Annotated in this window: 221 protein-coding genes, 1 tRNA gene and 2 pseudogenes (2 of these 224 cut by a window edge); 136 read left to right on the plus strand and 88 right to left on the minus strand. The window is 64.3% G+C overall.

What is annotated here, in order from left to right; translation table 11 throughout:
- From IVB40_RS03955 to IVB40_RS03975, 5 genes are all read right to left on the minus strand, one after another.
- Positions 1–1,219 carry the 5' portion of a cytochrome c gene (locus IVB40_RS03955; protein ID WP_247818139.1) on the minus strand. The gene continues 125 nt to the left of window position 1, outside the view, so 1,219 of the gene's 1,344 nt are visible here — the first part of the coding sequence; the start codon lies at positions 1,217–1,219; the stop codon falls past the left edge of the window.
- Entirely contained in the window at positions 1,216–3,393 is a 2,178-nt protein-coding gene (locus IVB40_RS03960; RefSeq protein WP_247818140.1) for a xanthine dehydrogenase family protein molybdopterin-binding subunit, read from the minus strand. Before IVB40_RS03960 ends, IVB40_RS03955 begins: the two co-directional genes overlap by 4 nt.
- 8 nt (positions 3,394–3,401) lie before the next feature.
- A complete protein-coding gene (locus IVB40_RS03965) occupies positions 3,402–3,866 on the minus strand; it encodes a (2Fe-2S)-binding protein (RefSeq protein WP_247283948.1) in 465 nt (154 codons plus the stop codon).
- Between the two features lie 447 nt (positions 3,867–4,313).
- Positions 4,314–4,472, minus strand: coding sequence for an ATP-binding protein (locus tag IVB40_RS03970; RefSeq protein ID WP_256468220.1), 159 nt, complete (start codon positions 4,470–4,472; stop codon positions 4,314–4,316).
- A gap of 59 nt (positions 4,473–4,531) precedes the next feature.
- A complete protein-coding gene (locus IVB40_RS03975; RefSeq protein ID WP_081747973.1) occupies positions 4,532–4,852 on the minus strand; it encodes a hypothetical protein in 321 nt (106 codons plus the stop codon).
- 179 nt (positions 4,853–5,031) lie between these two features.
- On the opposite strand from IVB40_RS03975, the gene IVB40_RS03980 reads away from it, so the two are divergent.
- Positions 5,032–5,295, plus strand: coding sequence for a hypothetical protein (locus IVB40_RS03980; protein WP_007599963.1), 264 nt, complete (start codon positions 5,032–5,034; stop codon positions 5,293–5,295).
- A gap of 323 nt (positions 5,296–5,618) precedes the next feature.
- On the opposite strand, the gene IVB40_RS03985 is transcribed toward IVB40_RS03980, so the two are convergent.
- Entirely contained in the window at positions 5,619–7,043 is a 1,425-nt protein-coding gene (locus tag IVB40_RS03985; RefSeq protein WP_247431842.1) for a methyl-accepting chemotaxis protein, read from the minus strand.
- Positions 7,044–7,152: 109 nt separating this feature from the next.
- Positions 7,153–8,901: a methyl-accepting chemotaxis protein gene (locus IVB40_RS03990; protein ID WP_247818141.1), complete on the minus strand. Its 1,749-nt coding sequence runs from the start codon at positions 8,899–8,901 to the stop codon at positions 7,153–7,155.
- A gap of 206 nt (positions 8,902–9,107) precedes the next feature.
- On the opposite strand from IVB40_RS03990, the gene IVB40_RS03995 reads away from it, so the two are divergent.
- The 7 genes from IVB40_RS03995 to IVB40_RS04025 all read left to right on the plus strand — a co-directional run bounded on the left by IVB40_RS03995 (position 9,108) and on the right by IVB40_RS04025 (position 14,366).
- Entirely contained in the window at positions 9,108–9,854 is a 747-nt protein-coding gene (locus IVB40_RS03995) for a YebC/PmpR family DNA-binding transcriptional regulator (protein ID WP_027515523.1), read from the plus strand.
- Positions 9,855–9,924: 70 nt separating this feature from the next.
- Positions 9,925–10,452, plus strand: coding sequence for a crossover junction endodeoxyribonuclease RuvC (ruvC, locus tag IVB40_RS04000; RefSeq protein ID WP_247818142.1), 528 nt, complete (start codon positions 9,925–9,927; stop codon positions 10,450–10,452).
- Positions 10,449–11,066, plus strand: a complete 618-nt coding sequence (gene ruvA, locus IVB40_RS04005; protein WP_247818143.1) for a Holliday junction branch migration protein RuvA — start codon at positions 10,449–10,451, stop codon at positions 11,064–11,066. The genes ruvC and ruvA overlap by 4 nt, the downstream gene beginning before the upstream one ends.
- A 155-nt stretch (positions 11,067–11,221) precedes the next feature.
- A complete protein-coding gene (gene ruvB / locus IVB40_RS04010; RefSeq protein WP_197031222.1) occupies positions 11,222–12,256 on the plus strand; it encodes a Holliday junction branch migration DNA helicase RuvB in 1,035 nt (344 codons plus the stop codon).
- A gap of 129 nt (positions 12,257–12,385) precedes the next feature.
- Positions 12,386–13,303 carry a metallophosphoesterase gene (locus IVB40_RS04015; RefSeq protein WP_247818144.1) on the plus strand — a complete coding sequence of 306 codons (918 nt, stop codon included), beginning with the start codon at positions 12,386–12,388 and terminating at the stop codon, positions 13,301–13,303.
- A 113-nt stretch (positions 13,304–13,416) separates the two neighbouring features.
- On the plus strand, positions 13,417–13,821 hold the full coding sequence (ybgC, locus tag IVB40_RS04020) for a tol-pal system-associated acyl-CoA thioesterase (protein ID WP_247432859.1): 405 nt from the start codon (positions 13,417–13,419) through the stop codon (positions 13,819–13,821).
- A 77-nt stretch (positions 13,822–13,898) separates the two neighbouring features.
- The gene (locus IVB40_RS04025; protein WP_247287521.1) at positions 13,899–14,366 is read left to right on the plus strand and encodes a nuclear transport factor 2 family protein; all 468 of its coding nucleotides are present in this window, start codon (positions 13,899–13,901) and stop codon (positions 14,364–14,366) included.
- Positions 14,367–14,487: 121 nt separating this feature from the next.
- Here the strand turns inward: IVB40_RS04025 and IVB40_RS04030 are convergent, their stop codons facing one another.
- Together IVB40_RS04030 and IVB40_RS04035 are read right to left on the minus strand one after the other, a co-directional pair.
- Positions 14,488–15,207: a type 1 glutamine amidotransferase gene (locus tag IVB40_RS04030; protein ID WP_247818145.1), complete on the minus strand. Its 720-nt coding sequence runs from the start codon at positions 15,205–15,207 to the stop codon at positions 14,488–14,490.
- A 23-nt stretch (positions 15,208–15,230) separates the two neighbouring features.
- A complete protein-coding gene (locus IVB40_RS04035) occupies positions 15,231–16,157 on the minus strand; it encodes a LysR family transcriptional regulator (protein WP_247818146.1) in 927 nt (308 codons plus the stop codon).
- Between the two features lie 151 nt (positions 16,158–16,308).
- On the opposite strand from IVB40_RS04035, the gene IVB40_RS04040 reads away from it, so the two are divergent.
- Genes IVB40_RS04040 through IVB40_RS04080 form a run of 9 tightly spaced genes read left to right on the plus strand, consistent with a single transcriptional unit; the run spans position 16,309 to position 25,076 of the window.
- Positions 16,309–17,265 (plus strand): N-carbamoyl-D-amino-acid hydrolase, encoded by a 957-nt coding sequence (locus IVB40_RS04040; protein ID WP_081747991.1) that lies wholly within the window; start codon positions 16,309–16,311, stop codon positions 17,263–17,265.
- Positions 17,266–17,300: 35 nt separating this feature from the next.
- Positions 17,301–18,125: an ABC transporter substrate-binding protein gene (locus IVB40_RS04045; RefSeq protein WP_247358218.1), complete on the plus strand. Its 825-nt coding sequence runs from the start codon at positions 17,301–17,303 to the stop codon at positions 18,123–18,125.
- Positions 18,122–18,979, plus strand: a complete 858-nt coding sequence (locus IVB40_RS04050) for an amino acid ABC transporter permease (protein ID WP_247818147.1) — start codon at positions 18,122–18,124, stop codon at positions 18,977–18,979. The genes IVB40_RS04045 and IVB40_RS04050 overlap by 4 nt, the downstream gene beginning before the upstream one ends.
- Positions 18,976–19,740 (plus strand): amino acid ABC transporter ATP-binding protein, encoded by a 765-nt coding sequence (locus IVB40_RS04055; RefSeq protein ID WP_247818148.1) that lies wholly within the window; start codon positions 18,976–18,978, stop codon positions 19,738–19,740. Before IVB40_RS04050 ends, IVB40_RS04055 begins: the two co-directional genes overlap by 4 nt.
- Before the next feature lie 14 nt (positions 19,741–19,754).
- Positions 19,755–20,570, plus strand: coding sequence for an ABC transporter substrate-binding protein (locus IVB40_RS04060; RefSeq protein WP_247818149.1), 816 nt, complete (start codon positions 19,755–19,757; stop codon positions 20,568–20,570).
- On the plus strand, positions 20,557–21,441 hold the full coding sequence (locus tag IVB40_RS04065) for a polysaccharide deacetylase (RefSeq protein WP_247818150.1): 885 nt from the start codon (positions 20,557–20,559) through the stop codon (positions 21,439–21,441). Before IVB40_RS04060 ends, IVB40_RS04065 begins: the two co-directional genes overlap by 14 nt.
- 8 nt (positions 21,442–21,449) lie before the next feature.
- A complete protein-coding gene (locus IVB40_RS04070; RefSeq protein WP_247818151.1) occupies positions 21,450–22,100 on the plus strand; it encodes an aspartate/glutamate racemase family protein in 651 nt (216 codons plus the stop codon).
- Positions 22,101–22,122: 22 nt separating this feature from the next.
- The gene (locus tag IVB40_RS04075) at positions 22,123–23,706 is read left to right on the plus strand and encodes an ABC transporter substrate-binding protein (RefSeq protein ID WP_247818152.1); all 1,584 of its coding nucleotides are present in this window, start codon (positions 22,123–22,125) and stop codon (positions 23,704–23,706) included.
- Entirely contained in the window at positions 23,703–25,076 is a 1,374-nt protein-coding gene (locus tag IVB40_RS04080; RefSeq protein ID WP_247818153.1) for an amidohydrolase family protein, read from the plus strand. Before IVB40_RS04075 ends, IVB40_RS04080 begins: the two co-directional genes overlap by 4 nt.
- On the opposite strand, the gene IVB40_RS04085 is transcribed toward IVB40_RS04080, so the two are convergent.
- Complete coding sequence (locus IVB40_RS04085) at positions 25,066–25,980, minus strand: LysR substrate-binding domain-containing protein (RefSeq protein WP_027570296.1); 915 nt, start codon at positions 25,978–25,980, stop codon at positions 25,066–25,068. The two genes, IVB40_RS04080 and IVB40_RS04085, sit on opposite strands and share 11 nt — an antisense overlap.
- A 271-nt stretch (positions 25,981–26,251) precedes the next feature.
- On the opposite strand from IVB40_RS04085, the gene IVB40_RS04090 reads away from it, so the two are divergent.
- The 10 genes from IVB40_RS04090 (at position 26,252) to IVB40_RS04135 (ending at position 36,132) form a co-directional block, all read left to right on the plus strand.
- Entirely contained in the window at positions 26,252–27,286 is a 1,035-nt protein-coding gene (locus tag IVB40_RS04090) for an ABC transporter substrate-binding protein (protein WP_247465160.1), read from the plus strand.
- A 23-nt stretch (positions 27,287–27,309) separates the two neighbouring features.
- Positions 27,310–28,344, plus strand: a complete 1,035-nt coding sequence (locus IVB40_RS04095; RefSeq protein ID WP_247818154.1) for an ABC transporter ATP-binding protein — start codon at positions 27,310–27,312, stop codon at positions 28,342–28,344.
- Complete coding sequence (locus IVB40_RS04100) at positions 28,341–29,216, plus strand: ABC transporter permease (RefSeq protein WP_247818155.1); 876 nt, start codon at positions 28,341–28,343, stop codon at positions 29,214–29,216. Before IVB40_RS04095 ends, IVB40_RS04100 begins: the two co-directional genes overlap by 4 nt.
- Entirely contained in the window at positions 29,213–30,019 is an 807-nt protein-coding gene (locus tag IVB40_RS04105) for an ABC transporter permease (protein WP_247287541.1), read from the plus strand. The genes IVB40_RS04100 and IVB40_RS04105 overlap by 4 nt, the downstream gene beginning before the upstream one ends.
- Positions 30,020–30,027: 8 nt before the next feature.
- Positions 30,028–31,164 (plus strand): FAD-dependent oxidoreductase, encoded by a 1,137-nt coding sequence (locus IVB40_RS04110; RefSeq protein WP_247818156.1) that lies wholly within the window; start codon positions 30,028–30,030, stop codon positions 31,162–31,164.
- 19 nt (positions 31,165–31,183) lie between these two features.
- On the plus strand, positions 31,184–31,480 hold the full coding sequence (locus IVB40_RS04115) for a (2Fe-2S)-binding protein (protein WP_027570302.1): 297 nt from the start codon (positions 31,184–31,186) through the stop codon (positions 31,478–31,480).
- The gene (locus tag IVB40_RS04120) at positions 31,477–32,895 is read left to right on the plus strand and encodes an NAD(P)/FAD-dependent oxidoreductase (protein WP_247818157.1); all 1,419 of its coding nucleotides are present in this window, start codon (positions 31,477–31,479) and stop codon (positions 32,893–32,895) included. Before IVB40_RS04115 ends, IVB40_RS04120 begins: the two co-directional genes overlap by 4 nt.
- Positions 32,892–34,013, plus strand: a complete 1,122-nt coding sequence (locus tag IVB40_RS04125; RefSeq protein WP_247818158.1) for an FAD-dependent oxidoreductase — start codon at positions 32,892–32,894, stop codon at positions 34,011–34,013. Before IVB40_RS04120 ends, IVB40_RS04125 begins: the two co-directional genes overlap by 4 nt.
- A 14-nt stretch (positions 34,014–34,027) precedes the next feature.
- A complete protein-coding gene (locus IVB40_RS04130) occupies positions 34,028–34,375 on the plus strand; it encodes a RidA family protein (RefSeq protein WP_007596366.1) in 348 nt (115 codons plus the stop codon).
- Between the two features lie 173 nt (positions 34,376–34,548).
- The gene (locus IVB40_RS04135) at positions 34,549–36,132 is read left to right on the plus strand and encodes an ABC-F family ATP-binding cassette domain-containing protein (RefSeq protein ID WP_247818159.1); all 1,584 of its coding nucleotides are present in this window, start codon (positions 34,549–34,551) and stop codon (positions 36,130–36,132) included.
- A gap of 177 nt (positions 36,133–36,309) precedes the next feature.
- Here IVB40_RS04135 and IVB40_RS04140 read toward each other — a convergent pair whose 3' ends face one another.
- A complete protein-coding gene (locus tag IVB40_RS04140; RefSeq protein WP_027570306.1) occupies positions 36,310–37,644 on the minus strand; it encodes a dicarboxylate/amino acid:cation symporter in 1,335 nt (444 codons plus the stop codon).
- A 125-nt stretch (positions 37,645–37,769) separates the two neighbouring features.
- On the opposite strand from IVB40_RS04140, the gene IVB40_RS04145 reads away from it, so the two are divergent.
- The 15 genes from IVB40_RS04145 (at position 37,770) to IVB40_RS04215 (ending at position 54,702) form a co-directional block, all read left to right on the plus strand.
- Entirely contained in the window at positions 37,770–39,089 is a 1,320-nt protein-coding gene (locus IVB40_RS04145; protein ID WP_247818160.1) for a solute carrier family 23 protein, read from the plus strand.
- A gap of 73 nt (positions 39,090–39,162) precedes the next feature.
- On the plus strand, positions 39,163–39,999 hold the full coding sequence (locus IVB40_RS04150) for an SDR family oxidoreductase (RefSeq protein WP_247818161.1): 837 nt from the start codon (positions 39,163–39,165) through the stop codon (positions 39,997–39,999).
- Positions 40,000–40,339: 340 nt separating this feature from the next.
- Positions 40,340–41,779: a hypothetical protein gene (locus IVB40_RS04155; RefSeq protein WP_247818162.1), complete on the plus strand. Its 1,440-nt coding sequence runs from the start codon at positions 40,340–40,342 to the stop codon at positions 41,777–41,779.
- Positions 41,780–41,795: 16 nt separating this feature from the next.
- Positions 41,796–42,419: a hypothetical protein gene (locus tag IVB40_RS04160; RefSeq protein ID WP_247818163.1), complete on the plus strand. Its 624-nt coding sequence runs from the start codon at positions 41,796–41,798 to the stop codon at positions 42,417–42,419.
- A gap of 52 nt (positions 42,420–42,471) precedes the next feature.
- Positions 42,472–42,915, plus strand: a complete 444-nt coding sequence (locus tag IVB40_RS04165) for a hypothetical protein (RefSeq protein ID WP_247818164.1) — start codon at positions 42,472–42,474, stop codon at positions 42,913–42,915.
- Positions 42,842–43,621: a LuxR family transcriptional regulator gene (locus IVB40_RS04170; protein WP_247818165.1), complete on the plus strand. Its 780-nt coding sequence runs from the start codon at positions 42,842–42,844 to the stop codon at positions 43,619–43,621. The genes IVB40_RS04165 and IVB40_RS04170 overlap by 74 nt, the downstream gene beginning before the upstream one ends.
- A gap of 37 nt (positions 43,622–43,658) precedes the next feature.
- The gene (locus IVB40_RS04175; protein WP_247818166.1) at positions 43,659–44,480 is read left to right on the plus strand and encodes an NAD-dependent protein deacetylase; all 822 of its coding nucleotides are present in this window, start codon (positions 43,659–43,661) and stop codon (positions 44,478–44,480) included.
- A gap of 140 nt (positions 44,481–44,620) precedes the next feature.
- On the plus strand, positions 44,621–46,705 hold the full coding sequence (locus IVB40_RS04180; protein ID WP_247818167.1) for a hydantoinase/oxoprolinase family protein: 2,085 nt from the start codon (positions 44,621–44,623) through the stop codon (positions 46,703–46,705).
- 2 nt (positions 46,706–46,707) lie between these two features.
- Positions 46,708–48,366: a hydantoinase B/oxoprolinase family protein gene (locus tag IVB40_RS04185; RefSeq protein WP_247431774.1), complete on the plus strand. Its 1,659-nt coding sequence runs from the start codon at positions 46,708–46,710 to the stop codon at positions 48,364–48,366.
- A gap of 39 nt (positions 48,367–48,405) precedes the next feature.
- Positions 48,406–49,404 (plus strand): TRAP transporter substrate-binding protein, encoded by a 999-nt coding sequence (locus tag IVB40_RS04190; RefSeq protein WP_247818168.1) that lies wholly within the window; start codon positions 48,406–48,408, stop codon positions 49,402–49,404.
- Between the two features lie 9 nt (positions 49,405–49,413).
- Complete coding sequence (locus IVB40_RS04195) at positions 49,414–50,007, plus strand: TRAP transporter small permease (protein ID WP_247818169.1); 594 nt, start codon at positions 49,414–49,416, stop codon at positions 50,005–50,007.
- A 34-nt stretch (positions 50,008–50,041) separates the two neighbouring features.
- Positions 50,042–51,346, plus strand: coding sequence for a TRAP transporter large permease subunit (locus IVB40_RS04200; RefSeq protein WP_247818170.1), 1,305 nt, complete (start codon positions 50,042–50,044; stop codon positions 51,344–51,346).
- A gap of 354 nt (positions 51,347–51,700) precedes the next feature.
- Positions 51,701–53,419 carry a PQQ-binding-like beta-propeller repeat protein gene (locus tag IVB40_RS04205; RefSeq protein ID WP_027570317.1) on the plus strand — a complete coding sequence of 573 codons (1,719 nt, stop codon included), beginning with the start codon at positions 51,701–51,703 and terminating at the stop codon, positions 53,417–53,419.
- Positions 53,420–53,536: 117 nt separating this feature from the next.
- Entirely contained in the window at positions 53,537–53,902 is a 366-nt protein-coding gene (locus IVB40_RS04210) for a cytochrome c (protein WP_247358245.1), read from the plus strand.
- A 32-nt stretch (positions 53,903–53,934) separates the two neighbouring features.
- Positions 53,935–54,702, plus strand: a complete 768-nt coding sequence (locus IVB40_RS04215; RefSeq protein WP_247818171.1) for a transporter substrate-binding domain-containing protein — start codon at positions 53,935–53,937, stop codon at positions 54,700–54,702.
- A gap of 84 nt (positions 54,703–54,786) precedes the next feature.
- Here IVB40_RS04215 and IVB40_RS04220 read toward each other — a convergent pair whose 3' ends face one another.
- Complete coding sequence (locus tag IVB40_RS04220) at positions 54,787–55,431, minus strand: glutathione binding-like protein (protein WP_027570319.1); 645 nt, start codon at positions 55,429–55,431, stop codon at positions 54,787–54,789.
- A 116-nt stretch (positions 55,432–55,547) separates the two neighbouring features.
- Here IVB40_RS04220 and IVB40_RS04225 point away from each other — a divergent pair, with 116 nt between their 5' ends.
- Complete coding sequence (locus tag IVB40_RS04225) at positions 55,548–56,192, plus strand: TetR/AcrR family transcriptional regulator (RefSeq protein WP_247818172.1); 645 nt, start codon at positions 55,548–55,550, stop codon at positions 56,190–56,192.
- A 168-nt stretch (positions 56,193–56,360) separates the two neighbouring features.
- Here IVB40_RS04225 and IVB40_RS04230 read toward each other — a convergent pair whose 3' ends face one another.
- Together IVB40_RS04230 and IVB40_RS04235 are read right to left on the minus strand one after the other, a co-directional pair.
- Entirely contained in the window at positions 56,361–58,328 is a 1,968-nt protein-coding gene (locus IVB40_RS04230; protein WP_247818173.1) for a methyl-accepting chemotaxis protein, read from the minus strand.
- Between the two features lie 118 nt (positions 58,329–58,446).
- Positions 58,447–59,412, minus strand: a complete 966-nt coding sequence (locus IVB40_RS04235; protein WP_247818174.1) for a glyoxylate/hydroxypyruvate reductase A — start codon at positions 59,410–59,412, stop codon at positions 58,447–58,449.
- A 144-nt stretch (positions 59,413–59,556) separates the two neighbouring features.
- On the opposite strand from IVB40_RS04235, the gene IVB40_RS04240 reads away from it, so the two are divergent.
- From IVB40_RS04240 to IVB40_RS04255, 4 genes are all read left to right on the plus strand, one after another.
- The gene (locus tag IVB40_RS04240) at positions 59,557–59,925 is read left to right on the plus strand and encodes a YciI family protein (protein WP_027570323.1); all 369 of its coding nucleotides are present in this window, start codon (positions 59,557–59,559) and stop codon (positions 59,923–59,925) included.
- Positions 59,922–61,238, plus strand: a complete 1,317-nt coding sequence (locus IVB40_RS04245) for an RNA polymerase sigma factor (RefSeq protein ID WP_247818175.1) — start codon at positions 59,922–59,924, stop codon at positions 61,236–61,238. Before IVB40_RS04240 ends, IVB40_RS04245 begins: the two co-directional genes overlap by 4 nt.
- Before the next feature lie 94 nt (positions 61,239–61,332).
- Complete coding sequence (locus IVB40_RS04250; RefSeq protein WP_247818176.1) at positions 61,333–61,869, plus strand: SRPBCC family protein; 537 nt, start codon at positions 61,333–61,335, stop codon at positions 61,867–61,869.
- Positions 61,870–61,907: 38 nt separating this feature from the next.
- A complete protein-coding gene (locus tag IVB40_RS04255) occupies positions 61,908–62,321 on the plus strand; it encodes a VOC family protein (protein WP_247818177.1) in 414 nt (137 codons plus the stop codon).
- Positions 62,322–62,428: 107 nt separating this feature from the next.
- Here IVB40_RS04255 and IVB40_RS04260 read toward each other — a convergent pair whose 3' ends face one another.
- The 4 genes from IVB40_RS04260 to IVB40_RS04275 form a co-directional block, all read right to left on the minus strand.
- Complete coding sequence (locus IVB40_RS04260) at positions 62,429–62,782, minus strand: hypothetical protein (protein WP_247818178.1); 354 nt, start codon at positions 62,780–62,782, stop codon at positions 62,429–62,431.
- A 434-nt stretch (positions 62,783–63,216) separates the two neighbouring features.
- Entirely contained in the window at positions 63,217–63,654 is a 438-nt protein-coding gene (locus IVB40_RS04265) for a hypothetical protein (protein ID WP_247818179.1), read from the minus strand.
- 82 nt (positions 63,655–63,736) lie between these two features.
- The gene (locus IVB40_RS04270) at positions 63,737–64,525 is read right to left on the minus strand and encodes an SDR family oxidoreductase (RefSeq protein ID WP_247287577.1); all 789 of its coding nucleotides are present in this window, start codon (positions 64,523–64,525) and stop codon (positions 63,737–63,739) included.
- A 120-nt stretch (positions 64,526–64,645) separates the two neighbouring features.
- The gene (locus IVB40_RS04275; RefSeq protein ID WP_247818180.1) at positions 64,646–66,310 is read right to left on the minus strand and encodes a PAS domain-containing methyl-accepting chemotaxis protein; all 1,665 of its coding nucleotides are present in this window, start codon (positions 66,308–66,310) and stop codon (positions 64,646–64,648) included.
- A 317-nt stretch (positions 66,311–66,627) separates the two neighbouring features.
- Between IVB40_RS04275 and IVB40_RS04280 the strand changes: the two genes are divergently transcribed.
- From IVB40_RS04280 to IVB40_RS04300, 5 genes are all read left to right on the plus strand, one after another.
- Positions 66,628–66,990, plus strand: coding sequence for a nuclear transport factor 2 family protein (locus IVB40_RS04280; protein ID WP_247818181.1), 363 nt, complete (start codon positions 66,628–66,630; stop codon positions 66,988–66,990).
- Between the two features lie 160 nt (positions 66,991–67,150).
- The gene (locus IVB40_RS04285; RefSeq protein WP_247819492.1) at positions 67,151–67,549 is read left to right on the plus strand and encodes a YciI family protein; all 399 of its coding nucleotides are present in this window, start codon (positions 67,151–67,153) and stop codon (positions 67,547–67,549) included.
- A 38-nt stretch (positions 67,550–67,587) separates the two neighbouring features.
- A complete protein-coding gene (locus tag IVB40_RS04290) occupies positions 67,588–67,950 on the plus strand; it encodes a YciI family protein (RefSeq protein WP_027570333.1) in 363 nt (120 codons plus the stop codon).
- Positions 67,951–68,046: 96 nt separating this feature from the next.
- Positions 68,047–68,787: a TetR/AcrR family transcriptional regulator gene (locus IVB40_RS04295; RefSeq protein ID WP_247818182.1), complete on the plus strand. Its 741-nt coding sequence runs from the start codon at positions 68,047–68,049 to the stop codon at positions 68,785–68,787.
- A gap of 120 nt (positions 68,788–68,907) precedes the next feature.
- Complete coding sequence (locus tag IVB40_RS04300) at positions 68,908–69,393, plus strand: DUF2852 domain-containing protein (protein WP_027570335.1); 486 nt, start codon at positions 68,908–68,910, stop codon at positions 69,391–69,393.
- 204 nt (positions 69,394–69,597) lie between these two features.
- Here the strand turns inward: IVB40_RS04300 and IVB40_RS04305 are convergent, their stop codons facing one another.
- Positions 69,598–70,761: an acyl-CoA desaturase gene (locus IVB40_RS04305; RefSeq protein ID WP_247818183.1), complete on the minus strand. Its 1,164-nt coding sequence runs from the start codon at positions 70,759–70,761 to the stop codon at positions 69,598–69,600.
- 314 nt (positions 70,762–71,075) lie between these two features.
- On the opposite strand from IVB40_RS04305, the gene IVB40_RS04310 reads away from it, so the two are divergent.
- Complete coding sequence (locus IVB40_RS04310; protein ID WP_247818184.1) at positions 71,076–71,843, plus strand: serine acetyltransferase; 768 nt, start codon at positions 71,076–71,078, stop codon at positions 71,841–71,843.
- 35 nt (positions 71,844–71,878) lie between these two features.
- Here IVB40_RS04310 and IVB40_RS04315 read toward each other — a convergent pair whose 3' ends face one another.
- The gene (locus IVB40_RS04315; protein ID WP_247818185.1) at positions 71,879–72,397 is read right to left on the minus strand and encodes a DUF2231 domain-containing protein; all 519 of its coding nucleotides are present in this window, start codon (positions 72,395–72,397) and stop codon (positions 71,879–71,881) included.
- 544 nt (positions 72,398–72,941) lie between these two features.
- On the opposite strand from IVB40_RS04315, the gene tolQ reads away from it, so the two are divergent.
- From tolQ to ftsH, 10 genes are all read left to right on the plus strand, one after another.
- The gene (gene tolQ / locus IVB40_RS04320; protein ID WP_007596319.1) at positions 72,942–73,658 is read left to right on the plus strand and encodes a protein TolQ; all 717 of its coding nucleotides are present in this window, start codon (positions 72,942–72,944) and stop codon (positions 73,656–73,658) included.
- Between the two features lie 43 nt (positions 73,659–73,701).
- The gene (tolR, locus tag IVB40_RS04325) at positions 73,702–74,151 is read left to right on the plus strand and encodes a protein TolR (protein ID WP_018453789.1); all 450 of its coding nucleotides are present in this window, start codon (positions 73,702–73,704) and stop codon (positions 74,149–74,151) included.
- A 3-nt stretch (positions 74,152–74,154) separates the two neighbouring features.
- The gene (locus IVB40_RS04330; RefSeq protein ID WP_247358258.1) at positions 74,155–75,114 is read left to right on the plus strand and encodes a protein TolA; all 960 of its coding nucleotides are present in this window, start codon (positions 74,155–74,157) and stop codon (positions 75,112–75,114) included.
- Between the two features lie 23 nt (positions 75,115–75,137).
- Positions 75,138–76,499 carry a Tol-Pal system beta propeller repeat protein TolB gene (gene tolB / locus IVB40_RS04335; RefSeq protein WP_247401033.1) on the plus strand — a complete coding sequence of 454 codons (1,362 nt, stop codon included), beginning with the start codon at positions 75,138–75,140 and terminating at the stop codon, positions 76,497–76,499.
- Positions 76,500–76,741: 242 nt separating this feature from the next.
- Positions 76,742–79,072, plus strand: a complete 2,331-nt coding sequence (locus IVB40_RS04340) for an EAL domain-containing protein (protein WP_247358260.1) — start codon at positions 76,742–76,744, stop codon at positions 79,070–79,072.
- Between the two features lie 161 nt (positions 79,073–79,233).
- Positions 79,234–79,998 carry a hypothetical protein gene (locus IVB40_RS04345; protein WP_247401037.1) on the plus strand — a complete coding sequence of 255 codons (765 nt, stop codon included), beginning with the start codon at positions 79,234–79,236 and terminating at the stop codon, positions 79,996–79,998.
- Positions 79,999–80,268: 270 nt separating this feature from the next.
- Positions 80,269–80,757: a peptidoglycan-associated lipoprotein Pal gene (gene pal / locus IVB40_RS04350; protein WP_007596304.1), complete on the plus strand. Its 489-nt coding sequence runs from the start codon at positions 80,269–80,271 to the stop codon at positions 80,755–80,757.
- A gap of 187 nt (positions 80,758–80,944) precedes the next feature.
- A complete protein-coding gene (ybgF, locus tag IVB40_RS04355; RefSeq protein ID WP_247818186.1) occupies positions 80,945–82,000 on the plus strand; it encodes a tol-pal system protein YbgF in 1,056 nt (351 codons plus the stop codon).
- 76 nt (positions 82,001–82,076) lie between these two features.
- Positions 82,077–83,192, plus strand: coding sequence for a tRNA lysidine(34) synthetase TilS (gene tilS, locus IVB40_RS04360; RefSeq protein ID WP_247818187.1), 1,116 nt, complete (start codon positions 82,077–82,079; stop codon positions 83,190–83,192).
- A 214-nt stretch (positions 83,193–83,406) separates the two neighbouring features.
- Positions 83,407–85,329: an ATP-dependent zinc metalloprotease FtsH gene (gene ftsH, locus IVB40_RS04365; protein WP_007596301.1), complete on the plus strand. Its 1,923-nt coding sequence runs from the start codon at positions 83,407–83,409 to the stop codon at positions 85,327–85,329.
- A gap of 172 nt (positions 85,330–85,501) precedes the next feature.
- On the opposite strand, the gene IVB40_RS04370 is transcribed toward ftsH, so the two are convergent.
- Positions 85,502–86,995 (minus strand): hypothetical protein, encoded by a 1,494-nt coding sequence (locus IVB40_RS04370; RefSeq protein ID WP_247818188.1) that lies wholly within the window; start codon positions 86,993–86,995, stop codon positions 85,502–85,504.
- Between the two features lie 297 nt (positions 86,996–87,292).
- Here IVB40_RS04370 and IVB40_RS04375 point away from each other — a divergent pair, with 297 nt between their 5' ends.
- Complete coding sequence (locus IVB40_RS04375; RefSeq protein WP_027570346.1) at positions 87,293–87,457, plus strand: Flp family type IVb pilin; 165 nt, start codon at positions 87,293–87,295, stop codon at positions 87,455–87,457.
- A 175-nt stretch (positions 87,458–87,632) separates the two neighbouring features.
- Here the strand turns inward: IVB40_RS04375 and IVB40_RS04380 are convergent, their stop codons facing one another.
- Positions 87,633–89,123, minus strand: coding sequence for a hypothetical protein (locus tag IVB40_RS04380; RefSeq protein WP_247818189.1), 1,491 nt, complete (start codon positions 89,121–89,123; stop codon positions 87,633–87,635).
- A gap of 295 nt (positions 89,124–89,418) precedes the next feature.
- On the opposite strand from IVB40_RS04380, the gene IVB40_RS04385 reads away from it, so the two are divergent.
- The gene (locus IVB40_RS04385; protein WP_027520003.1) at positions 89,419–90,099 is read left to right on the plus strand and encodes a TetR/AcrR family transcriptional regulator; all 681 of its coding nucleotides are present in this window, start codon (positions 89,419–89,421) and stop codon (positions 90,097–90,099) included.
- Positions 90,100–90,250: 151 nt separating this feature from the next.
- Here the strand turns inward: IVB40_RS04385 and pyk are convergent, their stop codons facing one another.
- Positions 90,251–91,687, minus strand: coding sequence for a pyruvate kinase (pyk, locus tag IVB40_RS04390; protein WP_027570348.1), 1,437 nt, complete (start codon positions 91,685–91,687; stop codon positions 90,251–90,253).
- Complete coding sequence (locus IVB40_RS04395; protein ID WP_027570349.1) at positions 91,684–92,277, minus strand: DUF1036 domain-containing protein; 594 nt, start codon at positions 92,275–92,277, stop codon at positions 91,684–91,686. The genes pyk and IVB40_RS04395 overlap by 4 nt, the downstream gene beginning before the upstream one ends.
- A 179-nt stretch (positions 92,278–92,456) precedes the next feature.
- Between IVB40_RS04395 and IVB40_RS04400 the strand changes: the two genes are divergently transcribed.
- From IVB40_RS04400 to IVB40_RS04410, 3 genes are all read left to right on the plus strand, one after another.
- The gene (locus IVB40_RS04400; protein WP_007596287.1) at positions 92,457–92,759 is read left to right on the plus strand and encodes a DUF1244 domain-containing protein; all 303 of its coding nucleotides are present in this window, start codon (positions 92,457–92,459) and stop codon (positions 92,757–92,759) included.
- Between the two features lie 209 nt (positions 92,760–92,968).
- On the plus strand, positions 92,969–93,241 hold the full coding sequence (locus tag IVB40_RS04405; protein WP_007596286.1) for a DUF2312 domain-containing protein: 273 nt from the start codon (positions 92,969–92,971) through the stop codon (positions 93,239–93,241).
- Positions 93,242–93,301: 60 nt separating this feature from the next.
- Positions 93,302–93,724: a hypothetical protein gene (locus tag IVB40_RS04410; protein ID WP_027570350.1), complete on the plus strand. Its 423-nt coding sequence runs from the start codon at positions 93,302–93,304 to the stop codon at positions 93,722–93,724.
- A gap of 15 nt (positions 93,725–93,739) precedes the next feature.
- Here the strand turns inward: IVB40_RS04410 and IVB40_RS04415 are convergent, their stop codons facing one another.
- The 3 genes from IVB40_RS04415 to IVB40_RS04425 all read right to left on the minus strand — a co-directional run bounded on the left by IVB40_RS04415 (position 93,740) and on the right by IVB40_RS04425 (position 99,650).
- Positions 93,740–95,362 carry a DUF882 domain-containing protein gene (locus tag IVB40_RS04415; RefSeq protein WP_247818190.1) on the minus strand — a complete coding sequence of 541 codons (1,623 nt, stop codon included), beginning with the start codon at positions 95,360–95,362 and terminating at the stop codon, positions 93,740–93,742.
- Between the two features lie 287 nt (positions 95,363–95,649).
- Complete coding sequence (locus tag IVB40_RS04420) at positions 95,650–97,809, minus strand: L,D-transpeptidase family protein (RefSeq protein WP_247818191.1); 2,160 nt, start codon at positions 97,807–97,809, stop codon at positions 95,650–95,652.
- A 347-nt stretch (positions 97,810–98,156) separates the two neighbouring features.
- Positions 98,157–99,650: a sigma-54 dependent transcriptional regulator gene (locus IVB40_RS04425; protein WP_247818192.1), complete on the minus strand. Its 1,494-nt coding sequence runs from the start codon at positions 99,648–99,650 to the stop codon at positions 98,157–98,159.
- A 127-nt stretch (positions 99,651–99,777) separates the two neighbouring features.
- Here IVB40_RS04425 and IVB40_RS04430 point away from each other — a divergent pair, with 127 nt between their 5' ends.
- The 11 genes and pseudogenes from IVB40_RS04430 to IVB40_RS04480 all read left to right on the plus strand — a co-directional run bounded on the left by IVB40_RS04430 (position 99,778) and on the right by IVB40_RS04480 (position 112,607).
- On the plus strand, positions 99,778–101,709 hold the full coding sequence (locus tag IVB40_RS04430; protein ID WP_027570354.1) for a M3 family oligoendopeptidase: 1,932 nt from the start codon (positions 99,778–99,780) through the stop codon (positions 101,707–101,709).
- Positions 101,710–101,952: 243 nt separating this feature from the next.
- Positions 101,953–104,913 (plus strand): patatin-like phospholipase family protein, encoded by a 2,961-nt coding sequence (locus tag IVB40_RS04435; protein WP_247818193.1) that lies wholly within the window; start codon positions 101,953–101,955, stop codon positions 104,911–104,913.
- A gap of 142 nt (positions 104,914–105,055) precedes the next feature.
- Entirely contained in the window at positions 105,056–105,208 is a 153-nt protein-coding gene (locus IVB40_RS04440; protein WP_007596280.1) for an aa3-type cytochrome c oxidase subunit IV, read from the plus strand.
- A gap of 137 nt (positions 105,209–105,345) precedes the next feature.
- Positions 105,346–106,473 carry a Re/Si-specific NAD(P)(+) transhydrogenase subunit alpha gene (locus tag IVB40_RS04445; RefSeq protein ID WP_247818194.1) on the plus strand — a complete coding sequence of 376 codons (1,128 nt, stop codon included), beginning with the start codon at positions 105,346–105,348 and terminating at the stop codon, positions 106,471–106,473.
- An 11-nt stretch (positions 106,474–106,484) separates the two neighbouring features.
- The gene (locus IVB40_RS04450) at positions 106,485–106,802 is read left to right on the plus strand and encodes a proton-translocating transhydrogenase family protein (protein ID WP_007596278.1); all 318 of its coding nucleotides are present in this window, start codon (positions 106,485–106,487) and stop codon (positions 106,800–106,802) included.
- A gap of 42 nt (positions 106,803–106,844) precedes the next feature.
- Entirely contained in the window at positions 106,845–108,242 is a 1,398-nt protein-coding gene (locus IVB40_RS04455) for an NAD(P)(+) transhydrogenase (Re/Si-specific) subunit beta (protein WP_247818195.1), read from the plus strand.
- Positions 108,243–108,412: 170 nt separating this feature from the next.
- Positions 108,413–109,210 (plus strand): alpha/beta hydrolase, encoded by a 798-nt coding sequence (locus tag IVB40_RS04460; RefSeq protein ID WP_247818196.1) that lies wholly within the window; start codon positions 108,413–108,415, stop codon positions 109,208–109,210.
- Positions 109,164–110,645, plus strand: coding sequence for a sodium:proton antiporter (locus tag IVB40_RS04465; RefSeq protein ID WP_027570359.1), 1,482 nt, complete (start codon positions 109,164–109,166; stop codon positions 110,643–110,645). Before IVB40_RS04460 ends, IVB40_RS04465 begins: the two co-directional genes overlap by 47 nt.
- A 111-nt stretch (positions 110,646–110,756) precedes the next feature.
- A pseudogene (locus tag IVB40_RS04470) lies at positions 110,757–111,221 on the plus strand (ionic transporter y4hA); the annotation flags it as partial.
- 37 nt (positions 111,222–111,258) lie between these two features.
- Positions 111,259–111,543, plus strand: a complete 285-nt coding sequence (locus tag IVB40_RS04475; protein WP_027570360.1) for a cupin domain-containing protein — start codon at positions 111,259–111,261, stop codon at positions 111,541–111,543.
- A gap of 92 nt (positions 111,544–111,635) precedes the next feature.
- Positions 111,636–112,607, plus strand: a complete 972-nt coding sequence (locus IVB40_RS04480; RefSeq protein ID WP_247818197.1) for a hypothetical protein — start codon at positions 111,636–111,638, stop codon at positions 112,605–112,607.
- A gap of 27 nt (positions 112,608–112,634) precedes the next feature.
- Here the strand turns inward: IVB40_RS04480 and IVB40_RS04485 are convergent, their stop codons facing one another.
- Together IVB40_RS04485 and rpsU are read right to left on the minus strand one after the other, a co-directional pair.
- Positions 112,635–113,285 carry a tetratricopeptide repeat protein gene (locus tag IVB40_RS04485; protein ID WP_247818198.1) on the minus strand — a complete coding sequence of 217 codons (651 nt, stop codon included), beginning with the start codon at positions 113,283–113,285 and terminating at the stop codon, positions 112,635–112,637.
- A 124-nt stretch (positions 113,286–113,409) separates the two neighbouring features.
- The gene (gene rpsU / locus IVB40_RS04490; protein ID WP_247818199.1) at positions 113,410–113,724 is read right to left on the minus strand and encodes a 30S ribosomal protein S21; all 315 of its coding nucleotides are present in this window, start codon (positions 113,722–113,724) and stop codon (positions 113,410–113,412) included.
- Positions 113,725–113,984: 260 nt separating this feature from the next.
- Between rpsU and aqpZ the strand changes: the two genes are divergently transcribed.
- Positions 113,985–114,707, plus strand: a complete 723-nt coding sequence (gene aqpZ, locus IVB40_RS04495) for an aquaporin Z (protein ID WP_027570363.1) — start codon at positions 113,985–113,987, stop codon at positions 114,705–114,707.
- 36 nt (positions 114,708–114,743) lie between these two features.
- Here aqpZ and IVB40_RS04500 read toward each other — a convergent pair whose 3' ends face one another.
- Both IVB40_RS04500 and purE read right to left on the minus strand, forming a co-directional pair.
- On the minus strand, positions 114,744–115,850 hold the full coding sequence (locus IVB40_RS04500) for a 5-(carboxyamino)imidazole ribonucleotide synthase (RefSeq protein WP_027570364.1): 1,107 nt from the start codon (positions 115,848–115,850) through the stop codon (positions 114,744–114,746).
- The gene (gene purE / locus IVB40_RS04505) at positions 115,847–116,335 is read right to left on the minus strand and encodes a 5-(carboxyamino)imidazole ribonucleotide mutase (protein WP_247358276.1); all 489 of its coding nucleotides are present in this window, start codon (positions 116,333–116,335) and stop codon (positions 115,847–115,849) included. The genes IVB40_RS04500 and purE overlap by 4 nt, the downstream gene beginning before the upstream one ends.
- 141 nt (positions 116,336–116,476) lie before the next feature.
- Between purE and IVB40_RS04510 the strand changes: the two genes are divergently transcribed.
- Positions 116,477–117,241, plus strand: a complete 765-nt coding sequence (locus tag IVB40_RS04510; RefSeq protein WP_247818200.1) for a GGDEF domain-containing protein — start codon at positions 116,477–116,479, stop codon at positions 117,239–117,241.
- On the opposite strand, the gene IVB40_RS04515 is transcribed toward IVB40_RS04510, so the two are convergent.
- The 3 genes from IVB40_RS04515 to IVB40_RS04525 all read right to left on the minus strand — a co-directional run bounded on the left by IVB40_RS04515 (position 117,242) and on the right by IVB40_RS04525 (position 118,046).
- Complete coding sequence (locus IVB40_RS04515; RefSeq protein ID WP_027570367.1) at positions 117,242–117,493, minus strand: hypothetical protein; 252 nt, start codon at positions 117,491–117,493, stop codon at positions 117,242–117,244.
- Positions 117,494–117,515: 22 nt separating this feature from the next.
- Complete coding sequence (locus tag IVB40_RS04520) at positions 117,516–117,722, minus strand: hypothetical protein (protein ID WP_027570368.1); 207 nt, start codon at positions 117,720–117,722, stop codon at positions 117,516–117,518.
- 117 nt (positions 117,723–117,839) lie between these two features.
- Positions 117,840–118,046, minus strand: coding sequence for a DUF465 domain-containing protein (locus tag IVB40_RS04525; RefSeq protein ID WP_027519980.1), 207 nt, complete (start codon positions 118,044–118,046; stop codon positions 117,840–117,842).
- Between the two features lie 327 nt (positions 118,047–118,373).
- Here IVB40_RS04525 and IVB40_RS04530 point away from each other — a divergent pair, with 327 nt between their 5' ends.
- Positions 118,374–118,553, plus strand: a complete 180-nt coding sequence (locus IVB40_RS04530; protein ID WP_007596254.1) for a DUF465 domain-containing protein — start codon at positions 118,374–118,376, stop codon at positions 118,551–118,553.
- A 166-nt stretch (positions 118,554–118,719) separates the two neighbouring features.
- Here IVB40_RS04530 and IVB40_RS04535 read toward each other — a convergent pair whose 3' ends face one another.
- Positions 118,720–119,823, minus strand: coding sequence for an NAD(P)/FAD-dependent oxidoreductase (locus tag IVB40_RS04535; protein WP_247818201.1), 1,104 nt, complete (start codon positions 119,821–119,823; stop codon positions 118,720–118,722).
- A gap of 202 nt (positions 119,824–120,025) precedes the next feature.
- Here IVB40_RS04535 and IVB40_RS04540 point away from each other — a divergent pair, with 202 nt between their 5' ends.
- The 6 genes from IVB40_RS04540 to IVB40_RS04565 all read left to right on the plus strand — a co-directional run bounded on the left by IVB40_RS04540 (position 120,026) and on the right by IVB40_RS04565 (position 127,687).
- Positions 120,026–122,713: an EAL domain-containing protein gene (locus IVB40_RS04540; protein WP_247818202.1), complete on the plus strand. Its 2,688-nt coding sequence runs from the start codon at positions 120,026–120,028 to the stop codon at positions 122,711–122,713.
- 39 nt (positions 122,714–122,752) lie between these two features.
- Positions 122,753–124,213: a glycerol-3-phosphate dehydrogenase gene (locus IVB40_RS04545; RefSeq protein WP_247818203.1), complete on the plus strand. Its 1,461-nt coding sequence runs from the start codon at positions 122,753–122,755 to the stop codon at positions 124,211–124,213.
- 75 nt (positions 124,214–124,288) lie between these two features.
- Positions 124,289–125,458: an ABC transporter ATP-binding protein gene (locus IVB40_RS04550; protein ID WP_247818204.1), complete on the plus strand. Its 1,170-nt coding sequence runs from the start codon at positions 124,289–124,291 to the stop codon at positions 125,456–125,458.
- Positions 125,455–126,369 (plus strand): ABC transporter permease, encoded by a 915-nt coding sequence (locus IVB40_RS04555; protein ID WP_247818205.1) that lies wholly within the window; start codon positions 125,455–125,457, stop codon positions 126,367–126,369. Before IVB40_RS04550 ends, IVB40_RS04555 begins: the two co-directional genes overlap by 4 nt.
- 4 nt (positions 126,370–126,373) lie before the next feature.
- Positions 126,374–127,186, plus strand: coding sequence for an ABC transporter permease subunit (locus tag IVB40_RS04560; RefSeq protein WP_247465039.1), 813 nt, complete (start codon positions 126,374–126,376; stop codon positions 127,184–127,186).
- Positions 127,187–127,426: 240 nt separating this feature from the next.
- On the plus strand, positions 127,427–127,687 hold the full coding sequence (locus IVB40_RS04565; RefSeq protein WP_247818206.1) for a hypothetical protein: 261 nt from the start codon (positions 127,427–127,429) through the stop codon (positions 127,685–127,687).
- Here IVB40_RS04565 and IVB40_RS04570 read toward each other — a convergent pair.
- From IVB40_RS04570 to IVB40_RS04585, 4 genes are all read right to left on the minus strand, one after another.
- Entirely contained in the window at positions 127,684–128,535 is an 852-nt protein-coding gene (locus IVB40_RS04570; RefSeq protein ID WP_027570375.1) for a carbohydrate ABC transporter permease, read from the minus strand. The two genes, IVB40_RS04565 and IVB40_RS04570, sit on opposite strands and share 4 nt — an antisense overlap.
- A complete protein-coding gene (locus tag IVB40_RS04575) occupies positions 128,532–129,404 on the minus strand; it encodes a sugar ABC transporter permease (protein ID WP_211394722.1) in 873 nt (290 codons plus the stop codon). The genes IVB40_RS04570 and IVB40_RS04575 overlap by 4 nt, the downstream gene beginning before the upstream one ends.
- 76 nt (positions 129,405–129,480) lie before the next feature.
- On the minus strand, positions 129,481–130,866 hold the full coding sequence (locus IVB40_RS04580; protein ID WP_027570377.1) for an ABC transporter substrate-binding protein: 1,386 nt from the start codon (positions 130,864–130,866) through the stop codon (positions 129,481–129,483).
- Between the two features lie 209 nt (positions 130,867–131,075).
- A complete protein-coding gene (locus tag IVB40_RS04585) occupies positions 131,076–133,001 on the minus strand; it encodes an AsmA family protein (protein ID WP_247432849.1) in 1,926 nt (641 codons plus the stop codon).
- A 290-nt stretch (positions 133,002–133,291) separates the two neighbouring features.
- Here IVB40_RS04585 and IVB40_RS04590 point away from each other — a divergent pair, with 290 nt between their 5' ends.
- Genes IVB40_RS04590 through IVB40_RS04600 form a run of 3 tightly spaced genes read left to right on the plus strand, consistent with a single transcriptional unit; the run spans position 133,292 to position 135,326 of the window.
- On the plus strand, positions 133,292–133,999 hold the full coding sequence (locus IVB40_RS04590) for a CoA transferase subunit A (RefSeq protein WP_247818207.1): 708 nt from the start codon (positions 133,292–133,294) through the stop codon (positions 133,997–133,999).
- An 18-nt stretch (positions 134,000–134,017) separates the two neighbouring features.
- A complete protein-coding gene (locus tag IVB40_RS04595) occupies positions 134,018–134,668 on the plus strand; it encodes a CoA transferase subunit B (protein WP_027570379.1) in 651 nt (216 codons plus the stop codon).
- Between the two features lie 22 nt (positions 134,669–134,690).
- Entirely contained in the window at positions 134,691–135,326 is a 636-nt protein-coding gene (locus tag IVB40_RS04600; protein WP_247818208.1) for a GNAT family N-acetyltransferase, read from the plus strand.
- A 43-nt stretch (positions 135,327–135,369) separates the two neighbouring features.
- Here IVB40_RS04600 and IVB40_RS04605 read toward each other — a convergent pair whose 3' ends face one another.
- From IVB40_RS04605 to IVB40_RS04615, 3 genes are all read right to left on the minus strand, one after another.
- Complete coding sequence (locus IVB40_RS04605; protein ID WP_247818209.1) at positions 135,370–136,248, minus strand: SUMF1/EgtB/PvdO family nonheme iron enzyme; 879 nt, start codon at positions 136,246–136,248, stop codon at positions 135,370–135,372.
- Between the two features lie 50 nt (positions 136,249–136,298).
- Positions 136,299–137,396, minus strand: coding sequence for a copper-containing nitrite reductase (gene nirK / locus IVB40_RS04610; protein WP_027570382.1), 1,098 nt, complete (start codon positions 137,394–137,396; stop codon positions 136,299–136,301).
- Positions 137,397–137,632: 236 nt separating this feature from the next.
- Complete coding sequence (locus tag IVB40_RS04615) at positions 137,633–137,839, minus strand: hypothetical protein (protein WP_219681678.1); 207 nt, start codon at positions 137,837–137,839, stop codon at positions 137,633–137,635.
- 160 nt (positions 137,840–137,999) lie between these two features.
- Here IVB40_RS04615 and hemN point away from each other — a divergent pair, with 160 nt between their 5' ends.
- A complete protein-coding gene (hemN, locus tag IVB40_RS04620) occupies positions 138,000–139,352 on the plus strand; it encodes an oxygen-independent coproporphyrinogen III oxidase (protein WP_247818210.1) in 1,353 nt (450 codons plus the stop codon).
- Positions 139,353–139,453: 101 nt separating this feature from the next.
- Positions 139,454–139,651 carry a DUF1858 domain-containing protein gene (locus IVB40_RS04625; RefSeq protein ID WP_007596228.1) on the plus strand — a complete coding sequence of 66 codons (198 nt, stop codon included), beginning with the start codon at positions 139,454–139,456 and terminating at the stop codon, positions 139,649–139,651.
- An 87-nt stretch (positions 139,652–139,738) separates the two neighbouring features.
- Here the strand turns inward: IVB40_RS04625 and IVB40_RS04630 are convergent, their stop codons facing one another.
- Entirely contained in the window at positions 139,739–140,449 is a 711-nt protein-coding gene (locus IVB40_RS04630) for a Crp/Fnr family transcriptional regulator (RefSeq protein ID WP_027570385.1), read from the minus strand.
- Positions 140,450–140,577: 128 nt separating this feature from the next.
- Between IVB40_RS04630 and IVB40_RS04635 the strand changes: the two genes are divergently transcribed.
- Positions 140,578–141,789 carry an NnrS family protein gene (locus tag IVB40_RS04635; RefSeq protein WP_247818211.1) on the plus strand — a complete coding sequence of 404 codons (1,212 nt, stop codon included), beginning with the start codon at positions 140,578–140,580 and terminating at the stop codon, positions 141,787–141,789.
- Between the two features lie 2 nt (positions 141,790–141,791).
- On the opposite strand, the gene IVB40_RS04640 is transcribed toward IVB40_RS04635, so the two are convergent.
- Positions 141,792–142,820, minus strand: coding sequence for an AraC family transcriptional regulator (locus IVB40_RS04640; protein WP_247431653.1), 1,029 nt, complete (start codon positions 142,818–142,820; stop codon positions 141,792–141,794).
- Between the two features lie 202 nt (positions 142,821–143,022).
- Between IVB40_RS04640 and IVB40_RS04645 the strand changes: the two genes are divergently transcribed.
- On the plus strand, positions 143,023–143,643 hold the full coding sequence (locus IVB40_RS04645) for a response regulator (RefSeq protein WP_247818212.1): 621 nt from the start codon (positions 143,023–143,025) through the stop codon (positions 143,641–143,643).
- A 168-nt stretch (positions 143,644–143,811) separates the two neighbouring features.
- Entirely contained in the window at positions 143,812–145,488 is a 1,677-nt protein-coding gene (locus tag IVB40_RS04650; protein ID WP_247818213.1) for a mucoidy inhibitor MuiA family protein, read from the plus strand.
- A 191-nt stretch (positions 145,489–145,679) separates the two neighbouring features.
- Here the strand turns inward: IVB40_RS04650 and IVB40_RS04655 are convergent.
- The 8 genes and pseudogenes from IVB40_RS04655 to IVB40_RS04690 all read right to left on the minus strand — a co-directional run bounded on the left by IVB40_RS04655 (position 145,680) and on the right by IVB40_RS04690 (position 154,200).
- Positions 145,680–147,034, minus strand: a pseudogene (locus IVB40_RS04655) (esterase-like activity of phytase family protein).
- 84 nt (positions 147,035–147,118) lie between these two features.
- The gene (locus IVB40_RS04660; RefSeq protein ID WP_247818214.1) at positions 147,119–147,565 is read right to left on the minus strand and encodes a DUF6130 family protein; all 447 of its coding nucleotides are present in this window, start codon (positions 147,563–147,565) and stop codon (positions 147,119–147,121) included.
- A 21-nt stretch (positions 147,566–147,586) separates the two neighbouring features.
- On the minus strand, positions 147,587–148,591 hold the full coding sequence (locus IVB40_RS04665) for an alpha/beta hydrolase (RefSeq protein ID WP_247818215.1): 1,005 nt from the start codon (positions 148,589–148,591) through the stop codon (positions 147,587–147,589).
- A 49-nt stretch (positions 148,592–148,640) separates the two neighbouring features.
- Positions 148,641–149,609, minus strand: a complete 969-nt coding sequence (locus tag IVB40_RS04670) for an MBL fold metallo-hydrolase (protein WP_247465008.1) — start codon at positions 149,607–149,609, stop codon at positions 148,641–148,643.
- 133 nt (positions 149,610–149,742) lie between these two features.
- On the minus strand, positions 149,743–150,639 hold the full coding sequence (locus IVB40_RS04675; RefSeq protein ID WP_027519957.1) for a carbohydrate ABC transporter permease: 897 nt from the start codon (positions 150,637–150,639) through the stop codon (positions 149,743–149,745).
- Complete coding sequence (locus tag IVB40_RS04680; protein WP_027570394.1) at positions 150,632–151,588, minus strand: sugar ABC transporter permease; 957 nt, start codon at positions 151,586–151,588, stop codon at positions 150,632–150,634. Before IVB40_RS04680 ends, IVB40_RS04675 begins: the two co-directional genes overlap by 8 nt.
- A gap of 136 nt (positions 151,589–151,724) precedes the next feature.
- Entirely contained in the window at positions 151,725–153,068 is a 1,344-nt protein-coding gene (locus IVB40_RS04685) for an extracellular solute-binding protein (RefSeq protein WP_247358299.1), read from the minus strand.
- 88 nt (positions 153,069–153,156) lie between these two features.
- Positions 153,157–154,200 (minus strand): C-terminal binding protein, encoded by a 1,044-nt coding sequence (locus IVB40_RS04690; RefSeq protein ID WP_247818216.1) that lies wholly within the window; start codon positions 154,198–154,200, stop codon positions 153,157–153,159.
- Between the two features lie 252 nt (positions 154,201–154,452).
- Here IVB40_RS04690 and IVB40_RS04695 point away from each other — a divergent pair, with 252 nt between their 5' ends.
- Complete coding sequence (locus tag IVB40_RS04695; RefSeq protein ID WP_247818217.1) at positions 154,453–156,138, plus strand: methyl-accepting chemotaxis protein; 1,686 nt, start codon at positions 154,453–154,455, stop codon at positions 156,136–156,138.
- A gap of 156 nt (positions 156,139–156,294) precedes the next feature.
- Here IVB40_RS04695 and IVB40_RS04700 read toward each other — a convergent pair whose 3' ends face one another.
- Entirely contained in the window at positions 156,295–157,272 is a 978-nt protein-coding gene (locus tag IVB40_RS04700) for a tripartite tricarboxylate transporter substrate binding protein (RefSeq protein ID WP_027570398.1), read from the minus strand.
- A 97-nt stretch (positions 157,273–157,369) separates the two neighbouring features.
- Positions 157,370–158,305, minus strand: a complete 936-nt coding sequence (locus IVB40_RS04705) for a DMT family transporter (protein WP_007614154.1) — start codon at positions 158,303–158,305, stop codon at positions 157,370–157,372.
- A 104-nt stretch (positions 158,306–158,409) separates the two neighbouring features.
- Here IVB40_RS04705 and IVB40_RS04710 point away from each other — a divergent pair, with 104 nt between their 5' ends.
- Positions 158,410–158,799, plus strand: a complete 390-nt coding sequence (locus IVB40_RS04710; RefSeq protein ID WP_247818218.1) for a DUF1330 domain-containing protein — start codon at positions 158,410–158,412, stop codon at positions 158,797–158,799.
- Positions 158,800–158,855: 56 nt separating this feature from the next.
- Here IVB40_RS04710 and IVB40_RS04715 read toward each other — a convergent pair whose 3' ends face one another.
- Positions 158,856–159,488, minus strand: a complete 633-nt coding sequence (locus IVB40_RS04715; protein WP_256468206.1) for a TetR/AcrR family transcriptional regulator — start codon at positions 159,486–159,488, stop codon at positions 158,856–158,858.
- Positions 159,489–159,561: 73 nt separating this feature from the next.
- Here IVB40_RS04715 and IVB40_RS04720 point away from each other — a divergent pair, with 73 nt between their 5' ends.
- Together IVB40_RS04720 and IVB40_RS04725 are read left to right on the plus strand one after the other, a co-directional pair.
- Complete coding sequence (locus IVB40_RS04720) at positions 159,562–159,966, plus strand: hypothetical protein (protein ID WP_247401136.1); 405 nt, start codon at positions 159,562–159,564, stop codon at positions 159,964–159,966.
- 85 nt (positions 159,967–160,051) lie between these two features.
- On the plus strand, positions 160,052–160,456 hold the full coding sequence (locus IVB40_RS04725) for a VOC family protein (protein WP_027570402.1): 405 nt from the start codon (positions 160,052–160,054) through the stop codon (positions 160,454–160,456).
- 28 nt (positions 160,457–160,484) lie between these two features.
- Here IVB40_RS04725 and IVB40_RS04730 read toward each other — a convergent pair whose 3' ends face one another.
- Complete coding sequence (locus IVB40_RS04730; RefSeq protein WP_247819493.1) at positions 160,485–161,417, minus strand: DMT family transporter; 933 nt, start codon at positions 161,415–161,417, stop codon at positions 160,485–160,487.
- Positions 161,418–161,782: 365 nt separating this feature from the next.
- On the opposite strand from IVB40_RS04730, the gene IVB40_RS04735 reads away from it, so the two are divergent.
- Both IVB40_RS04735 and IVB40_RS04740 read left to right on the plus strand, forming a co-directional pair.
- On the plus strand, positions 161,783–163,075 hold the full coding sequence (locus IVB40_RS04735; RefSeq protein ID WP_247287660.1) for an adenylosuccinate synthase: 1,293 nt from the start codon (positions 161,783–161,785) through the stop codon (positions 163,073–163,075).
- 37 nt (positions 163,076–163,112) lie between these two features.
- Positions 163,113–164,738: a hypothetical protein gene (locus IVB40_RS04740; RefSeq protein ID WP_247818220.1), complete on the plus strand. Its 1,626-nt coding sequence runs from the start codon at positions 163,113–163,115 to the stop codon at positions 164,736–164,738.
- Between the two features lie 160 nt (positions 164,739–164,898).
- Here the strand turns inward: IVB40_RS04740 and IVB40_RS04745 are convergent, their stop codons facing one another.
- From IVB40_RS04745 to IVB40_RS04755, 3 genes are all read right to left on the minus strand, one after another.
- Positions 164,899–165,171, minus strand: a complete 273-nt coding sequence (locus IVB40_RS04745; protein ID WP_027519942.1) for a hypothetical protein — start codon at positions 165,169–165,171, stop codon at positions 164,899–164,901.
- Between the two features lie 259 nt (positions 165,172–165,430).
- A complete protein-coding gene (locus tag IVB40_RS04750) occupies positions 165,431–165,658 on the minus strand; it encodes a hypothetical protein (protein ID WP_007614124.1) in 228 nt (75 codons plus the stop codon).
- Between the two features lie 37 nt (positions 165,659–165,695).
- A complete protein-coding gene (locus IVB40_RS04755; RefSeq protein WP_247358309.1) occupies positions 165,696–165,941 on the minus strand; it encodes a hypothetical protein in 246 nt (81 codons plus the stop codon).
- 143 nt (positions 165,942–166,084) lie between these two features.
- Here IVB40_RS04755 and IVB40_RS04760 point away from each other — a divergent pair, with 143 nt between their 5' ends.
- Both IVB40_RS04760 and IVB40_RS04765 read left to right on the plus strand, forming a co-directional pair.
- Entirely contained in the window at positions 166,085–166,510 is a 426-nt protein-coding gene (locus IVB40_RS04760; RefSeq protein WP_027519939.1) for a DUF5413 family protein, read from the plus strand.
- Positions 166,511–166,571: 61 nt separating this feature from the next.
- Positions 166,572–167,129 carry a DUF4112 domain-containing protein gene (locus tag IVB40_RS04765; RefSeq protein WP_247287665.1) on the plus strand — a complete coding sequence of 186 codons (558 nt, stop codon included), beginning with the start codon at positions 166,572–166,574 and terminating at the stop codon, positions 167,127–167,129.
- A gap of 71 nt (positions 167,130–167,200) precedes the next feature.
- On the opposite strand, the gene IVB40_RS04770 is transcribed toward IVB40_RS04765, so the two are convergent.
- The 4 genes from IVB40_RS04770 to msrA form a co-directional block, all read right to left on the minus strand.
- On the minus strand, positions 167,201–167,494 hold the full coding sequence (locus tag IVB40_RS04770) for a hypothetical protein (RefSeq protein ID WP_007596188.1): 294 nt from the start codon (positions 167,492–167,494) through the stop codon (positions 167,201–167,203).
- Positions 167,495–167,705: 211 nt separating this feature from the next.
- Entirely contained in the window at positions 167,706–167,870 is a 165-nt protein-coding gene (locus IVB40_RS04775) for a DUF3309 family protein (RefSeq protein ID WP_081747975.1), read from the minus strand.
- A 106-nt stretch (positions 167,871–167,976) separates the two neighbouring features.
- Positions 167,977–168,396, minus strand: coding sequence for a peptide-methionine (R)-S-oxide reductase MsrB (gene msrB, locus IVB40_RS04780; protein WP_247287666.1), 420 nt, complete (start codon positions 168,394–168,396; stop codon positions 167,977–167,979).
- A 43-nt stretch (positions 168,397–168,439) separates the two neighbouring features.
- Positions 168,440–169,144 carry a peptide-methionine (S)-S-oxide reductase MsrA gene (msrA, locus tag IVB40_RS04785; protein ID WP_247287667.1) on the minus strand — a complete coding sequence of 235 codons (705 nt, stop codon included), beginning with the start codon at positions 169,142–169,144 and terminating at the stop codon, positions 168,440–168,442.
- A 244-nt stretch (positions 169,145–169,388) separates the two neighbouring features.
- On the opposite strand from msrA, the gene IVB40_RS04790 reads away from it, so the two are divergent.
- On the plus strand, positions 169,389–171,086 hold the full coding sequence (locus tag IVB40_RS04790) for a caspase family protein (RefSeq protein ID WP_247818221.1): 1,698 nt from the start codon (positions 169,389–169,391) through the stop codon (positions 171,084–171,086).
- A 184-nt stretch (positions 171,087–171,270) separates the two neighbouring features.
- On the opposite strand, the gene IVB40_RS04795 is transcribed toward IVB40_RS04790, so the two are convergent.
- The 6 genes from IVB40_RS04795 to napE form a co-directional block, all read right to left on the minus strand.
- Positions 171,271–172,386, minus strand: coding sequence for an ATP-dependent RecD-like DNA helicase (locus tag IVB40_RS04795; protein WP_007596183.1), 1,116 nt, complete (start codon positions 172,384–172,386; stop codon positions 171,271–171,273).
- 88 nt (positions 172,387–172,474) lie between these two features.
- Positions 172,475–173,128, minus strand: coding sequence for a NapC/NirT family cytochrome c (locus IVB40_RS04800; protein WP_027570412.1), 654 nt, complete (start codon positions 173,126–173,128; stop codon positions 172,475–172,477).
- A complete protein-coding gene (locus IVB40_RS04805) occupies positions 173,125–173,595 on the minus strand; it encodes a nitrate reductase cytochrome c-type subunit (protein WP_007596181.1) in 471 nt (156 codons plus the stop codon). Before IVB40_RS04805 ends, IVB40_RS04800 begins: the two co-directional genes overlap by 4 nt.
- Positions 173,592–176,105 carry a nitrate reductase catalytic subunit NapA gene (gene napA, locus IVB40_RS04810; RefSeq protein WP_247818222.1) on the minus strand — a complete coding sequence of 838 codons (2,514 nt, stop codon included), beginning with the start codon at positions 176,103–176,105 and terminating at the stop codon, positions 173,592–173,594. The genes IVB40_RS04805 and napA overlap by 4 nt, the downstream gene beginning before the upstream one ends.
- A 16-nt stretch (positions 176,106–176,121) precedes the next feature.
- Positions 176,122–176,436 (minus strand): chaperone NapD, encoded by a 315-nt coding sequence (locus IVB40_RS04815; protein ID WP_247358313.1) that lies wholly within the window; start codon positions 176,434–176,436, stop codon positions 176,122–176,124.
- A gap of 27 nt (positions 176,437–176,463) precedes the next feature.
- On the minus strand, positions 176,464–176,649 hold the full coding sequence (napE, locus tag IVB40_RS04820) for a periplasmic nitrate reductase, NapE protein (RefSeq protein ID WP_007596178.1): 186 nt from the start codon (positions 176,647–176,649) through the stop codon (positions 176,464–176,466).
- A gap of 207 nt (positions 176,650–176,856) precedes the next feature.
- Between napE and IVB40_RS04825 the strand changes: the two genes are divergently transcribed.
- From IVB40_RS04825 to IVB40_RS04835, 3 genes are all read left to right on the plus strand, one after another.
- Positions 176,857–177,984, plus strand: coding sequence for a helix-turn-helix domain-containing protein (locus IVB40_RS04825; protein WP_247358314.1), 1,128 nt, complete (start codon positions 176,857–176,859; stop codon positions 177,982–177,984).
- An 87-nt stretch (positions 177,985–178,071) separates the two neighbouring features.
- Positions 178,072–179,310 (plus strand): acyltransferase family protein, encoded by a 1,239-nt coding sequence (locus IVB40_RS04830; protein WP_247818223.1) that lies wholly within the window; start codon positions 178,072–178,074, stop codon positions 179,308–179,310.
- A gap of 81 nt (positions 179,311–179,391) precedes the next feature.
- On the plus strand, positions 179,392–180,597 hold the full coding sequence (locus tag IVB40_RS04835) for an LLM class flavin-dependent oxidoreductase (RefSeq protein ID WP_247818224.1): 1,206 nt from the start codon (positions 179,392–179,394) through the stop codon (positions 180,595–180,597).
- A 161-nt stretch (positions 180,598–180,758) separates the two neighbouring features.
- Here the strand turns inward: IVB40_RS04835 and IVB40_RS04840 are convergent, their stop codons facing one another.
- Entirely contained in the window at positions 180,759–181,205 is a 447-nt protein-coding gene (locus tag IVB40_RS04840; protein ID WP_027570419.1) for a hypothetical protein, read from the minus strand.
- A gap of 387 nt (positions 181,206–181,592) precedes the next feature.
- Between IVB40_RS04840 and IVB40_RS04845 the strand changes: the two genes are divergently transcribed.
- The 13 genes from IVB40_RS04845 to IVB40_RS04905 all read left to right on the plus strand — a co-directional run bounded on the left by IVB40_RS04845 (position 181,593) and on the right by IVB40_RS04905 (position 192,874).
- A complete protein-coding gene (locus IVB40_RS04845) occupies positions 181,593–182,816 on the plus strand; it encodes a histidine kinase dimerization/phosphoacceptor domain -containing protein (protein ID WP_247818225.1) in 1,224 nt (407 codons plus the stop codon).
- A gap of 45 nt (positions 182,817–182,861) precedes the next feature.
- Positions 182,862–183,239 carry a response regulator gene (locus IVB40_RS04850; RefSeq protein ID WP_247818226.1) on the plus strand — a complete coding sequence of 126 codons (378 nt, stop codon included), beginning with the start codon at positions 182,862–182,864 and terminating at the stop codon, positions 183,237–183,239.
- A gap of 58 nt (positions 183,240–183,297) precedes the next feature.
- Positions 183,298–184,005 (plus strand): PRC-barrel domain-containing protein, encoded by a 708-nt coding sequence (locus tag IVB40_RS04855; RefSeq protein WP_245287883.1) that lies wholly within the window; start codon positions 183,298–183,300, stop codon positions 184,003–184,005.
- A gap of 345 nt (positions 184,006–184,350) precedes the next feature.
- Positions 184,351–184,710, plus strand: a complete 360-nt coding sequence (locus IVB40_RS04860) for a DUF2200 domain-containing protein (protein ID WP_247818227.1) — start codon at positions 184,351–184,353, stop codon at positions 184,708–184,710.
- Positions 184,711–184,827: 117 nt separating this feature from the next.
- Complete coding sequence (locus tag IVB40_RS04865; protein WP_247818228.1) at positions 184,828–185,616, plus strand: helix-turn-helix transcriptional regulator; 789 nt, start codon at positions 184,828–184,830, stop codon at positions 185,614–185,616.
- A gap of 77 nt (positions 185,617–185,693) precedes the next feature.
- Complete coding sequence (locus IVB40_RS04870) at positions 185,694–186,860, plus strand: cytochrome P450 (protein WP_247818229.1); 1,167 nt, start codon at positions 185,694–185,696, stop codon at positions 186,858–186,860.
- A gap of 359 nt (positions 186,861–187,219) precedes the next feature.
- Entirely contained in the window at positions 187,220–188,182 is a 963-nt protein-coding gene (locus IVB40_RS04875) for a sulfonate ABC transporter substrate-binding protein (RefSeq protein ID WP_247818230.1), read from the plus strand.
- A gap of 38 nt (positions 188,183–188,220) precedes the next feature.
- A complete protein-coding gene (locus tag IVB40_RS04880; RefSeq protein WP_247818231.1) occupies positions 188,221–189,174 on the plus strand; it encodes a sulfonate ABC transporter substrate-binding protein in 954 nt (317 codons plus the stop codon).
- Positions 189,171–190,346 (plus strand): FMNH2-dependent alkanesulfonate monooxygenase, encoded by a 1,176-nt coding sequence (gene ssuD / locus IVB40_RS04885; protein ID WP_247358325.1) that lies wholly within the window; start codon positions 189,171–189,173, stop codon positions 190,344–190,346. The genes IVB40_RS04880 and ssuD overlap by 4 nt, the downstream gene beginning before the upstream one ends.
- Positions 190,343–191,149 carry an aliphatic sulfonate ABC transporter permease SsuC gene (gene ssuC / locus IVB40_RS04890; RefSeq protein ID WP_027519919.1) on the plus strand — a complete coding sequence of 269 codons (807 nt, stop codon included), beginning with the start codon at positions 190,343–190,345 and terminating at the stop codon, positions 191,147–191,149. The genes ssuD and ssuC overlap by 4 nt, the downstream gene beginning before the upstream one ends.
- Positions 191,150–191,169: 20 nt before the next feature.
- Positions 191,170–192,006: an ATP-binding cassette domain-containing protein gene (locus IVB40_RS04895; RefSeq protein ID WP_027570429.1), complete on the plus strand. Its 837-nt coding sequence runs from the start codon at positions 191,170–191,172 to the stop codon at positions 192,004–192,006.
- A 32-nt stretch (positions 192,007–192,038) separates the two neighbouring features.
- Complete coding sequence (locus tag IVB40_RS04900) at positions 192,039–192,620, plus strand: flavin reductase family protein (protein ID WP_247818232.1); 582 nt, start codon at positions 192,039–192,041, stop codon at positions 192,618–192,620.
- Positions 192,621–192,715: 95 nt separating this feature from the next.
- The gene (locus tag IVB40_RS04905; RefSeq protein ID WP_018453881.1) at positions 192,716–192,874 is read left to right on the plus strand and encodes a hypothetical protein; all 159 of its coding nucleotides are present in this window, start codon (positions 192,716–192,718) and stop codon (positions 192,872–192,874) included.
- Between the two features lie 110 nt (positions 192,875–192,984).
- On the opposite strand, the gene IVB40_RS04910 is transcribed toward IVB40_RS04905, so the two are convergent.
- From IVB40_RS04910 to IVB40_RS04950, 9 genes are all read right to left on the minus strand, one after another.
- Positions 192,985–194,133 (minus strand): M20 family metallopeptidase, encoded by a 1,149-nt coding sequence (locus IVB40_RS04910; protein WP_247818233.1) that lies wholly within the window; start codon positions 194,131–194,133, stop codon positions 192,985–192,987.
- A 214-nt stretch (positions 194,134–194,347) separates the two neighbouring features.
- Positions 194,348–195,733 carry a sigma-54 dependent transcriptional regulator gene (locus tag IVB40_RS04915; protein ID WP_247818234.1) on the minus strand — a complete coding sequence of 462 codons (1,386 nt, stop codon included), beginning with the start codon at positions 195,731–195,733 and terminating at the stop codon, positions 194,348–194,350.
- A gap of 44 nt (positions 195,734–195,777) precedes the next feature.
- Positions 195,778–196,128 (minus strand): flagellar motor switch protein FliN, encoded by a 351-nt coding sequence (gene fliN, locus IVB40_RS04920; RefSeq protein WP_247818235.1) that lies wholly within the window; start codon positions 196,126–196,128, stop codon positions 195,778–195,780.
- Positions 196,129–196,131: 3 nt separating this feature from the next.
- Positions 196,132–196,752, minus strand: a complete 621-nt coding sequence (locus IVB40_RS04925) for a FliH/SctL family protein (protein ID WP_007614077.1) — start codon at positions 196,750–196,752, stop codon at positions 196,132–196,134.
- Positions 196,752–197,843: a flagellar motor switch protein FliG gene (fliG, locus tag IVB40_RS04930; RefSeq protein ID WP_007614076.1), complete on the minus strand. Its 1,092-nt coding sequence runs from the start codon at positions 197,841–197,843 to the stop codon at positions 196,752–196,754. The genes IVB40_RS04925 and fliG overlap by 1 nt, the downstream gene beginning before the upstream one ends.
- A gap of 17 nt (positions 197,844–197,860) precedes the next feature.
- The gene (fliF, locus tag IVB40_RS04935; protein ID WP_027570433.1) at positions 197,861–199,468 is read right to left on the minus strand and encodes a flagellar basal-body MS-ring/collar protein FliF; all 1,608 of its coding nucleotides are present in this window, start codon (positions 199,466–199,468) and stop codon (positions 197,861–197,863) included.
- A gap of 192 nt (positions 199,469–199,660) precedes the next feature.
- Entirely contained in the window at positions 199,661–199,936 is a 276-nt protein-coding gene (locus IVB40_RS04940) for a DUF1153 domain-containing protein (RefSeq protein WP_002714638.1), read from the minus strand.
- Between the two features lie 372 nt (positions 199,937–200,308).
- Entirely contained in the window at positions 200,309–201,016 is a 708-nt protein-coding gene (locus IVB40_RS04945; RefSeq protein ID WP_027570434.1) for a flagellar hook capping FlgD N-terminal domain-containing protein, read from the minus strand.
- Positions 201,017–201,029: 13 nt separating this feature from the next.
- The gene (locus tag IVB40_RS04950; RefSeq protein ID WP_247818236.1) at positions 201,030–202,826 is read right to left on the minus strand and encodes a flagellar hook-length control protein FliK; all 1,797 of its coding nucleotides are present in this window, start codon (positions 202,824–202,826) and stop codon (positions 201,030–201,032) included.
- 211 nt (positions 202,827–203,037) lie between these two features.
- Between IVB40_RS04950 and mnmA the strand changes: the two genes are divergently transcribed.
- The 5 genes from mnmA (at position 203,038) to IVB40_RS04975 (ending at position 206,191) form a co-directional block, all read left to right on the plus strand.
- Complete coding sequence (gene mnmA / locus IVB40_RS04955) at positions 203,038–204,219, plus strand: tRNA 2-thiouridine(34) synthase MnmA (protein ID WP_027570436.1); 1,182 nt, start codon at positions 203,038–203,040, stop codon at positions 204,217–204,219.
- A 20-nt stretch (positions 204,220–204,239) separates the two neighbouring features.
- Entirely contained in the window at positions 204,240–204,878 is a 639-nt protein-coding gene (locus IVB40_RS04960; protein ID WP_247287700.1) for a class I SAM-dependent methyltransferase, read from the plus strand.
- A 44-nt stretch (positions 204,879–204,922) separates the two neighbouring features.
- Positions 204,923–205,279 (plus strand): hypothetical protein, encoded by a 357-nt coding sequence (locus IVB40_RS04965; protein ID WP_247401193.1) that lies wholly within the window; start codon positions 204,923–204,925, stop codon positions 205,277–205,279.
- A gap of 314 nt (positions 205,280–205,593) precedes the next feature.
- A tRNA-Met gene (locus tag IVB40_RS04970) sits at positions 205,594–205,670 on the plus strand.
- Between the two features lie 251 nt (positions 205,671–205,921).
- Positions 205,922–206,191 carry a hypothetical protein gene (locus IVB40_RS04975; RefSeq protein WP_018453910.1) on the plus strand — a complete coding sequence of 90 codons (270 nt, stop codon included), beginning with the start codon at positions 205,922–205,924 and terminating at the stop codon, positions 206,189–206,191.
- 102 nt (positions 206,192–206,293) lie between these two features.
- Here the strand turns inward: IVB40_RS04975 and IVB40_RS04980 are convergent, their stop codons facing one another.
- Both IVB40_RS04980 and IVB40_RS04985 read right to left on the minus strand, forming a co-directional pair.
- Complete coding sequence (locus IVB40_RS04980; RefSeq protein WP_247818237.1) at positions 206,294–207,022, minus strand: DUF72 domain-containing protein; 729 nt, start codon at positions 207,020–207,022, stop codon at positions 206,294–206,296.
- Between the two features lie 45 nt (positions 207,023–207,067).
- The gene (locus IVB40_RS04985; RefSeq protein WP_247464821.1) at positions 207,068–207,997 is read right to left on the minus strand and encodes a Ku protein; all 930 of its coding nucleotides are present in this window, start codon (positions 207,995–207,997) and stop codon (positions 207,068–207,070) included.
- A 1,059-nt stretch (positions 207,998–209,056) separates the two neighbouring features.
- Here IVB40_RS04985 and IVB40_RS04990 point away from each other — a divergent pair.
- Positions 209,057–209,776: an SDR family NAD(P)-dependent oxidoreductase gene (locus tag IVB40_RS04990; protein WP_247818238.1), complete on the plus strand. Its 720-nt coding sequence runs from the start codon at positions 209,057–209,059 to the stop codon at positions 209,774–209,776.
- Positions 209,777–209,821: 45 nt separating this feature from the next.
- Here IVB40_RS04990 and IVB40_RS04995 read toward each other — a convergent pair whose 3' ends face one another.
- The gene (locus tag IVB40_RS04995) at positions 209,822–210,721 is read right to left on the minus strand and encodes an SMP-30/gluconolactonase/LRE family protein (protein ID WP_247818239.1); all 900 of its coding nucleotides are present in this window, start codon (positions 210,719–210,721) and stop codon (positions 209,822–209,824) included.
- Positions 210,722–210,754: 33 nt separating this feature from the next.
- A complete protein-coding gene (locus tag IVB40_RS05000; RefSeq protein WP_247818240.1) occupies positions 210,755–211,414 on the minus strand; it encodes an FCD domain-containing protein in 660 nt (219 codons plus the stop codon).
- Positions 211,415–211,637: 223 nt separating this feature from the next.
- Here IVB40_RS05000 and IVB40_RS05005 point away from each other — a divergent pair, with 223 nt between their 5' ends.
- From IVB40_RS05005 to IVB40_RS05035, 7 genes are all read left to right on the plus strand, one after another.
- The gene (locus tag IVB40_RS05005) at positions 211,638–212,654 is read left to right on the plus strand and encodes a TRAP transporter substrate-binding protein (RefSeq protein ID WP_247818241.1); all 1,017 of its coding nucleotides are present in this window, start codon (positions 211,638–211,640) and stop codon (positions 212,652–212,654) included.
- Positions 212,655–212,729: 75 nt separating this feature from the next.
- On the plus strand, positions 212,730–213,239 hold the full coding sequence (locus tag IVB40_RS05010) for a TRAP transporter small permease (RefSeq protein WP_106942116.1): 510 nt from the start codon (positions 212,730–212,732) through the stop codon (positions 213,237–213,239).
- Positions 213,240–213,297: 58 nt separating this feature from the next.
- Positions 213,298–214,578 (plus strand): TRAP transporter large permease subunit, encoded by a 1,281-nt coding sequence (locus tag IVB40_RS05015; protein ID WP_027570444.1) that lies wholly within the window; start codon positions 213,298–213,300, stop codon positions 214,576–214,578.
- Between the two features lie 31 nt (positions 214,579–214,609).
- On the plus strand, positions 214,610–215,104 hold the full coding sequence (locus IVB40_RS05020; protein WP_247431337.1) for a type II 3-dehydroquinate dehydratase: 495 nt from the start codon (positions 214,610–214,612) through the stop codon (positions 215,102–215,104).
- Positions 215,105–215,118: 14 nt separating this feature from the next.
- Positions 215,119–215,775 (plus strand): hypothetical protein, encoded by a 657-nt coding sequence (locus IVB40_RS05025; protein ID WP_247818242.1) that lies wholly within the window; start codon positions 215,119–215,121, stop codon positions 215,773–215,775.
- A 335-nt stretch (positions 215,776–216,110) separates the two neighbouring features.
- Positions 216,111–216,272, plus strand: a complete 162-nt coding sequence (locus IVB40_RS05030; protein ID WP_081747976.1) for a DUF2934 domain-containing protein — start codon at positions 216,111–216,113, stop codon at positions 216,270–216,272.
- Positions 216,273–216,555: 283 nt separating this feature from the next.
- Positions 216,556–216,843 (plus strand): DUF2934 domain-containing protein, encoded by a 288-nt coding sequence (locus IVB40_RS05035; RefSeq protein ID WP_247818243.1) that lies wholly within the window; start codon positions 216,556–216,558, stop codon positions 216,841–216,843.
- Between the two features lie 277 nt (positions 216,844–217,120).
- Here the strand turns inward: IVB40_RS05035 and IVB40_RS05040 are convergent, their stop codons facing one another.
- The gene (locus IVB40_RS05040; protein WP_247818244.1) at positions 217,121–217,852 is read right to left on the minus strand and encodes a DUF3750 domain-containing protein; all 732 of its coding nucleotides are present in this window, start codon (positions 217,850–217,852) and stop codon (positions 217,121–217,123) included.
- 121 nt (positions 217,853–217,973) lie between these two features.
- Here IVB40_RS05040 and IVB40_RS05045 point away from each other — a divergent pair, with 121 nt between their 5' ends.
- Positions 217,974–218,234 (plus strand): hypothetical protein, encoded by a 261-nt coding sequence (locus IVB40_RS05045; protein WP_007595982.1) that lies wholly within the window; start codon positions 217,974–217,976, stop codon positions 218,232–218,234.
- Between the two features lie 159 nt (positions 218,235–218,393).
- Here IVB40_RS05045 and IVB40_RS05050 read toward each other — a convergent pair whose 3' ends face one another.
- Positions 218,394–218,624, minus strand: a complete 231-nt coding sequence (locus tag IVB40_RS05050; protein WP_247818245.1) for a hypothetical protein — start codon at positions 218,622–218,624, stop codon at positions 218,394–218,396.
- Here IVB40_RS05050 and IVB40_RS05055 point away from each other — a divergent pair.
- Positions 218,623–221,739, plus strand: coding sequence for a DEAD/DEAH box helicase (locus tag IVB40_RS05055; RefSeq protein ID WP_247818246.1), 3,117 nt, complete (start codon positions 218,623–218,625; stop codon positions 221,737–221,739). The two genes, IVB40_RS05050 and IVB40_RS05055, sit on opposite strands and share 2 nt — an antisense overlap.
- Positions 221,740–221,742: 3 nt before the next feature.
- Here the strand turns inward: IVB40_RS05055 and IVB40_RS05060 are convergent, their stop codons facing one another.
- The 3 genes from IVB40_RS05060 to glgX all read right to left on the minus strand — a co-directional run.
- Entirely contained in the window at positions 221,743–223,014 is a 1,272-nt protein-coding gene (locus IVB40_RS05060) for a DUF892 family protein (RefSeq protein ID WP_027570451.1), read from the minus strand.
- Positions 223,015–223,160: 146 nt separating this feature from the next.
- Positions 223,161–223,454, minus strand: coding sequence for a hypothetical protein (locus tag IVB40_RS05065; RefSeq protein ID WP_247287716.1), 294 nt, complete (start codon positions 223,452–223,454; stop codon positions 223,161–223,163).
- A gap of 104 nt (positions 223,455–223,558) precedes the next feature.
- Positions 223,559–225,719 carry the 3' portion of a glycogen debranching protein GlgX gene (gene glgX / locus IVB40_RS05070; protein ID WP_247818247.1) on the minus strand. The gene runs 77 nt beyond the window's last position, so 2,161 of the gene's 2,238 nt are visible here — the last part of the coding sequence; its start codon lies beyond the right edge, outside the window; the stop codon is at positions 223,559–223,561.

Below are 225,719 nucleotides of genomic sequence, written 5' to 3' on the forward strand. Positions count from 1 at the left end.
CGAACGCCGGCATCGACAGCGCCCCGTCGGGCGTATTCCGCTTGGTGCCTGAGATCACGATCTGCGCGACGTTGGTGGCGGCGGGGTCGTTGACGGCCCAGGTGCCGGTCAGCGTTGCCATCGGCGAGACCGGGCTCTCGCCGCTCCAGCCATGGCAGGTGGCGCAGGCGCTGGCGAACATTTTCTTGCCGCGCGCGTCCGCCGTGACGCCGTCCTTGTGCGAGGCAGGCGCGACGGGTGCGGTGGTTGCGGGCAGGTCGGGCGAGGGCTGTGGTGGCACGCTGCGCAGATAAGCGACGATGCTGCTTATGTCCTCAGGCGCGAACTGGCTGAAACTGTGGTCGACCGCTTCACCCATCGGACCCGACGCCGAGCCGTGGCCCGGCGCATGGCCGAACGACAGATAGGAAATCAGGTCCTCGTCACGCCAGCTGCCGAGGCCGGTGGCCTTGTCGGAGGAGATGTTGAAGGCGCGCCACCCCGCCGTGATCGCGCCTGCGAACTTCTTGCGGTTGTCCAGCGCAAAGCCGAGATTGCGCGGCGTGTGGCATTCGCCGCAATGCGCCAACGCTTCAACAAGATACGCGCCGCGATTCCACTCCGGGCTCTTCGACGTATCAGGCGCAAAGCGTGTGTCGGGATTGAACACGGCCGACCAGACAATCATCGCCCAGCGCTGGTTGAACGGGAAGGACAGCGTGTTCTCCGGCGGCTTCGCGCGCACCGCAGGAAGGCTGAACAGATACGCCTTCACCGCCAGCACGTCGTCATCCGTCATATAGGTATAGGACGTGTACGGCATCGCCGGATAGAGCCGGGCGCCGTCATGGCGTTTGCCGCGCTGGACCGCGTTGAGAAAATCCTGGTCGCTGTAATTGCCGATGCCGGTGTCCTTGTCCGGCGTGATGTTGGTGGAATAGAGCGTGCCGAACGGCAGCTTGAAGCCGAGCCCGCCGGAATAGTCCGTCTCGCCGGGCTTGGTGTGGCAGACCATGCAGTCGGCCGCCTTCGCGAGGTATTCGCCGCGTTCGACCAGGCTCGCCTTCTCGAGCTTCGCCGGCACGCCGGTCGGCTTGCCGGCACGGTAATCCGCCAGCACCACCTTGGGGCCGCCGGCGAAGTCGAGCGGGCCGGGCCCGCGGATGATCCAGACGCCGAGCGCCACCACGACAATGGCGATCACGACGATGCCGGTGAAGATACGCATCTTGCCGCTCATGCCTTTTTCCCCGCAGCCAGCAGTTTCCGATCGATCGGCAGGCGCCGCAGCGCGACGCCGGTTGCCGCGTAAATGGCGTTGCGCAGCGCCGGCGGTCCAGCATTGACGCCGGCCTCACCGATGCCGCCGGGCGCCTCGCCGCTCTTGACGACGACGACCTCGATCTTCGGCATCTCGTTGATGCGTATCATGCGGTAGTCGTGGAAATTCGACTGCTGCACGCGGCCCTTCTCGATGGTGATCTCGCCATAGAGCGCGGCGGTGAGGCCGAACACCAGGCCACCCTCGATCTGCGCCTTCACTGTATCGGGGTTGACCGCGATGCCGGTGTCCACCACCGATGTGATGCGGCGGAGCGTGATCTCGCCGATATCGTCGATCTCCGCTTCCACCACGGTGGCGAGGAAGCTCGCGAACGACGGCTGCACGCAGACGCCGCGACCGACGCGCGGTGGCAGCGGTTGGCCCCAGCCGGATTTCTCGGCGGCGAGATTGAGCACCGCGAGCATGCGCGGATTCTTGGTCAGCATGGAGCGGCGGAATTCGACGGGGTCCTTGCCGGCCTTGCGCGCCAGCTCGTCCATCGCGCATTCGACCGCGAACACGTTGTTGTTCGGACCGACGCCGCGCCAGAAGCCGGTCGGCACCGCCGGCGGTTCGGCGCGGACATATTCGACATGGAAATTGGCGAAGTCGTAGGGCGCATCCACCGCGGCATCGACCGCGTCGATATCGATACCCTTCTGGAACGCCGGTGGCAGCCAGCGCGCCAGCACGGCGGAGCCGGCGACCTTGTACTTCCAGGCCGCGACCTTGCCGTCGACCAGCGATGCCGTGACCTGGTCGCGATAGACCGGGCGGTAGACGTCGTGCTGGATGTCCTCCTCGCGGGTCCATATCACCTTGACGGGATAATCGACCTGCTTTGCGATCTTCACGGCGGCCACCACCATGTCCGGCTCGAGCTTGCGGCCGAAGCCGCCGCCGAGCAGATGCTGGTTGACGATCACCTTGTCGACCGGGAGACCCGCGGCCTTCGCCGCCTCCGACTGCACGCGTGTCATGATCTGCGTGCCGGTCCAGATTTCGCAGGCATCAGGCCTGACGTGAACGGTGGCGTTGATCGGTTCCATCGAGGCATGCGCGAGGAACGGCAGTTCGAAGCTCGCCTCGAACCTGTCGCCGCTTGCGAGCCCCTTGGCGATGTCGCCGACCGATTTCGCGACCACGCCGTCTTTCTCGCTGGCGGCGCGCAGATGCCGCCATATATCCTCCGTGCTGAGCTTGGCGTTCGGTCCCTCGTCCCACTCGATCTTGAGCGCATCGAGGCCTTTCTTGGCGGCCCACATGTGGTCGCCGATCACGGCGACTATATCCTCGAGCACCACGATTTTGCGCACGCCCGGGATTTTCACCGCCGCGCTGTCGTCGACCTTGCCGACCTTGCCGCCAAAGACCGGGCAATTGGCGATCGCTGCGATCTTCATGCCGGGCAGGATCGCGTCGATGCCGTAGACGACCTTGCCATTGACCTTGTCCGGCGTGTCGAGCCGCTTCAGCGGCTGGCCGATGATGACGAAGTCCTTGGGGTCCTTGACCGAAACATCCTTCGGCGGCGTCTGGCCCTGTGCGGCCAGTGCCAGTTCGCCATAGCCGAGCCTGCGGCCGCTTGCGGCGTGCACGACCTCGCCTTTCGACGCGGTGCAGCTTGCAGGTTCGACCTGCCATTGCACTGCTGCGGCCCGCACCAGCATCGCCCGCGCGCTGGCGCCGGCTGCCCGCAACGGTTTCCACCAGGCACGGATCGAGGTCGAACCACCCGTGGCCTGCAAGCCGAAGGCGGGATTGGCGTAGAGCTTGTCGTTGGGCGGCGCATGCAGCACGGCGACCTTTGCCCAATCGGCGTCCAGCTCTTCGGCCAGGATCATCGCAATCGAAGTATAGACCCCCTGGCCCATCTCGACCTGCGGCATCATCAGGACGGTGCGGCCGGTCTCGTCGATGCGGATGAAGGCGTTGGGCGCGAACTTGCCGTCGGTCGTGTCCTTCGGCTGCTCCGGCTCGTTGACGGCGGCGCGCAGCGGCAGGTGGAAGGCGAGCAGGAAGCCGGTGGCGAGACCGCCGGTCAGAAGCGCACGGCGGGAGACGTCAGGAAGAGTCTTGTCGGTGATCATGGCGGACCTCACGACTGACGACCGGAGGCGGCCTGCTTGATGGCCTCGCGGATGCGCACATAGGTGCCGCAGCGGCAGATGTTGCCAGCCATCGCGGCGTCGATGTCGGAATCGTCAGGGCTGGGCGTTGCCGCCAGCAGTGCCGCGGCCGCCATGATCTGGCCGGATTGGCAATAGCCGCACTGGACCACTTCGGCATCGAGCCAGGCCTTCTGCACCTTCGTGCCCGCAGGCGTGCTGCCGACATGCTCGATCGTGGTGACGGCGCGGTTCGCGACCGCGCTGACCGGCAAGACACAGGAGCGGACTGCCTTGCCATCGACGTGCACCGTGCAGGCGCCGCACTGCGCGATGCCGCAGCCGAACTTGGTGCCGGTCATCCCAAGGACGTCGCGCAGCACCCACAGCAGCGGCATTTCAGGTGGCGCCTCGAACGATTTCGTTTCGCCATTGATGGTGAGAACAGTTGCCATATGCATCCCCTTGCTCGCTCGATCGCTTACGGCGATCTAGTCAGCGAATTTGCGCGCACAATAATCATATCGATGCGAAACGATGAAGCGTCGACATTTCCGGCAATGCATATTTGCGTAGCGAGCGCGTCAGGCCATGACGTTCACGAATTTGTGCGGCGATCGCTGCGGTGATTTTGGGCTAATTGATATGATAATCGTCATTTTCTGACGCTTTTTCTTCACATGCGCCGTTGCTCGCCGCAGGTGATCGTGCGAATGCGCAAAATCATGCGATGACGAAACTCGTGCGATTATGGAAGTCGATCGACGGCGCGGGCTTCTGACGCGATCAATTGCGGCGACTCATTGATGTGCCCTCTCACCTTGTGGGAGAGGGCAGCGACGCCCGTAGACGCAGGCTCACTCGGGTGAGGGTCCGTCTCCGCGTACGGGCACAGTTGTGCATCAACCGGCAAAGGGAAGCCTGATCGTGAACGAGGCACCGCCGTGCTCCCGATTACTCGCTGATATGAACCCGTTGTGCGCTTCGATAATGGTGCGCGCAATGGACAGGCCCATGCCCATGCCTTCCGCTTTGCTGGTGTAAACGGCTCGAACGGTCACCGCCGGCGCTTGCTTGTGCGCACAGAAGGCCAAGCCGCGCTATCGGGCGTCGCCATGGATCAATAGGCGCAAATGTAGTTTCCGTAAGCATCGTAGCAACTGCGGCGGTACGCAGCAGTGCCAACGGCAGCCGCGCCGACCGCTGCCGCTCCTACACCGTAGCCCCGATAGCCGTAGCCGCGATAGCCGCCTCGATAGCCCGCGCCGCGCACCGCAACAGCGCCGCCGCCCCGCGGTCCTCGAACTGCGACCGCACCGCCGCGGTAAGCGCCGCCACCCCGATAGGCACCTCCGCCGCGCCGGGCCTCGGCATCATCGGGGATCAAGCAGGCGGTGAGCAAAACGAAAGCGGCAAGAGAAGCAAGAATGAAGCGGAGCATGACAGAAACCCTTCCATGAATTCCTTAAGCCCCGCTCGCGAGATTGCGGCTCACTCCGCGCGTGAGCTTGATGTAGATCAATCGAACCCGCGCATTTGCGACGCCTACGCTATGTTCAGCCGCACCTGAGGCGCTTCCGTCACCTTTCGGTGACGCAAGTGCGAAGAGGGAGGTCCGCCATGCATCCGAGGAAGCTTCTTTCGATCAAGTCAGCGACGGTCGCGGGCATCGCCGCCAGCGGCCTGCTTGGGCTTGCAACCCTGTCGCTCAGTCCAACCCCAGCCAAGGCGGTGATTTACTGCCAGTACGTAGAATATCCGGCGGGTTGCGTTGCTCGGGCAGGCGTCGTGCTCAGGCCGCGCCCGGTGGCGCGCGCCGCAGTCCGTCATAACGCCGGTGGCAATGCGAATGGTGGCGTCAATCGCGTTGGAGCCGGGCGGTAAAGGCCGGTTTCGCAAGCCAGCAAGAAGCCGTCATCGTTTCGTCCCGGTGGCGGCTTTTCTTTGTCTGGCGGGGATAGGCCACTGGCTCGCATCGCGTGGCTCCGACAAGGAGAGAAGGGAGGAATGGAAATTTCGGAATAATAGCATTCTACGCCTGTTTTGCCCGACGCCGCAAGCGCTTCAGAGGCGCCTGGATCGACGGATTCATCGGGCGCTTAAGCCATTGAGTCTGCTCGCCCCGGCTACTGTGCATGGGGTTGTTTTCGAGGTTTTTGATTCAGGGACGCCATCGCGTCGCCGCCGCAACCGCGTCGCGACGACCCTCAGCTCTGCCGAAAGCCCATCCGGAAGGCGCCCCAGTGCTTGCCGCGGATCATGATCGGCGAGGACAGGTCCTTCATCAGCACGAACTGCCCGCCGCCCATGTCGCGGCGATAGGTCTGGAGCAGGAACGGCTTGGTGTTGGCCGCGACCTTCTGCACCGCGCGATCGGTGAACAGGCGGCGGTTGCGGCAATTGGCGTTATTCCAGACCGGGTCCTTGCCCTGCGGCAGGCGGTAGTTCGGGTTGTGCGTCGGCAGATAGCCGCCCTTGGCCCAGGCGACGCAGAACACGATGCGGGGATCGGACTTCTGGATCGGATCCTGAATTGCGGGCAGCACGCGGTCGGTGAAGTCGACATAGTTAGTGTTGTACTGCTTGGGATCGGTGCCGGGGATTTCCCGATAGTTCTCGTCCATGAACTGGTCGAGCGTGATCTCGCCGCGGCCGATGGCGGCTTCGAACTCGTCCGAGATCCGCTTGGCGGTCTCGACGACGATTCGGATCAGCGGCGCATCCGACGTCTCGACGCCGCTGTCTGCGATCAGCGCGATCAGGCCTTCGGACGTGTCGAGCAGTTTGGTCACGCGCTGATCCGCGTTTTTGAGATCGCGCGAAGAGAGGTCGACGCCCTTGGCGAGCTCGTTGAGCTCGCTGATGACGCTGTCGCAATGTCCGAGATTGGAAGTCGCCGCGCGCGTGACGCTGCCGATCTCCGCTTCCACCGAGGCGAAGCCCTGCTGGACCCGCGAGATGATGCCGGAGATCCGCTGGGCGCCTTCGCCGGCCGTCTTCGCGCGCTGCGAAGCATCGCTGCTCTCGCCGATCAGGCCTTCGATCTGGCCGTCGAGATCGCGCACGGTGTCGGAGATCTGGTGTGTGGCCTGGCGGGTGGCTTCCGCGAGGTTCTTGACCTCGCTTGCGACCACCGCGAAGCCGCGGCCGGCATTGCCGGCGCGTGCTGCCTCGATGGTGGCGTTGAGCGCGAGCAGGTTGGTCTGCTTCGCGATCGCCTCGATCGAGCCGGACACTTTTGCCACCTGCGCCAGCGCGGAGCCGACGGCGCTGAGCCGCGCCTCGATGCGTTCGACGGCTGCGACGAGTTCGGAGATGTGGCTCACCGCGGCATCGACTGCGCCGCGCGACTGCGCGATCTCGCCGACCGCCGCTGACGTGGTCGTTTGCACCGCCTGAGACGCATTGGCGATGTCGTGGTTGGCCGACACCATCGTCTCGGCGGTTTCCTGGAGGTGATGAAACCGTTCCGACTGGTTCGCGACGCGGCTTGCGACTTCCTGGACGTTGCCGGCGATGTCAGCGAGTTCCACGCCGAGGCCGCCGATGCGGTCGGCGAGCTGATCGATCAGCCGTTCGGCAAGCGTTCGGTTGGAGCCGGTGTCCAGTACTGCAAGTTGTACGACGGACATGTCTTGAGAGTCCTCCAGTCAGAGCCGTTCGCCGGCTCTCCGCGGCATTCCCATTCCAATTCCGGTCTTAAGAGGTGATTCGCGCCTTGGCGTCTTGCCTGAGCGCGCACTAGAGCTTGTAGGCCGTCCGAAATCCGCCCCAGTGCCGGCCCTGCACGCGGATCGGAACATCGATCTCGCGCATCATCACCGTATTTCCGTTGCCCATGTCGCGCGCATAGCTCTGCACCAGATACGAGCGCAGGTTGCGCGCGGCGGCCAACCCCGCCGGATCGTTGAACATCCGCCGGTTGCGGCTGTTGGCTGTGTTCCAGGCGGCATCGCCCGGCCGCTGCGGATGCGAATAGATCTTGTTGTGCACCGGCAGGAAGCCGTTGCGATCGACCATGGCGCAGAACGCCAAGCGCGGGTCCTTTGCCAGAGACGCTTCCTGGAACGACGGCAGCGCGCGGTCGGCCCAGTCCAGATATCGGGTGCGGTACTGCTGCGGATTGGTTCCGGCGATTTCGGCATAATCGGTGTCGAAGAGGTCCTCGATCTTCACCTCGCCGCGAGCAACCGCCTGCTCGAAGATTCCGGTCAGCGCGTTGCCCGCTTCCATGGCGCGGGTCACGAACTCCGTGTTCTCTTCGTGGATCGACCAGAGCCTGTCCTCGATCTTCTCGCGGAGCGCGGCATCGGGATTGACGAATTGCGCGCGCGCGCCGGCCTTGGACTGCTCGACCACGCGCAGGCGGCAGGCGCCGACGCCTTCGAGGGTGCCTTCGATCATGGCTTGCGATGCAAGGCGGCCCGCGTCGGCGCCGCCGATCAGCACGCCGTCCATCGCTATCTCGTAGACCGGCAGCACGCCGCGGGCGGTTTCGAGCTTGAGATGGCAGGGCAGCCGTTCGGTCTTGCGGCGGTCGTCGTGCTCGCTTTGGCGCAGCAGCACGGCACAGCGCGATTTCAGTTTCTGTGCGAAGGCGGTCACGGCCTTGCCGGCGCTCGCGACGTTCTCGCCGTGGCTCTCGGCCGCCTTGGTCGCAGCATCGATCTCGGCTGCGCTTTCGCCGACCGAGATGATGAACTGCGACGCGCTTGTCGCATTGCCGGAGACTTCGCTGGTGGCGGCGTTCTGTTCGGCGACCGCGCCGTTGACGGTCTCGAAGACCGGGCGGATGGCCTCGATCGCCTGCGAGATGCGGTGCACCGCATCCGCGGAGCCGGCGGCGTCGCGCTGCAGCGCGTCGATCTTTTTGGTGATCTCCTCTGTCGCGCCCTGGGTCTGCACCGCGAGTGCCTTGACCTCGGTGGCGACGACCGCAAAGCCTCTTCCCGCGGCGCCCGCACGCGCGGCCTCGATGGTCGAGTTGAGCGCGAGCAGCGTCGTCTGCCGCGCGATCTGCGCGATCAGATTGACGACGTTGCCGATGGCGGCCGAGGATTCGCGCAGGCGATCGACGTTGGCGCGGGCTTCCTGCGCCGCGGCGCTGGCCTCGTCCGCGAGCTTGCCGGCCTCGCGAACCTGCGCCCCGATGCCCAGCGCCGACTGGGTGAATTTGTCGGCGGCATGGGCGAAGGTGGAGGCGTTCGATTGCGCGGCATTGGTCCGGCCGGTGAGGGCGTCGGTGCGGTCGCGAATGGCGGCAAGCGTCGTCGCAGTCGCCTCGGCGCCGCCGGCCACCGAATTAGCGGCGCGCTCGAGCTGGCGAATCATGGCGCCCAGCTCGAGTTCCAGCAGTTCCAGGATTTCCTTGGCCGAATCGCTTTCGACGGCCGCGGCAGGCTCGGAATTGGCCACCGGCTGCGCAGCCTGCGGGACCGCCGCAGTTGCAGCCATGTCCGGCAGACGCTTCCGAAATAGTCCGAATGCCATCAGGTCTCTCTTGTCGGGGGACGGTCGGACGCTATTTTCGCAGGCTGGAATGAAATCAGGGTTAACGATGCCTGACATCTAGGCACGGGCCCGTACGGTGTTACCTTAAAGTCGTAGAGCCTCTTTCTTTCCGGGGGGGTGGCGGCCTATAAGGCCGCGCTTCCCACGCTCACCTTGGCGCACGATTCCCCTAGAGAAGATCACGCATGGCCGGACATTCCCAATTCAAGAACATCATGCACCGCAAGGGGCGGCAGGATGCCCAGAAGTCGAAACTGTTCGGCAAGCTGGCGCGGGAAATCACCGTCGCGGCCAAGCTGGGGACGCCCGACCCCAACATGAACCCGCGCCTGCGTGCGGCCATCACGGCGGCGCGCCAGGAGAACATGCCGAAGGACAATATCGAGCGCGCCGTCAAGAAGGCGCTCGGTAATGACGGCGAGAACTATGACGAGATCCGCTACGAGGGTTACGGACCCGGCGGCGTTGCCGTCATCGTCGAGGCGCTGACCGACAACCGCAACCGCGCGGCTTCCGACATCCGCTCCTTCTTCACCAAGTCCGGCGGCAATCTCGGCGAAACCGGCTCGGTGTCCTTCATGTTCGACCGCACCGGCATCGTCGAATACGACCGCAGCGTCGCCTCCGACGATGCGGTGCTGGATGCCGCGATCGAGGCCGGCGCCGACGACGTGATATCGAGCGAAGGCGGCCACGAGATCTACGCCTCGACCGAAGGCTATCGCGACGTCGCCAAGGCGTTGGAAGCCAAGTTCGGCGAGCCGCGCAAGGCCGCGCTGATCTGGAAGCCGCAGAACACGGTCGCGGTCGACGACGAGACCGGCGAGAAGCTGCTCAAGCTGATGGACCTGCTCAACGAGCACGACGACGTCCAGCACGTCTACGCCAATTTCGAGGTGTCGGACGCGCTGCTGGCGAAGATGGGCGGGTAGGGGCCACTTCCCCTGTTACTTCCGTTCTGTTTCTGTTTCCCCCACGGCGGCCAGCCGCTATCACTGGCCCATGACGACGCTCCCGATTCGTGGCCCCGTTCGCATCATCGGCATCGACCCTGGCCTGCGCCGTACCGGCTGGGGCGTGATCGAGGCCGAGGGCAACCGCCTGATCTACGTCGCCTGCGGCTCGGTGGAGCCGCCGGACGATTTGCCGCTGGCGAGCCGGCTGCTCGCGATCCATGAGGGGCTGGCCGCTGTCCTGTCCGGTCACAAGCCGATGGAAGCCGCGGTCGAGCAGACTTTCGTCAACAAGGACGGCGTCGCGACGCTGAAGCTCGGCCAGGCCCGCGGCGTCGCCATGCTCGCGCCCGCGATGTTCGGCATCAGCGTTGCCGAATACGCGCCGAACCAGGTGAAGAAGACGGTGGTCGGCGCCGGCCACGCCGACAAGCAGCAGATCGCGATGATGCTCAAGATCTTGCTGCCCAAGGCCGATCCGCCGTCCGCGGACGCCACCGACGCGCTCGCCATCGCCATCACCCATGCCCATCATCGCCAGAGCACCGCGCTGCGGCTGAAGGTGGCAGGCTTATGATCGGCAAGCTCAAGGGCCTGATCGATTCCTACGGCGAGGATTTCGTCATCCTCGACGTCGGCGGTGTCGGTTATCAGGTGCATTGCTCGACGCGCACGCTGCAGCATCTGCCCTCGCCGGGCGAGGCCGCCGTGCTGTCGATCGAGACCTATGTTCGTGAGGATCAGATCAAACTGTTCGGCTTCCGCAGCGACCAGGAACGCGAATGGTTTCGCCTGCTCCAGACCGTGCAGGGCGTCGGCGCCAAGGTCGCGCTCGCCGTGCTCGGTACGCTGCAGCCGTCCGACCTCGCCAACGCGATCACGTTGCGCGACAAGGCCGCGGTGGCGCGCACGCCCGGTGTCGGCCCCAAGGTCGCGGAGCGCATCGTCACCGAACTGAAGGACAAGGCGCCGGCCTTCGCCAATGTCGATCCGGCGGTCGTGCACCTCGCCGGTGCCGTCGACGACCAGCGCGCGCCGCGACCCGTGGCGGATGCGATCTCAGCGCTGGTCAATCTCGGCTACGGCCAGCCGCAGGCGGCGGCGGCGATCGCATCGGCCGCGCGCAGCGCGGGCGAGAGCGCCGGGACCGCGCAGCTCATCCGGCTGGGCCTGAAGGAGCTGTCGAAGTGAGCGCGGAAATGGTCAATCTCGTAGGGTGGGCAAAGCGAAGCGTGCCCACCATCTATAGAGCGATCAGCGACATGGTGGGCACGGCGCGAAGAGCGCCTTTGCCCACCCTACGATTTTCGGGAGTCCGCTGAGTGAGCGATCCCAAGGCCAACCGCATGGTCACGCCCGAGCGCCGCAGCGACGATGTCGGCGACACCGCGCTGCGCCCGCAATCGCTGTCCGATTTCGTCGGCCAGCAGCAGGCGCGCAAGAATCTGTCCATCTTCATCGAGGCGGCGCGCAAGCGCGGCGAGGCGCTGGATCACGTGTTGTTCGTCGGTCCCCCCGGCCTCGGCAAGACCACGCTGGCGCAGATCGTGGCCAAGGAGCTCGGCGTCGGCTTTCGTGCCACGTCGGGCCCGGTGATCGCCAAGGCCGGCGATCTCGCAGCACTCCTCACCAATCTCGAAGAGCGCGATGTGCTCTTCATCGACGAGATCCATCGCCTCAGCCCTGCGGTGGAAGAAGTGCTCTATCCCGCGATGGAGGATTTCCAGCTCGACCTCATCATCGGCGAGGGCCCGGCGGCGCGCTCGGTGAAGATCGAGCTGTCGAAATTCACCCTCGTCGGCGCCACCACGCGCGCCGGCCTGCTCACCAATCCCTTGCGCGACCGCTTCGGCATTCCGATCCGGTTGAATTTCTACACGATCGAAGAGCTTGAGAGCATCGTCACCCGTGGCGCACGCGTGCTCAACGTCGGCATGAGCGCGGATGGCGCCAACGAGATCGCGCGACGCGCGCGCGGCACGCCACGCATCGCCGGCCGGCTGCTCCGCCGCGTGCGCGATTTTGCCTCGGCGGCCGATGCCGACAGGATCGATCGCAAGATTGCCGATCACGCGCTGAGCGCGCTCGAGGTCGATGCCGCCGGCCTTGATGCGATGGACCGCCGTTACCTCACGACCATCGCACAGAACTATGGCGGCGGCCCGGTCGGCGTCGAGACGATGGCCGCCGCCTTGTCCGAGCCGCGCGACGCGATCGAGGACATCATCGAGCCCTATCTGATCCAGTGTGGCTATCTGCAGCGGACCCCGCGCGGCCGCCTGCTCACCTCGCACGCCTTCCGCCATCTCGGGATAGCCGAGCCCTCGCGCGATGCGGCGGCACAGTTCGGCCTGTTCGGGACCGACGAGAGCGACGACTGATCTACGCAAGTGCAGCCTGCTCGGGCCGTCATGAATTTCCGGTCATCTCGTGCAGAGGGTCTGCACAAACGCACCCCATTTCCGCTCCAATAGGATCGCATCAAGAAGCCGCATCACGATCGGGCTGCCATGATCACGCGCCGTCATTTCTTCCGTTCCATCGGCGGCCTGTCCGCCCTCGGTGTCTCGACCGCGGCCTATGGCGTCGGCGTCGAGCCGATGCTGCGGCTTCGGGTCACCCGCTATCATCCAACCCCGCGGCAATGGCCGGCGGGTTTCCCGCTGAAGATCGCCGTGATCGCCGACGTCCATGCCTGCGATCCCTGGATGTCGCTGGAGCGGATCGAGGCCATCGTCGATCGCACCAATGCGCTCAACGCGGATATCATCGTTCTGCTCGGCGACTATGTCGCGGGCCTGCACCAGGTCACGCGCATCATTCCAGCGAGCGAATGGGCCAAGGTGCTGGCCGGCCTGAAAGCGCCGCTCGGCGTGCATGCCGTCATGGGCAATCATGATTATTGGGCGGACAGGACCGTACAGCAGGCCGGCCACGGGCAGACGGTTGCGCATCGCGCGCTGGAGGCGGCCGGCATTCCCGTCTACGAGAACGACGTCGTGCGGCTCGCCAAGGACGGCCGCGCGTTCTGGCTCGCCGGCCTCGGCGATCAGCTCGCCTTTCTGCCGGCGCGGCGCTTCCGGAGCACGGGGCGCTTCGGCGCCGACGATCTCGACGCGACGCTCGCCAAGGTCACCGACGATGCGCCGATCATCCTGCTCGCGCATGAGCCCAATATCGCGCCGCGCGTGCCCACCCGCGTCGCGTTGCAACTGTCCGGCCACACCCATGGCGGCCAGGTCCGCCTGCTCGGCTGGTCGCCGGCGGTTCCGCCGCAGCACGGCCTCCGGCTCGCCTACGGTCATGTCCGGCTGAAATGCGACGTCATCATCTCCGGCGGCCTCGGTTGCAGCATCATGCCGCTCCGCGTCGGCGTGCCGCCGGAGATCGTCGAGGTGACGCTGGGTCGGGGGCCTTTGATCGTCTAGCCGCGCTTGCGCAGCCGGCCGTTTTTGCGCAAAACGGACTGGTTACCGAAAGCGAAGAGGCTCGTGACGTGACAGCTCATCTCGACGGCGAGATCCGCGACGGCCGCCACCACATGCAGGTCCGCGTCTACTACGAGGACACGGATTTTTCCGGCATCGTCTATCACGCCAACTATTTGCGCTTCATGGAGCGCGGACGGACCAATCATCTGCGGCTGATGGGCGCCGAGCAGCAGGCATTGTTCGAGCAGGCCGAGGCGGAAGACGCAAGCTTCGCCTTCGTGGTGCGTTCGATGCATCTCGATTTCCTCAAGCCTGCCCGGATGGACGATGTGCTCGATGTCGTGACCTGGCCGGTCGCGGTGAAGGGCGCCTCCATCATGCTGGCGCAGGAGGTGCGCCGCGGCGAGGAGGTGTTGGTGAAGGCCGAGGTGCGCGTCGCCTTCATCAGCGGCGGCCGCGCCCAGCCGATCCCGAAATCGATCCGCGCCTTGATGAAGGCTGATCTGATTTCGTGATCGGGCGATAGCGGACGGCCTCTCGACTCCCCCGCGCGCGGCGATAGATTGCACTCCCGCCAACCGATGAGGCCCTCATGTCGCGCCCGCCGCTTCCGCCCTTCACCCGTGAGACCGCCGCGCAGAAGGCGCGTATGGCCGAGGATGCCTGGAATTCGCGCGACCCGGTGCGCGTCTCGCTCGCCTATACCGAGGACAGCCGCTGGCGCAACCGCTCCGAGGTTTTTCAGGGTCGCGAAGCCATCGTCGCGTTCCTCACCCGCAAATGGGAGAAGGAGCACGACTACCGCCTGATCAAGGACCTCTGGGCGTTCGACGATAACCGCATCGCCGTGCGCTTCCAGTACGAATGGCACGATGCGAGCGGCCAGTGGTACCGCTCCTACGGCAACGAGCAGTGGGAGTTCGACGAGCACGGCCTGATGCGGCGGCGCGAGGCTTCGATCAACGACGTGGTGATCGCGGATAAGGACCGGCGGTTTCACTGGCCGGCACCGGGGCCGAGGCCGGCGGATGTGGCGGGGCTGGGAACGGACCCTTTCTGAGCCGAGAAACAACTGTCACCCCTCATTGGTGAGGAGCCGCGAAGCGGCGTCTCAAACCATGCAGGCCCCGTTGCTGCAGCGGGGCCTCTATCCTTCGAGACGCGCGCAAATGGCGCGCTCCTCAGGATGTGGGGATGGATTTGCGTGCCAGAAATCTCGTAATCGCCCCCCCGAGCTTCGCGTGGTCCATCGGCTCCGCCAGTGACTCCCTCGCGGTGGCGACGACCGCGTCCGGCGCCTTGCCGTCGCGCAGCTCGCAGCACACTTGCGCAAACCCCAAGTCGAACTCCGGGTGCGGCTGCAGGGTGAGCGTCGCGCCGTTGGCGTAGAGCAGGCCGGCATGCGGGGTGAAGTCGGACGAGAGGATGGTCAGCGCATCGTTCGGCGGCTCGATCACCTGGTCCTGATGCGAGCAGGCGATGGCGACCGCTTCGCCGTCGACGACGCCGTTGTCCGGCAGCACCTGATAGACGTGCCGGCCGATGCCCCAGCCCTTCTCCGATTTGCGCACGGTGCCGCCGAGCGCCTGCGCGATCAGCTGATGGCCGAAGCAGATGCCGACCATCGGTGTCCTGCTGGCGTAGGCCGTGCGCACGAATTCTTCCAGCGGCGCGATCCAGTCGAGCCCGTCATAGACGCCGGCAGCCGCGCCGGTGATCAGCACCGCCTCCAAATTGCGCGGATCCGGAAGCGCATCGCCGTTCGGGATGCTGACGATCTCGACCGTGGCTGTCGGATCCTCGGCGCGGACCATGCGCTCGAACATGTCCGGGAATGAACCGTGGCGCTCGCGATATTTTTGTGGGACCTGCCCGGTCTCGATGATGGTGATGCGTGCCATGTGCCCTCCGGTAAAGGTCAAGCTCAGTCGCTTCCTGCCCCATGTTGCTGGTGTGGCGCTGTGGGCTCCAGCAGCGCACTCTCTTTCCGGACCTCGTTGATAAACGCCTTGGCCAGGCGCGACAGCGGCTCTGCTTCCGACCATAGCATATAGGCCACCGCGTGCGTCGTCGGCGCGAACGGCCGCACGACGAGGCCGGTCCCGCCGTTCTGCCGCGGCGAGAAGGGATCGACCACCGCGGCGCCGACGCCGGCGGCGGCGAGCACGCAGGCCGTGTTGCAGTAGCGCACCTCGACGGTCGGCCGGAACGGCGCGCCGGCACGGGCGAAACTGTCACGCACGGCCTCGCCGAGCCGTGTGCCGCGCTCGAGCCCGATGAAGGGCAGGCCGGACAAGTCGGCGGCCGAGATCACCGGCCGGTCGGCGAGCGGGTGCTGCGGCGGCAGCACGCACACCATCTCGCCGGTGTGCACCACCTCATGGGCGATGCCTGGATGATGTGTCAGCCCGAGCGCGAAGCCGAGCTCGGCGACGCGGTTGAGCACGCCTTCGATGATCCCCTCATAGCGCCGCACGTCGAAGAACACCCGTGTCTCTGGGCGGCGGCGCAGGAAACCTGACAGCGCCGAGGGGATGATGCTGTAGGCGAGCGGCGGCGTCGCGACCAGCGCGAGATGCCCGGAGCGGTTCTCGCGCAGATCGCGCACGCGGCTCTCGAGCTTTGCGTGCAGCGCGAAGATCGCCTCGCTCTCCTTGTAGAGCGCCATCGCTTCCGTGGTCGGAAACAGCCGGTTGTTGACGCGTTCGAACAGTGCAAAACCTGCCTGCGCCTCCATCGTCTTCAGCGCGTTGCTCACGGCAGGCTGCGACAACGCCAGTTCGTCGGCGGCCGCAACCGTGGTGCGGTGGCGGATGACGGCGCGGAGAATCTCGAGCTGGCGCAGGTTCATATCACTGCCGATTATACTCTGGGCCAAAACATCATAGCAGAACGAATTGATTTTGCAGCCCCGCTTCCGCGTAATGGCAGCGGATTTGCACGTCGCATCAAAGGGTTCATTCGCCCATTGAGGCGCCACTGCGCACAGATTGGAGGCAATCTTGGTTCGTGTCCTTCGCGCCGCCGCCGCACAGATGGGGCCGACGCAAAAAGCCGATACGCGCGAGCACACGCTGTCGCGGATGCTTGCGCTGCTGGAGGAGGCGGCCGGCCGCGGCGCCAGCCTCGTGGTGTTTCCCGAGCTTGCCTTCACCACGTTCTTTCCGCGCTGGTTGCTCGAAGGCGAGGCGCTCGACCATTATTTCGAACGCGGCATGCCGAACCCGAACGTCGCCGCCTTGTTCGACCGTGCGCGTGCGCTGCGCGTCGGCTTCTATGTCGGCTATGCCGAACTGACGCCGGATGGGCGCCGCTACAATTGCGCCGTCCTGGTCGATCGCGACGGCGAGCTGCTCGGCCGTTATCGCAAGGTGCACCTGCCGGGCTCGGTCGAGCCGCGGCAAGGTGCGCGCTACCAGCAGCTCGAGAAACGCTATTTCGACTATGGCGATCTCGGCTTTCCGGCCTTCCGCGCCGGCTCGGCCTGGGCCCACGCCATCATGGGCATGATGATCTGCAACGATCGCCGCTGGCCGGAATCCTGGCGCGTGCTTGGCCTGCAGGGCGTCGAGCTCGTCTGCATCGGCTACAATTCGGCGGCCTATGATCCCAATGGCGGCAGCACGGAAGATGCCTCCTTGCGCACCTTCCACTCCACGCTGGTGACGCAGGCCAACGCCTACATGAACGCGACCTGGGCGATCTCGGTGGCGAAGGCGGGCGAGGAGGACGGCTCCGGGCTGATCGGCGGCTCCTGCATCGTCGATCCCAATGGCCGCATCGTCGCGCAGGCCGCAACGCTGACTGACGAGGTGATCGTCGCCGACATCGATCTCGACCTCTGCCGCCAGGGCAAGGACAAGATGTTCAACTTCGCCGCGCACCGGCGGCCGGAGCAATACAGGGTGATCACCGAACGCGCCGGCGTCATCGAGCCCGCGGTTCTCGACGCAGACTGACAGGACGTTCCAACAACGTTGGCAAAGGAGCCGATATGACGCGCCTCTCGTATTTCCTCGGCATCGCAGCGCTGGCGGCCGCGACGTCCGCGCAGGCGGCGGAGCTTCCGGCCGAGATCAAGCAAGCGGGCGCGTTGAAGCTCACGGTCAACTCCACTTACGCGCCGATGGAATACCGCGATCCCGCGACCAATGAGCTCGTCGGGCTCGACGTCGATCTGGCAAACGAACTGGCCAAGCGCCTCGGCGTGAAGATCGTCTGGAGCGAGACGCCGTTCGCGGAATTGATCCCGTCGCTTCAGACCAAGCGCGCCGATTTCATCATCTCCGGCATCTCCGATCGCGCCTCGCGGCGCGAGACCGCGGATTTCGTCGATTATCTCGGGACCGGCCCGCAGTTCTTCGTCATGGCGGAGAACGAAGCCAAGGCTGCGACCGATCTCTGCGGCAAGAAGGTTGGGACCACCCGCAGCACCAGCTTCCCGGTCGAGATCGAGAAGTGGAGCAAGCAGAATTGCGAGCCGGCCGGCAGGCCAGCGATCCAGTACGTGCCGGGCGAGAACTCGATCGACGTCCGCAACCAGCTCAAGCAGGGCCGCATCGACGCCGCCGTACAGGGCAGCGAGACGCTGCCTTATGCGCAGACGCAGGAACCCGGCAAATACCGTGTGATCGGCGAGCCCTTTGCCAAAGGATATCAGGGCATCATGTTCCGCAAGGACGATGCGGTGCTTCGCGAGGTGGTGACCGAGAAGCTCGCGGCGATGATCGCCGACGGTTCCTACAAGGCTGTCCTCGACAAATGGGGTCTCGGCGCCAATGCGGTCGTGCAGCCCATGCTGAACGCGGCGTCGCAATGAAGACGGCACCGGCACTCGCGGAGGGTTTTCCCGACCTGTCGGGGATGCGGATCGCGCGCGAGCCGCACTGGTTTCGCTGGCTCAGCGCCGCGCTGATCGTTCTTGTACTTGCATTGATCGTGCGCGCGTTTGCGGCCGGCCAGATCGAATGGTCCTATGTCAGCCGCTTCCTTACGGCAAAGGTCATTCTCGAAGGCATCGTCAACACCATGGTGATGGCGGTGCTGGCGATGGCGCTCGGCATCTTCCTCGGCGTCGTCATCGCGATCATGCGGCTTTCGCCCAACCCGGTGCTGAAGACCGTTGCCGCAGGCTACACCTGGTTGTTCCGCGGCACGCCGCTGATCCTGCAGCTGCTGCTGTGGTTTAATCTCGCGCTGGTGTTTCCGACCATCGGCATTCCCGGCCTGTGGAGCGCGCGCGCCGTCGACGTCATGACGCCGTTCCTCGCCGCGCTGCTCGGGCTCGGCATCAACCAGGGCGCCTATACGTCGGAAGTGATGCGCGCCGGCATGCTGTCGGTCGATATCGGGCAATATGAGGCCGCGCAGGCGATCGGCATGGGACGCTTGCGTGCGCTGCGGCGGATCGTCCTGCCGCAGGCGATGCGGGTCGTGATCCCGCCGCTTGGCAATGAGTTCATCGGCATGGTGAAGGCGACCTCGCTCGCCAGCGTCATCCAGTATCCGGAACTGCTGCACAACGCGGAAAACATCTACTACGCCAATTCGCGCGTGATCGAGCTCCTGATCGTGGCCGGGCTCTGGTACCTGCTCGTCGTCTCGGTCCTGACGCCGCTCCAAATGCTGCTCGAACACCGTTTTGCGCGCGGCACATTGCGGCTCGCGCGATGACAAAACCCCTCGTCGCGATCCGCTCCGTCAGCAAGAGTTTTGGAGAGTTTCAGGCTCTCAAGAATGTCTCGCTCGACATCCGGCCCCGCGAGGTGATGTGCCTGATCGGCGCCTCCGGCTCCGGCAAGACCACGCTGCTCCGCTGCATCAACCAGCTCGCCGCGATCGACAGCGGCGGCATCTGGCTCGACGGCGAGCTCCTGGGCGTGCGCGAGCAGGGCGAATGGCTCCATCGGCTCAGCGAGCGCGAAATCGGGCGGCAGCGGTTGAAGACCGGCATGGTGTTCCAGCGCTTCAATTTGTTTCCGCACAAGACCGCGCTCGAAAACATCACCGAAGGTCCGCTCCAGGTTCAGGGTCGAAAATCCGACGAGGTGCGTGCGGAGGCGATCGAGCTGCTGCGGCGTGTCGGATTGTCGGCCAAAGCGGACTGGTATCCCGCCCAGCTCTCCGGCGGCCAGCAGCAGCGCGTCGCGATTGCCCGCGCGCTTGCCATGAAGCCGATGCTGATGCTGTTCGACGAGCCGACCAGCGCGCTCGATCCCGAGCTCGTCGGCGAGGTCTTGGCGGTCATGAAGGAGCTGGCGCGGAGCGGCATGACCATGATGGTCGTGACGCACGAACTCGGCTTCGCGCGCGAGGTCGCCGACCGCGTCGTCTACATGGACCAGGGCGCGATCATCGAACAGGGGCGCGCATCCGATGTCTTGGGCGCGCCCCGCGAGGAGCGTACCAGGGCATTTTTGTCGGCAGTGATCTGAATGGGGGCGTATCGATGAAGAGAATTCTGGTTACGGCGGCACTCGTTGGCGCCATGAGCGCTCGGGTCATGGCAGTCGAGCTGCCGGCGGAGATCGCCAAGCGCGGCAGCATCAAGGTCGCGCTGGTGCCGAACTATCCGCCGATGGAGTTCCGAGATCCCGCCACCAACGCGTTGTCCGGCTTCGACATCGATCTCGGCGAGGCCATCGGCCGCAAGCTCGGCGTCAAGATCGAATGGCAGGAGACCAGCTTTGCCGAGTTCATGCCGTCGATCTCGACCGGGCGGGTGGACGCCATCCTGTCCGGCTTCACCGACTATGCCAGCCGGCACGAGATCGCGTCCTTCGTCGATTATCTGCGCAGCGGCCCGCAGTTCTTCGTGCAGCAGTCGCGCAAGGCGGAGTTCAAGGACGCAGCCGCGCTCTGTGGCAAGAAGGTCGGCGCCAGCCGCCGCACCATGTTCCCGGCGCAGATCGCGGCTTGGAGCGAGAAGAATTGCGGCACCAATCCGGTCCAGTTCGTCGGGACCGACGGCTCGGCCGATGCCCGCACCCAGCTCAGGCAGGGCCGCATCGATGCCGCCGCCCAAGGCAACGAGACGCTGCCCTACATCATGGACCTCGAGCCCGGCACCTATGCGACTGTGGGCGAGCCCATCGCGCAGCAATTCACCGGCATCGCTCTGCCGGTCAAGGAAAAGGCGCTGCAGCAAACCATGCTGGAGGCAGTCGACGCGCTGATCGCGGACGGCACTTATCGTACGCTGCTTGCCAAGTGGAAACTGACCGACAACGCACTCGAAAAGGCGACCCTCAATGCTGGACAGTAAGGCACTCCAGAGCATCCCGCTCACCCCAGCCAACACCGCGGATCCTGCGCCGGAATACCCCTGGCCGAGGCCGTACAATTCGGCGATGTTCCTGTCGTTCGACGTGGACGCGGAGAGCGCCTGGACCAGCAAGGACGCGGTGCACGCGCAGCGGCTCATCACCATGAGCTATGGCGGCTATGAGGCGCGCGTCGGCACGCCGAAACTGCTGGAGCTGCTCGATCAGCTCGATCTCAAGGCGACCTTCTTCGTCACGGGATGGTCGGTCGACGCGCATCCGGCGATGGCCGAGTCCATTCTCAAGGCCGGTCACGAGATCGGCCACCATGGTTATCACCATCTCCTTCCCGATCCCGGCGATCCCTGGATCGAGGAGGAGCTCGAGCGCGGTTTCGAGGCACTCAAGCGCCGGCTTGGCGTCAGGCCGACCGGCTACCGCGCGCCCTACGGCGAATTCACCGAGGAGCTGCGGGTGGCGTTGGTGCGCCACGGCATCGTCTACACCTCCTCGTTTCGCGACGACGTGCGGCCCTATCGGCATCGTCTCGCAGACGGCAAGCCGGGCACGATCGAGCTGCCGGTGACCGCAAGCTATGACGACTGGATGCACGGTCTGTCCGCGCGCTTCAGTCCGCGCTCGATTTTTCCCAAGGAGCATGTGCTTTCGATCTGGAGGGACGAGCTCGACGAAACCAGAGACTGGGGCGCGATGGTGACGACCGTGCTGCATCCGCAATGCAGCGGCCGCCCGATGCGGCTGCGCCTGCTGCGTGAGTTTCTCACTTACGCAAAGTCGTGCCCGGATGTCTGGATCACGACCGGCGAGAAGATCGCGGCCAACTTCCTGCGCCACGAGGCCGGAAAAAGTTGAGCCACGCCATGACCCGCATCCTCGTCATCAATCCCAACTCCTCCGCATCGGTGACCGCGGCGATCGATGAGGCCGTCGCGCCGCTGCGCATCGCCGGCGGCCCCGCAATCGAGGTCTTCGGCCTTGCCGAGGGGCCGCCGGGCATCAGCTCGCAACGCGACGCCGACAGCGTTGTGATGCCGCTGGTCAACCGTGTGTCGCGCGACGATGCGGATGCCTTCGTGCTCGCCTGCTTCAGTGATCCCGGCCTGCATGCGGTGCGCGAGGCGGCCGGCGGGCGCCCGGTGATGGGTATCGCCGAGTGCGGTATCTTTCGCGCACTGATGCTGGGCGAGCGCTTCGGAATCATCGCGCTGTCGCCCTCGAGCATCCGCCGCCAGCAGCGGATGGTGCGGCTGATGGGCGTCGACAGCCGCTACGCCGGAAGCTGGTCGGTCGGCGCGAGCGCGGCGGAGACGGCAGGCGCGGACATCCGGGGACGGTTGATTGAAGCCGGCCGCGCGCTGGTCTCGCAATGCCGCGCCGATGTCGTGGTGATGGGCTGCGCCGGCATGGCCTCGCATCGGGCGGCGATCGCGGATGCCATCGGCGTTCCCGTGGTCGAGCCGGCGCAGCAGGCGGTGGCCGCTGCGATCGGCGCGGTCTTGCTGAACACGTAAGATCCTTCAGGAGCCTCTTGCAATGCCCGTCTCCCGCCGTTCGCTCCTCAAGGCCGCAGCCGCTGTACCGGCGCTGTCATTCCCGGGCATCCTGCGCGCGGAATCCCAGACCACGCTGCGCTTCATTCCTGTCATCGACCTCGCCTTCGTCGACCCCATCTATTCCACGGCGCAGGTGTCGCGAAACCATGGCTTCATGGTCTACGACACGCTCTACGGCATGAGCTCTTCGCTCCAGGTCTCGCCGCAGATGCTGTCGGGCCATGTCGTCTCCGGCGACGGGCTGCAATGGGACCTCAGCTTGCGCGATGGCCTGTTCTGGCACGACGGCGAGCGCGTGCTTGCCCGCGACTGCGTCGCGAGCATCCGCCGCTGGGCCGCGCGCGACGGCTTTGGCGGTGAGCTGATGGAGGCGACGGGCGAACTGTGGGCCACTGACGACCGCACCATCCGCTTCCGCCTCAAGCGTCCGTTTCCGCTGTTGCCGCAGGCGCTGGGCAAGGCCGCGATCAACGCGTGCTTCATGATGCCGGAGCGGCTGGCGAGCCAGGATCCGTTCAAGCCGCTGACCGAAGTGATCGGCAGCGGCCCGTTTCGCTATCTCGCCGACGAGCGCGTGCAGGGCGCGCGCAACGCGTATGCCAGGTTCGAGCGCTATCAGCCGCGCAGCGACGGCAAGCCGGATTGGACCGCGGGTCCGAAGATCGTGCATTACGATCGGGTGGTCTGGACCACCACGCCCGATGCCGGCACCGGCGTCGCCGCGCTGCAGACCGGCGAGCAGGACTGGCAGGAGACCACGCCGCACGACCTGCTGCCGATCATCAAGGCGGCCGGCGACATCGAGACGCGCATCCTCGATCCCCGCGGCTATGCCTGCATGCTGCGCCTCAATCACCTACAGCCGCCGTTCGACAACCCTGCCGTTCGCCGCGCGCTCCTGGGGGCGATCGATCAATCCGCCTTCATGACAGCGGTCGCCGGTACCGATCCGAACTTCCAGGTCTCCCCGATCGGCTATTTCGCGCCGAATACGCCGATGGCCAGCGAGGTCGGCCTCGATGTCTTCCGCGGCCCGCGTGACTACGCCAAGGTGAAGGCCGATCTCAAGGCCGCGGGGTATAATGGCGAGAAGATCGTGGTGCTCGTGCCCACCAACTCACTGGCGCAGAAGCCGCTTGGCGAGATCGCCGTCGACTCCTTGCGCAAGGCCGGCATGAACGTCGAATATGCCGGGCTCGATTTCGCCGTGGTGCTGCAACGCCAGCTCAAGAAGGATCCGCTTCCGCAGGGCGGCTGGAGCGCGGCGGTCGGCAACTGGCAGGGCATCGATTGGCTCAATCCGGCCGGCAACACCAACATCCGTGGCGAGGGCAAGGTCGCCGGCTGGTATGCGAGCGAGAAGATGGGAGCCTTGCGCAGCCAGTGGCTCGCGGCCTCCGAGCTCGCGGAACAGCAGCGCATCTGCCGCGAGATCCAGGCGGTGGCGTTTCAGGAAATCCCCTATATTCCGATCGGCCGGTACAAGCAGCCGACCGCCTATCGCAAAGCTATCACCGGCATTCTCGACGGCACCGCCGTCTTCTGGAACGTACGCCCCGCATGAGCACCTCAGCAATTTTCGGCAGCTATGTGCTGTCTCGCAAGAACGGCGCGCAGGACGTGTTGCGCGACCATTGGGTTCTGGTTGAGGGCAAGACGATCGCCGCGGTCACGCGCGACAAGCCGCACGCGGACGAGGTGCATGACCGTCCCGGCCGTTTCGTTCTGCCGGGCCTGTTGAACCTGCACAATCACTGCTTCTCGGAAGCGGTGGCGCGCAGCCACACCGAGGACGGCAATGGCCGCAAGAACAACCAGAGCATCGTCTACACGGTGCTCTTGCCGCTGACCAAGCGCGGTGCAGATATCTTGTCGGCGGAAGAGCGCATGGCGGTCGCGCGGCTCGGCATCCTCCAACTCCTGAAGGGCGGCGCCACCACGGTGATGGAGCCGTTCCGGAACTCGATCCCGGAGATGTTCGACGCCGCCGAAGAGATGGGCATCCGCTTCTATGGCGCGCCCTATCTGTTCTCGACGTCGGACGCCAAGGCCGGCCCCGACGGCGTGGTGCACTATTCCGGCGATGACGGCACAGCCGACATGGCGACCTGGGATGCACTCTACCAGCGCTGGAACAATCGCGGCGACGGTCGCATCGGCCTTGCGATGAGTCCGCATGCCACCGACACCTGCGGGCCCGATCTCTTGAAGGCCTGTGCCGCGCGGGCGCGCGAGCTTGGCGTGCCCATCACGACGCATATGGCGCAGAGCCGTGCCGAGGTCGAAACCATTGGTAAGCGCTATGGCGGCCGCACGCCGGCGCAATATCTCGACTGGCTCGGCCTGCTGGCGCCCGATCTGATGGCGGCGCACTGCATGTTTAGCACCGACGACGATCTCAAGCTGATGGCCGCGCGCGGCATGACGGTTCTCAACTGCCCGCGCGTATTCGCCCGCGCCGGCGTCACCGCCGCGTTCAGCCGGTTTGCGGAACACGGCGTTCGCACCGTGGTCGGCACCGACGGCTACAACATGGACCTGCTCGGCGAGCTCAATGCGGCGTCGCTGATCTCCAAGATCACTTCGGCGCGGGCTGACGTCGCGAACGCGCCCGAATTGATCGAGGCGAACACGGCAATCGCCGCCGATGTCATCAAGCGGCCCGATCTCGGCCGGATCGAGCCGGGCGCGACCGCCGACCTCACCATCGTCGATCTCACCCATCCGCATCTTCAGCCGCTGTTCGACCCGCGACGCGCACTGATCGCGCTCGCGAATCGCGCCAATATCGATCAGGTCATGGTCGACGGCCGCATGCTGGTCGATGCCGGCCGCTATCTCGGCGCTGACGAGGCGGCGATCACGGCGGCGGGGACTGCTGCGATCGGCAAGATCTGGGACCTGCCGGAGGCGCAGGCGGCGTTCAACGGCTGAGAGCTCCCTCGTCGAATTCGGCGAGCGACTTGCGCATGGTCTCGACCAGATCCAGCGCCACCGGCGAGGGGCTGCGCTGCGCCGGAAACACGGCGGAGAATTCGAAGTCGATGCGCGGCAGGAAGCGGCGGACGACGACGCCGCGCGTGGAAAATTCCTGCGCGGTGAAGGGATCGCAGATCGCGACCCCGAGCCCCGACGACACCATGCCGCACATGATCTCCGAGAGCGTGGTCTCGACCCTGAGCACGCGGCGGACATCGTGGCGATGGAAGACCTGATCGACGAGGTGGCGGCTCGACGAGCCCGCCGACAGCGAAATGAAAGTCTCGCCCTCGAAATCGCGGGGCTCCAGCACTTCCTTTTCCGCGAGGCGGTGACCGGTGGGCAGTACAGCCACACGCGCCGGCGCCGGCAGCTTCTGGCTCGGCAAGCCCGAATGCGCGATCGGCACCTCGGCAAAGCCGACGTCGCATTGGTTGTTCAGCACCCAGTCAACCACGATCGGCGAGATCACGCCGAAGAAAGCGAGGTTGAGGTTGGGCCGCTCCTTCAGGAAGTGCCCGGTGAGCCGCGGCAAATAGCCATTCGACAGTGCTGGAAGTGCCGCGATCCGCAGCGAGCCGGTGCGGCGGCCCCGGATTTCCTCGGCTGCCGCCGTGATCCGTTCAAGGCCGACGAAGGAGCGCTCGACTTCGGTGTAGAGCGCCATGGCCGCAGCGGTCGGCACGAGGCCGGTGCCGCGCCGTTCGAACAGCTCCATCTTCAGCAACGCCTGGAGGTCGCGCAGCAACCGGGAGACCGCCGGCTGCGTCACTTTCATCAGCGCCGCCGCCTCAGTCACGCTGCCGGTCAGCATCGTGGCCCGGAAGGCTTCCACCTGCCGCGAATTGATGCGCGCCATCTTGAATTCCATTCATAACATTTAGGCATACAGAGGGTGCCATTATTCATTGGACGACGGAAGCCGGAGTTTGCGATCTTTTTCATCAGAGCTGGAGACGGCCCGCTTTTTCGGCAGATCGGAGGGGTTCGAACCTCCGGATCGCGCCAAAACCAGCCGCGCAGGGGCCGGAGCCCTGTCGGGGAGGGATTTGCGCGGAAGGAAATGCGGAAGGTTCAGCCAACGAGACTCGTCGGCACGTCACCTCATCCCGGTATGGAGATCGGACCACATGAAGACTTTTCGCCTTCTGACAGCGGTCAGCATCGCGGCGCTCGTCGCCGCCTCGTCGGTCGCCACGGCCCAGCAGAAAACGCTCTACGTCGCCGGTTATGGTGGCTCGTTTGAGAAGACTATTCGTGACGAGGTGATCCCGACCTTCGAGAAGGAGAACGGCGTCAAGGTAGAGTACGTCGCCGGCAACTCCACCGACACGCTGGCAAAGCTCCAGGCGCAGAAGGGCAATCAGCAGATCGACGTCGCCATCGTCGACGACGGCCCAATGTACCAGGCGATCCAGCTCGGCTTCTGCGGCAAGCTCGAGGGACTGCCGGCCGATCTCTACGACACCGCGCGCTTCAAGGATGATCGTGCGGTCGCGATCGGCATCGTCGCCACCGGTCTGATGTACAACACCAAGGTGTTTGCCGAAAAAGGCTGGGCGCCGCCGACATCGTGGAACGATCTCAAGGACACGAAATACGCCAAGCAGCTCGTGATCCCGCCGATCAACAACACTTATGGCCTCGAAGCGCTGGTGATGCTGTCGAAGATGAATGGCGGCGGCGAGACCAATGTCGATTCCGGCTTCAAGATCTTCAAGGAGCAGATCAATCCGAACGTGCTCGCCTACGAGCCGTCGCCGGGCAAGATGACCGAGCTGTTTCAGTCCGGCCAGGCTGTAATCGCGGTGTGGGGCACCGGCCGCGTGCAGAGCTTTGCCAATACCGGCTTCCCCGTCGACTTCGTCTACCCGAAGGAAGGCGCCGCGACGCTGCTGACCACCGCCTGTCCGATCACCAAGCCGAACGCCTCGCCGCTTGCGTCCAGCTTCGTCAAGATGCTGCTCGAACCCAAGATCCAGCTCGTGATGCTGAAGGACTACGGCTACGGCCCGGTGCTGAAATCGCTGGTGATCCCGCCCGAGCTCGGCAAGATGGCGCCGATCGGCGAACGTGCGGCAAAGCTCTATAATCCGGACTGGACTGTCATCAACGAGAAGCGTGAGGAATGGACCAAGCGCTGGAATCGCGAGGTCGAACGCTGATCGTTCGCGGCGGAGACAGCGTCATGGCTTATCTCGAGCTCGATCGGGTCGCAAAACAGTTCGGCGCGCAGACTGTCGTCGACGACTTCAGTCTCGCGGTGGGGAAGGGGGAGTTTGTCTCCTTCCTCGGTCCCTCCGGCTGCGGCAAGACAACGACCCTGCAAATGATTGCGGGCTTCCTCGATCCCAGCCGCGGCGCGATCCGGCTGGAAGGCAAGGACCTGACCGCGATCCATCCGGCCAAACGCGGGCTTGGCATCGTGTTCCAGAGCTACGCGCTGTTTCCGCACATGACCGCGGCCGAGAATGTCGCGTTTGGCCTCGAGATGCGCAATGTGCCGCGCGGCGAACGGACCGAGCGCGTCCGCGCCGCGCTCGCGATGGTCGGGCTTGCCGGCTACGAGGATCGCCATCCGCGCCGCATGTCCGGCGGCCAGCAGCAGCGCGTGGCGCTGGCGCGCGCGCTGGTGATCAAGCCGAGCGTATTGCTGCTCGACGAGCCGCTATCCAATCTCGACGCCAAGCTGCGCGAGGAGATGCAGATCGAGCTGCGCCAGATCCAGCGCACCATCGGCACCACCACGATCCTCGTCACCCACGACCAGAACGAGGCGATGTCGCTGTCCGACCGCATCGTGGTGATGAGCCAGGGCCGGATCGAGCAGATCGGCACGCCGCAGGAGACCTATGAGAAGCCGGCCTCGGCCTTCGTCTCGCAGTTTTTGGGCAAGACTAACGACTTTGCCGCGACGATCGATCGGACCAGTGCGCCTGCGCGACTGATCGCCGGCTCGTGGAGCGCGCCTGCGCCTGCCGGGCGCAGCGGTCCCGTCACCATCAGCATTCGCCCCGAGCGGATCGACTTTGGCGACGCAGGCCTCAGCGCAAAGATCGTCACGCGCATCTTCCAAGGCAATCACTGGCTGTTCCAGTGCGACAGCGAATGTGGCCCGGCGACCGTAATCCGCCAGAATGACGGCCGGTCGCAACCGGTCGAAGGCGAGGCAGTTCACCTCACTTGGCGGCCGGAGGACATGGGCCTGAGAGGCGTCGCATGAGCGCTTCCGCCGAGGAACGAAACGCACGCATGCCCTGGGCGCTGACCGCGCCCGCTTTGATGCTGTTCTTCGGCGTGCTCCTGATTCCGCTGGCAATGACCGTGATGCTGTCGTTCCATGATTGGGGCCAGTACAAGGGCATCGAGCCGGTCTTCATCCTCAAGAACTGGCACGAGATCGTTACCGATCCCTATTACGCCGAGATGTTCGGGCGGACGTTTCGCATCGCGATCCTGACCACGCTGCTCACCGCGCTGCTCGGTGCGCCCGAAGCCTACATCCTCAACCGCATGGGCGGACGCTGGAAGAGCGTTTTCCTGCTGGTCATCCTGGGGCCGCTGTTGATTTCCGTGGTGGCGCGCACGCTCGGCTGGGCGCTGCTGTTCGGCGGCAATAACGGCCTCGTCAACAAGCTCTTGATGTCGGTCGGGTTGATCCGCGCGCCTATCCCCTTCATGTTCACCGAGACCGGAATGGTTATCGCGCTTGCGCATGTGATGATGCCATTCATGGTGCTGTCGGTGTGGGCGGCGCTGCAGCGTCTCGATCCGCAGATCGAGAATGCCGCGATGTCGCTCGGCGCCGGCCCTGTGACCATCATCCGCCGCATCATCATGCCGCAGATCATGCCGGGCGTGCTGTCGGGGGCGATCATCGTGTTTTCGCTCTCGGCCAGTGCGTTTGCGACGCCCGCCATCATTGGCGGCCGCCGACTCAAGGTCGCGGCGACGCTCGCCTATGACGAATTCCTCAACACGCTGAACTGGCCGCTGGGTGCGGCGGTCGCCACGCTGCTGCTGGCCGCGCTGGTCTTGATCGTCGTCGGCAGCAACGCACTGATCGAGCGCCGTTACGCGGAGGTGTTCCGATGAGCCGGAATGGCCCGCTGGCGCTGATCTTCCACACCATCTTCGTCATCGTCATGGTGGCGCCGATCCTCGTCGTCTGCCTCGTCGCGTTCACGCCTGAAGGCTTCTTGTCGCTGCCGACAAACGGTTTTTCGCTGCGCTGGTTCAGGGCGATCGCCAACTATCCCGAATTCGTCCATGCTTTCTGGGTCAGTCTTGGCCTCGGCGCACTGTCCTCCTTCGTGGCGCTGCTGTTCGCAGTGCCTGCGGCGCTCGCGATCGCGCGCTATCGGTTCCGCGGCCGAGACGCATTGGCGGCACTGTTCCTGTCGCCGCTCATGATCCCGCATGTCGTGCTCGGCATCGCATTCCTGCGCTTCTTCACCTCGGCTGGCCTCGGCGGCAGCTTTGCCGCGCTGATCATCGCGCATGTCATCATCGTGTTTCCGTTCGCGCTGCGGCTGACGTTGGCGGCGGCGACCGGCATGGACCTTTCGGTCGAGATGGCGGCGATCTCGCTCGGCGCCGACGGCTGGACGCTGTTCCGCCGCGTGACCTTGCCGCTGATCCTGCCCGGCGTCATCAGCGGCTGGGCGCTCGCCTTCATCCAGTCCTTCGACGATCTCACCATGACCGTCTTCCTCGCGGCACCCGGCACCGAAACACTGCCGGTGCGCATGTTTCTGTACATCCAGGACAACATCGATCCGCTGGTGACGTCGGTTTCGGCCTGCGTGATCGCGATCACCATGACCGCCCTCATTCTGCTCGACCGCTTCTACGGGCTCGACCGCGTGCTCGCCGGCAAGGGCGATACAGGGCGATAGGAGAATCCATGCGAACAGATTATGACGTCGCCGTCGTCGGCGGCGGATTGCTCGGCTCCGCCATCGCCTGGGGCCTCGGGAGGCTCGGCAGACGCGTCGCCGTGCTCGACGAAGGCGACATCACCAAGCGCGCCTCGCGTGCCAACTTTGCGCTGGTCTGGGTGCAGAGCAAGGGCCTCGGCATGCCGGCCTATACGGTGTGGACTGTGCAGGCGTCGCAGGCGTGGGGCCGGCTCGCATCCGAGTTGAAGCAGCAGACTGGCCTCGATGTCTCTCTTCAGCAGAATGGCGGCTTTCATCTCACGCTCGGCGAGGACGAATTCGGCCAGCGCACCGAGCTGGTCAAGCGCATGCACAACCAGACAGGCGCCGCCGACTACAAGATGGAGATGCTGCCGGCGTCCGAGGTGAAGAAGGCGCTGCCGCTGATTGGGCCTGAAGTTTCGGGCGGCAGTTATTGTCCGCTCGACGGTCACGTCAATTCGCTGCGCACGTTTCGTGCGTTCCACACCGGCTTCAAGGCCTTCGGCATCGATTATCTTCCGGAGCGTCCGGTCTCGGCGATCAGCCAGAGCGGCGGTGAATTCCGCCTGACGACGCCGCAGGGCGAGCTCCGTGCCGCCAAGATCGTGCTCGCCGCCGGCAATGCCAACCAGACGCTGGCGCCGATGGTTGGTCTCTACGCCCCGATGGGCCCGACCCGTGGCCAGATCGTGGTGACCGAGCGCACCATGCCGTTCCTGCCGCATCCGCTGACCACGATCCGCCAGACCGACGAAGGCACGGTGATGATCGGTGACAGCAAGGAAGACGAGCTCGACGATCGTACGATGAAGCATTCGATCAGCGCCGTGATGACCGATCGCGCCCAGCGCATGTTTCCGCATCTCGCGCGGCTCAACGTGGTCAGGAGCTGGGCCGGCATCCGCGTCATGCCGCAGGACGGCTTTCCGATCTACGACCAGTCGGAGACGCATCCCGGCGCCTTCGTCGCCTGCTGCCATTCCGGCGTGACGCTCGCCTCCAACCACGCTTTCGAGATCGCGCGGATGGTCGAGCAGGGCGCGCTCGAGCCGGAGCTGGTCGGCGCGTTCTCGGCCAGCCGTTTTGGCGCCGCCGGTGCCGCGAACAACAGCGGCTACTAGGGATATTGAAGGAGCCAGGATGTTCAAACGATCCGAGCAGGACAAGCGGCCACCGGTGCAAATCTTCGTCGATGGCGTTGCCGTCGCCGCGCGGCAGGGCGACACCGTCTCTGCGGCGCTGCTGGCCTCGAGCTGCGATGCACGCCGTTCGACCGCGGTGAGCGGCGCGTTGCGTTTGCCCTATTGCATGATGGGCGTGTGCTTCGACTGCCTCGTCACCATCGACGGCGTCGGCAACCGACAGGGTTGCCTGGTGCCGGTCACCGAGGGCATGCAGATCGAGATTCAGAAGGGCAAGCGGGAGATCGGGAAATGACTGTGGCTCCCAAGCGCGAAGAATACGACGTCGTGGTGATAGGGGCCGGGCCTGCCGGCCTCGCCGCTGCTGCGACGTCCGCCGAAGCCGGCCTGTCGACGTTGCTGCTAGACGAGAATATCGGGCCCGGCGGCCAGGTGTTCCGCGCCATCGCCTCGACACCGGTGACCGAGCGCGATCAGCTCGGCGCTGACTATTGGGTGGGCGCAGATCTCGTGCGGGCGCTACGCGCAGGCAACGCCGAGGTCATCCACCGCGCCACCGTCTGGAGCCTCGACCGCAACCTCGACATCGCCGTCTCGGTCGGCGGCGCGTCCGCGTTCGTAAAGGCCAAGCGCGTGATCCTCGCGACTGGCGCACTGGAGCGGCCGTTCCCCATTCCCGGCTGGACGCTGCCGGGCGTGATGACCGCGGGCGCCGCGCAAACGATGTTGAAATCATCGGCCCTGGTGCCGGATGGCCGTACCGTGATTGCAGGGCAGGGGCCGCTGCTCTGGCTGCTCGCCGCGCAGATCTTGCGTCTCGGCGGTCGCATCGATCGCATTCTCGACACCACCGCGCGCGGCAATTATTTCGCGGCTCTCCCCCACGCCTTTGCCTTCCTGACCTCGCCTTATTTCGCCAAGGGCCTGTCGATGATGCGCGAGGTGAAGGCGAAGGTGCAGGTCGTGTCCGGCGTCACCGAGCTTGCGGCATCTGGCGACGGCCAGCTCGCGAGCGTAAACTATGTCGCCGGCGGCAAGCGCGAGACCGTCCTTGCGGATCTCTTGTTGCTGCACCAGGGCGTTGTGCCCAACGTCAATCTGGCGATGGCTGCCGGAATCGAGCATCGCTGGGATGATTTGCAATTGTGCTGGTCTCCGGTGCTCGATGTCAGCGGGAATTCGTCGGTCGCCGGTATTGCGATTGCCGGCGACGGCGCCGGCATCGGCGGCGCGAACGCAGCCGTGGTGCGCGGCCGCATCGCGGCGCGCTCGGCAGTGGAGGCGTTGGCGTCTACGGCTGCCACAAAGCTTGCGCCGATGGCAAGCCTCTGCGCCGATCTCGCCAAGGCCGAACGTGGCCGCGTTTTTCTCGACACGCTGTTCCGGCCGGTGCCGCAATTTCGCATTCCCGCGGGCGACACCATCGTCTGTCGCTGCGAGGAGGTTACGGCAAAGGATATTCTCGATGCCGTCGCGATCGGCGCGACCGGGCCGAACCAGCTCAAGGCCTATCGCCGCACCGGCATGGGTCCGTGCCAGGGCCGGCTCTGTGGCCTCACCGTCACCGAGCTGATGGCGCGGGCGCGGGGCAAGAGCCCGCAGGAGATTGGCTATTACCGGCTGCGCGCGCCGGTCAAGCCGATCACGCTCGCCGAGCTTGCCGCCGTTCCGAAGAGCGAAGACGACATCAAGGCGGTGGTGCGCGGATGACGAAAAACGTGGATGCGATCGTCGTCGGCGGCGGCATCCACGGGTGCTCGACTGCGCTGCATCTGTGTCTCGCCGGCCTGAAGCCGGTGCTGATTGAGAAGGACTATGCCGGCCGCCACGCCTCCGGCGTCAACGCAGGCGGCGTGCGCCAGCTTGCGCGGCACATCCCGGAAATCCCGCTTTCGATCCGCTCGATGGGAATCTGGGAGAAGATCACCGAGCTGCTCGACGACGATTGCAGCTTTGAGAGCTATGGTCAGGTCCTCGTCGCAGAGGACGAGGAGGAGCTCGCGGTCTGCCGTGCACGTGTGGCCGAGCTCAACGTGCTCGGCTTCACCCACGAGGAGCTGATCGATGCGGCCGAGCTGCGGCGCCTCGTGCCTGCGGTGGCCGAGACCTGTCCCGGCGGCGTGGTCTCGCGCCGCGACGGTGCGGCCAATCCCGCGCAGGCGACGACGGCGTTCCGTCGCAAGGCCGGGCAACTCGGTGCGACCGTTCGCGAGGGCATTGCCGCCACGAACATCCGGCACACCGATGGTCTCTGGCATGTCGATGTCGGCGCCGAGAGCTTTGCCGCGCCGGTGCTCGTCAATGCCGCCGGCGCCTGGGCCGGGACCATTGCAGCCGCGCTCGGTGAGCCCGTTCCGGTCGAGACCGTGGCGCCGATGCTGATGATCACCTCGCGCGTGCCGCATTTCATCGATCCAGTCGTGATCCTGCGCGGCCGCAAGCTCTCCTTCAAGCAATTGAAGAACGGCACGGTGCTGATCGGCGGTGGCCATCTGGCAACGCCGTACCGGGACCGCAACGAGACGGTGCTCGACTGGAAGAGCCTCGCGACCAGCGCCCGCACCGTGTTCGAGCTGTTCCCGGTCATGCGGAGCGCGACGATCGTCCGCGCCTGGGCCGGCATCGAGGCCAAGACCAAGGACGATCTGCCCGTGTTTGGACCGAGCAGCCGGCACAAGGGCCTCTATCACCAGTTCGGTTTCTCGCTGCACGGTTTCCAGCTCGGCCCCGGCGCGGGCGCCGTCATGGCGGAGCTGATCGTCAACGGCGGCACCCAGACTCGCATCGGCGATCTCGGCATCGACCGTTTCTATTCCCCCACGCTCTAGCAAAAGAGGACATCATGAGCATTACCCGCAGCATCCGCACGCCCATCATGCACCGCGCCGTCGAAGCCAACGGCTTCGTCTTCATTGGCGGCACCATCGCCGACGACACCTCGGTGTCGATGGGCGAGCAGACCCGCAACATCCTCGGCAAGATCGCCGGCTATCTGAAGGAAGCGGGTACCGACAAGTCGCGCGTCGTGAGCACCTCGATCTTCGTCACGGACCTTTCCAAGAAGAAGGAGATGGACGCGGTCTGGACTGAGTTCTTCGGCGACAATCTGCCGACCCGCGCCACCGTCGGTGTCGCCGATCTCGGCGGCAGCGCGCTGATCGAGGTCGTGGTCACCGCGCTCAAGGGCTGATCGCGCAGGCCAGCGGGGCACGTCAACGCTCCGCGCGCCGCCCTCCCTGCGAGCCTCGCCTTGATCTCGCCCTTCGATGAGATTAGTTAGAGAGCTCCTCAAAATAGGATATTCGAGAGCCATGGATTTTACCCCGACCGCAAAGCCGACCTGCCTTGCTCACGGGGAATTCCATGCCTGCTTCCATCATCCTGTCCAACCTGTCGCTGTCCACACCTGACGGCCGCTGTCTTTTCTCCAATATCGATCTGACGTTCCGAGCCGAGCGGACCGGCCTCGTCGGTCGCAACGGCGTCGGGAAGACGACGCTGCTTGCGTCGATTTCGCGAGAGCACATTCCTCCGTCGGGGCGCGTTGCCATCAACGGAACAGTTGGTCTGCTACGCCAGAACGTCCAGCCGCTTGCGGGCGCGAAGGTGATCGACCTGTTCGGTGCGCGAGCCGCGCTCGATCTTCTTCGCCGTGCCGAGCGCGGAGACGCCTCGGCCGAGGAGGTTTCCGAGGTCGATTGGACCCTCGAAACACGGCTTACGTCCGCCCTTGCGCGTGTCGGGTTCGACGTCGCTCCGGAGATCGAGCTCGACCGCCTGTCGGGCGGGCAGGTCACGCGGGTTCGTCTCGCCGCGCTGATCTTTGCGGAGCCGGACTTCCTGCTGCTCGACGAGCCCACCAACAATCTCGATCGGGAGGGACGCAAGGCGGTGATCGATTTCCTTGCCTCCTGGCGCGGTGGGGCGATTGTCGTCAGCCACGATCGGAGCCTGCTCGAAACCATGGATGCGATCGTCGAGCTGACGTCGCTCGGAGCTACGAGATACGGCGGCAATTGGAGCAGTTATTGCGAGCAGAAAGCCCTTGCGCTTGCGGCTGTCAGGCACGACCTCGCGCATGCCCAGAGGCGCCTGTCCGAGATCGACGGGAAAGCGCAGGAGGCCGCGGAGAGGAAAGCGCGCAAAGACAGCGGGGGCAAGAAGAAGCGCGCCAAGGGCGACATGCCGCGCATCCTGGCCGGCGCGCGCAAGGACCGTAGTGAAGACACCGGCGGCAAGAACGCGCAGATCGCCGAGCGGCGGCGCGCGGATGCGCTCGAGGCCGTCGATACGGCGCGCCGACGCATCGAGATTCTTCAGCCGCTGTCGGTGAAATTGCCCTCGACCCGGCTGCCGACGGGCAGGGAGGTGGTTTGGCTCGATCGCGTCAGCGCCGGCTATGGGCCGGATAGGGAAGTCTTGCGCGATCTATCGCTCGCGATCGTCGGTCCGGAGCGCGTGGCAATCGTCGGGCCCAACGGCTCAGGCAAGACGACGCTGCTGAAACTCGTCGCCGGCGAGTTGCATCAGCTCTCCGGCACCGTGCGGGTCAGGCCGGATCTTGCGCTGTTCGATCAGAAGGTCAGTCTGCTCGATCCCGCGATCTCCATCCTGGACAATTTTGGGCGCTTCCATCCGAAGGCGGGTGCAAATGAATGCCATGCCGCGCTGGCCCGGTTCATGTTTCGCGCCGATGCCGCCTTGCAGATCGTTGGACATTTGAGTGGCGGGCAGATGTTTCGCGCCGGCCTTGCCTGCGTGCTGGGCGGTGCGACGCCGCCGTCCCTGCTGATCCTCGACGAGCCGACCAATCATCTCGACATTGAATCCATCGAAGCCGTGGAAGCAGGTCTGAGGGCCTATGACGGCGCGCTGCTCGTCGTAAGTCATGACGAGGCGTTCTTGCAGGCGATCGGGATCACGCGCAGGGTCGAACTGGCCGGCTAAATCGGCTGCCCATCGTTGATTAACAAAAACCCGACGCCCTGCCCCCAGCGCGTCGGGTGGAAAAATATGAGTATCAATCCGTGATCCCAACGCAGCAGTTGTGACTCGCGTTGCGCCAATTTACCACTCCGGGAAACTACCGCGTTGGAACCGGACGCCGCCAAACCTGCCTCCAGCCTAGGAGGCGGCGCTGCCGCCGGGTTCAAGCGCCTCACCCATCTCCAGCGGATGGGCCATGGCCTCGTGCAGCGCGTCGCGGTCGAGCTCGCCTTCGGAGATGCTGATGACGACGCAGGCGACGCCGTTACCGATCAGATTGGTCAGCGCGCGGCACTCGCTCATGAACTTGTCGATGCCGACCAGAATCGCGATCGACTGGATCGGGATGTCGGGCACGATCGAGAGTGTTGCCGCGAGCGTGATGAAGCCCGCCCCGGTCACGCCCGAGGCGCCCTTCGAGGTGATCATGGCGATGCCGAGAATGCCGAGCTCCTGCCAGATGGTCAGATGGGTATTGGTCGCCTGCGCCAGGAACAGCGTCGCCAGCGTCATGTAGATGTTGGTGCCGTCGAGGTTGAAGCTGTAACCGGTCGGAATGACGAGGCCGACCACCGAGCGCGAGGCGCCGAGATGCTCCATCTTCTGGATCATCTGCGGCAGCACAGTCTCCGACGACGAGGTGCCGAGCACGATCAGGAGCTCGTCCTTGATGTAGGCGATGAAGCGCAGGATCGAGAAGCCGGCGAGCCTTGCGATCGCCCCCAGCACGACCAGCACGAACAGCATGCTGGTGAGATAGAACGTGCCGATCAGGGCGGCGAGGTTGAGCAGCGAACCAAGGCCGTAGGCGCCGACGGTGAACGCCATCGCGCCGAACGCCCCGATCGGAGCGACGCGCACGATGATGCGGATGATGCCGAAGAACATCTTTGCGGCCTTGTCGATCGCCTCGGCGATGGGCTCGCCGGCCTTGCCGAGAAAGGCGATGGCGAAGCCCGACAGGATTGAGATCAGCAGCACCTGCAACAGATCGCCACGTGCGATGGCGCCCAGATAGCTGTCGGGGATGATCGCCAGCAGATGGGCGACGATGCCTTCTTCCTTGGCCTTGGTGACGTAGGTCGCCACCGATTTCGGGTCGATCGTGGCGGGATCGATGTTGAAGCCGTGTCCGGGCTGGAGCACCTCGCCGACCAGCAGGCCGATCGCGAGCGCGACGGTCGAGACGGTCTCGAAATAGATCAGCGACTTCAGCCCGACCCGGCCAACGCGCTTGAGGTCGCCCATCGAGGAGATGCCGTGCACCACCGTGCAGAAGATCACCGGCGCGATCATCATCTTGATCAGCGCGATGAAACCGTCGCCGAGCGGTTTCAGGGCCTTGCCGAGATCAGGATAGAAATAGCCGATGAGCACCCCGAGCGCGATCGCGATCAGCACCTGGATGTAGAGGATCTTGTACCAGGGCTGGTGCCGGCGGTGGATGGCTGGCTGGATCGCAATCTGTGTCATAGAATAGGCCCCGGAACGTATTGATCTTGTTTGATTTGCATCATGTGATGGCCGCCGCAGAAGCGACAATCACATTTTTGTCTGTTCGCACGAAGATCGGTCGCTGCACCGCAACTGGGGGGAACATGCCGATTGCAACGGGCTCCGAACAGCGAGCGCAAGGCTATTTTCCGCGTTGGACTCTGAAGTCCTCCGGCGTGATCATGCCCGAGGAGCGGCTGCCGCTTGGCCAGACCGTCGTCTCCGGTCTCCAGCATTGCGTCGCAATGTCGGGCTCGACGATCATCGCGCCGCTGCTGATGGGGTTCGATCCCAATGTTGCGGTGCTGTTTTCCGGCATCGGCACGCTGATCTTCTTTGTCATGGTCGCGGGACGCGTGCCGAGCTATCTCGGATCGAGCTTCGCGTTCATCGCGGTGGTCATCGCCGCCACCGGCTACGCCGGGCAAGGGCCGAACCCGAACCTGTCAGTTGCGCTTGGCGGCATCGTCGGGGCCGGCGTCCTCTACGGCGTGATCGCGCTGATCGTGATGTGGTCGGGGGTTGGCTGGGTCGAGTGGCTGTTGCCGCCGGCCGTCACCGGCGCTGTGGTCGCCGCGATCGGCCTCAACCTCGCGCCCGTGGCGGTCAAGGCGGTGAGCGCCAATGCGTTCGACACAGGAATCGGGCTCGCGACCGTTCTGATCATTGGCGTGGTTGCCGTTGCGGCACCTGGCCTGTGGCGCCGCCTGCCGATCATCCTCGGCGCGATCGGCGGATATCTCTTGTACCTGCTGTTCGCGAACGGCCTCGGCTTCGGCAAGCCGATTGACTTCACCCCGCCTGCGGCTGCGCCGTGGATCGGCCTGCCGAGTTTTACCACGCCGACCTTCCAGACCGATGCGATGGTCCTAATTGCGCCGGTTGCGATCATTCTCGTCGCCGAGAACCTCGGTCACATCAAGGCCGTCGGCGCCATGACGGGCCGGAGCCTCGATGACTATCTCGGCCGCGCCTTGCTCGCCGACAGCCTCGCGACCATCGTGGCGGCCTGCGGCGGCGGCACCGGCGTTACCACCTATGCCGAAAACATCGGCGTCATGGCGGCCACGAAGGTCTATTCGACCTTGCTGTTTGCCTTCGCGGCGGTGGTGTCGATCGTGCTCGGCTTCTCGCCGAAATTCGGCGCGCTGATCTTGTCGATCCCGGGTCCCGTCATCGGTGGGCTCTCGATCGTGCTGTTCGGATTGATCGCCGCGATGGCCGGCCGGATCTGGGTCGAGAACGAGGTCGACTTCTCAAGTCCGGCAAACCTGATCACCGTGGCGGTCGCGCTCACCGCAGGCGCCGGCGACCTCACGCTCAAATTCGGCGCCTTCACGATCGGCGGGATCGGCACCGCAACCTTTGGCGCCATCATCCTGTACCAGATACTGACTTCGCCATTCGCGCGCCGCGTCGAATGAATCGCAGTGATGCGCTGAGGGATGGAACAAAAAGCCGGTTCCGTCGCTGATCAGGGCATCCCGGAGAGAACCCATGCCACAAACCGATCGCTCGACCTCGTTTCACTCACGTCTTGTCGGCCAGTACGCGCTGGTGACCGGCGCCTCCCAAGGCATCGGCCGCGCCGTCGCCATCCGGCTTGCCCAGGAAGGCGCGACCGTCGCCATCAACTATTTCGGTCACCCTGAAGGGGCTGAGGAGACACTCGCGCTCGCGCGGACGGCATCGGGTGATCGCGGCCACGGCAGGCTCGATCACATCATCGTCAAGGCCAATGTCGGCAATGAACAAGACGTCGCCGCGATGTTCGAGACGATTCTGGCGCGCTGGAAGCGCCTCGACTGCCTCGTCAACAATGCCGGCTTCCAGCGGGAATCGCCGAGCGAAGCGCTCGACATCGAGACCTACCGCCGCATCATCGACGTCAATCTCAACGGCGCCGTGTTCTGCGCCCAGAAGGCGCTCGCGCATTTCGTCGCGCGCGGCGCAGGCGGCAGCATCATCAACTGCTCGAGTGTGCACCAGATCATTCCAAAACCTGGCTATCTGGCTTATTCGATCAGCAAGGGCGGCATGGCCAATCTGACGCGCACGCTGGCACTGGAATTCGCCGGCCGTGGCATTCGCGTCAATGCGGTCGGCCCCGGTGCGATCGACACCCCGATCAATGCGGCCTGGATCGGCGATCCGGAAAAGCGCGGCGTGGTCAGCAGCCACATTCCGCTGGGCCGCGTCGGCACTCCGGAAGAGATCGCCGCCGTGTTCGCCTTCCTCGCGTCGGACGATGCCAGTTACATCACCGGGCAGACCGTCTATGCCTGCGGAGGCCTGACGCTGTTTCCTGAGTTCCGGGACAACTGGGCGAGCTAGCAAAGATCACGAGCGTCCTTGCAGTTCTCGCGGTCTGCCTGCGGCGCCGACGCTCATCGTCGAGACTTTTCGCGATGCAATCCAGCAACAGTCGGAAAAAAGCGGGCTGTCGGCGCCGCACGCGCGGACGAACTCAACCGAACGGTTGATGTCCTGTCCTGTCCGTGGCCCTGTCCCACGATTGTGGCAGCTTGGACCAGTGGAGAGCGACAAGATGCCGATCAGTTGTCCGCAATCGGAAGCGACCGATGGGGGCAGCTTGCACCGCTCTTCGCCCCGCATTGACCGCGACGCTTCCGGCGTAATCGCTGCGCTGGTCAACTTGGCGGCTCTCACGGCCATGGCTCTGCTCCTCGGAATGTCTCCGGCCGCCGCCCAGTGCTATTCCAGTGGAAACTCTTTCCAAGGCACCTGCTCGGCCCAAGGGACTCCCGGCTCCAACGGGATCGCAGTCGGCGATAATACCCGAGCCGACCAGCTATCCACCGCCTTTGGCGACCACGCAATTGCGCTTAACGACAGCGCGACCGCGGTGGGCCATGACGCGGTGGCCAACTCCTTCGGCGTGTCGATGGGCACAAATGCCGGTCTATCGACGGTTAACCAGGGCGGCACCAGCATCGGTACCAACTCCAATAGCACGGCGGCCGGTGCCGGCAGGTGGAGTACGGCAATTGGCTCGGGTGGCACCGGCAACGGTCCCAGTTCGCTCGGAAACTACAGCGTCGCGATCGGGGGCGGCGACGGTAGTTTTTTCGGAACGGGCGCAACGTCGGGTGGATTTGGGTCGGTTGCGATCGGCCTCAGCAGTTCCTCGGGTGGCGCTTCATCAACAGCCATCGGGAACGCCGCTAACGCCAGCAACACCAACTCGACCGCGGTGGGCAACGCGGTGACCGCAAGCGGCGGCAATTCCTTCGCGGCCGGCAACAACTCCCACGCCACCGGGACGAGCGCTGTCGCGATCGGCGACGGCGCAACCGCCGGCACGGGCGCAAATGCGATTGCCATCGGCACCGGTGCAGTTTCGACCGGATCGATTGCCGTCGGCGCTGATTCGGCGGCGGCGCTCGGCAACACCGCCGTTGGCGATGGGGCAAAGGCAAGTGCCGCCGCCGGCAGTTCCGCATTCGGCAACGGTGCTGTTGCGTCGGCATCCAATGCCACCGCAATCGGCGCTGGCAGCAACGCTACCGCTGCCGGCGCGGCGGCCTATGGACAGGGCAGCACTGCGTCTGCCGCGAGCGCAACGGCAATCGGTTCTGGCGCCACCGCGGGATTCTCGAACTCCACCGCCATCGGCTCCGGTGCGACAGTAACTGCTGCCAACCAGGTCGCGATCGGGACCGCCAGCAACACCTATCGCATGGCCGGCGTCGCCTCGGCGGCGAGCCTGGCGGCACAGAGTGGACCGGTGTCTTTCGTGACGACCGACGCGGCCGGCAATCTGGCAACGTCGAGCTTCAATCCGGCGAACATCGCCTCACTGCAGTCGCAGGTGACCTCCTTGCAGTCGCAAGTGATGGACAACCGGCTCGAAGCCCGCAGCGGAACCGCGGTCGCGCTCGCGGCCGGCTCGATGCCGGCGCTGCAACAGGGGCGCAAGTTCGCGCTCTCGGCCGGCTACGGCAATTTCGAGGGCGCCAACGCGTTTGCGGTCGGTGCAACGGCACTGCTCTATGACGGCAAGAGCTATGCTATTATCGCCAATGCCGGCGGCGGCATTGGACTCGAGCGCAGCGTTGCAGGTGGACGTGGTGCTGTCTCGATCCAGTGGTAGGAAGGACCCGTTCGTCATGACGCTGCGTTGGTTGAGCGCGGGCCTTGGTCTTCCGATTGCCGGTCTTTTGATCCTGGGGGCGGTGACGACCTCTGCGCAGCAGACGCCGCCGCAGCCTCACCAGACGCCGCTGTCGCAGCAGCAGGCGGCCAAACCCGCCAATATCGACCGCAACGGCGTGCTGATGCTGATCCGTTCGACGCTGCTTGCGCTCGACCATGCCAACAAGACCGGGAACTACACCGTGCTGCGCGATCTCGGTGCGCCCGGCTTCCAGATCAACACCGCCGCAAAACTTGCGGAGATCTTCGCCAAGCAGCGCGGCGACAAGCTCGATCTCTCCGGCCTTGCCGTGATCGATCCGCAATTGTCGCTGCTGCCGCAGATCGAGCCGAACGGGCTCCTGCACATGGCAGGATTTTTTCCGTCGGTGCCATCCCAGATGAATTTCGAACTGATGTTCGCGCCGGTCGAAGGACAATGGCGTGTGTTCGGCGTGTCATTGTCGGTGGGGCAGTCCGCACCGGTGGCGCCCGCCGCTCCTGAAGCTGGGCCTGGCAAGGCGCTCGTCTCACAGAAGCAATCCGCCCCGCCTAAGCCGGGCGCGCCTGCGAAACAGCCTCTGGTCTCGACTCAATGAGGGACGAGGTGCGGATGCCGAATCTGTTGTTCGACATGTCGGAGAGCCGGCCGTGATATCCGAAGCCGCTCTGCTTTCAGAGCTGATCGGCCTGATTTACGACGCCGCGCTCGATCCCGCCTTGTGGCCGCGCGCCCTCGAACAGGCCTGCCTGTTTGTCGGCGGGTCCTCCGGCGCCCTGTTCTGGCATGACGCGGCCACCGAACAAACCGCAGTGCTGCACCTCTTCAATGAGGAGCCGGACTACACAAAGCTCTATCTCGAGAAATATCTCGCCTTGAACCCATGCTTTCCAGCGGCCACTTTCTGCGAGGCTGGTCTCGTCTATGCATCAACAGACTTCGTCCCCTTCGAGGAGATGGTGGCGACGCGCTTCTACGAAGAGTGGATGAAGCCGCAGGGCATGATCGATGCGCTAGGGCATGATCGATGCGCTCGGGTCGAATCTGGAGAAGGGCGCAACCTATTCATCGATCGTCAGTGTCCGGATGCATGAGAAAGACGGTCTCGCCGACGCTGATGCCCGCAGCCGGTTTGCGCTGATCGTGCCGCACTTCCAGCGCGCGGTCTCGATTGGCCGGCTGTTCGATCAGAACAGGGCGACACAGGCGGTGTTGACCCAGACGCTTGACAGCGTCACGGCCGCCGTCTTTCTGGTTGGTCCCAACGGACGTCTCGCCTTCACCAACGCGCCCGGACGCGCGATGCTGGACGAGGCTGCGCTGCTCACGGAAAGAAACGGAACGTTGTTCGCTGTTGCCCTCGACGCTCAGCGCGCGTTGCGCGAAGCGCTTGTCGCCGCGGAGAACGGCAACATGCCGACAGACAGCGGCGGCTCGATTCCGCTCGGGACCTCGCAAGGCCGCTGGTTTGCCAACGTGCTGCCGTTGACCTCGGGGGACCGGCGGCGTACCGGCGCGCTGCATTCCGCGGTTGCCGCGGTGTTCGTGCGCAAGGCCTCGCCGGCAAGCCCGCCGCCGCTGGAGGCGCTTGCAAAACTCTACAGGCTCACCGCAAGCGAGGTCCGCCTGATCGACGCCGTCATGAGGGTGAGCGGGATCAAGGCGCTGGCCGAGTTGCTCGGGCTGACGCAGGCGACCGTCAAGACACACCTCCACAACGTCTTCCGCAAGACCGGTACGGCGCGGCAGAGCGAGCTCGTGAAGCTGATTGCGGGATTCGACCGGTCCGAACGGCCGTGATCTGGCAAAACCCGCCTGCGCGGACTACATCTGCGTCATGGCAAATGATCCACTGGCAAATCATCCGCTCCAGGATTTCGTCGGCCGGCACGAACGTCTGTTCGTGCTGACCGGCGCCGGCTGCAGCACCAATTCTGGCATTCCCGATTATCGCGACAGTCACGGCAACTGGAAGCGGACCCAGCCGGTGAACTTCCAGGCTTTCATGTCGGAAGAGCATACGCGTCGGCGCTATTGGGCGCGCAGCCTGATCGGCTGGCGGCGGTTCGGCCAGGCGAGGCCGAACGATGCGCATCACGCGCTCGCCCGGCTCGAGGCGAGCGGGCGTTGCGGAATGCTGCTGACCCAGAACGTCGACCGGCTGCATCAATCCGCCGGCCACCGCGAGGTAATCGACCTGCACGGCCGGCTCGATCTGGTCCGCTGCATGGGTTGCGGCCAAAAGACGCCGCGGAGCGAATTCCAGGAGATGCTCGGCCGCGCCAATGCGGAATGGTTGACGCTCGATGCCGCCGATGCCCCCGACGGCGATGCGGACCTGGAGCATGCGGATTTTTCGTCGTTCAAGGTGCCTCCTTGCGAAGCTTGCGGCGGCATCCTCAAGCCCGATGTCGTGTTCTTCGGCGAGAACGTCCCGCGCGACGTGGTCGCTACCGCGCAGGATCATCTGGCGCAGGCCGACGCCATGCTCATCGTCGGCTCGTCACTGATGGTGTATTCCGGCTTCCGCTTCGTGCAGGCTGCCGCGCAACGGCAAATCCCGATCGCTGCGGTCAATCTCGGACGCACCCGCGCCGATGATCTCCTCACGCTCAAGGTCGAGGAGCGCTGCGAAGCGGCGCTTGCATTCCTGCTCTGATCGCGCGGGCTGCGAACACGCCTTGCCTATTGCATGGGTGCCAAGCAGAATAGCTGGACACAGCATGTTCCTGTCGCCCATGGCATGGAAATTGCTGCGCTTTTGTCCTCAGTCTTGACGATCAGCACGGAGAATTTGGAATGCTTGAGGGAGCCGAGGTGCGGCTTGCCGTTGATATCGGTGGCACGTTCACCGACATCGTGCTGGACGTGGGGCAGGATCGCAAGACGCGCAAATTGCTGACGACGCCGCAGCGGCCCGAACAGGCGGTGCTCGATGGCATGCGGCTCATTCTCGCCGATGCGCGCGCCCATATCAGCGACATCGACGTCTTCATTCACGGCACAACGCTCGCGACCAACGCCATCATCGAGCGTCGCGGCGCGAAGACGGCGCTGATCGCGACCGAGGGCTTTCGCGACGTGCTCGATATCGGCACCGAGAGCCGCTACGACCAGTATGACCTCTCCATCGACAAGCCGAAGCCGTTGGCGCCGCGGTCCCTGCGCTTCACGGTGCCGGAGCGTATCGACGCCCACGGTGCCGTCCGCCTCCCGCTGGACGAAGCGGCGGTGCGTGCGCTCGCGCCAAGATTGCGCGCGCTGAACGTCGAGAGCGTCGCGGTCGCCTTCCTGCACTCTTACGCCAATCCCGAGCACGAGCGCCGCACGGCCGCGATCATCAGTGAGGAGATGCCCGGCATTTCCGTGACCGTATCGTCCGCGGTGTGCCCGGAGATCCGCGAATATGAGCGGACATCGACGGCGGTAGCCAACGCCTATGTGCAGCCGCTGATCGATGGTTATCTCGCCCGCATGTCCGACGCCTTGCAGGTCGAGCAGTACCGCGGCGCGATCTATCTCGTCACCTCCGGCGGCGGTGTCACCTCGATCGAGACGGCGCGGCGCTTTCCGGTGCGCCTCGTCGAATCCGGTCCCGCCGGCGGCGCCATTTTCGCGGCGCAGATCGCGGCGCGTCTCGGCGAGAGCAAGGTGCTGTCTTTCGACATGGGCGGCACCACGGCAAAGATCTGCCTGATCGAAAAATACCAGCCCGAGACCTCGCGCGTGTTCGAGGTCGATCGCGCAGCGCGCTTCCTGAAAGGTTCGGGTCTGCCGGTGCGGATTCCCGTGATCGAGATGGTCGAGATCGGCGCCGGCGGCGGCTCGATCGCTCATGTCGACGCGATGAAGCGCGTCACGGTCGGTCCCGAAAGTGCCTCGTCGGAGCCAGGGCCCGCCTGCTACGGCCGCGGCGGCCTGCGCCCGGCCGTGACGGATGCCGACGTTGCGCTCGGCATGATCGATCCCGACGATTTCGCGGGTGGAACGATCAAGCTCGACCCTGAACTCTCGAAGCAGGCGCTGCTGCGCAGCGTCGGCGAGCCGCTCGGCCTGTCGGCGGAAACCGCGGCCTATGCCGTGCACGAGGTCGTCTGCGAGAATATGGCGAGCGCGGCGCGCGTGCATGCGGTGGAGCGCGGTGAGATTGTCGGGCAGCACACGCTGATCGCCTTCGGGGGCGCGGCGCCACTGCATGCGGCGCGGGTCGCCGAGAAGATCGGTGTCTCCCGCGTGATCGTCCCTTCCAATGCCGGCGTGGGTTCGGCCGTGGGCTTCCTTGCGGCTCCGATCGCCTATGAGCTGGTGCGCAGCCGTCATGTGCGGCTCGACGATTTCGACACCGAGGGGGTCTCCGACCTGCTCCAGGAGATGGTGACCGAAGCGCGTGCGCTGGTCGAGTCGGGCGCGGCCGGTGCGCCAGTGCGCGAGCGCCGCGCGGCCTTCATGCGCTATGTCGGTCAGGGCCATGAGATCACGGTCGAGCTGCCGAACCGGCGGCTGACGACGGCCGATCTGGCCGGCCTGCGCCAGAAGTTCGAAGCGGATTATGCGGCGATGTTCGAGCGGTCCATCCCGGGTGCGGCGATCGAGGTGTTGAGCTGGTCCGTGCTCGCGACGACCGAGGCGCGCAATCCGGCCACGGTCGCGGCCGTTACGCGCAAGCCGGCCGGGAAGGCGACCGGCAGCCGCAAGTTCTTCGACGGTCGTGCAGGGGAGGTGATCGAGATCCCGCTCTACCGCCGCGAGGACATGGCGCCGGGCGCGACGATTGCGGGTCCCGCGGTGATCGCCGAGGACGAGACCTCGACGTTCGTCTCCAACAGTTTTGATGCCCATATCGACGGTGCCGGCAGCATCGTCATGGAACGGAAGGCGGCCTGATCATGAGCAAGGCAAGCGGCGCGAGCCTGATCGACCTCCAGATCATGTGGCACCGGCTGATCGCCGTGGTCGAGGAGCAGGCGCAGGTGCTGCTCCGTACCGCCTTCAGCCCGATCGTGCGCGAATGCGGCGATCTCTCGGCCGGCGTGTTCGACCTCAAGGGACGGATGCTGGCGCAGGCGGTGACGGGCACCCCCGGCCACGTCAATTCGATGGCTGAATCGGTCAAGCACTTCATCGCCCACTTTCCGATCGAGACGATGAAGGAGGGCGACGCCTACATCACCAACGATCCCTGGATGGGCACCGGGCATCTCAACGATTTCGTCGTCACCACACCCTGCTTCAAGGACGGCAAGCCGGTCGCGCTGTTTTCCTGCACCAGCCATCTCATGGACATCGGCGGCATCGGCTTCGGGCCCGACGCCACCGACGTGTTCATGGAAGGGCTCTATATCCCCATGCTGAAGCTGATCGACCAGGGTGTCGTCAACGAGACACTGATGGCGATGATCCGCACTAACACGCGGCTGCCGATCGACACCGAGGGCGACACCTACTCGCTCGCCGGCTGCAACGACGTCGGCTGCGAGCGTCTGGTCGAGATGATGACCGAGTTCGGCATCGACACCCTCGATACGCTCGGCGACTATATCTGCGACCGCTCGCGCGAGGCCGTGCTGGCCGAGATCGCCAAGCTGCCGAAGGGCACCTGGCGCAACACCATGGTGGTCGACGGCTATGATGCGCCGGTCTCGCTCGAGGCGACGCTGACGATCTCGGACGAAGGCATTCACGTCGATTTCGACGGCACCTCGGCCGCATCGAGGTTCGGCATCAACGTGCCTCTGTCCTACACCATCGCCTACACCGTGTTCGGTCTCGGCTGCGTCGTCGCCTCGCAGATCCCGAACAATGCCGGCTCGCTCTCGCCGCTGACGGTGTCGGCTCCCCCGGGCGCGATCCTCAATGCGCCGAAGCCGGCGCCGGTCGCCTCGCGTCACATCATCGGCCAGATGCTGCCCGACGTCGTGTTCGGCTGCCTGCGCCAGATCATTCCCGAGCGCGTGCCCGCCGAAGGCACATCGTGCCTGTGGAATCTCAACGTGCGCGGACAGACCCGCTCGGGCGCCGGCGGCAATTACGGATTCTCGATGGCGGTGACCTCCAATGGCGGCACCGGCGCGCGCTTCGCGAAGGACGGGCTGTCGGCGACCGCCTATCCCAGCGGCGTGCGCGGCACGCCGGTCGAAATCGCCGAGACGCAGACGCCGCTGATCTTCTGGCGCAAGGAATTGCGTCCGGATTCCGGCGGGGCAGGGCGCACCCGCGGCGGCCTCGGCCAGATCATCGAGGTCGGCAGCGGCGTCGATGCGCCGTTCGACATCCTGGCGGCATTCGACCGCATCGATCATCCGCCACGTGGTCGCGATGGCGGCAAGAACGGCGAGGCCGGCTATGTCGGCCTGAAGTCCGGCAAGAAGCTGCGTGGAAAAGGCTTTCAGCAGGTGCCGCCAGACGACCGGCTGGTGGTGCTGACACCAGGCGGCGCCGGCATCGGCGATCCCCGGGAGCGCGCGCCGACAGCCGTCAACGACGACATCGAAAGCGGCCTCGTGTCTGCCGACAACGCGCTTGCAGTTTATGGGCATACGCGATGACGCCGCAGGCGTCGTGCGCGTAGCAAACGGAGGGGCTCAATGATCACGCGACGGAATTTTACGGCGGGCGCAGCGACGCTGCTCGCAGCCGGCCACATCTCGCCCCCCGCGCGAGCTGCGACGGTGAGCTGGGACATGTCGACGGTATGGCCCGACGGCAATTTCCACACCCAGAACGCGTTTGCCTTCGCGGAGGAGGTGAAGAAGCAGAGCGGCGGCTCGGTCGCAATCACCGTGAAGGCCGGTGGACAGCTCGGCTTCAAGGGCCCCGAGCATCTGCGCGCCGTGCGCGACGGCCTGGTGCCGCTCGCCGACGTCCTCAACATCCAGCAGGTCGGCGACGAGCCCTTCATGGGCGTCGAAAGCATTCCCTTTCTCTGCGGCTCGATGGACGAATTGAAGGTGCTGCACAAATATGTGCGGCCCGAATACGAGAAGGTCGCCGCGCGCAACAACCAGAAAATCCTCTACATCGTGCCCTGGCCGACGCAATATCTGCATCTCAAGGTCAAGGTCGCCGATGTCGACGGCTTGAAGAACATCAAGATCCGCGTACCCGACAAGAACGCCGTCGACATGCTGGCCGTGGTCGGCATGGCGCCGGTGATGATTCCCTGGGGCGAGACCATCCCCGCGCTGGCCTCCGGCGCGGTCTCCGGTGTCTCCACCTCGGCGGTGTCGGGCGTCGACGGTAAATTCTGGGAATTCCTGAAATACATCTACCCGACCAACCACGTCTGGTCGTCGCAGATGCTCACCGTCAATCTCGATTCCTGGAAGGCACTGAGCGCCGATCAGCAACAGCTCGTCGCCGGCATTGCCGCCAAGATGGAGCCGGGCTTCTGGGCGAACTCCCTCAAGGCGGACGTCGACAGCCTCAACCGGCTCAAGGAAGGCGGCATGGAGGTGGTGCCGATCTCGGAGGCCATGATCACGGACATTCGCGCCAAGACCGCGCCGCAGCTCGACGCTTTCGTCAAGCGCGTACCGGCGGCCGACAAGCCGGTGCGGGCCTATCTCGCCGAAATGAAGCGCTGAGGACTTGCAGTGGCGGATGTTTTGCCTGCGTCGTTTAAAAGTCTCAACGCGCCGGCGCCAGCGCCGCTGCGCATCCTGCTTGACGGCATCGACCGTCTCGGCCGGCTGGACGGGTGGATCGGAGGCGGTTGCCTCTTGATGCTGACGCTGCTGATGCTGTGCGAGGTCGCAACGCGCTTCCTCTCGAACTTCCTGCCGTTCTTTCCGCCCACGATCTCGATCGCGTGGGAGTATTCCTCCTATCTGATGGCGGCGTCCTTCACCTTCGGCGCCGCCATGACCCTGCGCGTCGGCGGCCATATCCGTGTCGTGCTGCTGCTGAAGAACGTCCCCGCTCCGTTTCAGCGCGCGATCGAAATCCTGTCGGCCGCCGCGGGCTTCGCCTTCATGGCCTTCCTGACATCGTCGATGGCGAAGTTCGCCTTCGGCGCCTATGTGCGCGGCCAGGTTTCGACCTCGAGCGACACCCCGCTGTGGTTTCCGCAGGCCGTCGTCACCTTTGGCATGCTGCTGCTGACGCTCCAGTTCCTGGCGCGCGCGATCCAGGCCGTGCTCGGCCTGCCGCTGGAGGATCACCGCATGAAGGCCTCGCCCGTCGAATGATCGCCCACGCGCCAGCCAGCGGACACCGGATTCCATGACCATCGAAGTCGTTGCACTCTTTGCGATCCTGTTTGCGCTTCTGGCCTGCGGCGTCTGGATCGGCCTGACGCTTGCGCTCACTGCGACGCTGCTGCTGGCGATATTCCGCTCGATCCCGCTCGACAAGCTGCTGCCGCAATACGCCTGGAACATCCTGACCACGCAGGAGCTGCTGGCGTTGCCGCTGTTCATCCTGATGGGCGAGCTGCTGTTTCGCACCCGTCTGTCGCGTTCGCTGTTCCAAGGGCTCGCGCCCTGGGCGGGGCTTCTGCCGGGTCGTCTTCTGCATGTGAACGTGATCGGCTGCACCATCTTCGCGGCGATCTCCGGCTCGTCGGCGGCGACGACGCAGGTGATCGGCCGTATGTCGGTCAACGAACTGCTGCGCCGTGGCTATTCCCGCGACATCGCGATCGGCTCGCTCGCCGGCGCCGGCACGCTCGGCTTCTTGATCCCGCCGTCCAACATCATGATCATCTACGGCGTGCTCGGCGACGTCTCGATCCTGAAACTGTTCACCGCCGGCGTGCTGCCCGGACTGTTGCTGGCGGCCACCTTCATGGGGTGGGTGATGCTGCACACGTCCCTCAACCCCAGCATGGTGCCTGAGACGGAAGCCAAGCTCTCGCAGGTGCCATGGCGCGAACGTTTTGCGGCGCTGAAGGATCTCGCGCCTGCGCTGTTCCTGATCGCCTGCGTGCTCGGCTCGATGTATGGCGGGCTGGCGACGCCGTCGGAGGCCGCCGCGGTCGGCGTGCTCGGCGCGGCGCTGGTCGCCTGGGCGCAGGGCTCGATGTCGCAGCAGGTGATCCGCGACGTGCTGATCGGCTCGGTCGTGACCTGCTCGATGATCGCACTGATCGTGCTCGGCGCCTCGATCCTCGGCAACGCCGCGGCCTTCCTTGGCATCCCGCAGGCCGTCGCCGCCTTCGTGAAGGGCTTGGGGTTATCGCCCTTCATGCTGATCGTGGTGCTGATTATCTTCTATCTGATCCTCGGCTGTTTCCTCGACGGCTTCTCGATGATCGTGATGACGTTGCCGATCGTGCTGCCGATCGTGAAGGGCGCGGGCTTCGACGAGATCTGGTTCGGCATCTTCCTCGTGCTGGCGGTCGAGATGGCGCAGATCACGCCGCCGGTCGGCTTCAACCTGTTCGTCATCCAGGGCCTGACCGACGATGGCCTCGGCTACATCGCGCGCGTCACGATGCCGTACCTGCTCATCATGGTGGGCTTCGTGCTGTTGCTGACGCTCTGGCCCGGCATCGTCACGATCCTTCCGCGCGTGCTGTACGGGTAAATCCTTCCTCGGGCCTTGCCGCTATCGCCGCCCGCAGCAGTCTGAGACTGTGAGGCCAAACGAACCGGTCAGCGCAACTGACGTTTGCAATCCGCGCCGCGCGTCAAATTCGCGCCGTGCGCGTGTTCCATCTTTGCGCTCCTCGTCATCCGGCGTACGCTGCTGGAGCGAGGATAAGCGCAACTGCAACCAGTCCAGAGACGTAGCACCTTTTGGCGATGTCCGCCGAGAGAGATCGAGAGCCGTCGGCGGCTCGTATGCGATGGAGAAGGCCGACAGAGAGCGGACTGCAGCATCCCTCGCGGTGGCGTCTGTGAGACGCAAGTTAAACAGCCATAAAAGCGGGAGGAACGGATGAGGAAGCGTTGGTGTAAGTCTGGTCTACCTCTTATTGCCGGCGCGACGCTGATGGTGTCGTCGGCCTTGGCCCAGTCCGTGGATACTGCGCGGATCGAGAACGGCGGTCAGAACGATTGGCTGACCTATCACGGTTCATACAAATCCTATCACTACAGCCCGTTGGCGCAGATCAACGCAAACAACGTCGGCAATCTGAACGTTGCCTGGACCCATATTCCAGGACGCTCGACCCGCGGCCTGCAATCGATGCCCCTCGCGGCGGATGGCGTGCTCTATTACTCGGGTTCTTACAGCCGGGTTTTTGCGCTCAACGGCGCGACAGGCGAGGTGATCTGGTCCCATTTTCCGGAGCTGGACGAGGCCCTGATCTCCCGTCAGACCCATTCCCCCTACAATCGCGGCGTAGCGCTCGGCGAGGGCAAGGTTTTCGTCGGCACCATGGATGGCAGGGTTCTTGGCCTGGATATGAAGTCGGGGAAGGTCCTCTGGGAAACCAGGTTGATCGACTCGCAGAAGCTCACGGTCGGTTTCACCGGTGCACCGCTTTACGCGAAGGGTACGGTGATCATCGGAGCGCAAGGCGGTGAATGGCCGGGCCGCGGCCCGATCTTCGGCCTGGATGCCACCACCGGGAAGAAGAAGTGGGAGTTCTTGACCGTCGCCGGCACCGACGAGGCCATGAAGACGTGGGGAAACGATTCCTGGCGCACCGGCGGGGGTGGCGGCTGGATGCCGGGCACTTACGATTCCGAGACCAACACAATCCTGTGGGGCACCGCAAACCCGGCGCCGCTCTACGATTGGTCGGGCGCCGATTACAAGACGCAAGGCGCGCGTCCCGGCGACAATCTCTACACGAGTTCGGTGATCGGTCTCGACGTCGATACCGGCAGGCTGAAATTCCATCATCAGGAATTGCCGCACGACGCCTGGGACTTCGACAGCGCGGTCGGCGAGTTTGTGATGCTCGAACGCGACGGTCAGAAGTTCGTGGTTCACCCGAACAAGGGCGGTTTCGTCTTCGTCTATGACCGCAATCTCGCCGTGAAGAACGTCTGGCGGCTCGTTGAGAACATCAATTTCGTCAAGGATATCGATCCCAAGACGGGTGCCTTGATCGGCCGTCGCGACTTCAGCGCCGGGAAGGTCACCGAACCGCCGCTGTGCCCCTTCATTGGCGGCGGCGTCAGCTGGAACGCCGGCTCCTACAACCCGAAGACCGGCCTGTACTACAAAATCGGCCAGGAATGGTGCATGACGCTCGACGTCCAGAAGACGACGCCGGTTACAGCGCCCCAAGTCCAGCTCAACATTGGCGCCGATTTCAAGATGGTACCCCCTCCGGGCGGAGAGATTTATGGACATCTCGACGCGCGCGACCCCATCACCGGTGCGAAGAAGTGGGAGGTTCGCTATCCCGAGCCGCCGCTCGGAAGCGTGCTGTCAACTGCGGGCAATCTCGTATTCGTGCCCGACTCCCGCGGCATCCTTCATGCCTACGATGCCGAAACCGGGGCTGAGCTGTGGAGTCACAACAACGGCACCGGCCACCAGGGCGGCATCGTCAGCTATTCCGTCAATGGCAAGCAATACATTGCCGTAGTCGCTGGCTTTGGCGGCATGCTGGCGGACGAATACGCGCCAAACTTCGGCGGCGCCTACAAGAGCATGCCGCGTGATGACGGGGCGCTTGTCGTCTTCAGCTTGAAATAGATCATCGCAGATTGCCGGGGAGCAGGCGCAAGCTTGCTTCCCGTGCATTGGAATTTCCGGGTGTGCTTCAGGACTCGTGCTTCAGGACTCGTGCTTCGGGACGTGGCGCTTCAGGATATGGAGCTGGATACCTTGAACTTGCATTTCAAGAAGATCACCGCGCTGCTATCGGCGGTGCTGGGCGCCTCGTCGCTGTATGCCGCACCGGTTCAGGCGCAGTCTGCCACTCCCGTACCCGACAACGGGACGCTCGACGTCGAGCAGTTATTCGCAGGGACTTGCGGCTTTTGTCACTCTGCTGGCGGTCGGGCCGCCGGCAAGGGACCGCAACTGATGAATTCGCCGCGCGACGACGACTATCTGCACAGCCGCATCAAGAACGGCAAGTCTGGTGCGATGCCGGCATTCGGCGGGGCCTTCACCGACGCGCAGATCGACCAGATCGTCAAATATATCCGCGCCCTGAAGCCGCGCGAGGGCTGAATGACCAGCCGATGTCGATACGAGAACGCGGAATGAAGGCAGTTCTCCCGCTTGTGGTCAGCGCCGCGATCGGATTGCTGAATCCTGCGCAGGGGCGGACCCTGGACGCGATCCGCGCGTCCGGTGTGCTCGGATTATGCGCCCATCCGAACTCGCTTCCGTTCGCAAGCAAGGCGGCCGATCCACCCGGCTTTCAGATCGAATTGGGCGAGGCGCTGGCACACGAGCTCGGCGTCTCGCTGCGTCTCGACTGGATCATCACCCAGTACCAGATGCGGAGCGCCGGATGCGACATCGTTCTGGACGTCATCGCCAACCGCGAAGCGCAGGGTGAAACCCGCTTGAGACTCTCAAAACCGTATTACCGCACGGGCGTCGCGCTCGCCGTCCCCTCATCCAGCGCGCTGGCCTCGTTCCAGAGCCTCAACGAGCATACCAAGGTCGGGGTGCAGGTCGGATCCGTCGCGGCCATGATCATCAGTCAACGGCACGTCCCGACGTCGACTTTCGGCTTCGAGAGCGACAGCCTCGATGCCTTGTCAAACCATGAGATCGATGCCGCGGCGGTCACCCCCACCGCGGCGAGTTATTTCAATCTGACGCATCCGGACAAGGCATTTCGCATCCTGGATCGCGACGAGTCCATAGCCGATCTCAACTGGAACGTCGCAATCGGCATGGTCCGTCCGGATGATGCATTGCGCGACACCATCGATGGAGCGGTTGAACGGCTGCGAAGCGACGGCGCGATCGATCGGATATACGGCCGCTACGGGGTCGTACTGCAGACACCGAAATAGCCAATTGTTCCGGACGCGGTCAGTCGCGCTTTAACCCGTCGTCCCGGCCGCATTGGCCGGAACGACTGTCGTTTCGAATGTCGCTTACGCCGCGGCCTTCTTCCGCGCCTGCTCGGCCTTGTACAGCTCGAACTCTTCCGCGATCGCGCGTGCGACCGACGGCCGTTGACGCAGGCGTTCGTAATAGGCCTTCACGTTCGGCCATTTGGCGAGCTCGATCGGCGGCGTCGCCATGGTCCAGTTGATGACCGTGACGAGATAGGCGTCGGCGACGCTGAAATGGTCGAGCAGGAAGTCGCGCCCCTTCAGGTAATTGTCGAGATAGTCCAGCCGAGACAGGTTCTTCTCCAGTGCGTAGGCTTTCGTCTCCTGCGGCGCCTTGCGGTCGAGCACCGGGATGAACAGGCCCTTGTGCAGTTCGGTGCCGATGAAGCAGAGCCATTGATGCAGCCGCGTGCGATCGATGCCCGCTGCGGCGCCGAGGCCCGATTGCGGGAAGCGGTCGGCGATATATTGCAGGATCGCGGCGTTCTCGGTCAGCACCACGCCTTCATCGGTGCGCAGTGTCGGCACCAAGCCGATCGGATTCACGGTTCGAAAATCAGTGCCGTCGCTCAGCACTGTCTTGGTCGGCGGATCGACTTCGAGATAATTCGCTTCGGCGCCCGCTTCATACAGCGCGACGCGGCTCGCCATCGAACAGGCGAGGGGCGAGAAATAAAGATCCATCTTGAGCCTCCTTGGGCAATTCTTCGATGTGACTTTTGGAGTGTCGCTCAACCCGGCCAAATTGATTTTTGTACTGTCTTGCATATTATGGGAACGGTCAAGGATTAAATTGCGAAATGGTACAAAAATCGAAGCCGCCAACTGCTGCCACGGAGCCCAAACGCCGCGGCCGTCCGCGCGCCTATGAACCCGACGTCGCGCTTGGCAAGGCGCTCGACCTGTTCCGCACGCAGGGCTTCGCGGCGACCTCGCTCGACGATCTCAGCGAAGCCACCGGCATGAATCGCCCTAGCCTCTATGGCGCCTTCGGCGACAAGCGCGAGCTCTACATCAAGAGCTATCAGCGCTACCGCGAGGAAGCGCGCGCATCGATGGTGGAGATCTTTCGCCAGGAGATGCCCGTGCGCCGGAGGCTGGAGCGCATCTTCGCGTCCGCGCTGAACATCTATCTTTCCGGCGAGACCGGCCCGCGCGGCTGCTTCACCGTGGTCACGGCAGCCTCCGAGGCGGTCGGCGATCCCGACATCCGGGCCATGGTGCTCGATGGCCTTAACGAGCTGGACAAGGCGTTCGCGAGTTGCTTCCGCCGCGCCAAGGAGAAAGGCGAGTTGCCCGAGAGCGCCGATCCCGCCGTGCTGGCGCAGCTCGCATCCGCAACCGTGCACTCAATCGCCATCCGCTCCCGCGCGCGCGTGTCGCGGAAGGAGCTCGAGGCGATCGTGAAGGGGGCGATCGACGTGATGGTAGGAGGAAAGAGCTAGGCGGTTGCGTGGCGCGAGCTATCTCCCAAACGTCCTGGCGAAAGCCAGGACCCATAACCACCGAATTTGGTTTGGCGAAGGTTCGGAGTTGCCGCCGTCGCGCCGCAGCTCCTCCCTGGGGTAATGGATCCTGGCTTTCGCCAGGACGACACTGAGTTGTAGCCTTCGCTACGCCGCGCGAATGTGCGCGAGGAAGCGATCCACCTCGTCGCGCAGCCGCTGCGATTGCTTTGACAGCTCGATCGCCGAGCCCAGGACTTCCTCGGCCGCTGTCCCCGTCGCGGCGATGCCGGCGGTGACGCCCGCGATGTTTTGCGAGACCTCGCCTGTGCGGGCGGCTGCCTGCTGGACGTTCTGCGCAATCTCCTGCGTCGCGGTGCCCTGCTGGCCGACGGCGGCGGCAATCGCGGCGGAGATCTCGTCGACCTCCTGGATCGTCGCGCAGATCGACTGGATGCCGTCCACTGCGCCGGTGGTTTCGCCTTGTACTGCCGTCACCTGCGCGCCGATCTCCTCGGTCGCCTTGGCGGTCTGGGTTGCCAGCGCCTTCACCTCGGAGGCGACCACCGCAAAGCCGCGGCCGGCTTCCCCCGCGCGGGCCGCCTCGATCGTCGCGTTGAGGGCCAGCAGATTGGTTTGCTCGGCAATGCCGCTGATGAAGGAGACGACGTCGCCGATTTTCTGCGCGGCGTCGGCCAGACTCTGCACGCGCTCATTCGATCGTCGCCCGTCGCTGGCAGCTTTGCCGACCACCGCCGTCGCGTGCGCAAGGCGCCGGCTGATCTCGGTCATCGACGACGACAGCTCTTCCGCGGCGGCAGCAACCGTCTGCACATTCTCGGAGGCGAGCGCCGAGGCCGATGATACCGTGCCGGTCTGCTGCCGTGATCGCTCGACGATATCGGACATCGAGCGCGCCGTGTTCTCCATCTCGACCGCGGCCGAGGAGACCGTGGTGACGACATCGCGGATGCTGGCTTCGAAATTGTCGGCGAGCGCGGCGAAGGCGCGCCGTTTCTCCGCTTCGGATTGCGCCTTGGTGTCGGCCTGTTCGGCCTGGAGCCGGTTGAAGTTGACGGCGTTGTCGCGGAACACTGCGACAGCCTTGACCATCGCGCCGACCTCGTCATTCGCCTTGCTGGCGGGGACGGTGACATCGAGGTGTCCGTCGGCCAGCTCGCGCATCACGCTCGTGATGGAGATGATCGGACGCGAGATGCTGCGGGCGATGAGATAGCCGACAATGGCGGCGAGCACGAGCCCGAGCGCGGCGATGCCGAATGCCAGCAGCCAGGCACGGTCGGCAGAGGCCACATAGTCGGCATTGTCCATCACCAGTTCGACCGCGCCGAGCGGCTTGCCGGAAAAATCCCTGATCGGCCCGAGCAGCGCGGCCACCGGCGTGGTGTCGAGCTTGGCCTGCCGTACCGTGAAGTCGCCGCCGGCGGCGCGGCCGTAATCGGCCGCATCGAAGAAGCTCTTGCCCTTCAGTGTGCCGCCGAACAGCTTGAAGCCGCCGCCGTCCGCGAGATGGAAGGCGATGTCGACATGGCGGTTGGTCTTGAAATCGTCGAGGAAGGACTGGCCGAAGGTCAGGCCAAACTCCACTGAGCCGAGATGCTTGCCGCCTTGCGCGATCGGCACCACGCCGCGGATGCCGAGCCCGGCCAGGCCGCCCTCGAGCCCGACCACGACCTTGTGCTCCTGGTTGGCGATGATCACGGTTTTGCGAAAGCCCGAGAGGTCGTCGCCAAATTTGGCAGGCTGGTGCACGCGCAAGAACGATGTCGCGGGCGCCACGTGGAATTGGAACTGTTCGACGCCGTACTCCGATTTGGTCGCGGCAAACACCGGCCCGAACAGGCCGATTAAAGCGTTGCGATCCTGTTTGGCCATCGCGTCCTGCGTCGCGGGCATCGCGGCCACGACGGCGCTCATGGCGGCGGCACGCTGGGATTCCTCGGCAATTCGCGACTGGAGCGCGTCGTAATGACTGCGAAGCTCGCGCTGGTCGGCCCGGTCGATGATGCCGGAAATGATCCACATCGCCCCGAGCACGGCGAACAGGGCGGTCGCCGCCGCCGTCACCGCCAGCGCAACCGTGATCCGCATCCTGAGGCCGAGCGTGAAGCGCATGTCCGACTCGTTCGTTGAGCGTTGATTAACAACGCCTATCAACTTCTCGCTAAGAGAGGGTGAACGGGATACCGGCCGGCGATCAGTGATTTTACGGGCCCGGGTGGCACGTGAGGTCTCAGTACCCCCGCGTCCGGTCCACCACGTTCGCCAGCACACCACCCGCCTCGAACTGCGCGATTTGCTGGGCGACATAGGTCGAGATCGCATCGGCGTCGGTATCGGCGGCGTTGTGTGGCGTCAGCAACACCTTGGGATGGGTCCAGAACCGGCTATCCGCCGGCTGCGGTTCCTGCACGAAGACGTCGAGCGAGGCGGCGCCCAGCGTGCCGTCGTCGAGGCAAGAAAGGATGTCGGCTTCGTTCTGCAGGCCGCCGCGGCCGGCGTTGATCAGCACGGGCGCACCGAGTGGGCTTTTGCGGTTGAGCTTGGTGAAGACGTCGCGGTTGAGGATGCCGTGTGTATCGGGCGTCAGCGGCAACAGGCTGACGAGAATATCGGTCGTGCGCAGGAACGCGTCGATCTGCGCCGCGCCGTGGAAGCATTCGACACCCGCGATCGTGCGCGGGCTGCGGCTCCAGCCGGCGACGCGGAAACCAAGCCGCCGCAGCACATCGGCCGCGTCAGTGCCGAGCGTGCCCAGTCCCATGATACCGACCGTGACGGCGCTCGCCGGCCATTGATAGGTCGGCTCCCAGCGCTTTTCGCGCTGCGACTGGCGCAGATAAAGCTCCTGGCGATGGTGCATCAGCACGTGCTGCACGACGTATTCGGTCATGCGGCCGGTCAGATCGGGCACGGCGACACGCACCAGCGGCACGTTCGGAAGGCTCTTGTCCGCCATCAGCGCATCGACGCCGGCGCCCAGATTGAAGATCGCACGCAGATTGGGGAAAGAGCCGAGGTCGCCCGGCACCGGTTTCCACACCGCGGCATAGTGCACCTCGGCCGGATCGAGCCTGGGATCGGGCAGCAGCGCCACGCGGCGGCCGCCGCTGACCGCGTCGAACCGGGCCTTCCAGCGCTCCGGCAGCCAGTTCTGCTGCGTGCTGTTGATCAGGACGGCCAGTGTGCCCACGGTCATTCGAAGTGCCTCTTGAGGTTCCGCTTTTGAAGGCTCTCCTTGGCACGATCTGCCGGATTTTTCTTGCAATTTTTTTCCGCAGCCATGTCGGGGCAAGGCATACTGGATCGTCTTCAAAACAAGCGCTCAGAGAAGGTACTGCCCATGCTTTATGCGATCCTTTGCTATCACGACGAGGACTTCGTCGGCTCCTGGAGCAAGGACCAGGACGAGGCCGTGATGAAGAAGCTCGCCGTGGTGCAGGAAGGTCTCGCGAAGCAGGGCAGGCTCGGCCCCGTGGCGCGGCTGCTGCCGACCACTGCGGCAGCGACGCTGCGCAAGGAGGACCCGCCGCTGGTGCTCGACGGCCCCTATGCGGAGACCAAGGAGCAGTTGCTCGGCTTCTATATCGTCGATTGCAAGAACCTCGACGAGGCGCTCGACGTTGCGCGCGACCTCGGATCGGCCAATCCCGGCGGCGCCTATGAAGTGCGCCCGGTGGGCGTGTTCAGGCCCGGAGGGAATCTGACGTGAGCGAGGCCGATACCGCCTGGATCGAGACCGCGCTGACCTCGGCGCGCCCCCAGGCGGTCGGCGCGCTGCTGCGCTATTTCCGCGATCTCGACACCGCCGAGGAGGCCTTCCAGAACGCCTGCCTGCGCGCGCTGAAGACCTGGCCGCAGAACGGACCGCCGCGCGATCCCGCGGCCTGGCTGATCATGGTCGGTCGCAACGTTGCCATCGACGAGGTGCGCCGCACCCGCAAGCAGCAGCCGCTGCCCGAGGACGATCAGGCGATCTCCGATCTCGACGACGCCGAGGGCGCGCTCGCCGAGCGGCTCGACGGCTCGCACTACCGCGACGACATTTTGCGGCTGATGTTCATCTGCTGCCATCCGGGCCTGCCGGCGACGCAGCAGATCGCGCTGGCGCTCCGCATCGTCTGCGGCCTGACCGTGAAGCAGATCGCACGCGCCTTCCTGGTGTCGGATGCGGCGATGGAGCAGCGCATCACGCGCGCCAAGGCCAAGGTCGCCGAGGCCGGGACACCGTTCGAAACGCCGGGCGCGGTCGAGCGCTCGGAGCGGCTCGCCGTTGTCGCGGCGATGATCTATTTGATCTTCAACGAGGGCTATTCGGCGAGCGGCGACACCGCCGCAATCAGAAAGCCGCTGTGCGAGGAAGCAATCCGGCTGGCGCGGCTGCTTTTGCGGCTGTTCCAGAGCGAGCCGGAGATCATGGGGCTCACGGCGCTCATCTTGTTGCAGCATGCGCGCAGTGCCTCGCGCTTTGCCGCGGATGGCTCGCTGATCCTGCTGGACGACCAGGATCGTTCGCTGTGGAACGGCACCATGATCGCGGAAGGTCTCGCGCTGATCGACAAGGCGATACGCCATCGCCGCAGCGGGCCCTACCAGATCCAGGCCGCGATTGCCGCGCTGCATGCCCGCGCGGCGACGCCCGAGGAGACCGACTGGGCGCAGATCGACCTGCTCTATGGTGCGCTGGAGGTGGTGCAGCCCTCGCCAGTGGTGACGCTCAACCGCGCGGTTGCGGTGTCCAAGGTGCGCGGACCGCAAGCCGCGCTCGACCTGATCGAGCCGCTGGCGCCAAAGCTTGCCAATTACTTCCATTTCTACGGCGTGCGCGGCGCTTTCCTGATGCAGCTCGGCCGCAATGACGAAGCCCGCATCGCCTTCGACCGCGCCATCGCCCTCGCCAACACGTCCGCAGAAGCCGCCCACATCCGCATGCATCTCGATCGCCTGATCCGGGACAGCCAGCCCAAGGGCGCCCATGGCGGCGCCAGGCAAGACGCCAAGGTCAAAGACGCCAAGGTGAAGTAGGGAGCGCCTGCTTCGGGCGTTGCAAAATTTTCGCTTCGCCTTGTCGGACCCAGCCCTCTCCCTTCGTCCTAGGACCGTATCGAGGGAGCCATTCATGCTGAAAGCCGTTGCCATCATCGCCGTCGTGCTCGCTGTCGGAATCGTGGGCGTGCTCGGCTTCGCCCTGACGAAGCCCGACACATTCCGGGTCGAACGCAGCCTCGCCGTCAAAGCGCCGGCCAATGCGGTCTATCCCTTGGTCGCCGATTTCCATCGCTGGACGGCCTGGTCACCCTACGAGAACCGCGATCCCGCCATGAAGCGCAGCTTCGGCGGAACTGCGGAAGGAAGGGGCGCGACCTATGCCTGGGACGGCAACAACAATGTGGGCGCCGGCCATATGGAGATCCTCGAGGCGAGTGCGCCGTCAAAACTCCGCATCAAGCTCGACTTCGAGCGGCCTTTCGAAGGCCACAACACCGCCGAGTTCACCTTTGTGCCGCAAGGCGATGCCACACTGGTCACGTGGGCGATGTCCGGTCCGGCCCCGTTCCTGTCCAAGGTCATGCAGGTGTTCATCAACATGGACAACATGATCGGCAAGGATTTCGAGGCGGGCTTGGCCAGCCTGAAGAAGCTCACCGAGAAGTAGCGCCGTCACCCCGAACGAAAGCAAAACGGAGAGAAGCGATGCTCAATCCCTATCTGTTCTATCAGGACACCTGCGAAGCGGCATTCAATTATTACGCCAAGGTGCTCGGCGGCAAGATCGACGCTATGATGCGTTCGTCGGACGCGCCGCCGGACATGGCGGCCGCGCCCGGCCGCGAGAAGACGATCATGCATGCGCGGATGTCGCTGCCCGACGGCAGCGTGCTGATGGCCTCCGACGCACCCAGCGAGCATTTTCACAAGCCGCAGGGCTTTTCGATCTCGCTCACGGTCGCGGACCCCGCGGAGGGCGAGCGCAAGTTCAACGCGCTCGCCGACGGCGGCAGCGTTACCATGCCCTTCAGCAAAACCTTCTGGGCCAAGGGCTTTGGCATGTGCGTCGACAAGTTCGGCATTCCCTGGATGGTGAACTGCCCGGCCGAGGGAATGTGACAGGCGCGATCGTTTGACGCGCTGGGCGGCGATCCCCTCTCCCCGACGATGCGGAGAGGGGCGCGCATGAGATGTTGCGTCATGTGCCGATCGACCGCGTGCCGCTCTCAGCGGATCGATCCGGTCACGTCATTGCTCGGTGGTTGGGAGGAGGGAACGCAGCGCGGACAGATCACGAGCTTTGTCCCGAGCTGCCTGTCATTCTCCGCTTCGATTTCGTCATGGATTGCCCACCACGCCGCGGAGTACGGGCGCAAGGTGCCGAGGACTCTCTCCCGCTCCTGATTCGGATCACTCGCCGCGGGAGCTTGGGTCGCCACGCGACGCTTCATGACGGAGGGACGGTTCGGATCCTGACCGAGGCCGTCCCATGCGATCGGACGGCGTTCCTGCGCAGGCGCGACCATGCATCCCATGAGCGTTGCGCAAAAAGTGAGCAAGACAAAGCCGTGTCGTATCATGCCGGACCCTTGGGTGTTGTATGCGACGCGCCAAGTTCGCTGGCCGAAGCTTGCGTCGCACCGCTCAAATGGAACCTAAGGGAAACGCCTGGCCGACAAGGCCGAATATGGATGTTGCTGTCGCATCACATTGCGAGAGCAGTGAGGCCGCTTCGTGAAATGAAGCGGACCGCATCGCACAACAACTGGCGCAATATTAGGCTGTGAACTCCGGGACAGAATCGTTATTTATTTCGTCATAAAATTCTAAAAACTGGGGCGGGCGTACTTGGAAGGGGAGCGACCGATGGCGGCGGCGCTGCAGATCAACTTTGCACTTTGGGGTATGCTCATCTGCGCGAGCATGGAATTGACCGAGCTGATCCAGAGTTTCTATTAGACCTCAGGAAGCTTGTGACGGGCGGAATTGGCGGGCGCCTGCGTCCGCCTGATCATCACCGGCAGCGCGGATAGATCGCGGCGAGGTCGCGTCCCTTCAGCAGAAGCAACCGCGACGAGAGGCCGCCGCGGCGGCTGATCCAGTCGCGCACCGGGCCGGGATAGGCCGCAAGCACCGCATCGGATGCTTCCGGCTCGGCGTAGAAGCGTCCGCGCCGATCGACCGATCGTGCCGCATGGAAGCCGAGCACGGCACGCTTTGTCACACAAATCCGCTCGCCCGGCACGATGCTCAGCACCAGCGTGCAGGCGGACAGGCAGGGACCGTCGATCACCACGCGCTCGCCGCTCTCGCGCACCTTCTCGAACAGATCGAGGAACGGCCCGACCTGTCCACCGGGCGACTGGATGATGCGGATTTCGGCCGCGGCAGGTGTGGCGGCGAGCAGCGCGGATGCGAACATCATGGCCTTGAGGAAGGTGACGCGCCGCATGAAGCCTCCGCGAATTCGAGTCCGTAGGATAGGCCAATGAGAAGAGCAGGGTGGCGCTTCGCTAGGCCAACCTACGCCGTGTCTATCCGTTCCGCCGTTCGCCGCGCAGCGTCGGCAGGCCGATGCCCGCCGCATCGAAGCCGCCATCGACGGCCAAAATTTGGCCGGTGATGTAGCTCGATCGTTCCGAGCACAGGAAGTAGATGGCTTCGGCGAGTTCCTCTTCCAGGCCGTAGCGGTTGAGCGGGATGGCGTCGTGATAGTCGGCGCGGATCTCCCTGGTGTGCACCTGCTTCGCCATCGCGGTGTCGACCGGTCCCGGCGCGACCGCGTTGACGCGGATGTTGAGGGACGCGAGCTCGACCGCGAGCTGCTTGGTAAGGTGCGCGAGGCCGGCCTTGCTGGTGCCGTAGGCCGAGCGCAGCGTCGAGGCGCGCACCGCCGAGATCGAGGTGATGTTGACGATGGCGCCGCCATTGCCGTCGCGCATCAGCGGCACCGCCGCCTTGGTGCAGAGGAACGGGCCGGTGAGGTTGACTTCGAGCACGCGCCGCCAATCGGTCTCCGACGTCTCCATCAGCGGCGCGAACACGGCAATGCCGGCATTATTGACGAGCGCGTCGAGCCGGCCAAACCGCTGTTCGACCGTCGTCATCGCGGCGGCAACCGCGGCTGCGTCCGAGACGTCGCAGGTCAACGCCAGGGTGGCCTCGTCCCGGCCGATCTCGGCGACCGCGCGGCCGAGTAGCTCGCCCTCGATGTCGAGCAATGCCACCCGCCAGCCCTCGGTCAAAAACTTCTTCGCGGTCGCAAGCCCGATGCCGCGCGCGGCTCCGGTGACGAGGGCGATTTTCTGCGGGGAGGCGGTCATAGCTTATCCGTGGTTCGGGAATTGAAGCGGTCTCCCTACCACGAAAGCCACGAGCAGAGGCGACAAACTATCGCGCCTTTAGCTCTTCGAGGCTCTCCTTTTGCAGCCGCGCAAGGCGGCCTAAGCCAGCTCCGCCGTGGCGCGCTGCATGTTGGCCGACATGTCGGCCGTCACGATGCTCTGCTCCTCGACCGCGGCGGCGGTGTAGGCGATGAACTCGTTGACGCCGGCGATCGCGACCTTGATTGCGATGAGCGAGCTTGCAACGTCGCCGGAGATGGTGTTCAGCGCGTCGATTTCGGACGTGATGGTGTCGGTCGCCTGCTTGGCCTGGTTGGCGAGGCTCTTCACCTCGGAGGCGACCACCGCGAAGCCGCGGCCGGCTTCGCCCGCGCGCGCCGATTCGATCGTGGCGTTGAGCGCGAGCAGGTTGATCTGGCCGGTGATGCCCGAGATCATCTCGACGATGCCGCTCATCGCCTGCGCCGCCGCGTTCAACCGCTGCGCCTGGCCGTCGGCGGCCTCGACGCGGGTGGTCGCGACCTTCGAATTCTCGCGCGACTTCGCCATGGTGGCGGAGATCTCGCGGATCGATGCACTCATCTGTTCGCTACCGGCCGCGACCGCCTCGATCAGACCGCGCGCGTTGTCGGCTTTCTTGCGGCCGATCGCCTGCGCGGTGATGTCGGTGGCATATTTCACCACCTTGTAGGGTTTGCCGTTGAGGTCGAGGATCGGATTGTAGGACGCCTGGATCCAGATTTCGCGGCCGCCCTTGGCGATCCGCTTGTATTCGGCGGCTTGGTATTCACCGCGGTTGAGCGTCTCCCAGAACTGGCGGTAGGCTCCCGAATTCTTCTCGTTCGGCTCGACGAACATGGAGTGGTGCTGACCCTTGATCTCGGTCAACGAATAGCCCATCGCCTTCAAGAAATTCTCGTTGGCGGTGCGGATGGTGCCGTCCATGTTGAACTCGATCACCGCCTGCGATTTCTGGATGGCGGCGAGCTGTCCGTCATTGTCGGCAGCCTTCATCTTCTGCGCGGTGACGTCGGTCGCGAACTTCACCACCTTGAACGGCCTGCCCATCTCGTCGAGGATCGGGTTGTAGGTTGCGAGAATCCAGATTTCGCGTCCGCCCTTGCCGATCCGCTTGTATTCGGCGGCTTCGAACTGGCCGCGGTTCAGCCGCGCCCAGAAGTCGGCATAGGCCGAGCTCGCGCGATCCTCCGGCGTCACGAACATGCTGTGGTGCTTGCCCTGGATCTCGTCGAGCGAGTAGCCCACCGCGCCGAGGAAATTCTCGTTGGCGGTGACAATGGTGCCGTCCATGTTGAATTCGATCACAGCTTGGGCACGGCCGATCGCGGCGATCTTGCCCGCGTCCTCCATGGTCCTCATCTTGTAAGCCGTGATGTCGGTTGCGAACTTGATGAAGCTCACCACCTTGCCGTTCTCGTCGCGCAGCGGCGCGTACGACGCATGGACCCAGACTTCCTTGCCGTTCTTGCCGAAGCGCCTGTATTGCGTGGTCTGGAACTCGCCGCGGTTCAGGCTGGCCCAGAAGTCGCGATAACGGGCGCTTTCGCGTTCAGTCGCGCTGACGAAGATGCTGTGATGCTTGCCCTTGATCTCCGAGAGCGTATAGCCGCTCATCTTGAGGAGATTTTCGTTGGCATCGAGAATGGTGCCGTCGAGGCCGAATTCGATCACGGCCTGGGACCGGTCGAGCGCCTCGACCTCCGCGACCGCGTGCCTGACTTTCTTGCTTTGGAAATTGAACACGTAAGCTCCGCCTAATGCTGAGGGGCGAAGCAGCCGGATCGTCATACCGTTTCGCTCAAGCTAAAAAGTTGCATGGGCTTCTTTAGCAACTGTAAACTCCTGCACGAGGCGGCGCCCGTTCTGTCTTTCGCACGCCTCGGCCATGTTGCTCAGGTTGCAAGTATTCTCGACTCATATGCACGGCGGAGTTCATAGAACGCGCCGTATTTGTACGGGCCCCCGCGTGCATTATTTTTCGCGTGGTTGCCGCCGGACGTGATGTCGGCGCAGGTGCGCCTCAATCGTCTTCAAGACGATGCTGATCACGGAACCGTTCGATGACTGACCCCGAGCGCCTAATTCGAGACCTTTTCGCGGCCTATCTCGGAAACGACCGGCAACGGGTCGCCGACGCGTTGGCCGACGATTTCCGCTTCACCAGCCCGTTCGACGACGACCTCGACAAGGCGACCTATTTCGAGCGTTGCTGGAGGGACACCGGCTGGATTGCGCGGCACGACATCGAGCGGATTTTCATCCAAGGCGATGAGGCCTTCGTCACCTATTTCTGCCTGGCGACAGATGGCAGGAGCTTTCGCAACACCGAGTTCTTCACCTTCGCCGGCGGCAAGGTTCGCCGCATCGAGGTCTATTTCGGCGCTGCCCGGCACGACGGTCGTTTCCTGCCGCAGGCGCGCTAGCGCCAGCCAATAACCTCCAGAATAATTTTCGTCACCTGTCGGTTTCGTCAAGGTTCCTTCGTCTTGGAGGTGAGGGCGGGCGGCCCGGGCTGTCGCTCCCGTCCGGAGTGGCGCCGCCGCGCAACCCGAACGACAAAAGCACGCAAGGAATGCTCATGCGATTCATGATGCTGATGATCCCGCTCGGCTACGAGACCGCGGCGCCCGACGTTCAACTCGATCCCGAGCGGGTCACTGCGATGATGCGCTACAACGAGGCGCTGAAGGACGCCGGTGTGCTATCACGCTCGACGGCCTGCACCCGCCCTCGATGGGCGCGCGCGTCTCGTTTGCGGCCGGCAAGCCCATCGTGACCGATGGTCCGTTCGCCGAGGCCAAGGAGGTCCTGGGCGGCTACTGGATGATCGAGGTTGCCTCGCGTGCCGAGGCGATCGCCTGGGCCAAGCGGTGTCCGGCCGCACCGAACGAAATCATCGAGATCCGTCAGGTGCAGGAGATGAGCGACTTTCCGCCTGACGTGCAGGAGGCCGCCGCCGGTTTCGGCGACCTCAAGAAATAGCCGCAGCTTCGGCTATCCATCACCAAGGGAGAGAACCAATGAGCACCGACACCTATCTCGCCGTTTTCCTCGGCAGCAAGACCAGCTCCAAATGGGCCGCATGGGATGCGATGCCCGAGGCCGAGCGCAAGGCGAAGGAGCAGGAGGGCATGGCGGCCTGGAAGGGGTGGGTCGAAAAGCACCAGGGCGCGATCGAGGCCATGGGCGGCCCGCTCGGCAAGACCAAGAAGGTCGACGGCAAGGGCCTCGCCGACATCGCCAACGAGATGGGCGCCTTCACCGTCGTGCGCGCGGCGTCCCATGAAGCCGCGGCGAAGATGTTCGAGAACCACCCGCACTTCACGATCTTCCCCGGCGAACGCGTCGAGATCATGCCGGTGCTGCCGATCCCCGGCGGCTAGGGCTTCGGCCCGCGGCGCCGGACCGGGAAGAATACGGTCGATCAACCCCGTCGCCGCTAGTGACCTTCCTGCCCAGCTCATGTAAAGGTCGTTCACATGAGCTGGCGCAAGGAGACGCGCCGCGCCGAGCGCGGCTATCACCACGGCAATCTGAAGGAAGCCCTGTTGCAGGCCGCCCTCGGGCTGATCGCCGAGAAGGGCGCGGCCGGCTTCACCTTTGCCGATGCCGCGCGCATGGCTGGCGTCAGTGCCGCGGCACCGTACCGGCATTTTCGCGACCGTGAAGAACTGCTGTCCTCGATCGCGCAGCGCGGCTTCGAGCAGTTCGAAGCGCGCCTGACCGCAGCTTGGGACGACGGACGGCCCGACACCGTCACGGCGTTCGAGCGAGTCGGCAGGGCCTATCTCGCCTTCGCCCGCGAGGAGCCCGCGTTCTACAATGCGATGTTCGAATCGGGCGTGCCGGTGGATTCCAATCCAGCGCTCCAGGCGGCCAGCGAGCGTGCTTTCAGCATCATTCGTGCCGCGGCGGAGCGGCTTGCCGCGCTGGCACCGCCGGGCACCCCGCGGCCGCCGGCGATGATGATGGCGCTGCACATCTGGTCGATGGCGCATGGCGTGGCCTCGCTGTTCTCCCGCGGCGATGCTGCGCGTCGAAAGCTGCCCATGTCCCCGGACGAGCTGCTCGAAGCCGAGGTGCTGATCTATCTGCGCGGTCTCGGCTTCCCGACCGATCGCCGTCCCCCGGCGAAAAGCGCCGAGCCGCCGCCGGTACCACCGGAGGCATCCTCCGGTTCGGGCGTGCCGCCCGGTGGTCCCTGGGGCAAGCCGAAATAAAGTTACCCAAATAATTCCCCCGCCCTGTCAGGCGGTCGGCTTGACAAAATCGCGGGATGATCTACCTATGTAAATGTTATTTACATTCACAACGGCGCTGATGCCGTCATGGAGAGGGAAATGGCCTACACCGCTGATGTCAATCGATGGCGCGGCCCTTCGGACCAACACTACGAGCGCCCCCACATGCTCAACACGCCCTGGCATCCCGGCTGGATCGCCGTGACCATCCTCGGTTTCATCATGTGGTGGCCGATCGGACTTGCCCTTCTCTTTTTCACACTCGGGAGCAGAAGAATGTCGTGCTGGAGCAACCAGGATCGCTGGCAGAACAAGATGGAGCGGATGCAGTACAAGATGGACCGTATGCGCGGCCGCATGGAGCGCCACGGTTTCGGCTTTGGCTTCGGCCCGCCCTCGAGCGGCAACCGCGCCTTTGACGAGTACCGCACCGAGACACTGCAGCGGCTCGAGGAGGAGCAGGTCGAGTTCAAGAACTTCCTCGACCGTCTGCGTCACGCCAAGGACAAGGAAGAGTTCGACCAGTTCATGGCGCAACACAAGACACGCCCGACCCCGCCGCCGACCGACCAGCAGCAAGGTTGATCTCAAGGTTGATCTCGGGACTGACGCCTCTCAAAGCCGTCAGGCGCATGCCCCCAAAGTCCTGATGGCCCCGAGCCGCCCGCCTGCGCAACCCGCAGGCGGGCGGTTTGATTTTGGCAATGCGCGTCAGGCTGCCGCGACCGTCCGGATTGCCTTGGTCTGGAAAAGCCTTGGGTCTGGAAGTCTGGTCCAGAGAGAGCTTGGTCAGCGCGCCGTGGCGAGCTGCGCGCGAACCGACTCCAGGAAGTGTTCGTAGGCGTAGTCCACGATCTCGTTGAGTGATCGCGTTCGCGCGAACATCGCCTTGGCCTCGGCGAGAAACTCCTCGCGGGTCGGAATCTTCGGCAAATGCAGATGCGTCAGTGCATCGACGCCTTCGTGCGCGCGACTGAGGATGTCCTGCAGCGTCGGCAGTTGCAGCTGGGCCAGATCGGCTCGGCGGAGCGCCGACGAGATCGCATGCGCCAGTGTCTGCGCATCGAACCGTCCGGCAAGCTCACGGGCCGCCCGGTTGATGACGCGTGCGCCAAGCGGCTGCTCGTTGCGCAGCACCTGCTCGGGCGGCGACTTCATGTTCCAGACGATGCCGAACCAGGACAGCACCTTCAGAATGTAAAAGGTGACGTCGATTTCCCACCAGCGAAAACCTTGCCGCACGCTGCTCTGGTAGGCGTGGTGATTATTGTGCCAGCCCTCACCGAGGGTGAACAAGGCCAGCAGCCAATTGTTGCGAGAATCATCGCCGGTCACGTACCGCTTGCGTCCATGCACATGGGCGAGGGAGTTGATGCAGAAGGTCGCGTGATAAACCAGCACGGTGCTCCACAGGAAGCCGACGACGAGACCGGACCACCCGCCAACCAGGAAGCAGAGCGCAGCCAGCGTAACGGCCGGCAGCAGTTCCAGGCGATGCAGCCACATCAACTCCGGATAGGCCGCGAAATCGCCAACCTTCACCAGATCGGTGCCATCGTGCTCCCGGTAAAAAATCCAGCCGAGATGGCTATAGAGGAAGCCTCGATGACGCGGTGAATGCACGTCGTCTTCGGTGTCGGAATGCAGATGATGATGTCGATGCTTGGCCGCCCACCACAAAACGCTTTTCTGCGCGGTGCTCTGCGCAAGCCAGGCCAGGATGAACTGAAATACCCGGCCGGTCGCAAAAGCCCGATGGGAGAAATAGCGGTGGTAGCCCGCTCCGATTGCAAACATGCGGACGACATACAGCGAGGCGCAGATCGCGATGGCCTGCCAGGTCACGCCGGTCCAGATGGCTGCAACGCAGCCGAGATGGACCAGCAGGAACGGCAGTGCGGAGGGATACATGATGTCGTCGTGTTGGTCGTCGGCGGAGGCATTGGGCGACATGGATTGGCGTGACCTTGGATGATGGAGATCCGGAGTCGCTTCGGCAGCACTGAGGGCCGCTGTGTACGACAAACCCGGGGGTGGCGGACCGCTGCGGGGCTTCGAACGAGATACTTTGCCTGAACAACCCGGGCCAGCGCGGCAGTACGATCCTGAGACCATAGCTTCGGCCGGGAACTCGACTTCCTCCATATATATGATCCCGGCCGCCTGGCATGCAAGCTCGTAGCCTCACGGGGAGCGTGGCGCGCGCGCTGCCGACGCTCTATATCTGACGGTGAAAAGGAAGCGTCAAAACATCGCAGGCGGCAACGATGACGGAAGCTGCGATCATGCCGAGCGAGACCCTCTGGCAGAAGATCCGCGACGAGGCGCAGCGCGCAGCGGCAGCCGACCCCATATTCGGCCGGGCTCTCGGCGGCCTCATCTTCGCCCATGACGATTTTACCGGCGCATTGTCCGACCTGATCGGACGGCGGCTTGGCGACAGCGCGGCCGAACGCGCGCGCTCCACGACATTTTCCCGCGACGCCTTCAATGGCCAGCCGAATCTGATCGAGGCGGCCGGCCGCGACTTGCAGGCCATCGTGCTCCGCGATCCCGCCATCACCGGACTGTTGGCGCCGCTGCTGCATTTCAAGGGCTATGTCGCCTTGCAGGCCTGGCGCGTCTCGAACTGGCTCTGGCATCACGACCAGCGCGACGCGGCGCTGCTGTTTCAGAACGAGGCGTCGAACGTCCTGCAGGTCAGCATTCATCCGGCGGCGAGCTTGGGATCGTCGGTGTATCTCGACCACGCCACCGGCATCGTGATCGGTGCCGATGTGGCGATCGGCGACGAGGCCACCATCCTTCAGAACGTCAGCATCGGTCGCGGCACGGAACTGCCGGCGCGCTCGCCTCGCATTGGTCGCGGCGTGTTCATCGGCTCCGGCGCGACGATTCTCGGCAACGTCAGCATCGGCGATTTTGCAAAGATCGGCGCCGACACCGTCGTGACGAGCGACGTGCCCCGGGGTTGCACCGCAGTCGGCAATCCGGCGCGGCTGACGAATTGCCCCGAACCGGCCTCGGCGGCCTGACTCGCCCTCAAGTCATCAGCCGACGTGCTCCTCGTTCAGGCGGCGCGGCGGTGGCGCTCGCCGCCATGATGCGGCGTGACCGGCTCCGAACTGGTCTGGCCCGGTGCGTCCAGCACCGCGACATGATGCCGGTAGACCATTTCCCAGCCCTTCCATCCCGTGAACAGGAGGATGCCCACCACGATCAGCGAGAGCGCCACGCCCCACGGCTTGACCGCAGCCTCCGCGCCTTGCGCGTAGCGGAGGTAGAAATTGATCAGGGCAAGCACGACCGCCGCCAGATTGCCGACCATGTGATACCAGGCATCGTTGAGGCTGCGGATACGGGCGTCGCTGAAGAAGTCGGTGAAGCCGGCCACGGCGGCAACGAGCGCCATGACGATGCCGGCGCCGATCAGCCATATGGCGGCTCTGGCCCAGAAGCCGTCGCCGGTTCCGATGAAGGCGAGATCGGCGATGGGCGCGCCGACCAGGAAGGCGACGGGGAACGGGATGATCATGGGGTGGAGCGGATGATCGCCGATGGCGGCGGTCGAGTTGGGGTTGATGCTCATGGCAAAACCTCGCGAGTAGTGATTTTCTGGACAATTTTTCGGGTGAGGGCTGGTTCCTCCGCCGGATATTGGGCTCCGCTCCTGATGCGCACAGGGAAGCGGAACGCTGGTGTTCCGGGCGCCAGCGCAACGTCCCGTCGAGGACGTGACGCAGAGCCGAGGCTCTGCGCAGGCGTTGCGGCGCGTGGGGGGAACGCGGACCCGCCCGCCGCGTCTCCCATCCCCCTGCGGGACCTCGCTTTCCCGCAGCCAAATTCGCCTGCGGTAACTCAGCATTAACCATCGCCGGGCTCTGGTAATTGCGGACAATCGCGCCCAGAGCCCGAAGTCTGAGCCTTGGGGTCGAGCCCATAGTTTTGACATCTTGGCAGGGAATGCAGGCGGCTGGCTTTGGACGAGCCCTGCACCCCAGACAGACAAGGCTTTGAGCGGGCTTGCCGGCCGCGCCGGTTCTAGCGCGGCTATTGGGGAACCGGCGGCCATTTGCTGGCCGGGACATTAGGTCGGGACATCAGGTAACGATCGCCTTGAGAGGATACTGCTTATGAATCCGGCCGACGTGGCTCAGTCAGCCCTTCCGGTTGCCGCTTCCGCGGACGTGTCGCTGATCGCGCTGTTCTGGCAGGCTCACTGGATCGTGAAAGCCGTGATGCTGGGGCTTCTCGCCTGCTCGGTCTGGGTCTGGGCGATCGCCATCGACAAGATCTTCCTGTTTGCCCGCACCCGCCGCTCGATGGATCGTTTCGAGCAAGCTTTCTGGTCCGGCGAGTCGATCGAAGACCTCTATCGCACGCTCTCGGCCAAGCCGACGCATTCCATGGCGGCCTGCTTCGTCGCGGCGATGCGCGAGTGGAAGCGTTCGTTCGAGAGCCAGGCCCGCTCGGTCGCAGGCCTTCAGATGCGCATCGACAAGGTCATGAATGTGTCGATCGCCCGCGAGGTCGAGCGGCTGGAACGCCGGCTGCTGGTGCTCGCCACCGTCGGCTCCGCAGGCCCGTTCGTCGGCCTGTTCGGCACGGTCTGGGGCATCATGTCGAGCTTCCAGTCGATCGCGGCGTCTAAAAATACCTCTCTGGCGGTGGTGGCCCCCGGCATCGCCGAGGCGCTGTTTGCGACCGCCGTCGGCCTTATCGCCGCCATTCCTGCCACTATTTTCTACAATAAGTTCACCTCCGAGGTGAACCGGCAGGCCCAGCGGCTCGAAGGCTTTGCCGATGAATTTTCAGCCATCCTGTCGCGCCAGATCGACGAGCGGGGCTGACGGACGGCATGTATAGTGTGAAGGGCAATTTGGGCACCAGACCATGGGCATGAACGTTGCGAGTTCGTCCGGAGGCGGTGGACGCCGTGGCCGGCGCAAGCCGGTCGTGGCCGAAATCAATGTCACGCCGATGGTGGACGTGATGCTGGTGCTGCTCATCATCTTCATGGTTTCGGCGCCGATGCTGACGGTTGGCGTGCCGCTCGACCTGCCGCAGACCCAGGCCAAGAGCCTCGAGAACAACGACCAGAAGCCGATCCAGATGTCGGTCGACATCAAGGGCAAGGTGTTCATCAACGACGCCGAGATCGCGATCAACGAACTGATCCCGAAGCTGAAGGCGATCACGGACGCGCGCGGCGGGCTCGAGGAACGGATCTATCTGCGTGCCGACAAGAAGGCGGATTACGGGACGGTGGCCAAGGTCATGGGCCAGTTGTCCGGCGCAGGCTTCAAGAAGCTGGCGCTCGTCACGGAAGCGGATCAGGGGTAGACCGTGAAGGTGAAGGTCGACAAGACACTCGTTGCGTCGATTGCCCTCCACGTCCTCGTGCTGGGATGGGGGCTCGTCACCTTTAGCAGCAGGGCTTTCGTGCCGGCGGAAGAGTCGCTGCCGATCGACATCATCTCCACCGACCAGCTCGCGCAGATGATGTCGGGGCAGAAGACCGGCGACAAGAAAGAGCCGAAGCCGAAGGTCGAGAAGATTGCGGAAGCCAAGCCCGAGGAAGACGCCGTCGGCAAGGTCACCGAGAAGAAAGAGCTGATCAAGACCAACTCGACGCCCGAACCGCCGCCAAAACCCGTCGAAAAGCCGGTCGAGAAAAAGCCCGAGCCGCCCAAGCCCGTCGCCGAGGCGAAGCCGAAGGAAGAGCCGAAGCCACAGGAAAAGAAGCCTGATCCGGCCAAGGAAGATCCGATCGCCGAACTGCAGAAAAAGCTGGACACCAAGAAGCCGCCACCCAAGCCGCCCGAGCAAAAGGTCGCGGCGGTGCAGCCGCCGCAGCAGCCGAAGCCCAAGGAGCGCAGCTTCGATCCCGCGCAGATTGCCCGAGATCTCGACAAGCGCGCCGCGACCCGGCACGAGCTCACGGGATCGACTCTGAATGCGTCCGCCGCGCTGGGATCGACGACCGGGACGGCCGCTAACAACGTTGCGACCTGGCAAGGCGCGTTCATGGCAGCGGTCAAGCGCTGCTTCACGCCCACCTATAACGGGCAGGACGCCGATCAATACGAAGCCGACATTGATATTTTCATGAAGATCGATGGATCGCTGGCATCCGAGCCGGTCGTCGTTGCGGCGAGAGGACCGTCCCGGTCGATCGCTCAGGCAGTGGCGGAGAGTGGCAAGCGAGCCATCGTACAATGTCAGGTCTATTCGTTCCTGCCAAAGCAGCAGTATGACACTTGGAAAACCATTCCGATGCGCTTCGGCCTGAAAGATATGTTGTGACATCCGAACAAAAGAATTTTGCGATGAATGACGCTCGATCGATCACCCGCCGCCGCTTTATGACCGTCAGTGGATCGGCGCTGGCGATGCTTGGGGGCGGACATGCCCTGGCACAGGCCCAAAAGCGGCTTGAAATCAATCCCACGGAATTTCGGCCGATCCCGATTGCGATCACCAATTTCGTGCCGGGCTCGCCCGCCGACGGCGACGTCGGCAACGGCGTCACCCAGGTCATCACCAACAATCTGAAGCGCTCGGGCCTGTTCGCGCCGGTCGACCAGGCCGCCTTCATCGAGCGCATCAGCAACATCGACGTCGCGCCGCAATTCGAGAACTGGAAAACCCTAAACGCGCAGGCCCTCGTCACCGGCCGCATGACGCGGCAGCCGGACGGACGCCTCAAGGCCGAATTCCGCTTGTGGGACGTGGTCACCGGCCAGCAGCTCGCCGGCCAGCAATATTTCACCTCGCCGGAATATTGGCGCCGCATCGCCCACATCATCTCCGACCAGATCTATGAGAAGCTGACCGGCGAGAAGGGCTATTTCGACAGCCGCGTGGTGTTCGTCGACGAGACCGGGCCGAAGGAGCGCCGCGTCAAGCGCCTCGCGATGATGGACCAGGACGGCGCCAATGTGCGCTATCTGACCCGCGGCTCCGACCTCGTGCTGACCCCGCGCTTCTCGCCGAACTCGCAAGAGATCACCTACATGGAGTTTGGCCAAGGCGATCCGAAGGTCTACCTGTTCAACATCGAGACCGGCCAGCGCGAGATCGTCGGCAACTTCCCGGGCATGACCTTTGCGCCGAGGTTCTCGCCGGACGGCCAGCGCGTCATTATGAGCCTGCAGCAGGGCGGCAATTCCAACCTGTTCGTGATGGATCTGCGCTCGCGCTCGACCACGCGCCTCACCGACACGCCCGCGATCGACACCTCACCTTCCTACTCTCCGGACGGCACCCGCATCTGCTTCGAGTCCGATCGCGGCGGCAGATCGCAGATCTATGTCATGGCCGCGGGCGGCGGAGCGGCGCAGCGCATCTCCTTCTCCAAGGACGACAACAACGCCACCTATTCGACGCCGGTGTGGTCGCCGCGGGGCGATTACATCGCCTTCACCAGGCAAGGCGGCGGGCAGTTCTCGATCGGCGTGATGAAGCCGGACGGCTCCGGCGAACGGCTTCTCACCTCCGGCTACCACAACGAAGGTCCAACCTTCTCGCCGAACGGCCGCGTGCTGATGTTCTTCCGCGATCCCGGCGGCAGCGGCGGGCCGTCGCTGTTCTCCGTCGACATCTCGGGACGCAACGAGCTGAAGGTGCCGACGCCGGGCTTCGCTTCCGACCCGGCATGGTCGCCGCTATTGTCCTCGACGTCGGGCTAGCCGCCGCTCGCGGTGCGCGATGATTTGACCGCGCGCCTTTTCCGAAAACTTTGCCAGATGTTTCCCCGCGATAATTGTTCTTTAAGGTTGCACTCGGCAAACTTTTCCCATCGGTTTGTTTCTATTGATGTATTTCGACTATTGGTCACTCAAAACAACTCGACTTTAACGATGTTCCCTCAGAAAGACTTCATACCGGATCGGTAAAACTGCGCTCCAGACAGGACGCGCGTAAACACCAGATGCAGTTTGCAAGTCAGAGCGGAGAGCCGGAACAGCGGCCGCCGAAAACTTCGGCGGCGCAAATCGATTCGCTGTTCGAAGCGCCTGGCCCGTTGCTGGCCGGACTCATTTTCGTGTCGATTGGTGCGGCCCTGACCGCGCTGAGGACGGGCGAGCCGCTGATCTGGGCTTGCGTCGCACTTCTGATCCTGGCCGGGTCCGCGCGGGCGATCGACCTGCGGCTCTATCAGGCACGTCAGGCGGTCATGACCGTCGAGGCGGCCGCACGCTGGCAGAAGCGCTATCAGATCGGGGCAAAGATCCAGGCGGCTGCGATCGGCATCTGGTGCGCCACCGCCCTGTTGGCCACGGACGACGCCGTGGCTCACATGATAGCCTTGTCGGTCACCACCGGAATCGCGGCGGGCGGCGCGGGCAGGGCATATGGCCGGCCTGCGATCTTCCACCTCCAGGCCGTGCTGATTTTCGGCCCGGCCGTGCTTGCCCTGGCGCTGCGTGGAACGCCCTACTACATCGCGATGGCGCTGGTCAGCGGCGCGTTCCTGATGGCGATCATGCAGCTTTCGGTGAATCTGCACCGAATCTTCATGGGAGCGGTCGTGGCACGGGAACGTGAAGCCGCGCTCGCCGGCCAGTTCGATACGGCGCTGAACAACATGCCGCACGGCCTCTGCATGTTCCGCGTCGACGGACAGCTGGCGGTCATGAATCACCGCTTCGGCGCAATGATGAACCTGCCGGAAGGTCTCGCGCAGCGCGGCATCAACGCGCGTGACATCGTCGCGGCGTGCGTCAGCGCCGGATCCATCTCGGCTGGGAGCGGCGAGCGGATCGTCGCGGACATCGAGAGTTCGCAAGCCAAGGAGATCATCACCGCCGATCCCGACACGCAGCGAAACCGGTCGTTGTCCTGGACTGTCCAGCCGATGGCTGACGGCGGCGCGGTGGTGCTACTCGAGGACATTACCGACCGTCGCAGCGCCGAGGCCAAGATTACGCATCTGGCGCGCTACGACGACCTCACCGCGCTCCCCAACCGCGTTCATTTCCGCGATGAGATCGAAAGGCTGCTGGCGATCTCGCACGACGCCGAGCGCCTGTCCGCGCTGCTGTTCGTCGATCTCGACCAGTTCAAGCAGGTCAACGACACGCTCGGCCATCCCTGCGGCGACCAGCTGCTGTGCGCGGTCGCCAACCGTCTGCGCGAGATGTTGCGCCCCGAGGATTTCGTCGCCCGCTTCGGCGGTGACGAATTCGTCGTATTCCAGGAGAACATCTCCTCGCCCGAGGACGCCGCCGCGCTGGCGCGCCGGATCGTCGAACGGCTGAGCGAGCGCTACCGCATCGACAATCATCTGGTCGAGATCGGGGCCAGCGTCGGCATCGCGTTGACCTCTCCGGAGGGCGTCAGCGCGGACACGCTGCTCAAGAACGCCGACATGGCGCTGTACCGGGCCAAGGCCGACGGCCGCGGCACCTTCTGCTTCTTCCGCGACGAGATGGCGGCGACCGTGGAGGCGCGCCGCATCCTCGAGCTCGACCTGCGCAAGGCGCTCGCCAACGAGGAATTCGAGCTGTTCTACCAGCCGCTGGTGAATTTGAAGTCCGGCAAGATCACGACGTGCGAGGCGCTGCTGCGCTGGAATCATCCGGTGCGCGGCACGGTCTCGCCGGTGGACATCATCCCGGTCGCCGAGGACATGGGGCTGATCGTCGATCTCGGCCGCTGGATCCTGCGCCGCGCCTGCATGGAATGCATGAAATGGCCGGAGGGCGTCAACGTCGCCGTCAACTTCTCGCCGCAGCAATTCCACCAGCGCGACGTCTTGAGCGAAATCCGCTACGCACTCGAGGTTTCGGGGCTCCCGGCGCATCGGCTGGAGATCGAGATCACCGAATCCTCGCTGTTGCGCAACACCCAGCTCACGCACGACATCCTGTCGCAATTGCATGCGATCGGCGTGCGCATTTCGCTGGATGATTTCGGCACCGGCTATTCGAGCCTCAGCTACCTGCACAATTTCCCGATGCAGAAGGTGAAGATCGACCGCTCCTTCCTCGAAGGCATCGACGCCGACCGGCCGCTGACGCTGCTGCGCGGCGTGGCGCGGCTATCGGCCGATCTCGGCATGGCGGTCGTGGTCGAGGGCATCGAGACCAATGATCAGCTCGAGCTGATCAGCGCCGACGGCACCGTGACCGAAGGGCAGGGCTATCTGTTCAGCCGGCCGGTGCCGGCAGTCCGGATTCGCCAATTGCTCAATGCCTCGCATGGCCGTCGCGGGGCTGAGGACCAGATCGTCATGGTGTCCTCGCGATCGATCGCCTGATCTTTCTCTGCCTCACTCCTCAACGTATTTAGCTCTCGTTCGTCCGTGTTTTTGCGGGCTGCAAAGGTTAACCCTAACGTTTCTAAGCCTTTGCAATTCCGTTAATGAACCATTAATCTCCCCGCACTCGCAGAAGTTGCTTTGGAGTGTAGGGGTACTGGATGACGTCTGGAGCTGAACCGCAAACGGTGCTCCTTCCGCGGGGAGCCGCTCTGTTTGACCGCATCGATTACCGCCTGATCGAAACTCCTGAGGACCGAGACAACCTCTATCTGATGCGGTACCGGGCCTATCTGCATGCCGGACTGATCGAGCCGTCGGAGTCGCGGCGCGTGACTGATCGCTTCGACGATGCGCCCAACACCTGGAATTTCGGGGTCTATGTCGATGGAGAGCTCTGCAGCTCCGTTCGCATTCACGTCCTGACGTCTGACTGGCGAATGTCCTACACGACCGAAGTGTTTGGCGACGTCTTGCATCCCCGCCTCGACCGCGGCGAAGTTCTCATCGATCCATGCCGGTTTGTTGCTGATCCCGAAAAGCACCAGCGTTTTCCGGAGCTGCCCTATCTGACGGTGCGGCTGGCTTTTGTGGCTTGCGATCATTTCAACGCCGACACCGGGCTGGCCATGATCCGGACCGATCATCAGGCGTTTTATCGTCGCATCTTCCTGCACGAGACTATTTCACCGGAGCCCCGCGGGTTTCCGGGCTGGCCCACCAAGAAGGCCGTGCTGATGGCGTCCGATTTCCGGAACCTGCGGGAAAAGGTTCTGACGCGCTTTCCGATCATGCGCTCCAGCGCTTTTGAGCGGCGCATGTTGTTTCAACGCAGCAGCCCGCGCCAGGCGGCCCCGCGGCCGGTGTCGCTGGCCACGCAGCGGACCCCGGACGTAGCCGCCTCGGCAACGGGTTCTGCCCGCTAGGTCCCAGGATCTGACCCAAGGATCTGGCCCCGGCGTCTCCACGCGAGAGCCTAAAATTCCAGCAAGGGCCGCGGTTTTTGCCGGTCGGCGCGGCTTGCCTTCACCATCGCGCCACATTTACAACCCATTAACCATGACGGTTGCTTTTCGCTGGTTGGGGGCATTTGACCGGCTGTGGCAAGGTTCCATCAAGGTTGACGGAACGTTCGCTTAACCAACCCCCTGTAGACCGGACAGCAGTGGACGAAACGTGAGCGTGGAGGCTCCGGAATGAAACATCCTATGCGCATCCTCCAGGGATTGAAGCTGGCCGCGGTGCTTGCCGTCGCGTTGTCGATGGGTGCCTGCGCCAACAAGAATGCTGCCACGGATGCGATGGCCAACGCGGCGACGCCGGGCAGTCAGCAAGACTTCGTCGTCAATGTCGGCGACCGCGTGTTCTTCGAAAGCGACCAGACCGATCTGACCCCGCAGGCGATCGTGACCCTGGAGAAGCAGGCGCAGTGGCTCCAGAGCTATCCGCGCTACAGCTTCACCGTCGAAGGTCATGCCGACGAACGCGGCACCCGCGAATACAACATCGCGCTCGGTGCCCGCCGCGCCCAGTCGGTGCGTTCGTTCCTCGCCTCGCGCGGCATCGATCCGAATCGCATGCGCACGATCTCGTACGGCAAGGAGCGGCCGGTCGCCGTTTGCAACGACATCTCCTGCTGGTCGCAGAACCGCCGCGCCGTCACCGTGCTGAACGCGAGCTCCTGACCATTGGTCAGGCGCCGTTCATCTTCAGAAACCGATTATGCCGGCGCCCTCTCGGGCGCCGGTTTCGTTTCAGCGATCTGTGACGGAAACCCCTTTGTTTCAGTCACAGTTTTGGCGTACTCCGCTTCAATGTGTGGCGCGTCGAATGTTCGGTCGCAGGCCATTTCGCTTTCGTCGTCAGGGCAAGATGTCATCCAGATTTAAGGTCTTCACCGGCACCGTGGCGATCGCCGCGCTGCTCTCTTTGTGCTCGCCCGCCCTCGCACAGTCGGACGATGCAGATCCCGAGATGCGGATCGAGCGGCTGGAGAACCAGTTGCGCCAGCTCACCGGCCAGAACGAAGAGCTGCAATATCGAAACCGCCAGCTCGAAGAGCGGCTGCGAGCGCTCGAGGGCGGCGCGCAAGCTGCGCCCGGTCAGACGCCGGTCCAGCCCAATGTCGCGGCCATGCCGCCCGCGCAAGCCGCGCCGGCCTATCGCCAGCAGCCGCCGCACCAGCAAGCGGCCCAGCCGAATTACGAGCAGCCGCAGATCGCCTCTCCGGCGCCGATCGTTCAGGAGCAGCCTGCGCCCGGCGCCCCGGGCACGCGCCGCCGCGGCGATGCCTTCGACCCGAACCAGAGCCCGAATGCGCCGGGTGCGCCGCGCGCGCTCGGCGGCGGGCAGCAACCGATGCCTGCAGGTGCCCCGAGCGGCGCGCCCGGCGGCCGTGGCGCCGGCGAACCGCTTGATCTCGCCAACAACGGGACCCGCTATCCGCAGGCGACCGCACCCCAGGCTGCGCAGCCCGGCTATCCGCCGGCTCCATCCGGCTCTCCCGCGCCGGGCGGCACGGGCCTTGCGACCCTGCCGCCCTCGGCAACGCCGCGCGACGAATTCGACCTCGGCATCGGCTACATGCAGCGCAAGGACTATGCGCTGGCCGAGCAGACCATGAAGAACTTCTCGCAGAAATATCCGAGCGACCCGCTGCTCGGCGACGCGCAATACTGGCTCGGCGAGAGCTATTTCCAGCGCCAGCAATATCGCGACTCCGCGGAAGCCTTCCTCGCCGTCACCACCAAATACGACAAATCCGCCAAGGCGCCGGATGCCCTGCTGCGGCTCGGCCAGTCGCTGGCGGCGCTGAAGGAAAAGGAGGCAGCGTGCGCCGCCTTCGGCGAAGTCGGCCGCAAATATCCGCGCGCTTCCGCCGGCGTCAAAGCCGCGGTCGACCGCGAGCAGAAGCGGGTGAAGTGCTGACGCGCGGCGATTGATCCTGACAAGATTGATGGCGCTGCGCTAAACAGTCGGTCCATCCGCGGACGATTGCAGCGTCATGCCAGAGGACAATTCACCGATCTCGGCGCGTGAGGCCAAGCGCCTCTTCGCAGGCCTGAAAGGCGCGCAGGGACTGCTGCTCGCGGTCTCCGGCGGGCCCGACTCGGTGGCGCTGATGTGGCTTGCGGCGCGCTGGCATCGCAGCCTGGCGTGCGGCCCGCGTCTCACCGTCGTCACGATCGACCACGGCTTGCGGCCGGAGGCGGCGCGCGAGGCGCGCGAGGTCAAGCGTCTGGCGACCGGGCTTGGCTTGCCGCACCGGACCCTGCGCTGGCGCGGCGCCAAGCCGAAAACGGGACTGCCGGCCGCCGCGCGCGAGGCACGCTACCGCCTGCTCGTGCAGGCCGCACGCAAGGCTGGTGCGAGCCACGTGCTGACCGCCCACACCCGCGACGACCAGGCCGAGACCCTGTTGATGCGTCTTGTCCGCGGCAGCGGATTGGCCGGGCTGTCGGCGATGGCCCGTCTCACCGAGCGCGACGGCGTCGTTCTTGCGCGTCCACTGCTCGATGTTCCGAAATCGCAGCTGATCGCGACCTTGAAGCGGGCGAAGATCGGCTTTGCCGACGATCCCACCAACCACGACGCTGCCTTTACCCGGCCGCGGCTGCGTGCGCTGCTGCCGCAGCTCGCGGCGGAGGGCGGTGATGCCCGCAGCCTGGCTCGGCTCGCGGCAAGGTTGGCGCGCGCCAATGTGGCCGTCGAGGTGCTGACCAATGGAGCCGAGCGCTTCCTCCGTTTGCGGGATCGCGGCGATGCGCCGCAGGCCGGCGTTCGAAGCTTCGAGGCCCCCGTGTTTGCCGCCCTGCCGGAGGAGGTCCGGCTGCGGATCCTGCTGCGGGCCATCAACGCGTTCGGGCATGAGGGACCGGCGGAACTCGGCAAGGTCGAATCCCTTCTGGCCGTGCTCGATCAGGCCATTGCCGCAAGTCCCCGCGGACCCGCAAATGGCCGGCCGGCCCTGAAGCAGACGCTTGCGGGAGCCTTGATCAGCCTTGTCGGGGGACGTATCCGCATCGGGCCGGCGCCGGCCCGGCGCAAGGGTGGATCAAGGGTGGATAGGGGCGGATCATCGCACCGGCCGTTTCGAGACCGCGCCGTGAGGACACCTTAACCAGGCAGGAAAAAGCGGGATCTGGGTGCCATTATTTCAGCGGGAATCGGACTAAGATGGGCTAAATAGTCCCATCTCGTTCCCTTGGCAGCGACCGGAGCGACACCTAGATTGTATCCGTCTAACCGAGAGGATTCCTTGGGGATTTCCTCGCGCTGCCCAAATAACTGCCCAAGGCTCAGGCCGCGATCCGCGCGACCACGAAGGAAGATCGATGAACGCCAATCTGCGCAATTTCGCCCTCTGGGTCATCATTGTCCTGCTGCTGTTGGCGTTGTTCACGCTCTTCCAGAATCCGGGTCAGCGCGCCTCCTCGCAGGACATCGCCTTCTCCCAGCTCCTGAGCGAGGTTGATCGCGGCAATGTGCGCGACGTCGTGATCCAGGGGCCGGACATCCACGGCACCTTCACCAACGGCTCGAGCTTCCAGACCTATGCGCCGAGCGATCCGACGCTCGTGAAGCGCCTCTATGACAGCAAGGTGCAGATCACCGCGAAGCCGCCCGGCGACAACGTGCCGTGGTTCGTCTCGCTGCTGGTCTCCTGGCTGCCCTTCATCGCGCTGATCGGCGTGTGGATCTTCCTGTCGCGGCAGATGCAGGGCGGCGCCGGCAAGGCGATGGGCTTCGGCAAGTCGCGCGCAAAAATGCTGACTGAAGCGCATGGCCGCGTCACCTTCGAGGACGTCGCGGGCGTCGACGAGGCCAAGCAGGACCTGCAGGAGATCGTCGAATTCCTGCGCGACCCCGGCAAATTCCAGCGTCTCGGCGGCCGCATTCCGCGCGGCGTGCTGCTGGTCGGCCCTCCCGGCACCGGCAAGACCCTGATCGCGCGTGCGGTCGCGGGCGAAGCCAACGTGCCGTTCTTCACCATTTCGGGTTCTGACTTCGTCGAGATGTTCGTCGGCGTCGGCGCCAGCCGCGTCCGCGACATGTTCGAGCAGGCCAAGAAGAACGCGCCCTGCATCATCTTCATCGACGAAATCGATGCCGTCGGTCGGCACCGTGGCGCTGGCCTCGGCGGCGGCAATGACGAGCGCGAGCAGACGCTGAACCAGTTGCTGGTCGAGATGGACGGCTTCGAGGCCAATGAGGGCGTGATCCTGATCGCCGCGACCAACCGTCCCGACGTGCTCGATCCCGCGCTGCTGCGTCCCGGCCGCTTCGACCGTCAGGTCGTGGTGCCGAACCCCGACGTCGTCGGCCGCGAGCAGATCCTCAAGGTCCACGTCCGCAAGGTGCCGCTGGCGCCGGACATCAACCTCAAGACCATCGCGCGCGGCACCCCGGGCTTCTCCGGCGCCGACCTGATGAACCTCGTCAATGAAGCCGCGCTCACCGCCGCCCGTCGCAACAAGCGGATGGTGACCCAGGCCGAGTTCGAGGAAGCCAAGGACAAGGTGATGATGGGCGCCGAGCGCAAGTCGCTCGTCATGACCGAGGAAGAGAAGCTGCTGACGGCCTATCACGAGGGCGGCCACGCCATCGTCGGCCTCAATGTCGTCGCGACCGACCCGATCCACAAGGCGACCATCATTCCGCGCGGTCGTGCGCTGGGTATGGTCATGCAGCTGCCCGAGCGTGACAAGCTGTCGATGTCGCTGGAGCAGATGACCTCGCGCCTTGCCATCATGATGGGTGGCCGCGTCGCCGAAGAGCTGATCTTCGGCCGCGAGAAGGTGACTTCGGGTGCGTCGTCGGACATCGAGCAGGCGACGCGTCTGGCACGCATGATGGTGACGCGCTGGGGCCTGTCCGAGGCGCTCGGCACGGTGTCCTATGGCGAGAACCAGGACGAGGTTTTCCTGGGCATGTCGGTGTCGCGCACCCAGAACGCATCGGAAGCGACGGTTCAGAAGATCGATACCGAGATCCGGCGTTTCGTCGAAGAAGGCTACAACGAAGCAACCCGTATTCTCACCGAGAAGCGCGCCGATCTCGAAGCTCTCGCCAAGGGCCTGCTCGAGTTCGAGACGCTCTCTGGCGACGAGATCATCGACCTGCTCAAGGGCAAGAAGCCGAACCGCGAGTCCGTGCTCGAGCCGACCACGCCGCGTGCCTCGGCCGTGCCGCCGGCCGGCAAGTCGCGCCCGCGGCCCGATCCGGATCCCGGCCTGGAGCCGCAGCCGCAGGCGTAATCGCGAACGGCAGATCGAATTGAAAAACGCGGCGGAAACGCCGCGTTTTTTGTTGGGTGGTGGTGCGTCGGCGAACGACTCATCGTTGCGAGGAGCTCTTGCGACGAAGCTTCGCTACGCTCGCAGTGACGACGTTGACGCAGGGCAGGGTTGCCTCGCAATCACCTAGGCGCTAGGGCTTCGCGCTCGTCGCCGACCCACCTACCGTGTTGTCCCGCACGTGGATCACTGCGATGTCGTCCGTATAGATCCGCTTCCAGCCCTTCAGCATGTCCAGGATCTGCGGTCCGGGCGCGTCGGCGGCCAATAGCGTTGCGTCGATCTTGTGCTCGTCGAGCAGCCGCGGAAGCAGCTCGGGCTTCTTGCCCTCGGTCGCCTTGAAGAAGTCCATGACGAACCTCTCACCGTAGAGCTCGGCGCGACCGTCGACGTAAACGGGGATGTCGCGCGAGATCAGATAGCCGCCGAACTGATAGGCGTTGAAGACGCGCTGGACCTTGCGTTGTTCGAGCAAGTCGACTGCCGCGACCGGCGTCTGCGTCATGGTGAAGCTGAAGCTGTGGTGGCCCATATAGAGCGAGGTCGAGGCCCAGCTTGCGGCGACGATCATGAGTGCGCCAAGCGCGGTGACATAGCGGGCCGGCCAGCGGTCGGCACCGGGTGCGTCCGGCTGCGGGCGCGAGGCCAGCTGGCCGAGCGGCTTCGCCAGCACCAGCGGCACCAGGAACGCGAACGCCTCGATGCTCCTGACGTGGGTCAGCGCGCTCCAGGTCAGGAACAGGATCAGGAAGATCCTGGGCGCGGAGAGCACGAGGCCGCGATAATAGCCGAACGCGATCAGGCCGAGCAGGGCGCCTTCGAACGAGGAGAAGGTGGCAAAGTTCGCCGGCATCCATTCGAAGATCAGCGAGAGCAACTCGCCCAGGCTCAAGATGTTGGTGGCGCCCAGCAGCGTTCCCCAGCCGTACGGCGTACAGCAGCTCGCGACCAGTGCACCGATGCCGAACAGCACCCAGCGCAGGAACAGCTGAAGCCGCCGCCCCTTCTCGGCGTGCTCGACGGCCTCGAGCGCGATCGGACCGATCAGCGCCAGACCGAGCACGAAGCCGCCATGCAAGTTCGCCCACAGCGCCATCAGCGGCAGCCAGTACCAGGACGGCGTGCTCCTGCGGTCGGCGGTCGCCATCAATAGACCGACCCATGCCACCATGACAGGCAGCGCCAGGACGTGCGGACGCGCCAGGACGTGATGCAGCGACAGCAGCAGGGCCAGCATCGCAAGCAGCACTGCGCGCGGTGCCTCGATCTGCACGTCGAGCAGATAGACGAAGATCGCGGCCGTGAGCGCGACTCCCATCGCGGTGAGGATGACGGGACCTGCCCAGCCCAATTGCGCATAGGAGAGAGCGAACAGCACCTGCGACAGCCACGACGTTGAAATCCACGGCGCGCCCGTCCGCGTGAAGGAATAGATGTCCGTGTACGGCATAGCGCCGTGATCGATGATCCATTGTCCGATCTTGATCTGCCAAAACGAGTCGGAGTCCTGAAGCAGCGTATCGCCGACATACATGAAGAAGAGATAGGCGCCCGCACCGACGCACAGCGGCACCAGGGCTCGCGCACGACCCTGCACCGTGATGCTGTTGGCAAAGGAAAGGGACATGCCGCGTCGTCGTCCTGTTGTTTTGTCGGGGTGCCGAGCGATCAACATTGGACCACGGCGGTCATAATTCCGGGTAAACCGGTGATACCGGGCCGGCTTGATGTCTCGACAATTTAACGGATCGTTTTAGATTTCGGTTTACCATCGGCGAATACACGCAAACCGCTCTGTATTTCCGCAGTCGAATTAACTGCGGCGCAATTCTTTGCCACTACGTTCGCATCCATGGTCGAGCGGCGCTGGGAAGCCAAAAAGACCAGATCAGTTGTAGCCTCGTGTACTCATTTGGAGCTCTTTATGAAGAACCTCGTTGCGAATTTCGCGAAAGATGAATCCGGCGCCACCGCCATTGAATACGGTCTGATCGCCGCCGGCATCGCGCTGGCGATCATCACTGTCGTCAATAACCTGGGCACCACGTTGAACGCCAAGTTCACCTCGATCTCGTCCAGCCTCAAGTAAGACTGAACGGACCAAGAGTAGAAAGAGCCTTGTCCCGGACAAGGCTCTTTTCTTTTGTGCCAAGCCTTTCGTGCCAAGTTTTGTTCTAGCGAGGTCTCGTTATAGCGAAGTCTTTTCTTCGCCGAAGCCGTCGCGTCCATGCGAGTCCGCGACGGTTAAACGCCTGATCCGTGGCTCACGGTGCTGAGGGTAGCTTCGCCGGTGCGTCATCGCGGACGTGGATGACGGCAAGGTCATCCGAGTAGAGCCGCTTCCAGCCCGGCACGTGGTCCATGATCCTTGCGGCGGGAGTCGATCCGTTCAGCAGTGTGGCGTCGATCTGGTAGGTATCGAGCAAACGCAGCAGAGTCTCAGCGTTCTTGCCTTCGATGGCGTCGAAATAGTCAAGCACGAACTGCTCTCCATACAGCTCGGCGCGGCCATCGATGAAGGTCTTGAGGTTGCGGAAGATCAGATAGCTCCCGATCGGCGCGGTGCTGAAGATGCGTTGCGCGTGCCTCCGCTCGAGCAGGTCGACTGCAGCCCGAGGGGTGGGATTGCGGATAAAGGCATACCGCGTCGGCGTGGCATAGGACCGCGTGATACTCCAGCTGGTCGCAACGATCACGAGCGCCGCGATCGCGGTCACTGCAAAGGAGGGCCGTGCTTCAGCCCGTGCGAGCGCGACCGCTCTGGCCGCGCCCAATTGTTCGGCCAACGGTTTCGCCAGCACGAGCGGTGTCAACAATGCAAAGACCTCGATGTTTCTGACGTGGTTGAGTGCCGCCCAGACCAGGCCGAGCAGCAGAAGAATGCGGGTCCACGGCAGCACCAATCCTTTGTAGTAGCCGAGGGCGATCAATCCGAGCAGGCTGGCACCGAACAAGTCGAACGAGCTGAAATCGGCGGGCATCCACTCCGAGATTTGCGAGAGCACCTTGCCGAGGCTGAGGATTTTCGCCGATGCGAGCGGCGTATTCCAGCCATAGGGTGTGCAGCAGCTTGCGGCAAGCGCAGCGAGCCCGAACAAGGCCCAGCGCGACGCCAGTGCAAAGCGGCCCTTGCGATCGGTGGACGCGATCGCATCGAGGCCGATGGGCCCAATCAGCGCCAGCCCCATGACGAAGCCGCCGTGAAGATTGGCCCATAGCGCCATCAAGGGAAGCAATAGCCACGACGGCGCGGTGCACCGATCGGCGGCCGCCAGCAGCCCGCCGACAAAGGCCAGCATGACAGGCAGTGCCAGCATGTGCGGGCGGGCGAGAAAGTGGCCCATCGACATGAAGAGGAGCGGGGTGACGAGCAGAAAGGCGCGCGCAGGCTCCAGATAGGGCTCAAGCAGGTAGACGAAAATCGCTGCGGTCGCTCCGATCGCGAGCGACGTCAGGATAACTGCCCCCGACCAGTTGGACGGCTCGTAAGCCAGCGCGAACAGGACTTGCGATAGCCAGGAGCTCGAGATCCAGGGCTCGCCGGCTCGCGTGAAGGAATAGATGTCGGTATAGGGCAGGGCGCGGTGTTCGAGAATCCACTGCCCGATCTTGATCTGCCACAGCGTATCGGTATCGCGCAGCATGATGTCGCCGATGCCCAGGAAAAACAGGTAGACGCCGGCGGCAATGCAGAACGGCAGAAGCCAGCGCGCAACACCGCGGACGGGCACGCTGCTTGTCATGGAAATCGACATCGGACTCTCGGGGCTGAAACGACAGCACGCAGCAGCGCGCAAGCATCGGCAAGCTGAGCATGATCGCTTTTAAGTTGAGGTAAACCGGATCGTCATACCGCGGCCGCGCCGAGCAAGAATGCGTTTACCTGCTCTTGTCGCGCCGAAGTTTGCGCCGCGCGCATATGCTCATTTGTGTCTTGTCATCTGCCCTGAATAGTTGTTCAGTTCTTGAGGGTGATTTGGGCGAAGATTAGCGAATAAGCATGCGGTCGGGCTTTGCGCCGGACCGGATGCTGGGGACAGGAAGCGCGCCATGGTTTATCGGCGGACGCATCAAGTGGTGAAGCGCCTTGCGGCCCGGCGCAGTGCGATACTGGCGGCGGCGCGGGAGGCGGCGGCGGAAGGCGGGATGGCGGCGGTGCAGATTGCGCCGGTCGCGCTTCGCGCCAGCGTCGCTGCGGGTACGGTCTACCGCTACTTCCCATCCAAGGCCGATTTGATCTCGGAATTGATCGCCGAAGTCTCCCGCGACGAGCTCACGGCGATCCGGCGAGCAGCCGATGCCGCGCCGGGGCCGTCTTCGGCGCTGGCGGCGGCGGTGACCACCGTGGCGGTGCATACCCTGTCACAGCGCAGGCTCGCCTGGGGCATCCTCGCCGAGCCGGTCGATGTCGATGTCAGCGCTTCACGCCTCGCCAGCCGGCGCGAGATCGCGGGCGAAATGGCCTCGCGGATCGACGCCGCCGTGCGCGCCGGCCACCTGCCGGCGCAGGACACCGCACTCGCCGCCACCGCGCTGCTCGGCGCCCTGCACGAGGCCCTGGTCGGACCGCTCGCGCCGGACAATCTCGACGATCCCGCCAGGATGCGTGATGCCGTGCAGACCGTGACGCTGCTGGCGCTCCGCGCGGTCGGCGTCATGGACGCCCGCGCCAGGGGTCTGGTCGTGCAGCAGACGCTGCTGCCGGCGGCGAAAGCGCTGGTTGGGGCCTAAAACGTCAGCCTAATCGACCGGCGGACCTGATCGCGCCCAGGCCATTGCCAGAGCTCGCCTTTGCGAAAAACCTCAGCACATGCACCGGACCCGCCGGCTACTGTGCATGGGGTTGTTTTCGACATTTTTGTTTGCCGCGTGTTGGGCGGGCCTAGATATTCGCTTCGCCCTCGGGGCCGACCGAGGCGATGCGCACCATGTTGGTGGTGCCGGGGATGCCGAGCGGCACGCCGGCGACGATGATCACGCGCTGGCCGGCCCGGACGAAGCCGTCGCGGAACGCGATCTGGCCGGCGCGGCTCACCATGTCGTCCTGGTCGCGCGCATCTTCCGCCACCACGCAATGTATGCCCCAGACGACCGACAGCCGGCGTCCCGCCGCGACGTTCGGCGTGATCGCCACGATCGGCGGCTTCGGCCGCTCGCGCGCCACGCGCACAGCGGTCGATCCCGAACTGGTCCAGCAGATCAGGGCCGGCAGGTCGAGCGTCTCGGCGATCTGCCGCGCGGCGTCAGCGATGGCATCGCCGGCGGTGGCTTCCGGGGCGGGGCGCTGTGCGGTGATGACGGAGCGATAGATCGGGTCGCGCTCGACCTCCTCGCCGATGCGATTCATGGTCGAGACGGCCTCGACCGGAAATTTGCCGGCCGCCGATTCCGCCGACAGCATGATGGCGTCGGCACCTTCATAGACGGCTGTGGCGACGTCGGAGACTTCGGCGCGGGTCGGCACCGGCGACTGGATCATCGATTCCAGCATCTGGGTCGCGATCACCACCGGCTTGCCGGCGCGCCGCGCCATGCGCGTCATCTGCTTCTGCAGGCTCGGCACGCGTTCCAGCGGCAGTTCGACGCCGAGGTCCCCGCGCGCCACCATCAGGGCGTCGGAGGCGTCGATGATGTCGGCGAGGCGATCGATCGCTTGCGGCTTCTCGATCTTGGCCATCACCGCCGCACGGCCGCGGATCATCTTCTTGGCCTCGAGCACGTCGTCGGCGCGCTGCACGAAGGACAGCGCGATCCAGTCGACGCCGGTGACCAGCGCCGCCTCGAGGTCGGCGCGGTCCTTCGGCGTCATCGCCGAGACCGGCAAGTCGGTGTCGGGCAGGCTGACACCCTTGCGGTCGGACATCCGGCCGCCGACCACGACGCGCGTCACCGCGTGCTCCTTCGACGTCTCCTCGGCGATCAGCCTCACCTTGCCGTCGTCGAGCAGCAGCGAATGGCCCGGCCGCAGCGCGGCCAGGATCTCCGGATGCGGAAGCTGGACGCGGGTGGTGTCGCCCGGCGCTTTGTCGGAATCCAGCGTGAAGGTCTGGCCGTTCTGGAGCTGGACCGCGCCTTCGGCGAAGGCACCGAGCCGGAGCTTTGGGCCCTGGAGGTCGACCAGAATGCCGATCGGCCTGCCATAGCTGCTCTCGACGTTGCGGATCGTCGCCACCAGCTCGCGCATCTTGTCATGCGGGGTGTGGCTCATGTTGATGCGGAACAGGTCGGCACCGGCCTCGAACAGGCGGCGGATCATCGCGAGGTCCGAAGAGGCGGGTCCCAGGGTCGCGAGAATCTTGATACGGCGAAGACGCCTCATGGCTTATTTCCAGACGGGGGCGAGGGAGCTGGCGGGAGGCCAGGCGCGGCGGGGGGCGTACCACCGGGCGGGCCATTGGGCAAACCCGGAACCCCCGGACCAACCGGGCCGGGGAGACCAGGCACGCGCTGCTGTTTTGACGGCTGCTCGTTGGCATCGGTGAGCTGCACGGTCCAGGCCCGCTGCTCGCCGGTATCGACCTCGAAATAGCCGGTCCGGTCATAGCCACGTGCGAGGCAATCCTCGGTGCCGCGGATAGTGAACTCCTTGTCTCGCGAGCACATGAAGGCTTGGCCCGACCATTCGCCGCCGCGGTCATAGTCGATGGCGTAGATGTAATAGAAGCGGGCCACCAACGTTCCGCGCAGCAGGGTCTCGCAGGAGCGGGACGAGATGTTCCACCAGCCCTCGGTGGTCCAGCCCTCGGCATCCTTGTAGCCGAGGGCGATGCCGACCCGGCTCGACGTGTTGTTGCAGAGCCGGAAATCGGCGGAGGCCGGGCTGGCCCAAAAGCATAGCAAGCCAACCACCAGCACCGGGACCAACCGGGCGAGCAGGCGAAGGGGGGAGCGGGGAGATTCGGCGATCATTGTCGCGGAAGCTATATCAGATCATTGACGATTTGGCGTAGGGCCCGGGAACTGCCCGAAGCCGGCTTCCCGCCCGTTTGCGCCGCGATATGGCAAAATCTGTGACAGGCCCCACCTGATCTCGTAAGGGTGACCCCATCCAGGTCACTGCCAATTTCGCAAAGCCGAGGGATCCAGCCATGGCAATCGACGACAAAACCAGAACGGAACTCGAGGCTGCCGCTTTCCGGCGCCTGGTCGATCATTTGAAGACGCGGACAGACGTCCAGAACATCGACCTGATGAATCTCGCAGGCTTCTGCCGCAACTGCCTGTCCAACTGGCTCAAGGACGCCGCCGACGCCCAAGGCGTCGCCTTGAGCAAGGACGAGAGCCGGGAAGCCGTCTATGGCATGCCTTACGAGGCCTGGAAATCGAAATACCAGGGCGCGGCCACGCCTGAGCAGCTCGACGCCATGAAGAAGGTTCATCCCGGGCACTGAACGGCCGCGCCGGCAGCCTGATGTGCGGTGCCCTTGAGTCGCATCACACAACAGCTTTCTTCGACGCGCCGCAGGAAGGTGTGGGCGCGCTGTGGACGAGCGCGATGCCGCCTTGAACGCGAGAGGTCCGAACCCTAAGGGTCTAACCAGCACGCGCGGTGATGATGCCGGCGTCACCTCGTTTTGCCAGTTCCATTGGGAGTACCAAGATGGCCACCTCCGCCGCCGTCCGCGACGACGAGCCCGCGACGAAATTTGCCAAGGACCAGCTCAAGTCCATCATCGAGCGCATCGAGCGGCTGGAGGAAGAGAAGAAGGCGATCTCCGACGACATCCGCGACGTCTTCGCCGAGGCCAAGGGCAACGGCTACGACGTCAAGGCGCTGCGCACCATCGTGCGCATGCGCAAGCAGGACCCGAACGAGCGCGCCGAGGCCGAGACGATCCTCGAGACCTACATGCAGGCACTGGGAATGATCTGAGGTATCGGTGTCGTCCCGGCTTTGGCCTGGGCGACACCATGTCGATCGAAGGAGACCGCGGTGACTGCGCCGCCGCTGCCGCGCGAGGTAAGCCGTGCCTACGACGCTTTTCCGGCGTCGATCGGCAAGCGGCTGCTTTGGGTACGCGAGCTGATCTTCGCGACCGCCGCGGCGAATGAAGGCATCGGCCGTCTCACCGAAACGTTGAAATGGGGCGAGCCTGCTTATCTGACCGAAGAGACCGGCAGTGGCAGCACGATCCGGCTCGGCCGCCTGAAGGACTCCGCGCACGCCGCGATTCTGTTCAACTGCAAGACGACGCTGGTCGATACCTTTCGCGAACGCTTTCCCGATCGGTTCGAATATCGGCAGACCAGGGCGCTGCTGTTGCCGGTGTCGGGCAAGCTGCCGAAGCAGGACCTATCGGTCTGCCTGTCGCTGGCGTTGACGTATCATCTGGATCGACGAAGGAAGAAGCGTTAGCGGCGCGCGAAGACCTCAGCGCAACGCGGCGGTCCGCATGACGAACGACGTCGTCTCGAGCTTGGCGGTGGCGGTGCCCGAGAAGCTGTCGCACGACAAGCCCTGCATCGGATCGTCGGCAAAACCCATGGCGATCACGGACTGCGGCTTGACGAAGTAGGCGCGCATCGCGGCCGTGTCGAGCTCGCCCATCAGCGTGACCGACATCGCGCGGCTGGCGCTCGGCGACAGCATCACGATCTTGAGCCAGATACTTTCACCCTTGGCTGCGGAGAGCCGGGTCGCGGTTGCGACCATGCCGTCGACACGCTTGCCGACCACCGTGTTGATCTCGGTCGCGGGCGCAAGGTTGCGCGACGCGGCGGTGGGACGGGCGGAGCGCGGGATCGGCGCGGAGGCGGCGACGACATTGGCGCGGTCGACCGGGGAGGCGGACGCCGGCGCGTAGGCCAGCGCCTGATAGGCGGCGCTGGACACGCTCGCGGTCGGCTGCGGATCGGTGGCGGCGGCAAGCGCCTGGCGGGCCTTCAGCGCAGCCACTTGGGCCGGCGTCGCCTGCTGCGGCGTAGCCGGGGCATCCCAGAAGCCACGGGCATTGATGATGTCGGCGGGCGTCTCGGGCTTGGCGTCAGCAGATTTGCCGGCGGCCGGCTTGTCAGCCACGGGCGCCGGCTTCGACTTGGGCAGCGCGACGAGCTGCGCATCGGCCGAGGCGAGCTGAATCGTCGCCGCGATTGACGGCTTGGCGCGCGGCGTCGGCACCGGATCGGCCGGCTTGGTCGCGGCGGCGACCACGGTCGGCGCGACAGGCTTCGCAGCCGGAGCGGGCGCGCCCTCGTCATCCTCGTCGTTGCTCGTGGCGGCCGGAGCCGGCTTGCCCTTGAACAGGGCGGCAAAGAAATTCGACTTGCTGCCGGAATCCTCGCCGCTGCCGCGCCGCTCGATCTCGGCCTTGGCGAGTTCATAGCCCTTCAGCGGCGTGCCGTCGGTCGGGACATGGACGGTGCGTCCGTCCGGGAAGACCCGGGCGAGCTGGTCATGCGTCATGCGCGGCCAATGCCGGATGCTGCCGGTGTCCAGATGTACGAACGGCGAGCCTGAGGTCGGATAGAAGCCGACGCCGCCGCGCTGGAGGCGCAGGCCGGCGAAGCGGATCTGCTCCAGCGGCACGTTCGGGATGTAGAAGTCCATCGCATGCCCCAGCATGTGCTGGCTGAAGCGCGCCACGCCGGAGGAGCGGCGGCGGAGCATGGAGTTGGTGGCGGGCGAGCGGTAGGCGGAGATGATCTGGATCGGCTGCTTGCCGTCGACGTCGCGGTAGACTTCCCAGAGGATGTCAAAGAGGTGACGGTCCATGACCGTCTCGTCCTGGCTGCGCCAGTCGCGCAGGAAGTGGTTGAGCTGTTTCAGCGCCGCTTCGTCGTAGCGCCCGTCGCGCTTGAAGGTGACGGTAAGGTCTTCGCCGGAATGGGTGTGGTGGAAGGAGAGCGTCTTGGTCTCGTTGAGCGCGGCGGCGTTATGAACTGAACCCGCGGCAGCAAGCAGCAATACGGCAGCGAGGCCGATCCGTGATCCGGCCTTCACTCCCGCATGGGACAACGACAGCACAGCAAATTGGCGTGCGATACCAGTCAACACGTTAGAGCCCACCCAGTCGACGAGCGTTCAAAATGGACTCTCCCGCTAACCCCGTAGCGCACGAAAGAGGATGAACGCTTTGTTAAAGCGAGAAGGTTAATTCGAGGTTGACCTTCCCGCCCCCAAACCAAGTCAGATCGCGAACCTAACCGGGTGAGTGTGGCGAAAAAAGGCCCGCTGCCCGAGGTCAGGTGGAGAATGGTTAACGTTAAGCGACCCCATCCAGAGGATGAGGTCGCTGATTTTATTGCTGAATTTCAGGAAATCAGACCCGGGGCGGGCCTGGCTCAGCGGGTGAACACCCGCTGCTGCTGCGGACGGCGGCCGACCGGAGCCGGCGGCGGGGTCGGCGCTCCGAACAGGCGCTCGAAGAAATTCGGGCCGGACGAGCCGCCATTGGCCGCCAGGACGCCGTTCGGCAGCGTCGTTGCCGGGCGTGAATAGCTCGGCTGGGAGTGCGCGACCACGTTCTCGAGATCCTTGCCGCGACCGTTCTTCAGGATGTTGATCATGGTCGCGTCGCGGCCATAGACGTCCTTGCGGAATTGCAGCTTGCCGCCATCGTCCACGAATGCGGTCTGATAGGTGATGTTGACCGGGATCGGGGTCGGGAATTTCAAGTCGATCTCGCTCTTGCCGTACATGCTGCGGATGCGTTCCGGCGTGTACTTCTCGTTCGGCATCGCGATGTTGAGCAGGACCGACGCGTACTGATCCGGGTTCTGCACGCGCATGCAGCCGTGGCTGAAGGCGCGTTCGTCCCGGGCGAACAGGTTCTTGTCCGGCGTGTCGTGCTGATAGACCAGGAACTTGTTGGGGAAATTGAAGCGGATGCGGCCGAGCGCGTTGGCTTCACCGGGCGGCTGCGAGATGTGCACTGAACCGTCGCGGTTCTGCTCGAGCTTGAGGCCCATGCGCTGGAGTACGGTCGGGTCCTGCTGAAGTGCCGGCAGATATTCGTTGTAGACGATCGACGGCGGCACGTTCCAGGTGGGATTGACCGTGATGTACTTCATCGTCTCGGTGAGCAGCGGGGTCGCATGCGTGCCGGGCTTGCCGGTGACGACGCGGGTGGTCCAGACCTGCTGGCCGCGCTGCATCACCTTCAGCGTGTAGTCGGGAATGTTGAGGATGACGTAGGCATCGCCGAGCGAGGGCACGCCCAGGTCGCGCGGCAGCCAGCGCCAGCGCTCCATGTTCACCAGCACCACGTCGATCTGCTTGTCGCGCTTCGGGGTGTTGATCGCCTTGACCGTCTTGTCGTCGAGGACGCCGGTCGCCTTGAGCTCGGCGCCGTTCTGGAATTTGCGCACGGCCTCTGCGACCGCCGCGTCATAGCGGCTGTCGTTGGCGTTCTCGGTGATGCCGAGCTTGGCGCGCAGCTGCGGCACGCGCGGATCTTCAACGACGATTTCAGCCTGCTTCTTGCCGGCCGGGGTGTATTTCAGCGTCGGACCATCGGCGATCTCGATCACCGGGCCGTTGCCCTGGCCGCGGAGCTCTGCGAGCTTCGCCTTCAGCTCCTTATAGAGCTTCTGCGGCGGATTGTAGCTGTCGAGCGCCGCGGAGGCGTCCGCCGCCGTCGTGACCTTGGCGAGCACCTCGTTCGGATCGATCGGATGCTCGGGATAGAGGATGTCGCCGCTGACCTGCGACCAGTGCATGCGGCCGCTCTGAGCCTGGCGCGCATAGTCGAACATGCTGGCGGTGAGCTTGAGCTCGGCATCGGCGAGCGTATCGGGTGTCGTGGCGGCTGCGAAGTCCGGCAGCGGGTAATCGGCGGGATTGAGACCGTCGGACGCCGCGTCCTTCAGCCGTGCGATCACGCCCGTGGCCGCAGCGGTCAGGCTGCCGGCCTGGGTCCAGACCGGCGCGAAGTCGCGTGCACCGTAAAACTTCTCGATCGTCGCGCGCTCGTTCTTGCGGTCGAAATAGCGTGAAGCCTTGGCGCCGATGGCGTCCTTGAGCTTGTCGGCGACCGGCTGGTCGGCGGCGGGAACGTTGCTCGCGGCCTTCACCGGCTCCGAGGCCGGAGCCGCAGCGGTGGCGGGCGCGGCCGGCGTTGTCGCCGTGTCGGCCTTGGCAGGTTCCGTCTTCGCCGTCTCGCTCTTCGGCGCCTCGGTCGCCGGCGTGGTGGCGACGTCGGAAGGCTTGGTCTCGACCTTGTCCGGCGCGGGAGCGGCTTCGGCCTTCACGGGTTCCTTGACCGGCTCCTTTGCCGAGTCCTGAACCGTGGCGGTGGTGTCGAGCTTGATGTCGGATGCGGTCGGGGGCGGGACGTTTGCGGGTTCGGGGCGCGGGATCGCGGCTTCGATCGCGAGCTCGGCAGCGCTGCTGCGCGCCTGATCCTGCGCCAGGGCCGAGCTGGCCGATACCGTGAGGAAGGTCGCCGCGACCGTCATCAAGACACGGTCAAAGCCTGCACGGTGGTTCAAACAGTCACGCATTGTGTCGCACCCCTCGGGTGAACTGTCCCCCGTGGAACAGCTTCGTTATCGCCTATTGAGCTTCGGCTAAACCGCGCCGGCCTCTCGAAAGTTGCACGCCTGCACGCAACGAATCCTACGCAGACGATATACAGACCCCGATTTCGCAGCCAGCGCTACCCGGGACAACTCACGACAAACTGACTTCAAGCAAGCCTCTTGGCAACGGATTGTGCGCTTCTGCCACGCGCTTTTCCCTGTGTCTGTCACTTCCAAGTCACGGTTCAAATCGCAGTCGAATTCCGTCGTCGTACGAACGGCTTACAGTCCTATCGCTCCGCCCGGACGAACCTCCGTTCGCGTCAGGCTCAGTGCGTCTCCTCACCGCTTTTGCCGCCATGGCCGGGAACCCCAGCCTCATCGAGTTTGCGGTAGAGGGTGGACCGGCCGATTTTGAGGCGGCGGGCGACCTCGGACATCTGCCCGCGGTAATGCGAGATGGCGAAACGGATGATCTCGTTCTCGATATCCTCCAGCGGCCGGACATCGCCGGTCGCGGTCAGCATGGAGAGAGCACCCGCTTGCGGCAGCGGTGCGATCGGTATGTCATTACCCGACACGACGGAGGGGGCCGCGATCGGCTCGAGCATCAGCGGCGCGGTCGGAATGTCTGTTCCGGGATGTGGCTGCGAGGCGATCAGGGGGAAGTCGTCGAGGCCAAGCTGGTCGCCCTCGCTCATCACCACGGCCCGGTAGACCGCGTTTTCGAGCTGGCGGATGTTGCCGGGCCAATCGAGCTGGGCGAGGTGCGCGACGGCCTCGCCGCTGATGCCGGTGATAGGGCGGTTCTCCTCGGCGGCAAAGCGCGCCAGGAAATGCCTGAGCAGATGCGGAATGTCCTCGCGCCGGGCGCGCAGCGACGGGATCGTGAGCGGCAGCACATGCAGGCGATAGAATAAGTCTTCCCGGAAGTGGCCCTGCTTGACCCGCTCCAGCAGCCTGCGATTGGTCGCCGAGATGATGCGGACGTCGACCTTCACGGGTCTGCGGCCGCCGACCGCCTCGACCGCGCCTTCCTGGAGCGCGCGAAGCAGCTTGACCTGCGCGCTCAGCGGCAGCTCGCTGACCTCGTCCAGGAATAGCGTGCCGCCATGGGCTTCGACGAACTTGCCGGTGTGGCGTTCGGTGGCGCCGGTGAAGGCGCCCTTCTCGTGACCGAACAGGATGGACTCGACGAGGTTGTCGGGGATCGCGCCGCAATTGACCGCGACGAACGGCTTTGCCTTGCGCTCGCCGCTGCCATGGATGGCACGCGCGAACATCTCCTTGCCGACGCCGGACTCGCCCTCGATCAGCACGGGGATCGAGGAGTTTGTTGCTTTCTGCGCCGCGCGCATCACGCTCGCCATCGCCTCGGCGCGGGTGATGATGTCGGAGAAGGTCAGCCGGCCCTCGCGGCTGTGACGGATGCGCTGCAATTCGCCCTTGAGCGCCGAGGAGTTGAGCGCGTTGCGAAGAGAGACCTGGAGCCGCTCCAGGCCGACCGGCTTGACCACGAAATCGGCCGCGCCCGCGCGCATCGCCGAGATTACATTGTCGATGCCGCCATGGGCCGTCTGCACGATGACGGGGATGCTGAGACCCGCTTCGCGGATTTTCGCCAGCACGCCCATGCCGTCGAGGCCGGGCATCACGAGATCGAGGATGACGCCGTCGATGGCCGCGTCAGGGGCGGTGAGGGCGGCAATCGCCGCGTCGCCGGAGTCCACCACGAGCGTCTCATAGCCGCATTTCTGCACCATGTTTTCGACCAGCCGGCGGGCTACAGCGTCGTCGTCGGCGATCAAAATACTGGCAGCCATGGTGTTCCCCGCACGCTACTACTATCTGTCTCGAATCGGGGCACTCTGGCCGAAGCCGATTAACGCACTGTTAAATCCTGATGCCCCCGCCCGCCGTCGTGATTGTTGAACACAGGTTTCCCACACAATGAATTCGCGCTCCAAGCCTGCAGTTAAGAAGTCCGCCATCAGCAAGCCCGCTCTTCGCAAGCCGAACACCAAGACAGCCAAGGCAAAACCCTCCAAGCATTCACCCGCCAAGTCTTCGCTTGCCAAGCCTTCACCCGCAAAGCCTGCGAGCAAGACCGGCAAGCTTCCGGTGTGGAATCTCGCCGACCTCTATTCCGGGATCGATGCACCGGAAGTGGCGCGCGATCTCGCAAAGATGGATGCCGATTGCGTCGCGTTCGAGACGGACTACAAGGGCAAGCTCGCAACAGGAACAGCAAAGGAAGATGGCGGAAAATGGCTCGCTGAAGCCGTGCGACGCTATGAGGCGATCGACGACCTCGCCGGCCGGCTCGGCTCGTACGCTGGCCTCGTTCATGCCGGCGACAGCGTGGACCCCAAGATTTCAAAGTTTTACGGCGACGTTTCCGAGCGCCTGACGGCGGCATCGACACATCTGCTGTTCTTCGCGCTCGAGCTCAATCGCATCGATGACGATATTTTGAACCGCGCGATGCAGGCCACCGAGCTCGCGCACTACCGTCCCTGGATCGAGGATCTGCGCAAGGAGAAGCCGTACCAGCTCGACGACAAGCTCGAGCAGCTCTTCCTGGAGAAGGCGCAGACCGGCTATTCCGCCTTCAACCGGCTGTTCGACCAGACCATCTCGGGCTTGCGCTTCAAGGTCGGGCCCAAGGATCTCGCGATCGAGCCAACGCTCAATCTGTTGCAGGACCGCGACGGCGCCAAGCGCAAGACCGCGGCAGAGGCGCTCGCAAAGACTTTCAAGGCCAATGAGCGCACCTTTGCGCTGATCACGAACACCCTGGCCAAGGACAAGGACATCTCCGACAGCTGGCGCGGCTTCAAGGACGTCGCGGATTCCCGGCATCTGAATAACCGGGTCGAGCGCGAGGTGGTGGATGCGCTGGTCGCCTCGGTCCGCGCGGCCTATCCAAAATTGTCGCATCGCTACTACGCGCTGAAGGCACGCTGGTTCGGCAGGAAGCGCCTGGCCTATTGGGACCGCAACGCGCCGCTGCCCTTTGCTGCGACCGACGTGATCGGCTGGGGCGACGCGCGAAACATGGTGCTCACCGCCTATCGCGGCTTCTCGCCAAAGATGGCTGACATCGCCGAGCGCTTCTTCACCGACCGCTGGATCGACGCGCCGGTGCGCCCGGGCAAGGCGCCGGGGGCCTTCTCGCATCCGACCACGCCGTCCGCGCACCCCTACGTGCTGATGAACTACCAGGGCAAGCCACGCGACGTGATGACGCTCGCCCATGAGCTCGGCCACGGCGTGCACCAGGTGCTGGCGGCCAGGAACGGCGCATTGATGGCGCCGACGCCGCTGACGCTGGCGGAGACCGCGAGCGTGTTCGGCGAGATGCTGACCTTCCGGCGGCTGCTGGCGCAGACCAGGAGCGCAAAGCAGCGCCAGGCGCTGCTCGCCGGCAAGGTCGAGGACATGATCAACACCGTGGTGCGGCAGATCGCGTTCTATTCCTTCGAGCGCGCGGTCCACACCGAGCGCAAGAACGGCGAGCTCACCGCGACGCGGCTCGGCGAGATCTGGCTCTCTGTGCAGGGCGAGAGCCTGGGGCCGGCAATCGAAATCAAAGCGGGCTACGAGAACTACTGGATGTACATCCCGCACTTCATCCATTCGCCGTTCTACGTCTACGCCTATGCGTTTGGCGATTGTCTCGTGAACTCGCTCTACGCCGTCTACGAGAATGCGGCCGAGGGATTCGCTGAACGGTATCTCGACATGCTCGCCGCCGGCGGCACCAAGCATTATTCCGAACTGCTGCGGCCGTTCGGGCTCGATGCCAAGGATCCAAAGTTCTGGGACGGCGGCCTGAGCGTCATCGCCGGCATGATCGACGAGCTGGAAGCGATGGGCTGAGGCAGGCGCGAGTTGCCTGAAGCGCGGCTCGAGACCTTCCGCAGGATGCAGCGCCGGCGAGTTCCAGCCGGCGCCGCGCAGCCTTTGGCGACGCAGCGTTTGGCCACATAGCCTTCGCAACCGGGCGCCGGCGATGTGGCATTGAACGTTTGCATCCCCGGCGAGACTAAAATTTCATAAGGCTATTTTCATTCGCTTTACAACCATTGATTGCCGGTGCTCCGCCGCCCAGGGGAGGCACGCATGCTCGATCAGGTCCAGCCGACGCAGCCCGTTGAAGCCCGGGCGCCGCGGTCTACTGAGGAAATGCCGTGGTGCGAAAAGCACCATCAGATCGTTCGCGACGAGATCGAAGCCATCAACACCCGCCGCGAGGCGACGCGCCAGATCGGCACGGATGGTCTGCAATCCTGCCAGATGCTCGACGTCACCGGGCTCGCATTGTCCGGCGGCGGCATTCGGTCCTCGGCGCTCTGCCTCGGCGTCCTCCAGGCGTTGAACCACCACAATCTGTTCCGGCGGATCGACTACCTCTCGACTGTCTCGGGCGGCGGCTACATCGGCGCCTCGCTCAGCGCGACCATGACGGTCACGCGGCGTTTCGTGTTCGGGGAGAGGCCTTCGGGCGGCACCGCGACCGCGAGCGAGATCAGCGATACCGCCTCCGTCGGGCACATCCGGAATTACTCCAACTATCTGATCCCCGCCGGCGTGCGCGATCTCCTCACCGGCTTTGCCATCGTGGTGCGCGGATTGATCGCCAATATCGGGATCATCCTTCCGATCATCCTGATGCTGGCGGCGGTCACCATCTGGTCGACGCCGACCCGGACGTGCCTGACGGTCGCCAATCTGTTCGGCGTCAGCTTTGTCGATTCCAAGAGATGCGAGCTATACGATTTCGGCTTCGTGAATCAGCACGGCTTCACCAAGGTCGGTGCCATCGCCTGTGTGATCCTGCTCGCCTGCGCAGTGCTGGCATATATCTGCTCGCGATCCGAACGGGGGAGCGGTCCGGCGATCGTATGGGTCTATGCCGCGGCCATCGTCCTTGTCGTCGGCGGCGCCTGCGATTTCGCGCGCGTGCTCAAGGTGACCAATTTCGCGCTCACCCTGGCAACTGCGATCATCGTGGTCGGACTCTTTTTCCTGTGGGCGATCGTGCGGTCCTTTGCCCGCCCGAGCCATCGCCAGGAATTTCGTTCGCATTTGCCGACCGTGGGGGCGACCTTCCTGGTCCTGCTGTCGGCCATCGCCTTCTTCGAGTTTCAGCCGTTCATGCTGCGGCAGATGTTCGATGTTGCCGACAGCAGCGTGATCGGCGGGCCGGTCGGCGGCGTCGCGGTGACCTGGATACAGTCGCTTGCCGCCGTCGCGGCGCCGATCGCGGCGCTCGTCGCCGCGTTCCGGCAGCAATTTCTCGAGCTGCTGACGGGCAACAGCGCTTCCTCGCAGCGAGGATCGATGGTTCTTGCAGTCGTTGCCAAGGCCGCGCTCTGGTTCGCCGGCCTCGCCTTGCCGCTGATCATCTGGGTCGCTTATCTCAATTTGTCTTATTGGGGGATCTCCAACGACATCTTCAGGGATTGCTCGGCCCAGACCGAGCAGAGGGACTGCATCGCCAAGGCAAAATTGTCCGCGACCCTCCCGGCGGCGCTCGCAGGCAAGGTGCAGCTGGACCGAAACGCCGCCATCGAATTCACTGAGCCAAAGGCTGCGCCGTCCCCCGAGCCGCGCGTCGAGACGGACTCGGATCGGTTGGCGACTTGGCACGCGCCGGCGTGGCTTCAGCCTGCGGCACAATGGGTCAAGCTCAGGGTTCAGCCGTACTTTCCCCAACTGTTCCAGGGATCGGGATCCGACGCGGCCTACGGCTACACCCTGCCGGTGATCGTCCTGTATGCGCTGACGGGTCTGTTGTTGTTCCTGGTCTCCTGGCTTCTGACCCCGAATGCGAACTCGCTGCACCGGCTTTACCGCGACAGGCTGAGCAAGGCCTTCCTGTTCAACCCGATCCGGCCGGTCGAGCACGATCTTGCGCGTGCCGAGGCCAGTCTAGACCAGGGGCGCGACTTCAAGTCGCTCGATCGCATGAAGCTGAGCGACCTTTATGGCGTCGCAGACGCTCAGGAGGACCGCCAACAGGGCGGGCCCAAATTGCTGGCGCCTTATCACCTTATCAACACGGCGCTGAACATCCAGGGATCGGACTTCGCCAACCGGCGCGGCCGCAACGCCGACTTCTTCGTATTCTCACCGCGCAATGTCGGGAGCGAGGCCACCGGCTACGCGGCGACCCTGGCTGTCGAGAAGGCCGAGCAAAGTCTCGACCTCGCCACGGCCATGGCGATCTCCGGGGCGGCTGCGTCGTCGAACATGGGATCGAACTCGATCCGGTCGCTGACGCCGACGCTTGCGCTTCTCAACGTGCGGCTCGGCTTTTGGCTGCGAAATCCGCGCTACGTGAATGCGCGCTGGTTCCGCCGCTTCTCGCCGCTCTATTTCTGGTCGGAGATTTCCGGCCGTCTCTACGAGAACAGCGACGGTGTCTATCTCACCGACGGCGGCCATATCGAGAATCTCGGCATCTACGAGCTGCTGCGCCGGCGTTGCCGGGTCATCATCGCCGTGGATGCGGAAGCGGACACGCCGATGAACTTCGCGTCGCTGATGACGTTGCAGCGTTATGCCCGCATCGATCTCGGTGTCCGGATCGATCTGCCCTGGATACCGATCCGCGAGCGCACGCGGGCCGTCATGGCGTGCAATGCGGACCCCTCGACGTCCTCAGGCCGGCGCCACGACGAGCCGATCGATCACGTCCACGTCGCCATCGGCACCATCGACTACGGCGCCGGCGACATTGGCTATCTCGTCTACCTTAAATCGTCCCTGACCGGAGACGAGAACGACTACATCCGCGACTATGCGCGGCGGCACGCCACGTTCCCGCACGAGACCACGGGCGACCAGTTCTTCTCGGAGGAGCAGTTCGAGGTCTACCGCGCGCTGGGCTTCCACATGGCCCACGGTTTCCTGTCCGGCGACAACCCGGTGGCGGTCGGGTGCGGCGTCAATCCGCATACGGCCCGATTCACCGAAGCGGGCGAGCCGGCGATCGACGCGGTCCGCGAGGCGCTCGGCCTTCCAGTATCCCAGCGCCCCGCCGCAAGCGTCACCGCCACGATGATCGATCAGGGCTGACCGGCGCTCGCGCCGAGCTGTCCCGCCAATCGGAATTCCAAATGACCTGATTTGCCGGGAAACCGCGCCTGCCTGCCGTTGCCCTGCCCGAAAGTTTGCGGTATCCCAGCCATGAAATTCGACTTTCGACTGGGGACAATTCATGGCCGACCATAGCGAAGTGGCGTACAGCACCGCCGACGGCAACGACTACGTTGCCCACGAGCAGACCTACGAGGGCTTCATCAAGCTGGTGAAGTACGGCACGGTCTCGGTCGCGCTTATCGTGATCCTGATGGCGATCTTCCTGACCTGATCCACCGCCTGCAGCACCGCCAGCGTCGTCGGTGCCCATAAAATTTGCAATCAAGCCGGATTGAAAACCGGTATCCAACGTTGCGGGAGTAACGCTAAGTTCGCGTGCGCGCTCTTTCCCGCGTCGCCGGAGGGCCTATGAAGATCGCCGTTGCCAAGGAAATCGATCCGTCGGAGCCGCGGGTCGCCGCTTCGCCGGATACGGTGAAGAAGTTCAAGGCGTTAGGCGCCGAGATCGCCATCGAGCCGGGCGCCGGCCTCAAGTCGGGTCTGCCGGATTCCGAATTCGCCGCCGTGGGCGCCACCGTCAGCGCCGACGCGCTGAAGGACGCCGACATCATCATCAAGGTGAAGCGCCCCGAAGCCTCCGAGTTGGCCCAGTACAAGCGCGGCGCGCTCGTCATCGCCATCATGGACCCCTATGGCAACGAGGCCGCGCTGAAGACGATCGCCGATGCCGGCGTCTCCGCCTTCGCGATGGAATTGATGCCGCGCATCACGCGCGCGCAGGTGATGGACGTGCTGTCCTCGCAGGCCAACCTCGCCGGCTACCGCGCCGTGATCGAGGGCGCCGAGGCCTTCGGACGCGCCTTCCCGATGATGATGACCGCGGCCGGCACGGTGCCCGCCGCCAAAGTGTTCGTGATGGGCGTCGGCGTCGCCGGCCTCCAGGCGATCGCGACCGCGCGCCGTCTCGGCGCCGTCGTCACCGCGACCGACGTCCGGCCCGCCACCAAGGAGCAGGTCGAATCGCTCGGTGCAAAATTCCTCGCCGTCGAGGACGAGGAATTCAAGAACGCGCAGACCGCCGGCGGCTACGCCAAGGAAATGTCCAAGGAGTACCAGGCCAAGCAGGCCGCGCTCACCGCCGAGCACATCAAGAAGCAGGACATCGTGATCACCACCGCGCTGATTCCGGGCCGGCCTGCGCCGAGGCTCGTTACGGCCGACATGGTCAAGTCGATGAAGCCGGGATCGGTGCTGGTCGATCTCGCTGTCGAGCGCGGCGGCAATGTCGAAGGCGTCAAGGCGGGCGAGGTCGCCGAGGTCGATGGCATCAAGATCGTCGGCTACACCAACGTCGCCGGCCGCGTCGCGGCGTCGGCCTCCAGCCTCTACGCGCGCAATTTGTTCAACTTCATCGAAACGATGGTCGACAAGACCAGCAAGGCGCTGGCCGTGAACTGGGACGACGAACTCGTCAAGGCGACCGCGCTGACCAGGGACGGCGCCGTCATCCACCCGAATTTCCAGCCGAAAGCGTAAGGAGAGCCGTCATGGAGCATATCGCACAAGTCGTCGATCCCTTCGTCTTCCGGCTGTCGATCTTCGTTCTCGCCGTCTTCGTCGGGTATTTCGTGGTGTGGTCGGTGACCCCGGCGCTGCATACGCCGCTGATGAGCGTGACCAATGCGATCTCCTCGGTGATCGTGGTCGGAGCGCTGCTCGCTGTCGGCGTCGGCATGATCTCGAGCGGCTCAGGCTGGGCGCGCGGCTTCGGCTTCATCGCGCTCATTTTCGCCTGCGTGAATATCTTCGGCGGCTTCCTTGTCACCCAGCGCATGCTGGCGATGTACAAGAAGAAAGTGAAGTGAGCGGCGTGCACCTCGGGGTGACAAAGGCAAAGGGGACCTGAGATGAACGCCAATCTGGCTGCAGTTCTGTATCTCGTGGCGGGTGTGCTGTTCATCCTGTCACTGCGCGGGCTGTCCAGCCCCGCCTCATCGCGGCAGGGCAATTTCTTCGGCATGATCGGCATGGCGATCGCGGTCGCCACCACGCTGGCCAGCCATCCGCCGGCGGACGGCCTCGCCTGGATCCTCGTGATCCTTGGCATCGCGATCGGCGGCAGCGTCGGCGCGGTGATCGCGCGCCGCGTGCCGATGACCTCGATGCCGGAACTGGTCGCCGCGTTCCATTCGTTGGTCGGCATGGCCGCGGTGCTGGTCGCCGCCGGTGCGTTCTACGCGCCGGAGGCCTTCGACATCGGCAGCCCCGGCAACATCCATCCGCAGAGCCTGGTCGAGATGTCGCTCGGCGTCGCCATCGGCGCGCTGACCTTCACCGGTTCGGTGATCGCGTTCCTGAAGCTGTCCGCGCGCATGAGCGGCGCGCCGATCATCCTGCCGTTCCGCCACATCATCAACATCGCGCTCGCGATCGCCCTTGTCGTCTTCATCGTCGGGCTGGTGATGTCGGGCAGCGCGCTCGACTTCTGGCTGATCGTCATCATCGCGCTGGCCCTCGGCGTGCTCATGATCATCCCGATCGGCGGCGCCGACATGCCGGTCGTCATTTCGATGCTGAACTCGTACTCGGGCTGGGCCGCGGCCGGCATCGGCTTCACCCTCGGCAATTCCGCGCTGATCATTACCGGCGCGCTGGTGGGATCAAGCGGCGCGATCCTGTCCTACATCATGTGCCACGCGATGAACCGCTCTTTCATCTCGGTCATCCTCGGCGGCTTCGGCGGCGAGACCGCGGCGGCGGGCGGTGGCGGCGGCGAGCAGAAGCCGGCCAAGCTCGGCTCGGCCGACGACGCCGCCTTCATCATGAAGAACGCGCAGAAGGTCATCATCGTGCCCGGCTACGGCATGGCGGTGGCGCAGGCCCAGCATGCGCTACGCGAAATGGGCGACATCCTGAAGAAGGAAGGCGTCGAGGTGAAATACGCCATTCACCCGGTCGCCGGCCGCATGCCCGGCCACATGAACGTGCTGCTGGCCGAAGCCAACGTGCCCTATGACGAGGTGTTCGAGCTCGAGGACATCAACTCCGAATTCGCGCAGGCCGACATTGCTTTCGTGATCGGCGCCAACGACGTCACCAATCCGGCGGCCGAAGAGGACAAGACCTCGCCGATCTACGGCATGCCCGTGCTCCAGGTCTGGAAGGCCGGAACCGTGATGTTCATCAAGCGCTCGCTCGCCTCGGGCTATGCCGGCATCGACAATCCGCTGTTCTATCGCGACAACACCATGATGCTGCTCGGCGACGCCAAGAAGGTCACCGAGAACATCGTCAAGGCGATGTAACGCGGAGACAAACCGACCATTGCGAATGCGACGCGCGAGCAGCGCGTCGCATGGTACGCCGCTCAGCAGGTGGCGTGCGGGCGCCTCAACGTTCCGGGGGCCTCGGGCGGTGTCATGAAATTGCTGCGGAGCTGCTGCAAAGCCCTGAACGGGGGCCGGGCCGCGTCATCATGACCATCGTCAAGTGGATCGCCATCCTGCTCGTGACCGTCTATTTCGCCGGTCTCCTCGTGCTGTATGTCAGGCAGCGCGAGATGCTGTTTCCGATCCCGCCCGTCGGCCGCACCGCGCCGGACGCCGCAGGCCTCCCTGAGGCCGAAGAGCACGTCCTGACCGCCACCGACGGCGAGAAGGTCATCGTCTGGCACGTGCCGGCGAAGCAAGGCCGTCCCGTGATCCTGTATTTTCCGGGCAATGGCGATTATCTCGCCGGTCGCGTCAGCCGCCTCAAGGCCATGACGGCGGACGGCACCGGCCTCGTCGCGCTGTCCTATCGCGGCTATGCCGGCTCGAGCGGGGCGCCGAGTGAGGCCGGCCTGCTGCGCGATACCGCGGCCGCCTACGCCTTCACCACTGCGCGCTACGCGGCGGAGCGAATCGTCGCCTGGGGCTTTTCACTCGGGACCGGCGTGGCGGTCGCGCTCGCCTCGGAGCATCGTGTTGGAAAACTCATCCTGGAAGCGCCCTATACATCGACGGCCGATATTGCAGCTTCATCGTTCTGGTACGTTCCGGTGCGTCTGCTGATGCGCGATCCATTTCATTCCGACGAGCGCATCCCGCGCGTCACTGTGCCGCTATTGGTGATGCATGGCACCGATGACCTTGCCATTTCCATCGTGTTCGGAGAGCGTCTGTTCGTGCTCGCGCATGAACCGAAACAGTTCGTTCGCTTTGCGGGCGGCGGACACGATAATCTCGATGCGTTCGGTGCGATTGAAACGGCGAGGCGCTTCATTGCTTTCTAGACGACTTTTCGTTCGGCGCGGGAGCGGGTTCATCGCCGCGATCCTCGTCGTGTTGTTGCCACAGCACGCATGGGCGGCGACCGGACTCGACGGCGCGGTGATGGGCTGGCCCTATGCGCTGCCCTTTGCCGGCCTGCTGCTGTCGATCGCGCTCGGGCCACTGCTGTTTGCAAAGGTCTGGCACCACCATTACGGCAAGATCGCCGCGGCCTGGTCGCTGCTGGCACTCGCCTCGCTCGTCATCCTTGCCGGGAGCATGGCGACGTTGGCCGCGCTCGTTCACGCCATGCTCGCCGAATATCTCGGCTTCATCGTGCTGCTGTTCTCGCTCTATGTCGTGGCTGGCGGCATTCTCGTGACGGGCGACATCAAGGCGACGCCGGCATCAAATGCCGGCATCCTCGCGCTCGGCACGGTGATGGCGAGCGTCGTCGGCACCACGGGGGCGGCCATGATCCTGATCCGCCCTCTGATCCGCGCCAACCGGCCGCGGCGCTACAACGCCCATGTCGTCATCTTCTTCATCATCCTGGTCGCCAATGTCGGCGGCGCGCTGAGCCCGCTCGGCGATCCCCCGCTGTTCGTCGGCTTCCTGCATGGCGTCGACTTCTTCTGGACCACGCGGACCATCTGGCTGCAGACGGCGATCGTTGCCGGACTGCTGCTCGCGATCTTCGTCGTCATCGACGTCTGGCGCTTCCGCAGCGAACCCTTGCCCGGCGCTGTCGGCGCCGCGAAGCCGGTCCGCATCCGCGGCCTCGTCAACCTGGTGCTGATCGCGGCCGTCGTCGCAAGCCTGCTGGCCTCGGCGATGTGGAAGCCCGGCATCGCCTTCGACGTTCTCGGAACCAGGCTGGAGCTGGAAGACATCGTCCGCAACGCGGCGCTGCTGGCCATAGCGGCCCTGTCGGTGTGGTTGACGCCGGACGAGCACAGGCAGGCCAACGGCTTCACCTGGGAGCCGATCCGCGAAGTCGCGAAGCTGTTCGCCGGCATTTTTATCGCGATCATCCCGGTCATTGCCATGCTGGATGCCGGCCATCACGGCGCGTTCGCCTGGCTGTTGTCGGCCGTGACAGGGCCGGACGGCACGCCGCGCGAGGTTGCCTATTTCTGGTTCACCGGTCTGATGTCGGCGTTTCTCGACAATGCGCCGACCTATCTGTTGTTCTTCGAGCTCGCCGGCGGCGACCCGCAGGTGCTGATGCATGAGCTCTCGGGCACGCTCGCTTCCATCTCCATGGGCGCAGTCTACATGGGCGCGCTCACCTATATCGGCAATGCGCCGAATTTCATGGTGAGCAGCATCGCAAGCGAGAACGGCATCGAGATGCCGAGCTTCTTCGGTTATTTCGTGCGCGCCAGCGCGGTGCTGATCCCGCTGTTCGTGCTGCTGACGCTGCTGCCGTTCGCTCCGATCCTGCGCTGGCATTGAATCTGCCGCCCGATTTGCTACTGCTTGACTGAGACAATTGGAGCCGATGGATAAGCGCGCACAATCCGATGCCTCGGTCGGCCTGGATCTTTCCGGCGCTGGCCGTGCGAGGCGCATCTGTCGGGCCGGACCTTGGTGCTCAGTGTCGTGCTGCTGCTGATTGCGCTGCTGGCGGTCGTGTTGCTGTCCAAGAAATTCTCGCTGGTAGTCGATGCCGTCGCGGCCAGGATCGGTGCGCCGCCTGCCTTTGCCGGACTTCTGGTCGCGCGCCTGATCCTGCTGCCGGAAGGCGTCGCGGCCGCCTCGGCGGTCCGCAAGAACGACCTCCAGAAGAGCATCAACCTCGCGCTCGGCTCGTCGCTGGCCACCATCGGGCTGACTATCCCGGCGGTCGGTGTCGCCACCTATGCGCTCGACAAGGAACTCACGCGCGGCCTCAGCGGCCAGGGCAGCGTGCTTTTGCTCCTGACCTTCTTCCTGAGCATGCTGACCTTCGGTACGAGCAGGACCAATGTCCTGTTCGGGTTGGTCCATATGGTGGTATTTGCCGTCTATGTGTTCATGGTTTTCGTGCCTGAACCGGTTTTCCGGATGATGCCCCAGGAGAGTTCCGATGATTGCCGCCGAGTCCGAGGTTCAGATCGACAATGACCAGGTTCGGGTGACCGAGTGGCGGCTCGCGCCAAACAGCGCCACCGGCCATCACACCCACGGCATGGACTACGTCATTGTTCCCGTGGTCGCAGGGGAAATGACCATCGTGGCACCCAATGGCGAGCGGTCCAAAGCACAGCTTGCGGCCGGGAAATCCTATTTTCGCAAGGCCGGCGTTCAGCACGACGTGCTTAACGAAACCGCAACCGAGATCGTGTTCCTTGAGGTCGAGCTGAAGCCGTAATTCCGGCGTACCCCTTTGCCATTGATCTGTCGCAGTTGATCCCTCACTATGCCTCAAAGTTCCCGCATCAGATCGCGCGGGGAGTGGCCGGAATGCTGAAATACATTGCTAAAATCTCGATGGACATCTTCCCCTCGGTGCTCGCAACGATCATCGGGGCGTACATCGTTAATCATTACATCAACGCCAAGCCCGCGGCGGATGCACCCGCGGCCGTGATGGCTCCCGCCGAGGCTGGCAAGAACGGAAAGCCCGCCGATCTGGCCAACTTGCCCGCGCCCGGCGTCAAGGCCAAAGTCATTTCCGAGAAGAAGGTGACGGACAAGCCGGCGGCCGAGAAGACTGCCGATCAGCCGGGTGCTGAGCCCAAGACCACTGAGAAGTCGATGGCGGACGTGGCGCCGCCCGAGGCCGCGCCGCGCGGCAAGCCGTCAGCGCGCGAGAAGGCAGTCGCCAAGTCCACCCCGGCCGTCAGTGCACCCGCTCCCGCCACCCCGGTGGTGGAGGCCAATTCGGCGCCGGCTGCTGCCGCGCCGGCCGCAACCCCCGACGCCAACGATCTCGTGCGCGCCGCGATCGAGCGCCTGCGCAAGTCGCCTGAGAGCAAAGCGGCTGAGGCCAAAGCTTCCGACACAAAGGCTTCCGACAACAAGTCTTCCGAGACCAAGTCTTCCGAGACCAAGTCGCCCGAGAAGATTCAGGAGTCTGCGGTGCGTGAAGCCGCCCGCACCCCGGAGGCCCCGCGTGTCATTCCCGTGGATACGTCATCGGTGCGTCCGTTGCCGCCGCCGATCACGGTCTCGACACCAGCAGCCGAGGCCTATGGCAATGGCGGCTCGTCGCAGGCGGGCCCGCCCTATACGGCCTCGGTCGGCAACGAGAACCCGAATCGGCTGACGCCCCCGGCTGATATTCCGGTCCCGATGATCGCGCCCCCGCTCGATCTGCGCGCCGATGCCGGAGCGTCCATGCCGCGGCCGAAGACCAATGTCGCCGACGACATGCTGTCGGGCGTCAAGTCCATGTTCCATTCCGTTCTGCCGAAGAGCGTCACCCCGGATTAAGACGGCGCCTGCGCTGCGCCAGAATTGTCAACCGCCGACGCGGGCGAGGCCGCTGCGGGCGACGTCGTCGCGTGGACGAAGCGAGACCGCCTTGGCGTAGGACGCTGCCGCCTTGGTCCTGTCGCCCAGCCGTTCATAGGCTTGCCCGCGTATGGTCCAGACTTGGGCATTGTGGGGATCGGCCTCGGAAGCCTCATCCAGGTCGGCCGCGGCCTCCTTGACCTTGCCGAGGGCGAGATAGCTGATGGCGCGGCCGAGCAGCGGCTCGACCTTTTGCGGGTTTAGGCCGCTCGCGGCGCTGAAATCGGCGATCGCGAAATCGTGCTGGTTCTTGCCCTGGTAGATCAGGGCGCGGCCATAGAGCGCCTGCGCATTGTAGGGATCGAGTCCGACCGCGTGATTGAACTCCTCGAGCGCGGCCGCCGTCTCGCCGGACTTTGCCAGGGCTTGGGCCTTTGCCGTATGGGCCTGGGCCTCACTGACATTGCCGGCGCTGACCACGTTTTCGGCGGTCGCAGCTGTCTTGGGTGCCTCCTGCGGCTTCTCCTTCTCCGGCGTCAGCGATCCCAGGTCGAAGGAGCAGCCGCACAGCGAAATCCCCATCAAGGCCAGCGCAAACGGCTGTAGCAAGATCTGGCGTAACCGCGCCAAGCCGCGCTTGGGGAAAGGGGAGGCCATCTACGGTTCGCTCGCGCTGGTGCCGCATCGGTAGTGCCCCATCCCAGGAAGGCACCGTTCACAAACAATAACGCGGGCCAGGGGCCCGCGTTATCGAAAACTGAAGTCTCTCAAGTTTGGTAAATCAGCGCGGTCCGCGCGGACCAGCACTTGCACCAGCACCAGCACCAGCACCACCGCGACCGCCACGATCACCGCCGGGGCCGGCGCCGAACACCGGCTTCGGCTTCATCGGCAGCAGGCCTTCGCGCTGCAGCTTCTTACGGGCCAGCTTGCGTGCGCGACGCACGGCTTCGGCCTTTTCGCGGGCCTTCTTCTCGGAGGGCTTTTCGTAGTGACCGCGGAGCTTCATCTCGCGGAAAATACCCTCGCGCTGCATCTTCTTCTTGAGCGCCTTGAGGGCTTGATCGACATTGTTATCGCGAACGAGAACCTGCACGCGGCATCCTCTTCAGTGGATCGGATTTGAATTCTGGTAAGTCAAAGGGGATGGCGAAACGCACACGCCCTTAACCTTGAGGGCGCGGATGTATCAGACAAAACTTGGGATGTCCACCGGCCAAGCGGGTTTTCGGGCCAAGTTCAGCCATTAAATGAGGCAAAATACCTCTGCGCGGCCCTGATTTGGGAGATTTGACGCCAAGGGTGGGGCCGTTTCCGGAGCTTTGTTCCGGTATCTTTGAAAGCAGGGGACGACACATGGATATGAAGAAATACGCGGCCGAGGCTATCGGCACCTTTTGGCTCACATTCGCAGGTTGCGGAAGTGCTGTGATCGCAGCCGGCTTTCCGCAGGTCGGCATCGGCCTGGTCGGTGTCTCCCTCGCATTCGGGCTGAGCGTGGTCACCATGGCCTACGCGATCGGCCACATCTCAGGCTGCCATCTCAATCCGGCCGTCACCGTCGGTCTTGCCGCCGGCGGACGTTTTCCGGCCGGACAGATCCTGCCTTATGTGATCGCGCAGGTCGCCGGCGCGATCGTGGCCGCGTGGCTTCTCTACGTCATTGCAAGCGGAGCTCCCGGCTTCGACGTCAGCAAAGGATTCGCGTCCAACGGCTACGACGCCCATTCTCCCGGCCAGTACAGCATGATCGTGTGCTTCCTCACCGAGGTGGTGATGACCATGATGTTCCTGTTCATCATCATGGGCGCCACCCACGGCCGCGCGCCCGCGGGCTTTGCGCCGCTGGCGATCGGGCTCGCGCTGGTGATGATCCATCTCGTCAGCATCCCCGTCACCAACACCTCGGTGAACCCGGCGCGCAGCACGGGACCGGCGCTGTTCGTCGGCGGCTGGGCGACAGCACAGCTCTGGTTGTTCTGGGTTGCGCCACTGATCGGGGGCGCGCTGGGCGGGGTGATCTATCGCTGGCTCAGCGACGAACCCACCGGCGTCGTCGCTGGCGCAAAGACGGCGTAATCGCAAAGCGGGATCGCGGCATGCGCCGCGGTCCCGTCAATCGCCGGTCGTGGGTCGCACTTCGGTGACATGCCCCATCTTGCGGCCGGGGCGCGGTGCGCCCTTGCCGTAGATGTGCACGGTCGCGCCCGGCACGCTCAGCCATTTGTCATATTCGTTGATCTCGTCGCCGATCAGATTGGTCATGGTGACGACCTCGCCGTGGCGCACGGGCTTGCCGAGGGGCCAGCCGGCAATGGCGCGGATGTGCTGCTCGAACTGCGAGACGGATGCGCCGTCGAGCGTCCAGTGTCCGGAATTGTGCACGCGCGGAGCGATCTCGTTGACCAGCACCTTGGGTCCGGTGCCGTTGGCGAGCACGAACATCTCGACGGCAAGCACGCCGACATAATCGAGCGCGCCCGCGATCTTGCCGGCAATGCTGCGCGCTTCCTCGGCGAGCACGTCCGGGATCCGGGCGGGCGCTCGGGAGATCTTCAGGATGTGGTCGCGGTGCTCGTTTTCGGTGACGTCGAAACACTCGACCTGGCCTGTCGCGGAGCGGGCGGCGATCACGGAAATCTCACGTTCGTACGGCACGAAGGCTTCCAGGATGGCCGATTTGGTGGCGAGACTGGTCCACACTTTCGCGACGTCGTCGCCCTCGCGGATGATGGCCTGGCCCTTGCCGTCATAGCCGAAGCGGCGGGTCTTCAGCACCGCCGGAAGGCCGATCCTGGCGATAGCCTCGCGCAACGACGGGACCGAGGTGACGTCGGCATAGGCTGCGGTGCCGATGCCCAGCCGCGTCACGAAATCCTTCTCGGCGAGCCGGTCCTGGGTGGTCTCAAGGATCTTGCGGTTGGGCAGCACGGGACGGCGCGCATCCAGCACCATCGCGGCCGCGGACGGCACGTTCTCGAATTCGTAGGTGATGACGTCGACGTCGTTGGCGAACAGCTCGAGTGCTTCGACATCGGCATATTCGGCGCAGGTCGCATTCAGGACGACGTCGAAGGCCGGTGAATCCGGATCGGGCGAGAACACCTGGCAGCGCAGGCCGAGCCGTGCCGCCGCCATAGCCAGCATCCGCCCCAATTGTCCGCCGCCGAGGATGCCAATGGTGTCGCCGGGCTTCAGCTTCACCTGCTTTGCGTCAGTCACGCCTTGTCCTCCGGGCGCTCGGCCACGGCCTCGGTCTGCGCCTTGCGCCAGGCGGCGAGGCGATCGGACAAGGCCGGGTCGGATAAGGCTAGCACGGCGGCCGCCAACAGCGCCGCATTGATGGCGCCGGCCTTGCCGATGGCGAGGGTGCCGACCGGGATGCCTGCGGGCATCTGGACGATCGAATAGAGCGAATCGATGCCCTTCAGCGTCCTGGATTCGACTGGGACGCCGAACACGGGCAGTTCCGTCAGCGCTGCCGCCATGCCGGGCAGGTGCGCAGCGCCGCCCGCGCCGGCGATGATGACCTTGTAACCGGCCCCCTTGGCGCCCTTGGCGAACGCAAACAGCCGGTCGGGGGTGCGGTGTGCCGAAACGATGCGAGTGTCGGCGACAACGCCGAGCGCTGCAAGCGTGTCGGCGGTATGCCGCATCGTGTCCCAGTCCGACTGGCTTCCCATGATGATGGCGATTGGCGCGGTCATGACGTCAATTGTGCTCGAAAAACAGGAAGATAGGCCAGATTAGCGGTTCCGGCCGGTTGCTCGCAAGGCGGTGGCAAGGAGAAGGGAATGCACTATCCTGTCTTGGTGAATCCCCGCAAGCCTTCATTGAGCAGGATGCCCATGAAGAAACCAAAAAGGGCGAGCGCTGCGAAGGCCAAAAAGGGCCCGAAAACCAGCGCCGGTCGCTCCAAAGTTGCTCCCAAGCGTCTGGCCGAGAGTCGGGCCAAGGGCCCGGCCAAAGGTCCGGCCAAGCTTCCGGCGCGGCGTGGAGCGTCGGCCGCTGGCGGCGCCAAAGGGGCTATGAAGCCGGCCGTCAACGCGACCATCCGCGACCTCCGGAGCAAGCTCAAGGGGGCGCTGCGGCGGGTCGCGGAGCTCGAGGCAGCCGCCGACACTGACTTCCTGCTGGAAATTCCGAACCGGCGCGGCTTCGAACGCGAGCTCGCTCGCGCCGTCGCCTACATGAAGCGCTACCGCGCCAGCGGCGCGCTGATCGTCCTCGACGTCGATCGGCTGAAGCCGATCAACGATTCCTTCGGCCATGCGGCCGGCGACGAGGTGCTGAAGGCGATTGCCGCCACGCTGACGCGGCAGATCCGCGCCTCGGACGTGGTGGGCCGCCTCGGCGGCGACGAGTTCGCGCTGCTGCTCTGGAATCTCAGCGAGACCGACGCCAAGGCGAAGGCCGCGGCTTTCGAGCAGGCCGTCGACGAATTGTCCTTTGTCTTTCGCGGCCAGCACGTGAGCGCGGGCGCTTCCGCCGGCGTCGCCCCGCTTGGAGTGCAGTCCGACGCCACGCGGGCCCTGGAGGAGGCCGATGCCGCCATGTATGTGCGCAAGGCGCACCGGCGGCACGAGCCGCGCATCAGGCTCGTCAGCAGCTAGTTAAAGTGTGCCGAGGTCTTTCGGTACGTTGCCGAAGCTGCGGAGCAGTTTGGCGTCGCCGAATTCGCCGGTCATGGGATCGCCGCTGCGGCTGAACGCGACCGCGCCGGTGTGGCCGGCGCCGTGCGACATGATCTCGGCGCGCCGTAGCGCGGCCGCCGCGCTCTGGCATTCCTCGGCCGCACCTGCGACCGGCGAGCCGTCCTCGTCGGTCAGGAAAGGTAATGCAACGTAATAGGTGACATCGGACATGGTCGGCTCCGATAGCTGACACTCAGGCGGCGCTGCTCTTGCTGCGCGAGGTCTCCGGAATGCAGCCTGCGGAAACCGCCGCCTGCAATTCCTCCAGCTCGGCCTCCAGATATTCATTGGCCATGATCAGCGCCTTGATGGTGCTGCGCAGATTGCCGTCGCACATCGCGATCGCCTGATCACAGGCTTGTTCATAATGGCTGTTGTCGAGAAGGGCGGCTGCCGACATCTGCGTTTTCCTTGGACGGTTTTCCGGGGGCGTTGGTGTCCAAATGTTCTTATTTTGTTCCTTTTGAGTCAAGCGGATTCACATGCGGCGGGTCGCCGTGAGCTGTCCTCCTGTGGATCAGGCGATGATATCGGGCGTGATCTGGTCTTCGATGAACGCGATACGGTCACGCAACAACAGCTTGCGTTTCTTCAACCGCTGTAACCGCAACAGGTCGGGGGCGGGCGATTGATGCAGTGCATCGATCGCTGCATCAAGATCTCGGTGTTCCTGGTGCAACCGGGCGAGCTCGGATTCGAGTTCGCGCGCATCTTCATTGGTCATGTCTGCGGTGGCCGAAAAACCGATAGGCGTGAGATTAAGGCTGTGGATGCCCTGTGGAAACTATCGTCCTTGCGCGCCGTGATCGCAAGCGATCTCGGGCTGTCCCGCGTCGATCTCCCGCGGGATATTTCTGCGGTCGCTCCGACGTTGCGCAAGCGCATTGATATCACGGATTTTTCCCGCGTGGTTCCCTTACTCACGCTTCGTTACATATGAATTTTCAAAAATGACAGTGCGACGACGGTTACCCATCGACAGAACGAATCGGTGATGTACACTTCGTCGTCCGGTCGAATCCAAGGTTCACCCCTACCGAGGAGGTTTCGAATGACAATTCAGGCACATCTGGTTGAATTGGAACGGAAGCACAAAACTCTCGAAAACGAATTGCACGAAGCTCTCGTGCACCTTTCAACAGACGACCTGCAAATTGTTGAGTTGAAGCGCCGGAAGTTGATGGTCAAGGACCAGATCGAGCGTCTCAGGCACGGCGACACGCTCCACTAGTAACCCCGTAACAGCGTAGAGTTGATCGCACCCTTTCAGGCAGGGATGGGAGCCTTTGCGCTCATCCCTGCTGCAAGGCGCGCAGCGTGCAAGGATTTCGCGGCTCTAGCTTCTTGTCTGGACGCGCTTCTTTACGCGCAACCGGAATCCCCTTCGCTTTAAACCACTAGATGTTTGCGAGCTCGGCAACGTGATCCGCGATCGCGAGCGATGACGTCAATCCGGGCGACTCGATGCCGAACAGATTGATCAGGCCTTCGACGCCGTGATCGCGCGGGCCCTGCATCAAGAAATCCTGCGTGGCCACCGCCGGCGGCACGATCTTCGGGCGGATGCCCGAATAGCTCGGCATGAGCGCGCCGTCAGGCAACGTCGGCCAGTATCTGCGGATCGCCGGGTAGAAGCGCTCGGCGCGTGACGGGTCGACCTCATAGTCGATCGTCTCGATCCACTCGACGTCGGGGCCGAAACGCGCTTGTCCTGCCATGTCCAGCGTCAGATGCACCCCTAGCCCACCGGGCTCGGGCACCGGATAGATCAGGCGCGAGAACGGTGCCCTGGCATTGCAGCTGAAGTAGTTTCCCTTGGCGAGGTAGGCCGTCGGGATCCGTTCCAGCGGCATGCCCTCGATGTTGCGCGCCACGGTGGTCGCCGAGAGCCCGGCGGCGTTGACGAGGAGGCTGCATTGCAGCGTCATCGGCGCTTCGCCGCCCGCCTCGATCTCGATCACGCCGGCGGTCGCCTTGGCACGGATCAGCGGGGTGTGGAACGCGAAGGCCGTGCCCGCGTCCTCGGCTTCGCCGCGCAGCGAGAGCATGTAGGCGTGGCTGTCGATGATGCCGGTCGACGGCGACAGCAGCGCGGCGTCGCAGGCGAGCGCCGGCTCCAGCGCACGTGCCGCATCGCCCGTGAGCAACTGCATGTCGAGCACGCCGTTGGCCTCGGCATGCGCCTTGATCGATTGCAGCTTCTCGGTCTCTTTCGGATTGGTCGCGACGATCAGCTTGCCGCAATTCCTGTGCGGGATGCCGCGCTCGGAACAGTAACGATAGAGCGCGTGCTTGCCGTCGACGCACATGCGCGCCATCCAGCTTCCGGCGCGGTAGTAGATGCCGGCATGGATCACCTCGCTGTTGCGCGAGGAGGTGATGGTGCCGATGGCCTCGGCTTGCTCGAGCACGATCACCTCGCGCCCGGCTTGCGCCAGCTTTCGAGCCACCGCGAGCCCGATCACGCCGGCTCCGATGACGACGCAGTCCACCCTATCCATGGTTGTGCAGGACGTCCGCTCGAAGCGACGAAGGCCTCACGCCTGGGAACGGCGGCGCGGGGGCGTTTTCCGTTAAGGAAGCATTTATCATGTCAGGGCAATTGCCGTATTTGATGCCACATTTTTCCGTTGCTCGTACAGGCGTTTACCCGATCCAAACCCGCCAGGCCAGACAATCCGACGTTGAAATCGCGGGTGGCTGATGGCTGAGAAGAACTGGCACGCGGGCAGCGCGCTTCCGATTGCGATGCAGGCCGTCGTGTGCCTGGCCGCAGCGGTCGCGCCTGCGCGCGCCTTTGCCCTCTCCGACAGCTTCAGCCCTCCGAGCTACCTCGGCCATCTCGATCCCAACGTGATCTGGGAAGCCCTGATCGCGGGAATTGTGATCTGTTCGTTCTTCGCCGCGATCGCGCTATGGATCCATTCCTCACTGCGCCGGACTAGGCGTTTGCAGCTGCGGCGCAATGCCTTTGTCTCCTCCGCCATGAACAACCTCAACCAGGGCGTGGTGATGACGGATGCGCAGCGGCGCATCATCTTCTGCAACGACCGCTATCTCGATATCTACGGCTTGATGCGGTCGGACATCTGGGCCGGAATGACCGGCCACGACATCCTTGAGCTGCGGCGCCAGCGTGGCGTGCTCGGCGGCGCTTCCGACGACGAGTTCTATGAAAAGGCGGCAAGCCCGAACGGCCTGATAACCGAACTGCCGGACGGGCGGGCCATCCTGGTGAAGTATTTCGTGCTGCCCAACGGCGGCTCGGTGGCGACCCATCTGGACGTCAGCGAGCAGCGCAGGCTGTCCCGACAGCTCGCCTCCACCAAGCAGTTCCTGGAAACATTGCTGGACCACGTACCGGCCTGCGTGGCGGCGAAGAACATCGAGGATGGTCGCTACATTTTCGCCAATAGCGCCTATGAACGCTTCTGGGGTTTCTCACGCGATCATGCCGTCGGCAAGAACGCCCGCGAGCTGTTTGCGCCCATCTCGGCGGACAGCATCGAGGCGACCGACCGGGCGGCACTCGATTCGCCGGAGGGCCAGTTTCGCAACGAATTCGAGGTCGATCGCGCCGGTGAGCGGCGCATGGTTGCCTCGATCCGGATCGTGGTCCGCAACGAGAGCAACAAGCCCGAATTCCTGATGCTCGTGTTCGAGGACATCACCGATCGCCGCTCGCTGTCGAAGGAGCTGGAGAGCACGAAGAAGTTCCTGGAGCTCGTGGTCGACAACATCCCGGTGGCCCTGATCGTCGAGCAGGTCAAGGACGGCCGCTACCTGCTCGCCAACCGCAGCGCGGAGACGATCCTCAACCGCAGGCGCGAGGAAGCCACGGGCCTGACCGCGTCCGACATCTTCAATCCCAAGGAAGCCAAGCTGATCATCGCGCGCGACGAAGCCGCGATCAAGAAGCGTGGGATGATCACCGAAGAGCACCCGATCTCCACCAAGGACGGACTGCGGCTGTTCCTCACCCGCCGCGCCACCGTGCTGGGCGACACCGGCGAGCCGCAATATCTGATCAAGACCCACGAGGACGTCACCGATCGCCGGCAGACCGAGTCGCGCATGGCGCACATGGCCTATCACGACGGCCTCACCGATTTGCCGAACCGTGCCGCTTTCCTGCAGGCGTTGACCCAGATGATCGAGGCCTGCGAGGGCACCGGCGAGGAGTTCGCGGTTCTGTGCGTCGATCTCGACGGCCTCAAGGAGGTCAACGACGTCTTCGGCCATGCGCACGGCGACAAGCTTCTGGTCGAGGTGGCCCAGCGGCTCCAGGATTCCGCGCGCGGCGGCGTGGTGGCGCGCCTGTCCGGCGATGAGTTCGGCCTGATCATCGACGGCAAGCAGCCGGAGGCAGGCCTCGCGCTGGCGCAGCAGATCGGTGATGCCGTCGCCAAGGAATTCCAGATCGACGGCCGCCCGGTCCGCGCCGGCGTCACCACCGGCATGTCGATCTTCCCGCACAACGGCGCCGACGCCGCCTCGCTGCTCGCCAATGCCGGCGCGGCGCTGTTCCGCGCCAAGCAGAAATCGCGCGGCACGATCAGCCTGTTCCAGCCGGAGATGGACCAGCAGATCCGCGATCGCCGCGTCCTGCACCAGGACCTCTCGATGGCGATCAAGAATGGCGAGCTCTCGCTCGCCTTCCAGCCGCAGGGGACTGCGGGCCACAGCGTCGCCGAGAGCGATATCATCGGCTTCGAGGCGCTGGCGCGCTGGCAGCACCCGGTGCGCGGCCAGGTTTCCCCGGCCGAATTCATTCCGATCGCGGAGGAAAGCGGCCTGATCGTCGAGATGGGCGAGTGGATCCTGCGCGAGGCCTGCCGCGAGGCCGCCTCCTGGCCGACGCCGCTTCAGGTCGCGGTCAACCTGTCGCCGGCGCAGTTCATGCACGGCGACGTGGTCGGGCTCGTCCATTCCATTCTGATCGAGACGGGTCTCGCACCCGGCCGGTTAGAGCTTGAGATCACCGAGGGCGTGCTGATCGAGGACTTCGATCGCGGTCTTGCGCTGCTGCGCCGGCTCAAGGCGCTCGGCGTGCGCATCTCCATGGACGATTTCGGCAGCGGTTATTCCTCGCTGAGCTATCTCCAGGCGTTCCCGTTCGACAAAATCAAGATCGACCGCGCCTTCATCATCAATCTCGGCCGCAACCCGCAATCGGCGGCGATCGTGCGCGCGGTGATCGATCTCGGCCATGGCCTGGAAATGTCGATCGTCGCCGAGGGCGTCGAGACGTTGGAACAACTTGCCTTCCTCGCCGCGGAAGGCTGCGACGGCGTGCAGGGCTATCTGCTCGGCAAGCCCCTGCCGATCGGGAAATATGCCGGCCTCGTCGGTCGCGCCGAAGTCATGGAGCTTGCGCTCAAGACCGGTTAGTGATGGTGGGCGCTTCGTTCGCTTCCATTCGACGGCTTCATGGCGGATTACGACCTTGCGATCATCGGGGGCGGCCTGAACGGTGTCAGCCTCGCGCGCGATGCCGCCGGCCGCGGCCTGCGGGCCATCCTGTTGGAGCAGGGCGATCTGGGCGGCGCGGCGTCCTCGGCAACACCGCGGCTGATCCACGGCGATCTCTCGGTCCTGGAACGGCGCGGCTTCCGACGGGTGCGCCGGGCGCTCGCCGAGCGCCGGACCTGGCTCCGTATCGCGCCGCATCTGGTTCGGCCGATGCGCTTCGTGATCCCGGCGCATTCCGACGAGCGCCCGCCATGGCTGCTGCGCCTCGGCCTGCTCCTCTACGACAGCCTCACCAGCCGGAGCGGCCTGCCTGCAACGGCGACCCTCGACATCACGCATCATCCGGTCGGCAACGCGCTGAAACGACCATTCGGCACGGCCTTCGAATATTCGGATTGCGTCGTAGACGATTCCCGACTGGTGGTGCTCACGGCACTGGATGCGGCCGAGCGCGGCGCCGTGATTCGGACTGGAGCGCGCTGTGTGCGTGCCGATCGAACCGACACATGGCGGCTCGCGGTGGTCGACCGCGGCCATCGCCACGCGATCACGGCCCGGGCACTGGCCAACGCCACCGGCGGATGGACGTCGATGGTCGCCGAGACCGTGCTGCGGCAGCCGCAACCCGCCATGGCGGCGATGCAGATGAGCCAGATCATCGTCCCGCGGCTGTTCGATTCCGATAACGTCTACGTCTTCCAGAACAGCGATGGCCGGCTGATCTTCGCGAGTCCCCTCGATCGCGACTTTACGCTGATCGGCACAATCACGCACGATTTCACCGGCGATCCCGCGATCGTCGCGATGCGGGGGGCCGACGTCGGCTATCTCTGTGAGGCGGCCAGTCGCTATTTCCGCGAGCGCGTCGCCCCGACCGACGTGGTGCGGGCGGTCTCCGGCGTCAACCTGACGCTTGCGTCCGCGCGCCGGCGTGACGGCACCACGCTGTTCCACACGCGGCGGCGCAAGGCGCCGCTGATCACGATGTTCGGCGGTGACGTCACCACATCGCGCCTGCGGGCGGAGCGCGCGGTGACGAAGTTGACGCCGTTCTATCCGATGTCGCCGCCCTGGACCGCAGGCGCGGCGCTGCCGGGCGGAGATTTCGCCTGGGACCGTTTCGACACCGAGGTCGATCTTGCGCGTGACCGCTGGCGCTTTCTCTCGGAGACGCAGGCCCAACGCTTCGTCGCGGCCTATGGCTCGCGGCTGACGGCTGTGCTCGGTGAGGCGAAGACCCGCGACGATCTCGGCCCGGCCTTCGGTCCCGAGTTGACGGGCGCCGAGGTGCGCTATCTCATGACCCACGAATGGGCGCGTTTTCCCGAGGACATCCTGTGGCGCCGCTCCAAGCTCGGCCTGACAATGTCGGCGGAGGGATGCGATGCGCTGGCTGCGTTCATGGCGAATCCGATGTGAACGAACCGCCTCTAACCGGTTGAGTAAGGGACGATCGGCCGCTAGCGTGCGGCGCGATTGAGGTTGGCAGGGACCATGACTGACGAGTTGGCCAGAACAGACGCCGCTGCGGATCCGGTCGGAGAGACGCAGTTCGCGGCCAGCGAGCCGCTGCTGCGCATCGAGGGCGTCGCCAAGACCTTCGGGACGTTCCGGGCCGTCGACGGCGTGTCGCTCGACATCAAGACCGGCGAGTTCTTTGCGCTGCTCGGCCCCAGCGGCTGCGGCAAGACCACACTTCTGCGCATGCTCGCCGGTTTCGAAGCGCCGGATGAAGGGCGCATCCTGCTCGGCGGCAAGGACATCGCGCAGGCGCTGCCGCATGAGCGGCCGATCAACATGATGTTCCAGAACTATGCGCTGTTTCCGCATCTGTCGGTGCGCGACAACATCGCCTTCGGCCTGAAGCGCGCCGGCATGGCGCGCGCCGACATTGCCACGCGTGTGGCGGAGATGGTCGCGCTGGTGAAGCTCGACGGGCTCGAGAAGCGCAAGCCCGACCAGCTCTCCGGGGGGCAGCGCCAACGTGTGGCGTTGGCGCGTGCGCTGGCGCGGCGGCCGCAATTGCTGTTGCTCGACGAGCCGCTCGCGGCTCTCGACAAGAAGCTGCGCGAAAGCACCCAGGGCGAGCTGATGGAGCTTCAGCGTCGGCTCGGCATGACCTTCATCATTGTCACCCACGATCAGGAAGAGGCGATGACAATGGCGAGCCGGATCGGCGTGATGAGAGACGGCAAGCTCGCGCAGGTCGCGAGTCCCCGCGAGCTCTACGAGGCGCCACGCTCGCGCTGGATCGCGGAGTTTGTCGGCGACGTCAACCTGTTCGACGCCGAGTCCAAATTGCGCGACGGTCATCGCCTGGTGATAGGCACGCGCGATGCGGGACCGCTGGTGGTGGCGGAGCCGCGCGAGCCGTTCGGCGAGGTCAGATTATCGGTTGCGATCCGCCCCGAAAAGGTCAAGCTCTCGCGCCGTGGTCCGGTGAGGGAAGCCGGTCGTGAAACGGCGATCAACCAGCTCGACGGCGTGATTGCCGACATCTGCTATCTCGGCGGCACCACCACCTACAAGGTGAAGCTCGACGCCGGCGGGATGGTGCAGGCTTCGGTCGCCAACAGCGCGCGCCTCGACGTCGACGCCTACAGCCTGAACCAGCCTGTCGTCGCCTGGTTCACGCCCGACGACTGCGTGGTGCTGCCGTGGTGAGCGCGCGCCGCATCTTCGCGCGACCGGCTCGCCTTGCCGCGATCGCGCCCTATGTCTGGATGGTGCTGTTCTTCCTAGTGCCGTTCGGCTTCGTGCTGAAGATCAGCCTGTCGCAGACGGCGATCGCGCAGCCGCCTTACGAGCCGGTGTTCGACCTGATGGCGGGATGGGGAGCGCTAAAGGCCGCCTTTGCCGCGCTGTCGATCGACAATTTCAGGCTGCTCGTCTCCGACGACATCTACGTGTTTGCCTATGTGCGTAGCCTCACCGTCGCCGTCACCGCGACCGCGCTGTTGCTCCTGATCGGTTATCCCATCGCCTACGCCATGGCGCGGCTGCCGGCGCGCTGGCAGGCCGTGGCGATGGTGCTGGTGATCGTGCCATTCTGGACCTCGTTCCTGATCCGCATCTATGCCTGGATCAACATCCTCCAGCACGACGGCCTGCTCAACCAGATCCTGCTCGCGCTGTATCTGGTCAGTCAGCCGGTGGTGTGGCTCTCCACCGACAGCGCGATGTATATCGGCATCGTCTATTCCTACCTGCCGTTCATGATCCTGCCGCTCTACGCCACGCTGGCCAAAATGGAGCCCGCGCTGGAGGAGGCCGCCTCCGATCTCGGCGCGCCGCGCTGGCAGGTGTTCTGGCTGGTCACCTTCCCGCTGTCGCTGCCCGGCGTCGGCGCCGGCGTGCTGCTGTGCTTCATCCCCATCGTCGGCGAGTTCGTCATTCCGGATCTCCTGGCCGGCTCCAATGCGCTGATGATCGGCCAGACGCTGTGGCTCGAATTCTTCACCAACAAGGATTGGCCGGTCGCCTCCGCCGCGGCCATCGTGCTGCTGCTGGTGCTGCTGGTCCCGCTGCTGCTATATGAACGGCTGCAGAAGCGGCAGCTGGAACAGGGGCGGTGAGGCGATGCGCAAAGTCTCCCGCCTGTCCCGCTTCAACGTCGCCTCGCTCGCGCTGGGTCTGGCCTTCCTCTACCTGCCGATCCTGATCCTCGTCGTCTATTCCTTCAACGCCTCGCGGCTGGTGACGGTGTGGGGCGGCTGGTCGCTGCGCTGGTATCACGAGTTCTTCAACGACCGTGCCATGATCGAGGCGGCCTGGATGAGCCTGCGCGTCGCGGTTTCGTCGGCGACCATTGCGACCCTGATCGGCACGCTTGCCGCCGTGGCGCTGTCGCGCGGCGAGCGGTTCCGCGGCCGCACCCTATTCTCCGGCATGCTCTATGCGCCGCTGGTGATGCCGGAGGTGATCACCGGATTGTCGCTGCTGCTGCTGTTCGTGGCGCTGAACGCCGAGCGCGGCTTCTGGACGGTGACGATCGCCCATACCACGCTGACGATGTGCTTCGTCGCCGTCGTCGTGCAGTCCCGCCTCGGCTCGCTCGACCGCTCCCTGGAAGAGGCCGCGATGGACCTCGGCTGCGACCCGGTGCGCGCGTTCGTCGCCGTGACGCTGCCGCTGATCGCGCCCGCGATCGTCGCGGGCTGGATGCTCGCCTTCACGCTGTCGCTGGACGATCTCGTGATCGCGAGCTTCACCACCGGCCCGGGCTCGGCGACGCTGCCGATCCGGATCTATTCAGAGGTGCGGCTGGGCGTGAAGCCCGAGATCAACGCGATCTGCACGCTGGTGATCGCCTTGATCGCGGCCGTCATCGTGATCGCCTCGCTCGCCTCGAAACTGTCGAGCTCGCAGGGCGAGAGCGCGGCGCCGCTTTGAGAGCGGAGGCGATGATGATTTTCGCCTATCAGGTCCTGGTGCATACGCCGGTCTGGGTCTTCGCACTGCTTGCCTATCTCATCTGGCAAGGTGTGCAGGCGATGCAGCCGCGCACGACGCCGATCTGGCGTGCGCTGATCGTGCCAGTCGTGTTCATCGTCTGGGGGATATCCCGGATCGGCTTCGGGCATCAGGACAGCGCATGGCCGCTGGTCGCATGGTTTCTGGCTGCCGCTAGGCGTGCGGACGCCGCGCCCTTTCGAACTGGATCGCGCGACCGGGCAGATCATCCGGCCGGGCAGTCCAATTGGTCTGGTCCGCAACCTGATTGTCTTCGCCTTGCAGTATACGGTTGGCGTGATCTCGGCGATCGATGCCGGCGATCGTGCGCTGGCCGTCATCGTCGGTCGCGCCATCCCGGGCGCGACCGCCGGCTACTTCATGGGTTCGACGATCGCGCTGCTGATCGCGTATCGCTGGAAGAGCGCGGCCGATGTTTAGGACTTCACCGCACCGGCCGTGAGCCCGCCCACCATGTAGCGCTTGAAGGCGTAATAGACCGCGGCCGGCGGCAGCGCGTAGATGAAGCCGGTGGTCATCAACAGCTCCCACGGCGAGTCGTCGGCGGCGAGGAAGTTGCCGAGCGCGACCGGCAACGTGATGTCGGTGTCCTTGGACAAGAGCAGGAACGCGTAGAGGTATTCGTTCCAGGCCAGCAGCACGGCATAGGTGCCGATCGCGACCAGCGAGGGCATCATCAGCGGCACATAGACCAAGCGGAACAGCTGCAGCGTGGTCGCGCCGTCCATCACGGCGGCCTCGTCGAGCTCGACCGGCAGCTTGTCGGACGCCTGCTTCAGCACCCAGATCGCATAAGGCGAGGCGATCGTCACCATGGCCAGGATCAGCGACCAGTGATTGTTGAGCAGGCCGTAAGTGCCCATGGTGCGGTACATCGGCACGGCGAGGAACGCCGCCGGGATGAAGTAGGTGAACAGCGCGAGATTCATCACCCAGCGGCCGCCCGGCACCTTAAGCCGCGAGATCGAGAATGCGGCGGCGGTCGCGATGAACAAGGTCAGCGCGCCGGCGGCCAGTGCGATCACAGTCGAGTTCCAGAACTGGATCCAGAAGTCGCGCAGGAAATAGTGCTCCTGGTAGAACACGATGTGGAAGTTGTGCAGCGTCGGATGATCCGGCCACAGCTTGCCCGAGAACGCGTCCTCCTTCGGCGAGATCGCGAAGAGGAACATGTGGTAGATCGGAATCATGGTCCAGATGAAGACCGGGATACCGATCAGCAGGAGCTTGGCTTCGGTACCAACTTCGCGGAGGGTGGGAAGCTTCATCGCGACAACCGTTTCATCATGAAGTACATCAGCGGCAGCACGAACGGTATCGCGCAGACGATGGAGGCCATCGCAAGCGAGAGCTGGTCGAGCCGGAGATAGCGGATGCCGAGCGTCGACAGCACATGCGTGAGGTCGGCCGGCCCGCCGCCGGTGAGCAGATAGACGCTGTTGAAGTCGCCGAGCGTCCAGATCATCGAGAGCAGCGTGCAGGTGACGTAGAGCATCTGCATCGACGGCCAGGTGATGAAGCGGAATTTCTGCCACGGACTGGCGCCGTCGACTTCGGACGCCTCGTACAGATCCTGCGGGATCGCGAGCCGCCCGGTCAGCAGGATCAGCGTCCAAAACGGCAGCGACTTCCAGATATGCACGGCGATCGCCATGGTCAGCGCGACCGTCGGGTCGTTCAGCCAGTTCGGGCCGTCATCGCCGGTGAGGGAGAAGATGAAATGGTTGACCATGCCCCATTCCGGATTGAGCATGAAGCGGACCGACAGGATGGTCGGGATCGACGGCACCGCCCAAGGCAGGATGAAGATCACCGACAGCCATTTGATCCAGGGGCGCTGCTGCGCGAAGAAGCCGGACAGGAACAGCGCGATCAGCATCTTCACGTTGATGCCGATGACCAGGAAGATCAGCGTGTTGACCGCGGCGCGCGCGAAGATCGGGTCGTTGTACAGAGCGACATAGTTCGCCGGATTGCGCGCCAGCCACAGGCCGTAGCCGACGGGATAGACGACGAAGGCCAGGAAGACGAGTAGATAGGGCACAAGCAGCAAGATGCCCCAGACCTGCTGCGTGGTCAGGCGCGCCGACAGGGGAGGGGCCGGAATTGTGTCTGAGCCGGAAAGTGTGATCGCCATATCGCATACCCACCGAAAGCAACCGGTCGCGGAGAGCCGCGACCGGTATTAGCATATACCTTATTGCAGTCCGGGATCAGCCCGCGACCGCCTTGATGCGAGCGATCAGCTCGTCGACCGCCTTGTCCACCGGCACCTTCTCGCTGACGACGCGGTTCATCGCCTTGGCCCAGACGTTCTCGTTGTTCAGGATGGTGAACTTCCAGTTCTTGGTGAAGTCGAACGGGGCGGTGCCGCCCTTGAACTGCGCGTAGACCGCCTTGCGATGCCGGTCGGCCTGCCAGAACGGGCTCTCCTGGCTTTCCTTCGTCACCGGGAACCAGCGGCCGAGCGCACCCTCGATATAGGGCCGGACGTTCTCTTCCTGGAGCAGGAAGGCGATGAACTGCTTGGCCTCGGCCTTGTTCTTGGCCACGGAGAAGACCAGTCCGGTCTTGACGTCCGAGCGGTAGCGGATCGTCGAACCGTCCGGAGCCTTCGGGAAGGACGCGGTGATAATGTCCTCGCCATAGGCCTTCTTGCCGGCTTCGCGCTGCTCGGGCGTGAGCGCCTGGTTCTGGGAGTCCTCGAACCACTTCGCCGCGATCGAGATCGTGAAGTTGTGGGTCATCACGATGGTCTTGTTGTGGAACGCGACGTTGTTGTCGGGATCCTTCCAGGTCGTCGAGGACGGCGGGGTGCAGCCCTTGATGTAGGTGTCGGTGTAGTCCTTCATCGCCTTGATCAGGTTCTCGCGGACCTTGGGATCGTCGACCGTGAGCTTGCCGTCGTCGTCGACCAGCTTGACGTGATAGGCATCCATGAAGGTGTAGAACGACTGGAAGGCGTCGGTGGATTCCACGCCCATCGGCTGGCCGACGCCGTAGACGCGCTGGCCCGTCGCCTTGCGGATCCCCGGTTGCACCTTGTCGCACCAGAACGTCCAGTAGCCTTCCCAGTCGGTCGGGATGTCGGCGAGCTTGAAGCCGGCCTTCTCCAGCATGTCGTTCCAGATCTCGACATGCATGCTCTGCTGCTTCAGCGGGAAGCCGTAATAGGCCTTCTTCTTGGTGACGTCGTTATAGAGGATCGACGCATCCAGCGTGTTCTGCACGAACCGATCCTTGATCGGCTCCATGATGTCGGAGAGGTCCTCGAGCCTGCCTTCGTAGGCCCACTTGCCCTGCACCTGCACGTCGTAGGTGTCGGAATAGGCAACATCGGGCACGGTGCCTGAATCGAGTGCGGCGACCGTCTTCGGAATCATGTCCTGGATCGCGTACTGCGACAATTCGACCTTGATGCCGGTCTTGGCTTCGAACTTCTTGATCGTATCGAGCAGCGCGTCGTCTTCGGAGCGGTAGAAGCCCTTGCCCCACCAGACCGTAATCGTCTTCTGCTGCGCAAATGCGGGTGCAGCGGCTGCAAACAGCCCGGCCGCAGCGACCGCCAGTGATACTGCGCCAATAACCTTGGATTTCACGTTTTTCTCCCTCAAACGGCCGGTGTTTTTAACCGGTCGTATAAAACACTAGCGCATGGCCGTGGTACGATCTAGCGGCTTCTTGTCAGACATAGGTCGTGGGGTGTCGGGCGAGAGGAGATGCTTAATGCGCGCATCGATCCAATCGCTGCATCAATTCGCCCTGATCAATTCTGCGTCGATCGGCTGGTGCCGCTTGATCGCCGTCCTCAGTTGGACTTCGCGCCCTTGGCGTTCTCCGCTGTCGGCGCTTCGGCCGGTGCGGGACGTTTTCCGGTCCCGGTGATACGCTCGATCGCGGAGCGTACCGCGTCGCCCGGCTTGCGGTCTTTCAGCATGTCGAGCAGGGGCGCTGAGGCCGGCGAGCGGCGGATCAGGCTTTCCGGGTCGGGGAACACCAGGGGATCGTCCCAGGGGCCCTGCACGACGAAGGGCAATTCGAACCCCGACGCGCTGTTGAGGCTGGCCACGCCCTTCATGTCGTATTCGCGCGTCGGCACCGATGCGGTGCCGGTCATCGTGATCTTCGCCGCCGGTCCCTCGACGCGGATGTCCTCGGCGGTGGCCACGCCATCGGAGAACTTCACCGCGATAGTGAGATTGTCGTAAGGGGTGGAGCCGTTGCGGAAATTGCCGCCGCCGGACAGCGGCCGCCGCTCGAGCCGCTTCAGGAGCTGCTCGGCATTGAAGCCCGCGATCGCACCGTCGTGCCCGGTCACGGTGGCGCTGCCGTCGAGCGACTGCACGAGGCCGAACGGGCTCGAGCCGGACGCGAGGAGCGAGACGTTGATGTTGCCGCGCCCGGACAGCTTGTTGATACCGAACAGCTCGGAGGCGCAGGCCTGAAGGTCGACGTCGGTGAACTGGAACTGCGCCTTGATGTCGGCGACGGTGTCGGAGCGCGCGATGCCGAACGAGCCCTTGGCGATGCCGCCATAGACCTGGGCCTCGCCGACCGAGAGCGCCAGCGTGCCGTTGCGCAGATTCGCGCCGATCGCGGTGCGGCCGAGTTTCGACGCCCCGACCGTCAGCTTGGCTGCCGACAGGCGCATGTCGAGGTCGGTGGTCGAGAGGGCGTTGAGGTCGAACAGCTGCCTGTTCCAGTCGCGCGCGCCGCTGGCGAGCAGGCGGAAGGTCGAGATGTACGGTGTGAAGTCGAGCGCGTCGGCTGCGAGCGTCGCCTGCAGCGTCTGCCGGCCGTTATTGGCGTAGGTCATCACGCCCTCGGCGGTGTTGCCGTCGAGCTCGACATTGACGTTGGTGAGCGCGATTGACGCGCCGACGACGTTGGCGCGCGCCTTCAGCGCGAAGCGGCCGAAGCCGCCGCTGGCGGGCTGCGGTTGGCCGGTCCAGCGCAGCGCGTTGCGCAAGGACGGGCTGTCGATGGTGAGCGTGCCCTCCATCATCGGGCTGGTGCGGTTGGCGACGCTGCCGTCGAAGGCGAGCTTGAGCGGTGCGCTCGCGATCCGCGCCTTCAACCCCGAGCGCTCGCCGGAGAGCGCGGCGACGAAATCGGAAAAGCTGATCGAGCCGTCGACCCGTTCGCCGCGCCAGTCGAACTGTCCGGTCGCGGCGAAGGAGCGCGAGATCGAGGGCCAGGCCAGCGACAGGTCGATGTCCTCGAATTTCTCGGTGCCATGCGTGGCAGCGTCCTCGTAATCGAGCACGCCGTCCTGGATCCGGATCTCGGAGAACGACACCTGATTCTCGGCGCCGGGCTTCATGGTGCGCGCGATGGTCTGGATGAACGGCGTCCAGTTGCTCTCGCCGTCCGGCTTCAGGCTGACATGGATGCGCGGCCGCAGCAGCGTCAGGTCGGCGATCTCGAACCGTTGCAGCAGCAGCGGCAGCAGCCGCAGGTTCGCGGTGAGCACGTCGACATGGAGCGCGGGATCGCTGGTACCGCCGCCCTTCAGGCCGACGTCATGGAAGGAGATGTAGCTTGCCGGCAGCACCGAAATGTCGATCGCGCCTGCGACATTGACCTCGAGTCCGGTGACGTCGCGGATCTGCGTTTCCACCGCCTTGCGCAGTGCGTCGCGATTGATGAGCCATGAGGTCGCGATCAGGGCGATCAGCGCCACGCCGAGCAGCGCCGCGATCGGCGTCCCGAGGCGCTTCATTCCTTGGGCCATGGTCAATGGCATGTCCTGATCGGGTTGGTCGCTGGAGCCAGAAGGCGGGCCGGGAAACCTGCGCGCCCCCACGCCCAAGACCTATTGTGTTAAGTGCCGCAACTTGATGGGTTTTCTTGTCGCTTTCAAGGCCACGGGAACGGTTGCGCCCACGGCTTGGGCAGCTTCTATCACCCAGGGGCGGAGCGGAGAACCCCGTATCATTGACGGCTTCGGACGATTTCGCCTAATAATCGCCGCCAATAAGGCGCGACGCCTGCAAGCCGAAGGTTCACTCGAAGGTTATTTGCATGAATAAGGTCTATCCCGACGCCAAGTCGGCTCTCGAGGGCGTTCTGAAAGACGGCATGATGATCATGTCGGGCGGCTTCGGCCTCTGCGGCATCGCCGAGACGCTGTCGGACGCGATCCGCGACTCCGGCGTCAAGGACCTGACGGTGGTTTCGAACAATGCCGGCGTCGACGGCATTGGCCTCAGCCGCCTGCTCGAAACCCGCCAGATCAAGAAGATGATCTCGTCCTATGTCGGCGAGAACAAGCTGTTTGCCCAGCAATTCCTCGCCGGCGAGCTGGAACTCGAATTCAATCCGCAGGGCACGCTGGCCGAGCGCATTCGCGCGGGCGGCGCCGGCATTCCGGCCTTCTACACCAAGACCGGCGTCGGCACGCTGATCGCCGACGGCAAGGAAGTGAAGGAATTCGACGGGCAGAAATACCTGATGGAGCGCGGCCTGTTCGCCGACCTCGCCATCGTGCACGCCTGGAAGGGCGACACCGCAGGTAACCTCATCTACCGCAAGACCGCGCGCAACTTTAACCCAATGATGGCGACCGCCGCTAAAGTCACTGTGGCCGAGGTCGAGCATTTGGTTCCGGCCGGCGAACTCGATCCCGACCACATCCACACGCCCGGTCTTTTCGTCAAGCGCATCGTCGAGGTCGGAACGGCCAAGAAGCGCATCGAATTCCGCAACACCCGCCCGCGCACCGCCGCTTAAGCGTATCAGGAGAACCACATGGCCTGGACCCGTGAACAGATGGCTGCGCGCGCCGCGAAGGAATTGCGTGACGGCTACTACGTCAACCTCGGCATCGGCATCCCGACGCTGGTCTCGAACTACATCCCGGACGGCATGGACGTCAGCCTCCAGAGCGAGAACGGCATGCTCGGCATGGGCCCGTTCCCCTATGAGGGTGAAGAAGACGCCGATCTCATCAACGCCGGCAAGCAGACCGTGAGCGAGCTGCCGTCGACCTCGTATTTCTCGAGCGCGGATTCCTTCGGTATGATCCGTGGCGGCCACATGGATCTGTCGATCCTCGGTGCGATGCAGGTGGCCCAGAACGGCGATCTCGCAAACTGGATGATCCCCGGCAAGATGGTCAAGGGCATGGGCGGCGCGATGGATCTCGTCGCCGGCGTCAAGCGCGTGGTCGTTGTGATGGAGCATTCGGCAAAGGACGGTCCAAAGCTCCTGAAGCAGTGCAATTTGCCGCTGACCGGCGAGCGCGTGGTCGACATGGTCGTGACCGATCTGGCCGTCTTCACCATCGACAAGCACGGCAACGGCGGTATGGCGCTGATCGAGCTCGCCGACGGCGTCTCGCTCGACGAGGTCAAGGCCAAGACCGAAGCCGAATTCCGCGTCGCACTGAAGAACACGTAAGGTTTTCGCGAAGGGGGCGCGCATGACGATACGGTCTGCGCGTCCCGAAGACGCCGATTTCATCGCGCAAACCATCCTGTCATCGCAACGCGGCTACCGGCCGCGCGGCTGGTTCGACGTTGCGCTCGGTTTGCCGGAGGCGCAGTGCCGCGAGTTCGTTGCGCGCATCGTGGTCGCGCGCGCGGTGTCGATGTGGCACGTCTCGGAATTTCTGGTCGCCGAGATCGATGACAAGCCTGCGGCTGCCTTGTGTGCGCTACCGGCGGCCGGCACGGGACCAGCAGCTTGGCGTGCCATCGAAGAGATCGCTGCCGCGACCGGGCTCGCCGCGCCTGAGCTTGCCGCCATCCGCCAACGTGGCGGCTACACGCGCGCCTGCTGGGTTCAGGGCGGTGAGGGCGATTGGATGATCGAGTATGTCGCGACTGATCCCGCCTATCGTGGTCGCGGTCTCGCGCAGTCGCTGATCGCGCATGCGCTGGAGAAGGGGCGGGCGGCTGGATTTGCCCGGGCGACAATATCGTTCCTGATCGGCAACGAGCCCGCCGAGCGCGCTTATGCCAAGGCCGGCTTTGTCCTTGCCGAGGAGAAGCGCGATCCTGCCTTCGAGGCGATCATCGGCGCGCCGGGCTTTCGCATGTTCGCGCGGGCGATGTGAATTCCCGGCGTCGTGCTGGCGAAGGCCATGACGCTACGATCACTCACGACCTCGCCGCCCACGTCTTGCTCCACCGCGCCGATACGCTGGCGACCCAGGACGTTTCCTCTCGCACTAGGCGGAAGCCGAGATTGGCAGGCGGTACGCCTTGCGCGCAGCCGCCGGCGCGGGCGTCGCGGATGAAATCCGTGACATAGGCGCGGTGGGCACCTTCGGCGACGCGCACGCCGCAGTTCACGGTCGGTTTGCCGGTATTGCCGGCCGCGTCGGTGCGCGAGCGCACGAAGCAGGTCGAGGTCCACTCCCAGACATTGCCGGCGAGATCTTCGACGCTGTGCTCGTTTGAACCGAACTTGCCGAAGGGATAGGCGGTCGTGTCGAAGAGGTCGCGCTCGGATTCACGCTCGTAGCGACCGATCCAGCGCTTCGATGGATCTGCTGCGTCCACCGGAAGACCGTCATCTCTGAATCTGGAGCCGGCCGCAAAAGCCCATTCCGCGTCGCTCGGCAGGCGATAGCTGTGACCGGTCTTGCGCGAGAGCCAACCCGCATAGGCTTCGGCGTCGTGCCAGCTCACCTGCACCGCGGGTCGATCGGAGGCGATTGCCACGCCGCGATCAAGCGCGCGACAAGAGCCCTCCTGCACGCAAATCTGATAGTCGGATGACGAGACCTGATGCCGCATGATGTGCAGCGGCCTCTCGAAGCGCATCGCGCGCAGCGGCGCTTCCGCTTGCTGTCCGGCACGCGTGAAATCGCCGGCCTCGCGATAGGACAGGCTGCCTGGCGCGACCCTGACGATGGCGGGCTCCGCCGCCGTGCCGTGGGTCCCAATGTCCGATACCAGCGGCGCCACCGCGATCGGCCCCGCAAGCCCGGCGGCGCAGGCGAGTAGCAGCTTCAGCTTGAATGCGATCAGCATGGTCGTTCCCCATGAAAAAGGGGCCGGTCATCACCGGCCCCTCGTCGCGTCTAGTTGGTGTTGGGGGGCGGGATATCGGCAGGAGCCTTCACCTGCGTCATCAGATCGTCGTTCCATTTGCCTTCGACCTTGAAGTGCGCGGTGGCGCCGAGGTCGGCGGCCTCGATCAGATTGTGCGTGACATAGGCGTAGATGCCGGGCTGCATGAACTTGTACAGCGCAGCGCCCGCCGAGCCGCCGCGGATGAACCAGGTCTCGAGCCCCGTCTCCGGCGCGTTGGAGAACTTGCCGGTCTCCCAGACATAATCGCCATGGCCGCCGATCAGATGCGGACGGCTGTCGCGATTGGCCTGCGAATGCACGATCAGCACGTTCTCGCCGACATTGGCGGTGAGCGCATTCTTGCCGGTGAGCGCGCCGACCTTGCCGTTGAACACCACATGGGAGGGGATCAGCTTCTTCATCACCTCTTCGGTGTCGGTGAAGGCTTCGCCCGGCGATTCATAGGATTTGAAGTTGCCCTTGTCGTCGCGTGGCACGTACATGTCCTGCTCGCCGACATAATAGACCTTGTCGTATTTCAGTGCGTGGCCCTTGCCGTCGTTGAGGCCGTCGCGCGGCAGCACCATCACGGCGCCGTTCATGCCGGAGACGACGTGCCAGGGGATCATCGGGCCGCCCGGTGCGCAATGGTAGACGAACACGCCGGTCTTGGTCGCCTTCCAGCGCAAGACGACCTGCTCGCCGGGATTGACCAGCGTGAGCGCACCGCCGCCGAGCGCACCGGTCGCGGAATGGAAGTCGATGTTGTGCGGCATGGAGTTGGATGCGGGATTGACCAGCGTCGTTTCGACGTAGTCGCCCTCGTGCACGACCATCATCGGACCCGGCATCGAGCCGTTGAAGGTCATCGCCTGGAAGGTGGTGCCCTTCTCGTCGATGACGACCTTCTTCTCCTCGATCGTGAGTGTGAACTCCACGATCTTGGGGCCCTGCTTGGTCGCTTGCTCATGCGCGTGCACGAACGGCGGAGCGACCAGTTCGACCTTCTGGCGCGGCAGTTTGAGATCGTCGGCAGCCAAGGCGGGTGTCGCCAGCATCAAGGCGGTGGCGGCGGCGCTGATCAATGCGGCTCGGCGGGTGAACATCGGAAGCATCCTTCATCTGAAATGGTCTTGATGACGGAATGCAGTGTGCGCCGATCGCGGCAACCGTGTTTGCGCTGCGACAAGCTTTTGCCGAATTCGCCTCCGGTAAAATCCTCGGGAGTTTTTCGAAGACCGCATCGGCGATACGAAAGACGCGGTGGTGCGCGACGTCAGCCGCATCGAGCGCAAATCGCTCGCACGTTCAGTTCCGTGTATTGCGGATGGATTGTTCTCGGCTAGAGCAACTGGATCGCAATCCAGACCGTGCCCCAGACCGCGAGCGACAGCGCGGCGAAGACGGCGGCCGTGATGACCATCACGCGTACCAGGTGGCTGGCGCCAACGGTGGGCGTCGTGGGAACGGGACGAAAATCGTCAAAGCGCGGGATATGGCCGCGAACGCCGGTGAGCCACAGAACGAGATCGAGCGCGAACGACGCCATAACCTATCTCCAGAGGGCAATAATCAAATGTCACCATGGCGCCGATCCCGTGCTCGGACTTTGAGCGAGCGCAAGGTAGCGCACCGGAAAATGGGTAATTTCGTGCCATCCTGGGATGCGCCGCCCCGCTGCGCAGCATTGATTGACGAATGGGTAAGATATGAGGGCCGATCTTGCGGCGAGCTACGGCGAAGAACGACTGCCGCGCTACACGAGCTACCCGACCGCACCGCATTTCTCGCCGGCGATCGGCGAGGGCGCCTACGCCCAGTGGCTGGCGGAGCTCCCGGCGGCGGCCAGCGCGTCGCTTTATCTGCACGTGCCGTTCTGCCGCGAGATGTGCTGGTATTGCGGCTGCCATACCCAGATCGTTCGTCGAGACGGTCTCGTCGCGGCCTATCTGCGTACGCTGCGCAGCGAGATCGCGCAGGTGTCCGAGACGATCGGCCGGCGCATCAAGGTCGAGCACATCCATTTCGGTGGCGGCACCCCGACGATCATGGCGCCGGAGGCTTTTGCCGAGTTGATGGCGGCGATGCGCCAAGCCTTCTTCGTGCTGCCGTCGGCCGAGATTGCGGTTGAGATCGATCCCCGCACGCTGACGGCCGCCATGGTCGAGGCCATGCGGCTCTCCGGGGTCAATCGCGCGAGCCTGGGCGTGCAGAGCTTCGACCCTGTCGTGCAGCGCGCGATCAACCGTGTGCAGAGTCTTGAACAGACGGCTTCCGTCGTCGACATGCTCCAGCGCGCCGGCATCAACGGGATCAACTTCGATTTGATCTACGGACTGCCGCACCAGACCGTTGCCTCGTGCCTGGATACGGTGCGACGTTCGCTCGAGCTTGGGCCCGACCGCTTCTCGGTGTTCGGCTACGCGCATGTGCCTGCTTTCAAGAGGCACCAGCGCATGATCAACGAGGCCGTGCTGCCCGACGGCCTTGCGCGCCACGACCAGGCCTGCGCGATCGCCAATGCGTTGAAGGAGGCCGGTTATGTGCAGATCGGGCTCGATCATTTCGCGCGGCCCGGCGATTCCATGGCTGTGGCCTTCGAGCAACGCACGCTGCGGCGCAATTTTCAGGGCTACACCACCGACAAGGGCGAAGTCCTGCTCGGCTTCGGCGCGAGCGCGATCGGACATTTGCCGCAGGGCTATGTCCAGAACGAGGTCCAGATCGGCGCCTATGCGCAGAGCATCGCCGCGGGTCATTTGGCCACCGCTAAAGGCTATGGGCTCACCGGCGACGACCGGCTGCGCGCCGACATCATCGAACGCATCATGTGCGAGTTCAGCGCCGATCTCGGCGATATCTGCGCGCGTCATGGCGCAGAGGCCGGGGCAATGCTGAAATCGGCATCGCGTCTGAAGCCGCTGATCTCCGACGGCGTCGTGAGACTGGACGGCGACCGCATCGCAGTCGCAAAGGACTCGCGCTTTCTCGTGCGCAGCGTCGCAGCCGCGTTCGACGCGCATCTGGATCCCGCGAAGCAGTTGCACAGCCGGGCGGTGTGAGATCACCTTACCGTCATGCCGGAATGACGGGCCAGCTTGCGCTTCGACAAAGAGACTCGCGCCCGCTCCGCTATCGTGGCTTCGGAACGGAGTTGTTGTCCATGCCTTTTGGATCCGACGATCTGGTCGATGACATCATGCGCACGGCGCCGCACACGATCCGCGTGTTTCTCGCCTTCAGGATGGCTTGCGTTGGCTGTCCGATCGCAACCTTCCACACGGTCGATGACGCCTGCCGCGAGCATGGCATCGATCGCGACAAATTCCTCGCCGCGCTGTGCGACCGCGTGCCGGCGTGAACCGGTCTGGAATTCGCGCGGGCCGCGTGCGGATTCCCGGGTGAGGGGCGCTTTCGCCGTAAGCGGAAGCACCCTTCACCCCTGGCTTCACGCCGCGCCGCTGTCGGGGCTCCGCTCCGCGAGCACGACGATCCCATGCGGATCGCGCAGGATGATGCGCTGACGGCCGCTCTCGACCAGTCCCTGCTGTTCCCAGCCGCTCAGGATGCGGCTCACGGTGTGCAGCGTGGTGCCGGTCATCTGCGCGATGTCCTGGCGGCTGATCGGGAAATCGATCTCGATGCCGTGGTCGAGCTTCTTGCCGGATTGTTTGGCGAGGCGCAGCAGCGCATGAGCGACACGCTGCTCGACCTGCTGGGTCGACATTTCCAGGATCCGGGTGTGGCTCTCCTGGAGCCGCGTGCCGACGGTCTGGAGCGTGTTGGCGGCAAGCGAGGGAAATCGCTCGACCAGTCGTGGCCATGCCGAGGTCGGCCAGATCAGTGCGACGCTGTCGTCGACCGCGATCGCCGTGGCCGGATAGCGCGCGGCACCGATCGCCATCGCGAGACCGAACGTTTCGCCCGGCGCGACATAGCGCACCACGATCTGCTCGCCGGTCGGTGTGGTCTTGGCCGCGCGAACATGGCCGTGCAGCAGCAGGAAGAAGGATTGCGCGTCCGCGCCCTGCTCAAAAATGGCGCTGTTCTTGGGATAGCGCACTGAGCGGGCTTCGCGCAGGATCTCCTCGAGGTCCTCCGGTTTGACACCCCCAAACAGCGGCAAATGCGCAACCAGCGATGTGTCGACCTTGGCCATTCTGCCTCCTTGGCGCTGGAAGTGTGATGACACCTGCAATCGTCAGGGTGTTTGCGATAGCTCAAAAACGACCCGGCCGGACGGCAGTATTTTTCCAAGCGACGATTTGAATCGACTGGAGTTGACCCATGGCTGGCGTCCGATCCCGCAACTTTGAGGGCTGGCCGCTGTTTGCGAACAGCTTTCGGCCCTTTTTCCTGCTCGCCGCCATCCAGGCAGGGCTTTCGATCCTGGCATGGCTGCCGATGTTCTATGGCGAATTGTCGGTGAGCTCCGCTTTCGCGCCGCGCGACTGGCACGTCCATGAGATGCTCTACGGCTTCCTGCCGGCGGTGATCACGGGATTCCTGTTCACGGCGATCCCGAACTGGACCGGGCGGCTGCCGATCCAGGGGACGTCCCTGGGCGCGCTGCTGGCGGTCTGGATCGCCGGCCGGGTCGCGGTGACGCTGTCTGCCGATATCGGCTGGGCGTTTGCGCTTGCCGTCGATGCCGCCTTCCTGACGCTGGTCGTCGCTGCTGCAACGCGCGAGATCATCGCCGGCGGCAACTGGCGCAACCTGCCCGTCGTGGTGCTGGTGCTCGTGCTGCTCGCCGGCAATGTCGCCTTCCATCTCGAAGCGCATTACGCGGGTGCGGCCGATGTCGGCATCCGCGTCGGCATCGGCGTGGTCGTTATGATGATCTCGCTGATCGGCGGCCGCATCATCCCGAGTTTCACCCGAAACTGGCTGGTCAAGTTCAACCCCGGCCGCCTGCCGGTGCCGTTCGGGCGTTTTGACGGTGTGGTGATCGGGTGCAGCGCAATTGCGATCATCGCGTGGATCGTCGCGCCCTTGAGTACGGTTACCGGGGCGGTGATGGCGCTGGTGGGTGTGCTGCACCTGGTGCGGCTTGCGCGCTGGGCCGGTGATCGCACCTTCCGCGAGCGGTTGCTCCTGATTCTCCATGTCGGCTATGTCTTCGTGCCGCTTGGCTTCCTCCTGCATGCTTTTGCCGTCTTCGGCGCGTTGCCGCCGAGCGCGGGCATCCACGCCTGGATGGCGGGAGCGGCCGGAACCATGACGCTCGCGGTGATGACCCGTGCGAGTCTCGGCCATACCGGACAGGCGCTGACGGCGTCGCCGGCGACACAAGCCATCTATGCCGCGATCATCGTCGCGGCGCTGGCGCGGGTCGCGGCGGTGGTTTGGCCGGCGCACAGCGATGCGTTGCTGCACCTTGCCGCGTGCGGCTGGATCGTTGCGTTCCTCGGCTTTGCCATCGCGTTCGGTCCGCTGCTCGCCGGCAGCCGTCGCCGCGCCCTCGCCATCATGGGCGTGCCCGTCCCGGCACGCTGAATTCAAGCCGCGGTCGCCGCGGTCAGGGATTCCAGCGGCCGGACGCCTTTGCGCCATGCGGTGATTGTGCAGCCGAAATGGCCGCGGAACCAGCGGGCCATGGCGCTCTGTGCGGAGAAGCCGAGCTGCACGGCGATGTCGGCCAGCGGTCGGCCGGGGTCGTCGATCAGCTGGACCGCGAGATCGGCGCGCTGCGCGTCGAGGATGGCCGAGAAGCTGGTGCCGGCTTCGGCGAGATGGCGGTGGATGGTGCGGCGGGTGCAGGCGAGGTGCTCGGCCACGCGCTCGACCGTGCAGTCGCCGCCGGCGAGCAGGAGACGCACGACCTCGTCGACCTTCTCCTCCCAGCTTGCCGGCCGCGTCTCGATCGCCTCGATCCGCTTGCGCAGATAGCTCGCGATCAGCGGATGCGCGCTCGGGATCCGGCGCTCCATGTCGTGTGCCGACAACAGGATCGAATCGTCCTCCGCATTGAAGGTCACACGGCAGCCGTAGAACTCGCGGTAGCGCTTGCGGTCGAGCGGCGGTGGGTAGTGCAGGTGAACTTCCTGCGGCCGCCAATCGCTGCCGAACAGCGACTGGATGATGCGGTGGACGCTGCCGAGCGCCATGTCGATCGACTGGCGCGGCGCGGTCGGCTGTCGGCCGCGCAGGTGCAGCGTGACGGTGACGGTCTGCTTGTCGCGGGTGACATCCAGCTTCATGCCGTCGTGATGGATCGGGATGAAGCGCGAGAAGGCTTCGATGGCTTCACCAACGGTCGCCTGTTCGCGCACGATCAGGCCGACTGCGCCGAAATTGGTCAGCCCGCCGCGCTCGGCAAGCCGCAAGCCGAAATCTTCGGCTCCGGACGCCTCTGCCGACATTTCGAGCAGGCGGCGCAGGCCGGTGACGGCAATGGGCGTATCGGGCTTGTCGAGGCAGGCCAGCGGCAGCCTGACCTTGCGCATCATTTGTTTGGGGTCGAGCCCGACCGACCGGGCGACCTCCGGGTAATAGCTCAAGCCTGCGCTACGAATGAGGTCGGTCATGCGACCCGTTCCTGTCAGCAATCCCGCAGATGTCCCGAAATGTAAAGTTTATGTCCCGATCCGTCAAATCCGGGAACCGGGTGGAACATACATAAGTGAAACCGAAGCACGGGCGTGAATGCCGTGCATATGACGGCGCGGCGCGACGAGGCCCCGCTGCTGTCTCGGACCATTTGACCAAAGACATTGCTGGATCGGAATTATGCCGGGGAACATGCTTTCCAAGGGTGAGGTATTCGTCATCGACACCGATGCCGCCTCCCGCGAACAATTGTCCACCGCGCTCCAACAGAGCGCATACAACGTGATCTGCTTCGCCGACGGCGCGTCTCTGCTCTCGGAGGCCAAGGCGCGGATGCCGGCCTGCGTGCTGCTGGAGATGCCGCCCGATCGCTCCGGTCTCGACGTGCTCAAGCGCCTGCGCGAGGAAAACTGCATGGCGCCGGTGCTGGTGACCGCGACAAACGGCAGCATCGCCATGGCGGTTGATGCCATCAGGAGTGGCGCGGCCGACTTCATCGAGAAGCCGTTCCGCACCCGCGACATCGTCGACCGGATCGATGCCGCCATCGACGAGTTCGCACAGCCCGGCTCCAGCCGGCAGCGCTGGCTGCCCGGCTGCGAACCCCTGACCGCGCGAGAGGGCGACGTGCTCGAGCATCTCGCCGCCGGCCTGACCAACAAGGAGATCGCCCGGCGCATGCATCTGAGCGCACGCACGGTCGAAGGCTATCGCGCCGGCATTCTGAGGAAGGCGGGCGCCAAGAACGTCACCGATCTGCTCCGCCGCATCTTCGGGCAGGGTTCGTCCGCTCCGGATTAAGGGCTCCGTCGCGGGCTGACGACACGTTCCGGGCCTTGCTGCCGCCGCGGCGGCGCCCCACGGAAACCCTAATCGAACCAGTTCCTTCCCTGCCGCGTCCAACCATGTTGGCGAGGCATTGGATCGCGCGTCCGGCTGGCGGCGGCGATGACTTGGAGGAGGGACTTGATGCGCATCACCGCAAGATGTTTGGCGACGACGAGCCTGGTTCTGGTGACCACGGCATTCGCGTCGTCGTCATGGGCCGCCGAATTGGGCGCCACGTCGGCCATCGATACCGTCACCGTTTACCCCGACGGCGCGACCGTAACCCGCGTCATCGCGGTGGACCTGCCGTCTGGCGATTCGACGCTCGTTGCCAAGGACTTCCCGCTTGGTCTCGATACCTCCTCGATCCGGGTGGAGGGTGAGGGGGGAGCGAAGCTCACTATCGGCACGATCGATGCGCGAACGCCGCGTGCGGCGCCGGTCAATTTGCCGGAGCTGGACAAGCGCATCGAGGCACTGAACGACCAGCGCGCCGACCTGCAAGGCGCGATCGACTCGGCCAATGCGCGGCGCAAATTCGCGGAGCATTTTGCGGAAGCCTCTCCTGCCGGCATCGGCGACAAGGGCGAGGCGCGGCCGATTGCCGAATGGCGCACGGCCTTTGCCACCGTCGGCGAGGAAATTGCCAGCGCCGATACCGCCGTTCGCGACGCCACGCGCAAGATGCGCGAGATCGATCGGCAGATCGCCCAGCTCGAAGTCGAGCGCAAGGCCAAGCCGCCGAGCAAGCTCGAAGTCCGCATGGATATCGCCGCGCCGACAGCAACCAAGGCGACGTTGAGGGTCACCTACGATGTGCGCAATGCGCGCTGGCTGCCGCTCTACGACGCCCGCCTCGACACCGGCGCGAAGGATCGCAAACCGCAGCTCGAATTGGTTCGGCGCGCCGAGGTCACGCAATCAACCGGCGAGGACTGGTCCAACGTCACGCTCGGCGTCTCCACGGTCCGCATCGGCCGCGGCGGCAGCGCGCCGGAGCTGAATTCGCTGGTTGCGCAATATCCGCAGGTGCCGAGGCCGCGGGCGCTGGGTTCGCTTTCGGATTCGGCAATGCCGGCGGCGGCGCCAATGCAGCAGCGAAAGATGGAAACTTCTGCGGCCAAGGCCGCCGACGATATCCGCGAACGCGCCGAAGAACAGCAGGCGGTCGCCGAGATCGGCGACTTCCAGGCCACCTACAAAATCCCCGGCCGCATCAGCCTCGGCGCCGCCGAGGGCGCCAAGAGCCTGCGCATCGCCTCGATGACCGTGGCCGCCGATCTCATGGTGCGCGCGGCACCGGTGATGGACCCCACCGCGTTCCTCGAAGCCAGCTTCAAGCAGACCGACGACACGAGCCTGCTGCCGGGCAAGGTCGCAATCTATCGCGACGGGACTTTCGTCGGCCGCGGCAAGCTCTCGGCTTCGGCCAAGGACGATATCGTGCGACTCGGCTTCGGCGCCGACGACAAGGTCAGGATCGAGCGCGCGGTGCTCAAGCGCAACGAAGGTTCGGCAGGCCTCCTGGTCACGACGTCGAAGACCGACGAGCGATCGTTCAAGACGACGATCCGCAACGGTCACGACTTCCCGATCAAGGTCGCGATCGAGGATCAGTTGCCGGTCAGCGAGAACGAGGACATCCTCGTCGAGATGCTGCCTGCGACCACGCCGCCGACCGCAAGCAACATTCGCGACCGGCGCGGTGTGCTGGAATGGTCGTTCGACTCCAAGCCCGGCGAGGTCAAGGACATCAACTTCGCCTGGCGCGTTCGCTGGCCGAAGGACAAGAGCATGGTGATCGTGCCGGCGGGCTGATGGGCGGCGCCGAAGTGCGATGCCGTCTTAGCTCGCGCTCGCTCACTCCCTGTCATGCCCCGCCTAGTGCGCAGTTGCGCACGGGGGCGGGGCATCCGGTACGCCGCGGCGTCACGATCTAATCGCTGGCGCCGCGGATTACTGGATCGCCTTGGTCGAGCCGGGCGATGACCGTGTTGAAAGAGCATAGCTCACTTCGCCTTCAGGAAATCCGCGACATCGAGCAGCATGAACTCGTCGTCGTCGGCCTTGTTGGGATCGCGGCTGGACGAGAACGGCAGATTGTTGTCGTTGCCGACGATGATGTGGGTTTCGTCGACACGATCGACGTTCTCGATGGTGAAGAACGGGAAGGTGTAGACGCCGTCATTGAGCGGCTTCTTCGCCTTCTTGTCGGGATCCCTGATCTTCAGGAGGTCGATGTAGCCGATCTTGCGCACGGGCTTGCCGACATTGCCGTCGCTGAGCTCGATCTTGTAGACACGCTTGAACTTCGCCACGTCTGGGAAGCAGTTCTCGCCGCGGCTGCCTTGCGGGCAGGCCTTGTCGGGCGTGCCTTCACCGTTGTCGCGCTCGATGATTAGGCCGCTCGCCGGGTCGATCATGTTGAAGTCGCCGATGGCGTTGCCGTTCTGCTCGAACACATACTGCCAGTAGCGGCCGGTGAATTTTTCCGCGGCGACGTCGAATTCGAGGATGCGCGAGGCTTCCTTGCCGTCGACCTTCTCCCAGTCCTTCTTCTCGGCATCCCAGAGCGGCCCCTCGAGCAGGCCGTAGAGAAACCTGCCGTCTTTCGAGGAAGCGAAGCCCTCATAACCCTTGGAGCGTCGGAGGTTGACGTTGCTGTAGGTCGCACCCGGCGCGCCCGGGGTCGCCACCGCCCAATGATCCGGCGAGCGCACCGGCTTGCCGTCGGCGACTGTCTCGAACAGCCCGAGAATCTTGCCGGTCTTGTCGGCCTTCAGGATGTAGGGCCGAACTCGTCGCCGATCCAGAAGGTGTCGCCGATGATCTGAAAACCTTCGGTGTCGAAGTCGGAGCCGGTGAGGTAACGCTTCTCGGTGTCTTCATGCACGATGCGGAACGGCACGCGTCTGTCGGGATCGTGCAGGAACACGGTCTCCAGCCGCTCGATCTTGCCGCCGGCCCAATCCATCCTGTAGCGGTTGAGGTACAGCATCGAATCCGGCGAATTGGCGCGCGCGCCCATGCCGTTGTCGGTGATGACCCAGAAAGTGCCGTCCCCAATCGACTTGATACCGGAATGGCCCTGCAGCGGCTGGCCCTTGAACGGCAGCGACACGCCGGTCGCCCGCTCATAGGACTTGCCCATCACCGTGCCGAGCGCGTCGACCCGCTTCCCGGTGGAGTATTTGCCGGATGTCTTGAGATCGGCCGGGGCATCAGCCGGCGCGTCGATGAACGTGGCGGCCGGCATCACCAAATGGCCGGCGAGCTTGGCCGGGAATTCGTCTTGGCTCTGCGCGAGCGCGGAGCTCGCGGTAAGAATGATCGTTGCGACGGTGCCAAGAAAAGTCGCACGCATGTGCGTCTCCTGTTAACGGAGGACGTCTTATGCGGACCGCGCATTGCAGTTTTGTGAAACCAGGCCAGGCGCCGCGGCCGACAGTTATTTTTTTAGGGGTGTTGGGATCTCGAAACTGACGCTCTTGCTGTCGATCACGTGATGCGTGGGATCGGCCAGCTCCAGCAGGACCTTGTGGGGGCCGGGCTTCAGTCCGACCACGATCACGGTCTCGCCGCTGGCATCGACAAAATGCCACGGCGCATCGTCGACCGTGATATGGACGTGGCCGAGGCGCGGCGATACGTCGAGCGCGCCTTTGCCAAACACCGGCACGACGCGGAGATTCTCCGTGGTGTACTGGATGAAGACGAGACCCTGCGCCAACTGTTCGGCGAGCGGCGGATCGACGATCAGCCGCGCAGGCACCTCGTTTTCGATCGCGACCAGCGGCGATGGGCCGCGCACGTCTCTGGCGGTTTGGGCGGCGGCGGCTGCTGCGAACAAGGTGGAGGCTGCCAGAACGGCCACGCAGTCGAGAGCGGCATACATGTCCGTTTCCTTCCGGGATGATCAGGCGATCTTGCGGGAGAGGAAGTTGCGAATTAACGGGACCATTTCGTCGAACTTGTCCTCGAGCGCGAAATGGCCGGTGTTGATGAGGTGAAATTCTACCTGGGGCAGGTCGCGTTTGTAGGGATGGGCGCCATCGGCCGGGAAGATGAAATCGTTCTTGCCCCAGACGATCAGGGTCGGCGGCTTGTGCTTGCGGAAGTAGGCCTGCACCGCGGGATACAGCGGCAAATTGGTCCGATAGTCGTAGAACAGGTCCATCTGGATTTCGCTGTTGCCGGGACGGTCGAGCAGCGCCTGATCCTGCACCCAGTTGTCGGGTGAAATCCGGCTGACGTCGGACATGCCGTCGGTGTACTGGAATTTCGTCGTTTCCAGCGTTACCAGCTTCATCAACGCCTGCCGACTGGCATCGGATCCGTCGGCCCAGTATTGCTTGATCGGATTCCAGAACTCCTTCAGCCCTTCGTCATAGGCGTTGCCGTTCTGCACGATCAGGCCGCTGATGCGCTCTGGATTTTTGAGCGCCAGGCGCCAGCCGACGGGAGCGCCGTAGTCCATGACGTACATCGCGTAGCGGGTGACGCCGAGCTGGTCGAGCAGGCCGCCGACAAGCTCGCCGAAACGGTCGAACGTGTACTTGAATGTCGCGCGCGGTGGCATCTCGCTCTGGCCATATCCGGGATAGTCGGGAGCGATCACGTGGTACTTGTCGGCCAGTGCCGGGATCAGGTTGCGGAACATGTGCGAGGAGGTCGGGAAGCCGTGCAGCAACAGCACAACCGGCGCGTCCTTCGGACCCGCCTCGCGATAGAAGATCTTGATCCCGTCGACGGTCTTGGTTCGATGATAGGTGACCGGATAGGCATCGGCGGTGTGTTCGTCGCGCTCCGGCTTCGCGGACGCTGCCGTCGAAGCAACTGCGACAGCCGCTCCGGACAACCCAAGAACGAGACTCCGACGATCGAGGAGCGATGGCTTGCGTGTGGTCTCTGCGGTTTTCATATTAATTTCCTTTCAAAACGATGAGTTCGCCGACGGCCGCGAGGGTTTTTCAAACGCCCTGGTAGACCAGTCTGGTGAAGAAGCCGGGATCGATCACGAATTGCCCCCATATCGCGTCGAACGCCGCTGTCGGCTTCGCCGCAACGGTTTCATCGCGCGTTCGTCCCTGCTTCTTGAGGCGGGCGACGTTGTCGCGGATCCCGACGAGCATGTCGCGAAAGGCCTGGAACTCGACTTTGTTTCCGACCGGCTTGCCATGCCCGGCGATGACGATCGTGTCCTTGTCCATCGCCGCGAGATTGGCGTCGCATGCAGCGATCATCCCGTCGATGCTGCCCCCGGTCGAATAGTCGATGAACGGATAGATGCCGTTCCAGAACATGTCGGCGACGTGAACGATGTTGGCTTCTGCGAAAGTGACGGAGATGTCGCTGTCGGTGTGCGCGGGCCCGTAATACTTCAGGCCGATCGAGGTTCCGTTGAGCTTAAGCTCGCGGCTGTCGGCAAAGACTTCACTGGGGATACCGCCCGCGCCGAGCGGAAGGAAATTGTAGTCCCAGTCCTCGACCCGCTGCACTTCGGCAAGGTGTTTGCGGGTGTTTTCCTGCGCAATGATCTTCGCGCCGGCTGCATGCAGCCATTCGTTGCCATCGGCATGATCGAAATGCCAGTGGGTGTTGACGAGATGGGTGACGGGATCGGCGCCGAGATCAGCCAGCGCTTTGGTGAGTTGCGGACGTGAGACGCGGATCCCCGCATCGATCAGCACTTTGCCGTCGGGCCCGGTCAGCACGGCAATGTTGCCGCCGGAGCCTTCCAGCACGGTGATGTTGTTTCGGAGCTTGTGCGTGACAATCGGCGATACTGCAGCGCTGTCCTTGATCAGGCTGACGATGCCTCGCGCCTCTGCGTAGGCCTGCCTGGGGCTAAGCCATCCCGAAGCGGCGGCGGTCGCGGCGCCGACGCAACACAGGCAGAAACCGCGTCGAGATAATGATGGGAGCTTTGGCGAACGCATGCAATTTTCGCTTTCTCGAGCGACAATCGACGGCGCCAATGATCGACCCCGCTGTCAGGATGGAGCGTGGGACCAAGGCAGCATGCGGTCTATCACGATAGCACGATCGGCTGCGCTTGCGCGCAGCCACGAATTACTCCTTTACCGCGCCCGTCAGCGACGACACGTAGTAATCCACGAACAGCGAGTAGAAGATCGCAACCGGCAGCGAGCCGAGCAGAGATCCCGCCATCAGCGCCCCCCATTGGTAGACGTCGCCGGTGACGAGCTCGGTCAGGATCGCGACCGGCACCGTCTTGTTGGCGCCGCTCTGGATGAAGGCGAGCGCGTAGATGAACTCGTTCCAGGACAGCGTGAAGGAGAAGATGCCGGCCGAGATCAGGCCGGGCACCGCCAGTGGCAGCGTGATCCGGCGTAGGATCTGGAGCCTGGTGGCGCCGTCCACCAGCGCGCATTCCTCTAGCTCGTAGGGGATCGACTTGAAATAGCCGATCAGGAGCCAGGTGCAGAACGGCACCAGGAAGGTCGGGTAGACCAGGATCAGTGCCAGCGGTGAATCGAACAGGCCGAACTGGACGACCACGGTTGCGAGCGGAATGAACAGGATCGAGGGCGGCACGAGATAGGCAAGATAGATGCCGAGGCCGACATAGGGACTGCCGCGGAAGCGCAGGCGCTCGATCGCGTAGGCGGCCAGCGTGCTCGCGATCAGCGACAGCGTGGTCGCGCCGACCGCAACCAGCATCGTCGTCCATAGCCAGCGCGGATAGGCGGTATTGAACAAGAGGTGCTTGATGTGCGCCAACGTCGGCGAGGAGATCCAGAACGGGTTGTGCTCCTTGTAGTTCATCAGCTCTGCGTTCGGCTTGAACGACGTGATCGCCATCCAGTAGAACGGAAACAGGAGGATCAGCACGAAGCACCCGAGCGGCAGGTAGATCATCATCAGCCGCCGCAGCCCGGAATCCCAGGCCATGGTGTCCGGCGGTGTGGTGGCGACGGCGGCCGGCTGGGCGGTGGTATCAGTCATTGCTCTCTCCCTGCTGCCATTTGCGGCGCGCCAGGCCGAAATAAGAGAACAGCGTTGCGAACACGAGGAACGGGATCATCGACACCGCGATCGCCGCGCCCTCGCCGAGCTCGCCACCGGCAATGCCGCGCTGGAAGGCCAGCGTTGCCAGCAAATGGGTCGAGTTGCCGGGGCCGCCACGGGTGATGGCGTAGACCAGCTGGAAGTCGGTGAAAGTGAAGATGATCGAGAAGGTCATGACGATGGCGAGGATCGGCATCATCATCGGGAAGGTGATGTAGCGGAAGCGCTGCCAGGCGCTGGCGCCATCCAGCATCGCCGCCTCGTAGAGCGAGGGAGAGATGGTCTGCAGGCCCGCCAGCAGCGAGATCGCGACGAAGGGAATGCCGCGCCAGATGTTGGCGGCGATCAGCGAGAAGCGCGCCGGCCAGGGCGAGCCGAGGAAGTCGATATTGGTGGTGCGCCAGTGCAGCACGTCGACCAGAAGGTAGGAGATGATCGAGAATTGCGGATCGTAGATCCACCAGAACGCCAGCGCCGAGAGCACCGTCGGCACGATCCATGGCATCAGGATGATCGCACGCAACAGGCTCTTGAACGGAAAATGGTTGTTGAGCAGCAGTGCCAGCCAGAAGCCGAGCGCGAACTTTCCGAAGGTCGCGATCCCCGTGTAGACCACGCTGTAGAACACCGCGTTCCACCACAGGGAATCGGTGAGCAGATACTGGAAATTCTCGAAACCGACGAAGACGCCTTTTCTGCCGATCGTCGTATCGGTGAAGGCGAGCCAGATGCCAAGACCCAGCGGATAGGTCAGGAACACCGTAAGCAGCCCGATCGCGGGTGCGAGGCACATCACGATCAGGAACGGCTTGTAGTCGAACAGGCGCACCAGCCAGGAGGGCTGCCGTCGTGCGAGGGCGAGAGTGGGAAGTGTGGTCACGGACATCGGGTCGTTGTCCTGTCTGTGAAAGTCTCCATGCCCGTCATTGCGAGGAGCGAAGCGACGAAGCAATCCAGGCCGTAACCGCGGAGACAGGCTGGATTGCTTCGCTTCGCTCGCAATGACGCGCTTCTGTCCAACGTTACTTCTGCCGTCGGAAGTACCGCTTGCAGCGCTGCTCGGCTTCCGCGGCCGCAGCTTCCGGTGTGGCAGCGCCGGTCGCGACGGATGCGAACATCTGGATCAGCACGTAGTCGGCGCTGACGGCACCGGTCGCGGTCGAGATCGGACCCGCATAGCCGTCGTAATAGGTGCTGTTCATCGTGTCCTTGAACAGCTTCACCTTGGGGTCCTGCGACCACACGGCGGCCTCGGCATAGGCGGCCAGCGGCTGGGACCAGTAGCCGGAATTGGCGTTGAGCCAAGGCTCGTATTGGTCCTTTTCCAGCATGTATTGCAGGAAGGCCTTTGCGGCGTTGGGGTACTGGCTGTGCTTGAACACCATGGCGTTCAGCGTCAGGCCCGCCATCGGCGACACCTTGGCCAAGCCCTTCGGCAGCAACTGATGCTCGCTGTCGTCGGCAATCGCCTTGGTCGCCGGATCGTTCTTCAGCGAGAAATACAGCGAGACGCCGTTGGCGGTCAGCGCGATCTCCTGCGCGGCGTAGGCGCGATTGTTGCTGACGTCATTCCAGGACGTCGTGCCGGCGATGAAGGTCGGGTAGAGCTGCTTGACCCAGTTCAGCGCGGCGATCGTCTCCTTGCTGTTGATGATGACGTTGCCCTCTTCGTCGAGCAGGGCCGCGTTGTGCGACCATAGCGCCCAGCTTGCGAACCCGTTGCCGTCCCCCTTGGCATTGCCGAGGGCGAAGCCCGCCGGCTTGCCGGCCTTCTGGAGCTTCTGGCACAGGTCGAGGATGCCGGCATGGTCTTCCGGCACCTTGTCGAAGCCGACCGATTGCAGGATCGACTTGCGGTAGATCACGGGACCCGCGGTGGCTCCGAACGGCAGCCCGATCCAAATGGGGCTCTTGTTCTTCTTGCCGTAGCGCTGCGCCAGCGGCAGCCAGCCGCCGTACCGCTTGCCGAGATAATCGGCGACGTCGGTCAGCTCGACCAGCTTGTCGACATAGATGTGCGGTGCGTCGGAGAATCCGATGATGATGTCCGGACCGGCGCCGGAATTCGAGGTCACCGCGGTCTGCTGATTGATGTCCTCCCAGCCGACGAAGTCGACCTTGACCTCGACGCCCGTTTCCTTGGTGAATTTTGCTGCATTGGCGCGGAACACATCCTCGTCGGCCTGGACGAAACGTACCGGTCGCAGCATGCGCAGGGATGCGCCTTTCTCGATTGGCAGTTTCGGTGTGGGGACGTCCGCGGCCTTGATCGCGGATTGGGCATTCGCCGGAGCACCGGTTGCCGCGATTGCCGCAGCAGACAGGCCCAGCGCCAAGGCATCACGACGTGTGATGTCGTTCCTCATCGGTTCCTCCCTATGTGTTTCCCTTCCCGGCGTTGATCGCCGGTGAAGGGTCTTTCCGGTTGCCGGCGCGTCTTCGCGGCCGTCCCGCCTAGCTGTTCGGGCCGCGGTCCATGCTGACAGGCTGCCAGCGGCGGAGCGCGGTGTCTTGCAGCACCGACGGATTGACGCAGCTTACCGGCCACATGCCCTGAAGCACCAGTGACAATTCGTAGCCCACCCGGCGCTTGCGCGCCTCGTCAAACCGTGCCGAGGCGGAGGCGACATGGGCGGTCAGGGTCACATTCTCCATGCTGAGGATGGGGTTGTTGTGCGAGGGCGGCTCCTTCTCCAGCACGTCGAGGGCCGCATGGGCGATCCAGCCCTCCTGAAGCGCCTTGATCAGGCTTTCCTCGTCCACGGTGGCGCCGCGGCCGGTGTTGATGAAGACCGAGCCCTTCTTCATCTGCCGGAAGTGCTTCTCGGTGAGCATGTGATGCACCTCGGGCCGGGCGGGGGCGTGCATCGAGAGGAAGTCGGATTGTGACAACACCTCGTTCAGCGTCGCCGGAATCACGCCGTGGTCGGACATCAGCGTTTCCTGGATGAAGGGATCGTAGGCCATCATCCGCAGGCCGAACGGAGCTGCGCGTTTCGCAACTGCACGCGCGACGCGGCCGAACGAGATGAAGCCGAGCGTCTGGCCCATCAGCCGCGGAATCTTCGACAACGCCGGCCGGCCCTCCGCCCAGCGGCCGCTGCGCACCATCCGGTCCTGCTCGACCAGCCGGCGGAAGCCCGCGAGCAGCAGCATCATAGCGTGGTCGGCGACCTCCTCGATGAAGGTGTCGGGGATGTTGGTGACGGGAATGCCGCGCGCGGTTGCGGCCTTGATGTCGACGCTGTCGACGCCGACCGAGCCGAGCGTAATGACCTTGCAGCTCTCCAGCGCGTCGATGATGGTCTTGGTGATCGGGATCCCCTTCGCGTAGATGGCGTCCGCTGTCTTCGCGGCGGCGATGAACCCGGCCTCATCGGCCGGCGCCTCGACGATCTCGGCGTCGATCGGATCGAGCGCCTCGCGCTCGTAGGAATAATCGCTGCTCGCGACCGTGAAGCTCGCGCCCTTCGGCGTCACGATCCTGTATTTCGGCATGTCCTGCTCCCGATTTGGTTTCTTGTTGTGACCCGGCCTTCGCGCGGGCCTTTGCGTCTTTTACGCGAAATCGGGGACGTCGCGTACAATTCCAGGTTGTCGTTGAGGCAATTTATACGACTGGTCCGACGTCTTCTCCGGGCTTTTACGGGGCGCCCCGTAACAGCTTGCTAAGGGGTCACCCCCTAAAAGTTAATTTGATTTCGATCGATTCACTCGCGCGTCCTTATCCCTTTGTTGCCGGAGCATCCCGTGAAATTGAGCAATATGAAGATCGCCCCCAAGCTCGGCATCCTTGTCGGCGTCACCTTGTTCGGCTTGTGCATTTCCGGGGTCCTCTCCGGGTACCTGATGAAGCAGGAGATGGTGAACGCGCGCATCGAGCAGGCCAAGGCCATCGTCGACATGGGCCGCAACTATGCGGTGGCGCTGAAGAAGCGGGTGGATGCGGGCGAGATGACGAAGGACGCCGCGATGGCTGATCTTCGTCGCTACGGCAACGCGATGACCTATGACAAAGGCGCCGGTTATCTCTTCGGAACGTCCTATGACGGTATCACGCAGCTGGCGCCAGATCCGAAGCAGGTCGGCAGCAACCGCATGGAAGTTCTGACCAATGGCCGCAAACTGTCTTGGGAGCTGATGAACGGCGCGAAGGCCAACGGTTCGATCCTTTTGACCTATGAATACGCGAAACCGGGCCAGGAAGGCTTGATCCGGAAGATGGGCTACGCGGTGGCCGTCCCCGAACTCGAGATGTATCTCGGCACCGGCGCCTATCTCGACGACATCGACGCCAAGATGGGCCCGGTCTACTGGCTGCTCGGTCTCGCCATGTTCGGCATCGTCATCGTCGCCGGCAGCGTCGCCTGGCTGCTCGGCCGCAGCATCAGCGGTCCGCTGGTTCTGCTCGGCGCCCGCATGAAGGATCTCGCCGAGGGCAAGCTCGAGGGTGACATTCCCGGCGTCGGCCGTGGCGACGAGGTCGGCGCGATGGCGTCGACCGTCCAGATCTTCAAGGACAACGCACTGCGCATTCGCGACCTCGAGAAGACCGAAGCCGATGCGAAGGATCGTGTCGCGGCGGAACGTCGCAGCGCGATGGAGGGCATCGCCAGCGACTTCGAACGCAGCGTCAACGGCATCGTCCGCTCGGTCTCCTCGGCCGCGACGGGCATGCAAGCCACGGCGCAATCGATGACCGCGACCGCCAGCGACGCCTCTTCGCGTGCGGCGACCGTCGGCGCGGCCTCGCAGAGAGCGTCGGGCAATGTCGGCACGGTTGCCGCGGCCGCCGAAGAGCTGTCGAGCTCGGTTGCGGAAATCTCGCGCCAGGTCACCCGCTCGACCGAAGTGGCGAGCCGCGCCGTCAACGACGCCGAGCGTACCAACGCCACGGTGCAGGAACTCTCCACCGGCGCCGAGAAGATCGGCGAGGTGGTCAAGCTGATCCACTCGATCGCGGCACAGACCAACCTGCTGGCGCTGAACGCCACCATCGAGGCGGCGCGCGCCGGTGAATCCGGCCGCGGCTTCGCCGTCGTCGCTTCCGAAGTCAAGGCGCTCGCCAACCAGACCGCCAAGGCCACCGAGGAAATCTCCGCCCAGGTCGCGGCGATGCAGACCTCGACCAGCGATGCGGTCGCCGCGATCGGCGGTATCACCCAGACCATCGCGGAGATGAGCCAGATCACGGCGGGCATTTCCGCGTCGATCGAGCAGCAGGGCGAAGCGACCCGCGAGATCGCCCGCAACATTCAGTCGGTCGCGGCCGGATCGAACGAGATCAACGCCAATATCGGCAGCGTCACCTCGGCCGCGGAAGCGACCGGCACGGCGGCAAGCGACGTGCTCACCAACGCCCGCGAGCTCGACAGCCAGTCCGGCGCGCTGCGAAGCGCAGTCGACGGCTTCCTCGCCAAGGTGCGCGCGGCGTAAGGCGTCACACCAGAGCGACGCCACCTATTCCATAGTCATGCCCGGGCTTGTCCCGGGCATCCACGTTCTTGGATACCGGACGCTTTGATAGACGTGGATGGCCGGGACAAGCCCGGCCATGACGGAGAATGCGGAGGGCGCGGCTTTCGCGCGCCTCTACTGCTTCTCGATCCCAGCCTCTCGGATCAGCTTTTCCCACAACACGAGCTGTTCGTTCACGAACGTGCCGAGCTGCTCCGGCGTGCCTGAAAACGCGTCCATGCCGAGAGTGGCGAGCTGCGCCTTGATCTCCGGCTTCTCGACGATCTTCCGGATCTCGGCATTGAGCCGCGTCACGATCTCCTTGGGCATGCCGGCGGGGCCGAAATAGCCCTGCCACGACGAGATGTCGAAGTCCGGCACGCCGGCCTCCTGCATCGAGGGCAGGTTCGGCACCAGTGACGAGCGGTCCTTTGTCGTGACGGCGAGCGCGCGTAGCGCATTGCCCTGGACATGCGGCAGGCCGGTCAGGATGTCCACGAACATCATCGAGACGCGGCCGCCCATGACGTCGTTGAGCGCCGGCGGCGAGCTCTTGTAGGGCACGTGCAGGAGGTCGAGCCCGGCATTGTGCGCGAACGTCGCGCCAGAGACGATCGCCGAGGACGAGCCCGAGGCATAGCTCAGCTTGCCCGGATTGGCCTTGCCGTAGGCGATGAGCTCGCCGACGGTCTTGGCCGGCACCTCCGGGTGGATCACCAGCATGAAGGGCAGGTCGCCGGTGCGCGCGATCGGGGTGAAGTCCTTGACCGGATCATAGGTCAGGCTCTTGAGCAGATAGGGATTGGCCGAATGCGTCGTGTTGGTGGTCACCAGCAGCGTGTAGCCGTCGGGCGCGGCGCGCGCGACATAGGTCGCGGCAATCATGCCATTGGCGCCCGCCTTGTTCTCGATGACGATGCCGACGCCGAGTGCCTGCGACAAATGCTGGGAGATCAGCCGTGTCGTGGTGTCGGTGCCGCTGCCGGCCGCGAACGGCAGCACCAACGTGATGTTGCGGCTCGGATAATTGTCGGCCTGCGCAGCGGACGCAGCGGCGAGACAAAGGACGGCCGTGCCGATGGCACGCAGGTTTCGGATCAACGCTGAAAGCATGTCGGTTCGTTCCCTCTTTTTTCGTTGGCGCGGAACCTAGCGTCTCCTCGTTGAAATCGGAAGGCGCGAGTTTGTCGCCTCGTCTCGCGGTGCGGAATTACTTCACCGCAGAGCCCTGGCGCGAGGCGATCACGACGCCGGCGAGCACCAGCAGGTAGCCGATCAGGTGGAATGGCTGGATCTTTTCGCCGAGCAGCAGGATCGCCATCGCCGAGCCGAACACCGGCACCAGATGGAAGAACGGCGCGGCGCGGTTCGGGCCGATCAGCGCCACGCCCCGGTTGAAGAACAGATAGGCCAACGTCGAGGGAAAGATCAGGATGTAGCCCAGCGTCGCCAGCGTCACCCCGTCGAGTTGCAGGACGCGGCCACTCCAGGCCTCCCAGATCGCGGTCGGCAGCAGCATCGTCGCGCCGCAGCAGGTGGTGAAGGAGAGAAAGGAGAGTTGGTGGATCTTCGGTCGCCGCGGGATGAAGGCAGAGTAGATCCCGAACGCCACCAGCGAGGAGGCGAACATGATGTCGCCCCTGTTGAAGCTGATGCTCGCGAGCGCGGCGAGATCGCCGCGCAGAATGATGATCAGCACCCCGAGAAGCGAGATCCCGATGCCGGCGAGCTGCGCACCGGTCAGCCGCACGCCGAACAGCACCAGCGACCACAGCGCCACGAACAGCGGTCCGGCTGACTGGATCAGCAGCGCGTTCAGCGCTTCCGTGTACTGCATCGCCCAGTATGAGATCGCGTTGTTGAAGGCAAAGCCCACCAGCGACAGGAACAGCATCAGCGGCAGGCTCTTGCGCAGATTCGGCCAGTCGCGCTTCAGGTGCGGCCAGGCGAACGGCAGCAGGATCAGGAACACGCCGAACCAGCGGATCGTGGTCACCGTCAGCGGCGGCACATGCGCGCCAACGTGGCGCGCGAGCACGATGTTGCCGGCCCAGAACAGCGAGCTCAGGCTGAGCAGCAGATAAGGCTGGTTGTTGAGCCAACTGGCCGGATTGGAGGCCGGTGGCGCGGGCGAGGCGATCGTCATTGGCGTTGGTACAAGCTTGCGCCGGATTTACGTCGTGACACAAGTCACGCGGCCGCAATGCTACAATGCAGGCGTGACCAGAGGAGGCGGCATTGGCGGTTAATATGTTGAACATCGACGGCCTGAAGCGGCTCGATCGGCATGCACCGGTGGTGATGCTGAACCTGATGCGCTTCCACGCGCGCTCGGGCGACGGCGACGGTTCCGGCTGGGACGCCTATCTGCGCTACAGTGCGGTCACAGTGCCGATGATCAAGGCGCGCGGCGGCACGCTGCTCTGGACCGGCGACGCCAAGGCGGTCGCGCTCGGCCCGCAGCAGGGTAACAACTGGGATTTCGCGGCGCTGGTCTATTATCCCACCGTCACGGCCTTCATCGACATGATGACATCGGAGGCCTACGAGACGGAGGCTGATCCGCATCGCGTCAACGCCTGCGCCGAGCACGTCATCATTGCGATGAACGAAGCGTACAGCAAGTTTGAAGTGAAGTAGGCGCATGCTCTTTCCCTCTCCCGCGAGGGGAGAAGGAAGAAGGCGTCGCGATGCTCTTACTTCTTCCGCTCCCGCTTGTCGCCCTCATCCAGTGCGTCTACAGCCGCGTGACACGCCGTCTGCAGCAAGCGACAGACCTCCTCCGTCGATCGCTGCCGACTCAGCGCTGCAAAAGCCGGGTAACTCGTCAGCACGAAGATCAGATCGACGGTGTCCCGCATGGCGCGCTTTGCTGCGTGCTTGCCGACGATCCGCGACAGCAGCGCGGTCAGCAGTTCCCGGCGGCGCTCGTTACGCTCGATCAGCGCCTCGCCGAATTCCGGATCGGTCGCGATGGCCTGGTTGAGCCCGCCGATGGCGGGATCGCGCCCCCAGAAGGTACAGAAGATTTCGATGACGCGGTCGAGCGCGGCGCGCGGATCCGCCATTGTCATGACCTCGGCCAGTTCGAACAGTCCGCCCTGGTGCGCGATGTCGTCGAACACGGCCTCCAGCAATCCCCGCCGCGATCCGAACTGGTTGTAGACGGTCAACCGCGTGACGCCGGCCGCCTTCGCGACGACGTCGAGCGAGAAGCTCGAAATGCTCGCGTCCTTGCGCAATAGCCGTGCGCCGGCGGCGATGATGCGCTCGCGCGTCGCCGCGGCCGCGGAAGCCCGCGCGGAGCTCACATAATTGCGCTTCGGCATTGCCTTGCCATTCTGTTGACGTATTGACTATACATATAGTATATTCAATTTAGAAGTCGGTTCGGAGCTTGCCATGCAAATTGCCCTCGTGATTGCCCTGTCGCTTCATGTGTTGTCGTCCGTGTTCTGGGCGGGATCAAGCTTTGCGCTGGCCCGCATCGGCGGAGTTGGCGGTGAGCAACTGGTCTTTCCACAACTCGGCGCGGCGACGATTGCCATCCTGACCGGCGGCTATCTCGGGCATCTCGTTCATTCCCACAGCTTCGGCAAGACCGAGCAGGTGCTCGCGGTCGGTGCTGTCTGCGCACTGCTCGCGGCCGGTATTCAGGCTGTCATCGGTCCCCGCGCGCTCGTGGCCCTGCGTCGTGGCACCGGCAAGCCGGAGGACCTCCGTGCACGTATCGCCGCCGTCCAACGTGCGGCGGCGGGCCTGCTGGGTATCGCCGCGCTCTGCATGGGCGCCGCGCGCTACATTTGAATGCAGTTCAGGAGGAGTATCGAGAGCTCTCTGTTTCCAATGTCAGACCCTGGCGCGGCTTCCAGCCGCTTTCGAAGGAAAAGCAATGTCCAAGATGATTCTGATCAACCTGCCTGTGCGCGACCTCGCCGCATCGACAGCATTCTACGTAGCGCTGGGTGGCGTGGTGAATCCTCAATTCTCTGGAGCAATTTCGACCTCGCTCATGTTCACGGACGCGATCGGCGTGATGCTGCTGACCCACGACCAGTATCGTGAATTCACCCAACGCGAGATCGGTGACGCGCGGCGCCACAGCCAGGCCATGTTCGCTCTGACGCTCGACGAGCGCGATGCCGTCGATGCAACGCTGGCCCGCGCGGTGGCTGCGGGCGGTCGCGCCGATCCCAATCCGGCGCAGGATCTCGGCTTCATGTACAACCGACACATTGAAGACCCGGATGGCTATGTTTGGGAGATGGTGTGGATGAACCCGTCGGCAAACGCTTGATCGCAGCCGATCGAACCGGGCCCCAAGCCTAGCTCGCCTGCTTCCGTGACGCCACGAACACGCCGGCCAGCACCAACGCGAAGCCGATGAAGTGGAACGGCTGCGGGTGCTCGCCCAGAAACGCCATTGCCATGATCGAGCCGAACACCGGCACGACATGGAAGAAGGGCGCGGCGCGGTTGGCGCCGATCAGGCGGACGCCACGGTTGAAGCAGAGATAGGCGAGCGTCGAGGGGAACACCGCGACATAGAACAGGGTCAGGAGGTTCGGCCCGTCGAGCTTCATCACGGGACGCGCGGACAACTCCCAGATCTCCAGCGGAATGAGACAGGCAGCACCGCAGCCGAAAGTGAAGGCGAGGAACGACAGGCCGTGCATCGGCGGCCGCTTCAAGGTCAGCACCGAATAGAGCGCGAAGATGATCAGCGCGACGACGAAGATGAGGTCGCCCTTGTTGAAATCGATGTTCGACAGCGTGGTGAAATCGCCATGCAGCAGGATGATCAGCACGCCGCACATCGACAGCAGCACGCCGAAGGCCTGCGCTGCGGTGAGGCGCACGCCGAGGATGGCGAGCGACCACAGCGCCACGACGAGCGGCGCGGCGGATTGCAACAGGAGAGTGTTGAGCGCCTGCGTATGCTCCAGCGCCCAATATTGCAGCGTGTTGAAAGCGCCGATGCCGGTGATCGAGAGCGTGACCATCAGGCCGAGCTTGCTGCGGATCGCGGGCCAGTCCTGCGCAAGGTGTTTCCAGGCGAACGGCAGCACCAGCAGGAAGGCGAAGAACCAGCGCAGGAACGACAGCGTCACCGGCGGGATGTGACCGGCGGCCAGCCGCCCGACGATGGCATTGCCGGCCCAGCACAGCGCGGTGATGCTGAGCAGCAGATAAGGCTGGTTGGCGATCCAGTTCTGGCCGGACCTGGCGGCGCCGGTGGTCTCGTCGGTGGCGGACATTGGATTGTTGTGGCCCCGCGTCATGCGCCAAGCCTCCAGCCCGGCGGCACCCGGGCCGGTTCGGACCCGGCCCGTTCAAAGACACGGAAATCGAGGTTGCATCAACGGGGGCCGGATGCATCGCGACCATGCAGCGGCGGAAGCAGCCTCTCACGCTTTGGTCGAAGCATTGCACCGGTCGCGAAGGTTTCTGGATTTTCAGGGGATATCAAAGGCTTGGAGTACGCTCGCGGCCTCGAAAAAGTCCCGTTCTTGCTTGCCTAGAGGGGCTGCATCCTTTATCCGGTTGGCTGCCTCGCGTTCGAGCGGCCCCGGCCGTGAATGGGCTGGGCGCATCTAACAGATTGCATAGGGATTACCCGCGAATGGCCAATGTTGTCGTCGTCGGCGCCCAGTGGGGCGACGAAGGAAAGGGCAAGATCGTCGACTGGTTGTCGGAGCAGGCGGACATCGTCGTCCGTTTCCAGGGCGGCCATAACGCCGGCCACACGCTGGTGATCAACGGCAAGACCTACAAGCTGGCGCTGCTGCCCTCGGGCGTGCTGCGCGAGCAGAAGCTGTCGGTGATCGGCAACGGCGTGGTGTTCGATCCCGCCGCCTTCCTCGACGAGGTCACCAAGCTGCGGTCGCAGGGCGTCGCGGTCAGCCCGGACAATCTGCGGGTTGCCGAGAACGTCACGCTGATCCTGCCGCTGCACCGCGAGCTCGACGCGCATCGCGAATCCGCCAATGCAGCGACCGCGATCGGCACCACGCGCCGCGGCATCGGCCCGGCCTACGAGGACAAGGTCGGCCGCCGCGCCATCCGCCTGATGGACCTCGCCGATCTCGACACGCTGCCGCACAAGATCGACCGGCTGCTGGCGCATCACAATGCGTTGCGCCGCGGACTCGGCCTGCCGGAGTTCGACGGCAAGGAGATCCTGAAGGAATTGACCGCGCTGGCGCCGCAGCTCTTGCCCTATGCCGAGACGGTGTGGCGGCTGCTCGACATCAAGCGGCGCGAGGGCAAGCGCATGCTGTTCGAGGGCGCGCAAGGCGCGCTGCTCGACGTCGATCACGGCACGTATCCTTACGTCACCTCGTCCAACACGGTGGCGGCGCAGGCGGCGACCGGCTCGGGCCTCGGCCCCGCCGCGGTCGGCTATGTGCTCGGCCTCTGCAAAGCCTATACGACCCGCGTCGGCCAGGGCCCGTTCCCGACCGAGCAGGACAACGAGACCGGCCGCAAGATCGGCGAGCGCGGCCGCGAGTTCGGCACCAATACCGGGCGTCCGCGCCGCTGCGGCTGGTTCGATGCGGTTCTGGTCCGCCAGGCGGTCCGGACCTGCGGCATCAACGGTCTGGCGCTGACCAAGCTCGACATTCTCGACGGCTTCGACACGATCGAGGTCTGCACCGGCTACAAGCTCGACGGCAAGGAGATCGATCATTTCCCGGCGGGCGAGGGCGCCCAGGCCCGGGTCGAGCCGATCTACGAGACCATCGAAGGCTGGAAGGAGCCGACCGCCAATGCGCGGTCCTGGGCCCAGCTGCCGGCCCAGGCGATCAAATATGTCCGCCGGATCGAGGAATTGGTGGGGTGCCCGGTCGCACTGCTTTCCACCAGCCCCGAACGCGAGGATACTATCCTGGTACAAAATCCGTTTGAGGCTTAACGATCTCTTACCGGGACGCGCGTATAATTGAGTAGAAATGGCTGATTACTATCCGCTGATCGCCCGCGCTATTGCCGCCCTGGACCCCAACGCTCCCGGCGAGAGCCGTCGCGCGCTCTACGAGCGGGCGCGCACGGCGCTGATCGCGCAGCTCCGCAGCGTGCAGCCACCGCTCTCCGAATCCGAGATCACCCGCGAGCGGCTCTCGCTGGAAGAGGCCGTCCGCAAGGTCGAATCAGAGGCCGCCCAGCGTGCCCGCGAGGCCTCGCGCCCCGCTGGCGGCGCCCGCAGCAGCGGCAGCGGCGATGCCTTCCGCCGCGCCAGCACCCGCGCCACCGAGGGCAACGCGCCTGCGCCCCAAACTTCTGCCCCGCCGCGCGCCCGTCCGGCACCGCCGCCGCCGCGCGCCGACCGGCCCTCCTTCAACGTCGATGACCAGGGCGACGCCCCACGTGCGCCGCGGGCTCCGCGTTTCGACGCGCCGCGGCCGCAGGGTCCGTCGGCACCGCCGTCGATGCCGGAGCCTCCGCCGGCCGGACGTGATCGCGCCGGTGGGCGCCGTCCGCCGGACATGGGGCCTCCGCCGCCGCTGCCGCCGGCACCGGGCGTGCGCGGCTTCCGCGACATCACGGCCGACGCCAACGATCTCGGCGGCGCCGCCGCGCAGGCCAACCGCGCCGCGCGCCGCACCTACGCCAACGTGCCTTCGCCCTCGCCGGAATTCGACCGGCTCGAGCCGAGCCTGGAAAATCGCGCCGCCGGGACGGACGCGCCCTACTCCTACGACGAATCGATCGAAGAGGCCGAGCGCTACGCGCCGCAGTCGCAGCCGCCGTCGCAACGTCCGCACATCCCCGTTCTCGACCGCGACACGAAGAAGAAGCGCGCCCGCACTGGCCGCGCCTTTCCGTTCAAGAGCGCAATCGCCGTCGGCATCGTGCTGATCCTGGTCGGTGCCGGCATCCTCTGGGGCAAGCAGCTGGTTCAGACCGCGACCAACCTGTTGAAGTCTTCGCCGACGCAGGTGGTGGAGGCGCCCAGGGATTCGTCGTCGCCCCAGAGCAAGCCCAAGATTCCGGATCGCGTCGGCCAGCCCTCGGCCAGTGACCAGCCGGTCGCGCCGGTGGCGCAGAAGGTCGTGCTCTATGACGAGGATCCATCCGATCCGAAGGGCAAGCAATATGTCGGCTCGGTGGTGTGGCGGCTCGAGCCGATCAAGGCGTCGGGCAACCAGAAGGCCGACGTCGCCGTGCGCGCCGACATCGAGATCCCCGACCGCAAGTTCAAGATGACGATGTCGTTCCGCCGCAACACCGACTCCTCGCTGCCGGCGAGCCACACCGCGGAGCTGACCTTCGTCCTGCCGGCGGACTTTTCGGGCGGCGGCGTCGCCAACGTGCCGGGCATCCTGATGAAGTCGAACGAGCAGGCACGCGGCACGCCGCTGGCAGGCCTCGCGGTCAAGGTCACCGACGGCTTCTTCCTGGTCGGCCTCTCCAACGTCGACGCCGACCGCAGCCGCAACGTCCAGCTGCTGAAGGAGCGCTCCTGGTTCGACGTGCCCCTGGTGTACGCCAATCAGCGCCGCGCCATCATCGCCATCGAGAAGGGCGCTCCCGGCGAGCGCGCCTTCAACGACGCCTTCGCGCAGTGGGGCGACTAGATCTCTGCTCCGTGAGACCTCGGCCCGCATGGTTCGAGACGCCCGCCTTGGCGGGCTCCTCACCATGTGGGTTTGATATCTCTCCGCGAAACGAGACCTCATCCTGAGGGCCCGCCCCTTGGGCGGGCGTCTCGAAGGATGGCCGCAGCTACGCTCTCTTCTACTGCGCCGTCGCTTCCCGCTTGCGCGATGTCGCGGCGGCGTGCTCGCGGTCCATCACGGCACGACAGCCCGGGCTGACCTGAGCTTTCTTCTGCACCATGCAGGCCCTGATCCTGGGGATGTCGGGGATCTCACTGGAGCACAGCCGCATGGCATCGCCGGAGCACATCTGCTGCGCTTCGGACGAGAAGGAAAGGCCGGGCGATGTCTGGAATGCGATGGCTGCGGTTGTGACGGCGAAGAGAGTTGCGATGGTCTGGTAGCGTGTCATGCGGAATGCGTCCCCGAGTTCCGTGGGTTGAGCCACTTGGTTTTGGGGCGCCGCACGCGGCTTGACCTGCCGCATGTCACAGCCTTCACGCCGGGACCTCAATCCCGCATGTGGTCGCTCGATCTCTCGTGATGTTCGAATCGAAAAGTGCTGCGCCGCCCGAATCAAGTATGCGCCATTGTCACGCGGCCGCAATGGCAGGCGAAAAGGAATTCGCAATTGTTGCGCGCACGTCACGCACAATGCGACTCGCGTGCGATCAGATCAATCGATCGGAGGATACGCTCGCTTGTTCCGCATCGCTTGCGCCAAGCGCCGCGTGCTCCTCGACCGCCGTAACGCCCTTTGCCGTGAGCTCGAACAGATCGCCGTCCTTCATCACGTAACCGTCGGCGATCAGCTCGCCTATCTTGCCGTGCCGGTCGTCGGCAAAGGCGATGGATTGGCTGATGTCCCTCAGGATCGAGAGCTGTTCGTCGCGCAACATGGCTTCACTCTCCGTTCGCCGGGGATGGTTCCGGTCCTCACATGCCGTGGCTCTGAAACACCTTGCTGCAAGACCGCGACAGCTTGGCCCTGTTGGCTTGCAAGCAGCCTTGCACCGCCATGTCGTTGCCGAGGTCCTTGCGGCAGAAGCGCGAGGCGTCCCGTGAACAGGCCTTCTGCTCCTGCGGTGAACCCATATGGCCTTGTGCGAGGGCGGGCGCGTTCGACAGGCCGCTCACGGCCGTCAGTGCGATCGTCGCCAGGAAGAACAGTTTGCGGGACATCGGCGGCTCCAAATCTGACAGGTGAGTTTCAAGTCCTGTCTGAACTCGTCGCTATGCCGCTTGTTCCCAGCGCAGAGCCCGTCCCCCCGCTATTCAAGGTTCCCGCGGCGCTGCTATAACGGGGCGAAGGATGAGGGTGCCTGATGAAACGCTATCTCGTGTTTGCGCTGGTCGGCCCGTTCGTGGGCGGGTTCCTGCTGCTGCTGACGACGACCTATCAGTCCGGCTATTGGACCCAGACCAGTCTCGCTGAAGTCGGCAAGCTGTTCGCGGTGTTCTTCAAATCCCTGCAATACAGTTATCTGTTCGGCTTCCTGCCCTCGCTGATGATCGGTGCAGTCGACGATATCCTGGTCCACATCCGCCGGATCGGCCCGGTGCTGCGGATGCTGCTGGTCGGCGTGTTCGCCTTCATCCTGGCCTCGCTGACCTACAGCTCGCGCGGTCCGGACTCGGGCGCGGTGCAGTTCATCCTGTACGGCCTCGTCGGGTTCGTGCCGGCGGTGATTTCATCCTGGCTCGTGCATAGATATGTCGCGGAGCCGCAGCCGGCGGCAGCACAGACTTGAGGGCGCGACCTTCGATCACGCCGCAGCAACCTCCGCCGCGCTGGCGCGTTCCCTACAGGCCATGACCATGTCCGATGACGATATTCTTGCTCCGCGTCGCTCCCGTTCGGGAAGCCGCCCGGGTCCGGCCTCTTCGGGCACCGAGGGGCGTGGGCCGATCATCGATCAGGATGGTCACGAGATCCGGCCCGAAACGCTCGAGCAGGGCTTTCGCGAGTTTCGCTTCGAGTTCGGGAAGGACAGTCCCTTCGCCGGCAACCCGTTCGGCAATCTGACGCGCGAGCAGCGGATCGCGCGGATCGAGGCGATCGCAAAGCTGCTCGACGTCGCCTTCGTACTGCCCGGAACCAATATCCGCTATGGCATCGACGGCTTGATCGGACTGATCCCCGTCGTCGGCGACATCATCACCACCGCGATCTCGCTCTGGCTGGTGCGAGAGGCGAGGGCGCTCGGGGCGCCCTGGTACATCACCGCGCGCATGCTCGGCAATGTCGCCCTCGACGGCGTCGTCGGCATCGTGCCGTTCGCGGGCGACGCCTTTGACGTCATGTTCCGTGCCAACATGCGCAACGTGCGTCTGCTCCGCCGCTGGCTCGACAAGCAGCCGCGCATCTGACGCGCCCCAAAACGCAAAAAGCGCGACAGCCTTTCGGCCGTCGCGCTCTCAGCGCACATCGGAGCGAAAACTTACGCCGCGTCGGCAGCGTCGGTGCTGGCTTCCACCGGCTTGCGGTGACGGGGCAGCGGGAAGGCTTCGCTCTCATAAAGCGAGCGGATACCGTTCTGATCGAAGCGCGCTTCCTCGACCTGGAGATAGGCGCCGTTCAGCGAATCCGTCGGCAACTGCTCCATCGCGAACTGCACGGCTTCGGCCGCGGTGCCGAACCGGCGATAGGTGAAGCCTGCACGCTTCTTCTTGCGGATCGCAGCGGGGAAGAGTTCGGCGGAAGTGTTGAAGTTGAACGGACGCAGTGGACGCATGGTCAAAGACCTCGTGATCTCTCTGGGGCTTTAAGCGCGTGGGGTTGGGACGGGCAGAGGCCACGATTGAGTGGGCGCCGCACATGTCATTTTCGTCCTCTAATATAGCCCGTTTTGACAAAATTGCGACCCCCGCGATGCGAGATGATGAATCCGCGCATGGCAGCTCCGCAGGGCCGAAAATGACAACAATGTCAGTGGCTTGAATGGTTTACAGCTTGCCAAGGAGCAGCAGCACGAGCAGCACCACCAGGACAAGGCCGCCGATCCCCATGCCGGAATGACCCATTCCGTAGCCGTAGCCACCGACGCGGCCCGACAGGCCGCCGACGAGATAAATGATCACCAGGATGATCAGGATGGTCCCAAGCGTCATGGCATCCTCCTTGGCGGCCGCGGCAACGCCAGCCGGCCGCACCACGAGGTAAGAAAAGCACATCGCGCCGCCGGGTTCCATGACGGAACCCGGCGGCGCGCAAGGTTTATTTAGGTTCGAGCTTCAGCGCCGCGGAATTGATGCAGTAACGCAAGCCCGTCGGCCCCGGGCCGTCGGGGAAGACATGGCCGAGATGGCCGCTGCACTTGGCGCACAGCACCTCGGTGCGGACCATGCCGTGGCTGACGTCCCGCTCCTCGTCGATATGGCCCTCGACGGCGGGCTGGGTGAAGCTGGGCCAGCCGCAGCCGGAATCGAACTTCGCGTCGGACTCGAACAGCACATTGCCGCAGCCGGCGCAGGTATAGGTGCCGGCGCGGTGGTCCTGCTCATATTCGCCGGAGAAGGGACGCTCGGTCGCCTTCTCGCGCAGCACTGCGTATTGCATCGGCGACAACTCGCTGCGCCATTGCTGTTCGCTCTTGATGACCTTGTCGTCCGTGGTTTTCGTCTTGGTGTCGGGCATGGGTCTCCCGTTTTTTCGATGATCTTGTTCAGTGATCTTGCGATCAGTTGGTTGCCTTGCTGGCGCTCACCAGCGTCGGCTTCTCGATATAGTTATCCGCGAACAGCTTTTTCAGGTTCTCGACCTTCGGAAGGTCGTTGTAGGCGATGTAGGGCTGGTTCGGGTGCAGCGTCAGATAATCCTGGTGATAGGCCTCCGCCGGATAGAACGCCTCCAGCGCGCCGACCTTGGTCGCGATCGGCTTATTGAAGACCTTGGCGCCGTTGAGCTGGGTGATATAGGCCTCGGCCACCTTCTTCTGCTCGTCGGAGGTGGTGAAGATCGCCGAGCGATATTGCGTGCCGGAGTCGGGGCCCTGCCGGTTGAGCTGGGTCGGGTCGTGCGCCACCGAGAAGTAGATCTGCAGGATCTTGCCGTAGGAGATCTTCTTCGGGTCGTATTTGATCTCGACCGATTCCGCGTGGCCGGTCCGGCCGCTCGAGACGGTCTGGTAGTCGGCCGTCGCCTTGGTGCCGCCGGCATAGCCGGAGACCGCGTTGACGACGCCTGCGGTGTGCTGGAACACGCCCTGCACGCCCCAGAAGCAGCCGCCGGCGATCACGGCGGTCTGGATCCCGCTGGCGGGCGCCGCGTCAACGGCGGGAGCGGGGATCACGACCGCATCCTCTGCGGCCCGGGTCGGCGCGGCAAAGGCCAGCGTCAGGGCGGTGGTTGCGGCGAGCAGGGACAGGATGGCAGGTCGGCGCATGGCGGTCCTCTTTCGGAAGGTCTGACAGTCTAGGGCGGTTGGGGCCGGGCGAACAGCCTGCCCGGCATTTTCGGACATTCGAGATACGGGCCGGCCGGGCGATTGTTACGGCCGGACGGACACGAGTCTGTGAAACGCGCCGCCTGGAGCGGCCCGGCTTGGCGAGGACAGGAACTCCGCGCTAGATGAACCGGCGCGATCGGTGATCGACCTAAAGAATGATGGCTGGAGCTGACCTGACAACATGCTGCGCGTCGTATCCCTGACCCTCGTCGCCGTGCTCGCCATCCTGGCCGGCTGGAGCTCGATCGCGGCGGCCGAACCAAAACCCGGCGACGACCTCGCCATTTGCCGCGACCGCCAGGCGGATGCGCAGGCGAGGGCGCAGGCCTGCGACAATTTGCTCAACGCCGACCGGCTCAGCGGCAAGGACAAGGCCGTCGCGCTTTCCGTGCGCGGCAATACGCTGATCAACAAGCGCGACTACGTCCATGCCATCGAGACCTTGTCCATGGCCGTCGACCTCGATCCCGACAACGTCGTCACGCTCAATTTGCGCGGCCTCGCCTATGAGCGGACGGGCCAGGACGACCATGCGATGACGGACTACAACCTCGCGCTCCAGAAGCGCCCGACCTACGGTGTCCCCTACAACAACCGCGGCATCATCCAGTTGCGCCGGGGGGCGCTGCAAAGCGCGCTCGACGATTTTAACCTGTCGATCAAATACGCGCCAAAATTCCTGCTCGGCTACACCAACCGCGCCCGCGTGCGCACGCTGATGCAGGATTTTGACGGCGCGATCGCCGATTTCGCGGAGGCCGAGAAGATCGAACCGGGCGCGCAGCAGATCACCGCCAACCGCTGCATCACCTACGGCATGATGGGCGAGTACGGCCAGGCCTTCGCCGACTGCAACGGCCTGATCGAGAAGCAGCCGAAGAACGTGTACGCGATCAACAATCGCGCCGACGTCAACATGCTGAAGGGCGATTTCGACGCCGCGTTGAAGGACTACAACATTGCGATCCAGATCAACCCGAACAATGTCCGGGCACATTCGGGTCGCGGCCAGATCTACGAGCGCAAGAAGGACCTCGCCCAAGCCCGTGCCGACTATCGTGCGGCGGCTTATTCGCTGACGAAGTTCGACGAGCTCGACGTCGCGCGTGCCCGCGCGATCGCGCAGGAGCGATTGGCGGCGCTGACCCCGCAGGCGCCGGCCGGATCAACGGGGCGCCGTGTGGCGCTGGTGATCGGGAACGGCGCCTACAAGAACGTCCACGCCTTGCCCAATCCGCCACGCGACTCGAAAATGATCGCAGCCGCGCTGCGCGATGTCGGCTTCCAGACCGTGATATCCGTCAGCGACCTCACCCGCGACAAGTTCTTCGAAGCGTTGCAGACGTTTGCGGCCGAGGCAGAGAAGGCCGATTGGGCGGTGGTCTATTACGCCGGCCACGGTTTCGAGATCGGCGGCGTCAATTATCTCGTTCCCGTCGATGCCAAGCTCGCCGCCGACAAGGACGCCGAGACCCAGGCGGTTGCGCTGGAGCAGGTGATCGCGGCGGTGGGCGCTGCGCGAAAAGTGCGTCTGGTCATGCTGGATGCCTGCCGCGACAATCCGTTCGCGCCGACCATGCAGCGCACGCTGTCGCTCAAGCTGGTGGACAAGGGCTTTTCCAACATCGAGCCCGGCGCCGGCTTCATGGTGGTCTACGCCGCCAAGCACGGCGAGACCGCGATGGACGGCGACGGCGGCGCCGACAGTCCGTTCGCCACTGCGCTCGCCCGCGAGATCAAGATGCCGCGCGTCGAGATCCGAAAGCTGTTCGACATCGTCCGCGACGATGTCTGGCTTGTGACCAAGCACGTGCAGCAGCCGTTTTCCTACGGCTCGCCGCCGGGAAGAGAGGATTTTTATTTCGTTGTGGGGAAGTGAAAGCTGCTTATGGGGCGCACCTTCGTCCCCTCACATTAGGTGTCGTCCCGGCGGAGGCCGGGATCCATAGCCACAGGGCGTGGTTTGGCGAAGACTGACAGTGATCGAACCCTCCCTCGGTACCAAGACCGCCGAATACGGATAGATGACGCGGTATGGGTCCCGGCCTTCGCCGGGACGACGGCTACACCACAATGCTCAGCCGCTTCGCCGCCCGCGTGATGCCCGTGTACAGCCACCGCGCGCGGCTCTCCTGAAACGCAAAGCTCTCGTCGAACAGCACGACGTCGTCCCATTGCGAGCCCTGCGACTTGTGCACGGTCAGCACGTAGCCGTAGTCGAACTCGTCATAGGGCTTGCGCTGCTCCCAGGCGATCGCCTCGACGCCGCCCTCGAAGCAATCGGCACGCACCGAGACCTTCGTCACCTTGTGGCCGAGATCCTCGTCCGGCGACAGCCTCATGCTGAGAATGCGGGATTTCGAGCGCGAGGTGTTGCGCGACTTCACGCGCCACAGCCCGCCGTTGAACAGGCCCTTCTTGCGATTGTTGCGCAGGCAGACCAGCTTGTCGCCGGCGACGGGGAAGACGTCCTCGATGTTCTGGCGCTGACGCACCCGCATATTGTACGCGCGCCGCGTGTTGTTGCGTCCGACCAGGACCTGGTCGGCGGCCATGACGCGATCAGGATCGAGCTCCTTGCGCGACACCACCTCGCTCTCGCCGTAGCGGCCGATGTCGAGCTCGCGTCCCTCGCGGACGTCCATCGACATCCGCACGATCGGATCGTCCTGGGCCTGGCGGTGCACCTCGGTCAGCATCGCGTCGGGCTCGGTATTGGTGAAGAAGCCGCCGCCCTGGATCGGCGGCAGCTGCGCGGGATCGCCCAGCACCAGCAGCGGGCAGTCGAACGACATCAGGTCGCGGCCCAATTCGGCATCGACCATCGAGCATTCGTCGATCACGATCAGCTTGGCCTTGGACGCCGGGGCGTCGTCCCACAGCTCGAAGCTGGGTTGTTCCTCGCCGGATTCGCGGGTGCGGTAGATCAGCGAATGGATGGTGGAGGCTTCGTCGCAGCCCTTGTTGCGCATGACCAGCGCCGCCTTGCCGGTGAAGGCGGCGAATTTCACCTCGCCATCGACGCCGTCGGCGATGTGCCGCGCCAGCGTGGTCTTGCCGGTGCCGGCATAGCCGAACAGGCGGAACACCGGCGGCGTGCCGTTGCGACCTGGTTTGGCCTTGAGCCAGTCGCCAACGGCCTTGAGCGCGGCATCCTGATGCGGGGTGAATGTGGCCATGTCTGTCTTGAGGAGGGGGCGAAACGGAGCGATTCGCCAGCCCCAAAACTAACCATTCGCACCGCCGGTTCAAGCCGGGCGGGGCGCCCTACTGCCAGCCGGGAACGCCGCGCATGTCGGGCAGATGGTGAGCGATGCCCTTGTGGCAGTCGATGCAGGTCTTTTCCTTGGTGAAGAGGAAGCGCTGGTGCGCGACCGAGGCCCGCGGCGACTGCTTGGTGATGTCCATGGAATCGGCGCTGTGGCAGTTGCGGCATTCCAGCGAATCGTTGGACTTGAAGCGCGCCCATTCATGCGCCGCCAGCTCGAGCCGGTGATCCTGGAATTTCTCGCGGGTATCGATCGTACCGAAGATCTTGCCCCAGACCTCCTTGGAGGCCTGCATCTTGCGGGCGATCTTGTCGGTCCAGTTGTGCGGCACGTGGCAGTCCGGACAGGTCGCGCGCACGCCGGAGCGATTGGCGAAGTGGATGGTCGACTTCAGCTCGGCATAGACGTTGTCCTTCATCTCGTGGCAGCCGGTGCAAAATTTTTCGGTGTTGGTCAATTCCAGCGCGGTGTTGAAGCCGCCCCAGAAGATCACGCCGGCCATGAAGCCCGCCAGCACCAGCACGCCGAGGCCGAACACCGAGCTCGGACGGATCAGCACCTGCCAGAGCTCGCGCGCAAAGTCCAAGCTTCGCGCGACGAAGCCGCGTTTGGCCTTCATTCCCTCGTCGGGCTCATCAGCGGTCGTCGTCATCGGCGGCCACCCGGGCTTGCGCGCGACAGCAGCGTGTCGATGTCGGTGAAGTCGTTGCTGACGGGCGGCGTGGCGGTGTTCTGCGGCACGTGGCATTCCGTGCAGAAGAAGCGGCGCGGCGAGATCGAAGCCAGGAACTGGCCGTCGCGATCCATGAAGTGGGTGATCGAGACCATCGGCGCCTGCGATTCCGCGATGCGCGCCCGCGCATGGCAGGACAGGCACTTGTTGCCGTTGAGATCGACCTGATAGCCGTCGATCGCATGCGGGATCACCGGCGGCTGCTCCGGATAGTTGCGCACTTCCCTTTCGGAGGTGTTGCGGTTCGGCAGCATCGGCGGCGCCGGACCTTCGTCGTTGAGCGGCGTCGGGCCGCGCAGGCCTGACGTCACCGTCTGCGCGGTCAGCGAGCTCGCGCCAGCCGCGATCGCGACCGCGAGCAGCGCTACTCCAAATCGTTTCATCATGACACGTTCACCCGCTCGATGCGCACGGCGCACTTCTTGTAATCGGTTTGCAGCGAGATCGGATCGGTGGCGTCCAGCGTCACCTTGTTGATCAGCTTGGATTCGTCGAACCACGGCACGAATACGAGGCCACGCGGCGGCCGGTCGCGGCCGCGGGTCTCGACGCGGACACGGATGAAGCCGCGGCGGGAGACCACCTTCACCTCGTCGCCGCGGCGGATCTTCGCCTCCTGCGCGTCGTCAGGATGCATGAAGCACACGGCCTCGGGGAAGGCCTTGTAGAGCTCGGGGACCCGGCGCGTCATGGTGCCGGAATGCCAGTGCTCCAGCACGCGGCCGGTGGAGAGCCAGTAGGGATATTCGTTGTCGGGCGATTCCGCCGGCGGCTCGTAAGGAAGGGCGAAGATGCGCGCCTTGCCGTCCGGATAGCCGTAGAACTGCACGTCGGTGCCCTGCTTGACATAGGGGTCGCTGCCCTCGCGGAAACGCCATTTCGTCTCCTGGCCGTTGACAACGGGCCAGCGCAGGCCGCGCTCGCGGTGATAGGCGTCGAACGGCGCGAGGTCGTGGCCGTGGCCGCGGCCGAACGCGGCGTATTCCTCGAACAGGCCCTTCTGCACGTAGAAGCCGAACGCCTTGGACTCCTCGTTGGCGTAGCCCTCCTCGATCTCCGACGTCGGGAATTTATCGACCTGGCCGTTCTTGTAGAGCACGTCGAACAGCGTCTTGCCGCGTACGTCCGGCTTCTTGGCGATCAGCTCCTCCGGCCACACTTCCTCGATCTTGAAGCGCTTGGAGAACTCCATGAGCTGCCAGAGATCGGACTTGGACTCGCCGGGCGCGGGGACGAGCTGGTACCAGAACTGCGTGCGCCGCTCGGCGTTGCCGTAGGCGCCTTCCTTCTCCACCCACATCGCGGTCGGCAGGATCAAATCGGCGGCGAGCGCCGTCACCGATGGATAGGCGTCCGAGACTACGATGAAATTGTCGGGGTTGCGGAAGCCCGGATAGGTCTCCTCGTTGGCGTTGGGACCAGCCTGGAGGTTGTTGTTGACCTGCACCCAATAGGCGTTGATCAGGCCGTCCTTCAGCATCCGGCTTTGCAGCACGGCGTGCGCGCCGGGCTTGTCGGGAATGGTGCCCTCGGGCAGCAGCCAGATGTGCTCGGCCTTGGTGCGGTGCTCCTTGTTGGTGACGACCATGTCGGCCGGCAGGCGGTGCGAGAAGGTGCCGACCTCGCGCGCGGTGCCGCAGGCCGAGGGCTGGCCGGTCAGCGAGAACGGGCTGTTGCCGGGCGAGGAGATCTTCCCGGTTAGAAGGTGGATGTTGTAGACGAGGTTGTTGCACCAGACGCCGCGGGTGTGCTGGTTGAAGCCCATGGTCCAGAACGAGACCACCTTGGTCTTGGGGTCGGCGTAGAGCTCGGCCAGCGCCTCCAGGCGATTGAGCGGCACGCCCGACATCTCGGCCGCCTTCTCCAGCGTGTACTCCGAGACGAACTTGACGTACTCGTCATAGCTCATCTCGGTAGAATCATTGGCCTTCGCCGCGCCCGTCGCCTTCTTCTGCAGCGGATGCTCGGGCCGCAAGCCATAGCCAATGTCGGTCTGGCCGCGCCTGAAGATGGTATGCGCGGCAACGAAGTCCTTGTTGACCCGGCCCGTCTTGATGATGTGGTTGGCGATGGCGTTGAGGATGTAGAGGTCGGTCTGCGGCTTGAACACCATGCCGATGTCGGCGAGGTCGAACGAGCGGTGCTCGAAGGTCGAGAGCACGGCGACGCGAACATGCGGCGCGGAGAGCCGGCGGTCGGCAAGGCGCGTCCACAGGATCGGATGCATCTCCGCCATGTTGGAGCCCCACAGCACGAAGGCATCGGTGGCCTCGATGTCGTCATAGCAGCCGGCCGGCTCGTCGATGCCGAAGGTGCGCATCATGCCGGCCACGGCGGAGGCCATGCAGTGGCGCGCATTGGGATCGATATTGTTGGTGCGGAAGCCGGCCTTGAACAGCTTCACGGCCGCATAGCCCTCCCAGATCGTCCACTGGCCGGAGCCGAACATCGCGACGCCGTTCGGCCCGCGCTTCTTGATCGCCTCCTTCCACTTCACCTCCATGATGTCGAAGGCTTCGGTCCAGGAGATGGGCGTGAATTCGCCGTTCTTGTCGTATTTGCCGGCCGTCTTGCGCAGCATCGGCTGGGTCAGGCGGTCGTGGCCGTACATGATCTTGGAGAGGAAGTAGCCCTTGACGCAGTTGAGGCCGCGGTTGACCTCGGCCTTGATGTCGCCGTGGGTGGCGACGACGCGATTGTTCTTGGTCGCAACCATCACGGAGCAGCCGGTACCGCAGAAGCGGCAGGCGGCCTTGTCCCATTTCAGTTCGGCGACGTCGCGCTCGGCGACGAGATTCGCGGCGAGCGCCGGTGCCGGCATGCCCGCAGCGGCGGCCGCGATGGCGGCGGCCTCGAGCTTCAGCATCTGGCGGCGGTCGAGCTTTGGCGATGTCATGACGACTCTCCCGGCCTTAAGCCGTTTCGATGGCGTGAAAGACCAGCGCCGCGGAATAGACGTCGGGCAGCGACTGGATGGTGTTGAGCAGGGTGCCGAGGCTGCCGGAATCAGGCGCCTCGGTCACGACGATGAGCTTGCCGCGCGGGTCGCGGCCGTGAATCTCGCAGCCGGCAAGGGCGGTGATCGCGGCCTCGAGTGCGGCGAGCCGCTCGGGGCGCGCCTGCACGATGATGCTGGCGATTTCGCAACCGGGCGGCGAGATGACGCGCTCGGCGCTGAGTACCCGGCCGGTGATCAGTGCGCGGCGGTTGAGTTTGGATTCGGCCATGATGCCTGTCTTTCGCTTTTCGGGGGATCAATGCGGGGAGGGCGGCGGGCCGGGAGGGCCGGCGAACATCTGGTAGATCCAGACGCCGAGCCCGTAGGAGCCGACCGTTCCGACCGCGAGGACAGGCATCACGATCGCGGTCAGGAACAGGAAAGCGAAAATCTCCATGCGCTTACGGCGCACGCGCGAAGTCGCGTCGTCAGGGGCCGACATATTCGGTCTCGTCTGAAATGTGGGGATTGGGACGGCATCCGGGCCGTTGCCTTGCCGCACTTTAGATGCATCAGGGCTGCTGACGCCTTGATCTGGATCAATCCGTCCAGTCGCGGTGCTGACTGCCGCCAGACCCACAAGCACAAGTTTGGGTTGTACCCGTGCGAAGGCGATGCGACAATTTGGCATCGAACGGGGATACGAGCTGTGACTGCGACAGGGCTGTCGGCGATCGATCTCGGACTTCGCGGCGCAGCGAGCGGCGTGTTCCTGTTGATCGTTCTCGTGGCCTTGCTGCGTCGTGCGATCGGCCAACAGGCTTTGCTGGGCATCGCGATGTGCGCAGGCGGCATGTTCTATGCGATCGCGACGGCGCCCAACCTCCCCAAAACGGCTTGGTGGTGGGTATTACCGATCCTGTCCGCGCAGCCTGCGGTCTTCTGGCTGTGGGCGCGCGCGGCGTTCGACGACGATTTCGTGCTGAGGCGTTGGCACGGCGCCCTGTGGCTGAGCATCGTGGCTTTCGGGTTTGCGATCACGCTGGGCTGGGCGAACTGGCCCGCTTTAGCCGGCGCAGGCGGGCGAGTCCTGGCTTTGGCCACCCTGGTGTTGGCCCTCGCTGCCGCGGTTCAGACGGTCAAGACCTGGCGCGCCGATCTGGTCGCGCGGCGACGCCGACTGCGGCTGGCGATGCTTGCGATCAATGTCGTGCTCATCGCGACCGTCGGCGTCGCCGGCTTCGCCGCAATTCCCGTCGCGGTTCCCGGTGCGCCCGGCAGTCTCCCGACCGCGCTCGGGCTGTTCGTGGTGGCCATGCTTGCCGGCCTCGGCCTGTTCAGCGCGCCGGCGATGGCCGTCGATGACGCCACGGCCGCGATCGCATCCGGCGAGGCGGGGAGGCAAGCCCCGGCCGCCGACCGCGCCGCCGCGGGGCGGGTCGTCGTCGACCCGATCCTGCTGCGGCGCCTCGACCATCTGATGACGGTGGAGCGAAGCTACCGCCAGGAAGGCCTCGCGATCGGAGCGCTTGCGGCGCGGCTCGATGTTCCCGAGCATCGGCTGCGCCAGGCGATCAACGAAGGGCTGGGCCATCGCAACTTCAATGCGTTCCTCAACCGCTACCGTATCGAGGACGCCAGGCTGGCGCTGTCCGACGTGACGCAGCGGGATGTCCCGGTGCTGACCATCGCCATGGATGCGGGCTTTCAGTCGATCGGACCTTTCAATCGCGCGTTCAAGGCCGAAACCGGCATGACCCCGACCGAATTCCGGCGCGAGGCGCTGAGCCGGCCCGAGAGCGCTGAACTCAGCCAACCGCGCCGCGAAATCGGCTAGCCGATTTTTGGATCAGGCGAGAACACCCTGCGCCGATTGGTTAGACGGTCCAAGCATAAACTCCCATCCAGCGGAATGAGCCTGTCCATGTCCCACTCGACCGCCGCCGCCCCTGTGTCGGAGAGGCTCCATGCTCTCGACGCAGTCAGGGGTGGCGCGCTGCTGCTCGGCATCGTCCTGCACGCGACATTGTCGTTTGTGCCGGCCTCGCCCCGGTTCTGGATCATCCAAGACACCCATCCAAGCGTTACTCTGGGCCTGCTGTCCTTTACCATCCACGTCTTCCGGATGACGACCTTCTTCCTGATGGCCGGCTTCTTTGCCCGCATGAGCTTTCACCGCCGGGGGAGCTGGGGCTTCGTCAGGGACAGGCTGCAGCGGATCGGCCTGCCGTTGGTGATCGGCTGGCCGCTCGTGTTCATGCCGATAGCTCTGATCGTGATCTGGGCATCTCACTTTCCAAATGGCGGTCCGATCCACCCCACGTCCGGCTGGCTGCCGGCATTGCCTAAGTTCCCCCTGACCCACCTCTGGTTTCTGTATGTGCTGCTGGAGCTTTATGTCGCGACGCTGCTGCTGCGCGGTGCAATGGTCTGGCTTGATGTATCAGGGACGCTGCGCATGGTGTTTGACCGTGTCTTCGCGCGGATCATGCGAAATCCGCTGGCTCCCCTAGTTCTGGCAATACCGATCGGCATCGCCTTCTGCCTCGATCCACGATGGATCAACGTGATGGGCGTGAGGACGCCGGATCAATCGTTCGTCACCAATGCGCAGGCCTGGATCGGCTTCGGCACCGCATTCGGCATCGGCTGGCTCCTGCATCGGCAGGTCGATCTGCTGCGGCTCATCGAGCGACGCTGGCTGACACATGTCCTGCTCGCGCTCTTCCTGATCCTGGTCAGCTTCGCGGTGTCAGGCGTGATGCTGTCGTTGCCTGTCGCGCCGAAACTGCCGGTCAGCTTCGCCACGCTCAGGCTGATCTCCGCCATCCTCTATGCACCGGCGATTTGGGTTTCCACATTCGCGGTCCTCGGCCTCGCCCTCCGCTTCATGTCAGGCTTCAGTCGGACGTGGCGCTACCTCGCCGATGCATCCTACTGGCTCTATCTGATCCACCTGCCGATCGTGATGGCGCTGCAGGTCGCGCTGTCGCAGCTCGACTGGCCCGGGCTGACCAAGTTCGCGATCATTCTCCTTGTCGCGCTTCCTCCGATGCTTGCGAGCTATCATCTGCTGGTGCGCTTCACCTTTATCGGTGTGGTCCTGAATGGCCGCCGCGCCGAAAAGCGCCTTCTCCCGCAAGGCGGAATTGCGACTGCGTAGACAGCGCCGCCCCACCCATTAAGATGCCCGCAACAAAAATATGAGCGGCAAGAATACTCAAGAAAACTTGGGAGAGGCGTCATGAAGTTCGGCATCTTCTATGAGCTGCAACTGCCACGTCCGTGGGTCGCCGGCGACGAGCTCAGCCTCTACCAGAACGCGCTCTCGCAGATGGAACTGGCCGACCAGCTCGGCTACGACCACGCCTGGGTCGTCGAGCATCACTTCCTCGAAGAATACTCGCACTCGCCCTCGCCGGAATCGTTTCTCGCAGCCGCAAGCCAGCGCACCAGGAACATCCGGCTCGGCCACGGCATCCTCCAGCTCACCACCAACCATCCGGCGCGAGTCGCCGAGCGCGTCGCGGTGCTCGACCTGCTCTCCAACGGCCGCTGCGAATTCGGCATGGGCGAGAGCGCATCCATCACCGAGCTCACGCCGTTCGGCCGCGACATGGAGACCAAGAAAGAGGTGTTCGAGGAAGCCGTCGCCGCGATCTTCCCGATGTTCAAGGACGCGGGCAGCGAGCATCACGGCAAATATTTCGACATCCCCTTGCGCAACGTCGTGCCGAAACCGGTACAGAAGCCGCATCCGCCATTGTGGATGGCCTGCTCGCAATTACAGACCATCGAGCGCGCCGGACGCCATGGGTTTGGCGCGCTCGGCTTCCAGTTCGTCAGCGCGGATGCCGCGCACGCCTGGGTGCACGCCTATTACAACGCCATGACCAAGCGTCTCGCCAAGCTCGCCGACTACGAGATCAACCCGAACATGGCGCTGGTGTCGTTCTTCATGTGCGCGAAGACGGATGAGGAGGCCCGCGCCCGCGCCGACGGCGCCACCTTCTTCCAGTTCGCGTTGCGCTTCTACGGCGCCTCGCAGAACCGCCAGCGTCCGGCGCCCTACACCGTCAACATGTGGGACGAGTACAACAAGTGGAAGCGCGACAATCCGGAGGCGCAGGAGGCCGCGCTGCGCGGCGGCCTGATCGGCTCGCCCGAGACGATCCGTAGGAAGCTGAAGCGCTTCCAGGGCTCGCACATCGACCAGGTCATCCTGCTGAACCAGGCGGGTAAGAACAGCCACGAGCACATCTGCGAATCGCTGGAGCTGTTCGGCCGCGAGGTGATGCCGGAATTCCAGAATGATCCGGCGCAGGCGGCCTGGAAGCAGGGCGTCATGAGCGGCGAGATCAAGCTGGAGGAAATCGACACCGAGGCCTTCACCGACCGCTACGGCAAGCTCGCGGTCAACGTGGGGCCGGCGAAGGCGGCGGCGGGGTAGGCAGCGTGTTGCGGCACCGCGGTAGGGACGACCACGAAGTCGAGTGCGCCCCCGCACCATCAACCTGCCGGCGCACGAGTTCGGCGGCGATTTTCTCAAGACGCTGTCCGCATCCTTCTACAGCCATGGTGTCTTAAACATAAAGCCGTGTTGGTGTTCGCCTAGTCGTCGATCACCATCTCAACCAGCTTCGCTATTTTGTCCCGCGTCAGATCACCCGAGTTTGAAATGTAAGGCTCGACATCCGGGGCATAGACAAAAGGAGCGCCCTTCCTGGTTCCGCTGCCGACGATGCGGGTCACAACGATGTTGCCAAGTGCAGTTGAGATGCTCGTCGCAGCACCGTTGCCCACGGTAAAAGTAACCCCGACGGGACGGTGATCATTCCGCTCGATCTGCGGAGAAAAGGAGAACAGGTCTTCGCCGAGATGATGCTTCAGCTCCTCCAGGAAAGGTATTACCTCGCGCTCCATCGCCTGCTTGCAGTACTCGATGTCGGCGGTTCGCTTGTCCTTGTTCTCCGCGGCGATAGTCGTCTGCCTCTCCTTTTCGACGACGGCTGCGGATAATTTCTGTCGGAACTTCTCGGCGAGCTGCTCGGCGTCCATTTTCGTTCCAATCAAACCTGGCCCCAATGATGTTGGAGCTCATAAGACATTGTTAAGGCTTATCGTCAGCCTTTTGTTTCAATGGATTCATCAGAGCGAATGGCGATGCTTCTTTCGCTGCGGGTTGGCAACGTGTGCCACCAGACACTCCCGCGTATTCTGTGAGCGGAAAGCGAAGCTTTGAGACGGCTTGCGTGGTGGCGGTTGACACGGCCGCTGGGGCTCCTTCCAAAGCCTCGAAACCGCCATCGAGTCATTTCGAGCTCGATTGATTGCTCCGGGGGAACAAAGAACCGCTTGCGGCGTTGTAGAAATTGGTCGGCGCTTCTTCAAGCCACCGCGTATCGCCGCGCTTCTGCGAAAGACGCAATCCAGATTGGCGATTTAATGCCCTCCGAACCGAGGCTGGTTTCAGGAATGGCCTCCGATGCCTCCCTCGATCGCCAGGATGAGCTTCCATACCGTCGCCGCCAACAGGCTCTCCTCAGGGAGTTCGGTACGGCTGCACTGCAAACCCGTGACTTCAGGCAAATTCTTCAGCATGCGGCAGAACTCAGTGCTCGCGGTCTGGGATGCTCATACGCCAAGGTTCTGGAATATCTTCCGGACGAGAAGCGTTTGATCGTGCGTGCCGGGATCGGCTGGCCCGCGGGGACAGTAGATCACGTAACGCTCGGTGCTGATATCGAATCGCCCGCGGGCTTTGCCTACCAGACCGGCCAATCGGTCATCTCCAATCACTTGCAGGAAGAGACACGTTTCCGGACGCCGGCGCTTCTGGCCAAGCATGGCATCAAACGTGCGATCAACGTGCTTATCAGGCGAGGTGGCGAGGGCGACGTGCCGTTCGGTGTTCTCGAGGCCGATAGTCACGATCCCGGACAATTCGACGACGCTGATGCGGATTTCCTGGCTGGTTTCGCAGGCCTGCTCGGCATCGCGATTGAGCGCCAACACGCCGACGCCAAGCTTCAGGAAGCTCTTGAGCACGAAGCATTGCTCACGCGTGAGATGAGTCATCGCGTCAAGAACAGCCTCACCTCAGTCGTTGGCCTGCTACGTGTGCAAGCACGTGGGTCGGATTCCGTCGATGTGAAGCACGCATTGGAAAACGCCGCCATGCGCGTCGCTTCGATCGCGGAAGTGCATGATCATCTCTGGCGCGGCGGCAAGGTCGGATTCGTCGATCTTGCCGATTTCGTCGAGCATCTTTGCAGAAATCTTCAGAGTTCGGCGCCGGAACACAGGCTTCAATATCGTTCGGATCCCATCGTCATATCCGCGGACAAGGCCATTCCTCTGGGCTTGCTGGTGAACGAGCTCGTCACAAACGCGATTAAATATGCCTATGTCGATGGGCCGGGTGTCATCGCTGTAGACGCCCGCGAGATCGACGGACATCTGCTGGTCGAAATCTCCGATCAGGGCGCAGGGCTACCCGACGGGTTTGACATCAACCAGCCGCGGAAGAGTCTCGGATTCCGGGTCGTCAGCGGCCTGGTCAGGCAGTTGATGGGCGAGCTTACGATCTCAACAAATATACCGAGGGGAGCGCTATTCACAATCCGGCTTCCTCTTGATCACCCTCAACAATCGCTCGATGCGAACTGAAGGCTATTCCGGGTTTCTGCATTGAAGTCTTGAGGGTTCTCTTACATGGCCTTGGCCACTCCACCCATCCGAGTCCTTGTTGTCGAAGACGAAGCGTTCATTCGCATGGACGTAGTTGACGTGCTCCGCGCGGCCGGATTCGAAGTGCTAGAGGCAACCAACGCCGAGGAGGCCATTCAGATGCTCGAATGCAACTCTGATGTCCGCCTTGTATTCACCGACATCGATATGCCCGGTTCAATGAACGGTTTGAAATTGGCGGCGGCTGTCAGGAACCGCTGGCCGCCAGTCAGGATCGTTGCAACCTCGGGCCACGTCAAAATACGAGCCGGTGATCTTCCGGCGGACGCCCGGTTTATCCCCAAGCCCTACCAGCCGGTGCAAATCATCGACGCGATCCGTGAGCTGACCAGCGCGGCGTAATGAACTACCCCAGTTGCCAAGAAGGTAAGTTGCAATGAAGACCATACGGACCTTGTTCATGGCTGCGCTGATCGTTGCCGGGGGTGTCACCCAGGCGCTGGCTGAGTGCCAAATTGCTGACGCAAGGCTGGAGGAGGCCATTCAGCAAAATCCCCGGTTTCGAGGACCAGCCAACAGTCAGGCCGTGCGCGACCTTCGGAGTCTAAGAGATGCCGCTTTCACGCTTCGATCTTATGGACGGCATGACGACTGTGAGCGTCTCCTCGCCAACATTCGCGAACTCATCGCGGGGCCGCCGATGGGGTCGTTGGGGGACAACGATGAGGAAGAGGCCGATAAGCAAATTGCTGCTCGTGAACCGAAAATCAGACGCGGAGCGACTTTGGGCAGCCGTGACAAGAAAGACGCCAAGCCGTTAATAAAGATCGACCAACTTACGCCCGGTTTGAGGACCGACGAGATGATTGGGGCGGAGGTCCGCAGTTCCGATGACAAGATCGTCGGCGAGGTGCGTAACATCGTCTTTGGCACAAAAGATGGAAGGGACTACGCGATCGTCGCCTCGGGCGGATTTTTCACCACTGGAAAGGACAGCATCGTGGTGCCGATCCGATCTCTGAAGGTTACGCAGGATCGATCAAGCTTCTTTCTTCCCATTGGGAAGGAAGTCATGAAAACGGTGCCTGTGATGCCTGACCAGGAATACAAGTGGCTCTCCGACCCGGCTTGGCGCGCCAATAACGATGCCTTGTTTGAAAAGCCGTAGCCGACCGGCGGCGCGTTTTTACGCAACGGCGCATCACTGGCTAGCCCAGAGCTTCGTTCACTTCCACATGCAGAGCGTTGCGTCGGTGAGGGCGAAAGCGGACAGGTTGAGACCACCGCCCTCCCCGTAGAGAACCATGTGACCTGAACTGGCGGCGTCGACAGCGATCGTGGCACGGGGAAGTTTTGCAGCATTTTCCTTCCACGGACTTTCCAGTCAGAACTTCTACAGGCAAACTCCATCGATGGCAGGTCTCTGTCGGCCACCGTCGGCGGATGTGGTGGCGAAGGATACGGTATAGTCTCAAGCCTCTACGTTCCTGACGAGTGATCCCCTGGAGTGGTCATGGCAAAACACCGCGTCTACACCACCAGCTTCGCAAGCGTTTACCCGCTTTACGTTGCGAAGGCGGAAAAGAAAGGACGCACCAAAGCAGAGGTCGATCAGGTCATCTCCTGGTTGACAGGTTATGGTCAGAAGGAGCTGGAAGCTCAACTGGAACAGCGGACGGACTTCGAAACCTTCTTTGCGAAAGCCCCCAAGATCAATCCTTCGCGAGCCCTCATCAAAGGCGTGGTTTGCGGCGTCCGGGTCGAGGATGTCAAAGAACCAACGATGCGAGAGATCCGCTACCTGGACAAGCTGATCGATGAGCTGGCCAACGGAAAAGCGATGGACAAGATTTTGCGCAAAAGTGCTGACTAAGGGGGCATCCTTCGTCCGCCTGGCTTGGCGACGTTACGGCAGATATCCGGCGACACCCGCCTTTCGCTGCGCGGCCATTGCTGATAAATTTCGTCAAAAGGCGATGGGGAGAAAACGATGCGCCCTCGCGGGACGCCCGCAAATCCGACAGTTGGGGATGTCACGCCCGCGGTGCTTGCCATCGGTCGTCCGGATTTCCCTGATATCCTGATCGATACACTGCGCCGGCAGGCCGGGGTCGGGCATTGCATGGTGTTCGCGCTGAGCCGCGCGGGCGCCGCACACTGCCTGCTCGATGCCGGCAACATCCCGATCGGCGGCGATCTCGGCGCGGCCTATACCGGGCAGTTCCACCAATCCGATCCCAACCGCGATGCGCTGTTCGAAGGCGAGGGCCGTGCGACGCTCGTGCTGCCCGCCTTCGCGCCGCGGATGTACGGCGCGCGCTACCGAAAAATGTTCTTTGTGGATTCCGGCATCGTCGACAAATGCGCGACCGCGATCTGGGTCGACGATACCTGTTTCTACGTCAATTTCTATCGCATCGCTGTCCAGGGCCGCTTCAGCGACGCCCAGCGTTCGCGGCTTGAGGCCATCGCACCGGCCATCAGTGCGAGTGTGGCACGCCATTTCCAGCACAGCTCGGCGGCGACGACCGAGCAGTCTCTCGCCGCGCTCTTCGCGACGCGCGCGCCGCTCGCCAGCCTCACCCCGCGCGAGCAGGACGTTTGCCGGCGCATCCTCTCGGGCTTCAGCTCCGACGCGATCTCGCAGGCGCTCGGAATCAGCCTGCATTCGACCCTGACCTATCGCAAACGCGCCTATGAGCGGCTCGGCATCTCGTCACAAAGCGAGCTGTTTGCGATCGTGCTGCGCCTGCTCGCCGGCCCGCGCGGCCTGAACTGAAGCTGTCCCAATCGCTGGGGACAGACGGCGCCTCCTGAAGCCGCTAACGTTGGCGGTGATCAGCAATGGAGCGAAGCTTGAGCACCGCGCCGCGCATCGACATCGACCCTGTCGCGTTCTGGGCCGACCCGTACCCGATGCTCGCGACAATGCGCAAGGAGGCGCCGATCGCCTTCGTGCCGCAGCTCGGCTCGACGCTGCTGACGAGCCGCGACGATATCTCGATCTCCGAGAAGCAGATCGACGTGTTCTCCTCGCACCAGCCCGCGGGCCTGATGAACCGGCTGATGGGCCACAACATGATGCGCAAGGACGGCGAGGCGCATCAGGTCGAGCGCCGCGCGATGTTTCCGACGGTGTCGCCGAAGACGGTGAAGGCGCACTGGGCCGCGCTGTTCCAGGCCCATGCCGATCGCATCATCGACGCGATCGAACCCGGGCGGATCGATTTCATGCGCGACTTCGCGTTGCCGTTCTCCGGCGAATGCCTGAAGTCGATTACCGGCCTCACCAATATCGGCTTTGCGGATATGGATGCCTGGTCACAGGGCATGATCGAGGGCATCGCCAATTACAGCGGCGACGCAGCCGTCGAGGCGCGTTGCCATGCGGCGACGTCGGGCATCGATGCCGCCATCGACGACATCCTGCCTGTGATGCGCAAGCATCCCGACCAGAGCATCCTCGGCGTGCTGCTCGCGTCGGGCATGGCGATGGAGAGCGTGCGCGCCAACGTCAAACTCGCGATCTCAGGCGGCCAGAACGAGCCGCGCAAGGCGATCGCCGGCACGGTATGGGCGCTGCTGAGCCATCCAGACCAGCTCGATCTCGTGCGCAAGGGCGAGGTGACGTGGCTCCAGGCCTTCGAGGAATATGCCCGCTGGATCTCGCCGATCGGCATGTCGCCGCGGCGCATCGCAAAGCCGTGGACGATCCGCGACGTCGCGTTCGAAACCGATGAACGCGTATTCCTCATGTTCGGCTCCGCCAACCGCGACGAGAAGCATTTTGAGCGCGCCGACCAGTTCGACGTGCGGCGTGATACGGCCAAGAGCGTCGCGTTCGGCGCCGGTCCGCATTTCTGCGCCGGTGCCTGGGCCTCGCGCGCCATGATTGCCGACGTCGCACTGCCGACCTTGTTCGCCCGTGCCGGCCGGCTCGAGATCGCCGACGACGAACCGGTGCGGATCGGCGGCTGGGCCTTTCGCGGGCTGCAAAATCTGCCCGTGAGATGGCTGCATTAGTCCGGCAGGGACCGGTCCATCCGCAACGCCGCCATGATGCCATCCTGCTCCTGTTTTGCCCGACGAGTCAAAGAAATTTCGGATAAGGCGTAAGTCATTGTTTTCGCACGTCCCGGCTACTGTGCATGGGGTTGTTTTCGCGATTTTTTGAATCTTGGCCGGGCGCGTGCGTTTTTCACATTCGCGTGCGGAAAAATATCCCCTGCATTCGCTCCGCCGATTGAAAGATTAATCATGCGCTCCGCCATGCGCGCAGTGCTTGCATCGCTATTTTTCCGCGCGTCTCGACACCTTCGATCAGCCGCACCATCATTCCCGAGCACGAATGAAGGACGGCCGCACGCGGCCGGGAGTGTCGGATGCAACGTCGGGACTTTCTCAAACTATCCGTTGGAACTGCGGCAGTCGCCGCATTCGCTTCGAGTGCCAAAGCACAAGGAACGTCACAAGGCGCGGTAAAGGAAATTCGTGTCGGCTACCAGAAGACCGGCGTGCTGGTTATCACGCGTCAGCAGGCCACCCTGGAAAAACATTTCGCGCCCTTGGGCGTCGACGTGAAGTGGGTCGAGTTCTCGTCGGGGCCTCCGATGATGGAGGCGATGAATGTCGGCAGCGTCGATTTCGGCGCGGTCGGCGATTCCCCGCCGGTGTTCGCCCAGGCGGCGGGCGCCGCGATCGTCTATGCCGCCGGCCAGCCCATCACCAACGGGCAGGGCATCCTGGTGCCGAAGGACTCGCCGATCCGCAGCATCGCCGACCTGAAGGGCAAGCGCGTCGGCTTCACCAAGGGCTCCAGCGCCCACAACATCGTGGTGCAGACGCTGGAGAAAGCCAGCCTCACCTATGCCGATATCACGCCGGTCTATCTGACGCCGCCGGATGCCGGGCCCGCCTTTGCCAATGGCAGCATCGAAGCTTGGGCGATCTGGGATCCGTATTTCGCGATCGGCGAGACCAAGCAGGGCGGCCGCATCCTGATCAATGCGCGCGACGTCACCAAGACAAATTCCTTCTTCATCGCCAATCGCGATTTCGCCAGGAATCACGGCGCCGTCCTGCAACAGATCATCGATATGACGACCGCGGCCGGTCGATGGGCCGAGCAGCACCGCGACGAGGTCGCCAAATCGCTCGCCGCGATCACCGGCGTCCCGCTGGACATTCAGACCCTCGCCGCCAATCGCGCGAATTTCGTGGTCGGCCCGGTCACGGACGACGTCGTCACGACCCAGCAGGGTGTCGCCGACCGCTTCCACAAGCTCGGCCTGATCCCGAAGCCGATCGTGATCCGCGACATCGTCTGGCGCAACCCGGCAGCCTGATCGTGCCAACCAGCCTTCCCATTCAAAAGGGTTTGAACATGAGGCGTATCATCCAGCGTCTGATCGCGGCCATCGTGCTGTCGATCGGCATCGTCGCCGCCGCGGTCGGCACCTCCTACGGACAGGACAAGGTGGTCCGCATCGGCTACCAGAAATACGGCAAGCTGGTGCTGCTCAAGAGCAAGGGCACGCTGGAGCCGAAGTTAGCTGCCGACGGCTACAAGGTGGTGTGGACCGAATTCCCCTCCGGCCCGCCGCTGCTCGAGGCGCTCAATGTCGGCGCGATCGATTTCGGCAACACCGGCGAAGCCCCGCCGATCTTCGCGCAAGCCGCCGGCGCGCCGATCCAGTATGTCGCCTACGAGCCGCCGGCGCCGAAGGGCGAGGCGATCCTGGTGCCGAAGGAGAGCCCGCTGAAATCGGTCGCCGACCTCAAGGGCAAGAAGGTCGCGCTCAACAAGGGCTCCAATGTCCATTACCTCCTGGTCAAGGCGCTGGAGAAAGCCGGCGTCAAATATTCCGAGATCGAGCCGGTGTTTCTCGCGCCAGCCGATGCGCGCGCCGCCTTCGAGCGCGGCGCGGTCGTTGCCTGGGTGATCTGGGATCCGTTCCTGGCCGCCGCGGAAGCCGCCACCAGCGCGCGCACGCTTACCGACGGCACCGATATTGTCGCCAACTACCAGTTCTATTTTTCCTCGAGGAAATTCCTCGAAGCCCATCCTGAGATCGTCGACGCCGTGCTGGCCGAGCTGAGCGCGGTCGACGATTGGGCCAAGGGTGATATCCACGCGGTTGCCGAGCAGCTGGCGCCGTCGATCGGCTTGTCAGTCCCGGTGGTCGAGGTCGCGCTGAAGCGGCAATCCTACGGCATCAAGCCGCTGACCGATGCCGTCATCGTCGATCAGCAGCAGGTTGCGGACGCGTTCTTCGCACTCAACCTGATCCCCAAATCCATCAAGATTTCCGACGTGGCGCGGAGGCCAGGATCATGAGCACGCACAGCAAGCAAGCGAACGCCAACATCCTCTGGTTCCTACCGACCCACGGCGACGGCCGCTATCTCGGCACCGGCATCGGCGGCCGCGAGGTCAATTTCAACTATCTGCGCCAGATCGCGCAGGCTGCCGACCAGCTCGGCTATTTCGGCGTGCTGCTGCCGACCGGGCGGTCTTGCGAGGATTCATGGATCGTCGCCTCCTCGGTCGCGCCGTTCACCGAGCGGCTGCGCTATCTCGTGGCGGTCAGGCCCGGCCTGCAATCGCCGAGCGTGGCCGCGCGCATGACCGCGACGCTCGACCGCATCACCAACGGCCGGCTCCTGGTCAACGTCGTCACCGGCGGCGATCCCGTCGAGAACAAGGGCGACGGCATCTTCCTCGCCCATGACGAGCGCTACGAGGTCACCCGCGAGTTCCTCAGCGTCTATAGCGAGCTGCTCGCTGGCAAGACCGTCAATGTCGAGGGCAAGCACATCCACGTCGAAGGCGGCAAGCTGCTGTTTCCTCCGGTGCAGTCGCCGCGTCCGCCGCTCTATTTCGGCGGCTCGTCGGATGCCGGCATCGACGTCGCCGTCGATACCGTCGACAAATATCTGACCTGGGGCGAGCCGCCGGCCTTGGTCGCGGAGAAGATCGCGAAGGTCAGGGAGGTCGCAGCGGCTCGCGGTCGAAAACTATCCTTCGGCATCCGGCTTCACGTGATTGTCCGCGAGACCAGCGATGCGGCTTGGCGTGCGGCGAATGAGCTGATCAAGCATGTCAGCGACGAGACCATCGCGACCGCGCAGAAGAACTTTGAGCGCATGGATTCGGTCGGCCAGCAGCGCATGGCGCAGCTCCATGGCGGCAAGCGCGACAAGCTCGAGATCGCCCCGAACCTGTGGGCCGGCGTCGGTCTCGTGCGTGGCGGCGCCGGCACGGCGCTGGTCGGCGACGCCCAGACGGTCGCGGCCCGCATCAAGGAGTATCAGGACATCGGCATCGATACCTTCATCATGTCGGGCTACCCGCATCTGGAGGAAGCCTATCGTTTCGCCGAGCTGGTGTTCCCGCTGCTCTCGATGGAGCAGCCCAGCAACGTGACCAGGCTGCACTTCAACGGTGGCCCTTTTGGTGAAACGGTCGGCAGCGACTATCGTCCGCAGCAGCAGGTGTCGCAATCATGAGCCTGATCGACAGCGTTTCGCTTCCCCGCGGTTTGCGCCTGCCGCGCGTCGACGGCCTGATTCAGTGGATCGTGCCGCTCGCCATCATCGCGATCTGGCAGGTCGCCAGCGTCACCGGCTTCGTGCCGACGCGGGTGCTGCCGGCGCCGAGCGACGTGTTGCTTGCGGGCTGGAAGCTGCTGCTCTCCGGCGAGCTCGTTCGCAACATCTGGGTCTCGTTCTGGCGCGCCTCGATCGGCTTCCTGATCGGCGGCAGCATCGGCTTTGCCTTCGGCCTCGCCAACGGCCTGTCGCAACTGTCGTCAAAGCTCACCGATACCACGCTGCAGATGGTGCGCAACGTGCCGCATCTGGCGCTGATCCCTCTTGTCATTTTGTGGTTCGGCATCGACGAGAGCGCGAAGCTGTTTTTGGTCGCGCTCGGCGTGTTCTTCCCGATCTACCTCAACACGCTGCACGGCATCCGCACCGTCGACCCGCAGCTGATCGAGATGGGCCGCATCTACGGCATGACCGACGGCGAGCTGTTCCGCCGGGTGATCTTTCCGGGCGCGCTGCCCTCGATCTTCGTCGGCATCCGTTTTGCGCTCGGCATCATGTGGCTGACCTTGATCGTCGCCGAGACCATCGCGGCGTCCTCGGGCCTCGGCTACATGGCGATGCAGGCGCGCGAGTTCATGCTGATCGACGTCGTGGTGCTCTCGATCCTGATCTACGCGCTGCTCGGCAAGCTCGCCGACAGCGCCTCCCGCGTGCTGGAGCGCCTGACGCTCTCCTGGCACCCCGCTTATTGGAAACGCTGAGCAGACATACTGGGAATCACATGCAGACAGCCCTTCGTACCTCCCTTCCGGACACCGAACTCGCCAGCCGCGCCCATTTCGCGCCTCACGCCCGCGTCGTGCGCGAGGAGCGCCCGGTGCAGACATCTGGCCTGCCGCTCAGCATCCGCGGCTTGCGCAAATCCTACGGCGACAACGAGGTGCTGCGCGGCATCGACCTGCACATCCCCGCCGGCCAGTTCGTCGCGATTGTGGGCAAGAGCGGCTGCGGCAAGAGCACGCTGCTGCGCCTCATCGCGGGCCTGGAGAAGTTCGACGCCGGTAGCATCTCGCTCGGCGACGCCGTGAAGCCCGAGGATATTCGCGTGATGTTCCAGGAGCCGCGGCTGTTGCCTTGGGCCCGCGTTCTCTCCAATGTCGAGGTCGGCCTCGGTCGCGATCGTTCATCCAGTGATGCGCATACACGCGCCGATAAGGCGTTGACCGAAGTCGGACTGACCGACAAGCGCGACCAGTGGCCCTCGGTACTGTCGGGCGGCCAGAAGCAGCGCGTAGCTCTTGCCCGCGCGCTGGTCTCGCGTCCCCGTGTGCTCGCCTTCGACGAGCCGCTTGGCGCGCTGGACGCGTTGACCCGCATCTCGATGCAGCGGTTGCTGGAGCGCGTCTGGCGCGACCAGGGCTTTACCGCGATCCTGGTAACCCACGATGTCGCCGAGGCGGTCGCGCTTGCCGACCGGGTGCTGGTGATCGAGGAAGGGCGCATCGCCCATGACGTTGTGGTTAACACGGCCCGGCCCCGCGAACGCGGCTCGGCCGAACTCGCGGGTCTCGAAGGCTCGATCCTGAGCCACCTTTTGTCGGCGGACGATCGTACCTAGATAGACAGGGACCCCCGCTTGGGGACGATGCCATGAATGTAGTGCCCCGCGATCTCATGACCGAAAATGTCGTCTCCTCCGCCGATTTCCGCGGCGCCATGCGCCATCTCACCGGCGGCGTCAGCGTCATCACCGCCGGACGGGGCAAGGACATCACCGGCATGACCGTCACCTCGGTCAGCTCGTTCTCGGTCGATCCGCCGACGCTGATCGTCAGCATCAACCGCGACGCCTCCTCCTTCCCGCTGATCCGCCGCCACGGCGCTTTCGGCGTGAACATCCTCGCGGCCGATCAGCTCGACATCGCCGAGCGCTTTGCCGGCAAGGGCGGGCTCAAGGGCGCCGATCGTTTCGCGGGTGCCAGATGGATGACGGCGGTCTCGGGTGTTCCGCTGCTGGTCGGTGCATTGTCCGCCGTCGATTGCGAAGTCGAGGAGATCTTCGAGCGCCATTCGCACGGCATCGTCATCGGGCGGGTGCGAGACGTCAGGAATTCGACCCGCAATGCTGCGCTGGCCTATTGGCACGGCCAGTACGTGGCGGTGGATCAGGACGAAGACGCGGTCAGGCTTGCGGACGTCAGCGTTCCCACCCAGGTCCGGCGCGGCGTTTGATCGCCGCCGGCCACAGGCCGTGCAGGCTGGCCTTTTCCCCGTCATCGCTCTAGAAGCGCTGCCTGAGCCTCCCGCCGGGACAGCAATGGAGCGCAATGATGAAACGCGTCGCGACCTGGGCTTTCTATGCGGTCGGCGCGCTCGCGATCGCCTATCTCGCGCTCTATGCCTATGCGATGTTCAGCGGCCATCCGATCGTGCCGGGCGACCCCATCCAGATCTTCCGCAGGCCGGATGCGCCGAGCTATTCGTGAGGTTCTCTCCTCGTCATGGCCGGGCTTGGCCCGGCCATCCACGCGCCGCCGCGCTTCCCGGAGAGACGTGGATGGGACAAGCCCGGGCGTGACGGCGGAGTGCGTGGCGACTACCCCCGCGAGATCGCCAGCGCCAGCGCCTGCGCGCGCGGCACGATGCTGTCGAGCTCGAGATATTCCTCCGGCGTGTGCGCGAGCCCGCCGACCGGGCCTAGTCCGCAGATGGTCGGCGTTCCGACCGCGGCGGTGAAGCCGGAATCGGCGCAGCCGCCGGAGAACTCGCCCTGAAGCGTGGTGAGGCCGGCCTGCTTTGCGGCGGCCTGATAATTCTCGAACAGTGCCTTTGAATCGGCGCTCTGCACCACCGGCACGAACTCGCCCTTGACCGTCAGCGTCGCGCTGGTGCCGGGCACGTAAGGTGTCGCGATGATGGTCTCGATCGCGGCCATCACCCTCGCGCGGTCCGCCGGATCGACGTAGCGCAGGTCGATCTGCCCTTCAGCGTAAGGCGCGGTCGTGTTGACGGATTGCCCGCCCGAGACGAGGCCGACATTGAGCGTGATGCCCTTGTCGAGATCAGTCAGCGCGTGGATATGCACGATCTTGTGCGCGAGCTCGCCGATTGCGCTGACGCCGGCGGCGAAATTGGCGCCGGAATGCGCGGCTTTGCCGATGATGGCGAAATGCATGAAGATGCCGCCCTTGCGGCCGGTGACGATATTGCCGGTCGGGCGGCCTGGCTCGGAATTGAACACGGCGCGCGCGGCGCGTCCTTCGCGCTCGATCACCGGCCGTGAGGAGGGCGAGCCGATCTCCTCGTCCGAGGTGATCAGCAGCTTGATCGGGTGCGGATTGCCGCCGAATTTGTGGAAGGCGGTTGCCACGAATATGTTCATGACGACACCGGACTTCATGTCCGCAACACCAGGACCATAGGCGCGCTTGTCTTGAATCGTGAACGGACGCCGCGCGGCCTCGCCTTTGCCGAACACGGTGTCGCGATGTCCCATCAACAGCACCGGCTTCTCGTTGCTGCCGGGCTTTGCCACCTCGGCGTGGATCGCATCGCCGAAAGTGCCGTGGCTTTCGCGCCGGAACGGAATGCCATGCTCGGCAAAATGCCGCTCGAACCGCGCCCCGACCGCATCGACGCCTTCCTTGTCATAGGATCCGGAATCGATGTTCACGACATCGCGCAGCAGGTCGATCATCGCCTGCCGCTGCGTCGCCAGCCAGTCCGTGATTTGATCTTGAGACATGTTGATCCTCCCGTGGTTCTCACGCGGGTTTATAGGGCCTTGCGGGGGCCTGACCTAGTCGCCGGATGCGGTGCGGCCATGCCGCGGTTCAAGGCGGGATATCTCTCCACCTTCGCCGGGACGACACTGGGGCGTGGCGCGCGGCGACGTTCTATCTCAAACAAAAATGCCCGGGATTGATCCCGGGCATTCGCATTCTCAATCGGCGTGGATCTTACGCCCCCATCATCGGCATGCGCGGATACTCGCCCGGCGTACCGGCGGGGGTGATCGGAATGCCGCCGTCGGAATATTCGTTGAGCTTGTTGCGCAGCGTACGGATCGAGATGCCGAGGATGTTGGCGGCATGGGTCCGGTTGCCCAGGCAGTGCTTCAACGTCTCCAGGATCAGGTCGCGCTCGACATCCGCGACGGTGCGACCGACCAGGGCCCGCGTCACCTGCTCGGCGGCCATGGTGGCATGCGCCACGGCCGGCACGGTCTTGGCGAGGTCGAGGCGGTCGCCGTCGGGCGTGAGGATCGCATCGGCGCCGATCTCGTCGCCCTGCGCCATCAGGACCGAGCGGTGCATGGTGTTTTCGAGCTCGCGGACGTTGCCCTGCCAGCGGTTGGTGGAGAGCACGCGGCGCGCTTCCGCCGAGATCGGGCGCATCGGCACGCCGTTCGCTTCGGCGTATTTCTTCACGAAGTGCTGGGCGAGCTCGAGAATGTCGAGGGGACGCTCGCGCAGCGGCGGGATCTTCAGATTCACGACGTTGAGCCGGAACAAGAGGTCCTCGCGGAACGTGCCCTCGCGCACGGCCTCGACCAGGTTGCGGTTCGAGGTCGCGATGATGCGGATGTCCACCGGGACCGGCTTGGTGCCGCCGACGCGGTCGATCACGCGCTCCTGGATGGCGCGGAGCAGTTTCGATTGCAGGCGGACGTCCATCTCCGAGATTTCGTCGAGCAGCAGCGTGCCGCCGGTCGCCTCCTCGAACTTGCCGATGCGGCGGGCGATCGCCCCGGTGAAGGCGCCCTTCTCGTGGCCGAACAGCTCGGACTCCAGCAGATGCTCGGGGATCGCGGCGCAGTTGATCGAGATGAACGGGCGCTTGGCGCGTCCCGAGCGGGTGTGGACGTAGCGAGCCAGCACTTCCTTGCCTGTCCCGGATTCGCCGGTGATCATCACCGAAGCGTCCGAGCCGGCGATCTGCTGGGCGAGCTTGATCACCTTGGCCATCGCCTCGTCGCGATAGACCAGCTCGCGGGAATCGTTGGCGACTGCGGCCAGCACCGCAGCGATCAGTTCCGGGTCCGGCGGCAGCGGGATGTATTCCTTGGCGCCGGCATGGATCGCGGCAACCGCGGCGCGGGCGTCGTTGGTGATGCCGCAGGCGACGATCGGGGCGTGGATGTGCTCGGCCTCCAGACGCATCACGAGGTCGCGGATGTCGAGGGCGACGTCGACCAGCAGGAGGTCGGCGCCCTTGCCGCCGCGCAGCACGCGCATCGCCTGATCGTGATCCTCGGCATGGGTCACGGTAGCGCCGTTCGCCATCGCGATCTTGGTGGCGGTGGTGAGCTGGCCCTTCAATGTGCCAACGATGAGAAGCCGCATGTCAGTCTCCTGTCCGTCTGGTCGCGCTGCCGCGCGTCGTCGCTTTAGGCGCGTTCAGTCTTGATGATTTCAGTCATGGTCACGCCGAGCTTGTCCTCCACCAGGACGACTTCGCCGCGGGCGACCAGCTTGTTATTGACGTAGATGTCGATGGCTTCGCCGACGCGCCGGTCGAGCTCGAGCACGGTCCCAGGTCCGAGCTTCAACAGCTCGCTGACGTCCATCTTGGAGCGGCCGAGCACGGCCGAGACCTGCACCGGCACGTCGAATACGGCCTCGAGGTCGGCGGCGGCGCGCGTCGCGTATTCGTCCTCGTTGTAGCCGACGTCGGTGCCGGTAGGCGGCATCGGGCCGTTGAGATCGGGCAGCGGGACCTGTCCGTCATTGTCGCTCATGATTTAACTCCCCCTGCGGGACGCAACGTAGCGCCCCACCATTTCGTCGATTTTGGCCGCGATGGCGGCGCGCTCCAGCACGACGCCGCCATCGGCCCATTCGATTCGGCAGTCGCCGGTGGCAATCTCGGGCTCGGCCAGAATCACCAGCCGGCCTTCAAAGCCGTTCTGCCTGGCCAGCCGCTCGATGTTCTCGCGCGCGGCGTCGTAGAGTGCGTCGTTGATGCGGACGACGAGATGCGGCGTCGCGACCAGATGCGAGAAGCAGTCCTTGACCAGCGCGACGATCTCGCCGAGCGGCTCGGCGGCGACCAGATCGGCGCACAGCTTGCGCGCCACCGCGACCGCGACGTCGACCGCCTCGGTCTCCATCTTGGATTCGATGTTGCCGATGCCCGAGGCGATGCCCCGGATGGCGATGTTGATCTCTTCCATGGCAAGCGCGACACGGCGGTCGCTCTCGGCTTTGGCCTCGCGCTGGCCAGCGGCGAAGCCGTCCTGATAGGCGCGCGCCTCGGCTTCCGCGACCTTCTGGGCGATCTCGGCCGCGGTTGCGGCCTTCTCGCGCGTCCGGTCGGGCGCTGCGAAGTCGTTGTCGAACAGGAATTTTGCCGGAGCGGCCATCAGTACACCAGCTCGTCGTCGGCGCGGTTCTTGGTCAGCATGATCTCGCCCTTGGCGGCGAGGTCCTTGGCGAGGTTGACCAGCAACGCCTGGGCCTCGTCGACGTCGCGCAGGCGGACCGGACCCATCGCCGCCATGTCGTCCTGGAGCATTTTGGCCGCACGAGAAGACATGTTGCCGAAGAAGAAGTTGCGGACGTCCTCGTTGGCGCTCTTGAGCGCGACGCCGAGCTTGTCCTTGTCGACGTTGCGCATGAGGGTCTGGGCGGAGCCGGAATCCAGCTTCACGAGGTCGTCGAAGGTGAACATCAGCGCCTTGATGCGCTCGGCCGATTCGCGGTTGTCTTCTTCCAGCGAGGTGATGAAGCGGGTTTCGGTCTGGCGGTCGAAATTGTTGAAGATTTCCGCCATCACCTCGTGCGCGTCGCGTCGGCGGGTCTGGGACAGATTGGACATGAATTCGGTCCGCAGCGTCTTCTCCACGCTCTCGATCACCTCCTTCTGCACCGCCTCCATCTTCAGCATGCGGTTGACGACGTCGAGCGCCAGATCCTCGGGGAAGATGCCGAGCACGCGGGCGGCGTGTTCCGGCTTCAGCTTCGACAGCACCACCGCGATGGTCTGCGGATATTCGTTCTTGAGATAGTTGGCGAGCACCTCTTCCTGCACGTTGGAGAGCTTCTCCCACATGTTACGGCCGGCGGGGCCGCGGATTTCGTCCATGATGCCGTTGACGCGCTCGGGGGCCAGGTATTGCTGGAGCAGCCGCTCGGTGGCATCGAAATTGCCCATCAGCGCGCCGGAGGCCGACATCCGCGAGACGAACTCGAGCAGCATGTCCTCCACCGTGTCGACCTCGACGGTGCCGAGCGTCGACATCTCCAGGGAGAGCTGGCGCACCTCGTCGTCGTCGAGCAAGCCCCAGATCTTGCCGCCATATTGCTCGCCGAGCGCCAGCATCAGGATCGCGGCGCGCTTCGGCCCCGGTACTGCTTCGGTCTTGGCACCCGCGCGGCCGACGGCACGCTGACCGAGCGTGGAGATCACGCTGGTGATGTCGTTGGAATTGGCGTTTTGCAGGGCAGCGGCCATGTCAGATCACTTCTCGATTATTTCGCGGGTTCGGTCAGCCATTGGCGGATGATGGCGACCGTCTCGTTGGGATTGCGCTCGGCGAGTTCGCCGACGCGATGGACGGATTGGGCATGGACCTGGCCCTGGACGGTGGCGACGTCGATCGCGCTCGCAGCGCCGCTCGGCAGGAGCGGCTGGCTGGCGGGCGCGGCCTCGTCGCTCGCGGGACCGGTGAGGACGCCGGAGATGGCGGCTGCGACTTCGTCCGATGCCAGGATGCGCTTGACCAGCGGCCGGATCACCAGGAACAGCACGACCAAGCCGAGCAGCATCATCACGCCAAGCTCGACGAAGTACATGACGTCGTCCTTGGTAAACTGGAGCATGCCGAGCAAGCCGCTCGGCTCCGCGATCGGGGTGGTGGAGGGGGCGTCGGCAAAGCGCAGATTGACGACCTCGACCTGGTCGCCGCGCTTCTGGTCGAAGCCGATCGCCGAGCGCACCAGCGTGGCGATGCGATCGAGCTGCTCCTTGGTGCGGTCCTGGTAGGCCAGATCGCCCTTCTCGTTCTTGGAGTAGATGCCGTCGACCAGCACCGCCACCGAGATGCGGTTGACCCGGCCGGCCTCGGTCACCTCGGTCTTGGTGGTGCGGGAGATCTCGTAATTGTTGGTCTCTTCGCTCTTCTTGCTCTGGTCCTTGGCCGCGACGCCGCCGTTCTGCTGGTTGCCCGGCAACTCGTTGTTGACGGTGACCTGGCCGTTGTTGTCGGCCGTCATGCTCTGCTCTTCGCGGGTCTGGCTCGAGCGCAGCACGCGGCCTTCGGGGTCGTACTTGTCCGAGGTCTGGGTGATCTTGTTGAAGTCGAAATCGGCGGAGAGTTGGACCCGGGCGCGTCCCGTCCCCACCACGGACGAGACGATGTCCTCGACCTGCTTGCGCATCCGCTTCTCGAAGGCGGTGCGACGCTCGTCGCCGATCTGCTGGTCCGGATCGGTTTGCGCGCCGTCGGCGAGCAGCTGTCCAGTCTCGTCGACGATCGAGACCCGCTGCGGCTTCAGCCCGTTCACGGCCGAGGCCACGAGGTGGCGGATGGCGCGGATCTGCTGGGCTTCCAGCGCACCGCGGACCCGAACCACGATCGAGGCCGACGGCTCCGGCGCCTCGCGCGAGAACAGCGGGCGCTCGGGCAGCACCAAATGGACGCGGGCGGCCTGGATGCGGTCGATGGCGCGGATGGTGCGGGCGAGCTCGCCTTCCAGCGCGCGGAGATGGTTGATGTTCTGGACGAAAGAGGTGGTGCCGAGCGCATCCGACTTGTCGAACACCTCGTAGCCGACGCCGCCGCCCTTGGGCAGGCCGCCCTCGGCGAGCTTCATCCGCAGGCGGGTGACCTTGTCCTTGGGCACCATGATGATGGTGCCCTCGTTGCGCAGCTCGAACTGGATACCCTGGCGCTCCAGGTCCTTGATGATGCCCGAGGAGTCCTCGACGCTGAGGTCGGTGAACAGCGTCGTCATCTGCGGCGTGGTGACGCGCATGATGACGAACGCAAAGAAGCCGACGAGCGCGGCGGTGACCGCGATCATCGCCCCGAACCGGGCGGCTCCAATACCCTTCAGAAAGTCCGCAAGACCTTGCAAGCAACCGCCCCGACAGATTCGGCTGCTTTCACAGGAAAGGCCGACTGGGCAATTATTGCCTAGGTGATGGTTTCGATATGGTTAACGAAGGTTAAGAGCTGCGACAAAAGTCGCGCCAAAACGAAACATGAAAAAAATCGGCCTCGCAACGCGAGGCCGATTTTCGTCAAAGGCCGCAGATTTCCGGATTGCCTACTGGCGATATTGTTGGATACGGGTGGTGCGAAGTCCCGCCAGACCATGCTGGTCGATCGAAAACTGCCAGGAGAGGAATTCGTCAACCGTCAGGGTATAACGGCTGCAGGCCTCCTCGAGGGAGAGAAGACCGCCACGGACTGCGGCGACGACCTCGGCCTTGCGGCGGATGACCCAGCGTTTGGTGCCGGGTGCAGGCAGATCCGCAATCGTCAACGGACTACCGTCCGGCCCGATGACGTATTTTACCCTCGGGCGATGGGGTTCTGTCATGGCGTACTCACAAACTCTCAACCACTGAACTCACTCAGGAACCCTACGCGCGCCGGCTTAAAAATCCGCTAAGCCTAAGGCTTCAATACAATTCTCGTTGAAAATGGCTGGAACGCAGCCGTCTCGACCGGCGGGACGGTGCGTCCAGGCGGGCCGAGGGGGGTGTTCGTAAATACTTTACTAACGAACGAGGCCTGCGCGCGACGCTGCAAGGCCCCAATTGTCGTCCTGGCGAACGCCAGGACCCATTACCCAGGGAGGAGTTGCTACGACGACCCGGGGTCAGGTCCTCGCGCCAAAACGACTTGCGGTGGTTATGCGTCCTGGCTTTCGCCAGGACGACACCGAATATTCAGTCGCGACATTCCGCCTTTAATTGCTGGCCGTCGCGATGATGCTCTTGACCTGGCTCAAGGTGTAGCTGGAGCCGTCGATGGTCAGCAGCGGCGGCGACTGGGTCAGGTCGACGGATGACACCGTGCCCTGCACCTGCGCGGCGATGCCGACATTGTTGTTGGCGACATCCTTGCCCGTGGCCGAGATCGTGTACTTGCCGTCGGGCCATTGCGTGCCGTCATTGCCCATTCCGTTCCAGGTGAACGGAACGTCGGTGCCCGCGCCGGCGGTGTATTTGCCGGTGAACACGGTCTGGCCGCTGGCATTGGCGATGGTGATGTCGACAGTGGCGTCGCTCGGCACGTTGAGATGCCAGGTCGCCGACGAATTCGTCATGGTCCCGGTGGTGCCGTCGACCAGGGCGGTCTTGCCGACGAAGCCGAGCGCCTGGGTCGCCTGCGTGGTCTGTTGCAGGGTGACGAGCTGGGACAGCGAGTCGTTGGTCTTGAGCTGCTGCTCGACGCCGGCGAACTGCACCAGCTGCTGCGTGAACTGGTTGGTGTCGAGTGGATCGAGCGGGTTCTGGTTCTGCAGCTGCGTCGTCAGCAGCGTCAGGAAGGTCTGGAAGTTGCCGGCCAGCGTTGCGCCGGTGGTCGAGCCCAGGCCGGGGTTCGACGAGGATTTCGGCAGGTCCGTCGTGCCCGAGACGACGGATGGGGCAGTGGCGGCATTCGTGGTGGTCATGATCGAATACTCCTCACACTCTGATGTCGACGCCGCTGCTCGATCCGAGCATGCGGCCGTAGCTGCGCCCGACCGGGGCCGCGGGAACTGCGTCCTCGTCGCTGACGATCAGCCGGCGGGCATTGCCGCCATTGTCGTTGTTCTGGTCGGAGTTCTGGCCCGATGAATTCTGATCGCGCAGGCTGAAGGACAGCCCGTTGCTGCCGGTCTTGAGGCCGGCATCGTCGAGCGCGCGCTGCAATTGCGGCGCGTCCTGCCGCAGCATCTGCAGCGTCTCCGGCTTCTCGACGGTGAGATGCGAGGTGACCTGGCCGTTGCGGTCGACATTGATGCGGACGTCGATGCGGCCGAGGTCGAGCGGATCGAGGCTGATGTCGAACCGGGTCTTGCCCGCGCGCGCGGCGGCGACAATTTCGATCGGCACGCCGCTGATCGGTATGGCATTGGCATTCGCCGCGGTCGCCGTGAGCGTCGCGGTCGAAGCGGTCGCGGCCGAAGTGGTATTGGTCAGCGGCGCTTGGATGGCGGAGGCCGCCTGCGCGCTGGCGTCGGTGGTGGGGATAGCGGCCTGCATGCCCGCGTGGGCATGCGGTGTTGCCGTCGCCGGTGCGGCATCGGCGGTGCGGTCGGAACTCCCTGCCTTGGTGTCGGCCGCGTTCGCGTCGATCGGCGGCTTGTCGGCTTGCGGATGCGCCGTGGTGGCGGAGGCTGCCGTCGCCGAGGTCTGCGCGGCGTTCGCCTTGCCGGTGTCCTGACCGATATTGGAGACGTCGCTCGCGCCTTGCGCAGTGGCTGCGGCCTTGAACGAGGTTTTTGGCGTGCCCTGGTCGACGGCGGCGATCAGGCCGCCATTGGTCTTGGCATCGGTCGCGGTCGAATCGGTCGTGCCGGTCGCGGCATCGGCCAGCGTCGCCGAGGTGTCGGCATCGACCTTGGCGCTCGCGGTCTTGGCGCTCTTGTCGCCCGGCGTCGCGGTATCGGTCTTGGTGCCGGCGATCTGCGCCGTGATGGATGCGCTGGCGGCGATGCCGGCGGCGGCAATCGTCAGCGGCGAGGAGGCGGGGCCGGCGGCCTGGTTCGCGGTCGCGTTGGGATCGACCGGCACGGCCACCACGAGTGCATTCGGATCGGGCACGGCGGCCTGCGTCGCGTCAATCTGCGCGGCGGCCGCGGTATCGACGGCGGCGGCGAGGCCATCGGTGCCGTCGGCCTTGTCCGCTTTGGTCTCGTCGGACTTGTCCGCAGACTTGTCGGCCGATTTGGCGTCGGACGCCTTCGGCTTGTCCTTGGTCTTGCTATCAGCCTTGGCCGCATCGGCGGTCGAGTCGTTCTTGGCGTCGCTCTTGGCATCGTTCCTGGCGTCGTTCCTGGCGTCGTTTTTGGCGGACGCGGAATTGTCGGCGTCGTCGCTGGCCTTGCTCTGCGAGAACTGGTCGCTCGCCGCGCGATCGCGCGGGCTCTTGTCCGAGGCGGAGGACGATGAATCCGGCCGCCGCGGGGTGTCCTGTGCGGAGGACGCCGCGCTGTCGTTGATCGCCTGGGTGTTGCTGTCCACCAGCGAGCCGAAGGAATCGTTGGCGGAGCTGTCTTTCGGGGCTTGCGACCGGGCAGGCTTTTGCTGCGCGCTCTGCACTTGCACGCTTGCCGCTACATCTGACGTACGACCGACCACAGGCAACCCCTTGGAAACATCTTCGCCATGAAAGGTAGCAAGGAGCGGGCCACCCTTGCGCGATGAAGTTTTGTCGAGACAAATCAATATCTTGGCGAATTGGCGCCTCCGCCGCGAGGCCTCTCGAAGCCCCACCATTTCTGCCTCCCCGGCAAGAATTGCCGTAAACCATGCGGGGTCCGTGATTGCTTCACCGGAAGGCCGCCTATATTAAAGAGACAGCTCTCAGCCGCTTTCGACCGGGCAGGCCGCGCCATTCGGGAACTCTCAGTTCCCGCGGGTCGCCGTTGTCCCGCCGGAAGCACCCAGCGGATCGCCCAACGCCGCCGTCCACAACGCTTTAAGGCCCATGCTCAACAGTCTGGATCTCGAAGGCCGTCCTGAGGATACCAGGGTCGTCGTTGCCATGTCGGGCGGCGTCGATTCCTCGACGACGGCTGCGCTTTTGAAGGCGGAAGGCTACGACGTCGTCGGCATCACGCTGCAGCTCTACGACCACGGCGCGGCCACCCATCGCAAGGGCGCCTGCTGCGCCGGCCAGGACATCCACGACGCCCGCGACGTCGCGGCCAAGCTCGGCATTCCCCATTACGTGCTCGACTACGAGGACCGCTTTCGCGAGTCCGTCATCGACAATTTCGCCGACAGCTACGCGCTCGGCGAGACGCCGGTGCCGTGCATCGAGTGCAACCGCTCGGTCAAGTTCCGCGACCTCTTGAAGACCGCGCGCGAACTCGGCGCCACCGCGCTCGCCACCGGCCATTACGTCGCCTCGCGCCGCCGCGCCGACGGCTCGCGCGCGCTGGTGTGTGCCGCCGACGCCGATCGCGACCAGAGCTACTTCCTGTTCGCGACCACGCAGGAGCAGCTCGATTATCTGCGCTTTCCGCTCGGCGACATGACCAAGCCCGAGACGCGCGAGCTGGCGCGGCGCTTCGGTCTCGCGGTTGCCGACAAGCACGACAGCCAGGACATCTGCTTCGTGCCCACCGGCCGCTACACCGACATCATCACCCGCCTGCGGCCGAACGCGATGGACCCCGGCGACATCGTCGATCTCGACGGCCGCGTGCTCGGCCGGCACAACGGCATCGCCAATTTCACCATCGGCCAGCGCCGCGGCCTCGGCATCGCAGCCGCCGCGCCGCTGTTCGTGGTGCGGCTGGAGGCCGCCAACCGCCGCGTCGTCGTCGGCCCGCGCGAGGCGCTGAAGATGCACCGCATCGTGTTGCGCGACGTCAACTGGATCGGCGATGGCGACATCGACCGCGCGATCGGGAATGGCCTCGAAATGTTCGTGCGCGTGCGCTCGACCCGCGCGCCGCAGCCTGCGTGGCTGCGCGGCGCGAACGGCCATTACGAGGTCGAGCTCGTCGCCGGCGAAGAGGGCGTTTCGCCGGGACAGGCCTGCGTGTTCTACGACGCACCTGGCGGCCAGGCCCGCGTGCTCGGCGGCGGCTTCATTCAAAGCGCCGCCGCGAAAGCCGCAAGCAGCACGACGAGGCCGCTCGCAGAAGCGGTCCGCGGCTAAAAAATATATTGGGTAGGGGCATGGCAGCAGACATCTCGCGGGCCGGGGTCGAGAAGGCCTATGGCCGCTGGGCGCCGGTCTACGATCTCGTGTTCGGCAAGGTGTTCGACGCCGGAAGGCAGTCGACCATCGCCGAGGCCGACCGCATCGGCGGCCGCATCCTCGACGTCGGCGTCGGCACCGGGCTTTCGCTCTCCGACTATGCGCGCACCACGAAGATCTGCGGCGTCGACATCTCCGAGCCGATGCTGCGCAAGGCGCAATCGCGCGTGCGGAGCTTGCGGCTCTCCAATGTCGAAGTGCTCTCGGTGATGGACGCCAAAAACCTCGCCTTCCCCGAAAACTTCTTCGACGCGGTGGTCGCACAATACGTCATCACCGCGGTGCCCGATCCCGAAGGCACGCTCGACGAGTTCGTGCGCGTCTTGAAGCCCGGCGGCGAGCTGATCCTGGTCAACCACATCGGCGCGGAAAAGGGTTTTCGCAAACTCTCCGAGCTGGCGTTTGCGCCCCTGGCTCGCCGTCTCGGCTGGCGTCCGGAGTTTCCGTGGGCCCGCCTGGTCGACTGGGCCGCAAAACACGGAGGCGTCACGCTGGCTGAGCGCCGCCCGATGCCGCCGATGGGGCATTTTTCGCTGATCCGCTACCTCAAATCGTGATCGGGGACGCGGAACACGCGGGCTGACCCGCGCGTTTCCCTCCCATGCGCACCACATCAAACATCATTCTGGCCAGCCTCCTGATCGCCGCCTCCGGCAGCGCGATCGCACAGGCCCCGCCCGCCCCGGCGACGCCACCGCAACAAACCGCGCCGCCATCCCCGCAGCACGCGACCGGTTGTACGCCGCAGGACCGCCCGAACCGCTCAGCCGACGGCACCACCACCGGCCAGTCCCGGGAACCGCTCGGTGACAAATTGGCAAAATCGGACGGCGTGCTCTGCCCGCCCTCCGGCGTCGATCCCGAGATGCACGCCCCGGCGCCCAGCACGAACGGCGCCATGCCCGTCATCCCGCCCCCCGGCAGCCCCGGCGGCGACCCGACGGTACGGCCGAAATAGCTGTCGCGCCGAAGCCTTGGCGTAGGCGGAGCCTGTTCCGCATCCCATGCCCGGGCTCGTCCCGGGCATCCACGTTCTTGTGGCCGCGCGACGGCCGTGGATGGCCGGGACAAGCCCGGCCATGACGGATTCAGCGCCAAAAGGCCCAAAATCCCCGCCGACATGTCCCGCCGAAGCTTTAGCGAAGGCGGAAGCCTTGGCGAAGGCGGAAGCTTTAGCCAAAGCGGAAGCAAACTCGGATTGACAGCCCGTCGCCCCCTTCCTTATATGCCGCGCGCTCGCGAGATGGCCTTGTTCGGCCCTCGCGACCCTGTGGCGGGGTAGCTCAGCTGGTTAGAGCACGGGAATCATAATCCTGGGGTCGGGGGTTCGAGTCCCTCTCCCGCTACCAAAAAATCAACGCGATATCCAAGGCTCGGGAGCCGTCGTGTCCGGCCTGCCACCTTGAGAGAGCTCTAGGCTCCATTCGCGACCCTGCAGAAGCACTGGGCGCGCCTCATGCCGGCGCCGGCAGTCGGCTTGTGCACAGAGCCGCGGAACAAGGGGACGAACCTCAGCTCTGCCGACTACGAATCCCTGCAGCGTGCTAACCGCCGGAACGATAAGACGGGCGAAGGATTCGTCCCGGCAGGAGCAAGCTCGATGCTGATGACGAAGGAAAGACGACCGGCGATCCGAACGCTGCGCGGATGGGCGCTCAGCGTGCTGCAGGAAGCGGGCGCCATCCACGAATGCGAGGAGCACGGCTGGGCGAAGGACCGGGCCGACCCGCATGCGCGCGAGCACGCATTGGATATAGCCAGGCAGGAGCCACCCGAGGGCTTGTCTCCGGATCAGGCCGTCGGGCAAGTGCGCGAGGTTTTGCATTCGATCGGCGATACGTGCCCGGAGTGCCCGCCACGTCCCGATTAGGTCCCCTGCGCTGTCGCGCAGCTCGGATCGCGCGCGAGCCTCAAAGGCCTTCGACAAAGGTGGAGGACGTGAGGGATATGAGCGGACTTGCTAAAAGGCCCTTCAAGCGAGCAAGTCTAGTGCGTTCTCGATCGCTGCGCCGGCGGCGGTGTTGTCGAAGATGCACCAGGTCTCACTAGATGACGACGCAGCACCGAGCCGCACCTTCAGCGATCGCAGGAACGCCCCGTCGTAAGCGGAGTAGTAAATGCGCGGCGCTCCATGCAGTCGAAAATAGCGCAAGCCCGGCCACCCGCCCGGCAGGTCGGCATCGGGCACCCGCGCCGGATCCGCGGCGACGCGGACAATCCGACGTTCCCTGAGCCAGGCGCCGACCTCGGACGTAAACCAGCTGACGTGACGCGGCTCGCAAGCGAGAGCGGCTGAGGTCCTTTCCTGCAGCGCGCGGAACAGGAACTCCGCATCGGACTCAACGAACATTTTGCGAGGCGCAAACTGAACGAGCAAAACCCCGAGCTTCGCACCAAGTCCGGCGCTCTCTTCGATGAACCGATCGAGTTCACCCTGCGCAAGCTGCGACGAGTGAGTAACAGACTTCGGGACCTTTACCGAAAAGCGGAAATCATCTGGCGTCGCGTTCGCCCACTTCTCATAGGTCGAACGCCGGTGCGGCTTGTGAAATGATGAGTTGATCTCGGTGGCGTTCAACACCCGCGCGTAGCGTTCAAGCTGGCTACCTACCCCGCCAACTCTTTCCTTCCAGACTCGCGGAACATTCCATCCCGCCGTGCCGAGCCGCAGCTCAGCCTTGACATGCGCGGCCTCTTCCATGTCAGTCCGTAACTGCCATCGGACATCACCGGATGTTTCACAATCTCACGCCGACTTCCGCCGCGTCCCTGCTGTCGGCTTCTTCGCCGCCGCTTCCTTAGCCAGCTTCTTACCGGCGATCGGCATCAGCATTTCCTTCTGAGCCGCGGCAGCCTTCTTCGTCTTCTTGGCAGGCTTTTTCGGAGCCTCGGTCCTTGCTGCTGCCCCGCCGACGCTCTTGCGTAGCGCGTCCATCAGATCGACGACGTTCTCGCCTTTCGGCCGATCCTTCGGCACGATCGGCTTGCCGGCGCGCTTCTGGTTGATGAGCTCGATCAGCGCGCTTTCATAATGGTCCTCGAACTTCTCCGGCTCGAATGATCCAGCCTTCTGGTTCACGATGTGCCTGGCCAGATCGAGCATGTCCTTCGTCACTTTGACGTCCTGGATCTCGTCGAAGTATTCCTGCTCGCTACGAACCTCGTAGGGATACCGCAGCAAGGTGCCGACCAGACCCTTGTCCATCGGCTCGAGCGCAATGATGTGCTCTCGGTTGGTGAGCACCACGCGCCCGATCGCAACCTTGTTCATCTCGCGGATGGTCTCGCGGATGACCGCGAAGGCGTCGTGGCCGACTTTTCCGTCCGGACGGATGTAGTAGGGGCGAATTAGGTAGCGCGGATCGATGTCGGCCTTGTCTACGAACTCGTCGATCTCGATGGTCCGCGTGGATTCCAGCGCGATCTCCTCGAGCTCCTCCTTGGTCACCTCGATGAACTGGTCCTTCTCGAGCTGGTAGCCCCTGACAATGTCCTCGTTGGGCACCTCGTCGCCGGTCTCGGCGTCGACTTTCAGGTACTTGATCCGATGACCGGTCTGACGGTTGAGCTGGTTGAAGGAGATCTTCTCGCTCTCCGACGTAGCTGGGTAGAGCGCCACGGGACAGGTGACCAACGAGAGACGCAAAAAGCCTTTCCAGTTCGCGCGGGGGGCCATGGTACGCAACACTCCATTGCGGGGACTTGGACTCAAGACGAACGGCGGGCCGCAGTTCCGACATCACCCGCAGGTGTCCACTGCAAATTGATGCCACGTCCCGGTCAAGCGGCCTGAATATATGGCGGGCGGTCATGACTCATACGGACAAAATAAGAACATACAGCGGTGACCCAACCCATGGCAGATCCTCGGTCATTAGACCTTTGTGGATCAGCCAATCCGTTGCTCTAAGGGGAGCGGCAACCCAGCCCGTCGTGCAAAACACCCACCATCCCGTCAACCCCTACCCGCAAAAATATTCCACTTCGCCGAAATTCGGAAATAGCGTATGTGTCGGCCATCCCGGCTCATCCTTGAGGGGCGATCTCGTTGTCGTCTTGATTGCGAGCCGGGCTTGCGATGGACGCGGCAGCGTCGGCACGAGATGGTGCGGGCAGGGCGGGTAGTCCCTGTGAGCCCGCAACCGCGTGCGGACGAGCGGCGCTGCTAGGCTTCGTCTCGTCTGTAAGTTTCCGGCTCCGTCGACTGGGCCGGGAAAACTGCGGTGAAATGGCGGGCCGTGCGACGGCAAAACCGTGTGGTCCTGGCCGTCGTTGCTACGGTCAAGCTGTCGCGGAGGTGTGTGCGAGCCCAACCGGGCGGACAGCATCATCCAAATTCGCGAGGCGAGGGAGGCCAAAAGGAAAGTTCGGCTCCCGGGAGAGCACGGCATAAGCCGTCCAACCATCGCGCAGGGAAGGCCGAGTGATTGGCTACACCTGTATGCTGCTGTGCGGTTCTTTTGCGCTACATCTTCGCGCAGCGGACCGCGGGTGCCAGCCGGCACCCGGCCTTCCCTGCGCCCTCTTGGACAAGAGGGTGGAATGACCAGGCAAAGCTCGGGCGAAACGCGCTGCGAGAACGAGAACTCATGTCCGCTGTTGAAAGATCACTCGCATCATTTCCCGGGATACGTCGAACGGCGCTCGCGCTACGCGGCCATCTCAGGCGGCCCTGCGGCGGGCCTTCGCCTTCGTCTTTGCCTCTGTTTTGCCGTCGGCTTCTCCGGCGCCGCCGATGGCGAATTGCGTCGAGCTCCGGGACCGGGGTGGGTATGAACCTGAGATTGAAAAGAAGTTCGCCTCCGAGGGCTTTACGGTGTTCGCGGGACGCCGCGACGGCGCCAAGCTCGAACCGCTGGTCAAGGAGATCGAGCAGGCCGGCGGCGAAATTCACGCGCGCGCGCTCGATGCGCGCAAGGAAGACCAGATCATCTCGTTTCTCGGCGATTCCGACAAGCACGCGCCGCTCGAGGTTTGCATCTTCAACGTCGGCGCCAACGTCAACTTTCCCCTTCTCGACACGACCGAACGGGTGTTCCGCAAGGTCTGGGAAATGGCTTGCTATTCCGGCTTTCTCGCCGGCCGCGAGGCCGCGCGCCTGATGCTGCCCCGTGGCCAGGGCAACTTCACCGGTGCGACGGCGAGCTTGCGCGGCGGAAGCGGCTATGCGGCCTTCGCCAGCGCCAAGTTCGGTCTGCGGGCGGTCGCGCAAGCGGCGGCGCGCGAATTGGGCCCGAAGAACATTCACGTGGCGCATCTGATCATCGATTCCGGCGTCGACACGGAATGGGTCCGGCAGCGGCGGATCGAGGCGCTCGGTCCGAACGCGCTGGATAATCCCGACCTCCTGATGCCGCCGTCGTCGGTCGCCGGATCCTACTGGATGCTCTGTCAGCAACCCAAGAGCGCCTGGACCTTCGAGCTGGAGATTCGTCCCTTCGGCGAGAGATGGTAGCGGAGCCGGTTCACGATGGCCCGTGCACGGGTTCAGAATGAAGGTTCAGGATGAATTGCCGAAGCGGTGTTCTGGAAGTCCCTGTGCGATGCCATCAATGGCCAGAACATGACCTGCCTGGGGTTCGCGGCTCAGTTGCTCGCGATCCAGAAACTTTCTGGCCGTCGTCACGAACAAGGTCTTCAGATCGGTTCCGCCGAAGCACACGCAGGTCGGATTGATCGCCGGCACCGGAATGATGGTGTCGATCCGGCCGTCCGGCCGATAGCGTATCACCCGACCGCCGGAGAAGAATGCGGTCCACAGTCCGCCCGCGACGTCGATACACGCGCCGTCGGGCCTCTCCCCGGAGGTGCTGTAATCCGCGAACAGCCGTCTGTTGCCAATCACGCCGTCATCGAGATCGAAGTCGAACTGCCAGGTTCGGTATCGCCTCGTATCGGTGAAATAGAGCGTGCGATTGTCGGGTGAGAACGCGATGCCGTTCGTCACGATGACATCGCCGAACATGCGCGCTGTCCGGCCGTCCGCGTCCACGCGATACAGCGCCCCGTTCGGTCGATGCAGCTGGTTGTCCATGGTGCCGATCCATAGCCGGCCCCGCGCATCGACGCGCCCGTCGTTCAGGCGGTTGTCGGGGCCGCTCTCGACCTCGCAGAGCTGAGCTGGAGGACCGTCATCGGACGCGCGGCGATAAAGTCCCAGATCCTGCGCGAGCAGGTGGGAGCCATCCGCCGTCAGAGCCTGACTGCCGAGGAAGTTGCATGCGTACGGAACAACCTGATGAGCGCCTGTCGCCGGATCGAACGATTGATGCAGCCGCCGGTCGACGTCGACCCACCACAGCTTGCGGGATCGGTCGCACCACAACGGCGTCTCGCCGAGGACATCGCCGGCGGCGACCGCGGTCTCGACCCGATGTGCGGGGATCTTGTCGGTGGTCATCCCGATATCCGATTCCAGCCGCGAGCCGGGCGATCAGTCCTCGTTCCAGGAGGCGAGGGCGTGCGCGACGCAACCGTTGATGTGCTCGGTGAGCACGGCTTTGGCGCTCTTGATGTCGCGCTTGAGCGCACATTCCAGCAGCGCCTTGTGCTGGTTGATCGTCTCCGCGCCACGGTAGCGCAGCGCATAGCGGAAATATTTGTCGAACACGATCGCGTGGGTCTGCATCAACTCGCGCGAACCGCAGCTCGAGATCAGCGCCCGGTGGAATTCGCCGTCGTAGCGTTTGCGCAGCTCGGGATCGTCGCCCTCCTTGAGGACGGTCCGTTCGGTCGCCGCCAGCTTGTGATGCGCCGACACCACGCGGCCTTCCCACTCCACGTCGCCGGCGCGGAACGACTCGGCCATCGCATGATGCTCCAGCAGGATGCGCAGACCGGCGAGCTCACGCAGGTTCTGGATGGAGATCGGCGCCACCTCGAAGCCGCGCTGGCCCTCGGCGACCACAAAACCCTCGGAGGTCAGACGATTGAGGATCTCGCGCAGTGTGCTGACGCTGAGGCCGTAATCTTCCTTCATGGCGTCGAGCTTGAGGCGTCCGGATGGCGTGAGCACTCCGAAAATGATGTCGGCCCGGATGCGCTGATAGCCACTGTCGCCCGCCGACAGGGGCCGTTCATCGAGTGACGTCATGCCTTCTGATCCCACCTGTCGCGATCGGTCAGCCACTTCGGAGGCGGCTCAGTGTTGCCAGCAATATAGCAGATTTCAAATGTCGGACGTACAGTAAATCATCATATGAAATAGATATCATCATTTGACATAGAAATATATGTGTGATGTCTAAATGGACTGAGGGTGCGAAAAATGATGGCTTAAGCCGCCGTTCGCGCCCGTTCGAACAGGGAGGAAAACGATGAGCTTGCTGGTACGGGCGCTGTCTGCGACGGCGATCTGCGTGGCGCTGACGGTCGGCGCATCCGCTCAGGGCGTTCAGGAGCGCACGATCAGGTGGGGACACCTGAACAACACCGATCACCCCGTCAGCTTTGGCGTGCAGAAATTCGCCGAGATCCTGCTGGCGAAGAGCGGGGGCAAGATGAAGGTCCGCGAGTTCGCGGCCTCACAGCTCGGCAACGAGTTGCAGCAGCAATCCGCGCTGCGCGGCGGCACCCAGGAGATGCTCTCGGCCTCGACGACATCACTTGCCACCGTCGTTCCGGAATTCGGTCTGATCGATTTCCCGTTCCTGTTCAACACGACCGAGCAGGCCGATGCTCTCGCGACCGGAAAATTCGGCAAGGCGATGATGGATACGCTGCCGTCGAAGGGGCTTATTGGTCTCGGATATTGGGGCCTGGGCTTCCGCAACGTCACGAACAGCACCCGTCCGATCACCAAGCTCGAGGACTTCAGCGGCCTCAAGCTTCGTGTGATTCCGAATCCGGTCTATCTCGAAAGCTTCAGTGCCTTTAAGGCAAATCCGGTCCCGATGGCTTTCGGTGAGCTGTATTCGGCGCTCGAGACCCGCACCGTCGACGGCCAGGAGAATCCCTACACGGTCATTCTCTCGAACAAGTTCTATGAAGTACAGAAGTACGTTTCCGCCACCAATCACACTTTCACCCTGAACATCATCCTGGTGAGTAAGATCTTCTGGGACAAGCTGTCGCCAACCGAGCAGGGCCTGATGCGCGAAGCCTATGAAGAAAGCCGCGGTTATCAGAAGGAGCAGACCCGCCTCCAGACCGACAAGGCCCTGGCGGAGCTGCAGGCCAAGGGCATGCAGTACAACGCGATCGCTCCTGAAGAAACGGAGCGCATGCGGAAGGCAGCGCAGCCGGTCGCGGACAAGACGTCGGCCAGCCTTCGTCCCGAGACGGTGAAGCTCTTCAACGAAGAGGTCGAGCGCATCCGCAAGGACGTGAAGTAGTCGACTTCTGCTGTCACGCAGGCGTCGGAGTCGGCCAGTGGTCGGCTCCGCCCCTCATTTGTCCGGACGTCACGCATGGCGCGAGTTCTCGACCTCTATTGCACGTTCCTGAAGGCCGTCATTGCCGCGTGCCTCGCGGTGATGGTGGTCCTGGTCTTCGGCAATGTCGTCCTGCGCTACGGCTTCAACTCCGGAATCACGATTTCCGAAGAGTTGTCGCGCTGGCTGCTGGTCTGGTTGACCTTCCTGGGCGCAATCGTCGCGCTTCGCGAGCACGCCCATCTCGGCGTCGACAGCCTCGTCCGGATGCTGCCGGCTTCTGGCAAGCGCATATGCTTCGTTATCAACTATTGCCTGATGCTGTTTGCCGACTGGCTGCTGCTGTCGGGAAGCTGGCGCCAGACCATCATCAACATTGACGATCGCGCGCCGGCGACCGGTCTCTCGATGGCCATCTTTTACGCGGTCGGCGTGATTTTCGGCGCGTCGGCCGCAGTCATCCTTCTCTACGACCTCGTCCGCGTGCTCACTGGACAGGCGAGCGAATCCGACATGGTGGCCGTCAAGGAATCGGAAGAGCACTGATGTCTCATCGAACCGTGCTAGGCGGCGTCCACATCCAGCAGTCCACCGGGATCGCGTCATGACGATCGCCGTCTTCACCTTCTCGCTGCTGGGCGCCATGGCGCTGGGCATGCCGATCGCCTTTGCGTTGATCGTCTGCGGCGTGGCCCTGATGAGCACGATCGACATGTTCGACGCCCAGATCGTGGCGCAGAATGTCATCAACGGCGCCGACAGCTTTCCGCTGATGGCGATTCCCTTCTTCATGCTCGCGGGCGAGATCATGAACAAGGGAGGGCTGGCCAAGCGTATCGTGAATGTCGCGCTGGTCGCGGTCGGGCATTTCCGTGGCGGGCTCGGCTATGTCACGATCCTTGCCTCCTGCATCCTCGCGTCGCTGTCCGGCTCGGCGGCTGCCGATGCAGCGGCGCTCGCGTCCCTTCTGGTGCCCATGATGGTGGCGGCGGGGCACAAGAAGTCCTATGCAGCGGGCCTCGTGGCGGCGGGCGGCATCATTGCTCCCGTCATCCCGCCCAGCATCGGCTTCGTCATCTTCGGCGTCGCCGCGGGCGTCTCGATCTCGAAACTGTTTTTGGCTGGCATCGTGCCCGGACTGCTGCTCGGCGCAGGGCTCTGTCTGGCCTGGGCGTGGGTGGTGCGGAAAGAGAACCTGACGCCGCCGCCACGGGCCTCGTGGTCGGAGATCGTCAAGGCCGTCGTCGACGGCTTCTGGGCGTTGATGCTGCCGGTCATCATCGTGGTCGGCCTGCGCTTCGGCATCTTCACGCCGACGGAAGCCGCAGTGGTCGTCGCCGTCTATTCGCTGTTCGTCGCGACCTGCGTCTACCGCGAGCTGAAGCTGTCGCAGCTCTACGCGATCTTCGTCTCCTCTGCCGTGACGACGAGCATCGTCATGTTCCTGGTCGCTGCGGCGCTGGTATCGTCCTGGCTCATCACCGTGTCCGAGATATCCGCGCAGGTCGTAACCCTGCTGAAGCCCTTCATGGGCAACAACACGCTGCTGATGCTCGCGATCATGGTTGTGGTTGTCATTGTGGGGACGGCGCTCGACATGACACCGACGATCCTCATTCTCACGCCGATCCTGATGCCGATCGTCAAGGCGGCGGGCATCGACCCCGTCTATTTCGGCGTGCTCTTCATCATCAACAATGCGATCGGCCTGATCACGCCACCGGTGGGCATCGTGCTCAATGTCGTCTGCGGCGTCTCCAGGATCAGCATGGAGGATATCATCAAGGGCGTCTGGCCCTTCATGATCGCGCAACTGATCGTCCTGTTCGCGATGGTGCTATTCCCGGGACTGGTGACGATCCCGGCCAAATGGTTTGCCGGCTAGACGCGTCGGCACAAAAGAAGGACAAACGAAAATGGCCGCAAGGATCATGATCCTCAACGGACCCAATCTCAATTTCCTCGGTATCCGCGAGCCTCACATCTACGGCTCGACGACGCTCGATGAGATCGAGGCGAGCTGCAAGGCGCTGGCCGATCAGCTCGGAGTCTCGATGTCGTTCCATCAAACGAACATGGAGGGCGAGCTCGTCAGCCTGATCCAGTCCGCCCATGGTAACGCGGACGCCATCATCATGAATCCCGCGGCCTATTCATTCACCTCGATCGCGCTGATCGATGCGCTGAAGATTTTCGAGGGTGTGAAGATCGAGGTGCATATCTCGAACATCCACGCGCGGGACGAGCTGCACCGCCATTCGATCACGTCGAGTGCCTGCACGGCGGTCATTTGCGGTCTCGGTCCATATGGCTATCTCGCCGCGATGCTCGCGGTCGTCCAACGGTTGGGGCAATTGCCTCAGACCATCGCACCGGCTCTGCACGGGCTTGCGGCCGGCGGCAAGGCGTAAGCATGGAGGGCGCAATGCGCGGCACGGGATTTCTTGCCATCTGGAGCGACGTCGAGGCTCACGACCTGACCGACTACCGGCACTGGCTGACGCGTGAGCACACGACCGAGCGCGTGACGACGAAGGGCTTCCTGGCATCGCGTGTCTTCCGCGCGGCAAGGGACGACTTCGACCGCTTCTTTATTCTGTATGAGCTGGAGACGCCGGAGGTCCTCGACGGCGAGGCCTATCTGGCGCGCCTCAACGCACCGACGCCGTGGTCCCAGCGCATCATGCCGAAGCTCGGCAATTTCATGCGGGGGGGCGGTGCCATGATCGTGCGGGGAGGGCGGGGCGAGGGCGCCTCGGTCGTGGCGCTCCGGATAGAGATGTTGCCGAAAGATCTCCAGGGTCTGGCTCAGGCGCTCGTTGCGTGCGACGGGGTTGCCGCCGTGCAGATCGGCGCGACTGATGAGGCGCGGACGTCGGTGCGGACGACCGAAAAGGGCATGCGGAAGAACGAGGGCTTCTTCGCGGGGCTTTTGCTGATCGAGGCGCTCGACGTCGCCTCGTTGCAGGCTGCCTTGCAGCGGGCAAGCGAGCTTGCGCCCGACGTCATGGCCGGGGCGAGCGAGCCGGAAGTTTATCAAAGCATGTTTGCGCTCGACGCGCGCATCGCGGATTTCGGTTGACGACAACGTTCTCGCTCGCCGCGCTGACCTGCTCGAGCTTGCGCTGCCTGCTGCTCGACGCCAGATTGGTTTGAATTGCTGGCTGACGTGGCATCCCGATACCCGCGGAACGCGCCGCGTCGGGAGTGCACCGCTTCATCGCGGGGTCCGCAAAAGGCGGCGACGGCGGCTTCGTTCGAGCTCGCTTGATCGCCGCTCCGAACTAGGAACTCTTGCGCACCATCGAGGCTTGACTCAGCGGGCCAGCGTCGCCGCCGATTTGCTGGCCTGCACGGCCCCGCCTCCAAGCCCCCATACCCCCCAGGGTGGGGCCGTGTCTCTTCGCAGGAGATGCAATGCCTGAGCCGACCGATCACGACATCAGAGAACGCGCGCACCGGCTATGGGAGCGAGCCGGCAAGCCGGAAGGCCGCGAGGAAGAGTTCTGGCACGCGGCCGAGCAGGAGTTGCGCAACGAGGACAAGTCGAACCCAATGCGGACGCCGGATACGCTGTGACCGACAAGAGATGCCCATTCTGCCACGGTCTGGGATGGGTCTGCGAAAACCATCCGCTCCGCGCCTGGTGCGAGGAATTGGGCGGCTGCCGCTGCGGTGAGGGCATGCCCTGCACCTGCAACGTGACCGAAGATCCCGAAACAAGAGCAGTGATCGTCGAAGCGGACACGACGTGGCACTAGCAAGACCTGGCATTGAAGGCGGAACAGAGCCTTCCAGCAGGAATTGAGGTTGTGAGCAGCACGGGCTGCGACGCAGGCCCGTGGCTACGGCGGGGTTTGCGGTGGACGAGCGGCAAAAGATAGAGCACCAGATCGAACTCGCAACGCGAGCGGCTGCGCTCGTCAAAGACGAAACCACCGTCCAGCGATTCAAGAACTTCGCCGAGGAGCTGAAGCAAAAGCTGCTTCGCATGATGCGGCGCGGCAAGGTACGAGCGCGCGCGTACGAACTCTGGGAGCAGGCCGGTCGCCCGGTCGATCGGGACGTGGAGTTTTGGCTCGTGGCCGAACGGCAGATCGAAGAAGAGCGCGATCAGCGGAGGCTCTCGGATCCCTCAGACAAACGATAGAAGTTCCGGTAGCCACATCGGCAGCACACAAGCTTCGGCCGCGCGTTCCGCGGACAGAGAAAAAGCCGCCGAGTTCTTCACCCTGGCGGCCTCAAAAGTTCGTAGCTGTTGGTCGCCTCTCCAGCCTGGTGCGTACCGCCGTTACCTTGTTTGCGGCCATGCAAGATCATTCTAGGCCGAGGCGCTCGATTCTGCTGTGACCTGAAGCACACATTGAAAGGGTGATGTCGGGAAGCTTGCGAGGGCACCGACTTTGATGGGACTGCTCCGTCATGCTTTACGCGCCGGCCGCGACACCCAGGCGGCCGATGCCCGGAAGCTTCAGCGCGGGGCGGCGGATGTCGAGGCCGAGCACCGCGCCGAGGAAATTGATCTCGACCCCTTCGACCCAGCCGATGGTCATGCCGAGATAGCCCGACAGCGAGGCGTTGAGCCCGGTGCCGGACGCCGTGATGCCGGCCCAGCGTCCGCTGTAGGGAAAGTCCTTGCCGATGGCGGTCGGCGGCAGCACCGCGCGCAGCTCGGGAACGGCGTCCAGCGCGGCCTGCACGAAGGTGTTGGAATTCGGTCCCGGCCAGGCGCTGTAGTCGCCATAGGCGCGGAACTTGTAATTCTCGATGACGGAACGGATCTTGGGAATTAGCGCTTCGGCCCGCGCGCCGTCGACGGCGACGACGGTTTCCGGGAGGGCGCCGAACCAGCGGCCGTCGGGGGCAAAGCCGTTGCTACGAATCGGGTCGCCCCAAGCCGTGTAATCGTATCGGCTGTAAGTGGCGGCGCCCTTCTCCTTGACGACGATCCAGGTGTGGACGGCAAAAATACTGCGCCAGCGCACCGTGCGCGCGGCGAACACGCGGATCAGCGCGTCGGGATTGGCGGATGCGGGCGGCAGCAGGCCGGCGCTGGAGCGATCCGCCGTCTGCCAATTGCCGCGGCCGTCGCCGCGCAAATAATAGCGGCCGGCCGACACGCCGATCGGCAGGAAGATCAGCAGCAGGAACAGAATCAAGGATTTCCTCAAAGGCCAACGGCGGTCAGGCGGGACGATGTCACCAATATAGTTCGCAAGGCACGCGGCGCCAGCGCTCTCCTGCTCTTGCATTCGGGTGGTGCGGCCATATGTTGCGTCCATGAGGAAGTTGTCGCTCGTCGAGGACCAGGCCATCCAGGCGCGAATCGCGTACATCGCGGGCGCCGAGATTTTCGATCGCCTCTTCGCCGGCATCCGGTTCGACGAAATCGACGGCAATCTGCTGTTTGCCATTGCCAGCGACGAAGACTGCGCAGCCGAGATCGAGGACGAGTTCTCGCACCAGCTCGCTGTGGTCGCAACGCATATCCTCGCGCAGAGCGTGGACGTGGTCGTGGTGCTGCCGAAGGTCCTGCAATAGCTGCCTGCCGGTTAGCCTTATGCCCGTTCAGGCCGCTTGCCTTTACCCCCTGTCTCTGCTTTTCAACGCAATTGCAAAATTGTAATGACGTCATTGGGCGCTCAGGCCCGAGGCGCGTTATCGACGGAGCTCGACGGGAGGGCTCGTCCTCGCTCGCCTCTATTTGCGAAACAAAGTTGGATACACATTGGCGCCCACCAGGAAAGCCCGGGCCACGACCGGCGCGATAAAGACAAAAAGCAAGAGTTCGAAAAGCAAAGGCTCGACAAGCAAGAGCGCGAAAAGCAAGAGTTCGAAGAGCACGAGTTCGAAAAGCACGAGCTCGACAAGCAAGCGCCCGGACAAGAGCGCCTCGCATTCCGCGGTCGCCTCCTCATCGCCGCTCGGCATGCTGGCGCTGCATCTGCTCGATCACTGGGAGAAGTCCGGCCGCGACGGCCTCGTCTTCCTCTGCGATGACGAGAGCAGGGCAGAGCGGCTGGGCGGCGTAATCCACGCCCTCGATCCCTCGGTCGACGTGCTGGTGTTTCCGCGCCTGAACACGCTGCCCTTCGACGGCCTCGAGCCCTCCCGCGAGATCGCGGGCCGGCGCAGCTCGGTGCTGCGGGGTCTCGCCAAGGCAAAGAAACCCGTCTTCCTGGTGTCGACCGCAGAAGCGATCATGGAACGGCTGCCGCTGCCGGCGAGCTGGTCGCGGTCGAGCCTCACGCTGAAGGTGGGCGCACCCTATTCCGGGCCCGAGCTGGAGACGCGGCTGGAAGCTCTCGGCTACGATCTCGACGAAGAGGCGGAGTATCCGGGCGGCGTCCTGTTCCATGGCAAGACGTTCGAAGTGTTTCCCGCCGGCGCGCTCGCTCCCTTCCGGATCGAGCATTCCGGAGACACGATCCGCAAGATCGTCGCGGTCGATCCCATCGAGCACGAGGTCGTCTACGAGACCGCCGAATTGATCATCGATCCCATGTCCGAACGGATCGCGCTGGGAGCTACGCGCGGACAACGGGCGACGCTACCTGATTATTGCAGCCGCGCGCGATGGATCGCGGATGCCGGGGTATCGGTCCACGCCGAGAGCTGGCTGGGCACGATCGAGGACGCCGCCGGCCGCAGGGACGCGGAGCGCGAGTATCTGGGGCAGGCGGACTGGAAGCAGCTGAAGAAGCGCATCAGCGTGCTACCGCGCAAGGCCGCCTTCATCTCGACGCCGGAGTTCTCGAAGCTGGCTTCGCCGCGCAAGGCGCTTCGCGCCTTTGTCGCCGATATGCAGCGCGGCGGATCGCGGCTGCTGTTCGTCGCCGCCGTCGAGGATGACCTTCGCGCGATGGAGCGCATGAGCGGCATCAAAGCGGAGCGCCTGGCCGATTGGAGCGAGGTGACGAAGGCACGGAGCCGCGAAGGCGCGCTGCTGGCCGATTTCGACGCGGGGTTCATTGGCGCCGGCCGCAAGCCGCTTGTCGTCGTGACCGCGGCCGACGTGCTCGGCAGCCGGGCCCATCATCCCCAGCCGATGGCGCGCGCCTGGAACCCGGCGTTCGATCATCCCGACGTGCCCGAAAAGGGCGCCGCAATTGTCCATCTGCAACGCGGGCTCGCCGTGCTCGACGGCTTGCAGACCCTGGACATGGGCAAGGGATCGCGACGCGAGATGATCAGGCTCAAATTCGCGGGCGACAATGCCGTGCTCGTACCGCCGTCCGATCTCGCGGTGATCTGGCCTTATGCCGGCGAGCCCGGCAAGCTGACGCTGGACAAGGCGGACGGCAGCAGCTGGTGGGCGCGGCGCACCGAGGCGGAAGCGGAAATCCAGGTCGCCGCCAAGGCGCTCGCCAAACACATCAGCCAGCGCCTCCGCCGTCGCGCACCCAAACTGGTGCCGCCGGGGCCGGCTTACGAAAAATTCGTCGCACGGTTCCCCTATTTCACAACAGTGGACCAGGGCCAAGCGATTCAAGACGTCCTCGACGATCTTGCGGCGGGCCATCCCATGGACAGGGTGATCTGCGGTGACGTCGGCTTCGGCAAGACCGAGGTCGCGCTGCGGGCGGCGGCCGCCGTGGCGCTGTCGGGCAAGCAGGTGGCGATCGCGGCGCCGACCACAGTGCTGGCGCGGCAGCATGTCGAAACCTTCCGCAAACGGTTCGGCCCTCTCGGCATCGAGGTGGGAAGCCTCTCGCGGGCCAGTTCAGGCCCGGAGACGCGAGAGACCAAGGAGGGGCTGCGGCGCGGCACGTTGAAAGTCGTGGTCGGTACGCAGGCGCTTGCGGCAAAGGACGTGAAGTTCGCCGATCTTGGCCTCGTCATCATCGACGAAGAGCAGCATTTCGGGGCGGCGGAGAAGGCGAAGCTTTCAGGGCTCGCCAAGGGGGCTCATTCGCTGTGGATGAGCGCCACGCCGATTCCGCGCACGCTCGCGGCGGGACTTGCCGGCTTCAGGGATCTTAGCGTGATTGCCTCGCCGCCGGTTCATCGCCTTCCCATCGTGACCAGGATCGCGCCGCTGTCGGACGCTGCCATTGCCGCCGCGCTGCTCCGCGAGCGCAGGCGGCATGGTCAGAGCTTCCTGATCTGCCCGCGCATCCAGGATCTGGAGCCGATGCTGGCCCGTGTGCAATCGGTGGCGCCGGAGCTGCGCATCGTCTGTCTTCACGGCAGACTGCCCGTGGACGAGATCGACGACCGCATGATGAGTTTCGTCGATGGCGAGGCGGATGTGCTGCTGGCGACCAATATCGTGGAAAGCGGTCTCGATATTCCACGCGCGAACACCATCGTGGTGTGCTGGCCCGAAAAGTTCGGGCTTGCACAGCTGCATCAGCTCAGGGGACGGGTGGGACGCGGCGGCACGCGCGCGTTTGCTCATTTGCTGACGGAATCGACCTCGGAGCAGTCCGAGAAACGTCTGGCGGTGCTGGAGGAGTTCAGCAAGCCGGGTGCCGGCTTTGCGATCAGCGAGCGCGACCTCGACCTCAGGGGCGCCGGCGATCTGTTTTCGGAACAGCAGTCCGGCCACGTCCAGGTGTTCGGACCCGTGCTCTACAGTCATCTGCTGAAGCGGGCGTCCGAGCGAGGCAGCGATACCGGCGCCGATCTGTGGGTCCCCGATCTCAATATGCCGTTGGCCGACATGCTGCCTGAAGGCTACGTGCAATCGGAAGCGGTCCGGCTCGAGATCTATGGCCGCGCTGCCAGGTGCCGAAGCGACGACGATCTGGAAGACCTGGAGGAGGAGATCTCGCGTCGTTTCGGCAGGCTGCCGCCGGAGGCCCGCGACTTCTTCGCATCCGCCAGGCTCCGGATCGATTGCAAGCGGCGCGGCATCGTCAGGCTCGATGTCGGTCCCGAGGCCGTCGCGGCGACGTTCCTGCCGGGGCGGCTGCCGAAATCGAGGGCGAAGTCGGATGGCCGATTACTGCAGCGCGACGGCGACCGCGTCGTCTACGCCGGTCGCCGTGATCAGGACCCGTTCAGGCGCGTCGAGGAATTCCTCGAACTCCTCGACGCCTGAGGATTATTCCGTCTGCTCGACCGCCGCCGGCATCTTGGCCACCGACATCAGCGAGCGGGCCACCTGGTTGAGGAGCTGATCGGCGTTCTCCTCCTCCGCGAGCGATTTCGACAGCAGGGCGACGATCGCACTGTGGCGCAGCTGCTGGGCGAGGTTGCGCGCAGTAGTGTAGCCTGCGATCTCGTAATGCTCGACGCGTTGCGCTGCGCCGATCAGGGCGAGGTCGGCCGCCGCGTCCTCCTTGTCCTCGCCCTCGGCCATGACTTCCTGGCCCTCCTCGACCAAGCCCATCATGCCCTTGCAGGGCTTGGCGCGGGCGGATTTACCGAGCATTTCGAAGCATTCGTTGATGCGCTCGACCTGCGCTTCGGTCTCGGCGAGGTGCTGCTCGAACAGCTCGCGCAACTGGTCGAAGCGGGCGGCCTCCGCCATCTTGGGAAGCGCCTTGGTCAATTGCTTCTCGGCATGCAGGATATCGCGCAGCTCGTTGATGAGCAGATCGCCCAGACCGGCTTCGTCAGCGGGTGGCGAACTCTCGGTGACGATGGCCGAGGCCGGACCCGGTTCGCCCGCCTGAATCGCCGGCGACTCCGTGAAGACCCAGTCGCCGCCCTCGTTCCACGGCCCGCGCGTGTCGATCTCGCCATGATCACCGGCGCCGGTAGAATCGTTGAAGAACTGATCCACGAGGCCGGGCGTCGGGGCGATGCGGCCGATGCTGAACGCCGGCTTGCCCATGCTCTCGAGCGCGAGCGCGAACGCCTTCATGTGCGTGATCTCGCGGGTCATCAGGAACTGCAGCGCGTCCTTGCTGCCGGCGTCGTCGCAGAAATTGATCAGCCGCTCGTAGACGATCTTGGCCCGCGCCTCTGCGGCGATGTTGCTGCGCAGATCGACGTCGAGCTCGCCGGTGATCTTCAGGTAGTCGGCGGTCCAGGCATTGCCCTGGGAGTTGAAGAGATTGACCCCGCCGCCGCCGGCGATGGCGATGAGGGGATCGGCTTCGGCAGCCTGGCGGTCGAATTTCGACGGCTTGAGATGCATCCGCGCCAGCGTGCCGACCACTTCCAGATGGCTGAGCTCTTCGGTGCCGATGTCCATCAGCAGGTCCTTGCGATCGGGATCCTCGCAGTTCAATCCCTGGATAGAGTACTGCATCGCGGCAGCGAGCTCGCCATTGGCGCCGCCGAACTGCTCCAGCAGCATGTTGCCGAAGCGGGGATCCGGCTCGTCGACACGCACGGTGAACATCAGCTTCTTGACATGGTGATACATGGAAGGACTCTCGGATTGGAAGGACAGGAAAGAAGATGTCTTCCGAACGGGCGGCTTCAGCGTTCGTTCCTCGCGAAACGACCTGCGCCGATGATGTCAGGCGCAGGTCGTTCGAAGTCGATCGGCAGGATTTCGGGCGGGTTCGTTCAGCGTTGATCCGGACGCTTGGCAGGCGGCCCGCTCTTGTTGCCCGGTGCGCCCTGAATATGCGCCGGATCCTGCGATTGCACGGCGGTGTTGCCAGTGGAGCTCGTCGAGCTCGATCCGACGGTCTCACCAGGCTTGGCGGTCGGCCCGTTCTTGTTGCCGGGCTGTCCGGCAATGCCGGCTCCCGAATTCTGTGCGCTCGGCGCGGACGAAACGTCAGGCTTGCTGGCCTGCGCCCAGGCTGCTGCAGGCAGCGCGAAAGCGGCGAGGATAACGGCACCTGTGAACTTCATCTCGGTGTTCTCCGACTGATGCCCCATCTACTCGAACGCCGGTGACCTGCGGGCGTTCCCTGTCTCATCAAGTCGAAAACGTCTTCTCGCACTATCATGGCGAACTATCCCGGCAGCGGCGCCTCCACGACGTCCAGCAGCGCGCCGAGGCCTTGGCGCAGGCGCCGCGTGGCGATGCTCTCGGTCGCGAGGCCGAATACCACGAGGGATCGCCCGGTCACCGCATAAACATGCCCGAATTCGAATGCGGGCATCTGCCCCTCCGGTTGATTGGTGTCGATCAATCCGATCCAGCTGCGTCCCTCGGCGACCGCGGGCAAGGTGAAATTGACGACGTCGTGATGAGCATTGTAGATCAGCAGCATGGTTGCGTCCGAACCGCGGCGCTTGATCCCGGTCTCCTGGGCGCGGCCGTCGAGCAGCAAAGCGAAACATTTGGCGTTGCCGTCCTGCCACTGCTCCGTCGTCATTTCCTCTCCGGACGGCGCGAGCCACGTCACGTCCTTGACGTCCAGCTCTTCGTTGTGGGAGCCGACCAGGAAGCGGCTGCGGTAGAGAATCGGAAAGGCCTTGCGCGTCGCGATCAGCTTGCGGGTGAATTCGCGAAGGCTGCGACCGTTCGCGGTGATGCCCATCCAGTCGAGCCATGTGGTCTCGTTGTCCTGGGCGTACGCGTTGTTGTTGCCGTGCTGGGTGTGTCCGAATTCGTCGCCGGCTAGCAGCATGGGCGTGCCGTGGGACAACAGCATGGTTGCCAGCAGATTGCGCTTCTGGCGCTCGCGCAGCGCAATGATCTCCGGATCGTCCGTTGGTCCCTCGGCGCCGCAGTTCCAGGAGTGATTGTTGCTGTGGCCGTCGCGATTGTCCTCGCCATTGGCCTCGTTGTGCTTGTCGTTGAACGAAACGAGGTCGTTGAGATTGAATCCGTCATGGGCGGTGACGAAGTTGACGCTGGCCCATGGCCGACGGCCGCGCTTGTTGAAGAGATCGCCGGATCCAGACACGCGCTTGGCGAAGTCCGCGATCGAACCCTCGTCGCCTTTCCAGAAAGCGCGCACGGTGTCCCTGAATTTGTCGTTCCACTCCGCCCATCCCGGCGGAAACTGACCGACCTGATAGCCGCCCGGACCGATGTCCCAAGGCTCGGCGATCAGCTTGACGCTGGAGAGCACGGGGTCCTGGCGGCACGCATCGAGAAAGCCGCCGCCTTCGTCAAACCCGTAGGGCTCCCGTGCCAGGATGGTGGCGAGGTCGAAACGGAAGCCGTCGACTCGCATCTCGGTCGCCCAGTAGCGCAGGGAATCCGCGACCAGTTGCAGCACGCGCGGGTGCGACAGGTTCACCGTATTCCCGGTACCGGTGTCGTTGATGTAATAGCGCCGCTGGTCCGGCAGCAGGCGGTAATAGCTGGCGTTGTCGATGCCCTTGAATGACAGCGTCGGACCGAGTTCGTTTCCTTCCGCGGTGTGATTGTAGACGACGTCGAGGATGACCTCGATGCCATGGGCGTGGAACTGGTTGACCATGGTCTTGAATTCGTTCGCGAACGGCGTCTTGAGGTAACGCGGCTCCGGCGCGAAGAAGGCAAGGGAGTTGTAGCCCCAGTAGTTGCGCAGGCCTTTCTCGACCAGATAGCTGTCGTCGACGAAGGCATGGATCGGCAGCAATTCTGCGCTGGTGATGCCGAGTGATCGCAAATAAGCCGGGACTTCCGAATGCGCGAGACCGGAGAACGTGCCGCGGTCCGCGTCTGGCACCAGCGGATGCAGCTGGGTAAAGCCCTTGACGTGCGTCTCGTAGACGATCGTCCGCTCCCACGGCACTTCCGGTTTGCGCGCGGCGCCCCAGGTGAACGCCGGGTCGATGACGCGGCATTTCTGCATCAAGGGCGCGCTGTCGCGTTCGTCGTAGGAGAGATCCTTGTCGGCATGGTCGAGCTGGTAGCCGAACAGCTCCGGTCCCCAGCGCAACCGGCCGACCAGCTGCTTGGCGTAGGGATCGAGCACGAGCTTGTTGGGATTGAAGCGGTGTCCCGCGTCGGGTTCGTAGGGGCCATGGACGCGGTAGCCGTAGACGGTGCCGGGACGGGCCGCGGGCAAATAGCCGTGCCAGACTTCGTCGGTATATTCCGGGAGTTCGATCCGCTCCAGTTCGGTCTCGCCGTCGTCGTCAAACAGGCAAAGCTCGACCTTGGTGGCATGGGCCGAAAATAGCGCGAAATTGACGCCGAGCCCATCCCAGGTGGCGCCGAGCGGAAACGGCTTG

It is taken from the genome of Bradyrhizobium sp. 40 (genome assembly GCF_023100925.1).
In the GTDB taxonomy this organism is placed as follows: domain Bacteria; phylum Pseudomonadota; class Alphaproteobacteria; order Rhizobiales; family Xanthobacteraceae; genus Bradyrhizobium.

Coding starts and splice junctions, on each gene's coding strand:
- IVB40_RS03960 (WP_247818140.1), bottom strand. CDS start 3,393: ATGATCACCGACAAGACTCTTCCTGACGTCTCCCGCCGTGCGCTTCTG.
- IVB40_RS03965 (WP_247283948.1), bottom strand. CDS start 3,866: ATGGCAACTGTTCTCACCATCAATGGCGAAACGAAATCGTTCGAGGCG.
- IVB40_RS03975 (WP_081747973.1), bottom strand. CDS start 4,852: ATGCTCCGCTTCATTCTTGCTTCTCTTGCCGCTTTCGTTTTGCTCACC.
- IVB40_RS03980 (WP_007599963.1), top strand. CDS start 5,032: ATGCATCCGAGGAAGCTTCTTTCGATCAAGTCAGCGACGGTCGCGGGC.
- IVB40_RS03985 (WP_247431842.1), bottom strand. CDS start 7,043: ATGTCCGTCGTACAACTTGCAGTACTGGACACCGGCTCCAACCGAACG.
- IVB40_RS03990 (WP_247818141.1), bottom strand. CDS start 8,901: ATGGCATTCGGACTATTTCGGAAGCGTCTGCCGGACATGGCTGCAACT.
- IVB40_RS03995 (WP_027515523.1), top strand. CDS start 9,108: ATGGCCGGACATTCCCAATTCAAGAACATCATGCACCGCAAGGGGCGG.
- ruvC (WP_247818142.1), top strand. CDS start 9,925: ATGACGACGCTCCCGATTCGTGGCCCCGTTCGCATCATCGGCATCGAC.
- ruvA (WP_247818143.1), top strand. CDS start 10,449: ATGATCGGCAAGCTCAAGGGCCTGATCGATTCCTACGGCGAGGATTTC.
- ruvB (WP_197031222.1), top strand. CDS start 11,222: ATGGTCACGCCCGAGCGCCGCAGCGACGATGTCGGCGACACCGCGCTG.
- IVB40_RS04015 (WP_247818144.1), top strand. CDS start 12,386: ATGATCACGCGCCGTCATTTCTTCCGTTCCATCGGCGGCCTGTCCGCC.
- ybgC (WP_247432859.1), top strand. CDS start 13,417: ATGCAGGTCCGCGTCTACTACGAGGACACGGATTTTTCCGGCATCGTC.
- IVB40_RS04025 (WP_247287521.1), top strand. CDS start 13,899: ATGTCGCGCCCGCCGCTTCCGCCCTTCACCCGTGAGACCGCCGCGCAG.
- IVB40_RS04030 (WP_247818145.1), bottom strand. CDS start 15,207: ATGGCACGCATCACCATCATCGAGACCGGGCAGGTCCCACAAAAATAT.
- IVB40_RS04035 (WP_247818146.1), bottom strand. CDS start 16,157: ATGAACCTGCGCCAGCTCGAGATTCTCCGCGCCGTCATCCGCCACCGC.
- IVB40_RS04045 (WP_247358218.1), top strand. CDS start 17,301: ATGACGCGCCTCTCGTATTTCCTCGGCATCGCAGCGCTGGCGGCCGCG.
- IVB40_RS04050 (WP_247818147.1), top strand. CDS start 18,122: ATGAAGACGGCACCGGCACTCGCGGAGGGTTTTCCCGACCTGTCGGGG.
- IVB40_RS04055 (WP_247818148.1), top strand. CDS start 18,976: ATGACAAAACCCCTCGTCGCGATCCGCTCCGTCAGCAAGAGTTTTGGA.
- IVB40_RS04060 (WP_247818149.1), top strand. CDS start 19,755: ATGAAGAGAATTCTGGTTACGGCGGCACTCGTTGGCGCCATGAGCGCT.
- IVB40_RS04065 (WP_247818150.1), top strand. CDS start 20,557: ATGCTGGACAGTAAGGCACTCCAGAGCATCCCGCTCACCCCAGCCAAC.
- IVB40_RS04070 (WP_247818151.1), top strand. CDS start 21,450: ATGACCCGCATCCTCGTCATCAATCCCAACTCCTCCGCATCGGTGACC.
- IVB40_RS04075 (WP_247818152.1), top strand. CDS start 22,123: ATGCCCGTCTCCCGCCGTTCGCTCCTCAAGGCCGCAGCCGCTGTACCG.
- IVB40_RS04080 (WP_247818153.1), top strand. CDS start 23,703: ATGAGCACCTCAGCAATTTTCGGCAGCTATGTGCTGTCTCGCAAGAAC.
- IVB40_RS04085 (WP_027570296.1), bottom strand. CDS start 25,980: ATGGCGCGCATCAATTCGCGGCAGGTGGAAGCCTTCCGGGCCACGATG.
- IVB40_RS04090 (WP_247465160.1), top strand. CDS start 26,252: ATGAAGACTTTTCGCCTTCTGACAGCGGTCAGCATCGCGGCGCTCGTC.
- IVB40_RS04095 (WP_247818154.1), top strand. CDS start 27,310: ATGGCTTATCTCGAGCTCGATCGGGTCGCAAAACAGTTCGGCGCGCAG.
- IVB40_RS04100 (WP_247818155.1), top strand. CDS start 28,341: ATGAGCGCTTCCGCCGAGGAACGAAACGCACGCATGCCCTGGGCGCTG.
- IVB40_RS04105 (WP_247287541.1), top strand. CDS start 29,213: ATGAGCCGGAATGGCCCGCTGGCGCTGATCTTCCACACCATCTTCGTC.
- IVB40_RS04110 (WP_247818156.1), top strand. CDS start 30,028: ATGCGAACAGATTATGACGTCGCCGTCGTCGGCGGCGGATTGCTCGGC.
- IVB40_RS04115 (WP_027570302.1), top strand. CDS start 31,184: ATGTTCAAACGATCCGAGCAGGACAAGCGGCCACCGGTGCAAATCTTC.
- IVB40_RS04120 (WP_247818157.1), top strand. CDS start 31,477: ATGACTGTGGCTCCCAAGCGCGAAGAATACGACGTCGTGGTGATAGGG.
- IVB40_RS04125 (WP_247818158.1), top strand. CDS start 32,892: ATGACGAAAAACGTGGATGCGATCGTCGTCGGCGGCGGCATCCACGGG.
- IVB40_RS04130 (WP_007596366.1), top strand. CDS start 34,028: ATGAGCATTACCCGCAGCATCCGCACGCCCATCATGCACCGCGCCGTC.
- IVB40_RS04135 (WP_247818159.1), top strand. CDS start 34,549: ATGCCTGCTTCCATCATCCTGTCCAACCTGTCGCTGTCCACACCTGAC.
- IVB40_RS04140 (WP_027570306.1), bottom strand. CDS start 37,644: ATGACACAGATTGCGATCCAGCCAGCCATCCACCGCCGGCACCAGCCC.
- IVB40_RS04145 (WP_247818160.1), top strand. CDS start 37,770: ATGCCGATTGCAACGGGCTCCGAACAGCGAGCGCAAGGCTATTTTCCG.
- IVB40_RS04150 (WP_247818161.1), top strand. CDS start 39,163: ATGCCACAAACCGATCGCTCGACCTCGTTTCACTCACGTCTTGTCGGC.
- IVB40_RS04155 (WP_247818162.1), top strand. CDS start 40,340: ATGGCTCTGCTCCTCGGAATGTCTCCGGCCGCCGCCCAGTGCTATTCC.
- IVB40_RS04160 (WP_247818163.1), top strand. CDS start 41,796: ATGACGCTGCGTTGGTTGAGCGCGGGCCTTGGTCTTCCGATTGCCGGT.
- IVB40_RS04170 (WP_247818165.1), top strand. CDS start 42,842: ATGATCGATGCGCTCGGGTCGAATCTGGAGAAGGGCGCAACCTATTCA.
- IVB40_RS04175 (WP_247818166.1), top strand. CDS start 43,659: ATGGCAAATGATCCACTGGCAAATCATCCGCTCCAGGATTTCGTCGGC.
- IVB40_RS04180 (WP_247818167.1), top strand. CDS start 44,621: ATGCTTGAGGGAGCCGAGGTGCGGCTTGCCGTTGATATCGGTGGCACG.
- IVB40_RS04185 (WP_247431774.1), top strand. CDS start 46,708: ATGAGCAAGGCAAGCGGCGCGAGCCTGATCGACCTCCAGATCATGTGG.
- IVB40_RS04190 (WP_247818168.1), top strand. CDS start 48,406: ATGATCACGCGACGGAATTTTACGGCGGGCGCAGCGACGCTGCTCGCA.
- IVB40_RS04200 (WP_247818170.1), top strand. CDS start 50,042: ATGACCATCGAAGTCGTTGCACTCTTTGCGATCCTGTTTGCGCTTCTG.
- IVB40_RS04205 (WP_027570317.1), top strand. CDS start 51,701: ATGAGGAAGCGTTGGTGTAAGTCTGGTCTACCTCTTATTGCCGGCGCG.
- IVB40_RS04210 (WP_247358245.1), top strand. CDS start 53,537: ATGGAGCTGGATACCTTGAACTTGCATTTCAAGAAGATCACCGCGCTG.
- IVB40_RS04215 (WP_247818171.1), top strand. CDS start 53,935: ATGAAGGCAGTTCTCCCGCTTGTGGTCAGCGCCGCGATCGGATTGCTG.
- IVB40_RS04220 (WP_027570319.1), bottom strand. CDS start 55,431: ATGGATCTTTATTTCTCGCCCCTCGCCTGTTCGATGGCGAGCCGCGTC.
- IVB40_RS04225 (WP_247818172.1), top strand. CDS start 55,548: ATGGTACAAAAATCGAAGCCGCCAACTGCTGCCACGGAGCCCAAACGC.
- IVB40_RS04230 (WP_247818173.1), bottom strand. CDS start 58,328: ATGCGCTTCACGCTCGGCCTCAGGATGCGGATCACGGTTGCGCTGGCG.
- IVB40_RS04235 (WP_247818174.1), bottom strand. CDS start 59,412: ATGACCGTGGGCACACTGGCCGTCCTGATCAACAGCACGCAGCAGAAC.
- IVB40_RS04240 (WP_027570323.1), top strand. CDS start 59,557: ATGCTTTATGCGATCCTTTGCTATCACGACGAGGACTTCGTCGGCTCC.
- IVB40_RS04250 (WP_247818176.1), top strand. CDS start 61,333: ATGCTGAAAGCCGTTGCCATCATCGCCGTCGTGCTCGCTGTCGGAATC.
- IVB40_RS04255 (WP_247818177.1), top strand. CDS start 61,908: ATGCTCAATCCCTATCTGTTCTATCAGGACACCTGCGAAGCGGCATTC.
- IVB40_RS04260 (WP_247818178.1), bottom strand. CDS start 62,782: ATGATACGACACGGCTTTGTCTTGCTCACTTTTTGCGCAACGCTCATG.
- IVB40_RS04265 (WP_247818179.1), bottom strand. CDS start 63,654: ATGCGGCGCGTCACCTTCCTCAAGGCCATGATGTTCGCATCCGCGCTG.
- IVB40_RS04270 (WP_247287577.1), bottom strand. CDS start 64,525: ATGACCGCCTCCCCGCAGAAAATCGCCCTCGTCACCGGAGCCGCGCGC.
- IVB40_RS04280 (WP_247818181.1), top strand. CDS start 66,628: ATGACTGACCCCGAGCGCCTAATTCGAGACCTTTTCGCGGCCTATCTC.
- IVB40_RS04290 (WP_027570333.1), top strand. CDS start 67,588: ATGAGCACCGACACCTATCTCGCCGTTTTCCTCGGCAGCAAGACCAGC.
- IVB40_RS04295 (WP_247818182.1), top strand. CDS start 68,047: ATGAGCTGGCGCAAGGAGACGCGCCGCGCCGAGCGCGGCTATCACCAC.
- IVB40_RS04300 (WP_027570335.1), top strand. CDS start 68,908: ATGGCCTACACCGCTGATGTCAATCGATGGCGCGGCCCTTCGGACCAA.
- IVB40_RS04305 (WP_247818183.1), bottom strand. CDS start 70,761: ATGTCGCCCAATGCCTCCGCCGACGACCAACACGACGACATCATGTAT.
- IVB40_RS04310 (WP_247818184.1), top strand. CDS start 71,076: ATGACGGAAGCTGCGATCATGCCGAGCGAGACCCTCTGGCAGAAGATC.
- IVB40_RS04315 (WP_247818185.1), bottom strand. CDS start 72,397: ATGAGCATCAACCCCAACTCGACCGCCGCCATCGGCGATCATCCGCTC.
- tolQ (WP_007596319.1), top strand. CDS start 72,942: ATGAATCCGGCCGACGTGGCTCAGTCAGCCCTTCCGGTTGCCGCTTCC.
- tolR (WP_018453789.1), top strand. CDS start 73,702: ATGGGCATGAACGTTGCGAGTTCGTCCGGAGGCGGTGGACGCCGTGGC.
- tolB (WP_247401033.1), top strand. CDS start 75,138: ATGAATGACGCTCGATCGATCACCCGCCGCCGCTTTATGACCGTCAGT.
- IVB40_RS04340 (WP_247358260.1), top strand. CDS start 76,742: ATGCAGTTTGCAAGTCAGAGCGGAGAGCCGGAACAGCGGCCGCCGAAA.
- IVB40_RS04345 (WP_247401037.1), top strand. CDS start 79,234: ATGACGTCTGGAGCTGAACCGCAAACGGTGCTCCTTCCGCGGGGAGCC.
- pal (WP_007596304.1), top strand. CDS start 80,269: ATGAAACATCCTATGCGCATCCTCCAGGGATTGAAGCTGGCCGCGGTG.
- ybgF (WP_247818186.1), top strand. CDS start 80,945: ATGTCATCCAGATTTAAGGTCTTCACCGGCACCGTGGCGATCGCCGCG.
- tilS (WP_247818187.1), top strand. CDS start 82,077: ATGCCAGAGGACAATTCACCGATCTCGGCGCGTGAGGCCAAGCGCCTC.
- ftsH (WP_007596301.1), top strand. CDS start 83,407: ATGAACGCCAATCTGCGCAATTTCGCCCTCTGGGTCATCATTGTCCTG.
- IVB40_RS04370 (WP_247818188.1), bottom strand. CDS start 86,995: ATGTCCCTTTCCTTTGCCAACAGCATCACGGTGCAGGGTCGTGCGCGA.
- IVB40_RS04375 (WP_027570346.1), top strand. CDS start 87,293: ATGAAGAACCTCGTTGCGAATTTCGCGAAAGATGAATCCGGCGCCACC.
- IVB40_RS04380 (WP_247818189.1), bottom strand. CDS start 89,123: ATGTCGATTTCCATGACAAGCAGCGTGCCCGTCCGCGGTGTTGCGCGC.
- IVB40_RS04385 (WP_027520003.1), top strand. CDS start 89,419: ATGGTTTATCGGCGGACGCATCAAGTGGTGAAGCGCCTTGCGGCCCGG.
- pyk (WP_027570348.1), bottom strand. CDS start 91,687: ATGAGGCGTCTTCGCCGTATCAAGATTCTCGCGACCCTGGGACCCGCC.
- IVB40_RS04395 (WP_027570349.1), bottom strand. CDS start 92,277: ATGATCGCCGAATCTCCCCGCTCCCCCCTTCGCCTGCTCGCCCGGTTG.
- IVB40_RS04400 (WP_007596287.1), top strand. CDS start 92,457: ATGGCAATCGACGACAAAACCAGAACGGAACTCGAGGCTGCCGCTTTC.
- IVB40_RS04405 (WP_007596286.1), top strand. CDS start 92,969: ATGGCCACCTCCGCCGCCGTCCGCGACGACGAGCCCGCGACGAAATTT.
- IVB40_RS04420 (WP_247818191.1), bottom strand. CDS start 97,809: ATGCGTGACTGTTTGAACCACCGTGCAGGCTTTGACCGTGTCTTGATG.
- IVB40_RS04425 (WP_247818192.1), bottom strand. CDS start 99,650: ATGGCTGCCAGTATTTTGATCGCCGACGACGACGCTGTAGCCCGCCGG.
- IVB40_RS04430 (WP_027570354.1), top strand. CDS start 99,778: ATGAATTCGCGCTCCAAGCCTGCAGTTAAGAAGTCCGCCATCAGCAAG.
- IVB40_RS04435 (WP_247818193.1), top strand. CDS start 101,953: ATGCTCGATCAGGTCCAGCCGACGCAGCCCGTTGAAGCCCGGGCGCCG.
- IVB40_RS04440 (WP_007596280.1), top strand. CDS start 105,056: ATGGCCGACCATAGCGAAGTGGCGTACAGCACCGCCGACGGCAACGAC.
- IVB40_RS04445 (WP_247818194.1), top strand. CDS start 105,346: ATGAAGATCGCCGTTGCCAAGGAAATCGATCCGTCGGAGCCGCGGGTC.
- IVB40_RS04450 (WP_007596278.1), top strand. CDS start 106,485: ATGGAGCATATCGCACAAGTCGTCGATCCCTTCGTCTTCCGGCTGTCG.
- IVB40_RS04455 (WP_247818195.1), top strand. CDS start 106,845: ATGAACGCCAATCTGGCTGCAGTTCTGTATCTCGTGGCGGGTGTGCTG.
- IVB40_RS04460 (WP_247818196.1), top strand. CDS start 108,413: ATGACCATCGTCAAGTGGATCGCCATCCTGCTCGTGACCGTCTATTTC.
- IVB40_RS04465 (WP_027570359.1), top strand. CDS start 109,164: ATGCGTTCGGTGCGATTGAAACGGCGAGGCGCTTCATTGCTTTCTAGA.
- IVB40_RS04475 (WP_027570360.1), top strand. CDS start 111,259: ATGATTGCCGCCGAGTCCGAGGTTCAGATCGACAATGACCAGGTTCGG.
- IVB40_RS04480 (WP_247818197.1), top strand. CDS start 111,636: ATGCTGAAATACATTGCTAAAATCTCGATGGACATCTTCCCCTCGGTG.
- IVB40_RS04485 (WP_247818198.1), bottom strand. CDS start 113,285: ATGGCCTCCCCTTTCCCCAAGCGCGGCTTGGCGCGGTTACGCCAGATC.
- aqpZ (WP_027570363.1), top strand. CDS start 113,985: ATGGATATGAAGAAATACGCGGCCGAGGCTATCGGCACCTTTTGGCTC.
- purE (WP_247358276.1), bottom strand. CDS start 116,335: ATGACCGCGCCAATCGCCATCATCATGGGAAGCCAGTCGGACTGGGAC.
- IVB40_RS04510 (WP_247818200.1), top strand. CDS start 116,477: ATGAAGAAACCAAAAAGGGCGAGCGCTGCGAAGGCCAAAAAGGGCCCG.
- IVB40_RS04515 (WP_027570367.1), bottom strand. CDS start 117,493: ATGTCCGATGTCACCTATTACGTTGCATTACCTTTCCTGACCGACGAG.
- IVB40_RS04520 (WP_027570368.1), bottom strand. CDS start 117,722: ATGTCGGCAGCCGCCCTTCTCGACAACAGCCATTATGAACAAGCCTGT.
- IVB40_RS04525 (WP_027519980.1), bottom strand. CDS start 118,046: ATGACCAATGAAGATGCGCGCGAACTCGAATCCGAGCTCGCCCGGTTG.
- IVB40_RS04530 (WP_007596254.1), top strand. CDS start 118,374: ATGACAATTCAGGCACATCTGGTTGAATTGGAACGGAAGCACAAAACT.
- IVB40_RS04535 (WP_247818201.1), bottom strand. CDS start 119,823: ATGGATAGGGTGGACTGCGTCGTCATCGGAGCCGGCGTGATCGGGCTC.
- IVB40_RS04540 (WP_247818202.1), top strand. CDS start 120,026: ATGGCTGAGAAGAACTGGCACGCGGGCAGCGCGCTTCCGATTGCGATG.
- IVB40_RS04545 (WP_247818203.1), top strand. CDS start 122,753: ATGGCGGATTACGACCTTGCGATCATCGGGGGCGGCCTGAACGGTGTC.
- IVB40_RS04550 (WP_247818204.1), top strand. CDS start 124,289: ATGACTGACGAGTTGGCCAGAACAGACGCCGCTGCGGATCCGGTCGGA.
- IVB40_RS04560 (WP_247465039.1), top strand. CDS start 126,374: ATGCGCAAAGTCTCCCGCCTGTCCCGCTTCAACGTCGCCTCGCTCGCG.
- IVB40_RS04570 (WP_027570375.1), bottom strand. CDS start 128,535: ATGAAGCTTCCCACCCTCCGCGAAGTTGGTACCGAAGCCAAGCTCCTG.
- IVB40_RS04575 (WP_211394722.1), bottom strand. CDS start 129,404: ATGGCGATCACACTTTCCGGCTCAGACACAATTCCGGCCCCTCCCCTG.
- IVB40_RS04585 (WP_247432849.1), bottom strand. CDS start 133,001: ATGGCCCAAGGAATGAAGCGCCTCGGGACGCCGATCGCGGCGCTGCTC.
- IVB40_RS04590 (WP_247818207.1), top strand. CDS start 133,292: ATGAATAAGGTCTATCCCGACGCCAAGTCGGCTCTCGAGGGCGTTCTG.
- IVB40_RS04595 (WP_027570379.1), top strand. CDS start 134,018: ATGGCCTGGACCCGTGAACAGATGGCTGCGCGCGCCGCGAAGGAATTG.
- IVB40_RS04600 (WP_247818208.1), top strand. CDS start 134,691: ATGACGATACGGTCTGCGCGTCCCGAAGACGCCGATTTCATCGCGCAA.
- IVB40_RS04605 (WP_247818209.1), bottom strand. CDS start 136,248: ATGCTGATCGCATTCAAGCTGAAGCTGCTACTCGCCTGCGCCGCCGGG.
- nirK (WP_027570382.1), bottom strand. CDS start 137,396: ATGTTCACCCGCCGAGCCGCATTGATCAGCGCCGCCGCCACCGCCTTG.
- IVB40_RS04615 (WP_219681678.1), bottom strand. CDS start 137,839: ATGGCGTCGTTCGCGCTCGATCTCGTTCTGTGGCTCACCGGCGTTCGC.
- hemN (WP_247818210.1), top strand. CDS start 138,000: ATGAGGGCCGATCTTGCGGCGAGCTACGGCGAAGAACGACTGCCGCGC.
- IVB40_RS04625 (WP_007596228.1), top strand. CDS start 139,454: ATGCCTTTTGGATCCGACGATCTGGTCGATGACATCATGCGCACGGCG.
- IVB40_RS04630 (WP_027570385.1), bottom strand. CDS start 140,449: ATGGCCAAGGTCGACACATCGCTGGTTGCGCATTTGCCGCTGTTTGGG.
- IVB40_RS04635 (WP_247818211.1), top strand. CDS start 140,578: ATGGCTGGCGTCCGATCCCGCAACTTTGAGGGCTGGCCGCTGTTTGCG.
- IVB40_RS04640 (WP_247431653.1), bottom strand. CDS start 142,820: ATGACCGACCTCATTCGTAGCGCAGGCTTGAGCTATTACCCGGAGGTC.
- IVB40_RS04645 (WP_247818212.1), top strand. CDS start 143,023: ATGCCGGGGAACATGCTTTCCAAGGGTGAGGTATTCGTCATCGACACC.
- IVB40_RS04650 (WP_247818213.1), top strand. CDS start 143,812: ATGCGCATCACCGCAAGATGTTTGGCGACGACGAGCCTGGTTCTGGTG.
- IVB40_RS04660 (WP_247818214.1), bottom strand. CDS start 147,565: ATGTATGCCGCTCTCGACTGCGTGGCCGTTCTGGCAGCCTCCACCTTG.
- IVB40_RS04665 (WP_247818215.1), bottom strand. CDS start 148,591: ATGAAAACCGCAGAGACCACACGCAAGCCATCGCTCCTCGATCGTCGG.
- IVB40_RS04670 (WP_247465008.1), bottom strand. CDS start 149,609: ATGCGTTCGCCAAAGCTCCCATCATTATCTCGACGCGGTTTCTGCCTG.
- IVB40_RS04675 (WP_027519957.1), bottom strand. CDS start 150,639: ATGACTGATACCACCGCCCAGCCGGCCGCCGTCGCCACCACACCGCCG.
- IVB40_RS04680 (WP_027570394.1), bottom strand. CDS start 151,588: ATGTCCGTGACCACACTTCCCACTCTCGCCCTCGCACGACGGCAGCCC.
- IVB40_RS04685 (WP_247358299.1), bottom strand. CDS start 153,068: ATGAGGAACGACATCACACGTCGTGATGCCTTGGCGCTGGGCCTGTCT.
- IVB40_RS04690 (WP_247818216.1), bottom strand. CDS start 154,200: ATGCCGAAATACAGGATCGTGACGCCGAAGGGCGCGAGCTTCACGGTC.
- IVB40_RS04700 (WP_027570398.1), bottom strand. CDS start 157,272: ATGCTTTCAGCGTTGATCCGAAACCTGCGTGCCATCGGCACGGCCGTC.
- IVB40_RS04705 (WP_007614154.1), bottom strand. CDS start 158,305: ATGACGATCGCCTCGCCCGCGCCACCGGCCTCCAATCCGGCCAGTTGG.
- IVB40_RS04710 (WP_247818218.1), top strand. CDS start 158,410: ATGTTGAACATCGACGGCCTGAAGCGGCTCGATCGGCATGCACCGGTG.
- IVB40_RS04715 (WP_256468206.1), bottom strand. CDS start 159,488: ATGCCGAAGCGCAATTATGTGAGCTCCGCGCGGGCTTCCGCGGCCGCG.
- IVB40_RS04720 (WP_247401136.1), top strand. CDS start 159,562: ATGCAAATTGCCCTCGTGATTGCCCTGTCGCTTCATGTGTTGTCGTCC.
- IVB40_RS04725 (WP_027570402.1), top strand. CDS start 160,052: ATGTCCAAGATGATTCTGATCAACCTGCCTGTGCGCGACCTCGCCGCA.
- IVB40_RS04730 (WP_247819493.1), bottom strand. CDS start 161,417: ATGTCCGCCACCGACGAGACCACCGGCGCCGCCAGGTCCGGCCAGAAC.
- IVB40_RS04735 (WP_247287660.1), top strand. CDS start 161,783: ATGGCCAATGTTGTCGTCGTCGGCGCCCAGTGGGGCGACGAAGGAAAG.
- IVB40_RS04740 (WP_247818220.1), top strand. CDS start 163,113: ATGGCTGATTACTATCCGCTGATCGCCCGCGCTATTGCCGCCCTGGAC.
- IVB40_RS04745 (WP_027519942.1), bottom strand. CDS start 165,171: ATGACACGCTACCAGACCATCGCAACTCTCTTCGCCGTCACAACCGCA.
- IVB40_RS04750 (WP_007614124.1), bottom strand. CDS start 165,658: ATGTTGCGCGACGAACAGCTCTCGATCCTGAGGGACATCAGCCAATCC.
- IVB40_RS04755 (WP_247358309.1), bottom strand. CDS start 165,941: ATGTCCCGCAAACTGTTCTTCCTGGCGACGATCGCACTGACGGCCGTG.
- IVB40_RS04760 (WP_027519939.1), top strand. CDS start 166,085: ATGAAACGCTATCTCGTGTTTGCGCTGGTCGGCCCGTTCGTGGGCGGG.
- IVB40_RS04765 (WP_247287665.1), top strand. CDS start 166,572: ATGACCATGTCCGATGACGATATTCTTGCTCCGCGTCGCTCCCGTTCG.
- IVB40_RS04770 (WP_007596188.1), bottom strand. CDS start 167,494: ATGCGTCCACTGCGTCCGTTCAACTTCAACACTTCCGCCGAACTCTTC.
- IVB40_RS04775 (WP_081747975.1), bottom strand. CDS start 167,870: ATGACGCTTGGGACCATCCTGATCATCCTGGTGATCATTTATCTCGTC.
- msrB (WP_247287666.1), bottom strand. CDS start 168,396: ATGCCCGACACCAAGACGAAAACCACGGACGACAAGGTCATCAAGAGC.
- msrA (WP_247287667.1), bottom strand. CDS start 169,144: ATGCGCCGACCTGCCATCCTGTCCCTGCTCGCCGCAACCACCGCCCTG.
- IVB40_RS04790 (WP_247818221.1), top strand. CDS start 169,389: ATGCTGCGCGTCGTATCCCTGACCCTCGTCGCCGTGCTCGCCATCCTG.
- IVB40_RS04795 (WP_007596183.1), bottom strand. CDS start 172,386: ATGGCCACATTCACCCCGCATCAGGATGCCGCGCTCAAGGCCGTTGGC.
- IVB40_RS04800 (WP_027570412.1), bottom strand. CDS start 173,128: ATGACGACGACCGCTGATGAGCCCGACGAGGGAATGAAGGCCAAACGC.
- IVB40_RS04805 (WP_007596181.1), bottom strand. CDS start 173,595: ATGATGAAACGATTTGGAGTAGCGCTGCTCGCGGTCGCGATCGCGGCT.
- napA (WP_247818222.1), bottom strand. CDS start 176,105: ATGACATCGCCAAAGCTCGACCGCCGCCAGATGCTGAAGCTCGAGGCC.
- IVB40_RS04815 (WP_247358313.1), bottom strand. CDS start 176,436: ATGGCCGAATCCAAACTCAACCGCCGCGCACTGATCACCGGCCGGGTA.
- napE (WP_007596178.1), bottom strand. CDS start 176,649: ATGTCGGCCCCTGACGACGCGACTTCGCGCGTGCGCCGTAAGCGCATG.
- IVB40_RS04830 (WP_247818223.1), top strand. CDS start 178,072: ATGTCCCACTCGACCGCCGCCGCCCCTGTGTCGGAGAGGCTCCATGCT.
- IVB40_RS04835 (WP_247818224.1), top strand. CDS start 179,392: ATGAAGTTCGGCATCTTCTATGAGCTGCAACTGCCACGTCCGTGGGTC.
- IVB40_RS04840 (WP_027570419.1), bottom strand. CDS start 181,205: ATGGACGCCGAGCAGCTCGCCGAGAAGTTCCGACAGAAATTATCCGCA.
- IVB40_RS04845 (WP_247818225.1), top strand. CDS start 181,593: ATGCCCTCCGAACCGAGGCTGGTTTCAGGAATGGCCTCCGATGCCTCC.
- IVB40_RS04850 (WP_247818226.1), top strand. CDS start 182,862: ATGGCCTTGGCCACTCCACCCATCCGAGTCCTTGTTGTCGAAGACGAA.
- IVB40_RS04855 (WP_245287883.1), top strand. CDS start 183,298: ATGGCTGCGCTGATCGTTGCCGGGGGTGTCACCCAGGCGCTGGCTGAG.
- IVB40_RS04860 (WP_247818227.1), top strand. CDS start 184,351: ATGGCAAAACACCGCGTCTACACCACCAGCTTCGCAAGCGTTTACCCG.
- IVB40_RS04865 (WP_247818228.1), top strand. CDS start 184,828: ATGCGCCCTCGCGGGACGCCCGCAAATCCGACAGTTGGGGATGTCACG.
- IVB40_RS04875 (WP_247818230.1), top strand. CDS start 187,220: ATGCAACGTCGGGACTTTCTCAAACTATCCGTTGGAACTGCGGCAGTC.
- IVB40_RS04880 (WP_247818231.1), top strand. CDS start 188,221: ATGAGGCGTATCATCCAGCGTCTGATCGCGGCCATCGTGCTGTCGATC.
- ssuD (WP_247358325.1), top strand. CDS start 189,171: ATGAGCACGCACAGCAAGCAAGCGAACGCCAACATCCTCTGGTTCCTA.
- ssuC (WP_027519919.1), top strand. CDS start 190,343: ATGAGCCTGATCGACAGCGTTTCGCTTCCCCGCGGTTTGCGCCTGCCG.
- IVB40_RS04895 (WP_027570429.1), top strand. CDS start 191,170: ATGCAGACAGCCCTTCGTACCTCCCTTCCGGACACCGAACTCGCCAGC.
- IVB40_RS04900 (WP_247818232.1), top strand. CDS start 192,039: ATGAATGTAGTGCCCCGCGATCTCATGACCGAAAATGTCGTCTCCTCC.
- IVB40_RS04905 (WP_018453881.1), top strand. CDS start 192,716: ATGATGAAACGCGTCGCGACCTGGGCTTTCTATGCGGTCGGCGCGCTC.
- IVB40_RS04910 (WP_247818233.1), bottom strand. CDS start 194,133: ATGTCTCAAGATCAAATCACGGACTGGCTGGCGACGCAGCGGCAGGCG.
- IVB40_RS04915 (WP_247818234.1), bottom strand. CDS start 195,733: ATGCGGCTTCTCATCGTTGGCACATTGAAGGGCCAGCTCACCACCGCC.
- fliN (WP_247818235.1), bottom strand. CDS start 196,128: ATGAGCGACAATGACGGACAGGTCCCGCTGCCCGATCTCAACGGCCCG.
- IVB40_RS04925 (WP_007614077.1), bottom strand. CDS start 196,752: ATGGCCGCTCCGGCAAAATTCCTGTTCGACAACGACTTCGCAGCGCCC.
- fliG (WP_007614076.1), bottom strand. CDS start 197,843: ATGGCCGCTGCCCTGCAAAACGCCAATTCCAACGACATCACCAGCGTG.
- IVB40_RS04940 (WP_002714638.1), bottom strand. CDS start 199,936: ATGACAGAACCCCATCGCCCGAGGGTAAAATACGTCATCGGGCCGGAC.
- IVB40_RS04945 (WP_027570434.1), bottom strand. CDS start 201,016: ATGACCACCACGAATGCCGCCACTGCCCCATCCGTCGTCTCGGGCACG.
- IVB40_RS04950 (WP_247818236.1), bottom strand. CDS start 202,826: ATGGTGGGGCTTCGAGAGGCCTCGCGGCGGAGGCGCCAATTCGCCAAG.
- mnmA (WP_027570436.1), top strand. CDS start 203,038: ATGCTCAACAGTCTGGATCTCGAAGGCCGTCCTGAGGATACCAGGGTC.
- IVB40_RS04960 (WP_247287700.1), top strand. CDS start 204,240: ATGGCAGCAGACATCTCGCGGGCCGGGGTCGAGAAGGCCTATGGCCGC.
- IVB40_RS04965 (WP_247401193.1), top strand. CDS start 204,923: ATGCGCACCACATCAAACATCATTCTGGCCAGCCTCCTGATCGCCGCC.
- IVB40_RS04975 (WP_018453910.1), top strand. CDS start 205,922: ATGCTGATGACGAAGGAAAGACGACCGGCGATCCGAACGCTGCGCGGA.
- IVB40_RS04980 (WP_247818237.1), bottom strand. CDS start 207,022: ATGGAAGAGGCCGCGCATGTCAAGGCTGAGCTGCGGCTCGGCACGGCG.
- IVB40_RS04985 (WP_247464821.1), bottom strand. CDS start 207,997: ATGGCCCCCCGCGCGAACTGGAAAGGCTTTTTGCGTCTCTCGTTGGTC.
- IVB40_RS04990 (WP_247818238.1), top strand. CDS start 209,057: ATGGCGAATTGCGTCGAGCTCCGGGACCGGGGTGGGTATGAACCTGAG.
- IVB40_RS04995 (WP_247818239.1), bottom strand. CDS start 210,721: ATGACCACCGACAAGATCCCCGCACATCGGGTCGAGACCGCGGTCGCC.
- IVB40_RS05000 (WP_247818240.1), bottom strand. CDS start 211,414: ATGACGTCACTCGATGAACGGCCCCTGTCGGCGGGCGACAGTGGCTAT.
- IVB40_RS05005 (WP_247818241.1), top strand. CDS start 211,638: ATGAGCTTGCTGGTACGGGCGCTGTCTGCGACGGCGATCTGCGTGGCG.
- IVB40_RS05010 (WP_106942116.1), top strand. CDS start 212,730: ATGGCGCGAGTTCTCGACCTCTATTGCACGTTCCTGAAGGCCGTCATT.
- IVB40_RS05015 (WP_027570444.1), top strand. CDS start 213,298: ATGACGATCGCCGTCTTCACCTTCTCGCTGCTGGGCGCCATGGCGCTG.
- IVB40_RS05020 (WP_247431337.1), top strand. CDS start 214,610: ATGGCCGCAAGGATCATGATCCTCAACGGACCCAATCTCAATTTCCTC.
- IVB40_RS05025 (WP_247818242.1), top strand. CDS start 215,119: ATGCGCGGCACGGGATTTCTTGCCATCTGGAGCGACGTCGAGGCTCAC.
- IVB40_RS05030 (WP_081747976.1), top strand. CDS start 216,111: ATGCCTGAGCCGACCGATCACGACATCAGAGAACGCGCGCACCGGCTA.
- IVB40_RS05045 (WP_007595982.1), top strand. CDS start 217,974: ATGAGGAAGTTGTCGCTCGTCGAGGACCAGGCCATCCAGGCGCGAATC.
- IVB40_RS05055 (WP_247818246.1), top strand. CDS start 218,623: ATGCTGGCGCTGCATCTGCTCGATCACTGGGAGAAGTCCGGCCGCGAC.
- IVB40_RS05050 (WP_247818245.1), bottom strand. CDS start 218,624: ATGCCGAGCGGCGATGAGGAGGCGACCGCGGAATGCGAGGCGCTCTTG.
- IVB40_RS05060 (WP_027570451.1), bottom strand. CDS start 223,014: ATGTATCACCATGTCAAGAAGCTGATGTTCACCGTGCGTGTCGACGAG.
- IVB40_RS05065 (WP_247287716.1), bottom strand. CDS start 223,454: ATGAAGTTCACAGGTGCCGTTATCCTCGCCGCTTTCGCGCTGCCTGCA.